We start from the raw sequence: 227996 nt of genomic DNA, 5'->3' as shown, positions 1-227996 counted from the left end.
CACCACCCTCGAACACGCCCTGTCCCTGCCCCGCACCGCGCTCGTCCCCGTCAACGCCACCCCCGAACACCTCGCCGCCCGCCACGCCCTCTTCGACGACCGCCCCGCCGACGCCCGCACCACCCTGCTCCCCCTGCTCGTCCAAGCCCAGCGGACCGGGGACGCCGAAGCCGTCGTCGACCTGCTGCGCAGCCTCGCCGAAACCGAACTGCGCGCCGGACGCTGCGCCGAGGCCCTCGACTACGCCCGCCGCGCCCACACCCTCTCCGACCGGACGGGCATGCCACCCGGCCCCGCCTGCTACACCTCCGCCCTCGTCGAAGGCACCGCCTCCCGCACCGGCACCGCCCTCGCCCACGCCCGCCGGGGCATCGACGCCTCCCGGCACGAGGACAACCGGGTCTTCCTCTCCCGCAACCTCTTCGCCCTCGGCCACCTCCTGCTCACCGCCGGCCGCCCCAAGGAAGCCCTCGAACCGCTCCAGGAGGTCCGCGCGCTGGAAACGCTCCAACAGGTCCGCGACCCCTCCGTCCTCCGCTGGCACGCCGACCTCGCCGAGGCGCTCCTCGCCGCCGGCCGCCCCGACGAAGCCGAAGAGCTCCTCACCGACACCCACCGCACCGCCACCGATCTCGGCCGGGACTCCGTCCTGCCCGCCCTCGAACGCGCCCGGGCCCTCCTCGACGCCGCCCGCGGCCAGTACGACACCGCCGCCCGCCGCCTCACCGACGCCGCCGAGCAGCTGCGCCAGCTCCCCCTCGAACGCGGCCGCACCCTCCTCGCCCTCAGCCACACCGAACGCCGCGCCCGCCGCCGCGCCGGCGCCCGCACCGCCGCGCAGCGGGCCGCCGACCTCTTCACCGCCCACGGAGCCCACCCCGGGGCCGACGCCGCCGCCCGCGCCCTGCGGCGACTGGAACCCGGCCCCCCGGCGGACGCCACCCCGCAGGACGGCGCCCGCGCCCGCCTCACCGACGCCGAACAACGCTGCGCCCACCTCGCCGCGGCCGGCGCGAGCAACCGCGACATCGCCGCCGCCCTCACCGTCAGCGTCAAAACCGTCGAAGCGACCCTGACCCGCGTCTACCGCAAACTCGACCTCCGCTCACGCGTCCAACTCGCCCACGCCGTCACCCCGGCACGCGAATGACCGACCGGCCCCGGCCGCACCGGAACAGCCCCCGGGCCCCGCCCGCGCCGCCGTTCGGGGGAAGCGGGGGTTCGGGGCCGGGGGCGCGGGAACCGATGGCGGGTGGACGTGCTCGCTGTGCTGTTCGCCGTGTTCGGGGCCGCCTCCAACGCGGCCGGGACCGCCTTCCAGCGGAAGGCGGCGGCCCGGCTGGACCGGGGCGGGGGACTGCGGTTCCTGCTGGTGCTCGCGCGCGACCCGGCGTGGGTGGCGGGGATCGTCGGAGTGGCCGGGGCCGCGCTGTTCCAGGCGCTGGCGCTCGCGTTCGGGCCGATGGCGCTGGTGCAGCCGGTGTTCGTGCTGGAGCTGCCGTTCGCGCTGCTGATCGCCGCGCCGCTGCTGCACCGCCGGATGCCGGCCGCCGGCTGGGCGGGCGTCGCGGCGGTGGTCGGCGGACTGGCCCTGTTCCTCGGCTGCGCCGCCCCGGCCGGCGCCGAGGACCAGGCGCCGATGAGCCGCTGGACGCCCGTCCTGGTCGGCTGCCTGGGCGCGATGGCGCTGTGCGTGGCGGCGGCCCGCGGGCGCGGACCGGTGTTCCGGGCCGGGGCGCTCGGCACCGCCGCCGCGGTCGGCAACGCGCTGACCGCCGCCCTGCTGAAGTCCGCCACCGGCACGTTCTCCGACCACGGCCCGGCCGCCTTCCTGACCGCCTGGCAGACGTACGGCTTCGCGCTCACCGGCATCGCCGCCGTCCTGCTGCTGGAGAACGCCCTCCAGGCCGGCCCGCTGGTGGCCTCGCAGCCCGCGCTGACCATCGGCGACGCGGCCGTCAGCCTGCTGCTCGGCGTGGTGCTGTTCCAGGAGACGATCCGCACCGGCTGGCTGCTGGTCCCCGAACTCCTCGCCGTCGCCCTGGTGGCGGGCGGCGTGGTCACCCTGGTCCGGGCCGTCCCGAACATCCGGGACAGCGCGCGCTGAGCATGCCCCCGCGGGCCGGCCCCGCGCCGCACGACAGGCTCGCCGCAGGACGCGGAACCGCGCCGCACGACAGGCTCGCCGCAGGACGCGGAACCGCGCCGCACGCTCGCCGCGTCCGTCCTTCTCGACGGCGGCCGGGTGATCATGGCCGCCGGCCGCCGCCCTGGGAGGAGCGTTGTGACGGACGACGGTACGCCGGAGAACGAGCCGGTGGGGGAGAAGCGCCGCTGGTGGCGGCGGGCCGCCGCGGTGCTGGGCGGGGTGCTGCTCGCCGGGCCGGCCGTGCTGGTGGCGGTGCGGCTGGCCGGGTGGGACGACGGGACGTGGTGGGCGCTGCCGATGGCCGGGTTGCCGTACGCGGCGCTGCTGTGCGCGGTGGTGCTGGCGGTGGCCGCGGCGCTCCGGCTGCGCTGGGTGGGCGGGGTCGCGGCGGTCCTGGTGGTGGTCCAACTGTGGTGGCTGGTACCGAGGTTCGTCCCGGACGGGGACGACGCCCCGGCCGGCGCGCCCCGGCTGCGGGTGGCGACCAGCAACAACTACATGGGCCAGGTCTCGCCGAAGTCCCTGGTCGACCTGGTGCGCGAGCAGCGGATCGACGTGCTCGCGGTCGAGGAGCAGAGCGACTCCGCCGCCGCCGCGCTCGACGCGGCGGGCATCCGCGAACTGCTCCCGCACCGGGAGCGCCCGGCCGACCGGGACACCGCGATCTACACCCGGCTGCCGGTGACCGCCGCCGCCGACCCGGGCTGGCCGACCGTCAACCTGACCGTCGAGGTCGGCGGCCGCCCCGTGCAGATCGTCGCCGTGCACACCTACTACCCGCTCGGCGACGCCCGCCGCTGGGCCGAGGACCTGCACGAGCTGACCGCCGCCGCGCCGGGCCGGACCCGCAACGCCGTCCTGCTGGGCGACTTCAACGCCACCCTCGACCACCGGCCGATGCGCGACCTGGTGGACACCGGCCTCTCCGACACCCACGAGGAACTCGGCGCGGGCCTGTTCCCGACCTGGCCGGAGAACCACCCGGACTTCCGCGGCGTCCCGCCGGTGATCCAGATCGACCACGTCCTGCACGGCCCGGCGCTGACCGCCGTCACCGTCTCCGAGCACGCCCTGCCGCGCAGCGACCACCGCGCCGTGGTCGCCGAACTGGCGGTCGGGTAGCGGACGGTGAGGCGGTGGACAGCGGCGTGCGTGGCGGACGGCCGGCGTACCCGGTGAAGGCGCGGCCGCCGGGGACGCCGCCGCCGGACGTGCGGGGAGCCGGGGGCGGCCCCACACCGCCCCGGCTCCTCCTCCTCGCTCCCGGTCGGACCCCCACGGCCGCCGGGAGGTTGCGGCCGCTACCCGGCGGGCGTGATCAGGCCGTAGTGCCCGTCGTAGCGGTGGTACAGGACGTTGCCGCGGCCGGTCGCGGCGTCGGTGAAGAAGACGAACGGCAGGCCGCTGAGGTCCAGCCGTCCCCGGGCCTGGCCCGGCGTCAGCACCGGCACCCCCAGCCGGCTCGCCACCAGCCCGGGCACCGCCGCCGCCGGGAGCGGGCCGGCCGAGGCCAGCCGGTAGCCGCCCGCCGTGCCCCGGTAGACGACGCTCTCGCGGCCGCTGTCCGCGTCCGTGAACAGGTGGAAGTCGTAGTCCATCGCCTCCAGTTCGCCCACCGCGTCGAGCGGCGCGCGGCGCGCCAGCCCGTAGCTCTTGTGCCGCACCACCTGCCGTTCCTCGGGCGGCCTGACCCGCCGCTCCGGGCGGTGCGCGGGGCGCTGCTCCGGCCGGTGCTCGGGCCGGTGCTCGGGGCCGCGCCGGTGGTGGCGCAGCCGGGCCAGCCGGGCGGCGAGCCGGTCCTGGAGCAGGTCGACGGCCTCCCGCATGGTCGCCGCCGCGACGTGCGCCCGCACCGGGCGGCCGTTCAGGTCGACCACGACCTGCGCCAACGACGGCCGCGCCACCGCGTGGTTGGCCTCCTGCGCGAGCCGCACCCGCACCGCGAGCACCGGCTCGTCCAGCCGCTCCAGCACGGCCGCGACCTTCCCCCGCGCGTACTCCGGGGCGCCCGCGCTCACCGCGCCGCGCGTCTCCACCAGCACCTCGGCCCTGGGACGGGTCTGCAGACGGTTCATCAGCCTCTCCTTCTCCCGAATCCCGAATCCCGCTTCCCGACGGCCACCACTCTGCTCCGGTCCCGGCGGCGGGCCGAGGGCCGAACGGTCCCCTCCGGCGGGTCGGTCGGCCCCGCGCCGACGACCCGGCACCCGGGCGGTGCCCGGCGGGGCCCGAACGGGCAGACTGGGGAGGTGACAGCCACTCCCCTCGCCAAGGGCGCGAACCTGCCGGTCGCCGCCACCGCCGTCCGCGCCCGACTCGACCGCGCCACCGGGCCCGGCACCCCCGGGCTGAGCGCCGCCGCGCTGGTGCTCGGCGCGGACGGCGGACCGCGGCTGCTGCGCGCCGGGGAACGCGCGGCGGGCGTCGCGGTCCGGCCGGACGGGGCCGACGTCGACCTGGCGGCGCAGCCGCCCGGCGTCCAGCGGGTGCTGCTGCTGGCCGTCTCGGACGGCGCCGGGCTCGGCGCCGTCCCCGGGCTGGCGCTGCTGCTCGACGACGCCCGCGACGGGGTCGGGCTGGTCCGCTTCGAACCCGGCGCCGGCGCGGAGACCGCGCTGGTCTGCGGCGAGCTCTACCGGCGCGCCGGCGGTTGGAAGTTCCGCGCCGTCGGCCAGGGCTGGACGGACGGCCTGGCGGGCCTCGCCGTCGCGCACGGGTTCACCCTCCGCGAGCCGCAGCCGCAGCCCGTGCCGCCGCAGCCGGAGCCCGTCCCGCCGCAGCCGGAGCCCGTGCCGCCGCAGCCTGTGCAACCGGCCGCCGGCCCGTCGCCGTCGCCGGAGCCCGCGCAACTGACGGCGGAGGAGCAGGCGTTGCCCGTCGACATGCGCAAGCGGCTGACCCTGCGCAAGCAGCAGGTCGCGGTCAGCCTGCGCAAGCACGGCGCCCAGCACCTCACCGCCCGGGTGATCCTGGTGCTGGACGCCTCCGGTTCGATGAGCGCGCTCTACCACCGGGGCGTGGTCGCCGACGTGGTCGAGCGGATGGCCGCCGTCGCCGCCCAGCTCGACGACGACGGCGCCATGCAGGCGTGGACCTTCGCCACCCACCCCGCCCGCCTCCCCGACCTGCGGCTGGCCGACCTCCCGGACTGGCTGCGGCTGCACGTCCGGGTCGGCGAGCTCTCGCTGTTCGGCCGCCGCCGGATCCGGCCGCCGCTGCCCGACGGGCGGGTCGACATGAAGGCCGTCGGGTTCCAGAACGAGGAGCAGCGGGTGATCGCCCAGGTCCGCGACCACGTCCGGGCCAACCCGGCGGCCGACCCGACCCTGGTGCTGTTCTTCTCCGACGGCGGCGTCTACCGCAACGCCGAGATCGAGCGCGAGCTGCGCGCCGCCGCCGAGGAGCCCGTCTTCTGGCAGTTCGTCGGCCTCGGCGACGGCGACTACGGCGTCCTCGAACACTTCGGCACCCTCCCCGGCCGCCGCGTCGACAACGTCGGCTTCTTCGCGGTCGACGACATCAGCACCCTCCCGGACCCGGAGCTCTACGACCGCCTGCTGTCGACCTTCCCGCAGTGGGTGACGGCCGCCCGCCGGGCGGGGATCCTGCGGTAGCGGGACGGCGCGTCCGAGGGGCGGCGGGCGGCCGGTTGCCGATCATGGCCTGATGGTGGACGCGGCGGAGCCGGAACGGCATGCGGGCTGGAACGAACTGTTCTTCGACCTGATCGCGGTGGCGGGCGTCGGGCAGTTGGCGCACCTGCTGCACGCGGGGCCGGGCTGGGGGGCGGTGGGGCTGTACGGGCTGCTGGTCGGGGCGTTCTGGCTGAGCTGGGCGTGCTTCACCGTGTACGGGGACGTGGTCGCGGAGCGGACCAGTTCGTTCGCGCTGTTCGTGGCGATGGCCGGGATGGCGGTGATGGCGGCGGCGGTCGAGGGCGTGCACGAGGAGGCGCGGGCGAACGCCTTCGCGCTGGTGTACGTGCTGCTGCGCTGGTACGCGGGCCGGCTGTGGCGGCAGGGGCGGAGCCTGCTGGTGGTGCCGGACTGGCCGATCGCGCAGTACGGCGCGGGGGCGGTGCCGTGGCTGGTGTCGGTGGTCGCGCCGGACGGCTGGCGGTACTGGCTGTGGGGCGCGGGCCTGCTGGTGGACGCGCTGCTGCTGCTCGCGGTGCGCGAGGACGGGGAGCGGGTGGCCTCGCGCTGGGCGGCCCGGCGGGAGCGGCACCAGGGCGGTCCGGGCCCGGACCGGCCGGCGCCGGAGCTGCGGGAGGCGGGCGTGGACGCGGCGCACCTGGGGGAGCGGCTGGGGCTGTTCATGGTGATCGTGCTGGGGGAGGGCGTGGTGCAGGTGATCCGGGCCGCGTCCGACCAGCAGCACTGGGACGTCCGGCTGGCCTGGACCGGCCTGGCCGCGATGACGCTGCTGGCCTCGCTGTCGGTGCTGAGCGTGCGGCGCGGCGCGGCGGCCTTCCCACAGCTGGTCGCGGGCGGCCGACCGCGCTGGGTGATGCTCTGCCACGCGGCGGGCTCGGCCGCGCTGGCGGCGCTGGCGGCCGGCCTGGGCCGGGCGGTCGAGCACGCCGACGGCACGCTCCCGGACGACACCCGGCGGCTGCTGTGCGCGGCGCTGGCCGGCTACTTCGCGGTGACGCTGGCAGCGGTGCTGCCGACCCTGGACGGGCCCGGGCAGGTCCGCGGCGTCCTGGTGCACACCGTCCCGGCGGTGCTGCTGTCACTGCTCCTGGCCCTGCTGCCGGTGTCGCTGGCGGCCGGTCCGGTGGTGCTGCTGCTCCTGCTGGCCACGCTGTGGGCCCGCGGCTACCGGGTGGGGAGGCCGGAGCGGCGGGGGTGACGCTACGAATCGGTCACGTTCCGTTCTGTTAAATAGAACTGTTTGTATGTTCACCGTCAGGATCTCGGTCGGCTACCCCTCAGCTACCCCGACTGGAGTCCCGCGTGAGCCCCTCCTCCGCGCGCCGCCGCGCCCTCGGCACGGCCGCCCTCGCCGCCCTGCTCCTCGCCTCCGCCACCACCGCCACCACCGGCAGCGCCACCGCCGCGCCCGGCCGGGACGCCGCCGTCGCCCGGGCCCGGGCCAACGTCGCGGGGCACGCCGCGCTGTTCGGCTACGGCCCCGGCCAGGAACTCGTCCTGCGGGACGTGGTGCTGGACCCGGACGGCGCCCAGCACGTCCGTTTCGACCGCACCTACCAGGGGCTGCCCGTGGTCGGCGGCGACCTGGTGGTGCACCAGGACGCGCGCGGCCGGCTGGCCGACTCCTCGCGCGCCAAGGGCCACGACCCGGCGGTGCCCACCACCCGCCCGGCCGTCCCGGCGCAGCGCGGGGCCGCCGAGGCGCTCGGGCAGGCGCCGGGCATATCCGGCGCGGTGTCGGTGCCCGAGCTGGTGGTCTGGGCCGCCGACGGCACCGCCCGGCTGGCCTGGCGCACCACCGTCAGCGGCACCGGCAAGCAGGGCCAGCCGGCCGGCCGGGTGGTGGTCACCGACGCGACCACCGGCGCCGCGATCGACAGCTACGACGCCGAGCACTCCGCCACCGGCACCGGCCACTCCGAGTACACCGGCGACGTCCCACTCGCCACCACCCAGCAGCCGGACGGGAGTTACGCGCTGATCGACCCCGTCCGCGGCCACACCACCAAGGACGCCCACAACCTCGCCGCGAACAGCGTCAAGGCCACCTCCGGCACGCTCTACACCGACACCGACAACGTGTGGGGCGACGGCCGGAAGTTCTCCGCCGACCGGGCCACCGCCGCCGTCGACGCGCACGCCAACACCGCCTGGACGTACGACTACTACAAGAACACCTTCGGCCGCAGCGGCATCAAGAACGACGGCAAGGGCGCCACCGTCTTCGTGCACGTCGGCACCGACTGGGACAACGCCCAGTGGTCCGACGCCTGCTTCTGCATGATGACCGGCGACGGCAACGGCACCACCGACCCCGAGCAGGTCGACCTCGACACCATGGGCCACGAGATGACCCACGGCGTCACCAGCGCCACCGCCAACCTCCGCTACAGCGGCGAGTCCGGCGGCCTGAACGAGTCCACCAGCGACATCTTCGGCACCATGGTCGAGTGGTACGCGGGCAACGCGCTCGACCAGGGCGACTACCTGTTCAGCGACCAGTCGACGCCGCCGTGGCTGCGCCGCTTCGACAAGCCCTCGCTGGACGGCGGCTCGGCGGACTGCTGGAGCAAGTCGGTCGGCCGACTCGACGTGCACTACTCCTCGGGCGTCGGCAACCACTGGTTCTACCTGGCCAGCGAGGGCAGCGGCGCCAAGACCGTCAACGGCGTCGCCTACAACAGCCCGACCTGCAACGGCTCGACCGTCACCGGCATCGGCAACCAGAAGGTCGCCGCCATCTGGTACCGGGCCCTGACCGTCTACATGACCTCCACCACCGACTACAAGGGCGCCCGCACCGCCTCGCTGAACGCGGCCCGCGACCTCTACGGCGCGGGTTCCGCCGAGTACGCGGCGGTGGGCGCCGCGTGGAGCGCGGTCTCGGTCTCCTGAGCCGGGCCCGGCGGGCGGGCGCCGGGCCCGGGGTGCTCGCCGCGCGGCAGGTACGACGGCGGCCGGGGGCCGGGACGCGCTCCCGGATCCCCGGCCGCCCCGCCGGCGGACCGCCTGACGGATCGTCGGGACGGGCCGTCAGGCGGTGAACGCCTCGAACAGCGTCCAGGCGCACAGCACGACCATGCACAGGCCGCCGACCCGCTGCACGGTGCGCAGCGGGACGCGCTTGGCGATGAAGCGGCCGACCAGCAGGGCCAGTGCGGAGACCGACATCAGGGCGGCGGCGGAGCCGATCGCGGTGGGCAGCCAGCCGTTGGTGGCGGCCAGGTTGGCGGTGGTGATCTGGGTCAGGTCGCCCCACTCGCCGATGAACACCGTCATGAACGCGGTGCCCCAGACCGGCCAGAAGCCGGTCACCGTCTTGGCGCCGCCCTCCTCGTCGTCGTCGTCACCGCCGGAGCGGAGCAGTACGAACGCGCCGAAGCCGAACAGCGCGGCGGAGACCAGCTTGACGGCCAGGCCGGGCAGCAGGCCGAGCAGGCTGCCCGCGCCGACCGCGAGCGCGACGTGCACGAGGAACGCGGCCGAGGTGCCGAACCAGACGTACAGCGGGCGCATGCGGGTGCCCATCGCCAGTGAGGCGAACATGGTCTTGTCGGGGAGTTCGGCGAGGAAGATCAGCCCGAAGGCGGTGAGCATCGCCAGGGGGTCGAAGGACATCGGAGCGCTTTCTGCAGGGGCCGGGCCGCAAGGCTCGAACGGCACCGGGCTGGCGACGGGCGACCCTCTCGGCCCGACGCGACGAGACCTGCCGCACGGTGGGTGCGGCAGGGCCATGCACGGGCCGAAGGTCTCGTCCGTCGCGGCAGATGGCCTGCGCGACCCACGGGCCGGGACGGTGAACCGTCCAGTGTGTCGACCGGTGGTGTTTCGGGACTACTCCCCTTCGCGCCGCCAAGTGTAGATGATCAGACCGGCCCGGATGAACCGCCCCCGGGTGGCCGGTTCCGTGCTGTCCGGTGTCATGGTCATGGCTGGTGGGCGGCGGTGCGGCGGCCGTCCGGCGGGCCGGGTTCCGGACAGAATCCGCTCCGGCGGCCCGGCGCGCTTTCCGCGGGCACGGAACGCGAGTTAGCGTGACGGTGAGTTAGTTGCCTGAGGCACTCAATTGCCGGGTCCGCCCTGCCGCACCCCGTACCCGCCCCGCCACCGGGGCCGGGACCCGGACGGCAGCCCGGGCCGGAGAGGGAAACCAGCATGGCCACTGCCGCCCCCGCCACCAGCCACCCCGCCGCCGCGCACCCCGCCACCAGCCACCCCGCCCCGCGCGGCGCCTGCCCGTTCGCCCCGCCGCCCGCCTACCAGCAGGCCGTCCGGGACGAACCCGTCACCCGGGTCGCGCTCTGGGACGGCGCCCCCTGCTGGCTGGTCACCCGCCACCAGGACACCCGCGACGTCCTCGCCGACCCCCGCTTCAGCGCCGACGCCGCCCGCCCCGGCTTCCCGTTCCTCAGCGCCGCCGCCCGGCAGATCGGCGCCGGGAAGACCTCCTTCATCCGGATGGACGACCCCGAGCACAGCCGCCTGCGCCGGATGCTCACCGGCGACTTCACCCTCCGCAAGACCGCCGCCCTGCGCCCCGCGATCCAGCAGGTCGCCGACCGGCTGTTCGCCGCGATGACCACCGGCCGCACCCGCGCCGACCTGGTCGCCGACTTCGCCCTCCCGCTGCCCTCGCTGGTCATCTGCCTGCTGCTCGGCGTCCCGTACGAGGACCACGAGTTCTTCCAGCGCTGCAGCCGCAGCCTGCTCAACCGGGACAGCCCGGTCGAGGAGGTCCTCGCCGCCCAGGACGCCCTCACCGAGTACCTCGACACCCTCACCGACAGCAAGCGCGGCAACCCCGACGACGGCATCCTCAGCCGCCTCGTCGAACGCGGCGAACTCCCCACCGAGGAGATCGGCGCGATGGGCCGGCTGCTGCTGATCGCCGGCCACGAGACCACCGCCAACATGACCGCGCTCTCCGTCCTCGCCCTGCTCCGCCACCCCGACCAGCTCGCCCACCTGCGCGCCCACCCCGAGGCCACCCCCGCCGCCGTCGAGGAACTGCTGCGCTGGCTGAGCATCGTCCAGACCGGCGTCACCCGGGTCGCCGTGGAGGACGTCGAGGTCGGCGGCGTGCTGATCCGGGCCGGCGAGGGCGTCATCTGCCAGCTCAACACCGCCAACCGCGACGAGGACCGCTACCCCGACGGCGACACCCTCGACCTCACCCGCGACACCCGCCGCCACGTCGCCTTCGGCTTCGGCGTCCACCAGTGCCTCGGCCAGCCGCTGGCCCGGCTGGAACTGGAGATCGCCCTCGACACCCTGCTGCGCGGCCTGCCCGACCTGCGCCTCGCCGTGCCGTTCGAGGAGATCCGGTTCCGCCACGAGATGACCGTCTACGGCATCGAGACCCTGCCCGTCACCTGGTGACCACCCCCGCCCCGACGGCCCCGACGGCCCCGCTGGCCCTGACGACCCCGACGACCCCGACGACCCCCGCGAGAGGAACCCCCGTGCTCGTCCACGTCGACCCCGACCGGTGCTGCGGCGCCGGGCAGTGCGTGCTCGCCGCCCCCGACGTCTTCGACCAGGACGAGCGGGACGGCACCGTCGTCCTGCTCGCCGCCCGGCCCCCCGCCGACCTCGCCCGCGAGGTCGCCGACGCCGTCGCCGCCTGCCCCGGAGGGGCGATCCGGCTGGAGGAGGGAGTGCCCCGGTAGGCTGCCCCACCGTCGGCAGTGAGCAGCGGGGGGAGCGGTACGTGCAGGTCACCGGGTACGCCCCGCGCGAGGTCGCCGACCTGCGCGGCCGGGCCGGCGGGGCGCTGGAGCTCCGCTACGGCCCCGACGCGGTCGTGGTGGTCGGCGGCGTCCCCGGCAGCGGCAAGTCCACCCTGCTGCGCCGCTGGGACGCCCCCGCCGCCCTGGTCGACCCCCGGCTCACCCGCCTTGCCTGCCAGGCCCGGCTGCCCGCCGCCGTCCCGTACGCCCTCTACCGCCCCGCCGTGCGCACCCTGCACCTGCTGCGCACCCGCGCCGCGTTCCGCCGCCCCGGGCCGCTGCTGGTGCACGACTGCGGCAGCCGCTGGTGGATGCGCCGGGCCCTCGCCCGCTGGGCCCGGCGGAACGGGCGCGAACTGCACGTCGTGCTGCTCGCCGTCCGCCCCGCCGAGGCGCTGGCCGGGCAGCGGGCCCGGGCCCGCACCGCCGCGCCGCGCACCTTCCGGCTGCACGTGCGGCGGATCGCCCGGCTGGTCGCCGGGATCGAGCGGCGCGGCCGGGCCGCGTTCCCCGGCGCCGCGTCGGTGCTGCTCGCCGACGCGGCCTCCCGCGGACGGCTTGCCGGGGTCCGATTCGGACCCCGGCGCTGAGCGTCGGCGGACGCCCGGCCCCCGTCCCCGAGCCGGGCCCCGGGCTGGGTGTCAGTGGCCGCGGGCGATCCACTCGTCCAGGTGCGGGGCCTCCGCGCCGACCGTCGTCGAGTCGCCGTGGCCGGTGCGGACCACCGTCTCCGGCGGCAGCGACAGCAGGCGGCCGCGGATCGACTCGATGATGGTCGGGAAGTCCGAGAACGACCGGCCGGTCGCGCCCGGGCCGCCCGCGAACAGGGTGTCGCCGGTGAAGACCGTGCCCAGCTCCGGCGCGTACAGGCTGACCGCGCCCGGGCTGTGCCCCGGCGTGTGCAGCACGGTCAGCACCGTGCCCGCCACCGACAGCTCCTGCCCGTCGGCGAGCGGCCCGTCCGGTGCCCGGTCCGGGTGGGTCTGCCGCCACAGCACCTCGTCCGCCGGGTGCAGCAGCACCGGCGCGCCGGTCAGGTCGGCCAGCTCCGGCGCCGCGTCCACGTGGTCGTTGTGGGCGTGCGTGGAGACCACCGCGAGTAGCCGCCGGCCGCCCAGCGCCTCCTTGATCGCCGCCGCGTCGTGCGCCGCGTCGATCACGATCGCCTCCGCGTCGTCGCCGACGATCCACACGTTGTTGTCGACCTGCCAGGTGCCGCCGTCCAGGCTGAACTCGCCCGAGGTGACCAGCTGTTCGATCCGGGCCGCCATCAGAACACCACCACCGAGCGGAGCACCTCGCCGCGGTGCATCCGGGCGAACGCCTCCTCGACGCCGTCGAGCGGGATCGTCTCGCTGACGAACGCGTCCAGGTCCAGCCGGCCCTGGAGGTACAGGTCGATCAGCATCGGGAAGTCCCGCTCCGGCAGGCAGTCCCCGTACCAGGACGACTTCAGTGCGCCGCCGCGCCCGAACACGTCCAGCAGCGGCAGCTCCAGCGTCATCTCCGGCGTCGGCACGCCGACCAGCACCACCGTGCCCGCCAGGTCGCGGGCGTAGAACGCCTGCCGGTACGTCTCCGGGCGGCCCACCGCCTCGATCACCACGTCCGCCCCGTTGCCGCCGGTCAGCTCCCGGATCGCCGCCACCGGGTCGACCGTCCGCGAGTTGACGGTGTGCGTCGCGCCCAACTGCCGCGCGGTCTCCAGCTTCCGGTCGTCCACGTCCACCGCGATGATCCGGCCCGCGCCCGCCAGCAGCGAACCCACCACCGCCGCGTTGCCCACCCCGCCGCAGCCGATCACCGCGACGCTGTCGCCCCGGCCCACCTGCCCGGTGTTGATCGCCGCGCCCAGACCGGCCATCACCCCGCAGCCCAGCAGACCCGCCGCCGCCGGCGACGCCGCCGGGTCGACCTTCGTGCACTGGCCCGCCGCGACCAGCGTCTTCTCCGCGAACGCGCCGATCCCCAGCGCCGGCGACAGCTCGGTGCCGTCCTCCAGCGTCATCCGCTGCTTCGCGTTGTGGGTGGCGAAGCAGTACCACGGCCGGCCGCGCTTGCACGCCCGACAACGCCCGCACACCGCACGCCAGTTCAGGATCACGTAGTCACCCGGCGCGACCTCGTCGACCCCCTCGCCGACCGACTCCACCACGCCCGCCGCCTCGTGACCCAGCAGGAACGGGAACTCGTCGTTGATCCCGCCCTCCCGGTAGTGCAGGTCCGTGTGGCACACCCCGCACGCCTGCACCCGCACCACCGCCTCACCCGGCCCCGGATCCGGCACCACGACGGGCACCACCTCCACCGGCGCCCCCTTCGCACGCGCGATCACACCCCGGACGACCTGAGCCATGTTCCGTACCCGTCCTCACTCGCTCGACGGCGACGCCCGAGACCGGACGCCGCCCAGCAGCGAACTTACGCCGATCCGCCGCGGAAATCGCCCGTTCGGCCCTACGGCACGCGAAGCGCCTCCGGCGGGGCGGGGCCGAACGAGTAGGGACGGGCCGGGCGGGGGCGCGGGGAGGGCGGGTCGGACGCCGGTCCGTCAGAGCACGTCGCGGTGGTGCTCCTCGACCACCACCTCGTTCACGGCCCGCCCGCCCAGGTAGCGGCGGCGGCCCAGCACCCGGGCGTACACCACCACGCCGATCAGGCCCGCCGCCATCAGCACGACCCCCACCACCGTCAGGTTGACGCCCGCCAGGTGCCAGTCCACGCCGAACGCCAGGATCGCCCCCACCGCCAACAGGATGATGCAGCCACCGAGTCCCATGATCGCCTCCGTCGTCGTGTCGTCGCGCCCCGCCACCGGGGCCGCCCGGCGCCTACCCCCGACCGGCCGGAGGATTCCCGCCCCGCGCCCGGGACTGCGCGGGCCGCGGGCGGGCAGACGGATGATGGAGGAACCGTGCTGGAGCCCCGCCCGCCGGACGGTCGGGCGGGCGGGCGGGGCAGAGGTGGAGGGAACGCCGATGGTGTCGAAAGGTGAGCCGGACCCGCGGGACGAGGTCACGGCGGACGAGGTCGCGGCGGAGCTGGCCCGGATCGCCGGTGAGGTGGAGGACCGGGACGAGGACCCCCGGGGCCCGCTGGCGCGCCGGATGGGCACGCTGGTGGTGAAACTGGGCGGCCCGCTCGGACGGGGCGGGCGGCGGCTCGGGGCGGGCTCCCGGACCGGACTGCGGGTGCTGACCGACCGCCTGCTGGACGCCGCGCCGCGGATCCCGGTCCGGGACCTGGCGACGCTGCGCGCCCAGCACCCCGGGGCCGCCACCCCGGAAGAGCTCGCGGACCTGCTCACCACCGGCTCGGTGCGGGCCTCGACGGCGGTCGGCGCGAGCGCTGGGGCGGTGGCGATGATGCCGGTGCCGCTGGCCATGCCGGTCGAGCTGGCGTCCGAGCTGCTCGCCTCGGCCGCGATCGAGCTGAAGCTGATCGCCGAGCTCTACGCCGTCTACGGCCAGGTGCCGCCCGGCACCGCCCGGCAGCGCTCGTACGCCTACCTGGCGGTGTGGAGCCAGGGCCGCGCCCTGGACCTCACCCGCCCCGGGGCGCTGCTGGCGCTGAACCGCGGCGCCGCGCTCCGCCGACAGGTCAGCAAACGGCTGACCCGGGCGGGGCTGCGCAAACTGCCGACCCTGGCCCCGCTGATGGCCGGCGCGCTGCTCGGGGCGCGGATCAACCGCACCGACACCCTCCGGCTGGCCGTGACCGTCCGGATGGAACTGCGCGAGCGCCGCCCCGCCGACCTCGGCTACTGGGACGCCGCCGAGGCCCGGCCGGAGCGCTGACGGCTCGGCGCGACTCGGCACGCGGCGGGGCGGTCCCGGGCGGCGGTCAGCCGCGGGGGATGCTCAGCAGGGCGTGGGCCCGCTCGTGGGTGACCAGTTCGGCGAGCAGCGGCTCGGCCAGCAGCGAGACCGGCGCCAGGTGGTTCGCGTCCAGCGGCCGCCAGAGCGGCATCGCCGCCAGCAGCTCCGCCCACGCCCGCTCGGCGAACTCCTCCGGGAAGCGCGGCTCCACGGGCGGTGCGGGCCGCTGCTGCCCGTCGACCCACCGGGTCACGGTCGCCGTCAGCACCACCACCCCCGGCGGCGGGACGGCGGGCGCCCGCTGCGCCTCCCGGGCGGCGGCCCGGTGCGCGGCGAGCCGTTCGACCAGGGCGTGCACGGCCGCGTCGAACTCCGGCGGACCGAAGACGAGTCGGAACCCCGGCTCGGCCGACGCGGCCTCGTACGCGGCGATCGCCGCCCGGGTCGGCTCCGGCGCCGACTCGCGCAGTCCGGGCAGCGGGAGCAGCGAGTCGTGGCGGGCCTCCCGCTCCTGCCGGAGCAGGACCGGCAGGAACTCGCGGCTGAACAGCGGTTCGGCCAGGTAGGTCTCCTGGTCGCGCGCTCCCCGGAAGGCGCCCGGCAGTTCGCGCTCCCAGCCGTGCAGCAGCGCCCGCAACTGCGTCGCCAGCAGCCCGGCGCGCGGCCGGCCGAACGCCTGGGCCTCCTCCAACAGGTCGAGCGCGGTGTCGAGTTCGCCCGCGAGCGCGGCCCGCCGGCCGCGCTCGGTCTCGCCGTCCCAGAAGTCGCGGGTCGGCCCGGCCGGGCGGCACACCGCGTGCAGCGAACGCCACTGGCGGTACATCAGCTCGGCGAACGACCCGAACCGCTCCGGGCCCAGGCCCGACCAGGACGCCAGCCAGTAGCCCGCCCACTCGCCGTCCTCGTCCACGTCCTCCGGGTCGAGCAGCATCACCGCGCTGTCGCCGGCCAGCGAGAGCCGCAGCGAGCGGGCCAGCACCCGGGCCTGGCGGGTCAGCCAGGCGTCGTGGTCGTCCGCGTCCCCGTCCCCGTCCGTGTCTTCGCCTTCGCCCGCGTCCTCGGCGAGGCCCTCCCAGGTCCTGATCCAGGTGCGGTCCGGGGTGTCCCGCAGCCAGGCGAGTTCGGTGGTGCCGGCCATCCGTTCGATGAACAGGCCGGCGTTCCGCCAGCCGTCGGTGACCAGCAGGAACTCGCGCAGCGAGGGCGGCAGCGGGCGGCCGAGGCGGGCCTCGGCGGCGGCGACGGCCGCCTCGGTCGCGGGGGCGAAGCCGAGCCAGCGGTCGCGGAGCACCTCGGGGGCGAGCGGGCCGGCCCCGGGGTCGTCCTGCCGGGCCGTGATCCACTCGCCGCTCCACAGCCCCAGCAACTCCCGCCACCGCGCCCGGTCCATGCCCCGCCCCCAGCCCTCCCGACCCGATCGAACGGGGCCCACTCCATCACGGGCCACCGACAGCGGTTCGGCCGTTCGTGTGGTGGGCGGACGGCATCGGTGAAGGTTCTGCGTCGGTGCGGGGATCCCGGGGCCGGGCGGGTAGTCGGGCTCCTGCCGGCAGTTATCGGCAGCACCGCTCCCGGCACCGTCCCCCGCCGCCGTCTGGAAGGAAGGCCACCCCGCATGGCCGTCGCCACCTGCTGGTCCACCGCCGTCACCCTCCCGCACAGCCCGCACCCCCACCTGGCGGTGGAAGCCGGGCTGCACTTCGACTCCGCGCTGCCGTACGCCGTCCGGCTGGTCTTCCCGCCGGTCGGCCGGCTGGACGCGGTCGAGTGGGTGTTCGGCCGCGACCTGCTCAACGAAGGACGCCTCGCCCCCGCCGGCCACGGCGACGTCACCGTCCGGCCCGGCGCCGAGGGCGAGGTGCTGGTCACCCTGCGCGGCGGGGGCGGGGAGGCGGTGGTGAACGTCCCGGCCGAGATCGTCACCGGCTTCCTGGTCGAGTGCTACGCGCTCGTCCCGGCCGGCCGCGAGCACGAACACCTGGACGTGGACGGCCTGGTGGCTCGGCTGACGGTCTGACCGGGTCGGGGCCGGGGACGGGGACCGGGGCCGGGGGAGGGCTTGGGGAAGGAGCGGGCAATCCGGGCGGCCGGCGGCGACGAAGACCGGGCAGTCGTGTCGTCGAGTCGTCGCGGCCGGGAGTCCCGGCCGCCGCAGGGGAGGCCGTTGTGCCGGTCGGGGAGTGCGAGAACGTCGTCGTGGACGGGGTGGCCACCGGATGAGCCACGTCGTCTCACTGGCCCCGCCCCGGCGGCCCGGGCCGGACCTGCGGGAACTGCTGGCCCGGGTGGTGCGCGGCGACCAGGACGCGTTCTCCGCGCTCTACGACGCCGTCGCCGGACCGGTGTTCGGCCTGGTCCGGCGGGTCGTCCGGGACGCCGCGCAGTCCGAGGAGGTCGCCCAGGAGGTCCTGCTGGAAGTGTGGCGCACCGCCGCCCGCTACCGGGCCGAACGCGGCGAAGTCCTGCCCTGGGTGCTGACCATCGCCCACCGGCGCGCCGTCGACCGGGTCCGCTCCGCGCAGGCCGCCGCCGACCGCGACCGGCGGGCCGCCACCGCCGCGCACGGCGGCGCCGCCTACGACGAGGTCGCCGAGCAGGTCGAAGGCCGACTCGAGCGCGAACAGGTCCGCCGCTGCCTGCGCACCCTCACCGAACTCCAGCGCGAGTCGCTGACCCTCGCCTACTACCGGGGCTACAGCTACCCCGAGGTCGCCGAGGTGCTCGGCGCCCCGCTCGGCACCGTCAAGACCCGGATGCGCGACGGACTGATCCGGATGCGCGACTGCCTGGGGGTGGGCGCGTGACCACCACCGACCCGTACACCGGAACCGGCCACCCGGACCCGCACACCCTCACCGGCGCGTACGCCGCCCACGCCCTCGACCCCGAAGAGAACGATGCCTTCGAACGCCACCTCGTCCACTGCCCGTCCTGCACGCGGGAGACGGCGGAATTCGCCGCCGCGCTGGCCCGGCTCGGGGCGGCCGAAGCCGTACCCCCGCCGCCGGAGCTGAAGGCCCGGGTACTGGCCGCGCTGCCCGGCGTCCGCCAGGAAGCCCCGCAGGTCGCCGACCGGCCCGTCGCCCCGCCCGGCCGCCCCGCCCGCCGCGCACCCCGCTGGGCCCTCGCCGCCTGCCTCGCGCTCGCCCTCGGCGCGGGTGCCGTCGCCGTCCGCCAGCACCAGGACGCCGAACAGGCCCGCGACCGGGCCGCCGCCCTCACCCGCCAGCAGGAGACCCTCACCGCCCTCCTCACCGCCCCGGACAGCCACACCGCCAGCGCCCCCGCCGGCGGCGGCGGGACCGGCACCGTCGTCTGGTCCGCCACCCGCGGCAGAGCCGGCTTCCTCGCCACCGGACTACCCGACCCCGGCCCCGGCCGCACCTACCAACTCTGGTACGACGACGCCGGCACGATGCGCCCGGCCGGCCTGCTCCCCACCGGCAGCGGCACCCTGCTGCTCACCGGCCCGCTCGACGGCGCGGCAGGCGTCGGCGTCACCGTCGAACCGACCGGCGGCTCCCCGCACCCGACCGGCGCGCCGGTGCTACTGCTGGCGTTCGGCTGAGCGAAGGGGGCGGGGAAGGGGGACGGGGACGGGGACGGGGCGCGGACACCTCACCGGGTGGTCCGCACCCGCGAGGCGCCCGTCCGGGCAGCGCCAGCGGGACCCCGGGCGCGACGACACCTGCGCGCCCTCACGGCCCTCCCCACCCCTGGAGCTTCCCCACGGACCCGGACACCTGGAGACCGGGACGTGAGGTTCCGGAGGAAGTGGAGCCGGGTGAGCGACAAGCAGGGCAAGCGGTAGGTGGGAGGAGTCCGCCCCGGGAGCCGTCACGTGGCCGGCACGGCGTCTTCGTGCCGGCCACCCTTTGGCCTGGAGAGGAAGACCCGGCGGGTCGGCAGCTCGATTTCCGTGACGATGACGGCGATCTCCTCTCCGGCCTCGAAGTCTTCCACCGGACTCACCGCAGCCCGGCCGTGGACTTCCCTGAAGGGGACCAGTCCGACAATCCCGTCCCCGAGGTTGACGAAGATGCCGAAGGGGAGCACTTTCCCAACCGTTCCGCGGAGTTCCTGGCCCGCTGCTGTGTGGTCGGCGAAAGCCCGAAGGGGGTCGGGCTCCAGTGCCTTCAGGGACAGCCTGGCCTCCGCGTTGTGGGTGTCGAACTGGAGGAACTCGCACGAGACGCGCCGGCCTACCTGAACGACATCGGTGACAGCGTCGATATGCCGCCAGGACAGTTCGGGGATGGTGATGAACCCGACACCGGGGAAGGTGGGATGGGCAGGCCCGTCGTCCAGGGTCACGAAAACCCCGAACCGTTCGATCGCCGCGACGGTCCCGGACACGATGTCGCCGCGGTGCAGAGACTCCAGGAACGCCCAGAGGTCCGGACTCTCGGACTGCCAATCCATGCCGCCACCCTGGCACACGACATCGTGGGCCGACCATGTCCTCGACGAACTGTCCCCCTGCGATTGCCTCAGCCGTCGGCACCGTGATCGGCCGGACGAGGAGGCGTGGTTCTTGTCGGCCAGGATCGGCGGGCGGGTGTCCGGGGGCGTGGCGGAAGCACCGACGGGGACGAGCGGATCACGAGGCGTTGTCGCGGTGGCGGCGGGGCGGGAGGGGGAGGAAGGAGCTGGTGCGGGCGGTGTACTCGGCCCAGCCGGGGCGTTCGGTGGTGGCGAGGTGGCGTTCGAGCATGGGTTTTCCGCTGCCGAAGGCGAGCAGCCAGGTCATCAGCAGGGGGCTGCCGACGAAGAGCCAGCCCGCCGGGGTGTCGGCGGCGAGGAGGAACAGGCCCCACCAGACGCAGGCGTCGCCGAAGTAGTTGGGGTGGCGGGTCCAGCGCCACAGGCCGCGGTCCATGACCCGGCCGCGGTTCGCCGGGTCGGCTTTGAAGCGGGCGAGTTGGGCGTCGCCGACGGCTTCGAAGAACAGGCCGACGGCCCAGAGGGCGGTGCCCGCCCAGGCGGTCGGGCCGGGTGGGGTGGGCTGGTACTGGGCGGCCAGGACCGGGAGGGCGACGAACCAGACGAGGGCGGCCTGCAGCAGGTAGACGATCCGCAGCGCGTACCGGGTGCGGGCCGGGCCGGCGGGGGCCTTGGCCAGCATCCGGGCGTAGCGCGGGTCTTCCGGGAGGCCGCGGGCCCGCCACCACAGGTGCGCGGCGAGCCGCAGGCCCCAGACGGTGACCAGCGCGGTGGCCAGCGCCCGCCGCCCGTCGTCCCCGTACCCGGCGGAGAGCCCGCAGCCGGTCAGCGCGACGGCGGTGAACGCCAGGCCCCAGGCGGTGTCCACGTCCCGGTGCCGGCCGGTGCGGAGCCCGACGGCGAAGGCGAGCAGCATCACGGTGAGTGCCGCGCCCGCGGCCGCCGCCGCGCCGACCGCGAACGCGGCGGCGTTCACCGCTCGCCGTCCCGGTCGAGCAGCACCTGGTGGACGTTCAGGTAGCCGGTCCGGAATCCGGCCTCCGAGTAGGCGAGGTACAGCTCCCACATCCGCCGGAACACCTCGTCGAAGCCCAACTCGGCGACCTGTCCGGCCCGTTCGGTGAACCGTTCGCGCCACAGCCGGAGCGTCTCGGCGTAGTGCGGCCCGTACGCGTCCGCGCTGTGCACCCGCAGCCGGGTGTGCGCGGCGGCGGTGTCGGCGATCGCCCGCAGCGAGGGGATCTGGCCGCCGGGGAAGACGTACTTGAGGATCCAGGTGTACGTGTCGCTGCTGGCCAGCATCCGGTCGTGCGGCATGGTGATGGCCTGGAGGGCGACCCGGCCGCCGGGGGCGAGCAGCCGGTCCAGGGCGGTGAAGTAGGCGGGCCAGAACGGGCGTCCGACCGCCTCGATCATCTCGCAGCTGACGATCGCGTCGTAGCTGCCCCGGGCCTGCCGGTAGTCGCACAGCCGGACGTCGACCCGGTCGGACTGCCCGGCGTCGGCGATCCGGCGGCGGGCCAGCGCGAGCTGCTCGGCGGAGAGCGTCAGCGTGGTCACCTCGGCGCCGCGGGCGGCGGCGCGCAGCGCGAGTTCGCCCCAGCCGGTGCCGATCTCCAGCAGGCGGGTTCCGGGACCGACCCGGGCCAGGTCGAGCAGGCGATCGATCTTGCGGTGCTGGGCGGGCACCAGGTCGGCCCAGCGGGTCGCGGCGGAGGGCGCGGAGAACACCGCCGAGGAGTACGACATGGTCGGGTCGAGGAACAGCGCGAACAGCTCGTTCGACAGGTCGTAGTGCCGGTGGATGTTGCGCGGCGCGTTCGCGGTGGTGGGGCGCTCGGCGGCCGGCGGGCGGCGCACGTACAGCCGGCGCAGCCACCCGGTGCCGGGCGGCACCAGGGTCTCCGGGCGGGCGGCCAGCGCGGTCAGCAGCCGGGCCAGGTCGGGGCTGTCCCAGTCGCCCGCCTGGTACGCCTCGCCGAAGCCGATCAGGCCGCCCGCCCCGACCCGGTGCGCGAACGCCGCCGGGCGGTGCAGCCGCAGCACCGGCGCGTCCTGTGCGTCCGGGGATCCCGGTGCGTCCGGCGAGCCCGGCAGTTCGATCCGCAGCCCGCGCAGCGCCGCCGCCCGCCGCAGCAGCCGCCCGGCCGCCGCGGCCCGCAGCGGGGCGTGCGGCACCCGGGCGACGTCCGGCCAGCGCAGCGGGTCGACGGCGGGCGGGTGGACGGTGGTGACGGTCATCGGCGGGCGGCCTCTCCAGGACGGGGACGGGGACGGGGATGGTGACGGGGACGGGCTGGTGGTCGTCATCGGCGGGTGGCACCTCCGGGGCCGGCCGCAGCAGGGGCCGCGGCAGGGGCCGGGGCCGTGGTCGTGGGCCGGGGGTGGACGGGCAGGCCGCGCAGCCACAGCCGGATGCCCTGGGCGCGGATCCGCAGGCTGACCGCGTAGGTCGCGAACGGGTGCCGCAGGACGGCGCGCAGCAGCGCGGCCGGGGTGGCCGGGCGGCCGGTGCCGGAGACGGTCGCGGTGAACGCCCGGCCGCCGGGCAGGTCGAGGCGGACGGCGAGGTGCAGCCGGGCGCCGTCGGGGGCGGGTTCGGGCAGCAGCAGGTGGTAGCGGCCGTCGAGCGGCAGGAACGGCGAGACGTAGAACGCCTTCGCGGTCTCGGCCCGCCCGGCGGCGTCCGGGGGCAGCAGGTAGCGGTGCCGTCCGCCGTAGGTGTTGTGCACCTCGGCGACGGTGCACAGCGGCGCGCCCGCCGCGTCCCGGCACCAGTACACCGTCAGCGGGTTGAAGACGTACCCCAGCGAGCGGGCCTGGGTCAGCATCAGCACCCGGCCGGCCGGCGGCAGGCCGTGCGCGGCCAGTTCGCGGTCCAGGTCGGCACGGAGCGCGACGGTGTCGGAAGGGGTGTGGTCGCGGGGCAGGAAGCGGGCCAGCGGGCGGAGCGGGCGCGGGAGTTCGGGCAGCCGGTCGAGGTCGACCAGCCAGAGGAAGCCGCGGTGCCGGAAGAGCCGGCGCGGCTGGGCCCGGACGTGCGTGGTCCGGGTCTCGTACAGCACCGCGCCCCACGGGCCCGGGAGCGGGGCGGCCGGGCGGCTCACGGCGCGACCGCCGCGAGCAGGTGGTCGGCGGCGGCGAGGCCGGAGCGGCAGCCGTCCTCGTGGAAGCCCCAGCCGTGGTAGGCGCCGGCGAACGCGGTGCGGGCGGTGGTGAGTTCGGGCAGGCGGCGCTGGGCGGCGACCGAGCGGGCGGTGTAGACGGGGTGCTCGTAGACGGTCCGGGAGACCACCAGGTCGGCGGGGACGGGGGCCTGCTCGTCCTCGTTCAGGGTGACCAGGTAGTCCTCGGCGCCGCCGAGCCGCAGCAGCCGGTTCAGGTGGTAGCTGACCCGGACCCGGTCGGCGGACGCGTCGCAGCCCGGCATCCGGTAGTTCCAGGAGGCCCGGGCCCAGGCGGCCCGGGGCAGCAGCGAGGCGTCGCGGTGCAGCACCGTCGGGTTGCGGGAGTAGCCGAACGCGCCGAGCACCTCCTGTTCGGCGGCGGTCGGGTCGGCCAGCAGCCGCAGCGCCTGGTCGGCGTGGACGGCCACCACCACGGCGTCCGCCCGGGTCGACCGGCCGTCCTCGGTGGTGACGGTGACGCCGTCCGGGTGCCGGCGCACCGCGCGGACCGGCGCGTCGCGGTGGACGGTGCCGGACCGGGCGGCGACCCGCTCGGCGATCCGCGCCACGTACGTGGCGGAGCCGCCGGTCACGGTGCGCCAGGTCGGCGAGCCGGTGACGCTCAGCAGGCCGTGGTTGGACAGGAACGCGAACAGGTAGCGGGCCGGGTAGTCGCCGGCCACGTCGGGCGCGCAGGACCAGACCGCGGAGACCAGCGGCGTCATGAAGTGCCGCACGAAGTACGGGGAGAAGCCGTGCCCGTCCAGGAACGCGCGCAGGCTAGGGTCGCCCTGCCCCTGGTCCGCCAGCAGGGCGCGGGCCAGCCGGTGGAAGCGCGGCACCTCGCCGAGCATCCGCAGGTACCGGCCGCGCACCAGGTTGCCCGGCGCCGCCAGCAGCCCGCCCGGGCCGCGGGCGCCCGCGTACTCCAGGCCGCAGCCCGCGCAGGACACCGACATGCTCATGTCGCTGTCCTGCGTGCGGACGCCCAACTCCTCGAACAGCTTGACCAGTTCCGGGTAGGTGCGGGTGTTGTGCACCAGGAAGCCGGTGTCCAGCGCCAGCTCCCGGCCGTCCGCCGCCGTGGTCCGCTGGGTGTGCGCGTGCCCGCCCAGCCGGTCCGCCGCCTCGAACAGCTCGACCACCGCACCCGCCCGCGCCAGCGCGTACGCCGCGCTCAGCCCCGCCACCCCCGCACCCACCACGGCCACCCGCCGGGCCCCCGCCCGCTCCCGCTCCGGCCGGTGCGCCGGGGACGGGACCGACCCGCCGGTGGAAACCGTGCCGAGTGTCGTCACGTCGCTGTCCTCCGCTGTTCCGCTGTTCCTCGGCCGCGCCCGGGCGGCCCTCGCAGTACGGATTCGGAGGCGGCGGTGGCGCGGATTGGTCCGAACGGGTCAGCTTCCGTCCGCGGCCCGCCGACCCCCGTCCAGCACCTCGGGCAGCCGCCGCGCCACCGCGTCCGCCAGCCCCTCGAACTCCCGCCGCAGGAACGGCGTCGCCAGCCGCGCCAGCCCGTGGAAGCGCAGCCGCGCCCGGTAGCGCACCACCGTGCCGTCCGGGCCCGGGTGCAGGACGATCTCGTCCGTCGCCGTCACCGTCCGGTTGCGCCCGACGAACACCAGCCGGTCCGACTCCCGCACCACCCGCTCGTACACCAGCTCCGTCCGCCGCCCCCGGAACACCGAGACGTTCCGCCACCGGCCCCCGCCCGCCCCGAGCGGGACGCACTCCACCGTGCCCGGGTCCCACTCGACGGTGTGCGCGAAGTCCGCCAGGTACGCCAGCACCTCGCCGGCCGGCCGGCGGACCGCGAGCTCCCGCACCACCTCGATCATCGGAGCCTCCTGTGCGCACAGTCGTCGGGACGTCGAACGGGGTTCGGAGCCGCGACCGCAACGGATGGGCGCGGACGGGCGGACGGGCGGCGGGGCGGGCCCTTCAGCGGGGGATGGCCGTTCAGCGGGGAGGGCCCTTCAGCGGGGGAGGGCGCGGGCCGCCAGGTCGAGCGCCCCGGCCAGCGAGCGCGGCAGGGCGGCCGCCGACGGCGGGCCGGAGGGACCCCAGCCAGGGCCGGCCACCAGGACGGCGGAGGCCGTGCGCGCGCCGCGGTGGCCCCAGCCGGACTCGGCCAGCAGCCGGACCAGCCGGTGGTCCGCCGTCTGCGCGTTCTGCGACCAGAGCAGCACCGCCGACGGGCCCAACCGCCGCTGCGCGTCCAACAGCGCCCGCGCCGGGACCGACGCCCCCAGCATCCGGAACGGCAACCCGCGCTCCGCCGCCCCCGCCGCGACCGCCTCCAGCGGCAGACTGTGCTGCTCCCCGGGCATCGCCGCCAGCAGCAGCGGCGGCCCCGGCCGCACCGGCACCGCCGCCGCCCGCAGCGCGACCGCCCGCAGCACGCTCGACACCTGCCAGGAGAGCAGGTGCTCCACCTCGACGTACCGCTCCCCGTCCGCCGCCCACCGCCGCCCGGCCGCGCGCAGCGCCGGGGCCATCACCTCGGTCCAGGCCCGCACCGTGCCCAGCGCGTCCACCGCCGCGCCGAGCAGCCGGGCCACCTCGGGGGCGTCCAGCCGCAGCGCGGCCGCCGCCAGGCCCCGGCTGCCGGGTCGCGGGGCGGGCGGCCGGGGTGCGGCGGCGAGCGGCGGGGTGCGGTCCGGCCGTGGGGCGCGGTCCGGCTCCGGGGGGTCGGCGGGCCGCGGGGCGTGGCCGGGGTGCTGGGCGTGGCCGGGGTGCTGGGCCAGGGCGGTGCGGGCCGCCTCGCCGGGCGGGAGGCCGTGGGCGGTCAGCCGGCACATCGTCTCCAGCACCGAGACGTCCTCGCTGTGCCAGCGCCGGTGACGCCCGGGCTCGTGGCGGCTCGGGCCGATGCCGTAGCGGCGCTCCCAGGAGCGCACCGTGGTGGGCGACACCCCGAGCTGCCGCGCGACCGCGCCGGTCGGCAACCCCGGGTCGTCGGCGGGGGCCGGGTCATCGGTGGGGGCCGGGTCCGGGACGGCGCTCGGGTCGTCGGCGGTGTCGGGGCCGGGGGAGCTCGCCGGACGGGTTTCCGGGGGCGCGGGGGGTGTGGTGAGCGTGGGGAGCGTGTGGGGACGCGGCATGCCGCGAGTGTGCGCCCGGTCGTGGCCCGGCGCCTTCTCGCAGCGTTCTTGCAGCGTTTTGGAGGGGCCGGTGTCCGGCGGCGGTCGCGAAACGCTGCACCAGCGCTGCGAGTGGGCCTCCGGTGCGGTACGGGCGAAACCTTTCATCGGGGAGGGGTAGCCGCGGTGGGCAGGGCCCGCCGCCCGGAGAGGAGAACCGCCATGCGATCCCACGACCGGACGTCCGCCGACCGCCGCCTGTCCCGGATCCACCGCCTCGGCGCCGGCCTGTGCGCCCTGCTGCTGGCGACCTTCGGGGCGCTCGGCCTCGCCGACGGCCTGCCCTACTTCGGCACGCGCGGCGAGCCGGTCGCCGGGCTGTCCGGCAACGGACTGCTCAGCACCGTCTCGCTCGCCACCGCCGCCGTCCTGCTCGCCGCGGCGCTGCTCGGCGGGCGGCAGGCGTCCACCGTCACCACCACCGTCGGGGCGCTGTTCGTGCTGAGCGGCTTCGTCAACCTCGCGCTGCTCGACAGCCCGGCCAACGTGTTGGCCTTCCGCGTCCCGAACGTCCTGTTCAGCTTCGCGATGGGGCTGCTGCTCGCCACCCTCGGGATGTACGGCCGGGTCAGCGGCGGGCTCCCGCACGACAACCCGTACTGGCTGCGCCGCCACCCGAACGCCGCGCGCCCGAACGCGCTGCCCCCGAACGCCGTGCTGCCGAGCGCCGTGCCCGGCCGGGCGGCGCTGCCCGGCGGCCGCGGCTGAGCCCCGGCCGCCCGTCGACGCCCGCCGACGCCCGCCGGCACCCGTCGACACCCGAACCGACCACCTCCGAACCGGCACCCGACCCCCTCACGGAGAGGCGGCAGATCCGATGGACACCCGACTGACCGCACGGGAACGCGTCCTGCTCGCGGAGATCGAGCACCGGCTGCGCCGCACCGACCCCCGGCTGGACCGGCGGCTCGCCCGCCGGCCCGGGCCCGTCGCCCGGTGCGCCCACCGTCCGGGGGTACTCGTCGTCACGGTCGCCCTGTCGGCCACGGCGGCGGCCGCCGCCGCGCTCTGGGCCGGTGCGCTGTGGGTCGGCGCGGGCGGGCCCTGGGCGGCGCCGGCGGTGCTGCTGGCCGTCGGGGCCGCGCTGCTGAGCGCGCTCGCGCTGCGCCGACTGGCCCGGCGGGGAGGGGCGTGAGGGCGCGGCGGGGGAGGGTGAGCGGCGGCGTTGCACCCTGCGGTGGAACCGGGTGGGCGGGCCGTGACCCCGGCGGGGGTCGGGAGTTGGAGCGAGTGTGACAGAGCCTGCGCATACCAGCCCGCTGCCCGTCGTCCGCCCGCAGTGGACGCTGCTGCAACCCCTGCTGGCCAGCCTCTCGGCGGCCGGGGTGCCGCTGCGGCCCGGCGACCTGGACCAGTTGCAGCACGCCGCCGCGATCGGCCCCGAGTTCGCCCACGCGCTGGCCCGGTGGATCCGGGACGCGCACACCGCCGGACCCGCGCAGCCCCCGGCCGCCGCGGTCCGCAGCCTCGCCCCGCGCGCCGAGCGGCCCGCGCTGGGGCCCGCCGTCGCGGACCGGCACGCCTCCTGAGGGGCGGCCGGAGGCCCCGAACGACCTCCCGACGGCCCCGCGTCGACCACCCGATCGTCCCGGCCGCGTAACCGTCGTGGCCCGTGACCCGTTGGACGGAGCATGCCCGTGATCAACGAACCGCGCCGCCCGCAGGGCGGGCAGCAAGCGGCGACGCCCCCGCGCGTCCCCGAACCGGCCGAACCGCACGGCCGGCCCGCCGGCCCCCACCAGCTCGGACACCACGCGTCCGGACACCACCCGTCCGGGCACCAGGCGCACGGCAGTCAGCAGCACGGAAGCCAGCCGCACGGCCCGCAGGCCCACGGCCACCAGCCGGGCGGGCACCAGCTGGGCGGGCACCCGTCGCACGGCCCGCAGTCGCTCGGGCACCAGGCCGCCGCCCAACTGCTCGGCCTGCGCGAGGTGATGCTGCCGGCCGCCGTGGTCGCCGCCGCCGATCTGCTGCTGGGCGACGCTCTCGGCAGCGACGACCCGGTCACCCGGGAGGCGGCCGCCGCGACGCGCGGTAGGCTGCGGGCCGCGCTCGGTCTGGGGTAGCGGCGGGCGGTGGAGGCAGTGCGGCCCGCCGCCGGAATCCCGGTGGAATGGCCGGAAATTGACGGCAGATCGGCTTGAAGTCGCCGTTCCCGGAGGTTTCGGAAAGGAATTCAATTCGCCGGTGAATTGATTCTGCTGATTTCGGTTCATATTCGCGGACGCGCGCATTAGCCTCGTGCCATGGCGAACGGCGTGTTCCACACCCTGTACGGCATCGAGCTCAACCTCACCCGGCCCGACCTGGGCCACCCCGACCGTCCCGGGCTGCTCGCGGAGATCACCGCGCCGATCGACCGGCGCGAACGCGAACTCCTGGAATGCCTCCAGCACCACCGCGAAGGCCGCTGCGAAGCCGAGGACCGGGCGGCGGAACGCTCGCCGTGGATGCACGTACGGCGGCGCACCGTCGGTGGACGCACCACCTGGGTCGCCGCCCACCTGCCGCTCCGCCGCACCCCGACGCCGGACGAGGACGACCGGCGCAAGGCGCTCCAGGAGCGGATCGCCCGCGCCGCCGACCGGCACGGCTGCCGCTACGAGCTCGGGGCCCGCGGCGGCGGCGGGAGCGGGAGCGGCGGCGGGAGCGCGGACGGGACCGGGGGCGGGAGCCGGATCCGCAGCGACGTGCTGGTCACCGGCCCCGGCGGGCTGCGGATCGGCTGGGCCGCGCAGTACGCCCCGATCAGCGCCGAGGCGGTGCGCCGGCGCTCGCGGGCGGCCGCCGAGCACGGCATCGTGCCGCTCTGGGTGACCTGCGACCGGCGGGCCGCGCTGATCGACCGGGCGCCGTGGGCCCGGGTGGACGACCTGCCCTGGCAGCGGATCGCCTCCCGGTCGACCCGGATGACGGTCCGGGCGGGCGTCCGACACCTGCAGCAGTGGAAGTGCGTGCGCGGCAGCGCCCGCCCCTGTCCGCTGAACGGCTCCTGGTGCGGGCGGATGCACACCGGCTGGTACCTGCCCGCGCTCTGCCTCCCGGCCCGGCCCCCGCTGGACGTGGAGGAACTGGTCGGGGCCAGCGCCGCCGGCGAGCTCGTCCCGCTGCGGGTCCCGCTGCGCCCCGGGGCCGCCGCAGCCGCCGGGGCCGCCGGGGCCGCCCGGATGTGGGCGCCGGTCGCCGACCGGGACCGCTGGCGGGAGACCGTCGCGGAGGAGGAGCCGTCCGGCCCGGGCGCGCCGTTCGACGCCGGGGTCGACTACGCGTACGAGGAGCTCGACCCGGTCTGCCGCTACCGCGAGGAGGAGGGCCGGGCCCACGGCGGCCCGCGGCTGCCGCGCTCGCGCCGCCACGCGCACCACCGTGGCTACCCAGCGGCCGACGCCGGAGCAGACGCCGACGCGGGCGCGGTCGCCCTGCACACCCGGGACACCGTCCCCCGGCGGCTGCTGGTGATCCCCCCGCAGGTCCGTCGGGGCCTGGTGGTCACCGACGAGGAGCGCCGCGCGGCGGCCGTCCTGCTGGAGTGTCACATCGCCCACGTCGGCCCGTGCGGCGGCTGCGGTGCCCCGATCGACCGCTACGGTCCGCGCGGCGCGCACGCCTGCGCGCCCTGTCGGGCCCGGGTGATGGCGGGGGCGCTGCGGGGGTGACGGCGGGGGTGTCCGGGGGCCGTGACGCGCGGTAGTCGAATGGATGTGAGTTTCTACACGTCCAACACGACTTCGTCACAATCGGGCGCGATTGGCATAAGAGAGGTTCATACCTTTCATATGATCAGCGATGCTGCTCACCGGCTCCCCGGGCGGCCCGGATGCCAGGCCGCGCCCGCTGCTCCGGTACCACCGGAACGCGCGGCGGAAGAACCATGGCACCTCCCCCTCCTGCCCCTCCTGCCCGCGACATCGCCGTCGTCCTCGGCACCCGCCCGGAGATCATCAAGCTCGCCCCGCTGATCCGCCTGCTCGGCGACCGGGGCCGGATCGTGCACACCGGCCAGCACTACGACAGCGCGCTGTCCGGCGCGTTCTTCGCCAACTTCGGCCTGCGCGAGCCCGAGCTGCGCCTCGACGGCGCCGCCGGGGCCGGCGGCCGCGGCGACCAGATCGGCACCCTCACCCGGGACCTCGCCCGCGCGTTCACCGCCGAACCGCCGCGCGCCGTCGTCGTCCAGGGCGACACCAACAGCACCTCCGCGGGCGCCCAGGCCGCGCACTACTGCGGGATCCCCGTGGTGCACGTCGAGGCCGGGCTGCGCTCCGGCGACCGGGCGATGCCCGAGGAGATCAACCGGCTGGTGGTCGGCGTGCTCGCCGACGCGCACTGCGCCGCCACCGCCGAGGCCGCCGCCAACCTGCGGGCCACCGGCACGGACGGCGACCGGATCCGGATCACCGGCAACACCGTCGTCGAGGCGACCCTGCACTCGCTGCCCGCCCCCGCCGAACGGGACCGGATCGTCCGCGAACTCGGCGCCCCCGCCGACTTCGTGCTCGCCACCGCGCACCGCCCCGAGAACACCGACCGGCCCGACCGGCTGGCCGCGCTGCTCGGCTCGCTCGCCGAACTCGGCGAGCTCGGCCACCCGGTGCTGCTGCCGCTGCACCCGCGCACCCGCGGCCGGGTCAAGGAGTTCGGCATGGAGCACCTGCTGGCCGGCCTCACCGTGGTCGACCCGGTCGACCACCCGACCTTCCTCGCGCTGGCCGACCGGGCCGCGCTGCTGGTCTCCGACTCCGGCGGCGTGCAGGAGGAGGCGACCGTCCTGAAGAAGCCGCTGCTGGTGGTCCGCACCAGCACCGAGCGCCCCGAGGCGGTCGCCGCGGGCTTCAGCCGGCTGGTCGAGCCCGGCGCCGAACTCACCGCCGCCGCCCGCGCGCTGCTCGCCGACGACGGCCTGGCCGGGCGGCTGCGCGACACCCCGTCCCCGTACGGCGACGGCCGCGCCTCCGAACGGATCCGCGCCATCGCGGTGGCCCTGGCCGACGGCGCGCCCCTGCCGGGCGACGCGCCCGGCCACTGAGCCCCACCCCCCAGCAGCCGCCCGTGACCGCGCGGCGGTGGCCGGAGCCCACCGGGGAAACCGCCGGCGGGCTCCCCGACGAGAAGGAGGCCCCGTGTACGGGTCGGCAGGAAAGGGCGCCGTCGGCGCCGGAGTGGTCCTCGGCGGAGGCGAACTCGCCTACACCGGCGGCTTCGGCGTGCCCGGCATCGTGATGACCGTCCTCGCCGTGGGCCTGGTCCTCGGCGGCGTGCTGATGATGCGCTACGCGCGGATAAGCCGCGCCCAGGGCTGATCCCGCCCCCAGGTCCGGCCGGCCCGGCCGGCCGGACCACCCCCCTCTACCGGGCGGCGACCCGCCCACCGACCTGGAAGCCCTGTGACGTCCTCCGAGCCCTCCGGCCTGCTGGGCCTGCTCTCCGACCTCAGCCTCGTGCTGAGCCTGCTCTTCCCGCTGTACCTGCTGACGCTGGTGCTGCCGCTGCTGGTGCGCCGCACCCGGCGGCCCGGCAAGGCGGCCGACTACGAGTGGCACCTGTTCGTGCCCTGCCGGGACGAGGAGGCGGTGATCGGCGACACCCTGCACTACCTGCGCCGCTCCTGCCCCGAGGCGCACATCTGGGTGATCGACGACGACTCGGAGGACCGCACCGGCGACATCGTCCGCTGGGCCGCGATCCAGGACCCGGCGATCCACCTCGTCCAGCGCCGCCGCCCCAACGCCCGGCTCGGCAAGGGCGAGGCGCTGAACGCCGCGTACGACGCGCTGTGCGCCGCGCTGCCGCCCGGCACCGACCGGACCCGGGTCGTGGTCGGCGTCTTCGACGCGGACGGCCGCCCCGCGCCCGGCTGCCTCGACCACATCGCCGCCCGCCGCTTCCTCGGCCGCGCCGACATCGGCGGCGTGCAGATCGAGGTCCGGATGATGAACCGGGACGACGCCCGCCCGGCCCCCGACGGCGGCGCGGTGCGCAACCTCTACAGCCGGCTGCTGATCCGGATGCAGGACCTGGAGTTCCGCGCCCCGGTCGCCGCCCTCCAGCACGCCCGCAAGACCTCCCGCACGGTCTGCCTCGGCGGCAACGGCCAGTTCGTCCGCCTCGCCGCCCTCGACGACCTGGACGCCGAGCGCGGCCGCCCCTGGACCGGCCGCCTGCTGGAGGACTTCGAGCTCGGCATCCACCTGATGCTGGTCGGCTGGATCAACTCCTTCTGCGCCGACACCTACGTCGAGCAGGAGGCGCTGTTCGACACCAAGCGCTTCCTCACCCAGCGCACCCGCTGGGCCCAGGGCGTCATGCAGTGCCTCGGCTACATCCCGGCGATCTGGCGCAGCAACCGGATCCCCAACACCGGCTTCCTGGAACTCACCTTCTTCCTCTGCCAGCCCTGGCTCCAACTGCTCGGCGCGCTGCTCTACCCCCTCCCGATGATCGCCCTGGTGCTCTCCTGGCAGCGCCACCCCGAGGCGGCCCTCGACTACCTCTCCGACGGCGGCTGGCGCGGCCTGCTGCTGTACGCGGTGATGGCGGTCGGCCAGTTCGTCATCTGGGGCCCGATCTACCGGCGCAAGTGCGAACCGGGCACCGGCTTCTGGCGGGCGCTCGGCTGGGGCCTGGTCTACCCCGCCTACCTGCTGTTCCTGTACGTGGTCTCCTGGCGGGCCGTCGGCCGGATGCTCAGCGGCCGCAACGGCTGGGCCAAGACCCGCCGCAACGCCGAGGCCGCGGCCGGACCGGTCGCCAAGGAAGCCTGACCGGTTCCGACCCCGGCCACCCGGCGCCTCCCCGGCTCTCCGGCTCGTCCCGGGAGCCGGGTGACGGGTATTCATTTGCCGTTTCCGGTAGGGAAGTTAGGATGGCCGGTCATGCCATCGACCTCCATGGACGACCTGCTGTACCCGCCGACCGGCCCCTACGACCGCGGGTTCCTCGACACCGGTGACGGCAACCGGATCTACTACGAGCAGCTCGGCAACCCGGCCGGCAAGCCCGCGCTGTACGTGCACGGCGGCCCGGGCGCGGGGACGCCGGACCGTCCCACCCGGGCGTGGGACCCGGAGCGCTACCGGCTGGTCCGCTTCGACCAGCGCAACTGCGGGCGGAGCACCCCGCACGCCTCCGACCCGGCGGCCGACATGGCGCTGAACACCACCGACCACCTGGTCGGCGACATGGAGCGGCTGCGCGAGCACCTCGGCATCGAGCGCTGGCTGCTGAACGGCGCCTCCTGGGGGTCGACGCTGCTGCTGGCCTACGCGCAGCGGTACCCGGAGCGGGTCAGCGAGATCGTGATCCAGGCGGTCACCACGACCCGCCCGGCCGAGACCGACTGGCTCTACCACCGGGTGGCGGCGTTCCGGCCCGAAGCCTGGGACCGCTTCCGGGCCGCCGTCCCCGAGCACACCTGGGACGGCGACGTGTACGCGCTGCTGGCCGCCTACGCCCGGCGGATGGAGGACCCGGACCGGGCGGTCCGGGCGGCGGCCGCGGACGCCTGGCTGGCCTGGGAGGACGCGGTGATCACCGGCGAGCCGAACGGGATCCCCGGCATGTACGGGGACCGGGAGGCGGACGACCGGATCGCCTTCGTCCGGATCTGCGCGCACTTCTTCAGCCACGGCGCCTGGCTGGCCGAGGACCAACTGCTGCGCGGGGCGCACAGGTTGAAGGGCATCCCGGGCGTCCTGGCGCACGGCCGGTACGACATGGGCAGCCCGGTGCAGACCGCCTGGGAGCTGGCCAGGGTCTGGCCGGACGCCCGGCTGCACGTCTTCGACGACTCCGGGCACGTCGGCAGCGAGGCGCTGCGGCGGACGGTGCTCGCGGCGCTGGAGGAGTTCAAGCACCGCTGAGCACCGTCCGCCGAGGCCGGGCCCGTCCGCCGTCCCCGGTGCGGGTTACTTCTGCCAGCCGACCGAGGTGATCACGGTGCTGGCGAGGCTGCCCGCGCCGTAGTTGGCCAGGCCCTTGCGGACGGCGACGATGCTGGGGCGCTGGTAGAGCTCCAGGGTGTGGCCGAGTTCCCAGATCTTCGCGTCGGCCTGGTTGTACAGCTCGGCGGCGGCGGCCGGGTCGAGGGTGGCGGCGGCCTTGCGCAGCAGGGCGTCGATCTCGGGGGTGCTCAGCTTCGAGTAGTTGCCGAACACGTTGTCGCCCTGCGGGGCGCGGTAGATCGACACCGTCTGGGAGAGCGGGAAGGAGTCGGTGTTGCGCCAGCTGGCCAGGTCGAACTTGCCCTGGTTGATGTACTTGGTGAAGTACTCCTTGCTGGGCACCTTGTCGACGGTCAGCTTGACGCCGACCTGCTGGAGCATGTTCTGCACGGCGGTGGCCAGGTCGGCCTGGGCCTGGTTGGAGCTGTCGTTCAGCACGTAGTGCAGCTCCAGCGGCTGTCCGTCCTTGCTGCGGCTGCCGCCCGCGTCCTTCCAGCCGGCCTCGTCCAGCCACTTCCTCGCGGTGGCCGGGTCGTAGGCGGCCCAGTCGGCGGAGTTGTCGCGGTAGCCGTTCTGGTTGGTCATGAACAGGTGGTTGCCGAGCGGCTTGAACTCCACCGGCACGCCCTTGTTGGCGATCTTGATCAGCGAGGCGCGGTCCAGCGCCCGGCCGAGCGCCTGCCGGACCTTCTGGTCGGCCAGCGGGCCGTTGCCGCCGAAGGAGATGTGCACCTCGTCCCAGGGGGTGCCGGTGCGGATCGCCGCGTCGGGGGCGTCCTTGAGCTGGCCGTACGAGGCGGCGCTGCCCGCCGAGGCGAAGTCGGTCTCGTTGTTCAGGAACGCCTGGGTGATCGCGGCGGCGTCCAGCACCCGGTAGGTGATCCGGTCCAGCTTCGGCTTCGGGCCCCACCAGTGCGGGTTGGGCGTCAGGGTGATCGTCTGCGCGGTCTTGTCGGCCTTGGAGACCACGAACGGGCCGCCGAACAGCGGGACCTTCTCCACCCAGCCCTCGTTGAAGTCTGCCGGGGCGGAGATCCCGGCGGCCGGCAGCAGCGGGTTGAACAGGTTCTGCCAGTCGGCGTACGGCTCGGCGAAGGTCACCTTGACCTCGCCCGGGTCCTTGCCCTGCTCGACGGCGGAGATCTGCTCGTAGCCGGAGGGGTCGGCGATGTTGTACGCCGGGTCCTTGCCGTTGGACGCCTTCCAGACCGCCGCGAAGTCGCGGTAGCCGATCGGGGTGCCGTCCGACCAGACCGCCTTCGGGTTGAGCTTGTACGTCACCACCTGCGGCGAGGTGGAGGTGACCTCGGCGGAGACCAGGTACGAGGGGTCGGGGTGGAAGACGCCCTTGGCGTCGACCCGGAAGAGCTTGGCCTCGGTGTAGTACATGATCTCCACCGCGTCCCCGTACCGGCCGTCGACCTGGTACGGGTTCCACTGGGTGATCCACTGCTGGAGCGGCAGCCGCAGCTCGCCGCCGTCCTTGACGTTCTCCGGCGGCTGCGGGTTGTTGTCCTCGGCGTCCACGGTGGGGGCCACCGTCTTCGCCACGTCGGCCGACCCGCCGCCCGCGGAGCTGCAGGCGGTCGCGGCGAGCAGCACGGCCAGGGCCGCGGCGGCGGCGCGACCGGTGCGGTGTCCGGTGGGGCGGGGAGCGGGCGGTCTGCGCATCGGGGGAGTCCTCGGATCTCGAAGAGTCGGGGCCGCCAGGTGTGGCGGAGCTTGACTGTGGGCAGCCAAAACGATGTCGGCGGGCCGAACGTAACAGCCCGTCAGTCCGGTCGCCAGGGTGGTGCGCGGAACTGATCGAAAAGAAACGCGGTGCAACACGACGGAAACGCGCCGTCCGCACTCGTCTGATCCACTCTGACCATTGGGTTCACCGGGCCGCCCGGACCCGGCGACCCGCCGAACCCTGGACGGACCGCCCGGCATGGCGTACAACTGCTGCGCGAAAGTGCGTCAAAACCCGTACTAGCGAAGGCAAATGCCCATGTTCCCCAGGTGTGCGAACCACACCGGAGGCAGACCGTGACGCGATACCTCGCGGGACGGCTCGGCTACTACGCCGCCCTGCTCCTCGCGGCGGTGTTCCTGTCGTACGTCCTCACCGGCAGCGCGCTCGGCCCGCGCGCCTACTTCGAGGCCAAGCAGCCGCGCCCCTCCGCCGCCTCCGTCGACCGGCAGCTCACCGCGCTCAACCTCAACGACCGCACCCCCGTCGTCGAACGCTTCGGCACCTGGGCCGGCGGACTGCTCCGCGGCGACCTCGGCCGCACCATCCACGGCACCGCCGTCAACGACGAGTTCGGCCGCCGGATCTGGGTCTCGCTGCGCCTGCTGCTGGTCGGCAGCCTGCTCGGCATGCTGCTCGGCGTCGCCGCCGGGGCCTGGAGCGCGGTCCGCCAGTACCGGATCTCCGACCGGCTGCTGACCGTGTTCTCCTTCGTGCTGCTCTCCACCCCCGTCTTCCTGGTCGCCCTGCTGCTCAAGAACGGCGCCATCGCCGCGAAGGACGCCGCCGGCCACGAGGTCGTCCCGTTCACCGGCTACGAGACCCCCAACCTGGCCGGCGGACTCGGCACCCACCTCGCCGACTGGGCGCTGCACCTGCTGCTGCCCACCCTCTCGCTCGCCCTCGGCGGCCTCGCCGCGTACAGCCGCTACCAGCGCGCCACCATGCTCGACGTGCTCGGCGCCGACTACCTGCGCACCGCCCGCGCCAAGGGCCTCACCCGCGGCCGCGCCCTGGTCCGGCACGGGCTGCGCACCGCCGTCATCCCGATGACCACGATGTTCGCCTACGCCTTCCTCGGCCTGTTCACCGGCGCCGCCATCACCGAGACCGTCTTCGGCTGGCACGGCATGGGCGAGTGGTTCATCCAGGCCGTCAACGAACAGGACGTCAACTCGGTCGCCGCCGTCAACCTGTTCGCCGCCGTGGTGGTGCTCGCCGCCGGCCTCCTCGCCGACACCCTGCACGCCGCGCTCGACCCCCGGGTGAGGACCGCGTGAGCGCCCCCGCGACCGCCCTCGCCGAGCCCGCCGAGCCCGCCGAGCCCGCCGACGCCGCCGACCCCGTCGTCCCGCGCGGGCGGCTGCGGCTGGCCGCCGCCCGGCTCGCCGCCTCGCGCGGGGCGCTCACCGGGCTCGCCGTCCTGGCGCTGCTGTTCCTGCTCGCCTTCGCCGGGCCCTGGCTCACCCCCTGGGACTACGCCGCGCCCGACTACACCGCGCTGCGCCAACCCCCGTCCGCCACCCACTGGTTCGGCACCAACGGGCTCGGCCAGGACGTGTTCGCGCAGACCGTCCGCGGCCTGCAGAAGTCGTTGGCGATCGGCCTGCTGGTGGCCGTCCTCTCCACCGGACTGGCCTCCCTGGTCGGCGCCTGCGCCGGGTACTTCGGCGGCTGGACCGACCGGCTGCTGACCTTCCTGGTCGACCTGATGCTGATCTTCCCCGCCTTCCTGGTGATCGCCGTCCTCTCGCCCCGGCTGCGCGGCAGCGGCTGGATCGCCTTCGTCCTGCTGCTGGCCGGCTTCAACTGGATGGTCACCGCCCGGGTGGTCCGCTCGCTGACCCGCTCGCTCCGGGAACGCGAATTCGTCGCCGCCGCACGCTACATGGGCGTCGGACCGTTCCGGACCATCTGGCGGCACGTGCTGCCCAACGTCTCCTCCTTCCTGATCGTCGACGCCACCGTCGCCGTCGGCGGCGCCGTGATGAGCGAGGCCGCGCTCTCCTACTTCGGCTTCGGCGTCCGCCCGCCCGACGTCTCGCTCGGCACCCTGCTCGCCGCCGGCGCCGCCGAGGCCCCGGTCTTCCCCTGGCTGTTCTACTTCGCCGCCGGACTGCTGGTGCTGTTCGTGCTCGCCGTCAACCTGGTCGGCGACGGGCTGCGCGACGCGCTCGACCCGACGGCCGCCGGCGACCGCCGTTCCCGGCGTCCGAGCGGTTCGCGCGGTTCGCGCGGTTCGCGCGGTTCCCGCCGTTTCCGCCGTTCGCGCCGTGGGGGTGCCGCATGACCGTCCCGCTGCTCAGCGTCCGCGACCTCGGCGTCGACTTCGACGGCCACCCGGCCGTCCGCGGCGTCGACCTCGACCTGTGGCGCGGCGAGACGCTCGGACTGGTCGGCGAGTCCGGCTCCGGCAAGTCCGTCACCGCGCTCGCCCTCCTCGGCCTGCTGCCCGACGGCGCCCGCGTCCGCGGCTCCGTCCGCCTCGACGGCCGCGAACTGCTCGGCCTGCCCGACCGGCAGCTGTCCGCCGTCCGGGGCCGCCGGATCGCCATGGTCTTCCAGGACCCGCTCTCCGCCTTCACCCCCGTCCACCGGATCGGCGACCAGATCGCCGAAGCCCTCCGCGTCCACCAGGACCTCGGCCGCGCCGCCGCCCGCCGCCGCGCCGCCGAACTCCTCGACCTGGTCGGCCTCCCCGACCCCGCCCGCGCCCTGGACGCCTTCCCGCACGAGTTCTCCGGCGGCATGCGGCAGCGCGCCATGATCGCCATGGCTGTCGCCAACGATCCGGACGTCCTGCTCGCCGACGAACCCACCACCGCCCTCGACGTCACCATCCAGGCCCAGGTGCTCGACGTCCTGCGCACCGCCCGGCGCGAGACCGGCGCCGCCCTCGTCCTGGTCAGCCACGACCTCGGCGTGATCGCCGGCACCGCCGACCGGGTCGCCGTCATGTACGCCGGACGGATCGTCGAAACCGCCCCCGTCCACGACCTCTTCACCGCCCCCCGGCACCCCTACACCCTCGGCCTGCTCGGCGCCGTCCCCCGCCTCGACGGCCCCGGCGGCCCGCTCGTCCCCATCCCCGGCCGCCCGCCCACCCCCGACGACCCGCCCGCCCCCGGCTGCGCCTTCGCCCCCCGCTGCCCGCTCGCCGAAGCCCGCTGCCACGACGCCGAACCGGCCCTGGCGGGCCTCGAAGGCGCACAGGCTTCGGTGCTCCTGGCAGCGCCCCCGGCCCCGGCCGCCGAGCCGCTGCCGCCCGCCGCCGACGCGCACCTCGCGGCGTGCGTGCGGGCGGCGCACCTGGCCGCCGTGCGGCCCGCGCCCGCCGAGGTGTACCCGGTGCCGGCGCTGCCCGCCGCCGTGCCGGGGGCGGGGGACGGGCGGGAGCCCGTGCTCGTGGTCAGGGGGCTGCGGCGCAGCTTCGCCGGGCGGCGGGGCGGGGTGCTGCGGCGGCGCGGCGGCGAGGTGCACGCCGTCGACGGGGTGGACCTGGACGTCCGGCGGGGGGAGACGCTCGGGCTGGTCGGCGAGTCCGGCTCGGGGAAGTCGACCACGCTGTCCGAGATCCTGCGGCTGGCCGCGCCGCAGGGCGGCCGGATCGAACTGCTCGGGCAGGACACCGGGACGCTCGACCGGGCCGCCGTCCGGCGGCTGCGGCCCCGGGTGCAGATGGTCTTCCAGGACCCGGCGGCCTCGCTCGACCCGCGGATGCCGGTCGGCGACGTCCTGGCCGAGCCGCTGCTCGCCCAGCGGGTGCCGACCGCCGAGGCCCGCCGCCGCGTCCCGGCGCTGCTGCGGCAGGTCGGCCTGGACCCGGCGCACGCCGACCGCTACCCGCACGAGTTCTCCGGCGGCCAGCGGCAGCGCATCTCGATCGCCCGGGCGCTCGCCGTCCGGCCGGACCTGCTGGTGCTGGACGAGCCGGTCTCGGCGCTGGACGTCTCGGTGCAGGCCGGGGTGGTCAACCTGCTCCAGCAGCTGAAGGCCGAACTCGGCCTGGCCTACCTGTTCGTGTCGCACGACCTGTCGGTGGTGCGGCACCTCGCCGACCGGGTCGCCGTCATGTACCTGGGCCGCACCGTCGAGTCCGGACCGGCCGCCGACGTGCTCGGCCGCCCCCGCCACCCGTACACCCGGGCCTTGCTGGCGGCCGTCCCGCTGCCCGACCCGGCGGCCGAACGGGCCCGCCCCCGCCTGCTGCTGGCCGGCGACCCGCCGTCCCCGACCGCCCGCCACACCGGCTGCCCGTTCCGCGCCCGCTGCCCCCTCCACACCACCCTCCCGCCCGCCCGGCAGGCCCGCTGCGCCACCGAGCCGCCGACGGCCGAGCCGGGCGACGGCCACACGGCGGCCTGCCACTGGAGTGACGGGTGAGCGACACCTGAGCCCCGGGCGCCCCCGGGGCGTGCGGCGGACCGGACACGCGGCTGTCGCCCGGCGGTCCGACGGCCCATCATGGGGGGACCCCAGCACGCACCACCGTACGGAGGCACCCATGCGTACCCCGCGCCGTTCCGCCACCGCCCGCTCCGTCCCCGCCCTGGCCGCCGCCGTCCTGGCCGCGGTGCTGGTGCCGGCCGGCACCGCTCACGGCCAGACCGTGCTGCTCGACTGCGCGGCGAGCACCACCGCCACCTACAGCCCGGCGGTCACCGACACCGCGCAGAGCGTCACCGTCGACGCGAGCACCTCCTGGACGTGCACCGGCCTGCCGACCGGCTACACCTCCGCCACCGCCTCGGACCACTACACCACCACGCTCACCTGCACCGACCTGCTGAACTTCCCGACCGGCAGCAAGACCTACACCTGGAACGACTCCACCACCAGCACCTTCTCCTTCACCCGGATCAACACCCGGGTGGTCAACGGCACCACCGTGGTCGAACTGGCCGGCAGCATCACCGCCGGCACCTTCCAGGGCGCCACCGTCAGCTCGACCGCCGTCGCCGCGAACACCCAGCTCGACGCCTGCTCCACCACCGGCGTGGCCGAACTCGACTTCACCGGCGACACCGTCATCACCGGCCTCTGACCGGACCGGCCGCGAGGAAGGGGCGACGGGAGTGAGCGTGGAGCTGAGCCGGTACGGCACCCTGACCGGTGGGGCGCGCCGGGAGCTGCTGGCGGTGTACGCGGACGTCCGGGCGCCGCTGCTGCACCTGCCGAACTACCGGGTGGCGGCGTTCGCCGAGCGCCTCGACGGGTACGCGGCCGGGCCCGGGTTCGGGCTGGTCCTCGGGCGCGCCGAAGGCAGTGGCGTCGTCGGGTACGCGTACGGCACCACCGTCGCGGCCGGCGACCGCTACTGGGCGCGGATGGCCGAGCCGCTGCCCGCGGGCTTCACCGACGCGCCGGTGCTGGCGCTGCGCGAGATCGGCGTCCGGGCGGCCTGGCGGGGGAGCGGCACGGCCCGCCGGATCCACGACGCGCTGGTGGCGGGCCGGGCCGAGGGCCGGGCGGTGCTGATGGTCAACCCGCTGGCGGGGGAGGGGAAGGTGCTGCGGGTGTACGAGAGTTGGGGGTACGAGGCGTTCAACTCGCAGGCGGCGACGGCCGATTCGCCGCGCCTGCTGGTGATGGTCCGCCCGGCCCGCTGAACGGGCCGGGCGAACGGGTCACTTGGCGTAGACGCCGACCTCGTCGAGCGAGTAGCGGTTGTCGGTGCCCCGGGCGAGCAGCACGATCCGGACGTGCCGGGCGTCGGTGGGCGGGAAGGCGCGGTTCTCCAGGCCGCCCCGGTCGGTGGTGGTGGAGTAGGCGGTGCGCCAGGTGGTGCCGTCGGTGGAGAGGTCGATCCGGTAGGCGGTGGCGTACTGGTCGGACCAGTCGAGGACGACCCGGCCGACCTTGCGGACGCTGCCGAGGTCGACGTTCAGCCAGGCGGTGGCCACCGTCTTGGACGCCCAGCGGGTGCCCGGGTCGCCGTCGACGGCCTGCTTGGGCGGGTAGGCGACCACCACGGCGTCCTGGTAGTCGGAGGCGGTGGCGGTGGCGCCCCGGGCCAGGTTGGTCAGGTCGTCGGTGCGGCGGGCCGGGAACTCCACCACCTGCTGGTAGGTGGGCCGGTTCTGCCAGGCGATCCGCGGCACGGTGATGCCGCCCATCGCCCGGTGCACGATCGAGTCGGCGCACAGCTGGTCGCCCGCCGCGCAGTACTTGTCCGCCGGGTAGGTGGTGGTGGCGGGGGTGGCCACGGCCTGGCCGAGGGTGGTCAGCAGCAGCTGCCGGCAGGCGGCCGGGGCGCCGCCGCCGCAGTAGGCGCGGTCCAGCGGGCCGGTGACGGGCCGGCCGAGCACCGTCCGCAGGTCCTTGTCGACGTACGACCACCAGCCGTGCTGGAACGCCGAGCCCTTGTGCGCCTGGCCGGCCGCGATGTCGTCGCCGCCGGACGTCGCGCCCAACTGCCCGCCGGAGGGCGTCTCGTTGATCGGCGCGACGGCGGTCAGCGCGCCCCACGCTGCGTCGCCCAGGCCGGGCCGGAACTCGCCCTCGACCAGCAGCGGCCACCAGGCGTCCAGGATCCGGATCGCCTCCGCGTCGGTGTACGCGCCCGCGCCCTTGCTCGCCTCGCGCCGGTGCGAGCCGCCCGCCGCCCAGGCCCGCAGCTTGGCGATCGCGGCGGCCGCGGCCGGGTCGGCGACCGGCGCGGAGTCGAGCACCGCGAGCAGCTCGGGCAGCACCCGTTCGGCCCGCAGGTCGACGTTGGCGGCGTCCTCCATCGCCTGGACCAGGTCGGTCCGGGTGACGCCGCCGCGCTGGGCGAGCGCCTTCACCCGGGTGTCCAGCAGGTCGGCCCGGTGCACGGCGCCGTTGCCCCAGGCGGAGGTGAAGCCCGGTGCCTGCTTGTTGTTCCAACTGACGTAGTAGTCCTGGTCGGTGGACTGCGCGTGCCGGGCCGGCGGTTCGACCGCCGAGGTGTTCGCGGCCCGGTCCCAGCCCTGCCAGGTGTAGCCGGACCGGGCCAGGATCGGCAGGTCGGGGTCGGTGCCGGGGGCGCGCAGCGGCTCGGTGCCGGAGTTGTAGTACGCGGTGTGGTCGGCGTCCGCGTAGAACCAGTTGAAGGTGTAGCCGATGTCCTGCGCGGCGCGCTGGAAGGCCGCCGCCGAGGTGATCGCCGCCGGGTCGTTGAACTGCTGGAAGCCGATCACCGAGTCCACCTCGTGCCGGTAGGTCGAGCGCAGCGCGGTGTACGCCACCGGCCGCCCGCCGACCGTCCCGGTGTGGGTGACCAGGCCGTACGCCGAGCGCAGCGCCACCAGGTCGTACGAGCCCGCCGCGGTCGAGTCGGCGGTGCTCGGCTGCCAGGCGTTGTGCTGGGTCAGCCGCTCGAACGGGGTGCAGGCGCCGTCCAGCAGGTAGCCGGTCGAGGAGGTGCTCGGGGTGCCGCCGCCGGGCTCGCACAGGTCGACCGCGAAGGTGTCGGTGATGTCCTGGTTGGCGGAGGTCGCGCTCCACGAGTAGTCCAGGCCGCGGCCGATCTCCACGTAGAAGCTCAGCCCGGGGAAGGACGCGCCCCGGCTGCGCAGGCCCGGGCCGTCCAGCTCCTGCACCATCAGGATCTGCGGCGCGTAGTAGCCGGTCTGCGGGCCGTACACGGCGATCGGGTGCCCGGAGGCGGTGTGCGCGCCGGACACCAGCAGGGCGTTCGACATGCCCTTCTTCGCGGTGATCAGGTCGGCGGGCAGCACGCCTTCGGCGGACTGGGCGGTGCTCGCGACCGCCGCGCCGGTGCCGGTGCCGTTGGCGGTGTGCGGGACGGCGGCGACCGAGCCCGGGTCCGGCAGCGCGGTGCCCACCGGGTTCGCGGGCGAGGCCGCGTACGGGAAGGAGGTGCCGTCGTGCACGGTGGCCGTCGCCTCCGGGTCGTCCCCGGCGCGCCAGGCCGCGTACGCCCGGTCGCCCGCCTCGGCGCCGTACTGCTGGCGCAGCGCGATCCGGGCCAGCGCGTTGCCGACCTCGCCGCCGCCACCGCCGCCGAAGATCGCCCCGATCACCGAGGAGATCGCCGCCACGTCGGTCGCCGTGAACGGGGCGATGGTCGAACCGTGCCCGGTCAGCACGTACTCGCCCGGGTAGTTGTTGGCCGCGACGTCGGCCGCCGCGAACGCGTTCAGGCCCGCCACGTAGTCCTGCACGTCCTGCCACGCCTGCGCCCCGCGCGGGCCGGACGCCCGCACCCGGTCGAGCTGCTGCTGCAGGTCGGCCTCGGTGTACGGGGCGACCGCCCACAGGCTCTGCTCCAGCGCCCGGTTGCCCGCCGCGCCGCCCGCGAACGAGGACAGCTGCCCGCGGCCGACGTGCCGCAGCACGTCGATCAGCCAGAGCCGGTCCTGCCCGGCCGCGTACCCGGCGCCGAACTCGGTGTCGGACCGGGTGACGCCCTTGACGTGCGGCGTGCCGGTCGCCTTGTCCCGGGTGATGGTCACGCCCGGACGCGGCGTGGCGGTGCTCTCCACCTGCCCGGCGGGCACCCCGAACGAGGCGTCGTCGAAGTACGCCGACAGCTGGTCCGGCGTCAGGCCGCTGTAGTCGTGCAGCAGCGCGTCGTACGCGTCGACCTGGTCCGCGGAGTGCGCCGGGCGGGTCCCGACGCTCTGGTGCAGCAGGATCCCGGCCAGCGTGGCGTGGCCGTTCTCGCCCGCCGTCAGGATGTCCTGGCACTGCCCCAGGCACGGATCCCCGGCGGCCGGGACGGGCCCGGCGGCGGCGCCGGCGGCGGGCTGGGCGGTGAGCGCGCCGAGCAGCAGCGCGGCGGAGGCGAGCACGGCGAGGGTCGCCGAGCGCAGTCGGCGGGGGACGGGGGCAGCGGGCACCTGGGCCTCTTCCTGACAGGGGGTATCGGAAGTCCGGCCGCACGTTAGTCCGCGAAGTGACCCCCGGGTAGGGGTCCGGCGGACGGCGCCACGGAACTGTCATCCGCCTGTCATGAACGCGAGTTGACGACCCGTCCGGGCAGGCCGGAACGCGCACGGCCGTGCCGCGGCCCCTCCGCGGCGGCCCGCGCCCCGAGACCCGTCCGGGCGGCCCGGAACGCGCACGGGCGGGCCGCGGCCGATCCGGAACGGCCCGCGCTCCGAAAGGCCCCCGGAACCACCGGTGATCACAGGGGGCGGACGGAATGGAACGGACCGACGGCGGTGACCGGGCCCGACCGCCCTGGCCCGACCTGCTCGCCGACCACCGCCCCGCCCTGGTCGCCCCTGCCGCCCCGCACCGCCCCGCCCCCGCCGGCGAGGGCTGGACCGGACCCGACACCCTCCCCGCGCTCCGCGAGGACTGGGCCGCCGCCTACGACGGCACCCGCCTGGTCGTCACCCGCCCCGACGGCACCCCCTGGTACGACGGCCCGCTCGCCGCCGCCCGCGAATGGGCCCGCGCCCTGCGCGCCCACCGCACCCTGATCCTCGTCACCGGCCCCTTCACCAGCCCCTTCGACTTCCGCCCCGCCGCCGCCGCAGGCCGCCTCGCGGTCCTCGCCGTCCCGGCCCGGCTGGTCGACACGCACTGAACCCGCCGCCCGCCGGGGCCTCACCCGCCGGGGCGCCTCACGCGCCGAACTCCCGGACGAACGCCCCGAGGCCGAGGCCGAGGCCGGGACCGAGCGGCCGAAGGCCCACGGCTCAGCGCGCTCCCGGTCGGCGCTGACCTGGAAGCCGGTTCCCATCGCGGGCTCCTTCCGTTGCTCCGGCTGCCGTTCCGGCCGTTCCGGCCGTTGTGGAGACTCCAGGGGCGGCGCGCGGGCGGCCGAGCAGGAGGCCGGCCGCGATCAGGGCCATGCCGGTGAACTGGGCCGGGCCCAGCGGCTCGTGGTCGAGGGTGGTGCCGAGGAGGGCCCCGGTGGCGGGGTTGAGGAGGCCGATCAGGCCGACGGTGGCGGCGGGGAGGCGGCGCAGGCCGGCGAACCAGGCGAGGAAGGCGAGGGCGGTGGCGATCAGCGAGGTGTAGGCGAAGGCGGGCAGCGCGGCGCCGGTCAGGGCGGGCGGCGGGCCCTCGGCGAGGACGGCGACGGGCAGCAGGAGCAGGCCGCCGATGGTCAGCTGCCAGGCGGTGGGGGCCAGGACGCCGGGGCCGCCGTCCGGGGGAGTCCAGCGCTTGGTGAGGGCGTGGCCGACGGCGGAGACCAGCAGGGCGCCGAGGGCGGCGAGCAGGCCGGCGGGGGAGGGCGGGCCGGTGGGGGCGGCGAGCAGCAGGGCCGCGCCGGTGACGCCGACGGCGCCGGCGGCGAGCTGGGCGGGGCGGGGGCGTTCGCCGGTCAGCGGCCAGGCGGAGAGCATCAGGGCGAGCGGGGAGAGGGCCATCACGGTGGCGGCGGTGCCGGCCGGGAGCCGCTGCGAGGCGAGGTAGACCAGGACGAAGAACGCGGCGGTGTTCAGCGCGCCGAGCACGGTCGAGCGCCACCACCAGGCGCCGCGCGGGCGGCGGCGGGCGGCGGCCAGCAGCAGGAGCCCGGCGGGGAGGGCGCGCAGCGCGGCGCCCCAGAGCGGGGCGTCGGCGGGGAGGTAGTGGTGGGTGACGTAGTAGTTGGCGCCCCAGGCGACGGGCGCGAGGGCGGTGAGCGCGCCCCACCGGAGTATCGCTTCCATGGAAGACAATATAGCTTCCGAGGAAGACATCCCGGTTATGCTGGGACCATGGAGCAGCCCCTCGACCACGTCGCCCGGATCCAGGCCGCCTGGCGCCGCGAACGCCCCGACCTCGACGTCGCCCCGCAGGGCGTGATCGGCCGCCTGCACCGGGTCGCCACCCTGCTCACCCACCAGCTGACCGCCGTCTACGCCCGCTACGACCTGGGCGAGGGCGAGTTCGACGTGCTGGCCGCCCTGCGCCGGGCCGGCGCCCCGTACGAGCGGGCCCCCGGCGAACTCGCCGCCCACACCATGGTCACCACCGGCGCCGTCAGCAAGCGGATCGACCGCCTGGAGCGGGCCGGCCTGGTCGCCCGCCGCCCCGCCGCCGACGACCGGCGCGGCCGGGTGGTCGCCCTCACCGAGGCCGGCCGCGACCTGTTCGACCGCGCCTTCACCGACCACATCCGCAACGAGCACGACCTGCTCGCCCCCCTCACCCCCGCCGAGGCCGCCCAACTGGAGGCCCTGCTCACCGGCTGGCTGGCCCGCCTCGAACCCCCGGGAGAACCGGCCCGCTGAGCCCCGCCCGGAAAAGGCTCCGCCCGAGAAGGCCCAGCCCGAGAAAGACCCCGCCCGAAAAAGCACGAATAGCCGCGCATGTCCGCGCCGGAACCGGGCAGCCGGTTCGCAGATCGATGAACTCCCCTCGACAAGGAGGAAGTTGTGAGCGACGGCATGTGGGGCTACGAGAAGGCCGAGGGCTACCAGCCGGGCGTCGACCTGACCGGGTACCGGGTCGAGGCGACGGACGGGCACATCGGCAAGGTGGACAAGCACTCGTACGAGGCCGAGGACGGCTACATCGTGGTCGACACCGGCCCGTGGATCTTCGGGCGGGAGGTGCTGCTGCCGGCGGGGGTGATCCGGCTGATCGACGAGAGCGAGAAGACGGTCTGGGTCGACCGGGCCAAGGAGGAGATCAAGAACTCCCCTGAGTACCACCGCGAGTCGCACGCCCTGGACGCCGACTACCGGCGCGGGGTGGGCGGTTACTACGGCACCGGGATGTGACGGCGGCCCCGGCGTGAGGACGCCGCAGCGCCCCGGCGGCGGCCGGGGCGCTGCGGCGCGTGCGGGGAGGGGGCGGGGTCAGGAGGCGCGGACGGTGGCGGTGGCGCCCGGGGCGACCGGGACGGTGACGTAGGAGTAGACGGTGCCGTCGACGGTCTTGGTGGCGGCGGGCCGCGGGGTGCCGTCGACGGTCAGGGTGGCGTGGGTGCCGGGGATCCGGGCCTCCCAGGTGTAGGTGTCGGCGCCGGTCTTGTTGGTCAGGGTGGAGGCGGTGGCGCCGTCGTGGCGCAGCGCGAAGGTGTTGCGGCCGACGGCGAGGTCGTCGATGCCCAGCCAGTCGGTGCCGGTCGGCAGGTGGGAGGCGGTGGCCAGGGTGTGCGCGGGGGCGTCCGGGTCGACGCCGAGCAGGCCCTGGACGGTCTGGCTGAGCAGGGTGAAGGAGACCTCCGGGTAGTCGCCGTTGGGGCCCTGCTTGGTGACGATGTGGCGCTCGTCGCGGCGGTCGTAGACGTACTGCATCCACTTCCACGCGGTGTCGTTGCGGTTGTAGGCGAAGAAGGTGTCCGGCAGGTAGGTGTACGCCTCGATGTTGCTGGGGCGCTCGTCGCCCTGCGACTGCTCGTCGATGTAGTCGAGGTAGGCGTCGTTGCGCGGCCCGGCGTCGACGATCTTCTTCAGCGGCATGAACCAGCTGTTCTCCCGGCCCCAGCCGGTGATCGGGGTGCCGCTGGTGCTGTAGCCGCGGACCATGTCGGCGCCGGTCCCGGTGCCGCTCCAGGTGGTGTTGAAGTAGGTCTTCAGGTCGGCGGCGCGCTGCCGGTACCGCGCGGCCAGCGCGCTGTCGCCGCGCCCCGCGGCCAGGTCGGCGACGGCCAGCAGGGCCTGGTACTGGGAGCCGATCGAGTCGCCGGCCTCGGCGAAGCGGTCGTCGCCGCTCTCGTCGTAGCTGGCCGCGCCGGAGAAGATGCCCTTGCCGGTGCCCTCGGCGACGCCGTTGGGCTTGGCGGAGTCGTGCAGCGCGATGAACTCGTTCGTGGCGTGCTGGTAGTAGGCCCACAGCGCGGGGTCGTTCACGTAGGAGGCGTCGCCGCTCCAGCGGTACGCCTTGTCGGCCTTCTCGACCAGCTCGAAGGTCGAGGGCACCTCGCGGACGAAGACGCTCGGGCTGCGGTAGTCGATCGACAGGTTGGTGCGGTCGTCGAAGTTCAGCGCCCACACCGGGTAGTACGCGTGCTCCTCGGTGGCGGTGGCGGCGAACGCGCCGAGCATGTCGCGGTTCTCCGCGTCCAGGCCGAGCACGGCGGCGCCGTCCACCTGGTGGGCGGTGTCGCGGCCGTAGAAGGCGGAGCGGTGCGCGTAGCCCGCCCAGTACGACGCCTCGTAGGTGGTGGAGCCGGTGCCGCCGGTCTGCCGCTCGTCGGCGTTGACCGGGCCGGTGGCGCCGGGCAGTTGGGCCCAGCTGCCGGCCTTGTCGGCGGCCCAGGCGAAGAGTTCGGCGATCTTCGGGTCGGAGGAGGCGACCTTGGGCCGAGTGGCGGGCAGCGGGGAGACCATCACGTCGTCGACGTTGACCCAGCCGGCGCCGGCCGCCGAGGCGAAGGCGATCTCGACCCGGTCGCCGGCCTTCAGCGCGACCCGGGGGACGGTGTAGCGGGCGTACTTCGGTGCGGCGGGCAGTGCGACGGTGCCCGCCGCGGTGCCGTTGACCCGGACGGTGAAGGTGCCGCCGGGGCCGCCGGTGGCGATCCAGGCGGAGAAGGAGTAGGTGCCGGGGCCGTTCGCGGTGAGGGTCTGCGAGACCTTCGGGCCGGCGCCGTCGTCCAGGTAGACCAGCTTGCTCCCGCTGTGCGGGTTGTTGGTCGCGACGCCGGTGCCGTCGGTGAACTGCCAGCCGCCGCCGCCCTGTTCGAAGCCGGGGTCGGTGACGGCCGGGCCGGACAGCGCCAGCGAGACGTCGTCCGCGTTGATCCAGCCGTCGCCCGACTCGAAGGCGATCTCGATCCGGTCGCCGGCCTTCGCCGCGATCCGCGGGACGGTGTAGCGGGCGTACGCGGCCCGGTAGGGCAGGTCGACGCCGCCCGCGACGGCGCCGTTGACCCGGACGGTGAACCTGCCGCCGGTCCAGCCGGTGGCGATCCAGGCCGAGACGTCGTAGCTGCCGCCCTTGCGGGCGCTGACGGTCTGCCAGACCTTCTTGCCGGTGCCGTCGTCCAGGTAGACCAGCTTGCTCCCGCTGTGCGGGTTGTTGGTCGCGACGCCGGTGCCGTCGGTGAAGTGCCAGGCGGCGCTGCCCTGTTCGAAGCCGGCGTTGGTGAGCTTCGGCAGGGCCGCGGACGCGTCGGCGGTCGGCACGGCGACGGTCAGCGGGGCCAGCACGGCGGCCGTCGAGAGCGCGGCCAGCAGGGTCGTGCGGGCGGGGCGGCCAGAGCGGGCGGTGCGGGCGGGGCGGGCAGGGCGCATGAGGGTCTCCGGTCAGATGGGTGACGGGGGATGCGGTGCCGGACGCTAGCAGCCCTGTCGGAAGCCCAACAAGACACTTGCACGCTATGGGTGCCATAACCGGCAGAAAGTTTTCAATGACATCTTGCAAGTCAAAACCGCTGGTTGCTACCGTCCTGGCACGCCGACGCCCCCGTCGGCCCACCCTCGCCACCCTCGGAAAACAAGGCGGTTCCCCCCATGAGCCTGTCCCGTCGCACCGTCCTGAGAGCCGGCGGAGCCCTCGCCGCCGGAGCCGGCCTCACCGGCCTCGCCGCCTGCAGCGGGTCCGGCAGCGGCGGGGGCGGCGGCGCCGTCGGGGCCGCCGACCAGGGCGAGATCAGCGTCTGGAGCTGGGCCGGTCCGGCCGCCGAACTGAAGGCGCTGGTCCCCGCGTTCAACGTCCAGTACCCGGGCGTCAAGGTCACCGTCGAGGACATCGGCAACCCGGCCATCTGGGACAAGATCACCACCGGCCTGGCGGCCGGCGGCGCCGGCCTCGCCGACGTCCTGCACATCGGCATCGACTACCTGCCCGGCTACACGGAGAAGTTCCCGAACGGCCTGGCCGACCTCGCCAAGCTCGGCGCCGACCGCTACAAGGACGCCTTCGCCCAGGGCCTGTGGGCCACCGTCGGCGGCAGGAACGGCCGGATCAACGCCCTGCCGTGGGAGGCCAACTCGGGCGGCTTCTACTACCGCTCCGACGTGTTCGAGCAGGCCGGCGTCGACGTGAAGGCGCTCGACACCTGGGACGACACCGTCGAGGCCGGCAAGACGATCAAGGCGAAGACCGGCAAGTACCTGCTCGGCATCGACAAGCCCGCCTCCGTCCCGGACGCCGCCAACTTCTTCCAACTGCTGCTGCAGCTCCAGGGCGCGTTCTACTTCGACCTGGACGGCGCGATCACCCTCGACTCGCCCGAGGCCGTCAAGGCCATGACGATCATCAAGCAGCTCAACGACGCCGACCTGCTCGCCGACCTCTCCGGCGGCTGGAACGCCCAGATCGCCGCGATCAAGGCCGGCACCAGCGCCGTCCTGCCGATGCCGACCTGGTACGGCGGCATCATCGAGGAGACCGTCCCCGAGGAGAAGGGCAAGTGGGGCGTCCGGCTGCCCCCGGCGGTCCGCCGCGGCGGCTCCACCGCCGCCACCGTCAACTCCACCCACCTGGCGATCTCCGGCACCAGCAAGCACCAGGCCGCCGCCTGGAAGTTCGTCGAGTTCGCGCTCACCCGGCCCGCCTCCCAGGTGAAGATCTACCAGGACAAGGGCATCGCCCCCGCCCTGATGGCGGCCTACGACGACCCGGCCTTCCACACCCCGTCCGCGTTCTTCGGCGGCCGGCAGAAGGGCGAGGTGTTCCTGGAGGCGCTCAAGGCCCCCTCCCCGGCCTTCAACTACAGCGCCGACTACGCCCGCGCGCTCAAGGTCGTCACCGACGCCCAGACCAAGGTGCTGCTCAAGGGCGCCGCCCCGGCCGACGTGCTCAAGCAGGCCGCCGACCAGCTCGCCCAGCAGACGGGCCGCAAGGTCGTCCGATGAGCAGCCCCGGCACCACCACCGCCCGCCGCCCGGGCACCGCCACCGCCCGCCGCCGGCCCGGGTCCGGGGCCCGGCGGGCGGCCCCGTACCTGTTCGTGCTGCCGGCGCTCGCCCTGTTCGCCGTCTTCAAGCTCTACCCGATCGCCCGGTCCTTCGTGCTCAGCCTGCACAAGACCGTCGACGGCCAGGACACCTTCGTCGGCGCCGACAACTACACCCGGCTGCTGCACGACCCGCTGTTCTGGACCGCGCTGAAGAACACCGCGACCGTCCTGGTCGTCCAGGTCCCGCTGATGCTCGCCCTCGCCACCGGCCTCGCCGTCGCCCTCGATTCTCGGCTGCTGCGCGCCCGCGCCGTCTTCCGGCTCGGCTTCTTCCTGCCGATGGTCACCGGCCTGGTCGCCTACGGCGTGATCTTCTCGGTGCTGCTCAACGAGAAGTACGGCCTGGTCAACTGGCTGCTGCAGTTCGCCGGCATCGACGCCGTCCCCTGGCTGACCGATCCGCTGTGGGCCAAGCTCTCCCTGGCCCTCGCCCTGACCTGGCACTACACCGGCTACAACGCGGTCATCCTGCTCGCCCGCCTCCAGACCATCCCGACCGAGCTGTACGACGCCGCCGCCGTCGACGGCGCCGGCGGCTGGACGTCCTTCCGGCACGTCACCCTGCCCGGACTGCGCCCCGCGCTGCTGCTCACCACCGTGCTCTCCACCATCGGCACCCTGCAGATCTTCGACGAGCCGTACGTCCTGACCCGCGGCGGACCGGACAACGCCACCCTCACCATCGGCATGTACCTGTACCAGAACGCCTTCAGCTACTTCGACTTCGGCTACGCCTCCGCCATCGCCTACGCGCTGGCCGTGCTGATCGGCCTCCTCGGCCTGGTCCAGTTCAAGGTGCTCGGCGACCGCGACGGCGACAAGTCCGGCCACAAGCCCGGCCACAAGCCCGGAGGCAAGCGATGAGAACCACCGCCCGGAGCATCACCCTGACCTGGGGCCTGGCCCTCACGCTCGCCGCCGTCCTGCTCCCGTTCTACTGGCTGGTCGTCGCCGCCACCCACAGCAACACCGACATCTTCGGCTCCCCGCCCCCGCTCGCCCCCGGCGGCCACCTCGGCGCCAACCTGCGGACCCTCCAGGACCAGGCGCACTTCGGCCGGGTCGTGCTCAACTCGCTGCTGATCGCCGGGATCTACACCCTGTGCGCCGGCACCGTCTGCACGCTGGCCGGCTACGCCTTCGCCAAGTACCGCTTCAAGGGCCGCCACGGGCTGTTCGCGCTGCTGATGCTCGGCCTGGTCGTCCCCGCCCAGGTCACCCTCGTCCCGCTGTTCCAGCTGATGGCCGACCTGCGCTGGCTCGACACCTACCAGGCGGTGATCCTGCCCAACCTGGCGCTGCCGTTCGGGATCTTCCTGATGCGCCAGTCGATGGGCACCATCCCCGACGAACTGCTCGACTCCGGACGGATCGACGGCTGCGGCGAACTCCGGCTCTTCCTGCGGGTCGTGCTGCCGCCGATGCGGCCCGCGCTCGCCGCCCTCGCGATCTTCCTGTTCCTGTTCCAGTGGAACGACTTCGTCTGGCCGCTGATCGTGCTGCGCGACAGCGCCGCACTGACCGTCCCGGTCGCGCTCGCCTCGCTCAAGGGCGTCACCGACACCGACTACGGCGCGATCCTGGCCGGCACCGCCGTCGCCGCGATCCCGATGGCGATCGTCTTCCTCGCCCTCCAGCGCCACTTCGTCTCCGGCCTGCTGGCCGGTGCCGTCAAGGAGTAACCACCGTGACCACCCCGGCCCTCGGGCCCGTCACCACCCCGGCCCCCGGGCCCGTCACCGCCGCCGTCGCCACCCCGGCCGACGAGGCCGTGACCACCGCCGAACTCGCCCCGGCCCGGTACGCGCCGCTGCTCGACACCGTCCGGGCCGCCGTCCTCGCCGACGGCGCCGACACCGCCTGGACCGCCACCCGCGACCCCTCCGGACTCACCGTCCTGGCCGTCCACGCCCCCGGCGCGCACGTCGAGGTCCGGCTCACCCTGCCGCTCGGCGACGCCGCCGGCTACTGGCACCCCGGCGCCGACTGGCGCCGCACCCCCGTCGCCGACTGGGAGGGCCGGGCCGCCACCAGCCTGGTCAAGGGCCTGCCGGCCGGCTGCCTGCACGACCACTCCGGCGCCACCCTGCTCACCTTCGCCGCCGCCGACCCGGTCCGCGAGACCACCCTGCGCTACGGCGTCTCCGAGGAGAACGACAGCTACGTCGTCCACCTCCACCTCGCCCCCGCCGACCGCGTCCACCGCGTCCTGTTCGCCCCGCGCGCCCCCTCGGTCGCCGCCGCGCTGCGCCCGCTGCGCGCCTGGTACGCCGCGCGCACCGCCGCGATGCCCGTCCCCGAGGCCGCCCGGCTCCCGCTCTGGTGCACCTGGTACGCCTACAACCAGCGGGTCAGCGCCGCCGAGGTGGAGAAGCAGGCGGCGCTCGCCGCCGGGCTCGGCTTCGGCGCGGCCATCCTGGACGACGGCTGGCAGCGGCACGGCAGCGGCCGCGGCTACGCCGGGGTCGGCGACTGGCGGCCCGACGAGGCCAAGTTCCCCGACCTCGGCGCGCACGTCGCCGCCGTCCGCGCCACCGGCCTGCGCTACCTCGCCTGGACCGCCCCGCTGCTGCTCGGCCCCGACGCCGACTGCCACGCCGCCTGGGCCCGGTACGCCCCCCGCCCGGCCGGCGTCCCCGGCGCGCACGTGCTCGACCCGCGCCGCCCCGAGGTGCGCGCGCACGTCGTCGACACCTGCGTCCGGCTGGTCCGCGAGCACGGCTTCGACGGTCTCAAGGTCGACTTCCTGGACGAGGCGATGGTCTACGCCCGGGACGGCGGCGGAGACGTCGGCGCCGCCCTGATCGGCCTGCTCACCGACCTGCGCGCGGCCCTCGAAGCCGTCCGCCCCGAGCTGCTGCTCGAACTGCGCCAGCCCTACGTCGGGCCCGCGATGGCCGAGTTCGGCAACCTGCTGCGCTCCTTCGACTGCCCCGGCGACACCACCGCCAACCGGATCCGCACCCTGGACACCGGACTGCTCGCCGCCGGCGGCGCCGTGCACAGCGACCCGCTGCTCTGGGACGCCGGCGCGCCCGTCGAGACCGCCGCCCGCAACCTGATCAGCACCCTGCACGCCGTCCCGCAGGTCTCCGTCCGGCTCGACGAACTGCCCGCCGAGCACCTCGACGCGCTGCGCTTCTGGCTCGCCCGCTGGCGCGAGCTGCGGCCCCAACTGCTGGACGGCGACGTCGAACCCGGCCGCCCCGACGAGCAGTACACCCTGGTCGAGTCGGTCGCCGACGGCGTCCGGGTGGTCGACGTGCACACCGAGCGGGTCGTCCCGCTCGACCCCGCCGCGCACCGGGAGACCGTGCTGGTCAACGGCAGCGCCGCGGACCGGGTGGTGGTCGAGGTCCGGGGCGGCCCGGTGGACGCCGAGATGGAGGTGCACGGCCCCGACGGCCGTATGATCGGGCGGACCCGGAACACCCTGGCCCCGGGCCTGCACGGCGTGCGGGTCCCCCGGATGGGACTGGCCCGGATCCGGGGCGTCCAGTGAGCGGCCCGGCGGAGCGTCGTCCGCTGAGGGTTCCGGTGAGGGTGAGGACATGAAGATCGGCATCGTCGAGATCGCCGCGCACGCGGGCGTGAGCGAGGCCACCGTCAGCCGGGTGATCAACCGGCGGCAGGGCGTGGCGAAGCGGACCAGGGACGCCGTCGAGCGCGCGATGGCCGACCTCGGCTACGAGCGGGCCGTCGAGGGCCAGTTGGTCGCCGTGGTCACCGAGCACGTCTCCAACCCGTTCTTCGCCGACGTCGCGGAGCGGATCGAGTCCGCGCTCGCCCCGCACGGCCTGAAGACCGTGCTCTGCCCGTCCTTCGCCGGTGGCGTCCAGGAGCCCGAGTACATCTCGGCGATCATCGACAAGGGCATCGCCGCGGTGGTGTTCCTCTCCGCGTCCAACACCGTCGAGGGCGTCGCCACCGAGAGCTACGAGATCCTGCGCTCGCGCCGGATCCCGTACGTCGGCGTCAACGGCGAGTTCGCCGACGGCGTGCCCGCCCCGGTCTTCTCCACCGACGACCGGCTGGCCGCCGAACTCGCCGTCGACCACCTGCACCGGCTCGGCCACCGCGTCATCGGCATGGTCTCCGGCCCGGCCGGCAACCGCCCCGCCGACCGCCGGGTCCGCGGCTTCCTGGACGCGATGGCCCGGCGCGGCGCCACCCACCCCGAGGAACTGGTGATCCGCCAGTCCTACACCGTCGAGGGCGGCCAGGCCGCGGCCGGCGCGCTGCTCGTCCGCGGCGCCACCGCGATCGTCGCCGCCAGCGACTACATGGCGCTCGGCGTGATCCGCGGCGCCCGCCGGCTCGGCCGCTCGGTGCCCGGCGACGTCTCGGTGGTCGGCTACGACGGCACGATGATCACCGAGTTCACCGACCCGCCGCTCACCACCGTCCGCCAGCCCGCCGACCGCCTCGCCCTGGAGGTCGGCCGCAGCGTCCTCGCCCTGGTGGCCGGCCGCGACACGCCGACCGGCGAGCTGCTCTTCGACCCCGAGCTGGTCATCCGCTCCACCACCGGGCCCGTCCCGACGGCCTGAACCCCGGGTTCCGTTCCACCCCCGACGGGGTAGCCATCCGTCGGGGGTGGTTGCTGATGGCCGGTCAGGCGAGCGGTGGCGGCGGGGGAACGGGCGGCACGGGCGGGGCAGGCGGCAGGAGGGGCGCGGCCGGCGGGCGGCGGGGGCGGCCGCTGCCGTGGCCGGCGCTGCTGACCGCGATCGCCGCCGTGATCACCGCGGTCGCGACGCTGATCGGGGTGTTCCTGGCGACGTCCTCGGACGGGGGCGGGCCCGAGGCGGCCGGCGCGCCGTCGGCGCCCGCGCCCGGCACTTCTGCGCCGCCCGCCGGCTCGCCGTCGGCTGCCGCCCCGCCGTCGGCCTCCGCCCCGCCGTCGCCGGCGGGCGGGTGGGTCGGTGACTGGCAGGGCACGATCACCCAGAGCGGCCGGAAGTACGTGCTGAAGGTCAGCATCCGCGAGCCGAAGCTCGGCGAGGAGTTCGCCGACGCCGAGTACACGCCGCTGGGCTGCACCACCCGGTGGACGCTCACCGAGCGCACCGACCGGCGGCTGACCGGGCACGAGGCGGTCGTCCGCAACACCGTCACGACCTGCGTCAGCGGCGACTTCACGCTGGACCTCCGCAAGGACGGCGGACTGGACTTCGCCTGGAACCGCACGGTGGCCGTCGGCACGCTGACCCGGCAGTAGCGGCGACCCGCCCGCCCGCGCGGCGCACCGTCACTCGTTCGGCTGACGGTGCGTCGCGCGGGCGGGTTCCGGCACGGTCGGTCGTACTCGACCTGTCATGGTGGACGGCGGGGCGTCCAACGCCCCCTCAACCGCCAACTCCCGTACTGGGAGGCCCTGCTGCGCGCGCCGGCGAACCCCGGCCCGGGCCCGGCCCGGTGCGGCGGAAAGGACGTCGAGCGCGATGACCGACGACATCTCGTACGCGAAGATCCACCCCGCGATCGGCCTGGCCCGGCTGGGCAACAGCACCCGGCCGGACGGCTGGTTCCACGGCCCGGAGACCCCCGAGCCCGAGCCCGTCACCCCCGGCGCGCACAAGGACGACACCGGCGCGATCAAGCGCCAGGCCGCTCGGTTCCGGATCTACGGCTACGACGCCCAGGACCGGGTGGTGCGCGAACTCACCACCGCGGAAGCCGGAGTGGCCATCGAGTGGGCCGTGCACGTCGCCAACCGGAAGTCCGCCTGGTACAACTTCGACCTGGCCTTCGACATCCCCGACATGGCCGGCATGCAGTCCGCCCGCCGCAACCCCGAGCAGGCCGACCGCGGACAGCTCGTCATCGACCCCGGCCGCAGGACCCTGCGCGCGGGCAGCGGCGAACAGGTCGAGTTCACCGGCGGCACCTTCCTCGGCGTCGACGTCCCGCTCGGCCGGATGCACACCGACGACCACGGCCGACTGGTCTTCCTCGGCGGCACCGGCACCTCCGGCGCCCCCAACGGCGAGGAACTGCACTCCTTCGGCAACAACGACGGCTGGTACGACGACACCTCCGACGGCCCCGTCACCGCCACCCTCACCCTGGACGGCCGGGACGTCCCCGTCCACGGCGCCTGGGTCGTCGTCGCCCCGCCCAACTACGCCCCCGACGTGAAGACCCCGCGCACCCTCTGGGACCTGCTGCACGACGTCTTCCTCCGGCAGGGCAGCATCCCGCCCGACCCCCGGGTCAACTTCGAGCGCGACGTGCTGCCGATCCTCCGCCGCTTCCACGAACTCCAGTGGGTCAACCACGGCTTCGCCGCCCAGTACGGCTTCGGCGGCCCGCAGGACTTCCTCGCCCCCGCCACGCTCGCCCGCCTCGGCAGCACCGCCGAACGCCACCGCGAAGCGCGCCGCCAGATCTGGACCGCGATCCGCGACCACGCCCGCGACGGCCTCTCCCCGCAGCCCTGGCCCTGGTTCTACGGCGACGCGATGGCCAGCAAGCCCAAGTCGCCCCTCCAGTACATGACCCTCTCCGACACCCAGATCGCCCGACTCGGCGCCTGGGCCAAGGGCGACTTCGACACCACCCCCTGGCCCGGCTTCCCCCGCCGCCTCGAAGACGCCCCCGTCGCCGACCAGCCCGCCCTGCTCGACCGCGCCGCCCTCGACTTCTGCCTCGCCGACGCCTTCCACCCCGGCTGCGAGGTCACCTGGCCGATCCGCCACCCCACCATGTACCAGGAGCCCTTCCGCATCCTGCACCGCCCCGACGGCCAGACCGAACCCGACTACGGCCCCGCCCTCACCACCCGGCAGGCCCTCGCCGAGGACGGCCCGCTGCACGCCCAGGGCCCCGGCGACCTCACCCGCTGGATGGCCATCCCCTGGCAGACCGACACCGCGAGCTGCCGCTCCGGCTACGAGTCCACCGCGCTGCCCAGCGTCCGCTACGACCCGTACGTCCCCACCTTCTGGCCCGCCCGCGTCCCCAACCACGTCCTCACCGAAGAGGACTTCCGGATCGTCAACCAGGAGAACGCCGGCACCGTCCACACCGACGACGAACGCGAGGACGCCTTCGCCCGCCGCTCCTCCTGGCTGCGCGGCCTGCGCGGCGACTACCTCGAACAACTCGCCCGCTCCATCGGCGAATGGCACGAATTCGGCATCGTCGAGACCCGTCGCTACACCGTCGGCGACGGCCGCTTCCCCGCCACCCTCCAGGTCGAGTCCACCCCCGGCTTCCCGCTCGAAGGCGTCTCCCCCGACCGCAACACCGTCACCCTCCACATCCCCGAAACCACCCTCGGCACCGCCACCCACACCACCCTCCTCGCCGCCACCGCCGCCCACACCGGCTACTCAGCCGACGAGATCGCGGTCGGCTACGTCGACAAGCTCGACCCGTTCGGCGAGGAGTCCGCGAGCGGTGGCGGGGCGCGGCCGGAGGGCGGGGCGGCGTGAGGCGGCTCGCTGTGTTCAAGGCGTTCGGGGTGTTCGGGGCTCCTGGCGGAGGGCCTGGGGGAGAGGGGGAGGAGGGGCGAGGAGTCCGTGAGCGGTGGTGGGGCGCGGCCGGAGGGCGGGGCGGCGTGAGACGGCTCGGCGGGTGGCCGGCGGTGCGGTGGTGAGCGGGGCGCGGTACGACGTGGTGGTGGCCGGGGGCGGGCCGGCCGGGGTGGCGGCGGCGATCGTGCTGGCCCGGGCCGGACGGGTGGTGCTGCTCGCGGACGCGGGTCGCGGGCCCGGCTCGGTCGGGGAGGCGCTGCCCGCCGCCGCCCGGGTCCTGCTGCGGGACCTCGGCGCGGACCGGGTCCTCGCCGACGGCCACCTGCCCTGCCCGGCCAACCGCTCGGCCTGGGGCGGCCCGGAGTTGGCGTCGACCGACAGCATCCGCGACCCGCACGGCCACGGCTGGCACCTCGACCGTCCGCGGTTCGACGGCCGGCTGCGCGACCGCGCCCGCGCACAGGGCGTCCAGCTCGCCGAGCGCACCGCCGTCCGGCCGCTCGCCCGGACCCCCGACGGCGGTTGGACGGTCGAACTGCGCGGCCCGGCCCGGGAGACGGCCCGCTGCCGCTGGCTGCTGGACGCCACCGGCCGCCGTGCCGCCCTCGCCCGCGCCTGCGGGGCCCGCACCCTGACCCGGGACCGGCTGGTCGCCGTCCACCTCACCCTCGACCCCGCCGACCCGCCCGGCGCCGACACCACGACCACCGTCGAGTCCGCCCCCGACGGCTGGTGGTACACCGCCCCCCTCCCCACCGGCCACCGGCTCCTCGCCTGGTACGCGGACGCCGACGGCGGCGACGCGCGCCCGGCCGGGGAAGCCTTCGCCGCCCGGCTCGCCGACACCCGCCACGTCGGCCCGCTGGCCGCGGCGCACCCCTGGCCCGCCGGGGGCGGCGCGCTGCGGCGGGCGCCCGCGCACACGGCGTGGCTGGACCGGGTGGACGGCGAGGGGTGGGTCGCGGCGGGGGACGCGGCGCTCGCGTTCGACCCGCTGTCCTCGCAGGGGATCCTGACCGCCCTGTTCACCGGCCTGCGGGCCGGCCAGGCGGTGCACGCCCGACTCGGCGGGGACGGGGAGGCGCTGGGCGGCTACGCCCGGGAGGTCGCCGCCGTCCGCGCCGCCTACCTGCGCACCCTGCGCAGCCACTACGCCGCCGAACGGCGCTGGAGCGACCGGCCGTTCTGGCGGGACCGGCAGTACCCGCAGCACCCGCAGCACCCGCAGCGCACTGCCACCACCACGACCACGACCACCGAGGAGACCCCGGTATGAGCACCCCGCCCCTGTCCGACACCCTGAGCGCCACCGGCGACCGGCACGGCCACCGGTTCCTGCTGATCGGCAAGAAGACGGTCTTCAGCTACCACCTGGGCCTGTACTTCGTCCCGATCCACGCCTTCCAGCTGATCACCGCCTTCGGCCTGGACGACCGGCTGCGCACCACCTACCTCGACGACCTGGCCGCGCACGAGGACCAGCAGGTCTACTACTCGCTGTTCACCGAGGGCCACTGGCCGCTCCGGGAACTGGTCGACGGCACCCGCACCTCGCTGCCGGTCGAGCTGGAGCGGGTCACCGTCGACGCCGAGGGCAGGCGGACCTTCACCCCGCTGCTCCCGGCGATCGACGTCAGCAGCCGGAAGGAGGACGTGGTGCACTACCTGCCGCTGGTGGCCGACGCCGGCTACCCGGACCACCTGACCGAGCTGGTCTTCGGCCGGGGCGACGAGGTCCACCTCACGCACACCCTGGCGGGCGCCCCGAACTGGGACGAGGTGATCACCACCGTCGACCCGCAGGGCTTCCAGGCCGCCGACCTGGCCCCCGCCGCGACCCTCACCGTGCCCTCGGTCAAGGACCCGCACGGCGCCGCGCCGCGCAGCCCGCTGGCCACCGGCACCCGCTACGAGGCGCGGATCGGCGAGCGCGCGGTGGCGTTCACCGCGGGCCGCCAGGGCTGGTGGAACAACACCTCGCTGAACGCGCAGTAACCGTCCCCGCCCGCCTTCCGTCCCCGGCTTCCCGGGACGAAAGCCCTGGTGACCGGGGGCGGAAAGCGGGGCAGGGTGGAGGGTGGGAGCACGGCCCCGATCGGGCGGGGCCGGGCGGCCGGCCGGGGGCACCGGGGAACACCGGGAGCCGCCGGGGGCACATCGGGGGACACCGGGGGCCGCCGGGGGGAGGAAGTGGAAGCCGTCATGCCGCTGCGCCCCGTCGCACCCCCGTCGCTGTCGGCCGTCGCCCTGTCGGTGTCCGCGCTGGTGGCCGGGGCCGCTGCCGTCGGCGGCTACCTGGTCAACGAGCGCCACGAGAGCACCGTCCGCCACCTGGAGGACCGGATCCGCCCCGCCCAGGCCGCCCTCGCCCAGGCCCGCACCGCGGTCGGCGACGCCCGCAGCGCCTGCCTGGCCGACGGCGGCGCCCAGGCCGCCGCCCTGCACGCGGACGCCCGCGGCCGGCTCGCCGGACGGCTCCCCGAACTGCGCGAGCTCTCCGACTGGCACCCGCGACTCGCCGCCGCCGCCCGGGAACTCGACCTGACCACGACCCGCTGGCTGGACACCCTGCCGACCGCCGACCGGGACGCCGCGCTGGAGTCCTGCGCCGCGTCCGGCACCGCCGCCGAGGGCTACCCGGCCGTCCGCGGCCACGCCGACCGGCTCACCGCCCTGCTCGCCGCCGAGGCGCACACCACCACCGCCGACGCCGACCGAGAGAGCCGGGCCGTGCTGTTCTACCTGCTCGCGCTCTGCGGCGGGCTGGTCGTGCTGGCCGGGCTGACCGCCCGCCAGATCACCCGCCGACTGCTCGCCCCGCTGGCCGGCATCGAACGCCGGATGCGCCACGACGGCGCGCCCCGGGCCGTCGACGCCCGGGCGCCCGTCGCGCTGAACCGGCTCGCCCAGGCCGCCGACACCCTCCGGACCCGGCTGCGCGCCGCCCAGTGGCAGGCCCGCCGCGACCACCAGGCGCTGGAGCAGAACGGGCGCTGCGTGCAGGGCCTCGGCGCGATCCTCGCCTCCCGGCACCGGGCCGGCCCGGGCGTCCGCGCGCACGGCGAACTGGTCGCCGCCGAGGGCCTGCTGGCCGGCGACTACCTGGGCGTGCTGGCGCTGCCCGACGGCACCACCGCGCTGCTGCTCGGCGACGTCTCCGGGCACGGCGTGGACGCCGCGCTGCTCGCCGTCCAGCTCAAGTGCGCGCTGCGCGGCTCGCTGCGCACCGCCGCCGACCCGGTGGCCGCGGTCCGCGCCGCCTGGCACACCCTCGACCCGGACGAGGACCGCTTCACCACCCTGGTGCTGGTCCGCCTCGACCCGCGCACCGGCCGCCTCGGCTGGCTGAACGCCGGCCACGAGCGCCCGTTCCTGCGCCGCGCCGACGGCACCGTCGAACGGCTGGAGCCCACCGGCCCGCTGCTGCACCCGCTGATCGAGCCCGAACCCGGCACCTGGACCGAGCGCCACACCGCCTTCCACCCCGGCGATCTGCTGCTGCTCTGCACCGACGGCCTCACCGAAGGACGCGGCCCGGCGGGCGAGTTCGGCGAGCCGCGGGTCGCCGACCTGCTGGCCGCCCACCCCGGGGCCGCCCCCGCCGGGGCGGTCCGCGCGCTGCACGCCGAGGCCGGGCGGTTCGGCCTGGACTGGGGCCGGGACGACGTCACCGTGCTGGCGGCCGCGCTGGATTGACGTCGCGTCGGGGGTGCGGGGGTCGGGTGCGGCCGGACCTCAGGCGAACGCCACCCGCTGCCCGGGGTCGAGGAACGCCGCCAGCCGCCCGGCCTCCGCCGCGACCCGCTCGGCGGCCTCCGCCGGCAGCGGGCGGAACGGGGTGACCAGCAGCTCCGCGCCCTTCACCGCCCAGCTGCCCGCGACGAAGCCGTCCAGCAGGAAGGTCGGCAGCACCCGGGCCGCGCCCGGCATCACCCGCGGCCGGTCCGGCTCGGCGAGCACCCGGGTGCGGTCCGCGTGCCCGAGCAGCAGGTTGTCGTAGGCGGGGAGGAAGCGCACCGGGACGGGCCGGTCCGGGTCGGCGGGCGCCGCGTCGGGCAGGTCGAACAGCTCGGTGCCGCGCTCGTCCCGGTAGACCCGCAGCCCGGGCCGCAGCTCCTCGAACACCGCCCGGGTCCGGGTCAGCCCGGACCACGCCTGGAAGTCCTTCACCCCGGCCGGGCCGAACGCCGCCAGGTAGCGCAGCACCGCCGCGCCCGCCGACAGCTCGCCGGGGCGCGGCTCGGCGAGGACCAGCGAGGTGTTCGTCCGGGGGCTCCAGCCGCCCCAGGCGGAGCTGTCCGGGCCGTGCACCATCGGCACCCGCAGCTGCACCGCGCCCGCCAGCAGCTTCCCGTCCCGCCCGGGGTAGCGGGCGCCCAGCTCGGCGGCGAGCTGCTGCCGGGAGAGCCGCCGCCCGGCCAGCAGCTCCCGGCCGACCGCGGCCAGCGCGTCCAGGTCGAGGCCGCCGGTGGCCGGGGTGAAGTAGCCGGCCCGCGAGGTGCGCTCCAGCACCGGTTGCAGCAGCGGCCGCCAGCGGTCGTAGTCCGCCCCGCCGGACAGGTGCTGGGTGCTGCGCAGCGACGCCCCCCGCACCAGCCGCCCGTCCGCGAGCAGTTCGGCCAGCTGCTCGCGCCGGAACCCCTCGATCCGGGCCCACAGCCCCAGGTAGGGCCAGTTCGGCTCCTGCGCCTGGAGCGCGACCAGCCGCTCCACCATGCCGGGCACGCCGAGCCCGGTCCGTTCGGTGAGGAACTGCCGCTCCAGCAGCGTCCGGTTCAGGGTGCGGACGGACAGCACGTCGTTCATGCGGTGCGGGTTCTCCCGTCGGGTGGTGGGCCTGCCGCCACGCTACGGGCCGCAGCGGCCAGTTCCCGTCCGCAATCCGCGGTTCACCGGAAGCGGGCGACGAAACGGCGCTGCCAGGGCGTCTCCACGGCGCGCGGGGAGTAGTGGGCGCGGACGTAGGCGACCGCCTCGGCGGCGGGGACGCCGTCCAGGACGGCGAGGCAGGCCAGGGCGGTGCCGGTGCGGCCGTGACCGCCGCCGCAGGCGACCTCGACGCGCTCGCCGGCGGCGCGGGCCCAGGTCTCGCGCAGGGCGTCGGCGGCGTCGGCCCGGTCGGCCGGCAGCCGGAAGTCGGGCCAGCGCAGCCAGCGCGACTCCCAGTCGGTGGCGGGCGGCCGGCCGCCCAGCAGGTACAGCGCGAAGTCGGGCGGCGGCCCGGCGGGCAGCGGGCGGCGCAGGCCGCGGCCGCGCACGAGCCGGCCGGAGGGGAGCGGCAGCAGGCCCGCGGTGCCGGGCGGCCAGGAGGGGGTCACGGGGGCGAGCCTAGTGGCGCTGCGGGCCCTGCGGGTGTGTCGCGCGGGCGGATCGATCTCCGGCGGTCAGGATGGTGCTTCCCCTGCCGAACCGCCCCCCGCCGGGGCTGCGACGAGGAGCAGTCACTTGGACGTGTCCGCGGGTCTGTGGGCCGCCACCATCGCGGTGCTGATCGCGCTGATCGTGGCCGACTTCTTCATCGGCGGCCGCAAGCCGCACGAGGTCTCGATCAAGGAGGCCGGGATCTGGACCACCGTGTGGGTGGTGCTGGCGGGCCTGTTCGGCGGCTTCGTCTGGTGGTACGGCGGCTCGAAGCCCGCGGTGGAGTTCTTCGCCGGGTACGTCACGGAGAAGTCGCTCAGCGTGGACAACCTGTTCGTGTTCATCCTGATCATGGGCAAGTTCGCGGTGCCGAAGATCTACCAGCAGTGGGTGCTGATGTTCGGCGTGATCATCGCGCTGGTGCTGCGCGGGATCTTCATCGCGGGCGGCGCCGCGCTGGTCGCCAAGTTCTCCTGGGTGTTCTACCTCTTCGGCGCCTTCCTGGTCTGGACGGCCGTCAAGCTGGTCAAGGAGGCCGGGCAGGACAAGACCGAGGAGGAGTTCGAGGAGGGCCGGCTGCTGCGGCTGATCAAGAAGCGGGTGCCGTCCACGAACGAGTACCACGGCACCAAGCTGTTCGTCCGGATCGACGGCAGGCGGCTGATGACGCCGATGATGACGGTGATGCTGGCGATCGGCACCACCGACATGCTGTTCGCCCTGGACTCGATCCCGGCGATCTTCGGCCTGACCCAGGACGCCTACATCGTCTTCACCGCCAACGCCTTCGCGCTGATGGGCCTGCGCCAGCTGTACTTCCTGATCGGCGGCCTGCTGACCAGGCTGGTCTACCTCTCCTACGGGCTGTCGGTGATCCTCGGCTTCATCGGCGTCAAACTGATCCTGCACGCCCTGCACGAGAGCGGCGTGCACGTGCCGGAGATCAGCATCGCCTTCTCGCTGGCCTTCATCGTGGTGGTGCTGGCGGTCACCACCGTCGCCAGCCTGCTGGCCTCCCGCAGGCAGGACCGGGCGGCCGGCGCCTGACCCCGGGGGCCAGGCGCCGGCGCACCGTTCAGCCGCGCGGGCTGAGCTCGGCCATCGCGCTCCAACCGGTGCCGGGGACCTCGACGTTGACGATCTCCGGGGTCCGGCTGATGAAGTCCGGCATCCAGGCCATCGCCGTCTTGAAGTGCTCCGACTCGACGTGCCGCGCTCCGGCCTCGCCGTCCCGGAACGCCTCCAGCAGCACGTACTGGTGCGGGTCGTCGACGCTCCGGGACCACTCGAAGAAGACGTTGCCCTCCTCGGCGCGGGTCGAGGAGGTGAACTCCCCGACCCGCTCGATCCAGCCGGCGCTGTGCTCGGGCCGGACGGTGAACTTCACGGCGATGAAGATCACGGCTGCTGCTCCTCTGCGGTGGGTTCGCACACGCGCGCGTGTGCCTTCACCTGCAACGATCGCAGATCCTCACCCGCGGCGCGTCAGCGGTGCCGCAGGTACGCCGCCGCGGTCTCCCGCAGCCGGTCGTGCAGGCCGTCGTACGCCCGGGCTCGGCCGAGGACGGACTTCGGCAGCTTGGCGGCCATCGTGTAGTTGGTGTCGCAGACGTTCGCCGCCGGGGCCAGCCCGGCCTGGCTGACCAGCTGGTACGCGTCCAGCTGGTCCAGGCCGAGCAGCTCGGCCGTCCAGCCGACCAGGTCGTGCTGGCTGATCCGGAACGCGTCCTCCAGCGGCCGGGCCGAGCCGGTGCTGATCAGGAAGTCGTCGTTCTCCAGCCGGGGCCAGGCCGGCCCGCCGCCCTTGACCAGGTCGACGATCACGGTGGTGCGCATCGCGGCCTCCACCGCCGTCCCGCACACCTCGCCCTCGCCCTGCCGGGCGTGCCCGTCGCCGATCGCCAGCAGTCCGCCGTCCACGTTGACGCCGAAGTACGCGGTGGTGCCCGCGCGCATCTCCGGCGTGTCCAGGTTGCCGCCGTGCGCGCCCGGCGTGATCGAGGCCAGCACCTCGCCGGCCGCCGGGGCCACCCCGACCGTCCCGTGCATCGGGTCCAGCGGCAGCGCGACCGCGAAGTCGCTGTTGCGGGCCCGGAAGTGGCACAGGCCCGCCGCCACGTCCAGCTCGTACACCCAGACCCGCTCCTCCAGCGCCGGGTGCAGCATCGCCGTCTGGTGCGTCGCGGTCAGCGCCCCGAAGTGCGGGAAGGTGCTGGAGAAGCCGCGGTCCCGGGCCGGGGTGATCTCCACGAAGTGCACCGCCAGCACGTCCCCCGGCTCGGCGCCGGCGACCGCGATCGGCCCGGTCACCGGGTTCAGGTACGGGAACACGCAGACCCGGCTGGGCAGGTCGTCCACGCCGCGCACCTTGCCGCCGAAGCAGTCCTCGGTGGTCAACTCCACGACGCTGCCGGGCCGGACGGTGGTCAGCGGCCCCCGGCCGCCGAAGGTGTAGGCCCAGTCCTCCGGGCCGGGGGACAGGCGGACGATCTCGTCGGGCAGGGTCACGGGTTCTCCTTGGCGGGGGAATCGGTCGGGGAGTCGGCGGGCGCGGGAGCCTCGGCGGGCGCGGGCGCGGGCGCGGGAGCCTGGGCGGGGACGGCGGCGATCGGCTCGGCCACCGACAGCTGCGGCTTGCGGCCGGTCGCGATCAGCCCGGTCAGCACCAGGGCGCCGACCAGCACCCAGACGAAGCCGAGCCGCTGCGCCGCGATGTTCGCGTTGACCACCACGTACGCCAGGATCGCGAAGCCCAGCACCGGGGCGACCAGGTGCCGCCAGTAGTCCCGGCTGCGCTTGCGGACCAGGTAGTGCACCACCACGGCGACGTGCAGCACCAGGAAGGTGCTCAGCGCGCCGAAGTTGACCAGCGAGCTGAGCAGCGTGATGCCGTCCGCCCGGGAGGTCATGTAGAGGCCGAGCGCCAGCGAGACGCCGGCGGTCAGCAGGGTCGCGTTGACCGGCACCCGGCGGGTCGGGTGGACCTTCGCCAGGAAGGACGGCAGCTGGCGGTCGCGGGCCATCGCGAACAGCAGCCGGCTGGTCGCCGCCTGGGCCACCAGCGAGTTGGCGAAGCCCCAGGCCACGGCCGTCGCGGCGGCGGTCAGGGTGGCCAGCCAGCCGCCGGCCGCGGTGCGCGCCGCGTCGTAGAACGCGGTGCCGTCCGGATCGCCGTCCGCCACCAGCGCGTCCGGGTCGGCGACCAGCAGCGACGCGATCCAGGTCTGCACGATGAACAGCGTGCCCGCCAGCAGCAGCGCGGCCACCATCGACCGGCCGATCGCCTTCGCCGAATCCCGGTTCTCCTCCGAGAGGGTGGAGATGCCGTCGAAGCCGAGGAAGCTCAGCACCGCGATCGACACCGCGCCGAACACCAGGCTCCAGGAGAAGGTGTGCCCGTTGTACAGCGGCGTGAAGTCGAAGCCCCGGCCCTTGCCGCCGGCCAGCGCCACCACGCCGACCACCACGAACAGCGCCAGCACCACCAGTTCGCCGACCAGCACCGCCTTGTTGACCTTGGCGGTGGTCTCGATGCCCAGGTAGTTGACCGCCGTGTTCAGCAGCACGAACCCGACCACCCAGAGCCACACCGGCACCGACGCCACCAGCGAGTTCATCGCCACCCCGGCGATCAGGTACAGCAGGCTCGGCACCAGCACGTAGTCCAGCAGGATCATCCAGCCGGACAGGAAGCCCACCGGCGCGCCGATCCCGCGACCCGCGTAGGTGTACACCGAACCCGCCATCGGGAACGCCCGCGACATCTGGGCGTACGACAGCGCGGTGAACATCATCGCCACCATGCCCAGCACGTACGCCAGCGCGACCATCCCGCCGGAGCCCTGGAAGACGCTGCCGAAGATGCCGAACGGCGCGATCGGCACCATGAAGACCAGCCCGTAGACGAGCAGGTCGGTGAAGGTCAGGGAGCGGCGCAACTCCTGTCGGTAGCCGTAGTTCTCGATGCCCTGGGGCGCGGGTGTGTCGGCCATGGTGCTCCCTCTCCGTGACGGGACAGCGGGTGTGGGGGAGACTGTAGGGGTAAGTATTTCCAGATGGAAGGGTTTTCTCGGCGTGCGGGACCGTTACCCGCAGTGGTGGCGGGGGTGGGAAGCGATTCAGGGCAGGACGGCGAAGCCCGGGCCCTCGGCCCGGGCCAGGTGCACCGTGCGCCGCCCGGCGCGCAGCAGCGGGGCGGCCGCCCGGGCCAGGCCGGCCGGCTCCAGGGCGCGGCGGGCGGCCAGCGTCGCCAGCAGGTGCAGGCCGTCGTACAGGCCCACCGCGTAGGCGTCCAGCACCGGCGCCCACGGGCCGCAGAGCGCCCGGTGGCGTTCGGCCAGCAGTTGGCGGGGCTCCTCGGCCAGGGTCGCGAACGAGGGCATCGCGGCGTACAGCGTGCCGGTGCCGTCGCCGCCCAGGGCCAGCAGGCCGTTCTCCTCCAGCGAGCCGGAGAGCCGGACCAGCCGGCGGTCCAGGCCGCTGCGGCGCAGCGCCCGGTTGAACAGCACCTGGTCGCGCCCGATCAGGCTGAGCAGCAGGGCGTCCGCGCGGGTCGCGCGCAGCTCGTCCAGCAGCGGTTCGACGGACCGCTCGACCGTGCCGAACGGGAGCCGGCGCTCCAGCACCACCCGGGCCCCGGCGCCGGCCGCCAGGCGGGCGGCCGCGCGGTGCACGCTGCGCGGCCAGATGTAGTCGTTGCCGACCAGCGCCCACCGGCGCAGACCGTGCAGCTCGGTCAACCGGGCGATCGCCGGGCCGAGTTGGGCCGCCGGGGCGATCCCGGTGCAGAGCACGCCGGGCCGCCGGGAGCCGCCCTCGTGCGGCGGGGTGAACACGTACGCGATCCGCTCGGCGGCCACCTCCTCCACCGCCCGGTGCACGTCGCTGGTGTGGCAGCCGGCCAGGGCGTCCAGCGCCCCCGCCGCGAGCAGCCGGCGCACCTCGGCGGCCACCGGCTGCGGCGCGCCGCCGCCGTCCACCAGCACCAGCTCCAGCGGGCGGCCGAGCACCCCGCCGCGGGCGTTCACCTCGTGCGCGGCCAGCAGCGCGCCGTCCAGCGCGGACGGGCCGGTCAGCCCGAGCGTCCCGGACTGCGGCACGACGAGGCCGACCCGGAACGCGCCGCCCTCCCGTCCGAGGTGCAGCGCGTCGAGCGGGTCGACCAGCCTGGCGTCCAGCGTCACTCCGTCCTCACCAGTGCGAGTATGGTCGTGACCCCCGCCGCCGGGAAACCCGGGCGGGTCACGGCAAGGGGAACGGAACGGGAGGCCGGATGTCCGCCGACGCCACCACGCGGGGCGCCGCTGCGCGGGAGGCCGCCACGCCGGGCGCCGCTGCGAGGGAGGCCGCCACGCCGGGCGCGGCTCCGGCTCCGCTGCTGGTCGAACTCGTCGCGCTCGCCCACCGCCGGCTCACCGGCGGCCTGGCCGCCGCCCTCGCCGAGGAGGACTGCACCGTCGACCAGTGGCGGGTGCTGCGCGCCCTCGCCGACGAACAGGGCCACGCCATGGGCGAGTTGGCGCAGTCGCTGCTCATCCCGCAGGCCAGCCTGAGCCGCCTGGTCGACGCCCTCGCCGACGCCGGCCTGGTCTACCGCCGGCAGGGCGACCAGGACCGCCGCCGGATCACCGCCCACCTCTCCCGCCGGGGCCGCACCCGCCTCACCCGCCTCGACGCCCTCGCCGCCGCCCACGACGCCGCCGTCCGCGCCGCCTGCGCCCTCGCGGCCGCCGAGGACGGGGCGCTGGCCAGGCTCGCCGCGCTCTGACGCTGCCTCATCGGGCAGACCCGGTGCCGGTTTTGGGCGGCGGCGCCCGTTGTGTCCGCCGCCTGTAGCGCGGTTGTGACGGCCGGGGGACACGGGTGTGGATCACGGGGCGATAGAACTCTGCCTGCACGTACTCCACCCACCGCCCCCACGCCACCGAGGTAGACCCGCCATGCGCACCATCACCCGCCTGACCGCCACCGCCGCCGTCGCGCTGCTCGCCGGGCTGACCCTCACCGCCTGCGACGACGACGGGGCCGCCACCGGCACCGCGGCCTCCTCCTCCGCCGCCGCCTCCGCCCCCGCCGCCGCGCCGACCACCAGCGCCACCGGCGCGGGCAAGGGCGGCGCCACGGGCAGCGCGTCCGCGCAGGCCGCCGGGAGCGCCAAGTGCACCGCCAAGGACGTCAAGCTGACCGTGACCGGCCCCAACGACCGGGCCACCCAGCAGTCGTCCGCGCTGGCCGAGCTGCGGGCGCAGAACACCTCCGGCAAGGCGTGCACGCTGACCGGCTTCCCGGGCGTCCGGCTCGCCGACGACCAGGGCAAGTCCGCCCCGCTGGACGCCGTCCGGCAGAAGGAGACGGCCGCGGGCACCGTCACGCTGTCGCCCGGCAAGTCCGCCGTCGCCCAACTGCTCTACAGCAACGTCAACTTCGAGGGCAGCGCCTCCGGCCGGCTGGTCTGCCCGGTCACCGGCACCAAGGTCGCGGTGATCCTGCCCGACACCACCGAGCAGGTGCAGGTCCCGGTCAGCGGCGGCGTCGACAACGGCACCCTGAACGTCTGCACCGACTTCACCGTCCGCCCGTTCGAGGCCGTGGCCTGACCGTGGACCCGCGTCGGGTGGTCCTGCTCGACCTCGACGACACCCTGCTCCCGGACCTCCCGGACCTCCCGGACCTCCCGGACCTCCCGGACCTCCCGGACCTCCCGGACCTCCCGGACCTCCCGGACCTCCCGGACCTCCCGGACCTCCCGGACCTCCCGGCCGCCCGGCCGCCCGGGAGGCCGTCGCCCGCACGCACTGGCGGGCGGGGCCGCACCACCCCCGGCTGCGCGACCTCGGCGTCAGCTCCTGGGAGGCCCTCTGGGCCGACCTCACCCACCCCGACCTGCCGGACGCCGCCGCCTGGGGCCTGCGCTACCGGGCGGCGGTCTGGGGCGGACTGCCGGGCGCCGGGGGAGTGGACGCGGCCGCCGCGGACCGACTGTTCGGCGCCCACCGGCGCGCGCTGGTCCGCCCGCTGGTCCGCCCGCTGCCCGGCGCGTCCGTCCTGCCGGCCCGCGTCACCGCCGGACACCACGCCTGGCTGATCACCAACGGCGCCCCCGGCTCCAGTGTCTCAAGCTCCGACTGAGCGGCCTGGAGGGCCACTTCGCCCGGGTGTTCGTCTCCGGCGAGATCCGCCACGCCACACCGCACCCCGCCTTCTTCGCGGCCGTCGAGCGCGCGCTCGGCCCCGACCGCACCGTCTGCTGCGTCATCGGCGACAGCCGCACCGCCGACCTGGCCCCCGCCGCCGCCCGCAGCTGGCCCGCCGTCCACGTCTGTGGCCCCGACACCCCCTGCCCGCCGGGCGACCCGGCCGGCCCGGCCGCCCCCGTCCGCCACGCGCCGGGCCCCGGCGCGGTGCTGCTGCCCTGCGCGCACTCCTGACCGGCGGGCGGTGCCGCCGTGCCGGGGTGGGCAGACGGACCAGCCCGCCGTACCCGCCCTGTTCGACCGCCGGATGCGCCGGGAGGTGCTGCCCGACAGCCCCACCGCCCGGGTCGAGCGGGACGGGGCCGTGGTGCGGCAGGTCGGTGAGCCGCACGACTGGAACGGGGTGCTCCCGTCCGGCCTGGGCGCGGACGGCGCCGGGCGGACGAGGCGATCGCCGGGCAGGCCCGGTACTTCGCCGCCCGCGGACTGCCCTGCGCGTGGAAGGCGTACGCGCCCGACCGGCCCGCGGACCTCGGGCGGCGGCTGCGCGCGGCCGGGTGCACGGCGCTCCCAACTCGCCACCTGGGCCCTCAGCCCGCTCGCCGCCCTCTGGTCCTGGACGGTCCTGCGCCCGCTGCGCTGGTACGCCGCCCTCACCTGCCCGCGCACCGGCTGGGGCACCCGCCAGCACGGCCCCGAAGTCGAACTCGCCCCGGCCGGCGGCCGCTGAGCCCCCGCCCCCGCCCGCGCCCCCGGCCGTCGCGGGCCCGGCGGCGCGGCCGCGTTCGAAGGGCGTCGGCGCCAACCCCTACGATGAGCGCCATGACGACAGCCGGGCCGGGCGGCCAACTGATCGACGGCCGCTTCGAGTTGCTCGCGCGGCTGGGCGGCGGCGGGATGGGACTGGTCTGGAAGGCCAGGGACACCATGCTGCAGCGCGAGGTCGCGCTCAAGGAGGTCCGCCCGCCCGACCCGGCGATGCTCGCCGCCGACCCCGCCGCCGCGCACGAACTGCGCGAACGCGTCCTGCGCGAGGCCCAGGCCCTCGCCCGGCTCCAGCACCCCAACGTGGTCACCATCCACCACATCGTCGACAACGCCGAACTCGCCCACCCCTGGCTGGTGATGGAACTCGTCACCGGAGGCTCCCTGCACGACCGGATCACCCGCGGCCCGCTCGCCCCGCAGGAGGCCGCCCGGATCGGCCGCGGCCTGCTCGCCGCGCTCACCGCCGCCCACGCCGCCGGCATCCAGCACCGCGACGTCAAACCCGGCAACGTCCTGCTGCGCGCCGACGGCACCCCCGTCCTCACCGACTTCGGCATCGCCGCGCTCAGCGAGTCCACCAGCCTCACCGCCACCGGGGCGCTGATCGGCTCGCCCGAGTACATCGCCCCCGAACGCATCCGCGGCCACGAGGGCGACCCCGCCTCCGACCTGTGGTCCCTCGGCATGACCCTGTACGTCGCCGTCGAGGGCCACCACCCGCTGCGCCGCGCCACCAGCATCGCCACCCTCGCCGCCATCCTCGACCAGCCGCTGCCGCCCCCCGCCCGCTCCGGCCCGCTCGGCCCCACCCTCAGCGCGCTGCTCGACCGCGACCCCGCCCGGCGGCCCGACGCCGTCCGCCTCGACCGGCTCCTCGCCGCCGCCGAACAGGGCATCGACGGGACTCTCGGCGGCAGCCCCGCGTTCTCCCCGACCGAGACCAACGGCACCGTCCCGTACAGCCCGACCCAGACGCACGGGGCGCACGGGGCGCACGGGACGCACGGCGGGGGCGGCGGGTACGCGCCGACCGAGCAGGTCCGGCCGGGCCCGGCGCCGGCGCCGGAGTCGCGGCGGCGGAGCGGGGCCGTGCTGACGGCGGTGGTCGCGGCGGTGGCGGCGCTCGGGCTGCTCGGGTGGGCGTTCGGGCCGAAGCTGTTCGAGGAGCAGAAGAAGGGCGGGACGTCGGCCGCCGGGGCCTCCGCCCCCGCCACCGCCGGGACGGCCGCCGGGACGGCCACCGGGGCCGCGCCGCCCGCCACCCCGTCCGGCGCCGTGCCGTCCGCGACACCGCCCAAGGGCGGCTCCGGCTCCGGCTCCGGCGCGCCCGCCGCCGGCACCGACCTGCTCACTCCGGACGGCGCCCGCGCCCTGGTCGAGTCGATCCGGACGAGCACCGGCAGCTCCACGATCATCGACATGACGGTCCGCTCCGACAACGCGCACGCCAGGGTGGTCCGCAAGGACAACCCGGCGCGCTACGACATGGTCGACTACCGGGCGGGCAAGATCACCGTCAGCAACGGCAGCACCGTCGACAGCATCAGCGCCAAGAAGCTCGTCGACCTCGGCAAGATCGACTGGAACCAGCTCCCGACCGTCACGGCCACCGCGAAGAGCCGGCTCGACGTCCCGCAGCCCAAGGACCGCTACCTGCTGGTCGACTACGGCTGGTTCGCGGACGAGATCACCATCCGCTACTACCTCTCCGACGACCAGGGCAGCGGCGGCGGCTACCTCACGGCGGGCGCCACCGGGAAGGTGCTCAAGGTCGTCAAGTCGACCGACTGACCCGGGCGGCGGCCAGCCGCCCGAGCGCGGTGCCGGGGTCGGGATGCCGCAGGTCCAGTACCAGCCGCATGGCGCTGACGGTCTCCTCCAGGAGGACGGCGGCGTGCTGCGGGCGCCCCGCGGCGGTGTGGGCGTGCCCGAGCGCGCTGCGGGCGACGAGGGTGTGCGGGTGCTCGGGGCCCAGGACCCGGGTGCTCAGGATGACGGCCTGCCGGTAGCGCTCGACGTCGGCCAGCGGCGCGACCGCCGGGGCTGCGGCCGGCAGCCGGAGCAGTGCGGGGTCGGGGAAGGCGTGGAGCGGCCCGGGGCCGGGTTCCACCGGGTCCATCCGGACGTCCTCGGCCCGGACCGGACGGGTGGTGGCGCCGTGCCGGACGGCGAGGCCGCTCCCGCACCCGGCCCGCACCACGTGCGCGCAGCTGACGACCAGCCCGGGGCGGCCAGGAAGCCGCTGCCCAGGAACCGGCCGTCGGCGCTCCCCTCCCACCGGTCACCGCATCCTTGACCGGGCCTCAGGGCAGCCGGACGGAAGGGGAGTCGACGGCGGAACGGCCCCGCCCCCCCGGAGCCGGGGAGACGGGGCCGCGGGCCGGGGTCGGCCGTCCGGGGTCAGCGGGCCGGAGCCGGGGCGGGGGTCAGCCGGTGGCGGCCTTGGCGACGAACTCGGTGGTGTAGGTCTTGGCGAGGTCGATGCTCGCCTCCTTGCCCTGGACGTCCGGGTGGAAGGCGGCCAGGACGGCGAGGACGGTCTTCGGGCCGTCGGCGGGCATCACGCCGTCGGTGGTGAACATCGGCAGGGTGGCCTTGATCGCGGCCGCGTACTCGGCGCTGCCGCCCTGCGCGTAGTCGGCGGGCATCTGGGCGGCGATCTCCTCCGGGGTGTGGGTGTTCATCCACTTGAGGGTCTTCACGAAGGCGTCGGCGAGCTTCTGGACGGTCTCCTTGTGGCCGTCCACCCACGCGGTGTTCATGTAGAGCGAGGAGGACGGGTAGAGCCCGCCGAGCGCGGCCTTCGAGCCCTCCGGGGTGCGCATGTCGTACAGCACGGTGCCGAGCTGCTTGGACAGGATGTTCGCGACCGTCGGGTCGGTGGTCATGCCGGCGTCGATCGAGCCCTGCTGGAGCGCGGCGATGAAGGTCTGGCCCGCGCCGACCGCGATCGGGCTGAACTCGCTGACGTTGACGCCGTTCTTGACCGCCAGGTACTTGGTCAGGAAGTCGGTGGAGGAACCGATGCTGGTCACGCCCAGCTTGCGGCCCTTGAAGTCGGCACCCGACTTGATCGCGTCGGCCTGCTTGGCGGAGACCACCTCCACCTCGCCCGGGGCCTGCGAGAACTGGACGACCGACTCGACGCTCTTGCCCTTGGCCTGGAGGTCGATGGTGTGGTCGTAGAAGCCGACCGCGCCCTGCACGTCGCCGGCCAGCAGCGCGGTGGTGGCGTTGACGCCGGCCGGCTCGCTGAGCAGCTCGACGTTGACCCCGGCGTCGGCGAAGAAGCCGAGCTGCTGGGTCAGCATCGCGGGCAGGTAGATGACCTTGTCCAGGCCGCCGACCATGATCTTGACGGTCGGCCCGTCGACCTTCTTCCCGGCCGGCGCGGCCCCGTTGTGCGAGGTGGCGGCGTCGTTGGCACAGGCGGCCAGCGGCAGCAGGAGGACGGCGGCGAGGGCGGCGGCAGCGGTTCTGCGCATGGTGGGGGAGCCTCTCAGGGGTGAACGGGTGGGGGAGGGGTCAGCGGCCGTCGCCGGCGTCGGCCGGCTTCCAGCGGAACAGGCGCTTCTCGGCGAAGGTCAGCAGGCCCTCGGTGAACAGCGCGACCACGGCCAGGATGGTCATCGCGGCGTACACGCCCGCCGCGTTGAAGGTGCCCTGCGCGGCCGCGACCATCAGGCCCAGGCCCTTGGTGGCGCCGATGTACTCGCCGACGATCGCGCCGATCAGCGCGAAGCCGAAGCTGACGTGCAGGCTGGTGAAGATCCAGGTGGTGGCGGCCGGGATGACCACCTGCAGGGTGACCTTCCGGTTGCTCGCGCCCAGGATCCGGGCGTTGGCGACCAGGTTGCGGTCCACCTCGCGGGCGCCCTGGAAGGCGTTGAAGAACACCGGGAAGAACACCAGCACCACGGCCGAGGCCACCTTCGAGGCCGGGCCCAGGCCGAACCAGATCAGGAAGATCGGGGCCAGCACGATCCGCGGGATCGCGTTCAGCACCTTGATGTACGGGCCGAACACGTCCGCCAGGAACCGGATCCGGCCCAGCGCGATGCCCAGCAGCACGCCGCCGACCACGCCGATCACCCAGCCGGTCAGCGCCTCGTACAGGGTGTAGCCGACCTGCTCGCCCAGCGAGCCCTGGGCGGTGCCGTGGGTGACCCACTGCCAGATCTGCGCCCAGATCTTCGAGGGCTGGGAGAAGTTGAACGGGTCGATCAGCTCGGTGCGGGCGGCCACCTCCCACAGGCCGAGGAAGCCGGCCAGCACGGCGGCCCGGGCCCCGTACACGCCCAGCCTCCGGTTGCGGGCGGCCCGTTCGCGGACCTCGGTGCGGGTCGCGGCGGCGGGGGCGGCGGGGGCGACAGCGGTCTCAAGCGGCACGACCCGCTCCTCTCTCACGGGTGATCCGGACCTCTTCGCCGAGCGAGGCCCAGATCTCTCGGTACAGCTCGACGAAGCGCGGCTCCAGCCGGACCGCCTCCACGGTGCGCGGGCGCGGCAGGTCGACGGTGAAGACCTCCTTGACGGTGGCCGGGCCGGCCGTCATCACCACCACCCGGTCGGCCAGCGCGATCGCCTCGTCCAGGTCGTGCGTCACGAAGACCACCGAGGAGCCGGTGCCCGCCCACAGGTCGAGCAGCTGGTCCGACATCAGCGCCCGGGTCTGCACGTCCAGCGCCGAGAACGGCTCGTCCATCAGCAGGATCCGCGGGTCGTTGACGAAGGTCTGCGCCAGCGCCACCCGCTTGCGCATGCCGCCGGACAGCTGGTGCGGGTAACGGTCCTCGAACGCCGACAGGCCCACCCGGGACAGCCAGTCGCGGGCCTTCTCCCGGGCCTGGTCGGCCGGGACGCCGCGGAACCTCGGCCCCGCCATCACGTTCGACAGCACCGTCCGCCACGGGAACACCGCGTCCTGCTGGAACACGAAGCCGACGTGCTCGTTGATGCCGGACACCGGCTCCCCGTACACCCGCACCTCGCCCTCGGTGGGCTCCTCCAGCCCGCTGACCAGCGTCAGCGTCGTCGACTTGCCGCACCCCGTCGGGCCGACCACGGCCACGAACTCGCCCGGCGCGACCGTCAGGTCGAGCTCCCGGACGGCGGTGTGCAAGGCGCCGGACGGCGTCCGGAAGCGTTTGGTCGCCCCGGTCAACTCGATCGCCGGGACGGCCCCGGCCTGCTGCGGGTCCACGTGAACCACCTACCTCCCCGGCCGGCTCCCTCGCCGGCCAGCTGTGCTGTGGACCGGGACGCTACGAGGGGCGGCCGGGGCGGCGGGAGCCTTGCGGGCGTAACGCGGCTTTGCCGCGTTGAGGGCTGTTGTGCTCGTTTTGCTTCCGTTACAACAACCGGAGGCGGAACACCGGGGTGAGCTGACAGAAACATCACGGAAACGTAAGGTGGCCCCTCACCCCCGATCCCCCCGCCCCGCACCCCCTCGCCCCGCACCCCTCGTACCGGGCCTGACCAGGAAGGACACCGCGATGCGACGACTGCGTTGGCCGCGCCGGGTCTTCGCCCAGCTGCTGCTCAGCCAGGCCGTGGTGACCGTCGGCGTCACCGCCGTCACCGCCGGCCTGTTCCTCGCGCCGGTCAGCGCCGAACTCGACCGCGACGCCATGCAGCGCGCCCTGTCCATCGCCCAGGTCACCGCCGCCGACCCGGCCGTCGCCCGGGCCGCCGCCGACCGCGACGCCGCCACCGCGCAGGACACCGCCGAACGGATCCGGCGCGCCAGCCGAGCCGAGTTCGTCGTCATCACCGACGACCGCGGCATCCGGCTCTCGCACACCGACCCGGCCCGGATCGGCCTGCGCGTCTCCACCGACCCCGAACCCGCGCTGCGCGGCGAGAGCGTCACCGCCATCCAGGACGGCACCCTCGGCCGCACCGCCCGCGGCAAGGTCCCGCTCCGGCTGCCCGACGGCCGGATCGTCGGCGAGGTCTCGGTCGGCCTCAGCGACGACTCCATCCGCGGCCGGCTGGTCTCGATGGCCGGCGGCATCCTGCTCTGCGCCGGCGCCGGACTCGTCGTCGGCCTCGCCGCCACCCTCGTCCTCGCCCGCCGGCTCAAGCGCCGCACCCACAACATCGCCGTCGCCGACATCGCCGCCCTGCTGATCGAACGCGAGGCCATGCTGCACGGCATCCGCGAGGGCATGCTCGCCCTCGACCCGGCCGGCCGGATCCGGCTCGCCAACGACGAGGCGCTGCGCCTGCTCGCCCTCCCGGACGACTGCGCCGGCCGCACCGTCGACGACCTGCTGCCGCCCGGCCGGCTCGCCGACGTCCTCACCGGCCGGGTCGAGGGCGCCGACCTGCCCGCCGTCCGGGACGACCGCGTCCTGGTCGTCAACCGGATGGCCACCGCCGACGGCGGCGCCGTCACCACCCTCCGCGACCGCACCGAACTGGAATCCCTCGTCCGCGAGCTCGACCACACCCGCGGCCTCACCGAAGCCCTCCGCGCCCAGGACCACGAACACGCCAACCGGATGCACACCCTGCTCGGCCTGCTCGAACTCGGCCGCCACGACCAGGCCGCCGCCTTCATCTCCGAACAGTCCGGCACCCAGGCCGCCCGCGCCGCCCGGATCGGCCGCCACGTCCAGGACCCGCACACCGCCGCCCTGCTCGCCGGAAAGGCCGCCGTCGCCGACGAACGCGGCATCCGGCTCACCGTCACCCCCGACAGCCACCTCCCCGACGCCCTGCACGACCCCCGCGCCCTGCTCACCGTCCTCGGCAACCTCGTCGACAACGCGATGGACGCCGCCCCCGGCGGAACCGTCGAGGTCCGGCTGCGCGCGGTCGGATCCACCCTGCTCGTCGAGGTCGCCGACAGCGGCCCCGGCATCCCCGCCGACCTGCGCGAACGCGTCTTCGAAGAGGGCTGGACCAGCAAGGACGCCCCCGCCCACCGCCCCCGCGGCCTCGGCCTCGCGCTGGTCCGCCGGCTCGCCGAACGCACCGGCGGCCGACTCGCCGTCGGCACCGGACCGCTCGGCGGCGCCCGCTTCACCGTCGAACTCCCCGAAGCCCTGCGCGCCGCCGGAACCGAACCCGTACTGGAGAACGCATGATCGACGTCCTCGTGGTCGACGACGACTTCCGGGTCGCCGACGTGCACGCCGCCTACGTCGCGAAGGTCCCCGGCTTCCGGGTCACCGGCACCGCGCACAGCGCCGCCCAAGCGCTCGCCACGCTCGAACGCGCCCCCGTCGACCTCGTCCTGCTCGACCACCACCTGCCCGACGAGACCGGACTCGCCCTGGTCCGGCGACTGCGCGACGCCGGGATCCGCTGCGACGTCATGATGGTCACCGCCGCCCGCGACGTCTCCACCGTGCACGCCGCCATGCAGCACGGCGCCCTCCAGTACCTCGTCAAACCCTTCAGCTTCGCCGGCCTGCGCGACAAACTCACCGCCTACGCCGACCTCCGCCACGCCCTCGCCGGACCGGCCGCCCGCGAGACCTCCCAGGACGAGGTCGACCGGATGTTCGCCGCCCTGCGCACCGGCACCCCCACCACCGCCCCCCTCCCCAAAGGCCACAGCGCCCCCACCACCGACCTCGTCCTCGACGCACTGCGCCGAGCCGGCACCCCCCTCTCCGCCCAGGAAGTCGCCGACGCCACCGGCCTCTCCCGCTCCACCGCCCAGCGCTACCTCAAACAACTCGCCCGAGACCACCGCCTGCGCCTCTCGCTCCGCTACGGCGACACCGGCCGCCCCGAACACCGCTACCTGCTGGCCGCCGCCGGCCGGTGACGTGCCAGCGGCCGGCGGCGGCAGCGATGACCACCGTGGACCGCCCGCAACCGCAGCAGCCGGCCCGCCGGTGCGCCGACGCACCGGGTGACGTCGTGCCGGTTCCCGCCGGTCAGCGCGACGGCGAGCGGGGTGCCGTGGCGGTCGACGATCAGATGCTGCTTGCTGCCCGGCCTGCCCCGGTCGACCGGCGGAGGTCCGGTGTGCGCCTCCTTTGAGGGCCCTGACGTGCGAGCCGTCGACCGCCGCGTCGTCCGTCTCCGGCAGGCCCGCCGCCCTCGGCTCGGCGAGCAGGACCTCGTGCGGGCGCCGCCAGGCGGAAGCAGCGGAGCCACCCGCTCCCGCAGGTCGTCAGGCACAAGATCACCCGACACGTGCAGCACTCTGTGGTCCCGCCACCTCGACTGCCAGGCCCCTGAGTCGAACTCATTTGGAAATGATCCGTCATGAAGCCGTTGTCCTTCCGATGGCGATGGGTGCGTTCCCGCTGTTCAGGCGTAGTGTCGGCGCCTTGATGGGAGAGGCGGGGTGTCGTGTCGCCTCTTCGGCGGAGGTGCCGGATGCCGTCGGTGACGGGGCTACCGGACGGTTGGATTCGACACCCACGAGCTGTGCGGGAGACCCCACTGCGATGCCCCGCCGAGTCGGCGGATTGGAACTCACGATCGCCAAGGTCGGTAGGGCAACGGCTAGTCAGCGGGGAGGATGGCCAGGCTGGCGGTTCCGTTGACCTCGGAGAGACCGGTCGTGGCGCAGGCGGTCGGGTTCAGCTGGGGAATGACGACGGTCTTGGTGACCGTGCTGCCCAGGCCGAGGCCGGAGGTGATCGCGCCCACGGCGGTGACCGTGGTCGTGCCGTCGGCCGCGTGCACCGCGGTGCTGCTGACGTAGGTGGCGGTGCTGCTCTGACCGGTGTTCCAGCTGTACGTCTCCGTCATCGTGCTGGTCGGAGGGGTCACCGCGAGGAGACAGCTCAGGGTCTGCACGACGGTGCGGTCCAGGTAACCGCTGCTCACCGCGGTGAGCAGCGAGGTGCAGCTGAAGTTGGTGGTGCGGTGGGCGGTGGTGTCCTGCTCGGTGTTGGTGATGGGCGGGTCGTAGGTGGCGTGCGTCGAGCCGAGGCAGGTGATGTCCACTCCGGCCGTCTGTGAGGCCCGGGCCGCGGCGGGGGCGAGCAGCGGCACGGCGAGGCCGAGCAGGGTCGCGGAGACGGCCGTCGCGAGGGCGCGCAGATGCTTCACGGTGGTTCCTTTCACGGGTGGACACGCCGGGGACCGTCCCCGTCGGTCAAGGGTGTGTGTCGAAGTGGAGGCCGGGTCTGCCGGCCTCCACCACGCATACGTTCCTGTCTGATCGAAAGGGCGCACGGTGCTGGGGCTGCGGGCGGTCCGGCTACGGGGCAGCGGCGTGGCGGGGGGTCAGAGCTCGGTGAAGGTCCAGGTGGCGGTGCCGGTGGTCTGGGTGAGCCCGGGCGAGGAGAAGCAGGCCGTGACGTTGGTGTTGGGTTCGACGTCGGTGTTGTTGAGGTTGGCGCCCGCGTAGCGGCCGGTGGTGATCGTGCCGTCGTAGGTTCCGACGAGTTGGCCGGCGCTGTTGGTGGCGACGGTGGAGTGCCATGCCCACACGGAGGTGCTGCCGTCGTTCCAGGTGAGGGTCTCGGTACCGGAACCGGACTGGATCGGCGAAATGCAGGAGGCGGTGTAGGTACCGGAGAAGGAGGCGGAGAACGACGTCAGGCCGGTGATCCGGCCGACGCCGGTGCAGCCGCTTCCCGTGTCGGTGCCGTAGGTGTCCACGGTCTGCGAGAAGGTCCGCAGGCCGGGGTTGTAGTTCGTGGTGTCGCTGCCGGTGCACACCACGGACACGGTCGTCAGCGCGCGGGTGGAGGCGCCGTAGGCACTGGGAGCAGCCGCGGTGGCGAGGGCCAGGGCGGCGGCGGGCAACAGGGCCAGGAGGTTCTTGCGCACGGTTGCTTCCTTCTTCCTCGGATGATGGCGCTGCACCGGTTCCGGGGCAGCGGACAGGGGCTGCGGTGGTGCGGGCGGAGGGAGCGGGTGGGGGCGCGAGCATGCCCCGGAGCTGAAAACGCGAACGCAGCCTTGGTGCCGGCGCGGCGCGCGACGCGCGGATCCTCGAGCGGGAGTGGGGCCCGGGGTGGTGTTGCCCCAGACGGGTTGGGTCAGGTTGAGAGGCCGGGGCCGTGGCGGCCCTGTGCGCCGGCAGGTCCGCCCGGGACCGGCCGCTGAGGCCCGTGGTGCACGAAGGCCCCAGGTCGCACCGGTCCCGGCGGGATCGGCATGTCGTCCGGAGTCGATCGATTCTCGCGGACGCCCTCCCCCACCGGGCACTGCCCGCAAGCACCAACATGTCAAATCTGATGAGCTGTCAAGGAGGCGACGGCGGGGCCCCGCCCGGCTGTGGGCCGCGGACATGATCTATGTGCGAACCCGGGAAGCCGTACTGCAGTCCGCCTGAACACACGATCACGGACTCCACGAAACCCGGGGCAGATCAGTTTCGGCATCACCGTCTCGTCCCTCGGCCCCGTCCCGCTGGTGAACTCCGGCAGGGCGGGGCCTACTCGTCTTCGGGAGGCCCTGCGTAGGTGCCCCGGCTCGGGACGGTGTGGACCGGGCCGCCGTCCCGAAGAACACCGATTGCCGACCGAATCGGGTTCCGGGCGACGCCGAACCGCTCGGACGAATCCATCGCCGACTCGGCCGCCAAGATGGCTGCCACGCCCCGGCCGGCCGAACCCGCCGCGGTCGGCTCAGGTCGGCTCAGGTCGGCTCAGGTCGGCTCAGGCCGGCTCAGGCCGGGGTGGCGGGTTCGGTGGGGGCGGCGGTGCCGGAGGGGAGGCGTGGCAGCAGGCAGAGCCCGAGGGCCAGCCAGGTGGCCGCCAGCAGCCAGCCGCCGAGGACGTCCAGTGGCCAGTGCACGCCGAGGAAGACCCGGGTGAAGCCGATCACGGCGGTGAACAGGGCCGCGACCGCCGCTGCCGTCCGGGTCGCGGTCGGCCGGGCCAGGGCCACCGCCACGGCCAGCAGGCCCGCGGACAGTGCCGCGGTGAAGGCGTGGCCGGACGGGAAGGACAGGCCGTTGGCCTCGAACGCCCAGTAGCCGACCGGGGGCCGGGGCCGGGCGAAGGCCCGCATCAGTCCCTGCCGGAGCAGTTGTCCCGCCAGCAGCCAGACCAGCGGGGCCAGCAGCACCACGGCCACCCGCCGGGCCGTCCCCGGCCGGCGGGCCCGGACCGACAGCGCGCCGGCCGCCAGGGCCAGCAGGTACGGGAAGACGTCGGTGCCCAGCGCGGTCACGGCCAGCGCCGTCGACCGGGCCCAGCCCGGGCGGTGCGCCGCCCCCCAGCGGACCGCCGCCGCCTCGAAGCCGAACGGCGCCCACCCGTGCACGGCCACCGCCGCGGCGAGCAGCGCGAAGGCCCCGCCGCAGGCCGAAGCCAGTACGGCGGGGCGACGCGGCAGGGTGGTGCTCACTCGGCCCCGGTCCGGCGGCGCGAGCGCAGCAGTTCCAGGCCCAGCGGCAGCAGCGACACCACGACCACCAGCGCCACGATCGGCAGCAGGTAGTGGTCGACGTTCGGGATCGACGACCCCAGCGCGTACCCGGCCAGCACCAGCCCCACCGTCCACACCAGGCCGCCCGCGACCTGCCACACCGTGAACGTCCGGACGTCCACCCCCAGCGCGCCCGCCAGCGGGTTCAGCACCGTCCGCACCACCGGGACGAAGCGCGCCAGGACCACCGCCTTCGCGTGCCCGTACCGGTTCAGGATCCCCTCGGCCCGCACCGCGCCCTCGTGCAGGTGCCTGCTGCGGGAGCGGGCCAGCAGCGCCGGGCCGCCGCGCTTCCCGATCAGGTAGCCGACCTGCGCCCCCGCCAGCGCGCCCACCACGGCGGCGGCCAGCACCTGGCCCAGGTTCAGGTGCGGACCGCTGTGCGCGCCCGTGGTGCACAGCAGGCCCGCCGTGAACAGCAGCGAGTCGCCCGGCAGGAAGAACCCGACCAGCAGACCGGTCTCCGCGAACATCACCACCGCGATGCCCAGAGCGCCGAACGAGGCCAGCAGCGACCCCGCGTCCAGCGGGTTCACCGCCAGCAGAGTGGAGGAGAGCATCGGCGGAGCGCCTTTCCGGACCGGGGCACCGCGCCGGGCGGCACCCTCACCACCCAGCATGGCCCAGCGGCGCTGAACGGTTCCTGAAGACCTGAAGGGAACTTCAGGCCGACCGCCGCTCCACCCGGACCAGCCACAGCACCGCGCCCGCGATCAGCACCGCCAGCACCAGGCTCACCGGCCCCGTCCCCAGCGCCAGCCCGCCGCGGGCCCGGCTCACCCCCGCCCAGTCCGCGAAGCACGCCCCCAGCGGCCGGGTCAGCACGTACGCCCACCAGAACGCCAGGACCTGCGGCAGCCGCAGCAGCCGGTGCCCCAGCGCCGGGACGGCGATCAGGCCCGCGAACAGCAGCCCCGACGGCAGGTAGCCCCAGCCCAGGGTCGCCGCCGTCAGGTCGCCCACCGCCGTGCCCAGCGCGAACGTCGCCAGCACCGCCGACCAGTAGAAGACCTCGCGCCGCCCGCCCGTGACCGCCTCCACCGCCAGCGTGCCCTCGGTGCGCCGCCACAGCGCGAACACCCCCGCCAGCACCAGCGCGAACACCCCCGCCGACACCGCGTACGGGACACCCGCGGCCACGTGCGCCACGTCCGCCGCCATCGTGCCGAACACGCTCACCATCACCACCGCCGCCCAGTACACCGCCGGCCGGTACCGCCCCGCCCGGGCCTGTGCGAACAGCGCCGCCGCCAGCAGCACCGCCGCCCCGCCCACCGCCGGGACCGGGCCCAGGGTGTGCGCCAGGAAGTCGGACGTCGTCTCGCCCATGCCGGTGGTCAGCACCTTCACCGCCCAGAACACGGCGGTCACCTCCGGCACCTTGCTCGCGACGCCGGTGCCGGCGGCGCGGCGACGGCGGGGGACGGGGGGTGTGCCGACGGCGGTGCTGCTCATGGCGGTCCTTCCGGAACGGGGAGGGGAGGGGAGGGAGGAGCGGCGGAGGGCATGGCGGGGGCCGGCCCGACGTGGTGCGGCGGTCGGGCCGGTGGGGAAGGGGGAGCCGCAGGAAGCCCGGAGGCGTCAGTCGAGGACGGTGTTGCCGGTCGGCGTGCCGGTCGTGCCGTCGAGCGTGACCAGGTGCCGCACGCCGTCCGGGCCGATCACCACGGCCCGCCAGGCCCGGCCGCCGTCGGTCGCGGTGGCCGTCTCCAGCGATTCGACCCGCCCGTTCGGCACGGTCGCCGCGGCCTTCGCCAGCGCCTCGGCGGCGTCCAGCGCGGGCAGCGGCGCCGGGGCGGTGCGGGTGCGCCCGCCGCTCTTGCCCTGCTTGGCGTTCCCGCCGTTCTGCCGGGTGTGCCGGTCGTGCTCCTCGGAACGGCCGTCGCGGCCGCCCCGGCCGTGCGTCCGGCCGCCGTGCTCCTCGTCGCGGGCGTCGGCCCGGCCGGCGTGCCCGCCGTGCCCGCCGTGGCCGTCGTGCTCGGCGAGCGCGGCCGCCCCGCCGCCGACCAGCAGCGCCGCGACCACCACTCCGCCGCCCCAGCGCGCCGCCCGTCCGCGCAGCCACGGCGGTATCGCCCGTCCCGACCGCTCCGGCTCCCGCTCGTCCACGGTTCCCACTCCCCGTTCCCCTCCGAGTCCGGGCGCACGGCCCGGACGGTGTTCCGCCCAGCATGGCGTGGGCGCGCTGAAGGGTAGCTGAAGACGCCGGCGGCCGGTCGCCGCACCGACCTGCCACCCTGGGGGCATGCGCGTACTGGTGGTGGAGGACGAACAGCGGCTCGCCCTGGCGATCAAGCACGGACTGGAGGCCGAGGGCTTCACGGTCGACACCGTGCACGACGGGCTGTCCGGGCTGGCCCGGGCCACCGACCACTCGTACGACGTGGTCATCCTCGACATCATGCTGCCCGGCCTCAACGGCTACCGGGTCTGCGCCCGGCTCCGGGCGGCCGGCAGCGACGCCGGGATCCTGATGCTGACCGCCAAGGACGGCGAGTGGGACGAGGCCGAGGCGCTGGACACCGGAGCCGACGACTACCTCTCCAAGCCGTTCTCGTTCGTCGTCCTGGTCGCCCGGCTGAAGGCGCTCGCCCGCCGGATCGGCTCCCGCGCCCCGCGCCGCGCCGTCCTCGGCGACCTGGTGGTCGACTCCGCCGCCCGCACCTGCAGCCGGGCGGGCCGGCCGATCGCGCTCACCCCGCGCGAGTTCGCCGTCCTCGACCACCTGGCCCGGCGGGCCGGCGAGGCCGTCTCCAAGCGGGAGATCCTCGAACAGGTCTGGGACGCCGCCGCCGACAGCGACCCCAACACCGTCGAGGTGCACATCAGCGCGCTGCGCCGCAAGATCGACACCCCGTTCGGGCGCAGCGCCCTGCAGACCGTGCGCGGCGCGGGCTACCGGCTGGAGCCCGACGGTGGCTGAGCACCCCGCCGCGCCCGGGGCCCGGCCCGGTGCGCCCAGGGCCCGGCTGCGCGTCCGCAAGGCCCGGTTCGTCCCCCGCTCGGTCCGGGCCCGCACCACCATCGCGGCCTGCGCCGCCGTCGCCGCCGTGCTGCTGGTCGCCTCCGCCGCCGTCCTGCTGCTGCTCCGCGTCAACCTGGAGCGCACCGTCCAGGACGGCGCCCGCGAACAGGCCCTCGCGGTCGCCGGACTGGCCGGCGACGGACACCTGCCCGGACAGCTGCCGCTCGGCCACGGCACCGACTTCATCCAGGTCACCGACGCCACCGGCCGGGTCGTCGCCGCCAGCCAGAACCTGGCCGGCCGCCCCGCCCTCACCCCCACCGGCACCCGGGACGGCCACGCCACCTACGACCTCGGCCTGCTCGGCGACGAACACCACCAGCGGGTCACCACCGTCACCGCCGACACCCCCACCGGACCGGTCACCATCCGGGTCGGCGCCTCGCTGCACACCGCCGACACCGCCGAGGACCTCACCACCGCCGCGCTCGCCGCGCTCAGCGCCGTCCTGGTCGCCACCGTCGGCGCCGTCACCTGGCGGGCCACCGGACGCGCGCTGCGGCCCGTCGAGGCGATCCGCTCCGAGGTCGCCGGGATCGGCGACCGCGACCTCGACCGGCGGGTCCCCGAACCCGGCAGCCGCGACGAGATCGCCCGGCTCGCCCACACCATGAACGCCATGCTCGACCGGCTCGAAGCCGCCGGCGTCCGCCAGCGCCGCTTCATCGCCGACGCCTCCCACGAACTGCGCAGCCCGCTCGCCGTGCTGCGCACCCAGCTGGAGGTCGCGCACACCCACCCCGACCCGGCCGTCCGCGCCCAGATGGTCGACGGCGCGCTCCAGGACACCGACCGGCTGCAGTCGCTCGCCGCCGACCTGCTGCTGCTCGCCCGACTCGACGCGGCCGGCCACGACGGCCCCCGCGAGACCCTCGACCTGGCCGAACTCGCCCGCACCGCCGTCGCCGACCGCCCCCGGGTCGAACTCCGGGCCCAGGACGGCGCCCTGGTGCTCGGCGACCGCCTGCGGCTCGGCCGACTGCTCACCAACCTGCTCGACAACGCCCAGCGGCACGCCCGCACCCGGATCACCGTCGAGGTCGCCGCCGACCCCGCCACCGGCACCGTCCGGCTGGACGTCGCCAACGACGGCCCCGCCATCGCCCCCGCCGACCGCGAGAAGGTCTTCGAACGCTTCACCCGTCTCGACGACGCCCGCAGCCGCGACCACGGCGGCACCGGCCTCGGCCTCCCGATCGCCCGCGACATCGCCACCCTGTACGGCGGCACCCTGGTCGTCGCCGACGGCCCCGGCACGGTCTTCCGCACCGTCCTGCCGGCCGCCGGATCCTGAACTCCCTCGCTAAGCGGGCGGGTTGGGGCGGGTCAGGCCCAGGTCGTAGGCGAGGATGACGGCCTGGACGCGGTCGCGGGCGCCGATCTTGGCGAGCACCCGGCCGACGTGGGTCTTCACGGTGGACTCGGACAGCACCAGGCGGGCGGCGATCTCGCCGTTGGTCCAGCCCCGGGCGACGGCCAGCAGGATCTCGCGCTCGCGCCCGGTCAGGGCGGCCAGCCGGGGATCGTCGTCGACCGGCCCGGGCGGCCGGGCCGGCAGGTGGTGGGCGTACGCGTCGAGCAGCCGGCGGGTGATCGCGGGCGCCACCACGGCGTCGCCGCCGGCCACCGCGCGGACACCGGCCAGCAGCTCCTCGGGGTGGGCGTCCTTGAGCAGGAAGCCGCTGGCCCCGGCGCGCAGCGCGGCGTGCGCGTACTCGTCGAGGTCGAAGGTGGTCAGCACCAGGACGCGCGAGCGGCCGCCGGTGGCGACGATCAGCCGGGTCGCCTCGATGCCGTCCATGCCGGGCATCCGGATGTCCATCAGCACCACGTCCGGCCGCAGCTCGGCCGCCAGCCGGACCGCCTCCGCGCCGTGCCCGGCCTCCCCGGCGACCGAGGTGTCGGGCTGGCTCTCCAGCAGCATCCGGAAGCCGAAGCGCTGCAGCGGCTGGTCGTCCACGATCAGGACGCTGGTCACGGCTGGCCTCCGGCCGGATCGAGGGCGTACGGGGCGGGGGCGTACGGGGCGTGCGGCGCCGGCGGGTGCGGCGCGGGGGTGGCCGGGGTGACGTTCAGGTCGGCGCGGACCGACCAGCCGCCGCCCGGGGCCGGGCCCGCCGAGACGGTGCCACCGTACAGCGCGGCCCGCTCCCGCATGCCGGTCAGGCCCTGGCCCTCGTCCGGCGGCGTGTCGGGAGGTGAGCCGGGCGCCGGGACGGGCGCGGGCCCGGTGGCGGGCGGGCCGTCGTCGTCGATCCGGACCAGGAGCCGGGGGCCGGCCAGCGAGACGGAGACCCGGCAGCGGGTGCGCGGGCCCGCGTGCTTGAGGGTGTTGGTCAGCGCCTCCTGGACGATCCGGTAGACCACCAGCTGCACGCCCCGGTCCAGCGCCGCCAGGTCGCCCTCGGTGCGGTGGACGACCTCCGGGCCGGCCGCCCGGATCCGTCCGCACAGCTCGGCCAGGTCGGCGACGCCCGGCTGCGGGGCCAGCCCGGGGCCGTCGCCGTGCTCGCGCAGCACGCCCAGCATCCGGCGCAGCTCGCCGAGCGCCTGCCGGCCCGCGTCGCCGATCAGGGCCAGCGCCTCCTGCCCGCGCTCCGGGGCGGAGCGGGCCGCGTACGCGCCGCCGTCCGCCAGCGTGATGATCACCGACAGGTTGTGGCCGACGATGTCGTGCATCTCGCGCGCCACCCGGGCGCGTTCGCCGGCCGCCGCCAGCCGGCTGCGCTGGTCGCGCTCGACCTCCAGCCGGGCGGCCCGTTCGCGCAGGCCGGCCAGCTGGGCGCGGCGCACCCGCACCGCGATGCCCAGCGCGACGGCGGCGGTCACCGCGGCGGCCAGGAAGAACAGCACGTCCCAGACCGACACCGCCGCGGACAGCCGGACCGCGACCAGGCCGATGCCCAGCGCGGTCACCGCGCAGGCCCAGGCGAGGTCGCGCAGCCGCCCGTGCAGGGCCAGCGCGTACAGCGCCAGCAGCAGCGCCGCGTCCGCCCGCAGGGCCGCGCCCAGCGACCACTGCGCCAGGAACACCGCCGTCACCGCCGCGAACGCCGCCGCCGGCCGGCGGCGGCGCCACAGCAGCGGCAGCAGCAGCGCCGCCTGGAACGCCAGCACGGCGGCCGGCGGCAGGTGGGTGAAGACGATCCGGCGCCCGCGCGGGCCGTCGCCGTCGCCGTCGTGCACCAGGTCGGGCACGCAGAACGCCAGGAAGGACACCGCCACCACGGCGCCGTCCAGCAGCCACGGGTGCCGGGCCGCCCAGCCGCGCAGGCGCTGGCCGCTCCGGGCCAGCCGGTCCAGCAGCGGATGGCCCGGGAGGGCGGGGAAGGGGGCGGCGGCGAAAGGCGCGGCGGCGGGTCCGGCGGAGCGGGGGGCCGGGTCGGGCATGGGCGGGTCCCAGGGGGAGGTCGGACGGCGTGCGCCGCGGTTCCGCGCGACGCACGCCAGTGTGTCAGGCGTCCTGCCGCCGCAGCCGGACGGCCGCGCCCGCGAGGGCCGCCACCGTCCACAGCGCGAAGACGGCCAGGCCGGCGCCGGGGGAGAGGGTCGTGCTGTCGTGGTGCAGGGCGAACATCGCCTCGCCCGCGTTGCTCGGCAGGTACGGGCTGATGTGGCTGTGCCACGAGTCGGGCAGCAGCGAGACCAGGCCGGGCACCAGCATCAGCGAGGCGACCAGTACCGAGATGCCGCCCGCGATCGAGCGCAGCAGCACGCCCAGCGCCACCCCGATCACCCCGACCAGGCCCAGGTACAGCCCGGCGCCGAACAGGCCGCGCACCACCCCGGCGTCCGCGAGGGTCAGCGCCGCCCGGGTGCCGGACAGGATCCCGCTGCCGCACAGGAACGCCACGAACACGCCCGCCGTGGCCAGGACCAGCGCCACCACCCCGTACACCAGGGCCTTCGCCCACAGCACCGGCAGCCGGCGCGGCACCGCGGCCAGCGTGGAGCGGATCATGCCGGTCGAGTACTCGCCCGCGGCGATCAGCACGCCCAGCACGCCGAGCGCCAGCTGCGCGAAGTTGGTGCCGAACAGCGAGAGGGTCAGCGCGTTCGCGTCGGCGAAGTCCCGGTCCAGGTGCCGGCCGGAGGTCAGCCGGGACTTGAACTGGAACGCCGCGATCAGGCCGAACGCGATCAGGAAGAGCAGCCCGAGGCCGAGGGTGATCCAGGTCGAGCGCAGCGACCACGCCTTCGCCCACTCCGAGCGCAGCACCCGGACGGCGGTGACCCGGTACGGCGGGCGGGCGGGGCGGGCGGCGGCGGTGGCGGCCGGTTCGGTGGCGGTGGTGGTGCTCACGCGGCGCTCCTCGAAGCCTCGGCGGGGCTGGTGACGGTGGTGGTGGCGGGGGTGGTGGTGGAGCCGTGGTACTCCACGGCGTCCCGGGTCAGGTCCATGAACGCCTGCTCCAGGGAGACCGTGCGGGTCGCCAACTCGTAGAGCGCGATGCCGTGTTCGGCCGCGACGGTGCCGATGTGGCGGGCCGTCAGGCCGGTCACCTCCAGCTCCTCCGCGCCGGCCAGGCCGGTGACCTCCACGCCCGGACCGGTCAGCAGCCCGCGCAGCCGCGCCGGGTCGGCCGAGGCCACCGTCACCCGGTCGCCGCCCGCCTGCCGGACCAGCTCCGCCACCGTGGTGTCGGCCAGCAGCCGGCCCCGGCCGACCACCACCAGGTGGTCGGCGACCAGCGCGACCTCGCTCATCAGGTGCGAGGAGACGAACACCGTCCGCCCCTCGGCCGCCAGCCCGGTCAGCAGGTTGCGGATCCACAGCACGCCCTCCGGATCGAGGCCGTTCACCGGCTCGTCCAGCATCACCGTCGCCGGGTCGCCCAGCAGCGCCGCCGCGATGCCCAGCCGCTGCCCCATGCCCAGCGAGAACGCCCCGGCCCGCTTCCGCGCCACCGACTCCAGGCCGGTCAGGCCGATCACCTCCTCGACCCGGGACCGCGGGATGCCGTGGGTGTGCGCCAGCGCCATCAGGTGGTTGAACGCCGAACGCCCCGGGTGGATCGACTTCGCCTCCAGCAGTGCCCCGACCTCCTGCAGCGGCGCCGCGTGCTCGGCGTAGCTGCGTCCGTTCACCCGCACCGAACCGCCGGTCGGCGCGTCCAGCCCGACGATCATCCGCATCGTGGTGGACTTCCCGGCGCCGTTCGGGCCGAGGAACCCGGTCACGCTGCCCGGCCTGACCGTGAAGTCCAGCCCGTCGACGGCGGTCTTCTCGCCGTAACGCTTCGTCAACTGCTGCGCCTCGATCATCGGCCCGCTCCCTGCCGCTCCCGGCCGGGACCGCCCCGGCCGCCTCACCGGCAACGCTAGGCGCCACCCGCCGCCGGACGGCGGCACCCCGGGACGATCATCCGGCGCCCGGTGGTACCGCGGTACCACCCCCTCCGGGCCCCGGCGCCGGCCGTTTCGGCCCGGGAGCCGAGGGCAGACGCGCCCGCATGGACCAGTCACAAGCGCCGGTGCTAGAGGCCCTCGCGGCCTTCCACGCCAACCCGCCGACCGTGTTCACCCCGCCCGGCCACAAGCAGGGGCGCGGCGCGGACCCGCGGGTGCTGGCCGTCCTCGGGGCGGAGGTGTTCCGCTCCGACGTGCTGGCCACCGGCGGGCTCGACGACCGCACCGGCTCGCACGGCGTCCTGCCGCACGCCCAGGCGCTGATGGCCGAAGCGGTCGGTGCCGAGCACACCTTCTTCTCCACCTGCGGCAGCTCCCTGTCGGTCAAGGCCGCGATGCTCGCCGTCGCCGGCCCGCACGAGGAACTGCTGGTCGGCCGGGACGCCCACAAGTCCGTGGTGGCCGGGCTGATCCTGGCCGGGATCAGCCCGATCTGGGTCGACCCCTGCTGGGACGCCGACCTGCACCTGGCCCACCCGCCGCGCGCCGAGGCGTTCCGGGTCGCGCTGGAACGCCACCCCGAGGCCAGGGGCGCCCTGGTCACCTCGCCCACCCCGTACGGCACCTGCGCCGACCTGGCGGGCATCGCCGAGGTCTGCCACGCTGCCGGGAAGCCCCTGATCGTGGACGAGGCCTGGGGCGCCCACCTGCCCTTCCACCCGGACCTGCCGCAGTGGGCGATGGACGCCGGGGCGGACGTGTGCGTCACCTCCGTCCACAAGATGGGCTCCGGCCTCGAACAGGGCTCGGTCTTCCACCTGCGCGGTGACCTGGTCGCCCCCGACGCCCTCAAGCAGCGCGAGGACCTGCTCGGCACCACCAGCCCCTCCGTCCTGGTGTACGCCGCGCTCGACGGCTGGCGCCGCCAGATGGTCCAGCACGGCCGCGACCTGTACGGGGCCGCGCTGGCCCTCGCCGCCGACACCCGCGAACGGATCGGGGCCCTCGACGGCCTGCGCGTCCACGGCCGGGACGACTTCTGCGGGCCCCGGCTCGCCGCCGACCTCGACCCGCTCCAGGTCGTCGTCGACGTCTCCGGCCTCGGCACCACCGGCTACCGGGCCGGCGACTGGCTGCGCTCGCACCACCGACTCACCCTGCACGTCTGCGACCACCGCCGGATCAGCGCCCAGCTCACCCACGCCGACGACCCCGCCACCGCCGACGCCCTGCTGCACGGCCTGCGCGGACTCGCCGCCGCCGCCGACACCCTCCGCCCGGCCGCCCGGGTGCGCGTCCCCGACCCCGCCGAGCTGCGGCTGCCGCAGGCGGCCCTGCCGCGCGACGCGTTCTTCGGCCCCACCGAGCAGGTGCCGCCGGCCCGGGCCGTCGGCCGGATCGCCGCCGAGATGCTCACCCCGTACCCGCCCGGCATCCCCGCCGTCCTCCCCGGCGAACGCCTGAACCACGCCGTCCTGGACTACCTGCGCACCGGACTGGACGCGGGCATGCTCGTCCCCGACAGCGCCGACCCCGACCTGGCGACCGTCAAGGTCGCCCGCGAGCCGTGAGCGCCGCCGCGCGCCGCCGCTTCGCCGACCCCGTCGGACCGACACCCCGGTCAAGGCGTTCGCGCCGCAGGCGCCGACCGCGTGGACCGGGACGAGAGGAGCCCCCATGCGCATCGGATACACCCTGATGACGGAGCAGCGCGGCCCGCGCGACCTGGTCGCCGACGCGGTGCGCGCCGAACGGGCCGGGTTCGACTTCGCGGTGATCTCCGACCACTACTTCCCCTGGCTGGACGAGCAGGGCCACGCCCCCTACGCCTGGGCGGTGCTCGGCGCGGTCGCCCAGGCCACCGACGCGCTGCCGCTGATGACGTACGTGACCTGCCCGACCGTCCGCTACCACCCGGCGGTGGTCGCGCAGAAGGCCGCCACCGTGCAGCTGCTCGCGCAGGGCCGGTTCCGGCTCGGGCTGGGCAGCGGGGAGAACCTCAACGAGCACGTGGTGGGCCGGGGTTGGCCGCCCGTCGCGGTGCGGCAGGAGATGCTGGCCGAGGCCGTGGAGATCATCCGGGCGCTGTTCGCCGGCAGGTACGTGACACATCACGGACGGCACTTCCGGGTCGACGGCGCCAAGCTGTGGGACCTGCCGGAGCAGCCGCCCCCGATCGGCGTCGCCGTCTCCGGGCCGGCCTCCTGCGCCACCGCCGGGCGGCTCGCCGACCTGGTGATCGCCGTCCAGCCCGAACGCGGCCTGCTCACCGCCTTCGCCGAGGCCGGCGGCGCCGGGAAACCCGCCGTCGGCCAGGCACCGGTCTGCTTCGACCGCGACCGGGACGCCGCCGTGGCCCGCGCGCACGCCCAGTTCCGCTGGTTCGGCGGCGGCTGGAAGGTCAACGCCGACCTCCCCGGCCCGGCGGGCTTTGCGGCGGCCAGCCGCTACGTCCGGCCCGAGGACGTGGCCGCGTCCGTCCCGTGCGGCGACCGGGTCCAGGACTTCCTCGCCGCCGTACGGCCCTACGCCGAGGCCGGGTTCGACGAACTCGCGCTGATCCAGGTCGGCGGCGACAGCCAGCCCGCGTTCCTCGACTGGGCCGAGCACGAACTGCTGCCCGCTCTGCGCGCCGCCTGACCCGGCAGCCGGCGCCGCCACCCTCCTCGGTCGTCCGGTCGCGTCGCGCCCGCCCGAGGTGCCCGGGGATACGGGGCGAGGGAAGCGACAGAGAAGAGACAAGGGCGATTTATCCGTTTCTGTCCGGCCCGGCCGGTTAGCCGTGTCGGTAACGCACCACTGTGCCCAGATTCGGAGGGACACCGATGACTGCCGACGACACCCGCCCCGACCTGCCCGGCACGCCGAGTGCCGGCGAGCCCACCGTGGAGGAGCCGGTCGAGCCGCGCCCGCCGCTGCCGCCCAAGCCCGACCAGGCCGCCCCCGAGCCCCGCTCGGCCACCGGCCGCGGCCCGCAGGACGACAGCGGCCCGGCCCGCGCCCAGGCCGGCGCGTACCTGACCAACGCGCAGGGCACCCGGCTCCCGGACTCCGACCACTCGCTCAAGGCGGGGCCGCGCGGCCCCGTCCTGCTCCAGGACCACCACCTGCGGGAGAAGATCACCCACTTCGACCACGAGCGGATCCCCGAGCGCGTGGTGCACGCCCGCGGCGCCGCCGCGCACGGCGTGTTCGAGAGCTACGGCGCGGGCGCCGGGCTCAGCAAGGCCGGCTTCCTCGCCGCCGGGGCCAGGACCCCGGTGTTCGTCCGGTTCTCCACCGTGCTGGGCTCGCGCGGCTCCGCCGACACGGTGCGCGACACCCGCGGCTTCGCGACCAAGTTCTACACCGACGAGGGCGTCTTCGACCTGGTCGGCAACAACATCCCGGTGTTCTTCGTCCAGGACGCGATCAAGTTCCCGGACGTGGTGCACGCCGCCAAGCCGCACCCCGACCGGGAGATCCCGCAGGCGCAGTCCGCCCACGACACCTTCTGGGACTTCGTCTCGCTGCACACCGAGGCCACCCACCACACCCTCTGGAACATGTCCGACCGGGGCATCCCGCGCTCCTACCGGACGATGGAGGGCTTCGGCGTCCACACCTTCCGCCTGGTCGACGCCGAGGGCGCCACCTGCCTGGTCAAGTGGCACTGGAAGCCGAAGCTCGGCGTCCACTCGCTGACCTGGGACGAGGCCCAGCTGATCGGCGGCGCGGACCCCGACTTCCACCGCCGCGACCTGTACGACGCCATCGAGGCCGGCGCGTACCCGCAGTGGGAGCTCGGCGTCCAGGTCATGCCCGACACCCCGGAGCAGACCTTCGAGGGCATCGACCTGCTCGACCCCACCAAGTTCGTGCCCGAGGAACTGGCCCCCGTGCAGCCGCTCGGTCTGATGACCCTGCACGCCAACCCGACGAACTTCTTCGCCGAGGTCGAGCAGGTCGCCTTCCACCCCGGCCACCTGGTGCCCGGCATCGACGTCACCGACGACCCGCTGCTGGCCGGCCGGCTGTTCTCCTACCTCGACACCCAGATCACCCGGCTCGGCGGCCCCAACTTCGCCCAGATCCCGATCAACCGCACCCACGCGCCGGTCAACGACATGCTGCGCGACGGCTTCCACCAGGACGCCGTGCACACCGGCACCGCCCCCTACAAGCCCAACTCGCTCGACGGCGGCTGCCCGTTCTTCGCCGGCGCCGACCCGCACGCCTTCATCGAGCACCCGCAGCCCGTCCCGGCGGCGCACAAGGTCCGGGAGCTGCCGGCCTCGTTCGACGACCACTTCAGCCAGCCCCGGACGTTCTGGGCCAGCATGACGCCGGTCGAGCAGGAGCACATCATCGCCGCCTACGGCTTCGAGCTGGGCAAGTGCACCGAGCCCGCCGTCCGCGAACGCAACCTGCGCGTGCTCGCCCGGATCGACGACCGGCTGTGCGCCGAGGTCGCCGCCGCCCTCGGCCTGCCCGCCCCGGAGCCCGAGGCCGCCGAGCCGCCCGCCCGGCCCAGCCCCGCGCTCTCCCAGCTCGGCCGGGAGTGGCCGGTCGCCGGACGGACCATCGGCATCCTCGTCGGACCCGGCACCGACCCCGGCGTGCTCGACGACGTCCGCAGCGCGGCCCTGGCCGCCGACCTGGTGCCGCTGGTGGTCGCCCCCTCCGGCGGGGACCCGGCGGAGGTGCAGCGCAGCTTCGCCACCGCCCGCTCCGTCGAGTTCGACGCCGTCCTGCTGGCCGGCGCCCCCGCCCCCGCCGCCGACGCGGCCCCCGCCCGCGACGCCCGCGCCGCCGGACCGCGCACCCTCCTCGACCCGCGGCTGGCCCTGCTGCTCGGCGAGACCTGGCGGCACGCCAAGGCAATCGGCGGCTGGGGCGACGCCCGCGACGCCCTCGCCGCGGCCGGCCTCCCCGCGGACGGCCCCGGCGTCGTCCTCGGCACCGACCCCGTCCAGGTCCTGCGCGAGGTCGCGGACCTGCTCGCCGGGCACCGGGTCTGGGACCGCTTCCCGCCGCCCGCGGCCTGACCCGCCGACATTCCCGGTGTGACGGAAGGATTTTCGTACCGCAGGGGGCATGGGTCGGCGATCACGGGGCACACGGCGGACGTACCGATGTGAAGCCGTACGAAGGAGACAAATCGTGGTCCCGCTCCTGCTGGTCCTGCTGCTCGCCCTGCTCCTGTTCGGCGCCGGTTTCGCGGTGAAGATCCTCTGGTGGGTCGCCGTCATCGTGCTCGTGGTGTGGCTGGTGGGCTTCGTCGCCCGCGGCACCAACGCGACCGGTGGCCGCGGCCGTTGGTACCGCTGGTAGCACCTGGAACCCGGCACCGACCACCGGGGCGGCGGCGGAGGCGAAGACCTCCGCCGCCGCCCCGGCGTCTGTGGGCCCGGCCCGCCGGCCCCGTCAGGTCCCAGCCGGCCCGGGGGGCGGGCTCACCAGGGGGACGGGCGCGCACGGGTGTCGTCCAGCAGCGGCGGGGAGAGCGGCTGCCACTCGATCATCATGATGGTGGCGTCGTCGGTCAGGTTCTCGTCCTGGTGCTCCAGGATCGCGTGCATCAGCCGCCGCAGGGTCTCCGGCGCGGTCTCCCCGGCCCCGGCGGCGCGGATCACGAAGTCGGTGAACCGGGCCAGGCCGAAGAACTCGTGATGGGCGCCCTTCGCGTCCACCACCCCGTCGGTGTAGAGCAGCAGCCGGTCACCCGGCTTGAGCGAGAAGGTCCGCACGGACCGCGGCGCGCCGGTGTGGTGGCCCAGCCCCAGCGGCAGCTCGCCCGGACCGTCGAGCGCGCCCTCGACCACCTGGCCGGAACGGATCAGCAGCGGGTGCGGATGTCCGCAGTTCGCCCAGTGCAGGGTGCCGGTGGCGATGTCCAGGCGCAGGAACAGGCCGGTGGCGAAGCGGTCCGGGAACCAGTCGTGCAGGGCCCGGTCGATGGTGTCCACCAGGTCCGGCAGGTCGGCGCCGTTGCGGCGCGCGTTGCGGCAGGCCGCCAGCGCCAGCGCCGCCGTCAGCCCGGACGCCAGGTCGTGCCCCATCGCGTCCAGCACCGCCGCGTGCAGCACCCCGTCCGCCAGCGAGTGCTCGAACGCGTCACCGCCCAGCCGGTAGGCCGGCTCCAGGACGGCGGTGGACACCGCGCGGTCGGTGCAGACCGTGCGCGGCGGGAGGAAGGCCCGGAGCATCTCGGACGGCAGGCTCATGGTGTCCGCGCGGGTGCCGTGCGCGTAGCTGTCGCTGGTGTCCCGCTTGGAGGTGATCACCATCGCGAGCACCGACGCCAGCAGCCGGCAGCGGCGGACCGCCTCCCGGTCCAGGGACGGCGTGCGCAGCCCCAGCACGCCCAGCCGCTCGGCCCCGTCGGTCAGCGGGAACCAGGCCGCCAGCCCCGTCCCCTCGTCCTCCGCGACCCGCATCGACCCGGTCCGGAACGCCCAGCCCGCCAGCGTCCCGTCGATCGGCAGGTCCGGGCCCTCGGCCAGGGCCACCAGCCGGTGCTGCTGGATGTCCGCCAGTTATCACGGGTTTGACGGTTCTTCCCAGCTCAGAGGGGTGGACGACCATCCGGGGTCAGCGAAAGGTCAGCAAGTTCCCGGAGGTACAGCCGACATGGCAACCACAGGCCTCACCCGCGGCATGGGCAGCTTCTTCAAGGAGTGCGAACACCCCGAGTCCCGCTGGACCAGGTGTCCCCACGAGTACAAGATCAGGTACCGCAACGCGGCGGGGCAGCAGACCGAGGAGTCCGGGTTCGCCACCCAGGAGAAGGCCAGGACCAGGCTCGCCGAGGTCTACCACGCGCGCAAGAACTCCCCGCAGAGCCAGCGCAAGGCGGAGCGCGTCCAGAAGTACGGCGGGACGCACTTCTCGGCCTACACCGCCGAGTGGCTCAAGGGGCAGCGCCACCAGGCCCCGTCCTCGCTGCGGACCATCGAGTCCAATCTGAGGAACCACCTCCTCCCGGTGTTCGGCAGCCGCCGCATGGGCACCTTCGACCACAAGGTGGTGGAGGCGTTCATCGAGACCATGGAACGCAACAACGTCGGCCTCGCGGCCCAGAAGCAGGCATTCGTCCGGCTGAGGACCATCCTGCTGGACGCACACCGGCTCGGCCTGTACGAGGGCAGCCCGCTGGACGGCGTCCAGCCCCCGCAGTACGACCCGAAGCGCGCGGTGATCCCCTCCCTCGCCCAACTGGCGGTGGTCCGGACCGCTGGCGACGACGCCTTCAACCTGGTCGCCGAACTCATGAGCGGCTGCGGCCTGCGCAACGGCGAAGCACTGGCGGTCAACATCGACAACATCGTCGCCGACGACGTCTACCGCGTCACCGAGCAGGTCAACCATGCCACCAAGACCTACGCACGCCTCAAACACCGCAAGGTCGACGAGTACCGCGACGTGCCCCTCCCGGCACGCACCAAGCGCGCCATCGAGCAGTACGCGCACACGCACGGGGCGGTGGACGGCTACCTGCTGCGCAACCCCAAGGACATCAATCAGGCCATGCCGCACTACATCATCAGCAACCAGTGGCGAAAGATCAGGGTTTCAGAGGGCGTTAAGTCCGTTTCTGGTAGCGGCCGCGTCCGGGTTGGTCGAGGATTCCCTGGCGGACGAGTCGTCCCAGGCGGGAGCGGGTGACGTTGATCGAGGGCTCGTCGGTGGGCAGGCCGAGGAGTTCGTGTGGTTCGCGGACCCGGAAGACCTGCCGGGGATGCTCGTTGAAGGCGGTCACGATGCGCTGGTGGACGGTGGCGGTCTCCGCGGGGGCCGGTTCGTGGCCGGGCAGGGCGAGGTCGTCGATGACCTTGCCGGTGGTGACGATCTCGGCGAGGCGGGCCTCTGTCTCGGCCAGGGCTGTGGTGAGTTGGTCGATCTGTTCGCGCGGGCAGTCGGCGCGTGCGGCGGTCTCGTCGTGTTCGGCCTGCGGCGGCCGCAGGAGTTCGGTGACGTTCACGCGGCCGGCTCGACGTCGTCGCGCCAGGCGGGGCTGGGGGTGGTGAGGCGGCGGAGCATGCCGGCGGTGGAGGCCCAGTAGACGCGGGAGGCGGCGTTGTCCAGCCGGTGGTCGTAGTCGCGGGCCAGGCGCCGGTGGAGCATGAGGGTGCCGTTCGTCCGCTCGACCACCCACCGCTTCGGCTGGGGAACGAAGCCTTTGCCCGCGTCGTCGGGGTTGCGCCGGACCACCTCGACGATGATGTCCTTCACCGCCCCGTGGATGATCACCGCGTCCTTGAAGCCCTGGTCGACCAGGGCCTTCTCCAGACGCATCCCGCACCGCACCGCCGCCTGGTCCAGCAGGGCGATGCCGGCCTCGTTGTCGTGCGCGCTCGCGGCCAGGACCACCACGCCGATGACCAGGCCCAGCACGTCGACGGCCAGTCCCCGCTTCCCGCCGGGCGTCTTCTTGTTCGCGTCCAGCCCCGTGGTCGCCTTCGGCACCCCGGCCGCCACGCGGACGGACCGGGTGTCGATGATCACCGGGGACGGGTCCTCTCATCGCCGGGCCCGCTCCCGCACCCGGCAGCGCAGGATCTCCTGGATCCGCTGGTCAAGGCCGTCCTGGCGCCACAGTGTGAAGTAGTAGAACACCGCCGACCAGGCCGGTAGGTCGTGCGGCAGGAGACGCCACTGACAGCCCGTCCGGTTCTGGTACAGCAGCGCGTTCACGACCTCGCGCAGGTCGCAGGAGCCCGGGTCCCCGGTCGCCGACCGCGAAACCCGCTCCTGCTTCCAGGCGGTGACCAGCGGCTCGATCAGGGCCCACTGCCCGTCGGACAAGTCCGTTGAGTACGGCATCCGTTCCATGCCCCGGACCCCATCATGCACACGACACGCCAGTCAGCCCAAGCAACTCCGTACCCACGAACGGGCGACACCAGAACATCCAGAAACGGACTTAACGCCCTCTCATGTGGGCCTGACCCTTTGACGACACTTCCTAGCAGTCGATCGTACAAGGATCAATAGGTGAGCCACGAAGGCTGGGCATGTTGCAAAGGTCACCTTGAGCGATGGCCCGTTCGGCTGCGGTAAGCAGCGCCCGGTGGCCGGCCTGGAGTTCTACCTGCCGTCCGGACCCAGTCGATCAGCACGGGCGGGGCGCAGGGCTCGGCGCAGATCAACGTGCTGGTGCCGGCTGTCCTGCCGTGGCTGCTGGAGCGCGCCAACGTGATCCACCAGTGCGGCCCGGCCAACGAGGCGCCGCTGCGCGAGCACACCCGCCCCTGCCCCCGCACCTTGCCGGGCACTACCTACTGACCGGCTACACCGTCACCCCCGACCACCTGCGCACCGCGCTGACCCCGCTGCTCGCCGGCCCCGACCGGTGCGCCGCGATCGCCGCCCGCGCCCGGGAACACGGCCGACCGGACGCCGCCCAGCGCCTGGTCGACGTCCTGTTCCGCGCAGTCGCCAGCAGTCGAACGAAGCCGTCGTCGGGGCCCCTCCGATAAACAGGGCGGACCCCTGATGCGCCAACTACGCTAGGAATTAGGGATTCTGCGGAACACTCACCACCGATACGGGCCACCGCTTCCCGCACTGTCGGCGGTGCCGCGCGGGTAACCCCCGGCACATCCTCCGGCGGCCAACGGGCTGAAGTGAACACCACGAGCCTCATGAACTCCGCCGGGCGGGGGCGAGAAGCCGTGCACCGACTCGTGAAGGGGGACACCGTGTCCGCGAAAGCACCGTCGATCGGCCTGGTCTCCGGTTACCTGCTGCGGCTGGTCCGCGAGAGCATCCCGCGTACCCAGGAGGGCCTGGCGGAATCCCTGGGCCTGGACGTCGGCACCGTGCAGGGCTGGGAGTCCGGCCGCCGCCCGCTGCCCCACCTGCGTACGGGCGACTACCTCGACCTGCACCGTCGCCTGGCCTTGCTCGGCGCCGACCCGCTGCTGCTCGCGCACAGCGGTGCGGCGCTGGACGCCGACCGCGTCCTGGCCGCCGTCCTCGACCCGCCCGCCGAGACCGGCCGCCACCCGCTGGCCGGGTGGGTCCAGCCCCGCGACACCGCCCTGCTGATCGCCTGGGCGCTGCGCGGCACCCCACCGCCGGCCCTGGCCGCCCGTGCATCCCGGCCCCGGCGCGGCCCGGCCCGCCCCGGCCCCCTGTTGCCCGCCGCTGATCGCGCCCGGTTCTTCACCAATCTGCGCGCCACCGCCGAGCGCGCGACCGCGGGCGGGCACGGCGGACTGCTGCACCGGCAGACCCTCTATCTGGCCTCGTACGACACCGCGCCCGATGCCGCCGCCTGGTCGGAGCAAGCCTTGCGCGGCATGCGGCCCGCGCTCGGCCGTCGCGGCTACGGTCCCCGCTCCATCGAGGCCCGCACCGTCGCCACCGTCGCCGCCCGCCAGGGCGACCCCGACCAGTTGCGGCACTTCATCTCCACCGCGCTGTTGGACGATGAGCACGGCGAACTCGCCAACCTCGCCTACTGGGCTCTGTGGCTCGGAGCGATGCCCGCCGACCAGAGCGACGACGGCTTCATGCACCGCCCCGACCCCGCGAGCTGGGACCCGATCCGCCTCTTCCGCGCCCTCGTCTCCTCCTTCCACCTCGCCCCCGGCACCGTCGACCTGTACGTCCACTCGATCAGCACCCTGCTCCGCCTGTACCCGTGGCTGCCGCACGCAGCACCGGATGCCGACCAGGCGTTCGGCGCATTCACGGTCCAACTCCTCGACGGCGCCCTGATCTCTCCGACGTCCCGCCGCGACCTGGGCCGCCTGCGCTACGGTCGAGCTGACGGTTGACGAACAGCCAGGAGGACTGCATGGAGCGCGAGTTCGACGGTGAAGGAGCAGTCGGCGTCGCCCGGCTCCTGTTCGAGGCCGGCTCCCTGCGCGCCCTGCCGCGCACCGGCTGGCGGCAGGACGGCATCCCCCTGGCCGCCACCGAGACGGTGGCCGAGCACAGCCACCGCGTGGCCGTCATCGCCGCTGCCCTCGCGGCCCTGGAGGGCGCGGATCCGAACCGCACCGCCCTGCTGGGCACGCTTCACGACGTCCCCGAGGCCCGCACCGGCGACCTGACCCCGCTCACCCGGCGGTACGTCACTGCCGCCGACCCCCGCAAGGTCGTCGCCGATCAGACCGCGGCGGCCCCCTCCGCCGTCCGGGGCCTCTTCGCCGACGCGATCGCCGAGTTCGAGGAGGGGACGACCCCCGAGGCACGCTGCGCCAAGGACGCCGACAAGCTCGACTGCCTGCTGCGCGCCGTCGAGTACCGGGCCGCGGGCGTCCCGGCGGTCCAGGGCAAGATCGACCGCTGCCGCGCGGCCCTCACCACCGCCTCGGCCCGGCGGATCGCCGACGCCGCGCTCGCGCTCGACCCCAGCGACTGGCAGGTCGCGCCAGCCTGACGAGCCGGGGCGGGTCCTACACCGTGAGCTGTTTGGCCAAGGCACGGTTCACCAGCGGGTCGCGGCCGGGGGCGTACGACGGGATCGGCTGGTAGCCGAGGTGTGCGTAGAGCGCCAGCGCGGCCAGGTTCCGGCTGCCGGTCTCCAGGATCGCGCGCCGTGCCCCGATGCCGCGCGCCTGCTGCTCCAGCCCCCGGAGGATCGCGCTGCCGATGGCGAGGCCGCGGGCGACCGGGGAGACGTACATGCGTTTGATCTCCACGGTGCCGGGCGCGACCAGGTGCCAGCCGCCGCAGCCGAGCGCCTCGTCGTGCCCGTCGGCGTGGGCGATGAGGAACAGTCCGTTCGGCGGCACGAAGTGGGCCGGGTCGGCAGCGCGCGGGTCGTCGGCGAAGCCGTACAGGGCGAGTTGCTCCGCGTGGAGCGCGGAGGTGAGGCGCTGGGCCTCCGGGTGGTCGTACGGGACGGTGGAGAGAGCAGCAGCGGTGACAGCGGGGCGGGCGAGTCCGGTCGGCGTCATAGGCCCGATAGTGCCCTGTCGATTCGGTCCAACGCATCAATTCCCGTGGGGGATTTGATCCGGCTGCCTGCGTGCCGGCGGAGGTCCGTCAGCAGGTTGCGGCAGCGGACGGACTGGACCGCGGGCACGTAGGCGGTGAGCCGGCCCAGCGTATCGAGGGTCGCTTCGGTGTCGTGGGCGAGGAGGTGGGCGCGGGCGAGGTGGACGCCGTGCAGGAGGGCGGAACGGGTGTAGCCGCTGGTGGGCCCGTGGGCGGTGAGAGGCGACAGGAGGCCGTGGGCCTCGGCCAGCAGACGGCGACACCGGCCCGGGTTGGCGGCCGCGAGGTCCACGAGGCCCTGTCCGTTCTCGGCGGCGACCTGCTCGGCGGTGAAGTAGTAGAGCGACGGTGGGTCGTCGTCGCGGCGGTGCTCCAGGTAGGCGAGGCAGCGGTCGGTGGACGTCCGGAAGGCGTCGATGTCGCCGGCGGCGGCGTGGGCGGTGGCGAGTCGGCCCAGGGCGCGGGCACGGACGGTGGGCACGCTCCTGGCCGCCGTTTCGACGGCCGCCTCGGCGAAGCGGATCGCCGCGGTGGCCTTCCCGCCGGCCGCGTGCTGGTACGCGAGCATGCCGAGCACGTTGGCGACGGTGTCGTGGTCGGCGCTGGCGCGGGCGAGGCGGATGGCGAGCAGTTGGTAGCGCTGGCCCGACGGTGAGAGGTCCGCGTCGAAGGCCATCCATCCGGCGAGTTGGGCGAGTCCGGCGGCGGTGCGCAGGAGCCGGGTGCCGATGTCCGGGGTGTAGCGGCTGTTGCGCAGCAGCGCCAGGACGCCGTCCAACGCGGTGCGGACGTAGCGCTGGGAGATGGCGCCGCCGCCGGTGGCGTCGTCGAGGCGGCGCAGGTCAGCGAGGTGGGATTCCAGGACGGCCATCATCGGCGGCAGCACGTGGTCGGTGCCGCTCTCGCGACCGGTGCTGTGGACCGCCTGCCGGTCGGCGTCCCAGACCGCGATGAACAGGTCGTCGGCCGAGCGGAGCGTCGCCTGGGTGGCGGGGTCGATCGAGTTCCACGCGGTAGCGGTCGCCAACACCGCGGGCAGCGAGTGCCGCCCCAACAGGCCGTCGGTGACGGTCCGCTCGTCGCTTCGGGCGACCGGTTCGGGCCGGCCCCAGAGCATGGCCTGGCTGTAGCTCCGGCCGGTCCTGTCCGACAGCACGGTGGCAGCCAGGCGGCGCACGGTCTCCGAGCGGGGAACCGCACCGCGGCTCCAGGCATGGGCGGCGGTCAGGTCGAGCCGCCTCTCGCCGAGGCCCGCGAGCTGTCCGTTGATCACGCGGACCAGGTCGCGGGGCGACCAGTCCGCGATCTTGAGGGCCTCCGCGAGAACCGTCCCGGGGCGCTCGCCGGCAGCTGTCGCCTCGCCTCCCGACTGGGACTCTCCGAGCGTCATCACGCGGCGACGGTACGTCAAATCCCCTGCTGCGTGAGCCAATTCGCGGCTTTTCACGCTGACCACGCGGAGTTCACGACGCTCGCGCCGTCCACCCCTGCCCATCGGCCGCCGGGGGGTGTGTCGTGGGGTACCCGCACGACGCTGCCGACGGCGCCGGGAGCGGCAACCCGTACTGCCGGTGAGTGTTTCCCAACATCGCCGCTTCCTAGCGTAGTTGGCGCATCGCGGGCTCGATTCGGCGTCGGGGCGACTCGACCGGTCGGCCCGCCGGGCGATCGCGGATGCGGCGCGCTGGCAGCGGAGCAGCCCTCTCGGGGCGCTCCGGCTCACATCTTGAGGAGGAGAACCATGGTGATCCCTGTATTGGTGCCCCCTGGCGCAACCGCGCCGCCGACGGGGGAGAATCCGGTCGTCGCGGAACTGCGGGGCGGCGACTTCCGAGCAAGGCGAGACCTGGGCCAGCACTTCCTGCGCTCCCCCGGAATCGCGACGCGGCTGCTGGAGCTGGCTGGCCTGCACGCCGGGGACGCGGTGCTGGAGGTCGGGGCGGGCCTGGGCACGCTCTCCGCCGCGGTCGCGCGGGCCGGGCACCGGATCTGGGCGGTGGAGAAGGACCCGCGGGTGGCCGAGGCGCTGTGCGCGGCGCTCGAACCTTACGGCGAGCGGGCCCGGCCGCTCCTGTCGGACGTCCGGGCGGTCGACCTCGACCGCGAGCTGCCCGTCGGCACGGTGTTCTTGTCGATCCTCCCGTTCGACTGGCCGCTGGCCTTCGGGATCGCCGCCCACGTGTTCGGCTCCACCGCCAAGGTCGCGCGCGGCCTGGCCGTGCTGCCCGCGGCAACGGTCGACCACACCGCGGCCGGGGACTGGTTCGGTGCCGGCCTGCGGCTGGAGGAGGTCGACGGGATCTCGCGCGATGACTTCTGGCCCCAGGCGGCCGTCCCGCTGCGCGTCGTGTCGATCACGAGGTGCTGAGCGTGGACGAGGCGCTGGGGATCAACACCGTGACGGTGGTGGCGACGGGCTGCTTCCACTCCGCCGTACCGGACAGCACGGGGATGCTGGCAGAGGTCCGGGCGCTGCGCGAGCAGGGCGCGCTGGTCGTGGATGTCGGCGACTTCTTCGGCGGCAGCGCCTTCCACGAGTACTCCCGGGGACGTACGGAGGAGCGGCTGCTCGCCGACCTGTACGACGCCGTGGTGCCCGGCAACCACGACCTGGTCGACCTGATGCGGCTCCACGAGCCCGAGCGGTTCCCGCCGGTGGTGTGCACGAACCTGACCCCGCCGCCGGCCTTCGCCGGGCGGTGGGAGCGGGGGCTGCTGCTGGAGGCGGCCGGTAGGCGCATCGGGGTCGTGGGTGTACTCGGCGTTCAGGCGTTCGGGGCGGTCCCAGCCGCCGAGCGGGACGGATTCGTGTTCGAGGAGCCGACCCCGGCCCTGCTGACCGCCGAGCGGGACCGGCTGCTGGAGGCGGGCGCCGACGTGGTGGTCGGGCTGAGCCACAGCGGCTTCGAGGCGGACGTGGCGCTCCAGCTCGCCGGCGGGCCGCTGGAGATCGTGGTGGCCGGGCACTGCCACAGCCCGACGGGCCACTGGGCGATCCCTCCGCGGTACGTCGTCAAGCCGCCCGAGTGCGGCACCGGTGTGCTGCGGATCGAACTCGGCCCGGCCGAGCCCTCGTTCGGCATCGAGTACACCGGCGGCCGCGAGGCCCCGCGCGGACTGGTGCCGCCCTACGTACGGGAGGCCGTCGGCGCGTTCCGGGCCTGGGGCAGCACGGCGATCGGCCACCTGGCCGCGCCGGTGCACGACCGGCACCGGCTCGCCGAACTCGTTGCGGAGCGGGGCCGGCGCGCGGCGGGCGCCGACGCCTTCGTCCTCAACCTCGCCACCCTGCGCACCGGACTGCCCCGGCACGTCGACCGGCAGGCACTCGTGGCCGCCGCGCCCTTCGACACCGCCCTGGTCGTCCTGGACGGCCCGCGCACCGCCGAGCAGGTCGCCGCCCTGGCCGAGGCCCGGGGAGAGAGCCCCGTCACCGCCGGGACGACCATCCGCCCCGGCACCGTCGCCACCACCGCCTACCTGGCCGAGCGCCTCGGGCTGCCGGCCAGGGCGCTCGATTCGCCGCGCACCCTGCGCGGCCTGCTCACCGACCACGTCAAGGAGGCATCGTGACCGCCCCACAGCCGCTCCCCGCCGCCGGTTTCCTCAACCGCCCCACCGCGCCGCGCGCCTTCGCCGAGCACATCACCGGCGACGGCGACGGGCGCGCGCTGGTCGCCTTCGACCCGGCCGACCACCGGCTCAACCAGGAACTCGCGCTCGGCCTGCTGTCCGCGCTGGGCCCCGTGCCGGCCGTCTACCCGGCCGACGGCTGCTGGAGCAGCCTCCAGGTACGCACCGAGGCCGACCCGGGCCGCACCCACGGCACCGGGGAGAACCAGCTCCACGTCGACCTGGTCGACCGCGACCTGATCCCCCGCTACATCGCGCTGTACTGCGAGCGCGAGGACCCGGCGGGCGGCGGGGCCTCGGCCCTGGCCGACCTGCGGGCCGCCGCCACCGAACTCGGCGACACCGAAAGGGCGCTGCTCCAGCAGCCGGTCTTCTCCTACTGGACCGACCAGGGCGTGCACGGCGTCGGCGACCCGCTGGAGCGCTTCGCAGTCCTGCCCGAGCGGCTGGAGCCGGGCCTGCCGATCCGGTTCACCAGCAAGATGCGCCCGCACCTGCTGCGCGGCGAACTGCTGGAGGGCACCGGCTCCGCCCGGCAGGAGACGGCCGCCGCGTTCGGCGCCCTCGCCGACGCCGCGCTGCGCCACCGCACCACGGTCCGGCTGCGCCCCGGGCAGCTACTCGTCTTCGACCAACTGCGCTGGGCCCACGGCCGAATGCCGCTCGGCGAGGGCCAGGAGGCGATCGAGCCGGGACGGCGGCGGCTGCTGCGCCAGGCCTACGTACAGGGCGGTGCGCGGTGATCCTCACCGGTTCCGCCATCGCCGACGCGGTACAGGCCGGCCACATCACCATCGAGCCGTTCCTGCCGCAGCACACGAACCCGAACAGCCACGGCTACCGGCTCGGCGACACGCTCAAGGTGTTCACCCGCACGCCCGTCGACCCGCGCACCAGCCCGCCGACCCGGACCGTCACGATCCCGGCCCGCGGCTACCGGCTGCGGCCCGGCCGGGTCTACCTCGGCTCGACCGTCGAGCGCATCGGCTCCGACCGCTACGTCACCAGCCTGATCGGCCGCTCCTCCGTCGGCCGCCTGGGGCTGTTCACCCAGATCTCCGCCGACCTCGCCCAGCTCGGCGCGGTCCACCGCTGGACGCTGGAGATCGTCGTCACCCAGCCCCTTCGGGTGTACGCGGGCATGGTCATCGGCCAGGTCTCTTTCTGGGACGCGGTCGGCGACCACATGCCGTACGGCGGGTACTACGGCACCCTCAGCGACCCGTCCCCGTTCGCTCCCCACGCCCTGGCGGGCGGCGCAGCCGTGCCCTTCCCGGAGGTGAGCGCCGCGTGATCCTCACCGGCCCCCAGATCGGAGCGGAGGTCGAGGAGGGGCGGATCGCCATCAGCCCCTTCGACGCCTCGCTCCTGAGCCCCAACTCCTACGACTTCCAACTCAGTTCGGACATCGGCTGGTACGCGCGGCACTGGTGGGGCGGGCACACTCTCGACTGCCGCCGACCCAACCCGTTCGTGCGCGCCACCATCCCCGAGGAGGGCATGGTCCTGCGCCCCGGCCGGATCTACCTCGCCTCCACCGCCGAGACGATCGGCTCCGAACACTTCGTGCCGATCATCCGGGCCCGCTCCTCCACCGCCCGCACCGGGTTGTTCGTCCACTGCACCGCCGACCTGATCGACCTCGGCTCGCTCGGCCGCCTGACCCTGCAGTTCCACGCCGTACAACCCGTGCGCGTCTACCCGGGCCAGCGGATCGGCCAGGTGACCTTCTGGGTGCCCACCGGCCGCCGGGAGCTCTACCGCGGCAAGTACCAGGGCAGCACCCTGCCCGAGCCGTCGCAGATCTGGCGCGACTTCCGAGCGGAGGATCCCCGTGGCAGCTCCGCCTGAACACGTCGTCGCGGTCGTCGCGCACCCCGATGACGCCGAGCTGATGTGCTACGGCACCCTGCTCCGCTACCGGGAACAGGGCGCGGCCGTCACCGTCGTCGTCGTCACCACCGGAATCAACGGCGTCTCCCTCGCCGATCGCGGCCTGGGCGTCAGCCTCACCGGCCGGGAGCGGACGGACGAATCCGCAGCCTCCTACGCCGGCAGCGGAATCGACCTCGTCACCCTCGGCTTCACCGACGGCGCCCTGGTGCCCGACCGCGAACTCGTCTCCCACATCGAGGCGGAACTCGCCCGGCTGGGCTGCACCGTCCTGATCACCCACAGCCTGCACGCCGGGCCCGACCACCAGGACCACCTCGCCGCCGCCCAGGCCGCCGTCAACGCCGCGACCCGGATCGGCACCTGCGCAACGATCCTGCACGGCCAACCCCACGCCCCCAGGGGCGACTTCCACCCCACCGTCCTGGTGGACATCACTGACCTGCTCCCCGACAAGGTCAAGGCCCTCGCCGCCCACCGCAGCCAGGCCGGCCGCTGGTACCTCGGCGCCGAGTTCACCCGCCACCGCGCCGCCGAGGCTGGCTGGAGCCTCGCCCCGGTCCGTGCCGCCGCCGGACGCCGCTTCGAGGCGTTCGAGACCTCCCTGATCAGCCTGCTCGCCCCCGAGGGGGACCGATGAACAACCGGCTCTACATCGAACAGCCGCCGTTCGCCCCGTGGTTGGGCTTCTGCGAGGCCCTGTTCGCGTGCTCCACCGTCGCCCTGTACGACAACGTCCAGTACGAGGACGGCGGCTTCCAGAACCGCAACCGGATCAAGACCCCGGACGGCGTGAAGTGGCTGACCGTCCCGGTGGTCAAGAACCACGGCCAGCTGATCAAGGACGTGCGGATCGCCGACGCCTTCGACCCGAACAAGATCCTCCGGCAGGTGCGGCTCGCCTACGGCCGCAGCCGCCACCTGGACGAAGTACTGCAGGTCCTCGCCCCGGTGCTCGGCGCCGGGCACCGGTGGCTGCTCGACCTCAACCTCGACCTGAGCACGGGCCTGGTCGCCGCCCTCGGCGCGCCCGCCCGACTCACCCTCACCTCCCGGCTCCCGATCGAGCCGACGGCCGACCGCGCCAGCCGGATCGCGCGGATCTGCCAGGCCGCCGGGGCCGACGAGCTGTGGGCCGGCTCCGGCACCCGCGGCTACCTCGACCCCGCCGACCTCGCCGCCGACGGCATCGCCGTCACCTGGAACGAGTACCTGCCCCGGCACCCGGTCTACGAGCAGGCGTGGCCCCAGCAGGGCTTCACGCCGAACCTGTCCGTCCTCGACACCGCCAGCGCGATCGGCTGGGCCGGCACCTCCGCCCTGCTGCGCAACGGCCTCGCTGCCTACCTCGACTCCCTCCAGCAGGAAGGACAACCCGCATGAGCGCCACCGCCCGGCTGCGGATCACCACCGGCATCGACCTGCCGCTGGCACCCTCCTGCGGCTCAATGATCTTCTGCTCCGACCTGTACCGGGAGATGGCCGACCGCGCCCGCACCACGTTCCTCGCGCTCCCGCCCGCCGATCCCGCCTGGCAGCACGGCTTCGAGGAGACCGTGTTCGCCACCGCCGCCAAGGCCCCCTACGGTCCCGGCTTCGCGGCCTACGTCGACGCCCTGACCGGCGAGGTCCGCCGACACCTCGACCGGGCCCGCCCGGACGTCATCCACGCCCAGCACCTAGGCTTCGGACTCTCCCTGGCCTTCGTGCGCGCCGCCCAGGGCACCCCGGTCGTCGCCATCGCCCACGGCACCGACGTCATCGCGGCCGACGCCGACCCGCTCGCCCGCGACGTCCTCACCGAGATCGTCGCGGGCGCGACCACCGTCGTCGCCCCCAACCACGCCCTCGCCGAGCGGATCGGCGACCTGACCGGCCACCGCTACCGCGACAAGATGGCCCTCGTCCCCTGGGGCATCCCCCTGGCCCGCGCTGCCCGTACCGTCCCGGCCACCCACACCGACACCCGCCCGCTGCGGCTGCTGCACGCCGGCCGCCTGGACGCCAACAAGTCCACCCGCACCGCCGTCGAGGCGATGGCGCTCACCGACCACCGGCACGAGCTGACCGTCATCGGCAGTGGCCCCGAGCAGGACGCCCTCCAGCAGCAGGCCCGGGACCTCGGCCTCACCGGCCGCGTCCGCTTCGAGCCGTTCGCGCCCCGCGATGCCCTGTGGCAGCGCTTCGCCGACTTCGACGCCTTCGTGTTCACCACCTCCGGCCTGGAGGCGTTCGGCCTGGTCGCCATCGAGGCCCAGGCCCACGCCCTGCCCGTCATCTACTCCGACGTCGCCGGGATGACCCGGACCCTCGGTGCCGCCGGCCTGCCCTATACCCCCGGCGACGCCGCCGACCTCGCCCAGGTGATCGACAAGCTCGCCGCCGACCGCACGCTGCGCGCCGAGCTGAGCACCGCGGGCCTGGCCAACGGCTCCTGCTACGGCATCGTCCACAGCGCCCACCGCCTCGACCAGGTCACCCGCGACGCGATCGGAGCCGCCGCGTGACCACCGCACCAGCCCCGCTGTTCGCATCCCGGCTGTTCCCCACGCCCCGCCCCCGCGCCACTGACCCCACCGCCCCGACCAAGGACCTGCTCGAACACCTCGGCCTCGTCGGCCGCACCGACACCACCGGCGTGCACACCCTGCTCCCGCTCGGCCTGCGCGTGCGCGACCAGCTCGACCGCATCACCCGGGACGCCTTCGAACGCAACGGTTTCAACAGCCTCGCCCTGCCCACCCTGCAGAGCCGGACTCTGTGGGAGGAGTCCGGCCGGTGGAAGGTCTACACCGCCGAGGGCGCGCTGGTCACCACCCGCGTCGGCGGCGCCGACATGTGCCTCGCGCCGACCTCCGAGGAGATGGCCACCGCCACCGTCCGCTCCCACCTGCGCTCCCACCGCGACCTGCCGGTGCGCCTGACCCTGAACACCACGAAGTTCCGCGACGAACTCTCGCCGCGCGGCGGCCTGATGCGCGGCAGGGAGTTCACCATGGCCGACGCCTACACCTTCGACCCGGACCGCGCGGGCATGCTGGAGTCGGTCCGCCTGCTTAACAGGGCCTGCACCGACGCCCTCACCGGCATCGGCCTGCACGGTGTCTTCCAGGCCCCAGCCGACGGCGGAGCCATCTCCGCCGGCCCGACCACCGAACACCTCGTCCTCGCCGACTTCGGCCAGAGCAGCATCCTCGCCTGCGACCACTGCGGCCACCGCGGCGACGGCACCGTCCTGACCGCCGCCTTCCCCCGCACCGCCCCCCGCGGCGAACCCGTCGTCAACGTCATCGTCTTCGCCGTCACCGGCCCGGACGACGCCACCCGGCCCACCGCGGTCTGCATCCGCTCCGACCTGACCATCAGCGTCCGCAAGCTCACCGCCGCCCTCGGCTCCGGCCACCACGTCGAACTCCTCGACCCCGACGAACTGCCCGCCCTGCTCGGGAAAGCCGCCGGCACCCTCACCCCCTGGGACTGCACCGGAATCGACGTCCTCCACGACCACTCCGTCACCCACCTGGAGCGCTTCACCATCGCCGACGGGCCCGACGGCCTGCGCACCGGAGCGTCGTGGACCGGCGCCACCGGCCTTGCGCCGCTCGCCCTCTACCCCGCCGACGTCCACACTGCCGCCGACGGCCTGGACTGCGGGCGCTGCTCAGCCGGACGCTACCGGGCCACCGAAGCCGTCGAGGTCGCGCACGTCTTCGAACTCGGCACCCAGTACTCCGGCAAGATGCACCTCACCTTCACCGACGACAACGGCATCCAGCGCACCCCCTACATGGGCTGCTCCGGCATCGGCCTCACCCGCTGCATCCAGACCCTGGCCGGCATCCACCGGGACGCAAACGGCCTGCGCTGGAAGCCCGGTACCGGCCCCGCCGACGTCCACCTCGTCGTCCTGCGCTCCGACCAGGCCGAGCAGCAGGAACGCACCGACCGCACCGCTCGCCGGCTCCAGCAGCTCGGACTGCGCCTGCTCATCGACGACCGGCCCCTGCCCGCCGGGGAGAAGTTCCACTACGCCCAGGCACTCGGCGTGCCCACCGCCCTCGTGCTCTCCCCCCAGCGCGCCGACGGGGAGCTGGAGGCCATCGACCGCTGGACCGGCCGCCGCAGCACCATCACCTCCGACCAGCTCCACACCCTGCTGAGGAGCGCCGCCTGACCTGACCGCCGACCACGGCAATTCCGGCACCGGAAAAGAAAGGCCCGGTGCCGGAATTGCCACGCCAAAATTCGGTTGAAATGGCTTGGCGATTGGGCATTGACGGCCCTTTCGGGAATGCGCTAGCGTTACTTTCATTGCGGGCTGGAGCTCAACGGAAAGAGCATGGCATAAGTGTTGCCAAGGAGCTGGTTCGAACCCGGCCAGCCCGACCACTGCCCCGCCGCCGCCGTCCGGCGGCCGAAGATGCGCCGCCCCGGACCTGCCTGCTGGCCCGGGGCGGCAGGGTTTCCCGGCCCGCCGCCGCCCCCCGCTCCGGGGGTGCCAACTTACTCCCGGAAAGGCGGCGGACGGATTTCTCGAAGCGGGCCTGACTTTCCGGAAACCTGCTACGCTCTACCGCGTGAATCGGAAAATTGGAATCACCGGCGGTGCGAGCGCCGGTCATGTCGTCCCCGCCCTGGCCGTGGCCGCCGAACTGCGGCGCGCGGAATGCGAACTCGTCTATTTCGGCCGAGCCGGAAGCATCGAAGCGGACCTCGCGGCGAAAGCCGGCATCCGGCTCGCGGCCGTCCCCTCGGCGGGCCTGCAGCGCTTCCGCTCCTGGAGCAACCTCGCCATGCCGCTCACCGTCGCCCGCGGGGTCTTCGCCGCCTGGCGGGCGCTGCGGCGCGAGAGGCCCGACGTCGTCTTCTCCAAGGGCAGCTACGTGTCGGTGCCGGTCGGGATCGCCGCCTGGCTCACCCGTATCCCCCTGGCCATCCACGAGTCCGACCACACCCTCGGCCTGGCCAACCGCATCCTCGCCCGCTTCGCCACCTCCGTCTTCCTCGCCGAGGACACCCCCGGCCTGCCCCGGTGGCTCAGCCGCAAGACGGTGGTCACCGGCCTGCCCCTGCGCGACGACCTCGCCGACGGCCGGCCCGAGGACTTCCGCGCCCGCCTCGGCATCCCGGCCGGGCCGCCGGTGCTGCTCGTCTTCTGCGGCAGCAGCGGCTCCCAGCGCGTCAACGCGGCCGTGCGCCGCCAACTCGGCGGCTTGACCAGGCACTTCTCCGTCGTCCACATCTGCGGGCGCGGCAACCTCGACCCGGCCCTGGCCTCCGCGCCCGGCTACTGGCAGCAGGAGTACCTGCACGGCGACATGGTCGACGCCCTCACGCTCGCCGACCTCGTCATCGGCCGGGCCGGAGCGACCACGCTGGCCGAGCTGCACGCGCTGGCCAAGCCCGCCGTCCTCGTCCCGCTGCCGGCCTCCGTCAGCCGCGGCGACCAGCTCGACAACGCGAAGGCGTACGCCCGGCACGCCACCTGCCTCGTCGTCGCCGACGAGGAGATGGCCGACGGGACCCCTCTGCTGCGCGCCTGCGAGCAGCTGCTGCCCGCGCTCGGCGGCAACCGCCGCCGCCCCGCCCCCGAAGCTGTCCGCCGCACCGCCCGGGACATCGCCGCCCGGACGATCGCCCTCGCCCGCCCGCGCGGGCGGCACGCCCGCTGAACCACCCCGGGCTCAGGCCAGGCCCTCCGGAAGGTCCCCCCGGAACAGCACGTGCACGTGCAGGTGCTTCGACTCCTGGTACACGCCCTCGTTCGTCACCACGCACGCCGCCCCGTACTCCTCGCGCACCCGCGCCGCCACCGCCCGCACCACCCGGAAGACGTCGACCAGGTCCTCCTCCGTGCCGTCGCCCAGGTTCACCAGCGACGGGATGTGCTTCTTCGGGACGACCACGATGTGCACCGGGTAGGACGGCCGGGTGTGCTCGAACGCCAGCACCGAGTCGGTCTCCTCCACCACCTTCACCGGCGTACGGCCGTTCAGGGCCTCGTCGCAGTAGAAGTCCGAGACCTTGGGGGCCTGGGGTGCTGAAGTCGTCACGATGCACCTGTCCTTGGCGCTGCGGCCGGCCCAAGCAGGGGGTGCTGGAGATGCCGCAGACGTAGAAGTTAACCAATTAGCGAACCAGCGTAGCTGCGACTGCTGACTCATCATCAATTTCCTTGACTCTTAAGAGGGCGTTAAGTCCGTTTCTGGATGTTCTGGTGTCGCCCGTTCGTGGGTACGGAGTTGCTTGGGCTGACTGGCGTGTCGTGTGCATGATGGGGTCCGGGGCATGGAACGGATGCCGTACTCAACGGACTTGTCCGACGGGCAGTGGGCCCTGATCGAGCCGCTGGTCACCGCCTGGAAGCAGGAGCGGGTTTCGCGGTCGGCGACCGGGGACCCGGGCTCCTGCGACCTGCGCGAGGTCGTGAACGCGCTGCTGTACCAGAACCGGACGGGCTGTCAGTGGCGTCTCCTGCCGCACGACCTACCGGCCTGGTCAGCGGTGTTCTACTACTTCACACTGTGGCGCCAGGACGGCCTTGACCAGCGGATCCAGGAGATCCTGCGCTGCCAGGTGCGGGAGCGGGCCCGGCGATGAGAGGACCCGTCCCCGGTGATCATCGACACCCGGTCCGTCCGCGTGGCGGCCGGGGTGCCGAAGGCGACCACGGGGCTGGACGCGAACAAGAAGACGCCCGGCAGGAAGCGGGGACTGGCCGTCGACGTGCTGGGCCTGGTCATCGGCGTGGTGGTCCTGGCCGCCAGCGCGCACGACAACGAGGCCGGCATCGCCCTGCTGGACCAGGCGGCGGTGCGGTGCGGGATGCGTCTGGAGAAGGCCCTGGTCGACCAGGGCTTCAAGGACGCGGTGATCATCCACGGGGCGGTGAAGGACATCATCGTCGAGGTGGTCCGGCGCAACCCCGACGACGCGGGCAAAGGCTTCGTTCCCCAGCCGAAGCGGTGGGTGGTCGAGCGGACGAACGGCACCCTCATGCTCCACCGGCGCCTGGCCCGCGACTACGACCACCGGCTGGACAACGCCGCCTCCCGCGTCTACTGGGCCTCCACCGCCGGCATGCTCCGCCGCCTCACCACCCCCAGCCCCGCCTGGCGCGACGACGTCGAGCCGGCCGCGTGAACGTCACCGAACTCCTGCGGCCGCCGCAAGCCGAACACGACGAGACCGCCGCACGCGCCGACTGCCCGCGCGAACAGATCGACCAACTCACCACAGCCCTGGCCGAGACAGAGGCCCGCCTCGCCGAGATCGTCACCACCGGCAAGGTCATCGACGACCTCGCCCTGCCCGGCCACGAACCGGCCCCCGCGGAGACCGCCACCGTCTACCAGCGCATCGTGACCGCCTCCAACGAGCATCCCCGGCAGGTCTTCCGGGTCCGCGAACCACACGAACTCCTCGGCCTGCCCACCGACGAGCCCTCGATCAACGTCACCCGCTCCCGCCTGGGACGACTCGTCCGCCAGGGAATCCTCGACCAACCCGGACGCGGCCGCTACCAGAAACGGACTTAACGCCCTCTGAGGAGTGAGGCGAGGGTGGCTGCGGCTTGGTAGGACACGGCGGTCTTGTCGTACCTGGTGGCGAGGCCTCGCCACTGCTTCAGGTGGTTGAAGCAGCGTTCGACGACGTTGCGGTGCTTGTAAAGCCGGCGGTTGAACGCGGTTGGGCGACCGCCACGGCTGCCGCGCCGCAGGCGGTTGGCGATCTGGTCGGCTCGCTCGGGGATGGTGTGGCCGATGCCGTGCTGTCGCAGCCAGGTTCGGATCGCCTTGGAGCTGTAGCCCTTGTCGCCCAGGACGTGGTCGGGACGGGTTCGGGGCCGTCCTGGTCCGATCCGGGGCACTCGTATCGCGTTCATGACGGCGGTGAACTGGGTGCAGTCGTTGGTGTTCCCGCCGGTCAGGACCATGGCCAGTGGTCGGCCGAGGGCGTCGACGGCCAGGTGGAGTTTGCTGGTCAGTCCGCCCCGGGAGCGGCCGAGCGCCTGGTTTCGGGTCCCCCTTTTCGCGCGCCGGCGGCGCTCTGGTGGGCCCGCACGACGGTGGAGTCGACCGACACGAGCCAGTCGATGTCGCCGGCCGCGTCCGCCTTCGCCCGCGCGGCCCGCAGCATCCGGTCGAAGGTTCCGTCCTCGGCCCAGCGCCGAAAGCGGGTGTGCAGGGTGGCCCAAGACCCGTATCGCGGTGGCACATCCCGCCAGGCCACCCCGGTCCGGAACTTCCACACGATCCCGTTCAGTACCGTTCGGTCGTCCAGGCGTGGGCGACCTGTGCCGGGCCTGGGAAGCAGCGGCTCCACCAGACCCCACTCGGCATCGGAAAGTTCATGGCGACGTATCACCTCACCATGATCCATTACCCAAGATCACTTTGACGACACTGCCTAGCGAAGCCCGCTCGATCGCCTCGCGGACAGTCTTTCGCCCCGGGCCGCCGGTGGCCCGGCTGTTCCCGTCAACCTGACTCCTGGTCAGCGCACTTGGACCGCTCGACACCGAGGCATGCAGTTCCAGAGCCAGTATGTCCCCCTCGAATTGCTGGTAGCGGACGAGGTCGATCCGGCGGTTCATCTCGCCGATCGCGTGGACGTCGTAGCGGCTGTACCCCGAAGCCACGCAGATGATCCGCAGACCGCTCCAGTCGACACCGTCGGCAGCCTCGGTTCCGAGCTGGCGTGCCACCAGGGCCTCGAACTCGGCCTTGTGGTCCCGCAACCAGGCGGAATAGAAAAGCGCTTGGTTGATCACGTTCTCGCTGCGCGACCGCTTGTACTCGATCACCACCGGGCTGCCGTCCTCGTCGAGGCCCAGCGAGTCGATCCGGCCACCGTGGACCGGTCCGGTGGAGTACTCCGAGGCGAGGAACCGCACACCAAGCATGGTGCCCATGTTCTGCTCGATCAAGGTCTGGAGATGCCGCTCCAGCTCCACCTCCGAGCCGGCAACTTCCTCGGCCGACCCGCCGTCAACCCGAAACAGGCGCAGACCCGTCATTTCTCCCCCGAAGCCAAGCGATCATGGTGATAGTCATCGTCGGTATGTGTCATCTATCGGCGGTAGTCGCACGCACCAGCGCCTCGAACTCCAGCCGGCTGCTCTTCAACCACGTCAGGTACGACAGCGCCTGCGACACGACCCCGCTGTCGCTGCCCTTCTTGAACTCGACCACCACCGGAGAGCCGTTCTCGTCCATCCCCAGCGAGTCCACCCGCCCCCGGTGCCATGGCCCCGTCGGGTACTCCGACGCCAGGAACCGGATACCCAGCATCCGCTCCATCCCGGCCTCCACCCGCCGCTGCAGCTCCACCTCCAACGCCACCGTCGAGCCCCGCACCTCCACATCCCGGCTGTCCACCCCGAGCCTGAACATCTTCAAATCGCTCACCCAGCGTCCCCCTTCGTACGATCGTGCGAAGAGACCAATCGCAAACAGCGGCTCCGTATTCCGATTCGGACCATGGCTCGAGAAGGAATGATCAACTCGCAGGGGAGGGACTGTCGATGGTGGTAGCGACCAACCCCCGCGAGCGCGGGGCCGAGGGCCTGACCACTCGTCACGAGCAAGAGGAGATGGAGCAACCCCCGCGAGCGCAGGGCCGAGGCCTGGGTGATGCCGGACAAGAGCCGGCCACGGGAGCAACCCCCGCGAGCGCGGGGCCGAGGACGTCAACGAGACCGACCTCGTCAAGTCGGTGGAGCAACCCCCGCGAGCGCGGGGCCGAGCTGGTGCATCCCGGTCACGCTACTCGGTTCGTAGAGCAACCCCCGCGAGCGCGGGGCCGAGGGTGGGTGGCGTTGCCGCACGGGCCCTCGTCCGGAGCAACCCCCGCGAGCGCGGGGCCGAGCCCGTAGCCCGGCTGAGCGCCAGGCCCTCATCGGAGCAACCCCCGCGAGCGCGGGGCCGAGTGCGGTCCACCGGATGGATGGGGCGGGCCCGCTGAGCAACCCCCGCGAGCGCGGGGCCGAGTTCAGGGTGTCGCCGATCCCGCCGAGGCCGATCGAGCAACCCTCGCGAGCGCGGGGCCGAGGGCCAGGAACAGCGCGCGGCCGTCGGGGATGGGGAGCAACCCCCGCGAGCGCGGGGCCGAGCGGGAGCCGGTCGCCCGGCCCCAACTCTCCCGAGAGCAACCCCCGCGAGCGCGGGGCCGAGCGGAATGGGTCGGGCAGACCGGCACGCCCAGAAGAGCAACCCCCGCGAGCGCGGGGCCGAGCCGGGGCGCGCGCCGGTGAGCCCGGTCCAGCGGGAGCAACCCCCGCGAGCGCGGGGCCGAGCAGCAGCAGGTCCTTGAGCGTGGCGCCGGGCGAGAGCAACCCCCGCGAGCGCGGGGCCGAGTACGCCTTGTCCTCGGCCGGGGTCGTGCCCCGCGAGCAACCCCCGCGAGCGCGGGGCCGAGTCACCCACCAGCGTGGTCAGCCTGTCCACCGCGGAGCAACCCCCGCGAGCGCGGGGCCGAGCTCGTCCGCATGACGTCCGCCCGCCTCGCCGAGGAGCAACCCCCGTGAGCGCGGGGCCGAGATGCCCCGCGAATATGCCATCTGTGTGACAGAAGAGCAACCCCCGCGAGCGCGGGGCCGAGCTCTCCGCCCCGGCGGCGGGCGCCCCGGGCCGGGAGCAACCCCCGCGAGCGCGGGGCCGAGACGAGTCCGATCCTGGCCAGGATCGCGAGACCCGAGCAACCCCCGCGAGCGCGGGGCCGAGGCCCGGCTGACCATCTCCTGCCGCGGCTCCCGGGAGCAACCCCCGCGAGCGCGGGGCCGAGGACATCTGCAGCCCGGCCTCCGGGTACACGCCCGAGCAACCCCCGCGAGCGCGGGGCCGAGCGGTGGGTTGAATCGCCGCGCCGCCAGCAGCGAGAGCAACCCCCGCGAGCGCGGGGCCGAGGCCCGGCTGACCATCTCCTGCCGCGGCTCCCGGGAGCAACCCCCGCGAGCGCGGGGCCGAGGACATCTGCAGCCCGGCCTCCGGGTACACGCCCGAGCAACCCCCGCGAGCGCGGGGCCGAGGAGGCGGTGGGCGGCGATGAGCGCGGCTTCGGCGAGCAACCCCCGCGAGCGCGGGGCCGAGCCGGCAGCCGCTACCTGAGGGTGGTGGTCGAACGAGCAACCCCCGCGAGCGCGGGGCCGAGTCCTTGCCGGTGGCCGCGCGGTGTTCGGCCGACGAGCAACCCCCGCGAGCGCGGGGCCGAGAGCAGCCCGCAGCCCCGGCCGCCGCTGTCCCGGGAGCAACCCCCGCGAGCGCGGGGCCGAGTTCACGATGTCCTCGACGTGGATCCCGGGCCGGGAGCAACCCCCGCGAGCGCGGGGCCGAGACGTTTCTCCGTCACGACAACCGCCCCGGTTGCGAGCAACCCCCGCGAGCGCGGGGCCGAGTGCCGGACTGCGAACTCACGGGCCATGTCGGTCGAGCAACCCCCGCGAGCGCGGGGCCGAGATCGGCTTCACCTTCACCAGCGGCGGCAGCCGGGAGCAACCCCCGCGAGCGCGGGGCCGAGCGACGAACCCCCGTGCTACGCCTGCAACGGCAGGAGCAACCCCCGCGAGCGCGGGGCCGAGATCACAACCCAGTTGGGCCTACGCTGGACACGTGAGCAACCCCCGCGAGCGCGGGGCCGAGTAGGCGTCGCGCTCGGCTCCGGCCGCCTGCTGGGAGCAACCCCCGCGAGCGCGGGGCCGAGCCCCCAGCATCACCGTCTCCGGCACCACGACCGGAGCAACCCCCGCGAGCGCGGGGCCGAGGAGGGACACGACGTCCTCCCCTCGGCCGTCCCGGAGCAACCCCCGCGAGCGCGGGGCCGAGACGTCGACACACGTCTGATGGAATCCACGTCAAGAGCAACCCCCGCGAGCGCGGGGCCGAGGCTTGATGAGCTGGTGTTTTGTGGGTTAGGGGGCAGTATTTTTGTTAGTTGAACTCGGTTGGGATGTGCGCATGGTCTGGGTGGCGGCCGGATTGTCAGTGGGGTCTTCTACGCTCCGGAGCGTAGCGGATCGGAGGCACAGGGAGTGGGTGGGCTTGTGAGTCGGTGGGGGCTCTCGGGGGAGGCGGCCGGGTGGTTAGGGGCGTTGTGGGGGAAGTCGGCGGGTAAGGCCGGGGGGACGGCGAACCTCCTGATCTCGCACATGTTGGACACGGCCGCGGTGGCCGAGGTGATGTGGGAGGAGTACTTGCCGCCGGTGACGCGTCGGAGGTTGGACGTGATCGCGGGTGGGCGGGGTCGGGGGCGGTTGTTGTTCGTTTGGCTTTGCGGTGTGCACGACTTGGGGAAGGCAACGCCGGCCTTCCAGTTCATGGACGCGGCCGGGGCTGCTGCGGTGCGGGCGGCGGGGTTGAGGTGGAACGAGTACACCCTCGCGGCTGGGAAGAAGTGGCGGCACGACCGGGCGGGTGGCCGGCTGCTGCGGAGGTTGCTTGCGGGGGCTGGCTGGTCGGAGGAGCAGACGGCTTGGGTGTGGCCGCTGGTGGCGGGGCATCACGGCACGATTCCGACGGTGGGGGATCTGGCTCCGCCGAAGAAGAACGAGGAGTTCCAGGGTCGAGGGGCTGCTTGGCAGGAGGCGCAAGCGGCTTTGCTCGAGGTCTTCAGCCGGGAGGTCGGTTTCGGCGGTGAGTGCCTGTTGGCCGAGGTGCAGCCGTGTGAGGTGCCGCCTCGGGCGGTGCAGTTGCAGCTCTCGGGGTTCGTGGTGATGGCGGACTGGATCGCCAGCAACGAGCAGCACTTCCACGGCGTCGCCGATCTCGCGCAGGTCTCGATGGAAGGCGCGCGCAGGCGGTCCCGGGCGGCGTGGTCGGCCTTGCAGTTGCGCGGTGGGTGGGGCCAACTTGAGTTTTCCGGGCCCGAGTTTTTCCAGGACAGGTTCGGTGACGGGCCCAGGTCGTCGCAGCAGATGGTGCTGGACGCGGTGTATCGGATGGGTGGGCCGGGGTTGGTGATCATCGAGGCGCCGATGGGGGAGGGAAAGACGAAGGCGGCACTCGCGGCGGCGGAGGTGCTCGCGGCCCGGAGCGGGGCGGACGGGGTGTTCCTGGGCATGCCGACCCAGGCGACGGCGGACCCGATGTTCACTCAAGTCCGTTCCTGGCTCGGGAAGATCGACGAACGACTCGCCGGCCAGGTGGCGCTGCTGCACGGCAAGCGGATCTTCAACAAGGAGTGGCGCGCCCTTCTCGACGGTGCTGACGGTTTCGGCGCGCAGGACTGTTACGGCTCGGTCGGCGAGGACGAGTACGGGATGACCTGGTCTTTCGGGGAGGACGAGTCCGAGCCGCAGCGGCGCGGCCCCTCCGAGTGGTTCCTCGGACGGCGGCGTGGTCTGCTCAGCCCGTTCGCGGTCGGCACCGTCGACCAGCTCCTCCAGGCCGCGACCCGGACGAAGCACGTGATGCTGCGGATGGCGGGCCTGGTGGGCAAGGTGGTGATCCTGGACGAGGTGCACGCCGCGGACGTCTACATGTCCCAGTTCCTGCTGGAGGGCCTGCGCTGGCTCGGCCAGGCGGGCGTGCCCGTGCTGCTCCTGTCGGCGACGCTCCCGCCCGGGCAGCGCCGCGACCTGGTGGCGGCGTACCTGGCCGGGGCGCAGTCGGCCGAGACCCTGCCGGAGATTGAACTCCCGCAGCCAGGCGGCTATCCGAACGTGACGACCGCGTGGGTTGGCGAGGACGGGCCACAGTTGCTGGTGGACAGCACAGACCCCTGGCGGGAGGACCTGAAAGTCAAGGTGCGTGTCCTCGACGAGCCGGTGGTCGATCAGAGGAGTGAGGACCCGTCAGGTCCGACCGCCGAGGCCGTGGCGGAGTTCCTGCAGGATCAACTCGTCGACGGCGGCTGCGCCTTGGTCATCCGCAATACCGTGGACCGGGCCCAACGCACCTTTGAGGCGCTGTGCGCGAAGTTCGGCGACCAGGAGGTGCACCTGCTGCACGGCCGGCTCCACGCCGGGCACCGCGCGGACCGCACCGCGGCAGTGCTGGAGGCGCTCGGCAGGCGGGACGACGGCCGGCCGCGACCTCAGCGAATGGTGGTCGTTGCCACGCAGCTCGCTGAGCAGTCCTTCGACGTCGACGCGGACCTGCTGGTCACAGATCTCGCGCCGATCGACCTGCTGCTGCAGCGCATCGGCCGCCTGCACCGCCACGACGGCAATCCACGACCGTCCAAGCTCACGCACCCGACGGTCGTCGTGACGGGGCTGCGCCGGGCAGGCGGCGGAGTCCCGTGGCTGCTCCGGGCTTCGGAGGGGATCTACGGTCGCTACCCGCTGCTCCGCACGGCGGCCGAGGTGATCGCGGCCGACGGCGGCGGATGGAGCATCCCGGGCCAGGTCCCGCAGCTGGTCGCCCGGGTCTACGGCACCGATCGGATCGTCCCGTCGGAGTGGGCCGAGGAGGAGTCGACGGCGCGGAAGCTCTGGAACGAGAATCGGTCCAAGCGCCGGGAGGCGGCCGCGCCGTACCTGCTCGTCCGGGCCGGCGAGCACGGGCAGCCGACCCTGGAAGGACTTCACTACGGGGGGCAGGGCGTACTGCGCGACGGGCAGATGGAGGCCCTGGTCAGGGACGGCGACCCCAGCGTGGAAGTGCTCTTGGTGCGCAGGGCCGGCGAGGGCTACCGGGCGATGACCGGCCGGGCGCTGGGTCCGAACGGCGAGACCGCGGCCGAGCTGCTGGACGACGTGCTCACCGGCACCGTCCGACTCCCGGCCAAGCTCACCGCAGCGGTCGAGCAGCACGCCCTCGGTCCGCTGCCGGGCTGGCGCGACCATCCGTGGCTTCGCTACGGCAGGGCACTGGAGTTGGACGAGCGGGACGAGGCGAGGCTCGGCGGTTGCAGGCTCCGGTACGACGACCGGCTCGGGCTGGTCGTGACCGGACGTCCGTAGCGAGTGCGGGGGTGGGCAAGGGAAACCCTGCCCACCCCCAACCCCGCGAGCGCGGGGCCTACTTGGCGTTGACCGGGGCGCGCAAACACGACCAGGGGCCATCCCCGCGACCAGTCCTGCGGGGCCAGCGGCAATTGAAGCATTTGCCGCACAAGGCGACGAGCGGAGTGCCAGGATGGCTTCAAAGCCCCGACTAAACATGACCAGTTGGGAGATTCACCCTTGCCCAAGTACAACCTGGTGGACGAACCGTGGTTGGCGCCGCGTCCGCTCGACGGCGGCCCGCCCGTCCACCTGGGAATCGCCGAAGCGCTGACGCGGGCAGACGAGTTCGACGGCCTGTCCGTCGATTTCGCCACGCAGCTCCCCGCGGTGCTGCGCCAGGTGCTCCTGCCGGTGCTCGTGGCCGCGCTGGGGGCGCCGGCAACGGCTGCGGCGCAGGGCGAGCGCCTGGCCCGGGGGGAGTTCAGCGCGCAGGAGAAGGAGCGCCTGCTCGCGTACCTGGCCGCGCACCGGGCCCGCTTCGAGCTGTTCGACGAGTCGGCGCCCTTCGCCCAGGTGGCCGGTCTGCGGACGGCGAAGGACGAGACGAAGGGGACGGCCGCCCTGGTGGCCACCGCGGCGAGCGGCAACAACGTCCCGCTGTTCGCCAGCCGCTCGGATGCCGACCCACTCGACCTGACGCCCGCGCAGGCCGCCCACTGGCTCCTGCACACCCACTGCTGGGACACCGCCGCGATCAAGACCGGCGTCGTCGGGGACGACCAGGCGAAGGCCGGCAAGACCACGGGAAACCCGACCGGGCCCCTCGGGCAGCTCGGCGTGATCGTCCCGATGGGGCGCACCCTGTACGAGACGCTGCAGCTCAACATCCCGGTCACCGCGGCCGCCAACCTCGGCAAGCCCCAGTGGGAGCGCCCCCCGGCCACACCGGCCTGGGAGCAGCGGCCGGCCGACGGCCTGCTCGACCTGTGGACCTGGCAGGCGCGACGCGTCCGCCTGATCCCCGAGCAGGACGAAGCGGGCGGGACGAAGGTGACTCGTGTCGTGATCAGCGCCGGCGACCGGCTCCCCGCCACCCCGGAGTGGGAGCCGCACACCGCCTGGACGTTCACCCCGCCGGCGAAGAAGGCATCGAGCCGTGCCCCTGAGCGCCGGCCGCGCCGCCACGCGCAGGGCAAGGCCGCCTGGCGCGGGCTGGAGGCGCTGCTCGCGCCCGTCCGGCAGAACGACGGGGGCGTCTTCGAGACCAGCGTGCTGCTCGACCAGATCGGCGCCCTGCAGGAGGACGGCAGGCTGGCCGCCGACTACCCGCTTCGGGTGGAGACCTTCGGCATGGTGTACGGCACGCAGTCCGCGGTGGTCGAGGACGTCGTCCACGACGCCATCCCCCTGCCGCTGCTCGCCCTCCACCAGGACGGTGAGACCCGGCTGTTCCTGCTGGACGTCGCCGAGCAGGCCGAGCAACTCGCCCGGGCCCTCAACAACCTCTCCGCCGACCTGCGCCGCGCGGTCGGGACCGACCCGATCCCGTGGGACAAGGGGCAGCGACCCGGTGAGCTGCTGCTGCACGTCCTCGACGGCCTGGTCCGCCGGGTGCTGGCCGGGGCCCGGGAAGCCGGTGGGGATGAAGACCGGCTGGAGCGCGGCCGGTTCGCCTGGGAGGAGGCGGCGGCCTGGCGGACCTGGGAGCACGCGGACGCCCTGCTCGCGGTGGCTCCCGCCAGTGCGTTCGCCGGCCGTACCGTCAGCCAGACGGGGAAGCCGGGCAAGACCCACACCTTCTCCCTCGGCACGGCGGCGGACAGCTTCAGCCGTGAGGCCGCCCGCATCCTCCCGCGCCACGCGCACACCGCCCGCACCGCCGTGCGGGACCGGGCCGGCGCGCCCGAAGACACTGTGAAAACCCCCTCCGGAGCCCGTGTTGACCACTGATCAGCCCACTGCCCGACGGCGGTACTGGGACGAGTACACCGCCCCCGACCACGGCTGGCGGATCGACGGCCCCTCCAAGCAACCGCGCCGTCCGCCCGGCGAGGAACTGGCCGCGCTGCGTTCCGGGCTCGGACGGCCGGTGATGGACAGCCCGAAGATGTGGCCGTACTACAGCACCGAGGTCGGCGACGTGCTGGCGCTGCGGGACCGGGTCTCCGACGAGCAGCAGGCCGAGCACGCCGCGCTCGCCCTCTACGGCCTGCACCAGCAGGGCCAGAGCCGACCGATGCACCGCAGCGGCGTCAAACTCGGCCGGGCGCTGCGCGAACTGCGCCGCGACGGCAAGTACAGCGAGAACGCGCTGGACGCCAGGGTCGCCCAACTGGCCGCCGCGACCAGCGTTCCCGCTCTCCTGGTCCACCTGCGCGGCCTGGTCACCCAACTGCGGACGGTCGGCCAACCCCTCGACTACGACCACCTGATGGCCGACATCCGCGCCTGGCACCAGTCCGAGCGCCGACCCCAGGTCCGGCTCAAGTGGGCGCTGGGCTACCGGGCGTGGCAGAGCAAGACCCCTGACGACGACGAGTGACCGCCGCCGACAACCGCACACCGTCCCGTCCGTTCCGATTCCAACCCCAGCCCCAGGAGAAGCGCGTGCCCTCCCGTCCCCGTCTCTACATCGACGTCCACATCCTGCAGACCGTCCCGCCGGCCAACCTCAACCGCGACGACAACGGCAGCCCCAAGGAGGCGTACTTCGGCGGCAAGCGCCGCTCCCGGGTCTCCTCCCAGGCCTGGAAGCGCGCCACCCGCCTGCACTTCGCGGAGCGCTACGAGCCGCAGGACCTCGGCACCCGCACCAAGCGCATCGCGGGCAAGCTCGCCGAGCGCCTCGCCGCCCGGGCCGGTGCCGCCCTGTCCGCCGAGGACGCGCAGCGCGTCGCCGGGGCGCTGCTGAAGCCGATGGGCATCGCGGCGGGCAAGAAGGCGGGCGACACCGCGTACCTGCTGTTCTACGGTCGCCGGCAGCTGGAGGGCATCGTCGACCTGGTCGCCGCCGACGCGGCAGAGCTGGCCGCCCTGGACGACCAGCAGCTGGAGGAGCGGGTGAAGAACCTGCCGGTGCGCGAGCAGCTCCAGCAGGGCCACCCGGTCGACGTCGCGCTGTTCGGCCGGATGGTCGCCGACATCCCCGGCCTCAACGTCGACGCTGCCACCCAGGTCGCGCACGCCCTCTCCACCCATGCCACCGAGCTCGAGTTCGACTACTACACGGCGGTGGACGACGAGACCGGCGACGAGGAGACCGGCGCCGGAATGATCGGCACCATCGGCTTCAACTCGGCCACCCTGTACCGCTACGCCACCGTCGGCCTGCACCAGCTGACCGACAACCTCGGCGAGGAGAAGACCGCCGTCGAGGCCGTCGACCTGTTCGTCGACTCCTTCGCCCGCTCCATGCCCACCGGCTACGGCAACTCCTTCGCCCACCGCACCCGGCCCAGCCTGGTCGCCGTCGTGGTCCGCACCGACCAGCCCGTCAACCTGGTCTCCGCGTACGAGAATGCCGTCCCGGCCGGCGACGGCATCCTCGCCGAGTCGGCCCGCCGCCTCGCCGCCGAGTACCGCACCGCCACCTCCCAGTGGGGCGACGAACCGCTGCACACCGCCATCTGCCACACCCTGGACGCCGCGAGCCCCGAAACGGCCGCGCTCGCCGAGGCGTTCGGCGCCAACCGCACCTTCGCCGAACTCCGCGAGGGCCTGCGCACCGCCCTCACCGAGCGGACGGCCACGCGCTGATGCCCGCCGACACCACCCCGCAGGGCGACCGGGCGGTCCTCCTGCTGCGGCTCGCCGGACCCCTCCAGTCCTGGGGCGACCGCAGTGCCTTCAACCGCCGCGACACCACCCCGCAGCCCACCAAGTCCGGCGTCGTCGGGCTGCTCGCCGCGGCCGCCGGGCGCCCGCGCGAAGCCGACCTCACCGACCTCGTCGGCCTGCGGCTCGGCGTCCGGGTCGACCAGCCCGGCACGCTCCTGCGCGACTACCACACCGTCAGCGACTACCGGGGCCTGCCGCTGCCCCAGGCCGGCGTCAACGCGAAGGGCGTCCAGAAGCCCACCTCGCCGAGCAAGCACACCCACGTGACGCACCGCTACTACCTCCAGGACGCGGTGTTCCTCGTCGCCGTCGAAGGGCCCGCCGAACTGGTCACCGCACTTGGCGAAGCCGTCACCCGCCCCGCCTTCCCGCTCGCCCTCGGCCGCCGCTCCTGCACGCCCACCCAGCCGCTGAGCCTTGGCGTTCGCCGCGGCACACCGCTGGAGACCGCCCTCGCGGAAGAGCCCTGGCAGGCCAACGAACCGACCAGGAAGGCGCACGAGCGGCAGGCGAAACGCGGCCAGGCCCCGCGCCGGACCGACCGCGTCGACCTGGCGGCCAGCTTCGACGACCCGCACGGCGACGACACCTGCCGGGACGTCCCGCTGAGCTTCGACCCGCGCCGGCGCGGCTTCGGCACCCGCAAGGTCCGGCACGCCTGGCTCAGCGTCCCCACCGGCCTCCGGGCCGCACTCCCCACCGAGCCGCCCGCCGACGGCGGCCACGACCCCTTCGCCCTGCTGGGCTGGTGACCCGACCCATGACCTACCTCTCCCGCGTCCGGATCAACCCGCTGCGCGCGGCCAGCCGCACCCTGCTCGCCAACCCGCGCGCCCTGCACGGCGCCGTCCAGGCCGGCGTCCCCGACCAGGCCCCCGGCGACCGGATCCTCTGGCGCCTCGACACCGACCAGCCGCGGCGGCCCCAGCTCCTGGTCCTCACCCCCGGCAAGCCCGACTGGACGCACCTCGTCGAACAGGCCGGCTGGCCCGACGCCGAAGGCGAACACTACGCGGTCCGCGACTACAGCCCCCTGCTCGCCCAACTCGCCCTCGGCCGCGAGTACGCCTTCCGCCTCACCGCCAGCCCCGTCCAGAACACCTCAAAGCCGACCGGCGGCAGCACCCACCGCACCAGGACCGCCGAGGAACTCCAGCACCGCTCCTACCGCCTCCCCCACCGCACCGCCGCACACCAGCTCGCCTGGTTCCTCGACCGCACCACCCGCTGGGGCTTCACCGTCCCCGAAGCCCGCACCGACACGCCCGCCCCCGGGCTGGGCACCCCGGACGGCGATGGGGAAGCGGCCCGCGAGGTCCGCATCACCGACCGCGACCGGCGCACCTTCACCAAGCCCGGCACCCGCACCCCCGTCACCCTCACCACCGCCACCTTCGAAGGACACCTGCGGATCAGCGACCCCGACCTCCTGAAGACCGCCCTCCTCGAAGGCATCGGCCCCTCCAAGGCCTACGGCTGCGGACTGCTCACCCTCGCCCCGCTCCCCGGCACCGGCACGGCCCGCTGACCGATGGCCGACATCTGGTGGAAAGCCCACCCCCACGACCTGCACCGCCTCTCCGACCGCGTCTCCAGCGTCTACGTCGAACGCAGCCACATCGACCGCGACGAGAACGCCGTCGTCGTCATCAACAAGCGCGAAACCGTCCGCATCCCGGCCGCCATGGTCGCCGTCGTCCTCCTCGGCCCCGGCACCCGGATCACCCACGGCGCGGTCAACCTGCTCGCCGACTCCGGCACCACCGTGTGCTGGGTCGGCGAGCAGGGCGTCCGCATGTACGCGGCCGGACTCGGCCCCAGCCGCGGGGCCGGCCTGCTGAACCGGCAGGCCTGGCTGGTCAGCCGCACCAAGGAACGCCTCGCCGTCGCCCGCGCCATGTACCGCATGCGCTTCCCCGGCGAGGACGTCGACACCGCCACCATGCAGCAACTGCGCGGCCGCGAAGGAGCGAGGATCCGCAAGCTCTACCAGGCACACGCACGTCGTACCGGCGTCCCCTGGAACGGACGCGTCTACCAACCGGGAGACGCCCACGCCGCCGGCGACGACCTCAACCGGCTCCTCTCCGCCGCCAACGCCGCGCTCTACGGCATCTGCCACGCCGTCATCACCGGCCTCGGCGCCAGCCCCGGCCTCGGCTTCGTCCACACCGGCCTCGCCACGTCCTTCGTCCTCGACATCGCCGACCTCTACAAAGCCGACTACACCATCCCCCTCGCCTTCGACCTCACCGCCCGCGGCCACACCGAAGAACGCGACGCCCGCCTCGGCCTGCGCGACCGCATCGCAGAAGACCGCCTCCTCGGCCGGATCGTCCGGGACGTCAAAGCCCTCCTCACCCCGGACGGCATCGACCTGGACGACCAGGACGTCAACCAGTTGTGGGACGAGAAGGTCGGCACGGTCCAAGGCGGCGTCAACTGGTCAGCGGAGAGCGCTGGTTCCGTCCTCCGCGCCATCGATCCCGGCATGGGGGACGAGAACGAACACCTGGCGATCATCGGCCCCGAATTCGACAACGACCCGAAGCAGCCCCCGCGATGACCGTCATCGTCCTGATCGCCGCCCCCGAAGGCCTACGCGGCCACCTCACCCGCTGGATGGTCGAAGTCCACGCCGGCGTCTTCGTCGGCAACCCCAGCCGCCGCATCCGCGACCGCCTCTGGGACCTCCTCGCCACCCGCATCGGCACCGGCCAAGCCATCCTCGTCGAACCCGCCACCAACGAACAAGGCTGGACCGTCCGCACCGCCGGCACGGACCGCTGGAAGCCCGTCGACTTCGACGGACTGATTCTCTCCGCCCGCCCGACCCGATAAAACCGCAGCCTCGGCCCCGCGCTCGCGGGGGTTGCTCCGGATCCGGGTCGCTGGCCGACCCGGTCGTCATCTCGGCCCCGCGCTCGCGGGGGTTGCTCCCGGGACCGCGAAGTCGTGCTCGCTCTAGTGGGCTCGGCCCCGCGCTCGCGGGGGTTGCTCCCTGCTCGCGGAGCTGCGGACCCGCGGCGTGATCTCGGCCCCGCGCTCGCGGGGGTTGCTCCGCCTACGCCGACGCCCAGCACACCCTCGCCGACTCGGCCCCGCGCTCGCGGGGGTTGCTCCTCACCCCCACCGAACTCCTCGCCACCGACGCCCTCGGCCCCGCGCTCGCGGGGGTTGCTCTCCAGCCGTGGGTGCCGCAGCAGTTCCACAGCACTCGGCCCCGCGCTCGCGGGGGTTGCTCCCTCGGCGAGGCTGCCGACCTGATCGACACCAGCTCGGCCCCGCGCTCGCGGGGGTTGCTCCAGGTTGACCCTGTAGGTCAGGACGCAGTGCTGCTCGGCCCCGCGCTCGCGGGGGTTGCTCGCGGCGAACGCGGCGCGCACCGCGTCCAGGTCGCTCGGCCCCGCGCTCGCGGGGGTTGCTCTCGGCGTCGCGCCGTCTTCCCCCGGGTTGTCGGCTCGGCCCCGCGCTCGCGGGGGTTGCTCCGGACATCTGGGGCGACGACGGGCGGGCGTGGTCTCGGCCCCGCGCTCGCGGGGGTTGCTCCGCGCCCTCGTCGTCGGTCAGGCCGTCGACGGCCTCGGCCCCGCGCTCGCGGGGGTTGCTCCCCCGCACATGTGTTGCATGGCGATGCTGGCTTGAGCTTGCCCCGCTTTGACAGACACCGTTGGTGTGGTGGTCAGGCCGCGAGGGCGGCCTCGTATTCGGCGGGACTGCGGTAGCCGAGGCTGCTGTGCAGCCTGCGTATGTTGTACCAACCCTCGATCCATTCGAAGATCGCGGTCCGTGCTGCGGCCCTGCTGGGCCAAGGCCGGTCGCCGGGCAACTCCCGCTTCAGCGTGGCGAGGAACGACTCGGCGAGCGCGTTGTCCCAGCACTGGCCGGTGCGGCCGACCGACAGTCGAATACCGAACTCGCTTGCCATGATAGCGAATTCACGGCTGGTGTACTGACAGCCGCGATCCGAGTGGAAGAGCGCTGTTCCGCTCGGGCGGCGGGTTTGGCAGGCGGTCCGTAGCGCGTCGGCGACCAGTTCGGCCCGCAGGTGGTCCGCGGCGGCCCAGCCGACCACGCGACGGGAGGCGATGTCGATGACGGTGGCCAGGTAGAGCCGGCCCTCGCCGGTGGGTATGTAGGTGATGTCGCCGCACCAGCGCGCATCGAGCCCCGCCCGGTCGGGCGTGAAGTCGCGCAGGACCAGGTCCGGCCGCCCGGCGGCCTGCAGGTCGGGGATCGTGGTGCGGTGGCGGCGCTTGCGATGCCGGCCCTCCAGCCCGGCCTGGCGCATCAGACGGGCGATGCGGCGGCGACCACACCGGTCCCCGTCGCGCCGGAGAGCGGCATGGATCCGTGGCGCCCCGCAGCTGTCGCGGGAAGCGGAGTGGACCTCGGTGATCTTCTCGGCGAGTTCGGCGTCGCGGACGGCGCGGGGGCCGGGGTCGGCGGTGCGGCGGGCGTAGAAGGCGGCTCGGGAGACCTTCAGCAGCTCACACGCCCGTTTGACGTTGTGGCCGCCCCGCTTCTCCGCCTCGATGAACGGGTGCAACGTCACCGGGTCTCCTTCGCGAAGAAAGCCGTGGCACGGCGGAGGATGTCCACGTCCTCGCGCAGTCGGCGGTTTTCCCGCCGCAGCCTGGCCAGTTCCTCGCGCTCGTCGCTGGTCAGGCCGTCCCGCTCGCCGGCATCGACCTCGCCCTGCCTGATCCAGTCCCGCACCGCGGTCTCGGTCAGGTCGAAGTCCTTGGCGACCTGACCGACCGAGCGGTCACCGCGACGGCACAGCTCGACGATCTCGGCCTTGAACTCCGGCGCGAACGCGCGACGAGGGCGTGGCTTCTTCTTCCCCATGCTCTCCATGATGGACATCATCCTTCTCGGGGCCGAAGCCCCTGATCAGAGGTGTCCGTCAAACCGAATCAAGCCCAGCTACTCGGCCCCGCGCTCGCGGGGGGTTGCTCCACCTGGCAGCCGTGGACGGACCTCGACCCGGCCTTGGCCTTGCGCTCGTAGGAGTTGCTCCCAGAAGCGGAGGTGCGACTGTGTGGGCCGTTGCGGGGGTTGCCCCGGTTCCATCGATTCGTACGTAGAGTGCCGCCAGGAGGGTGTTCAGCTCTTCGGTCGTCACAACCCGAACGCTGGACACCCTCCCCGCACGTTTGAAGCGGAAGCGGCAAACTCAATCGACTTCGGAACTACTCGTCTGGCACCGTCCGCATCTCATCGACGGCTGCCTGGTCAGAACCGGGCCGATCCATACCTCACCACGACCATCAGCAGAGCGAATTCCAGCTGAGCAAGCACATGGATTGCAGCTCAGCTGGATCAGCAGATCGCTCGGCGATGCTGGTGCTCGCGTTCGAAACTTGCGGAGAAGCGATGACCGCTTCACCTGCGACGCGTTGAACGAGTCCCGGTCGGATTCGGACGCAGCCAGCCATTAGGCTTGTAAGTGATGGTACTTAGGGCGATCAAGATGATGATCACAATCACCAATCCCGTAATCTGCTCAGGAGTGATGGTCGCCGGTTGTCCCTTGAGTGCACAGGTGGCAGAAGTCGTGGCCAGTGCAACCAGGTTCTTGTTCTGGCGCAGCTGACGTGCGACAATCCTGAGGATGCTGCCATGCGTTCGGGCATCGCGGATCGGGAGACGCATATGTCCTCCTGGTTTTAGGTGGGCGCCCCATTCAATGCTTGCGAGGCATGGGGCGCCCTTCTTTCATGCTTCGTGAGGGTCACAGTAGCGCACTGTCACCGCCTCGATCTACCTGATGGACCGCCAAGAGTGTTGGCAGACAGTTGAGTTCTAGACGCCCAGGCCGTGGCTACTTTGTTCTGCACTTGAGGTGTCGTCTTGGTCCCATGACTGATGGAGCTACCCCGCGAGCGCGGGGCCGATGCACAGCCGTGGGCTACTTTGGAGCCATTCCCGCAGGCGCGGGACCGGGTTCTGCCGTAGCAGTATCCCTTGGGTGGGCGCTGCAAGTATCCAAGGGGTGGCTGCCATACTCAACTTCCTGTCGGTCAGGGGCGGAGGGGTGCGGTGCAGGCTCGACGTGTTGTCGGCTTCATCGCGATGTGCAGGGCGGGATGCCGGTGCGAGACGTCGCCTCGGTGGAGACAAAGGCGGCGACCGGTCAGCAGTAGGGCCTGCACGGCAGTTGTCCTCCTGCCACGGGAACATCGTTCGACAAGCCAGAGTCCGATGTTTTCGGCCGACAGGCGTAGGCCGCCTGCCGAAGCTCATCTGCTCTCCTCGAGTTGGTGCGGAGCCCGGTGAGCCGTCAGGCGTGTTGCGCTGTCATCGTGAGTTCGGCGATCCCGGTGACGAACGTCATCCCGGGCCCCAGCTGAGTTCCGTGCGCAGTTGTTTGGAGCCGGTGGTCATGCGGCAGACACTGCCGAACCGGTACTCGCCCGTCACGGTCGGCGCCGGCTAAGGGCCGGTACCCGGTGGCGGTGTCCTCCCAGCGCTCGCGGGGGTCAGCTGTACTTTTTCAAGGCAGCCTCGGCGGTGTCGATGTCCTCCCCGCGTGTGGGGATCGTTCGGGCAGAACAGCGTTGGGTTGTCACCGGGGTCGAACGGTGGTGTGACATCGGTTGCGGTCCGTAGAATGACAGCCTGTTCGATGAGCCGAGGGCTACAGCCAGCGCTTCGGCCTCGTCCACGTCGACCTCGACACCCAAGTACGCACCCCGAAGGCCTCGTTCGCCTGGGAACGGGACTTCGTCCTTGGCGTCCTCGGCCAGAGCGCCGAACTCCCGCCCGCCCTCGTCGGACAGGTCGCCGATGTCCTGCTTGGCCTCGACCTGCTGCTCGAACGCGCCTACGGCTGGCCCGAAGCCGTCACCCCCGCTCTGACCGTCGCGGAAGCCGCCCGGCAGGCCAGCCCGCCCGCGTCCGAGGCGGCCGCCCGCTACATGCTCGGCGGCGCGCTCTGGCAGGTCGGCAGGTACGCCGAAGTCCCTGAGCACATCGACCGAGCCGTCGAGTCGTGCCACGACGCCGGCGCCACCCTGCGGCTCGCCGAGGTCCTCGCGGTGCGGACCATCGGCGACGGCGCCCGCAACGGCTTCACCGACGAGTCCGTCACCGCCCTGCACGGCGTCCTCGCCATGTAGCGCCGCTCCGGCGACCGCTCCGGTGAGGCCAACACCCTCGGCAACCTCACCTCGGTGTGCGCCCGGATGGGCCGCCTCGACGAGGCGGTCACCCACGGCGCCGGCGCACTCGCCCTCTGCCGGGCCCTCGCCACCGCCATTGGCGGCGTCGACCCGACCGGTCCGATGAGCTGCCCGCACGCCGAGATCCAGGCCCTGACCGGCCGCCTGCTCGCCCAGGACGCGGCCGACCCGGCCGGACTCGCCGAACCACGCCTGACGATGTACGGCCTGTACGCCGTCCTGGGGCTGCACACCCTGCAGGAGGAGGAGAGCCACCTCTCCCCGGCCGACACCGCCCCCCGACCACCTGACCGCCCCCCCGGCGGGCCCGGCGGCCCCGCTGTCGGTGGCGGCGCGCGGCAGTCTCCTGGGAAAGGCAGCGGGCCGTCGAGAATCGACCTCGGCGAGCAGTGTCCGAACGCCCTGGGTGTGGTCGAGGGTGTCTTCGGCATCTTTGGTGCGATGCTCGATCCCGCTCGTCTCCTGCCCCCGCAGGGCTCCAGGCCGTCCCCCGCCCCGACCGTCGCACTGGCCGCCGTCGGTACCGCCCCAGCTCGCGAATCCGGACTGGCGGACTGTCAGGTGAGGTCAGCAAAGGTCAGCATCGGTCTGAGCACACCGTGCTCCACTTGCCCGCATCGAGGAATCGAAGCTCCTGCGGCTGCTCGCTGCCGGTCACGCGGCGAAGCCGTCGGCATGGTGCCGGGCTAGTGGGCCGTTGCGGCGGCAGCAGCCGTTCAGGAGCCCGTTTGCGCAGGTGGAAGGCATGATGGGTGGGCCGTCGGCGCGGTCCTGGTGATCCTCCGAATCGCTTCGCGAGCCTTGCTCTGAGTCGCTATGCTCCCGATACCGGATCGGTCGACGTAGAACCGCCAGGTACACGGCCGCCGAACCGAGGCCCAGGGCCCGGGCGTACTGCTCGGCGAAGCGCGGCGCGTCCCGCGGGTCGAGGGTGCGGCCGGCGGTCAGGAACTGCTCCAGCAGCTGCTCGCCGAGGTTCAGCGGGGGAGCCGTGCTCTCGTGCTCGGACATCGCTCAGTCCGATCCCCGGGGCCGGGCGCGGGCCGCCCCGGCAGGCTGTTCCGTCCGTTCCGTCCGCCTGAATCCGCCGGACGGCGGTGCAGGGCTGGGGAGGGGGAAGGCGGGGGCGTCCAGCCGGAGCTCGCGTTCGAGCTCGTCGATGCGGGCCGCCACCGCCGCCGGGTCGGGCCGCGCCGCGACGCCGGTCCGGCCGCGGTCCAGGGCCACCGCCCCGAACAGGCCGTGCAGCGCCAGCAGGGGCAGCGCCACCGGCCACAGCGCGCCCGCGCACAGCGCGAACGCCTCGGTCTGCTGCCGCTCCTGCCGCTCGAACCTGCGCACCAGCCCCCCGTCGGCGGCATCGGTGGCAGTGCGCGCGCCGCCCGCCCGCAGGAAGCGCTCCCGCTCCTGCCGGAAGACCGCCCGGGCCGTCACCAGCCCGCCGAGCAGGTAGCCCGCCATGACTCCCAGACACAGCACCAGCACCGCTGACCGCCTCCTCGACCGTCCAGAGCCTCCGGACACGTCGCACGTATGCCCGACAATCCGGCCCCGCAACGGCGGGCCGCCGAAATCGATCAGGGCGCCGTACGGCCACGGCCCGTCAGCGCTCGGACGGGTCGTCCGCGCCGTGCGGGCGGGTGCCCCGCTCCGGTTCCCGGTCGTCCGGCGTGCGCCAGGAGTCGGCCCGCCCCGCGGCGGGACCCGGCCCGGCCGGCGGCCGGCGCCGGTTCCACCGGCGGCTGCCCCAGACGAACGCCCCGATCAGCAGGACGGCGACGATCAGCGCCGGAACGATCACCACCAAGAGGGGCGGACCGCTCGACTCCGCCGCCAGCACCACCGCGTCGACCGTCATGGCCTGCTCCTTCCGCTCCGGCGGACCCGCCCGCGCGGGTCCGCGACGCCCGGCGCCTACCCAGCGGTCCGCGAGGGATACCCGGTACGGGCAGATATGGGCGAGTTGTTCCCGGCGGCCCCGGCCCCGGCCCACTCGGCCCTCCCGCTGTCCACCTGTGCACCGACGGGCGCGGGGCGCCGGGTGTCGGCGGCGGCCCGGCCGGGTAGGCGCCGTCGCGCACACCGGAGGGGCGGGGCGAGGAAGGAGCGGGACACGTCATGACCGGCACCGACCTGCGGGCCGGCGGCCGCACCGTCCGGATCGAGCGCGCCGACAAGGTGCTGTTCCCGGCGGACGGCGGCACCGGCGCCCTCACCAAGGCCGACCTCGCCGCGCACTACCGCCGGGTCGCCCGGCGGATCCTGCCGCGGCTGCGCGGCCGCCCGCTGATGCTGGAGCGCTACCCCGACGGCATCGACGGACCCCGGCTGGTGCAGAAGGACACCCCCGGTACTTCCCGGAGTGGATCCGCCGCAGCGAACTGCCCAAGGCGGGCGGCACCGTCGCCTACCCCGTCTGCGACGACCTGGCCACCCTGCTCTACCTCGCCGGCCAAGCCTGCGTCACCCCGCACCGCTGGCTCGCCCGGGCCGACCGGCCCGACCACCCCGACCTGCTGGTGATCGACCTCGACCCGGCCGGCGACGACTTCGAACCGGTCCGCCGGGCCGCCGCCGCGACCCGCGGACTGCTCGACGAACTCGGCCTCCCCGCCGACCTGATGACCACCGGTTCGCGCGGCCTGCACGTCCTCGTCCGGCTCGACCGCCGCGCGGACTTCGACGAGGTCCGGGCCTTCGCCCGGGACGCCGCCGCCGTGCTCGCCCGCCGCCACCCCGCCCTGCTCACCACCGAGGCCCGCAAGGCGGCCCGCCGCGGCCGGCTCTACCTCGACGTCCAGCGCAACGCCTACGGCCAGAACGCCGTCACCCCCTACGCCGTCCGCGCCCTCCCCGGCGCCCCGGTCGCCACCCCGCTGGCCTGGGACGAACTGGACGACCCCGCCCTCACCGCCCGCCGCTGGACCATCGCCACCCTCCCGGAACGCCTCGCCGCCCCGGACCCCTGGCAGCCAGCCCGCCGCGCCCGCTCGCTGGGCCCGGCCCGGCGGCGGCTGGAACGGCTGGAACGGCTGGGCTGAACTCCGGCCCCGGCTCGACGCGCTGACCGCCGACCGCGCGCGCAGGACCGCCGCGTACGAGCGGCGGCCGGACGGCCTCGCGGACGTCCCGGACTTCCTCCGGGCGATGCCGGACCCCGCCGGGGTGGCGCCGGACGAGCCGTAGCGGTCCGTAGCGGCGCAGCCGGTCAGGCGCCGGTCAGGGCGGGCTCCGGCGCGGGGGACGGGCGGAGCAGGCCCGCGCGGGACAGGCGGTGGACGGCGGCGGCGCCCGCCAGGCCGGTCGCGCCGAGGGCCAGCCAGGGCAGCAGCAGGGCGTCGTGCCGGGCGCCGTAGTCCCACAGGGCGCCGACGGCCAGGTTGCCGGCGGTGATGCCGAGGCCGGAGACGGTGTTGTACAGGCCGTAGTGGGTGGCGACCAGGCGGCCGCCGGAGAGCGCCACCACGGTGTCCATCTCGAACGGGTAGACCACCGCGCCCGCCGCCGCCAGCACCGCCACCGCGAGGCCGAGCGCCGCCAGCCGGGCCGCCGTCCCCGCCCACGGGAACGCCAGCAGCGGCAGGAACGCCGCCCCCATCGCGGCCAGCCCGCGCACCAGCGCCCCGGACGGCGTCCAGACCCGCTTCGCCCAGGCGGTCAGCCGCAGTTGCCCGGTCACCGCGACGGCCGCCGAGACGGTGAACAGGCCGCTGGTGGCCGCCGCGCCCGCCCCGCCGTTCCCGCCGTTCCGGTCGAGGGCGAGGCCGGCGGCGAGCGGGAGGGCCAGGTAGACCTGGAAGGTCAGCACGTACGAGCCGATCATCGCACCGGAGAAGAGCAGGAACGGCCGGTTCGCCACCACCGTCCGCCACTGCCCGAGCACCCCCGCCCGCGCCGGCTCCGGCCGCTCCCGGCGCGGCGGCAGAGCCCGCCACTGCAGGGCGGTGAGCGCGGCGAAGACCGCCGCCGCGGCGGTGCACACGGCGGTGAAGTCGGCCGCCAGCAGGGCGAGTCCGACCAGCGGGCCGAGCAGCATGCCCGCCTGGTAGTACACGTGGAACGCGGCGAACGCGTCCACCCGCCGCTCGCCCGCCTCCGCCGCCAGGTAGGCCCGCACCGCCGGGTTGAACAGCGCCCCCGCGAAGCCGGTCGCCGCCGACGCGGCGAGCAGCGCGGGCAGCGAGTCGACCCAGCCAAGCAGCGCGAAGCCCGCCGTGCGCAGCAGGCAGCCCGCGATGATCGGCGCGCGGTAGCCGAAACGGTCCGCCAGCGTGCCGCCGACCAGGAACATGCCCTGCTGCGAGAGGTTGCGCACGCCCAGCACCAGCCCGACCGTCCAGGCCGCCAGGCCGAGGTCGCCGGCCAGGTGCGCGGCCAGGTAGGGCATCAGCATGTAGAACGCCAGGTTGATGGCGAACTGGTTGGCCATCAGCAGCCGGGCGGTCGGGCCGAACGAGCGGGTCTGCCGCCACAGCGCCCTCATCGGGCAGCCTCGGTCTCGGCCCCGGCCCCGGCCCCGGAACCAGCCTCGGTCTCGGTCTCGGTCAGGGGACGGCGGGCGAGCGGGTCGAGGACGGTGCGGCAGCGCGTCCAGCGGGTCACGACGCGCTCGCCGGGGTGGGCGATCTCGTCGGGCCGCTCGGGCGGGCGGTGGCCCAGCAGGCCGTGCGCCTGGCACCACGGGTCGTCGAAGACGGTGCCGACGTAGCGCTGCGGGCCGTCCGGGAAGACCGCCGCGATCCGGTCCTCCGGCGAGCCGGTCGCGGCCAGCCAGCGGGCCACCAGGGCGACCGCGCCGACGCTCCACCCCCCGCTGGCGTAGCGGGAGACGGCCAGCGCGCGGGCCGCCCAGACCGCCTCCGGCGCGGCCACCCAGTGCACCTCGTCGAACAGCCCGTACGCGACGTTGCGCGGATGGATGCTGCTCCCCAGGCCGCGCATCAGCCGGGGCAGCGCCGGCTGCCCGAAGATCGTCGAGCCGGTGGTGTCGACCCCGACCACCCGCAGCTCCGGGAAGCGGCCGCGCAGCACCCCGGCGATCCCCGCCGAGTGGCCGCCGGTGCCGACACTCACCACCAGCGTGTCGATCCGGCCCAGTTGGGCGACCAGTTCGAGGGCCAGCGGCCGGTACGCGGCGACGTTGTCCGGGTTGTTGTACTGGTCCGGGCACCACGCGCCCGGGTGCGCGGCCAGCAGTTCGCGGACCTTCGCGCGCCGCGCCTGCTGCCAGCCGCCGACCGGGTGCGGCGCGTCCACCACGACGGTCTCGGCGCCGTGCGCCGCCAGCAGCCCCGTCACCAGCGGCTCGATCCCCGGATCGGTCACCACCGTCACCGGATGCCCGTACACCACCCCCGCGAGCGCCAGCCCGAGCCCCAGCGTCCCCGAGGTCGACTCCACGATCCGCGCCCCCGCCCGCAGTTCACCCCGCTCCCGGGCGGCCCGCACCATGTGCAGGGCGGGCCGGTCCTTGATCCCGCCCGGGTTCCGCCCCTCCAACTTGGCCCAGAACCCCCGTCCTGGCGCGGTGAACGGCTCGCCCACCCAGAGCACCGGCGTGTCACCGACCAGCCCGGCGGGCGTACGGGCGGAACGGGCGTAACGGGCGTCGGGGGCCGCCGACGGGGCCGGGGGATCGGCGGGGTGGGGGCCGGGAAGGGTGTGCTGCGGCATGACAGGGGTCTCCTGCGGCCCGCACCGGAACGAGGACACGGCGGCGGGCCGTTGCTGGACGGCGGGTGACGGACGGTCGGTCGGGACGCGGCGGAGCCGGTCCGGACCGGTCAGGTCCGCCAGGTGCCGAGCGCGGCTCGGCCCCGACCGCCCCCCGCGCCCGCGCCCGCGCCGCTGTCCGCCCCCGCCGCCGGGGAGCGCCGGGGCGCGCCGGACGGCGGCCGGGCGGCGGACGCGGGGAGGGCGGCGGCGCCGTCGAGTTCGGCGGGCGCGGTGAGCGGGGACGCCTGCCAGCGGTCCGTCACCGGCTGGTCGGTGTCCGCGCAGGCGGCCCGGTGGCCGGTGTGCCGGCCGGTGCCGTCCTCGACCGCCGTCGGTGCGCAGTGCGCGGCGGCGGCCGGGAGGGTGTCGGCGGCGGTCGCGCCGCCGGTGAGCGGGCCGTGCGCGCAGACCAGGGCGTGCAGCAGCGCGGCGAGCAGGACGGCCAGCACGTACCCGAGCCTCCGCTCGCTCCGCGCACCGCACCGTCCCGTCATGTCGCCGAACGTACCCGACCGGACACGTGAGGTGTGCGTCAGGCGCCGTGCGAATCCGGGCCGGACGACGGGCCGGCCGAGGGGTCGGTGGGGCCGTCCCGGCTGGACGCCCGGCGGGGCGGGGGAATCGAACGGGGCGTCCCCGGGCGCGGGTCGCCCCGGGCGCGGCGCCACCCGGACGGGGTACCCGCCGCCCGTCCGGCGGGGTTCCGGCGTGCGAGGACCGAACGAACTGACGAAGCGTCAAGTTCCTTGCGGATCGGTGTTGTTCGTCAAATCATGAATCCGGCAAGCCGCTCCTGCGACGCCCTCGCGCACGTAAGCTGAAACGGCACGGCGATCGGGCCGGGCGGGGACCGGGGGAGACGGGGATGACCGGGCGCGGGGCGGCGTGGGGCGGGCGGTTCGCCGTGCTGCTGGCCGTCGCGCTCGCCGCCGTGCTCGCCGTGCTGACCGCCGGCCCGCCGGCCCAGGCCCGGATGCCCAGGCCGCCGGCCGCCTCCGTCGCGGAGGAGCACGTCGAGTGCGGGCACCAGCACGAGGCGCAGGTCCCGACCGGCCGGGCGGCCGGACGGCACCGGGCCAACGGCGGCCCGCCCGCCCGTACCGGGGCCCGGCCCGACGAGGACGCCGCGACCGGCGTCCCGCGCGCACCGCTGCCCGCCGGGCCGGTCCCGGCCGCCGGCGGGTCCAGACCGGCCGCGCTGGCGCGCATCCAGGTCTTCCGCTGCTGAGCGGGTCCGCGAGCCGACCGTGACGAGACGAGTCGAGGGGCGTTCCGCCCCCCGGCCGGTTCCGCCTGCCCTGACGGCGGGTCGGCTCGCTCCGCTGCCCTGACCGCGGCCCCCGTCCGGCCCTCGACGCCGGACGGGCGGAGAAGGAGAAGACACCGATGCGCTCACCCTTGCCCTGCCACACCCCTGCCCCGTCGGGCCTTTCGAGCCGGGAGGACCGGTCGCTGTGAACACCGAGAAGAGGAGCGAGAAGAGCGGGACCCCCGGAACGAACGGGGTGAACGGCGCCGGCGCCGCCCTGCTGCGCCGGGCGTTCGTCCACTGGCGGCACGACCTGCCCGCGTCGCTGGTGGTGTTCCTGGTGGCCGTCCCGCTGTGCGTGGGCGTCGCGGTCGCCTCCGGGGTGCCCGCCGAGCGCGGTCTGGTCACCGGGATCGTCGGCGGCCTGGTGGTCGGCCTGCTGCCCGGCAGCAGCCTCCAGGTCAGCGGACCGGCGGCGGGCCTGACCGTCCTGGTGTTCGACGCCGTGCAGCGCTTCGGGCTGGAGTCGCTCGGGGTGCTGGTGCTGGCCGCCGGGCTGCTCCAGGTCGCGATGGGCCTGCTGCGGACCGGCCGCTGGTTCCGGGCGATCTCGCTGTCCGTCGTGCACGGCATGCTGGCGGGCATCGGCCTGATCCTGATCCTCGGCCAGCTGTACGCCGTCTCCGGGCGGACCGCGCCCGGCAGCGGTGGCGGGAAGATCGCCGGGCTGCCGGGGCTGCTCGGCGACTGGTTCACCGGCCGGGCCGCGACCACCGCGCTGCTGATGGGCGCCGCGACCGTCGTCCTGCTGACGCTCTGGAAGAAGCTGCCCGGCCCGGTGCGCGCCGTGCCCGCGCCGCTGGCCGCCGTCGCGCTGGCCGCCGCGGCCACCGCCGTCTTCGGGCTGGACGTGCCCCGGGTGAGGGTCGACGGCCTGCTGGACGCCGTCGCGCTGCCCACCCGGGACGGCCTGGCCGCCGTCACCGGCCTCGCCGGACTCGGCACCGTCCTCGCGTTCGCGCTGATCGCCTCCGCGGAGAGCCTGTTCAGCGCGGCCGCCGTCGACCGGATGCACCACGGCCCGCGCACCGACTACGACCGCGAACTCACCGCCCAGGGCATCGGCAACACCCTCAGCGGCCTGCTCGGCGCGCTCCCGCTGACCGCCGTCATCGTCCGCAGCGCCGCCAACGTCCAGGCCGGGGCCCGCAGCAAGACCGCGCGCGTCCTGCACGGGCTGTGGCTGCTGCTGTTCGCGGCCCTGCTGCCCGCCGTCCTCGGGCTGATCCCGCTGGCCGTGCTCGGCGGCGTCCTGGTGCACGCCGGGGCGAAACTCATCCCCGTCGCCCCGACCGTCACGCTGTGGCGCGGCCACCGCGGCGAACTCGCCGTGATGGCCGTCACCACCGCCGCGATCGTCTTCACCACCCTCTTCGAGGGCGTGCTGGTCGGCGTCGCGCTCGCCGTCGCCAAGAGCGCCTGGCAGACCTCCCAGCTGCACATCGACCTCACCGACACCGGCCCCGGCGGCCCGCTGCGGATCAGCCTCAGCGGCAACGCCACCTTCCTCCGGCTGCCCAGGCTGCTGGACACCCTCGAAGCCCTCCCGGCCGGCCGCGCCGTCGAACTCGACTGGACCGGCCTGCGCCACCTCGACCACGCCTGCCACACCGCCCTGCACACCTGGGCCGCCCGCCACTCCGCCCACGACCCCACCACCGTCAGCTGGGAGCCGCCGCTCAGCGTCACCTGACCGGCGCCCCGCACCCCACCAGGGGTCAGAACCGGCGCCAGCGCGCCGAGAGGAAGGAGAACACGCCGTACAGCACCAGCCCGGCGGCCACCACGGCCAGCAGCCAGGGGCCCGCCGGGCTGGTCGCGAGCGCGCGCAGGGTGTCGTCCATGCCCTTGGCCCGGCCGGGGTCGAAGCGGACGGCCGCGACCGCGGCGAACGCCCCGGCGGCGGCGTAGAGGACGCCGCGCGCCAGGTTGCCGGACACGCCCGTGCCGGTCACCGCGGTACGGGTCCGCGGCCGCATCCCGGAGGTGTCCAGCTTGCGCAGGAAGCGCCGCTGGAGCGCCCGGACGCCGATCGCCACGCCGACGCCCGCCAGGGCCAGCCCGGCCGCGCCGACCAGCCAGCGGCCGCCGGGCCAGCCCAGCACGGTGGCGGTCCAGTCCCGGGAGGCGGCGTCGCTGTCGGAGCCGCCGCCCGACCCGGCCGCGTACGCGGCCGTTCCCCAGGCGACCGAGGCGTAGAACACCGCCCGGCCGGCCGACAGCACCCGCGAACCGGTCTTCCGCTCCCCGGCTTCGCCGAACACCGCCGTCCAGGCCCGCCAGAGCGCCATCCCGAGGAAACCGGCGGCCAGCACCCACAGCAGCACCGCGCCGAACGGCCGCAGCGCGACCTGGTGCAGCGCACCCTGCCGGTCGGCGTCCTCCCCGCCCGTGCCGAACGCGATCCGCAGCGCCAGCACCCCGACCAGGGCGTACACCACGCCCCGGGCCACGAACCCGGACCGCCCCGCGGCCCGCACCGCCCGGGCCGACGTCCCGCCGCCCGGGCCCGTTCCCGTCGCCGTTCCCGTTGCCGTCACGACCTGTTCCTCCCTCTCCGCCGCTGCCCGCGCCCCGCCTCAGTCGAGGGCGCGGCCACGGGTGACCAGGTTGCCGACGACGACGTACACGACGGCCGGGAGGCCGTAGTCGAGCAGGATCTGCGCCGTCCGGTTGGAGACCGTGAACAGGCCCCGGGACCAGCCGGCCAGCCAGTCGGCGGCGGTGTGGAACCAGTGCACCAGCGAGTTGTCCGGGTTGGCCTCGAAGAGGTCCAGCAGGATCCAGATGACCAGGATGGCGGCGATCGCGTGCGCCACCACCGATATGACCGAGGTTGTCCGTCTCATGGGCTCCGCCTTGCCGCATCCGGTTTTCCCAAACCCCCTGCCGCCCAACGGAGTTCGACTAAAAGGCGAAGATCAGAGGAAGTGCCGGATCGGGGCGGTGGCCGCCTCCAGGGCGCGCAGGCCGAGGCCGCGGCGGCTCCAGCGGGCCGGTACGACGGCCTCGCTGCGCGCCAGGTCCTCGTCGAAGTGCCGGTCCAGCACGGCGGTGAACTCCGGGTCGACCACGGCCAGCACCACCTCCTCGTCGTGGTCCAGCGAACGGCGGTTGAAGTTGGCCGAGCCGACCAGGGCGGCCGTCCCGTCGACGGTCAGCACCTTGGCGTGCATCATCGTCGGCCCGTACCGCCACACCCGGACCCCGGCCTCGGCCAGCCGCCCGAAGTGGCGCTCGCCCGCGAGCTGGCAGACCCGCTTGTCGGTGTGCTCGCCCGGCACCAGCAGGTCGACGGCCACGCCGCGCCGGCCGGCCGCGCACAGCAGGTCCACGAAGTAGTCGTCGGGCGCGAAGTAGGCCGTGGCCAGCCGCAACCGCCGCTCGGCGGAGGAGATCACCACCCGCATCAGGGTCTGCAGGTCCTGCCAGCCGACGGCGGCCGAGCCCCGCACCACCTGGACCACCGAGTCGCCGGGCTGCTCGTGCTCCTCGAACCGGTCCGCCGCGTCGTACAGCGCGCCGGGGGCGCACTCGGCCCAGTTCTGCGCGAAGGCGGCCGCGATGCCGTCCACCGCCGGGCCGACCACCCGGACGTGGGTGTCGCGCCACTCGCCCGGGTTCCGGGCGTCGCCGCACCACTCCTCCGCGATCCCCACCCCGCCGGTGAACGCCGTCCGGCCGTCCACCACCAGCACCTTGCGGTGGCAGCGGTGGTTCTGCTTGAACGGCGACAGCCGTACCGGCCGGCGGAACCAGCAGATCCGCACCCCCGCCGACTCCATCAGCTCCAGCAGGTCCGGCTCGATCAGCCGGCAGCCGAACCCGTCCAGCAGCAGCCGCACCCGCAGGCCCTCCGCGGCCTTGCGGGCCAGCGCCTGGGCGAAGAGCCGGGCGATGTCGCCGCGCCAGTAGACGAACGTCATCAGGTCGACGGTCCGCCGCGCCCCGTCGACCGCCTCCAGCATGGCGGGGAAGATCTCGTCGCCGTTGCGCAGCGGCGTCAGCAGGTTCCCCTCGGTGGCGGCGATGCCCAGCAGCCCCTCCAGCCGGCGGCGCAGCGCCCGGCCGCGGTCGGCCGGCAGCGGGTCGGGGGCGGGTACGGGGGCGGGTACGGGGGCGGTCTCCGTGGTGGTCATGGGTTCCTCCGATCGGAACGGGCGGCCGTGGCGGCCGCTCGGCTACCCGCTGGGCCGGAATCGACGCCTGCCGATCACGCCGGGATGAAAACCGCCGACCGGGGGAGACGGCTGCCATGACGAGGACGAAGAGACGGGCGCCGCTGCTCGGCGCGCTGGCCGCGGCGACCGTCCAGGGGCTGCTGCTGTTCGCGATGGGCGTGCTGGTCACCCACCCGCCGGGCGGGTGGTGGGACCCGCGCGAGGAGACGCTGGTCCGCCGGCTGGCCGAGCACCGCACCCCGGCGCTGACCACCCTCAGCTCCTGGCTGTCGGGGCTCGCGTTCACCCCGGCGATCGTGGCCGTCACCGCGGCCGCCGCCGCCCTGCTGCTGCTCCGGCGCCGCCCGCGCCCCGCCGCGCTGCTCGCCGGCGCGGTGGCCCTGCAGGCGACGCTGTTCGTGACGGCCGCCCACCTGGTGGGCCGGGCCCGCCCGGACGTCCTCCGGCTGGACGGCGCGCTGCCCACCTCCAGCTTCCCCTCCGGCCACGTCGGGGCGGCCACCGCCCTGTACGGCGGCCTGGGCCTGCTCGCGCTGCGCGCGCCGCGCGGACGGTGGCGGGTGCCGCTGTGCGCACTGGCCTGGACGGTGCCGGTGCTGGTCGCGGCCAGCCGGCTGTACCGGGGCATGCACCACCCCAGCGACGTGCTGGCCGGCGCGCTGAACGGCGCCGCCGCCCTCTGGGTGGTCTGGCGCGCGCTGCCCCCGCGCGCACCCCGCACCCCCGCCCGCCACCCGGCCAGGACCGACGCGCCAGCCCGCGCCGACGCGCCGCCGACCGCGCTGGTCTACAACCCGCTCGCCGTCGACGACGCCCTGCTTGAACGGCTCTCCGCCGTCCTCGTCGCCCACGGCCACCGGCCCCCCAGCCGCCTCCCCGGCGACCCGGACGACTGCGGCCGGGCCGCCGCCGAACGCGCCCTCGCCGACGGCGCCCGGCTGGTCGCCGCCTGCGGCGGCGACGGCACCGTCACCGCCTGCGCCGAGGCCCTGGCCGGCACCGGCGCCACCCTCGCGGTCGTCCCCTGCGGCACCGGCAACCTGCTGGCCCGCAACCTCGGCCTGCCCGTCGAACCGGTGGCCGCGCTCGCCGCCGCCCTGGACGGCCGCACCCGCCGGATCGACCTGATCCGCGCCGAAGGCGACGGCCTGCCCGCCCGGGCCGCCGCCACGATGGCCGGGATGGGGCTGGACGCCGCCGTGATGGCCGACACCGCCCCCGCCCTCAAACGCCGCCTCGGCTGGCCCGCGTACCTGCTGGCCGCCGTCCGCCACCTCGCCGACCGGCGCTTCGCCGTGACCGTCCGGGTGGACGACGCCCCGCCGCTGCGCCGCCGGGTGCGGACGGCCGTCGTCGGCAACGTCGGCCGCCTCCAGGGCGGGGTGCGGCTGCTGCCCGCCGCCAGGCCCGACGACGGGGTGCTCGACCTGGTCCTGATCGGGCCGCACGGGTTCCTCGGCTGGTGGCGGACACTGCTCTCGCTCCTCACCGGCAAACCCCCGGCGGGCCCGGACGCCCCGTTGGAGCACCACCGCGGCCACCGCATCGAACTGACCGCCACCCGCCCCCGCCCCCGCGAGTGCGACGGCGACCCGGTCGGCCCGGGCCGGACCCTGGTCCTCACCGCCCGCCCGGCGGCCCTGCTGGTCCGCGTCCCCGGCCCCGCCGGGCCGGAACCGGCTGCCGGTGCGCGGACGGCCGGGACGGAACCCGCCGCCGGTGCGCGGACGGCCCGGACGGAGGCGGCCTGATGGGGACCGCGAGCCGGGTCAGGCCCGGGTCCGAGCACCTGTCCGCCGACGAGGCGGTGGGCACCCTGCGGCGGCGGGAGTGGTGGGCACTGGCCCGGGACGCCTTCGTCAGGTTCCGGTACGCCGACGGGTTCAGCCACGCCCGCGCGCTGGCGTTCCAGGTGGTGCTGGCACTGGTGCCGTTCACGATCGCGGTGGTCGGCCTGGCCGGCTCGCTGCACGGCGGCCCGGTCGGGAGGCTGGTCGCGGCCGTGATCGAGCGGATGGTGCCGGAACCCAGCTCCGACCTGGTGCGGGAGGTGCTCGACCGGGGCCGGGAGCACACCGGCGGCACCTTCGCGCTCTGGTTCGGCGCCCTGTTCGCGCTCGCGAACCTGGTCACCGCGATGTCCCAGATCGAACGCGGGGCCAACCGCATCTACGGCATCGAACGGGACCGGCCGTTCGACCGCAAGTACGGGCGCAGCCTGCTGATGGCGGCGGGCGCCGGACTGCCGCTCGGGGCCGGCTTCCTGGTGCTGGTCGCCGGGCCGCAGCTCGCCGCGGCCGCCGACGAGGTGTTCGGGCTGGGCCCGCGCACCGCCACGGCCTGGACCCTGCTCCGCTGGCCGGTCGGCGTGCTGCTCACCCTGACCTCGGCGGCCGTGATCTTCCGGCGGGCCCCGCGCCGCCGCCAACCCGGCTACAGCTGGCTGGCGTTCGGCGCCGGCCTCTACCTGGTGCTGTGGCTGGCGGCGACCTGGCTGCTGAGCCTCTACCTCCGCCTGAGCGGTTCGTTCGACGCCGTGTACGGCCCGCTCAGCGCCGTGTTCTCGCTGCTGGTGTGGGCCTACCTGACCGCGATCGCGCTGTTCCTCGGCCTGTCCTTCGCGGCCCAGCTGGAGGCCGTCCGGACGGCCCGGCCCGGTCCGATCCGGCCCGATCCGCTGGCCCCGTCCGAGCAAGGCTCCGAGCAGGGCTCCGAGCACGAGTCCGAGCAGGGCTCCGAGCCGGGGGAGGAGGACCGATGACCCGCCGCCACCTCACCCGTCCGCGTGCCGCCGACCCGCGCGCCGCCGACCTGCGCCTGGGCGAGCGCCTGCTCGCCGCCGTCGCCGCGTTCGCGGTGGCCGCGGTGCCGGCCGCGCTGCTGCTGGTGCTGGTCGAGGCCAACTGGGCGCCGCTGCACCGGCTCGACGCCGGGGCCGCCCGGCGGCTGCACGCGGTGGTGCGCGAGCACCCGGCCGTGCTGGCGGTGCTGCGCGTCCTCAGCGACCGGGTCTGGGACCCGACGACGATGCGGCTGCTGGTCGCGGCGGCCGTCGCCTGGCTGCTGTGGCGGCGGGCCTGGCGGCTGGCGGTGTGGGCGGCCGCCACGGTGACCGCCTCCGGGCTGCTCGGCTGGGCGGTGAAGGCGGCCGTCGCCCGGGCCCGGCCCGCGCTGCCCGACCCGGTCGCGCACGCTCCCGGGTTCTCCTTCCCGTCCGGGCACGCGATGACGGCGGCGACCTGCGCCGCGGTGCTGCTGCTGGCGGCCTCCCCGGCGCTGCGGCCGGCGTGGCGCCTGGCGGCCCGGACGGTGGCCGGGCTGAGCGTGCTGGGCGTCGGGTTCACCCGGGTCGCGCTGGGCGTGCACTGGGTCAGCGACGTGCTGGGCGGCTGGCTGCTGGGTCTCGCCCTGGTGGCCGCCACCGCGCGGGCGTTCGAGGGCTGGCGGCGCGACACCGGGCGTCCCGTCCCGCCGCCGTTCGCGGACGGCCTGGAGCCCGAGCTGGCCCCGGGCGGACCGGCCCGCCCGGAGGGGTAGGCGGGGTCAGCCGTCCGGGCGCAGCGCGCCGAGGGCGGCGTCGACGCTCTCGTGCCGGGGCAGCAGCCGGTCCAGGCCGGTCATCGCGAGCAGCCGCCCGACGTCGGGGGTGGTGCCGACCAGGGCGAGCGAGGTGCCGGCGGCCCTGGTGCGGCGGAACGCGAAGATCAGCTCGGCGACGCCGAGGGAGTCGCAGAACCTCAGCAGCGTGAGGTCCAGCACCAGCGGCAGCGCCTCGGCGGTCCGCTCCACGGCGCGGTGCAGGCGCGGCGCGGTGTGGTAGTCCAGCTCGCCCGCGAGCACGACGACGGTCGCCCCCACGGGATGGCGGCGGACGTCGATGGTCAGGTCGTACTCGGGCACGGGAGCTCCGTACGGTGCGGGGGGCGGGCTCGGCGGTCGGCGCGGATCGGCGCGGGGCGGGGCGGTGCGGTGCGGTGCGGTGCGGGCCGACGCGGGCCGGGTCGGGGGCGGGTCAGTCCAGGCGGGCGATCAGCAGCGCGATGTCGTCGGTCTGCGCCCGGGCGAACGCGGACAGCAGCAGGTCGCCCGCCCGGTCCAGCTCCGGCGGGGCGTCGGCGAAGGCGTCCCGCAGGGTGTCCAGTCCGGTCTGGAGGTGTTCGCCGGGCACCTCGATCAGACCGTCGGTGACCAGCAGCAGGGTGCTGCCGGGCGGTACCGGGTACTCGGTGGTCGGCGGCTGCGGCACGTTCAGGCCGAGCAGGATGCCGTGCTCGCTCAGGTAGCGGGCGGAGCCGTCCGGGAGCCGGAGCAGCGGCGGCAGGTGCCCGGCGTTGGCGATCCGGACGCTGCGCCGGTCCGGGGCGATCAGCACCAGGCAGACCGTCGCGGTCAGGCCGGGGCGCAGCCGGGTGAGCAGGGTGTCCAGCCGGTGCAGCAGGGTCTGCGGGTCGTGGCCCTCGATCGCGTAGGCGCGCAGCGCGTGCCGCAGCTCGCCCATCGCCATCGCGGCCTCCAGCGAGTGGCCGGCCACGTCGCCGATCGCCAGCAGCAGCCCGTCCGGGGTGTCGATGGCCTCGTAGAAGTCCCCGCCGATCTCACTGCGGGCCGAGGCCGGCTCGTACCGCACGGCGAGCTCGACGCCGGGGACGGCGGGCAGCCGGCCGGGCAGGAAGCTGCGCTGCAGGGTGAGGGCGAGGGCGTGCTCCTCGGCCTGGCTGCGCTGCGCCTCCAGGGCGAGCGCGGCGGCCTGGGTGAGCTGGGGGAGCAGGTCGCGTTCGTCCGGGGCGGCGAGCGCGTCCCCGTCGACGACCACCGCCAGCGGGGGCCGACCGGGTTTGGTGCGGGCCGTCACCACGGCGACCGGCCCGGTCGGCAGCCCGGTGCCGGCCAGCCCGTGGTCGGCCAGCACGGCGCTCCACGCCTCGGCGTCCAGCAGGGCGGTGCCGGCGCCGGTGGCGTCGCCCAGGGTGTGGTGGGCGAGCAGGTCGAGCAGGACCGGCGGGGCTTCGAACAGGCGGACCTCCGGGCCGTCCGGGAGGCCCGGGTCGTGGTGGGCGAGGTGCAGGGTGTCGCGGTCCGGGCCGAGGGCGATCGCGGTGGCCCGGGCGGCGCCCAGCCGGACCGCGCCCAGCGCGGCCGAGCCGGCCAGCGCGTCCGGGTCGGTGGCCCCGTACAGCGCGAGCGTGCTGCGGTGCAGGGCGGCGACCCGGGCGGCCAGCCGTTCGGCGCGCCGGCGGGCCCGGGTGTAGCGCAGCACCGCGGTGACGGTGGCCTGGAGCTCCGCCGGGTCTATCGGCTCGGTCAGGTAGGCGTCCGCGCCGCGGTGCAGGCCCTGGGTGCGGTCGCTGGCCTCGATCGCGGTGGCGGAGATGTGGACGACGGGCAGCGCCGCGGTGCGCGGGGCGCCCTTGATCCGCTCGCACACCTCGAAGCCCGTCATGTCCGGCAGGCTGATGTCCACCACGGCCAGTTCGGGCAGCTCGGTGGCGGGCGAGCGCTCCAGCAGCGCCAGTGCCTGCGCGCCGTCGACCGCCTCGACGACGGTGTGCCCGGAGCGGCGCAGCCAACTGCCCACGACGTACCGGGTGGTGTCGTTGTCGTCGAGCACCAGGACGGTCGCCGGTCCGGCGTCGGGGCTGGTGGGGGTCACGATCCGTCCTCGGGCGGGAGCGGCCGCCGGGGCACGGCGGGACGCGGGGCGGACAGGGCGGCGGCGATCCGGCCGCCGTCCAGGGCGGACTTGGGCAGCACGGCGCGGGCGTGCGACAGCCGGCCGAGCTCGGCGGCGGACAGCGAGGCCGAGGTCAGGACGACCACCGGCAGCTGCCGCAGCGCGGGGTCGGCCCGCAGCCCGGCCAGCACCTGGTAGCCGTCGACCGGGCCGAGGTGCAGGTCCAGGACCACCCCGTCCGGCCGGGCCGCGCGGATCGCGCCGAGCGCGCCCGCGCCGTCCGGGACCTCCAGCACCCGGTCGGCGATCCCGTGCAGCACCGGGCGCAGCACCTCCCGGAACACCGGGTCGTCGTCGACCGCCACCAGCAGCGCGAGCCGCGCCCCGGCCGGCGGCACGGGGTGCACGGGCAGCCGGACGGTGATCGAGGTGCCCCGGCCCGGCACGCTGTCCAGGTGCAGCGTCCCGCCGAGGATCTCGGTCAGCCGGCGGGCGTACGGCAGGCCGAGGCCGGTACCGCGGCGGCCCCGCTGGTGCGGGCCCCGCACCTGGTAGAACTCCTCGAAGACCCGCTCGTGCTGGTCGGCCGGGATGCCGACGCCGGTGTCGGAGACGGTCAGCACCAGGTCCGGCGCGCCGTCCGGGTGCGGCTCGACCACGGCGTCCAGCCGCACCGAGCCGTGCTCGGTGAACTTCAGCGCGTTCGACAGCAGGTTGCGCAGCACCCGCACCAGCATCGTCTCGTCGCCCAGCAGCGCCTCCGTCCCGTCCGGCGCCGGGCCGATCCGCAGCGCGACGCCGGGGCGGGCCAGGCCGCGCAGGGTGCCCTCCAGGTGGGAGAGCACGGCGCGCAGGTCCAGCGGCGCCCACTGCGGTTCCAGGGTGCCGGACTCCGCCTTCGCGACGTCCAGCAGCTCGTCCACCAGGGCCAGCAGGGTGCGGCCGGAGTCGGCGATCAGCGACAGCTGCCGGGCCCGCTCCTCGGCCGGGGCGTCGGCGTCGGTGCGCAGCAGCTCGGCCAGGCCCACCACCGCGTTGACCGGGGTGCGCAGCTCGTGGCTGACGTTCGCCCAGAACCGGCTCTTGGCCTCGCTGGCGTCGCGCAGCTGCCGGGACTTCTCGTCCAGCTCGGCGTACAGCGCGACCACGCCCCGGTTGGTCTCCTCCAGCTCCTCCGACAGCTCCGAGTACAGCGCCAGGACGCCCCGGTTGGTCTCCTCCAACTCGCTGTTCAGCCGCAGCAGTTCCTCCCGCTGGGCCCGGGTGTGCTCCAGCGCGGCGATCAGGTCCCTGGTCTGCGACCTGGAGTCCTCCCGGGCGCTGGGCCCGGTGTGGCCGGTGTGCCCGGCCAGCACGTCGCGGGCCAGCCCGGCCAGGTCCGGGAGCGTCCCGGGCACCGGCCCTATCCGCTGCTCGACCCGGACCAGGCCGCTGCCGCCGCCGTACTCGTGGTGGGTGGGCAGCAGCCGGCCGGACGCCTCCAGCGCCTCCGCGGGCAGCCGGTGGCCGCCCCGCCAGGCCAGCGTCACCCGCAGCGCGGCCGGCGGCCCCGGCACCAGGTCGAACGCGGCGGCCAGCCGGTCCGCGCCGAGCAGCCCGCGGCCGAGCTCGCTCAGTGCGGTGGCCAGCCGGACGGCGTCCTGGCCGTCCACGCCGAGCAGGTCGGCGACGGCCCGGGCGCCGCGGCGCAGCCCGAAGGTGTCCCGTTCGTTGCCCACCGGCACCGTCTCCAGGTGCACCGGAGGGACGGCCTGCTCGGTCGGCGCGGGGAACTCCGGGGCGTTCACCAGGCCCCCTTCGCGACCAGCACGCCGGCGTCGTCCCGGCGCACCCCCGCCTCGCGCAGCAGCAGCGCCGCGGCGGTGACGGGCAGGTGGGAGAACAGGCCGGGTACGTCCGGGGCCCGCCAGCGGTCGGTCAGCCCGTCCGAGTGCAGCACCACCGCGCTGCCCGGCGCGAGCTGCTGCCGGACGATGTGCGCGGTGGGCAGCTGGTGGCCGACGATGCCGGGGGAGGACGGCAGCGCCCGCCGGGTGCCGCCGACCGGGTCGACCACGAACGCGCTGACGTTGCCGACCCCGCAGAACACCAGCCGGGCCTCGGCCGGCTCGACCAGCGCGACGGCGACCGCGCCGCCGCGGCCGGAGCGCAGCGCCCGGTGCAGCTCGGCCAGCACCTCCTCGGGCCGGTGCGCGGACGTGCGGTGGAACGCGGCGACGGCCTCCGCGGCGGCCCGGGCGGCCAGCGGGCCGTGGCCCAGCCCGTCGCAGAACATCAGCAGGAACGCCCCGTCGCCCGCCCCACCGCCGCCGCGGCGGCCGTCGCCGCCGGCCGGGCCGGCCCCGGTGCTGGTGGCCTCGGTGCGGGCGGCCTCGGTGCGCGGGCCGGCGGGGGAGTGGGTCCTGGGCGCCCGGTTGGTCAGGACCGCCCAGTCCAGGTGCGCCGCCGCCACCGGGCGCCGGTCGGCGGCCGGTGGCGGCGGACCGCCCGCCGGGCGCACCGCCCACGCGTCGCCGCACAGCTCCTGGCCGCTCATCGGGCGGGTCAGGCCCGCCGCGACCGGCTCGCCCGCGGCGGCGGCCGCCCGTCCGGACGGGGTGCGGTTCCAGAACCGGGCGGCCAGCACGGTGCCCCGGCCCGGCAGCGAGTGCAGGTCGAAGGCGTCGGCGAGCCGGGAGACCGCGCCCAGGCCGATGCCCAGGGTCGGACCGGAGGAGTAGCCGTCGGCCAGCGCGGCGGGCACGTCCGCCATCCCCGGCCCGCTGTCCACGGTGAGGAACTCCAGCGCCGCCTCGGCGTCGGTGCGCACCACCCGCAGCACCATCGCGCCGTCCACGGCGTGCCGGCGCAGGTTGGTGGCGGCCTCGCTGACGGCGAGCGCCACCTCGGCGGCCCGCTCGGGCAGCAGGCCGATCCGGTGCGCGAGCTGGCGGGCCGCGTTGCGGGCGGCGGCGGGCAGCGAGTCCGAGTGGCGCAGCCACACGGTGTCCTCGCCGAGGGCGACCGCGGGGGCCGCCGGGGGGGTCACCGGGCCCACTTCGTCACCGACACCTTCGTCCCGGCGCCCGGCTCGCTGTGCAGCTCGAACTCGTCGACCAGCCGGCGCGCCCCGCTCAGGCCCAGGCCCAGGCCGCCGCCGGAGGTCCAGCCGTCGGTCAGGGCGAGGTCCAGGTCGGGGATGCCGGGCCCGCTGTCCTCGAACACGGCGTGCACGCCCACCCGCGCCCCGCTGCGCACGGTGGCGCAGCGCATCAGGCCGCCGCCGCCGTACACCAGGGTGTTGCGGGCGAGCTCGCTGGCTGCGGTGACCAGCTTCGTCTGGTCGACCAGCGACAGCCCGCACTGCTGGGCGTACGTCCGGACGGTCTGCCGGGCCCGCACCACGTCGTCGTTGGACCCGATCGGCACCCGCTGCTCGTCCTCCACCCGGGGGCCGGTCACGGCCGGCCCGTACGCGCGGTACGGTCCCGCTCCAGCAGCGCCAGGCCCTTCTCCAGGGTGAGCGCGGTGCGCACCCCGCCCAGCGAGAGGCCCAGTTCGACCAGGGTGATGGCGACCGCCGGCCGCATCCCGACGACCACCGTCTCGGCGTCCAGCATCCGCGAGATCGCCGCCGTGTTGGCCAGCATCCGGCCGACGAAGGAGTCGACGATCTCCAGCGCCGTGATGTCGATGACCACCCCGTTCGCGCCGGTGGCCACGATCCGCTCGGCCAGGTCGTCCTGGAGGTCCAGGACGACCTGGTCCTCCAGGTCGACCTGGATGGACACCAGCAGCACCTGGCCGATCTTCAGCACCGGAACGCGGTCGCTCACCGGGCACCGCCCGCGGGCGCCTGCGCGCCGCTGAGCTGCAGCACGTGGCGCAGCGCGTCGGCCAGGGTGGCCTTGGTGACGATGTCGCCGAACTGCACGCCGAGCGCGACCAGGGTCTGCGCGATCTGCGGGCGGATGCCCGAGATGGTGCACTCCGCGCCCATCAGCCGGGCCGCGACCACGGTCTTCAGCAGGTGCTGGGCGACCTCGGTGTCCACGGCGGGCACACCGGTGATGTCGATGATGGCGTGCTCGGAGCCGGAGTCCACCAGGCTCTGCAGCAGCTTCTCCATCACCACCTGGGTGCGGGCCGAGTCCAGCGTGCCGACCAGCGGCACCGCCACCACGTCCTCCCAGAGCTTGACCACCGGCGTGGACAGTTCGAGCAGCTGCTCGGCCTGCGCGCTGATGATCTCCTCCCGGGTGCGGGCGTACGCCTCGATGGTGAACAGGCCCAGCGCGTCCAGCAGCCGGGTCAGCTGCAGGTACGCCGTGATGTCCTCGGGGGTGCTGATCGACGTCGGCTCCAGCACGTCCTTGCAGGCGAACACGCTGACGGCCGTCTCGGTGGGGGTGAAACCGTACCGGGCCCGGCTGCGGGAGAGCTCCACCAGCAGGGCGCGCACCTCCGAGTACGCCTCGCCCTGCCAGTCCAGCCCGCCCTTGTCCAGCGCCTGGAGCAGCGCCTGGTAGAGGTCCGACAGCTCGCGCTCCAGTTCGGCCCGGCTGATCCGCGCGCCGAGGGCCGCCGCCACGGCGTTCACCCACTGGTCCTGCACCGCGTCGTCCCGGGTCAGCAGCTCCACGAGCCGCTCGGACGCTTGCTCCACCGCCATCAGGCGTTCTCCTCGCTGGTCGGGCCCCGTGGTCGGGGCCTCGGCCGTCGCACGACGGCGCGCGGCACCCGGCCGGTCGGCCGGGTCGCCACGCGCCGTCTGCCCCGGTCGCCGCGGCATATGCACGTCGACCGGAATCTTTTTTTCCGGGCCGGGCCCGATCGGCCCCGGCGCCCTGGTTCAGCCCTGGTTCAGCCCCGGTTCAGCCCCGGTTCTCGGCCCGGAACATCCAGCTGTGCTCCTCCAGCGCCGCAGTCACCCCGATCAGCAGGTCCTGGGTGACGGGGTCGGCATCGCCGGTCTTGGCGATCCGCTCGCGCATCCGGCCCACCACCGTCCCGAGCGCCTCCACCAGCCACTCCACCACCGCCGTGTCGGCCTGCCAGCCGGCCGGCGCCCCGGGCAGGCCGCCCGCCGCGACCGTCGCGGCCCGCCCGTCCGGGCTGACCCCGATCGCGGCGGCCCGCTCGGCCACCTGGTCGGCGTAGTCGCGGGCGGTCGCCACCACCTCGTCGAGGTGCAGGTGGACGGAGCGGAACCGGGGGCCGTACAGGTTCCAGTGCGCCTGCTTGCCGACCAGCGACAGGTCCACCAGGTCGACCAGGGCGCCCTGCAGCGCCTCCCCGGCCGTTTCGCGGTCGTGTGCGTTCAGCGGGCTGCCGTCGGCGATGTCCATCATCGGTCCTCTCCACGGACGTCGGGGCGGCCGGCGAGCGCCGGCCGCCCCTCGGCTGCCCGCCCGCGCCGGACCGAAACACCCGAAAACGCCCCAAGGCCGTCGAACGGCGCCGAAGGGGCGACGGATAACGGTTCGGCAACCCCGGCGTGGACCGCCCGGGCCCGGGTAGCCGGGCCCGCGACACACCGGCCGTCCAGGCCGCGTCCCGGGTGCGTCCCCGGCCATCGGCGCCCCGCACGAAGACAGTCAGGAAACAGGAATGGGGACCCGCATGCCCGCCGCCGTGTTCAGGTCGTTCTCGGTCACCCTCCCGGAGAGCGCCTACCCCGACACCAGGGTCGCCGCCCGGCTCCGCTTCGACCCCGCCCTCCCCTACGGGGTGGAACTGGCCTTCCCGCCGCACCGCCCGGGCGGCGAGGAGATCACCTGGCGGTTCGGCCGCGACCTGCTCGCCGAAGGCCGCCTCACCCCGGCCGGCGAAGGGGACGTCCGGGTCGCCCCGGGCCCGGACGGCCGGATCCTGATCACCCTGGGCGCCCTCGGCCCCCAGGCCGAGCGGGCCCTGATCAGCACCCCCGACACCGCGGTCGCCGCGTTCCTCGCCGAGGCGTACACCGAGGTGCCGCCCGGCACCGAGACCGCCCACCTCGACCTCGCCCCCGGCCTCGCCCGCCTGCTGGCCTGAGCCCCGCCGACCCGACAGGCCGGACGGGACCCGGTGCCGCGTCAGGCAGCCGTCGCCCGTCGCGACGCCCGGCACGCGCCCTCCTCGCCCGCCACCGGGCAGGAGGGGCCCGCCACCGGGCAGGAGCGGCCCGCTCGCCGCACCGGCCGAAAGCCCGAGTACGTCCAAGTACGAGGCCGTGGGGCCGGCACTCCCAGCCGGGCGCCCGACACCGCGCGCTGATCCGACAAGACCGACCGGACGGGACCTAGCCGGTCAGGGTGATCCGGATCCGCTTGCCGCCGCCCGGCAGCGGCTCGACCTCCCAGTGCGAGCTGACCAGTCGGACCAGCGGCCAGCCCCGGCCGCCCAGCCGGGTCGGGTCGTCCAGGTGGGCGGCGTCGCCGGACGGGCCGGCGTCGGCGGCGTCCTCGACCTCGATCGTCAACCCGGCGGCGCGGTCCGCCCGCACGGCGAACCCGGTCACCCCGCCGGCGTGCCGGATCGCGTTGGTGACCAGCTCGGTGGCGGCCAGGCAGGCGTCGCCGTGCAGGCGCCCCCCGACCGGGAAGCAGCGGGCGAGCGCCTCGGTGACGGCCGCCCGCGCCTCGGCCGCGGTACGCACCGGCGGACGCGCGGGCAGGCCGGGCCGCTGCGTCAGGTCGGTCTCGGCACCGGACATCTGAGGCCCTCGCATCGGTCGGGACGGGGCGGGGAACGCCGCCCCGGACAGTCGGCTGCCCGGACGGTGCGTTGTCACACCGGGGAGCCGGGCACGTCGCCGCGCAGCGCGGCGGCCATGTCCGGCGCGACGGGCAGGTGGCTGCCGGCGGCGGCGAGGTCGATCAGCCTGCGGACGGCCGCCCGCAGCGGCCCGGCCAGGACCAGCCGCCCGCCGTCCTCGGCCATCCGCCGCCGGGCGACGAGCAGGCCGTGCAGCACCGAGGAGTCGGCGAACGTGACCTCGGCGAAGTCCACCACCAGCAGCCGCGGACGGCGGTCGAGCGCCGCCGCCAACCGCTGCCCGAAGTCCTGGGCGTCCTCCCAGTCGAGCTCGCCCCGGGCCCGCACCGTCTCGACGTCCGCCCGACGACCCGTCCCGGCCGCACCGTGCGTGTGATCGGTCATGACGGGCATCGTAGCCCGCCCCCCCGAGCCGGGCCCCGCCCCCGCCCCCGCGCCGGACAGCCGGCCCGCCCGCCCCGGGCGGGCCGGCTCCGCGGGCGCCGGGGGAGCCACCGGGCAGCGGTAGCATGGTGGTTCGGGTGCGGCCCGCCGGACCCCTCGCGGGGCTCGCGGACCCCGCCAAACCCGCCCGCCGCCCAGTCCCCCCACGGGCCAGGTGGCGCCGGCGGAAACCAATTGCGAGGTGAGGGTCCGTCAGGGCCCGGACGATGGCATCTTCGATTTCCTCCGCGGCGATCACGGACGGGGACTTCCTCGCCGGTTCCCCGTACCCGGTGGCGCTGCTCGGCCCCGACGGCCGGATCCTGCACGCCAGCGACCGGGCCCGTCGCCTGCTGGCGGACCGGGACGGCACGCCCGGCTGGCTGCGCCGGGCCCACCTGGCCCTGCCGGACGACGGCCCCCGGCCGCGGCCCGTCCGGCACACCGACCCGATGGCCGGCCCGGTCGAGGCGCACCCCACCCGCCGGCCCGACGGCAGCGCCGTGTGGTGGTTCGTCAGCCGGGAGGACCGCCCGGCCGGGCCGTCCCCGGCGGACGGCGGCGGCCCGCACGACTGGGAGCTGCTGGCCCGGCTCTCCGGCCTGCTGCTCTCCTCGCTGAACGCCGACCGGGTCCTGGAGACGGCCGCCCGCCAGGCCGCACTGCACCTGGCCGACGCCGCCGTCCTGGTCGCCCCCGGTTCGGGCCGGGTGCTGCGCCTGGTGACCTGCCTGCGCGGGGCCGACCCGGCGCACGCCCAGGTGCGGGCGGACCCGGCCGAGGTCCCCGGCCTGGCCGAGGCGCTGCGCGGCTTCCCGCCGGTCCCCTCGCGCTGGATCGACCCGGGCGCCGCGCCGCACTGGCTGGTGCCCGACGGGTTCGGCCGGGTCGGCTCGGTACTGGTCACCCCGCTGCCCGGGCACGGCGTCCCCGCCGGGGCGCTGGTGCTGCTGCGCACCCCGGCCGCCGGCCCGTTCGACCCCGCCGAGGAGAGCTTCGCCCGGATGTTCGCCGTCCGGGCCGGCGCCGCCGTCTCCGCCGCCGTCATGTACTCCGAGCAGGCCGCCGTCACCGACCTGCTGATGCGCGAACTGCTCCCGCCCCGGCTCGAACACCTCGACGGGGTGGACTTCGCGGGCGGCTACCGGGCCTCGGGCGACCGCGACCGGATCGGCGGCGACTTCTACGACGTCCACCCCGCCGCCGAGCCCGGCGGCGAGACCCTCGCCCTGCTCGGCGACGTCAGCGGCAAGGGCCTGGAGGCCGCCGTGATGACCGGCAAGGTCCGCAACACGCTGCACGCGCTGCTGCCGCTCGCCGACGACCACCAGCGCGTCCTGCACCTGCTCAACCGGGCCCTGCTGACCTCCCGCCACACCCGCTTCGCCAGCCTGGTGCTCGCCTCGGTGCGCCGCGAGGACGACCGGGTCCGGGTCCGGCTCTCGGCCGCCGGGCACCCCGCGCCGATGGTGGTCCGGGCTGACGGCAGGGTCACCGAGTCCACCACCCTGGGCAGCATCGTCGGCGTCCTGCCCGAGGCCACCACCCGGACCGACACCGTCCTGCTCGACCCCGGCGAGGCGTGCGTCCTGTACAGCGACGGCATCACCGAGGCCAAGGGCGGCCCGACCGGGCGCGAGCAGTTCGGCGACCACCGGCTGCGCCGGGCCCTCGCCGAGTGCGCGGGCCTGCCCGCCGAGGCGATCGTGGAACGGGTCCAGATGCTCGCCGCGCAGTGGCTGCGTGAGAACCGGCACGACGACATGGCCGTGATGGTGATCGCCGCGCCCCCGCGCGGCCACGTACCCGTGATCGGCCGACAGCGAGGACTCCCGGAATGAACGACCGCGCATCCACCGCCACGCTCGGCCCCGAAACGGGAACGGGACCGGGAACGGGAACGGGCGCCGGACCGGCCACCGGCACCGGCCCCGAAGCCGGCCCGGTCGACCGCACCGAGGAGCTGTGGGAGGCCGTCCTCGGCGGCGACCAGGCCCGGGCCGCCGCCCTCGCGGTGGCCGCGCTGGAGCGCGGCCTGCACCCCGAGGAGCTGCTGCTGGACGTGATCGGCGCGCTCCAGGCCCGGATCGGCCGCGAGTGGGCCGCCGACCGGATCACCGTGATCCAGGAGCACGCCGCGACCGCGGTCAACGAACGGGTGGTGGCCGTCGTCACCGGGCACCCCGCGTTCGCCGCCGCCACCGCCCCCCGGCGCCCCGGCCGGATCGCGGTGGCCTGCGTCGAGGGCGAGTGGCACGCCTTCCCGGCCCGGCTGCTGGCCGAGGTGCTGACCCTGCGCGGCTGGCGGGTCGACTACCTCGGCGCCCAGTGCCCCACCCCCCACCTGATCGCCCACCTGCACCGCACCGCCCCCGACGTGCTCGCGCTGTCCGCCGCACTGCCCACCCGGCTGCCCGCCGCGCACAGCGCGATCACCGCCGCCCAGGCCGCCGGCGTGCCCGTCGTCGTCGGCGGCGCGGCGTTCGGCCCCGACGGCCGGCACGCCCGGCTGCTCGGCGCCGACGCCTGGGCCCCCGACGCCCGCGCGGCCGCCCGGCGCCTCGCCCGCGGCCTGCCGCTCCCCGCCTCCCCGCACCGGCCCGTCGACGACCTGCCGCACCTCGCCGACCAGGAGTACACCCTGGTCGGCCGCGACCCCCGGGCACCGGCCGCCGCCGTCCTGGCCGCCCTGGCCGACCGGCACCCCGCCGTCCGCGCCTACACCGGCGCCCAGCGCGAGCACACCCTCGACGACCTGACCCAGATCGTCGAGCACCTGGCCGTCGCCCTCTACACCGGGGACGCCGAGCTGTTCACCGCGTTCACCGACTGGACCCGGCACGTCCTGCTCGCCCGCTCCGTCCCGGACGCCCTGCTCACCTCCGCGCTGAGCGTGCTGCGCGAGCACCTGCGCGACCTGCCGCGCAGCGTCGCGATCCTCACCGCCGCCCTGGCCGCCGCCCCGCCCGCCACCCCCCTGACCGCCGCCGCCCCGCCCCGGACCGACACCGCCCGGCCGACCACCGGAACACCCGCATGAGCGCGCACCCCGTCCCCCCGCCCGGCCCCGCCGCCCCGCACCGCGCCGTCACGGTCCGGGTCGAGGGCGAACTCGACCACGAGAGCTGCGAGGAGCTCGTCCGGGCGGTCGCCGCCCACCTGGCCGCCCAGCCGCCGTACCAGGTGGTCCGGGTCGACTGCGCCGCCATGTCGCTGTGCGACTCGATGGGACTGTCCGCGCTGCTCCAGATCCGCCGCGACACCGACGCGGCCGGCCGCCGCCTGCTCCTGGAGCACCGCCCCGCCCACCTCGACCGCCTGCTGCGCCTCACCGGCACCGCCGCCTACCTGCTCGCCGACCGCGCGCCCTGAGACCGCGGCCCGTCCCGGCCCCGGTTTCCGATCCCCGGACCGGGGCAGCCGACGGCCATGGACCCACGACAGCACCCCCGGCCGAACAGCACCCTCCTCCGCCCGACCCGCGACCGCGGGCGGCACCCCGACCCGCGCCGGCGGCCCGGCCCGCCCGGACCGCTGCGGGCCGTCCCCGCCCGGGTCCGCTGAGCCGGCCCGTGCGCGACGGAGAGGGGGACAGGACCGTGCGGGACGGCGAGCCGAGCAGGGAACGGCACGACGGGAAGCGGCACGACGGGAAGCGGCACGACGGGAAACGGCATGACGGGAAGCGGGACGGGAACGGCGGCCGGTCCGGGTGGGCGGCGCGCTTCCCGGCCCGCGGCCGGCTCGCGGTGCTGCGCCGCACCGCCGGGGAGTTCCTGGACGACGAGCTGCCGGACCGGGCCGCCGCGCTGACCTACTACGGGGTGCTGGCGGTCTTCCCGGCCCTGCTGGTGCTGGTCTCGATCCTCGGCCTGCTCGGCGGCCCGGTGACCGGCGCGGTGCTCGACAACCTCCGGCAGCTCGCCCCCGGCCCGGCCCGGGACGTGCTGAGCGGATCGGTCGAGCAGCTGCGCGACGGGCGCGGGGCCGGCGGGGTGTTCGCCGCGGTGGGCCTGCTGGGCGCGCTGTGGTCCGCCTCGGGCTACGTCGCCGCGTTCATCCGGGCGGCCAACGCGGTGTACGACATCCGCGAGGGCCGCCCGGTCTGGAAGCTCACCCCGCTGCGGGTCGGCCTGACCCTGGTGCTGATGGTGCTGCTGCTCGCCAGCGCCGTGATCGTGGTCTTCACCGGCCCGCTGGCCGAGCGCGCCGGGGACCTCCTCGGGATCGGCCCCACCGCCGTGACGGTCTGGTCGGTCGCCAAGTGGCCGGTCCTGGTGCTGCTGGTCTCCGTGATGATCGCGCTGCTGTACTGGGCGGCGCCCAACGTGCGCGGCCGGGGCTGGCACTGGATCTCCCCGGGCAGCCTGCTGGCCGTCCTGCTCTGGCTGGCCCTCTCCGGCGGATTCGCCGCGTACGTCGCCTGGTTCGGCTCCTACAACCGCACCTACGGCACCCTCGCGGGCGTGGTCGTCTTCCTGGTGTGGCTGTGGCTCTCCAACCTCGCCGTGCTGCTCGGCCTGGAGTTCGACGCCGAGCTCGCCCGCGAACGGGCCGTCGAACACGGCCTGCCGCCCGACGCGGAGCCCTTCCTGCCGCCGCGCGACACCCGCGAGTGGCCCGAGGACGCGGCGGCGCCCGACACCCGGACGCACCGGACCGGGGAGCAGCGATGACCGCGTGCGGATCCCTCCCGTCCGGCCGGGAGTCCATCCCGCCGGAGGCCCCGCGCCCCACCAGCGCGCCGTGCGTGCCGTGCGCGCCGAGGACGGGCCCGGGCACGCTCCCGCCGACCCCGGGAACCGACCCGGGAACCGGTCTCCGGGAAGGGGCATGACCTGCGGAGGGACGGTTAGACGGCGGTTGTTCGATTCGCCACTCCGTTCGGAGGACACCGTCGTGACCATGGTCTCCCGCCTCCCCGGCGCACAGACGCACCACTGGGACTGGCAGCTCGAAGGCTCCTGCCGCACCGTCGGCGGCGAGGTCTTCTTCCGCCCCGCGCACGAGGGCCGGGCCGAGGCCCGGGAGCGCGAAGAGGCCGCCAAGCGGGTGTGCGGCGGCTGCCCCGTCCGGCTCGAATGCCGGCGCCACGCCCTCGCCACCCGGGAGCCCTACGGCGTCTGGGGCGGCCTGACCGAGGACGAGCGGCGCGTCCTGCTGGTGCGCCGCGGCGCCGGGGCCGACGTCACCTCCACCGCCGCCTGAGGCGCCCGCTACCGAGGGCCGGCCGGATCCCGGCCGGCCCTCGGCCTTCCCGGGGGCCGACCGCGGTCGGCGCGCCGCTCCCGGAGCGGGTCGCTGTTCTCGACCGGCAGGTACGGCGCGGACCTGGTGCTCTCCAGGACCCGGCGCACACAGCGCGAGGGCGAGTCCAGGGCCAGCGCCACCCCCAGGACGCGGGCCGCCAGACCGGCCCGCAGCAGGGCGTTCAGGCCCGCCGAGGTGAACAGGTCGACCGCCCGCAGGTCGACGCGGAGCCGGTCCGGGCGGGCGCGCAGCCCGCGGGCCAGGGCCCGGGCGAACGCCTCCTGGTTGTCCTGGTGCAGGGCGCCGACCAGCGCGCACCGGACGGTCCCGCCGCTGCGCCGGGTCTCGATCCGCAGGTCCGGTGCCCGCACCACGACGGCCCGCTCCGCCGCGCCCGGCCCCGCCGTCCGGCGGCGCCGGGGACGTCCCGGCCCGCACCCCGGCCGGGTCAGGAGGCGGGCAGCGGGTCGGGCGCGCGGGCGGCTCCCGCCACCGCGCGCAGGGTGGCCCAGAGCGCGACGGCGTTCCCGCGCAACTGGCCGGTGGCCGGGGTGCCGTCCTCGACGGCCGCGAGGTAGGCGCTCACGCCGGCGATCGCGTACCGCAGCTGCGGCGGCAGGGCCGGGACGGCACCGGTGCCGCCGGTCAGCGCGTCCGTGAGCTCCTGGAGCTGGGCGCGGGTCGGGCACTCCACCACTTCGCCTCCTGGTGCCGAACGGGGAACCGGCACGTCCACTCTCCCCGCGCCGCTGATGCACGTCAATGAATACACGAAAATTATGTCATGCATTCGGAGTCGCGAATCCCGGTACCTATCCTTGCGAGGTGGAGAGAGCCGCCGAAACCAGCCGCCAGTGGACGTTCCTCACCAACCACGCGAGGGTGCTGATCCAGATCTACCGGGACCCCGGCATCCGGGTCCGCGACATAGCCGCCCGCTGCCTGCTCACCGAGCGCGCCGTCCAGCGCATCATCGCCGATCTGGAGGACGCCGGGTACCTCTCCCACGAGCGTCGCGGCCGCACCAACCACTACCACGTCATCGACGGCCAACTGCGCCACCCGGCCGACGCCGGACCCACCATCGCGGAACTGCTCTCCGCCCTCCTCACCCCGCCGCCGGACCCGCGCTGACCGACGCGCGCCGATGCCCGGCCCCCGTCGGTCAACGCGGGGAGCCGGGCACCGGCCGGTCGGCGCGGGCCCCGGTCTCAGGGGGCCTGGCTGTCCGCCGCCGGCGGCTCGGGATCCTCGTCCCCGCCGTCCCGGCCCGCGGCCTTGGCCCGGACGTCCGCCGGGGTCGGCGCGGTGATCTCGCGCTCCTCGGCCGACCGCTCCCGGACACTCTCCCCGGGCGCCTCCTCGGCGGCCCGGTCCTTGCCGTCCTGCGTGGTCATGGCTGCTCCTCTCCATCCTCCCTCGTGGGCACCCGGCGACTACCCCGGACCGCCCCGCCCACACGGGACCGACCGGACGGATCGCGCGCGGGCGGTCCCGCGCGGGCGGTGGTCCGGTTGGTCAGGAAAGCCACGGACCGGCGGGCCGGGCCGGCGGCGGGCGGGCACCGCGGCGGTGATGCCGGTCTGTGCGACGTCGCGGGCGGTCACCGGGACGTCGGCGGGCGGCCGGATCAGGGACTCGAACCGGCCGACCCCCACCAGGCGCCCGCCCTCGGAGCGCAGCGCGAGCGCGGCGACCTCGGTCGGTTCCGCCGGCCGTCCGGCGGGGTGAGCCCTTCGAAGTCGATCACGATCACGGTCAGGCGGGTGAAGGACGGGACGCGGAGCAACCCCGTCACGCCGTGCCCTCCGATCCGGTCGCCGCCCGGGGCGCCGTCGGGTCCTTGGTCGCGGTGCGGAGGCGGGCCATGGTCCGTAGGCCGCGCTCCAGGAGTTCGGGATCGCCGGAGGCGGAGCCGCAGCGGATCCCGTCGGCGGCCTGGGTGAGTTTCGCCAGGTCGCCGACGTCCCCGGCGAAGCCGAGGACGAAGTCCTGCCTGCTCCAGGTGCGGCCACGGTAGGCGCGAAACCCGGGCCGGGTGCCGTGCGCACCCGGCCCGCGCGGACAGCGGGCGGGCTCCTTTCGGCCGGCTCCTGGTGCGTAGCGGGAGGTGGGGCGGGGTGCGGGGGCCGGGACGGGGCGGCACCGTCGAAGGCGCGTCCCGCACCGGTACCGGGCGGTCGCCGTCGGCGCGGGTGCGGATCGCGGTGACGGGCGGTCAGCGGGTTCCTCTCCCCGGGGCGTTGTCGGCCCGTCCTGGGGAGGAGGGCGCACTGCCAGGTCAGTGGGTTGGTGCGGCAGCGGGTCGGTGCTGCCGCGCGGTGAGCAGGACGGCTGTGAGGGTGCCGGCCTCGGTGATCCGGCCGTCGGCGCACATCGCCGCCGCTTCCTCCAGCGGGACCCAGCGCAGTTCCATGTCGGCCTCACTGGCCTCCCGCTGGTGCTCGCCGACGGTCAGGCCGGTGGCCAGGTAGAGGTGCTCGCGGGTCCGGGCACCTGCGGGCATCCGCCACATCGTCGTCAGCTGCTCGATCCGGGCGGCGCGGATGCCGGCTTCCTCCAGCAGTTCGCGCCGCGCGGCCGCCGCCGGGTCCTCGTCCGCCCCGCACCCGCCGCCGGGGCACAGCAGCAGCCGCCGGCCGCACACGTAGACGTCCTCCGCCACCAGAGCGATCCGGCCCCGGTCGTCGAGGGCCAGGACGCGCACCCCGTCGACGGCCTCGGTGTACTCGTAGCTGCCCGGGCTGCCGTCGGGCCGCCGGACCGTGTCGCGGCGCACCACCACCCAGCGCCCGCGGTAGACCTCCGTCGACTCCTCCGTGGCCCAGTCTTCGATCATGTCGTTCACTCCTTCGTCGTGCGGTCGGGTGGCAGGAGCAGGGGGTCCGTTCGGGGCGCGGGGCGGGGCCACGGGGGCAGCGGTGGCGGTGGCGGGTCCAGGCAGTTCGACGTGGCGCTCGCACCGGCCGTCCAGCCCGTACACGGTCCGGTAGGCGTAGGGGACGGTGCTGCCGTCGAAGACGACGACGCCCTCCTCCACGACGGGCCGTCCGGTGCCGGCGGCATGCCGCAGGGCGGCGGCGTGTTCCGGCGGCGGGGGATCCGGCGGCCGCCGGTGGCGGCCCGTCACCGGCCGCCCGCTCTCGGGGTGCGGCCTGGGGCAGGAGTCCCGGCGGCCCCGCCGGTCCGGGCGGTCACCGGTTGCTCCGGTAGGCGGCTGCCTGGGTCTCGAACATCTCCGCGTAGGTGCCGCCGAGGGCGATCAGTTCCCGGTGGCTGCCGGCTTCCACGATCCGGCCCTGGTCGAAGACGAGCACCTGGTCGCAGGCGACGGCGGGGGCGAGGCGGTGGGAGACCAGGACGGTGATGGTGTCGGGACCGGCGTACTCGTCGAGGACGGCGCGGAAGAGCCGGTCCTCGGCGAGGGGGTCCATGCTGGCGGTGGGCTCGTCCATCACCAGCAGCGGGGCGTCGTCGTCGTTCAGCGCGCGGGCGCAGGCGATCTTGGACCAGTTGCCGTCGGAGAGTTCCGCGCCGCCCTCGAACTGGGGGCTGAGCACGGTGTCCCACTGGTGGTCCAGGTCGGCGATGACCCGGTCGGCGCCGGTGGCCCGCACGGCGCGCATGACCCGGTCGGGGTCGGCGGTGGTGATGTTCCCGGAGCCGATGGTGATGTTGGCGAGCGCGGACAGCGGCCAGTGCCCGGGGTCCTGGAGGACGAGGGCGACCCGTCCGGTCAGGCTCGCCGCGTCGAACCGGCGCACGTCCGTGCCGTCCCAGCGGACGGTGCCCTCGGTCGGTTCGTACAGCCCGGCCAGGATGCGGGAGAGGGTGGACTTGCCGGAGCCGTTCGCGCCGACGAACGCGTACCTCCTCCCCGCCTCCAGGGTCAGGCTCACCCCTCGGAGGGCCTGCTTGCCCTGCGGGTACGTGAAGTGCACGTCCCGCACCTCGATCTCCTTGACCGCGGCGGGCGCGGGCGCGCCGGTGCGCGGCAGGCGGGCCCGGCAGCTCTCCTCGAAGCGTTTCAGGTCCTCGACCCACAGGGCGTGTTCGAACACCTGGTGGCCGGCGATCACCAGGCGCAGCAGGGCGCTCTGGCTGGCCTGGATGGCGAGGTAGGCGGCGCCGCCGGTGGCCAGCGGCATCCAGCCCGCGCCGAGCATCCAGGCGAGCGCGGCGTAGGTGGCGAACATGCCCAGGCCGCCGAGCGCGCGGCCGAGCAGGGCGGCGCGGCTCTGGTGCTCGCCGAGGGCGACCTCCTCGTCGGTGATCCGGGCGGACAGGGCGCGGTGCTCGTCCAGCAGGGCCTGCTGGGCGTTGGAGGCGCGCAGTTCGGGAGCGGTGTCGCGCTCGAACAGAACCCAGGAGAACTGCAGCATCCGGCGGCGCAGGGTGCTCTGCCGCACGGCGGAGAGGTAGCCGGCGCGGATCGAGTGGACGGAGGCGGCGCCCTTGGGGACGACGGCGGCCAGCAGCAGCACCAGCAGGACCGGATGCAGGACGCCCAGGACGCCGGCCGCGCCGAGCAGCGCGAGAACGGCACTGGCCAGCTCGATCGTCTTGTTGACGGACTCCTTGGCGTAGTACAGCCCGCGGTCGTTGGCGCGGCGGACCTCGTCCGCCCAGGTCGGGTCGTCGACGGCGGCGAGCTCGATGCGGCTGGTCAGGGCGAGGAAGTCGGCCTCCAACTGCTGGCGCACCCGGGGGCCGAGCCGGGCCTGCCAGTGCGAGATGCCGGCGTCGACCAGGCCGCGGAGCATCAGCAGCACCGCGACCACGGCCAGGGCGGGCAGCGCCGCGCGGATGCGCTCTCCGGTCGCACCGCCGGCGAACACCTTCTGCAGGATGCCCAGGCTGGCGATCAGCCCGGCCGACACCATCGCGGCGGACACCAGCTGCAGCACGGCGACCAGGACGGCCGCCCGCGCGTCCGCGCGCCACGCGGTGCCCCATACCTGGACGACGATGGCCGGCAGGCGGCGGGCGATGGTCACCAGCCCGGTCCGGGACGCCTCGCCCTCGAAGGTCTCCCAGTAGCCCTGGGTGATCTGCCCGCCGAGGTCCCCGTCGGCGGGCACCGCCCGCACCCGCTCCGGCGGGGGCGGCAGCTCGGGGGTGCGGGGCCCCGGTACGGAGGCAGTCGTCGTGGTGTGGTCGTTCAAGCGGAACCTCCTGTGATCGGCACGGACGCGGAGACGGGGCGGGGCCGGGATCAGAGCAGCAGCAGCTCCCGGGACGGGCCCGCCCCGCTCACCGCCCGCACCGTCCCGGCCGGGCCGAAATCGAGGTCGTACGCGACGGGGCAGCCCGCCGCGGCCCAGCGGGCCCGCACCGCTTCGGCCTCCGCCCACAGGCGGCGCGGACCCCGCGCGACAGCAGCCGACCCGTTCGCGGTGACCTCCGCGCGGCGGCCCGTACCAGGCCCGAGTCGATCTCCAGCCCCGTCATTTGCGGCCCCGTCAGGCCGGAGGCCAGCGCGGCCAAATAGCCGGTGCAGTCGGCGGGATTGGCGGGGTCGGCGGGGCCGGTCAGGACGAGGCGCACCCCGGCGACGAGGGTGACGGGGGCGCTTGCCGGCGCGGCCGGTACATCCGGGGCGGGGTTTCCGGGCTGCGTGAGGGCGTTGTCGACCTGGCTCAAATGCTCTCCTGGCAGGGCGAGTTGGAAGTCCGGGCGAGCGGTTCGGCGTCCGATGATGGTGCTGTTCGACAGGGGTATTCAAGTGGGCGTCACCCCTGGGCCAGCCTGGGTCGAAAGGGATGTTTCGGGCGCCGCACGATGGTCTGGCACGGCATCGGCCGCCGCTTCGGCTTGCGCCTGCGGGGGCTGGTGGGCCAGTGCGCAGGCCGTGAGAGCCCGTTCGAACGTGTCGCGCGGCTCCGAGGCGGGCGGTTGGGTCGCTCCCCGGGGTGGTCGCTTTGGAAGTCATCTCATTTGGTCAGTCTGCGGTGGCAGACGAGGGCGGCGGCGATGGCGGCGAAGGCCGCGAAGTGGTCGGCTTTGCGTTCGTAGCGGCGGTGGAGCCGACGGAATCCGCCGAGCCACGCGACGGTCCGCTCGATGACCCAGCGGTGCCGTCCGAGCCGGGTGGAGGACTCGAGGCCGCGGCGGGCGATGCGATGGGTGATCTGTCGTCGTCGCAGGTGGGAGTGGATGAAGCGGTGGTCGTGGGCTTTGTCGCCGTGGAGCTTGCCGGGCCGGCGCCGCCTCGGGCCGCGACGGGAGCGGATGGGCGGGATCGCCTCGACGGGCGGGATCAGGGCCTGGCTGTCGTGCAGGTTGGCACCGGAGACCGCGAGCGAGAGGGGCAGACCGGTGCGTTCGGTGAGCAGGTGGATCTTCGACCCGTACTTGCCCCGATCGACAGGATTCGGACCCGTCAGATCCCCTTTTTCAGGGCCCGCATGTTCACCGAGTCGACCGCGCACCGCGACCAGTCCAACTCGCCCCGCGCACCGAGTTCGTCCAGGACCAGGCGGTAGAGCTTGGCCCACACCCGGGCCCCGGTCCACTCCGTGAACCGGCGGTGCGCGGTCGGCCCGGACGGCCCGAAGCAGTGCGGAAGCTGGGCCCACGTGCAGCCCGAGGACGCCACGAACACGATCGCGGCCAGCACCTCCCGGTCCCCGTGGCGCCGACGGCCACCGCCCTGCGGCCGGGTCGGCGCCGGCGGCACCACCCGCTGGAACAACTCCCACAACTCATCCGGCACCAGGCGCTCCACGATCGTCACGTGAACAGCCTACAAGCCCAAATGAGATGACTTCTGAGTACCGCCTGGCCGACGCCTTCCATTCCCTTCGCTCGTCCTACGGTGCTCCGGTGCGTTCTCGGCACCGGATGGGTGAACGTGGAACCTGTACGTGTCGGTCGCCGACTCCACCGCGTTCAGCCCCACCGACACCATGTCGCTGAGCGCCCGGGCCAAGGCCCTGATGGCGGTCGAGGGCATCGCCGCGCTCATCGCCTCCCTGCTGGTCATCGCTCACGCCGTCGGCGTCCCCGACCGGTGAGGGCCGGGCCTCCCATTCGGTCGCGCGGGGGTGCGCGGTGTCCGAATCGTTCTAGTTTGTCTCATGGTCGGGTCGTCACGGACCCGGCCCGGGCGCCGAGCGGCACCCGCCGTCCTTACCGATGGAGCGGACATGACGCAGCTTCCCCCGCCGATCACCCCCTACCTGGAGCCGGCCGCGAAGGAGTTGGCCGAGGCCACCGACCCGCACCCGCGGATCTACGAGGTGCCGCCGCCCGAGGGCCGGGACATCCTGCTCGGCCTGCAGAGCGGCGAGGGCGTCGAGCGCCCGGCCGTGGACGAGGAGTGGGTGACCGTCGACGCGGGCGAATGGGGACAGGTCCGGACCCGGATCATCAAGCCGAAGGGCGCCACCGGCCCGCTGCCCGTGGTGTTCTACATCCACGGCGCGGGCTGGGTCTTCGGCGACGACAAGACCCACGACCGGCTGTTCCGCGAACTCGCGGTCGGCGCGGGCGCGGCCGGCGTCTTCCCGGTCTACGACCGGGCCCCGGAGGCCAAGTACCCGACCCAGGTGGAGCAGAACTACGCGGTCGGCCGCTGGCTGCTGGAGCACGGCGCCGAGCACGGCCTGGACACCTCCCGGGTCGCCGTCGCCGGCGAGTCGGTCGGCGGCTGCATGTCCGCCGTGTTCGCGAACATGAACAAGGAGCGCGGCGGCCTGGACCTCAAGGCCCAGGTGCTGCTGTACCCCGTCACCAACGCCGACTTCGACACCCCGTCCTACCACCAGTTCGCCGAGGGCTACTACCTCACCCGCGACGGCATGATCTGGTTCTGGGACCAGTACTCCGACCCGGACCAGCGCAAGGAGCCGCACGCCTCCCCCCTGCAGACCCCGCTGGAGGACCTGCGCGGCCTGCCGACCACCCTGGTCATCACCGACGAGGCCGACGTGCTGCGCGACGAGGGCGAGCAGTACGCCAACAAGCTCCGCGAGGCCGGCGTCGACGTCACCGCCGTCCGGGTCGCCGGCATGGTCCACGACTTCCTGCTGCTGGACAGCCTGCGCGACACCCGGGCCGCCAACGTCGCCCGCCACCTGGCCGTCGACGCCCTGAAGAAGGCCCTGCACGGCTGACCCACCCCCCCGCGCCACCGGGCCCCGCCCCACCGTACGCGCGGGGCCCGCACCACCACCCGCCCGGGAGCGCACCGGGGCCGGGCGCCGTCCACCTGCGGCGCCCGGCCCCGGGCGTGCTCCCGGCCGGCCGCGGTGTGCGGGGGCCGTTCCCGTTTCCCCGACCCCCCTTGCCAGGAAGGCCCGTTCCATGCCCGACGACAGCGACGCGCGGCAGGTCACCAACGCGTTTCCCGAGAACACCGACCCGGCGGCCGGGGGCTGCCCGGTCCAGGCCGCGGCCGCCGACCCGATGAAGGGCGACGGCATCCACCAGTGGTGGCCCGAGCGGCTGAACCTCGGCGTGCTGCGCCGCCACGCCGCCGCCCACGACCCGAACGGCGACGGCTTCGACTACCCGGCGGCGTTCGGCGCGCTCGACCTGGCGGAGGTCAAGCGCGACATCGAGCGGGTGCTGACCACCTCGCAGGACTGGTGGCCCGCCGACTTCGGCCACTACGGCCCGTTCGTCATCCGGATGGCCTGGCACCTGTCCGGCACCTACCGGGTCACCGACGGCCGCGGCGGCAACGGAGCCGGACTGCAGCGCTTCGCGCCCGTCAACTCCTGGCCCGACAACGTCAACCTGGACAAGGCCCGCCGCCTGCTGTGGCCGGTCAAGCAGAAGTACGGCAAGGCACTGTCCTGGGCGGACCTGATGGTGCTGTCCGGCAACGTGGCCCTGGAGTCGATGGGCTTGGCCACCTTCGGCTTCGGCGGCGGCCGCGAGGAGGTGTGGGGCCCGGACGAGGCAATCTACTGGGGCCCCGAGACGGCCTGGCTCACCGACGAGCGGCACAAGGACGACGGCGAGCTCCTCGCCCCGCTGGCCGCCGACACCATGGGCCTGATCTACGTCAACCCGGAGGGCCCGCGCGGCAACCCGGACCCGATGGCGTCCGCCACCGACATCCGCGAGACCTTCGCCCGGATGGCGATGAACGACGAGGAGACCGTCGCCCTGTGCGCCGGCGGCCACACCTTCGGCAAGACCCACGGCGCCGCCGGATCCGAGCACCTGGGCCCCGAGCCGGAAGCCGCCCCGCTCCAACAGCAGGGCCTGGGCTGGAAGAGCGACTTCGGCACCGGCCACGGCAACGACACCATCACCTCCGGCCTGGAGGTGATCTGGACCGACACCCCCACCCGCTGGGACAACCGCTACTTCGAGATCCTGCTGGGCTACGAGTGGGAACTCACCACCAGCCCCGGCGGCGCCCACCAGTGGCGCCCCAAGGACGGCGCGGGCCAGGACACCGTGCCGGACCCGCACGACCCCGCCGCGCGCCGGACCCCGGCGATGCTGACCACCGACGTCGCGATGCGCGTCGACCCCGACTACGCCCGCATCTGCCGCCGCTTCCTCGAACACCCCGAGGAGTTCGCCGACGCCTTCGCCCGCGCCTGGTACAAACTCACCCACCGCGACATGGGCCCGATCACCCGCTACCTCGGCCCCGAGGTCGCCGCCGAGCACCTGATCTGGCAGGACCCCCTCCCCGAGCCCACCGAGGCCCCGCTCGACGCCGACGCCGTCGGACAGCTCAAGTCCCGCGTACTGGCCGCCGGGATCCCGGTCGCCGACCTGGTGTGGCTCGCCTGGTCCTGCGCGTCGACCTTCCGCCGCAGCGACAAGCGCGGCGGCGCCAACGGCGCCCGGATCCGGCTGGAGCCGCAGAACGGCTGGGAGGTCAACGAGCCCCACCGGCTGGCCGGCCTGCTCGCCCGGCTGGAGGAGATCCGCGCCGCGTTCGCCTCCTCCCGGCCCGCCGGCCACGGCGTCTCGCTCGCCGACCTGATCGTGCTGGCGGGCACCGCCGCCGTGGAGAAGGCCGCCGCCGACGCCGGGCACGAGCTGCGGGTGCCGTTCACCCCCGGCCGGGTCGACGCGACCCGGGAGCACACCGACATCGACGGCTTCTCCCACCTGGAGCCCGCCGCCGACGGCTTCCGCAACCACCTCGGCAAGGACGACACCCTGCCCGCCGAGTACCGCCTGGTCGACCGCGCCGACCTCCTCGGGCTGAGCGCCCGGGAACTGACCGCGCTGGTCGGCGGCCTGCGCACGCTCGGCGCGACCTACCAGAGCAGCGACCTGGGCGTGCTCACCGCCCGCCCCGGCGTCCTGACCAACGACTGGTACGTCAACCTCCTCGACCAGGACACCACCTGGACACCCACCGCCCACGACCCCGCCCTCTTCGAGGGCCGCGACGCCCGGGGCTCCCTGCGCTGGACGGCCAGCCGCACCGACCTCGTCTTCGGCTCGAACGCCGAACTGCGGGCCCTCGCCGAGGTCTACGCCTCCGCCGGCGGCGAGCAGCAGTTCGCCACCGACTTCGCCGCGGCCTGGGCCAAGGTCATGGACCTCGACCGCTACGACCTGCCCGGCCACCGCCACACCTGAGCGCCCCTCCGTCCGGCGCGGGTGCGCCGCAGCCGCGCCGCAGCCGCGCCGAGGGCCGCCCGCAGGCCCGCGCACCCCGCGTCCACGGCCCGCACCCGTGTGGCCACCGCCACCGGGGGCCTCCGCACAGCCGCACAGCCGCACACCGAAGGAAGGCAATCGATGGCCACCAGGGCACAGGACCCCCGACCGCGGCCCCCCGCCCCGACCCGGCTGCTGCGGGACGCGGTCACCCCGCGCGCCGCGCTGGTGATGTTCGGCGTGCTGCTCCTGCAACTCGGCTTCGCCCTCTCCTACATGGGAGCCTTCCACGACCCGAGACCGCACGGCCTGCGGGTGGCCGTCGTCGCCCCGCCGGCCGTGCTGCCGCAGGTGGTCGGGAGACTCGACGCCCTGCCCGGCGACCCGGTCGACGCCTCCCCGGCCGCCGACGAGGCACAGGCCCGGCAGTTGCTGCTCGACCGCGACACCGACGCCGCCGCCCTGATCGACCCGGCCCGCGACCAGGACACCCTGCTGGTGGCCTCGGCCGCCGGAACCTCCGTCTCCGACACCGCCGCCCGGATCGCCCAGGCCATCGAGCAGACCCAGGGCCGCCAGGTCGCCGTCCAGGACGTCCGTCCCCCCGCCAAGGGCGACTCCCGGGGCCTGTCCTCCTTCTACCTGGTCCTCAGCTGGACCATCGGCGGCTACCTGGCCGCCTCCGCCCTCAACATGGTCTCCGGCTCCCCGCGCCCCACCCCCGCCCGGATCGGGGTGCGGCTGGCCGCGATGCTGCCCTACGCCTTCGTCTCCGGGATCGGCGGCGCCCTGATCGTCGGCCCGCTCCTCTCCTGCCTGCCCGGCGCGTTCTGGGAACTCACCGGCATCGGCACCCTGGTCGTCCTCGCCTCCGGCGTCGTCGGGGTCGCGATGCAGCGCCTGCTGGGCACGATCGGCCTCGGCCTGACCATCGTGCTGTTCACCATCCTCGGGAACCCGAGCTCCGGCGGCGTCTACCCGGCCGCGCTGCTGCCGCCGTTCTGGCGGGCCATCGGCCAGGCCCTGCCGCCCGGCGCGGGGACGACCGTCGTGCGCAACACCGTCTACTTCGACGGTGCCGCCACCGCCGGGGCCGTCTGGGTCCTGGTCGCCTGGGCCGTCGGCGGCGTCCTGGTCGCCGTCGCGGCCTCCTTCCTGCTCCCCGCCCGCTCCGGCCCCGCCACCGCCCCCGTCCCCGCCCCGACGGCGGCCCCGGATGCCGGGTAGCGCGCCCGGGGCCGGCCCCGGGGCCGATGTGCGGGGACGGTCGAACGGGCCTTTGATGGAAGTGCGGAGCCCGGGGGCCCGCGTCCGCCTGCCGGTTCCGAGCGGAGGACCCGCATGAGCCTGTCACCCGGTTTCTCCGGCCGCCGCGGCTTCGACACGTCCCGGCTGCCGCCCGGCCAGTACCCCACCCACGACTTCCCCGTGCTGTCGGCCGGCCCCACGCCCCGGATCGACACCGACGACTGGGAGTTCACCCTCGACACCGAGACGGGGCAGCACACCGCCTGGACGTGGGAGCAGTTCCAGGCGCTGCCCCAGCAGGACGTCACCACCGACCTGCACTGCGTCACCCGCTGGTCCAAGTTCGACACCCGCTGGCGCGGCGTCTCCCTCGACACCCTGCTCGCGGACGCCGAGACGGCGGCGGACTTCGTGATCGCCCACTGCCACGGCGGCTACACCACCAACCTGCCGCTGGAGGACGTCCTCGACGGGCAGGCGTGGATCGTCCACGAGTACGACGGGTTCCCGCTCTCCCCCGAGCACGGCGGGCCCGCCCGGCTGCTGGTGCCGCACCTGTACCTGTGGAAGTCCGCGAAGTGGGTGCGCGGCCTGACCCTCAGCCCGGTCGACGAACCCGGCTTCTGGGAGGCCGCGGGCTACCACAACCACGGCGACCCCTGGCGCGAGCAGCGCACCTGGCAGGACTGACCGCCCCCCGAACGCACGAGGAGCCCGACGATGGCGACGCTCACCCCCGGATTCCACGGCCACCGCCGCACCCGCGGCGACCGCCTCCCGCCCGGCCAGTTCCGCACCGAGGACTTTCCCGTGCTCTCCGCCGGGCCGACCCCCGACATCCCGCTCGACCGGTGGGAGTTCACCCTCACCACCGAGAGCGGCGAACAGCACCGCTGGAACTGGGAGCAGTTCCAGGCGCTGCCCCAGCAGGACGTCACCACCGACCTGCACTGCGTCACCCGCTGGTCCAAGTTCGACACCCGCTGGCGCGGCGTCTCCCTCGACACCCTGCTCGCGGACGTCACCACCGACGCCCGCTACGCCCTCGCCGAGTGCTACGGCGACTACACCACCAACCTGCCGCTCGATGACCTGCGGGGCGGGCGGGCCTGGATCGCGCACACCTACGACGGCGCGCCGCTGGCCGCCGAGCACGGCGGCCCCGCCCGGCTGCTGGTGCCGCACCTGTACTTCTGGAAGTCCGCGAAGTGGATCACCGGCCTCACCCTCGGCCGCACCGACCGGCGCGGCTTCTGGGAACAACTCGGCTACCACGACTACGGCGACCCCTGGCGCGAGCAGCGCACCTGGACCGACTGAGGCGAGGACGACGCGATGACCGACTGGCGCCGGGCCGAACTGCGGGCCCGGACCCCCGAGAGCGCCACCGCCCGCACCCTCTACCTGACCGTGGACGGCTGGCCCGGCCACCTGCCCGGCCAGCACGTCGACGTCCGGCTCACCGCGGACGACGGCTACCAGGCGGTGCGCAGCTACTCGCTCTCCGCACCCGCCGACGGAGACCGGATCGAGCTCTCCGTCCAGCCCGCCCCGCACGGCGAGGTGTCGCCCTACCTCGCCGACGACTTCCCGACCGGAGCCGCCATCGAGGTCAAGGGCCCGCTCGGCGGCTGGTTCGTCTGGAAGCCCGGGCGCCCCGACCCCGTCCTGCTGGTGGCCGGCGGCTCCGGCGTCGCCCCGCTCGCCGCCATGCTGCGCGCCCGGCTCGACCTCGGCGGCGACGTCCCCCCGTTCCACCTGGCGTACTCGCTGCGCGACCCGGGGCAGCGCTGGTTCGGCCCGCTGCTGGACGGCATCGCCGAGGCCGAGGACCCCGCCGTCACCGTCGCCTGCCTCTACACCCGCGCCGCACCGCCCGGACACCCCCGGCCGGTCGGCCGGATCACCGCCGCCGACCTCGACCTGCCGGGCTTCCGCCCGGCGGACGGCCCGCTCGCCTTCGTCTGCGGGCCCACCGCCTTCGTCGAACGGGCCGCGAACCTGCTCGTCCACCTCGGCCACCGCCCCGACCGCGTCCGCACCGAACGCTTCGGCTGACACCCCTGGGAGACCCCATGCGCGACGGAAACGCCCTCGCCGGCCCGCTGTCCGAGCTGTTCGTCCCGGACCCCACCACCGCCCTTCGGCTCTGCCCGGGATGCGGCGCCGACGCGGCCCTCGCCACCCTGCACGTCTACGACCACGGCCCCGCGGCGGTGGCCCGCTGCCCCCGCTGCACCCGGTTGGCCTTCCGGATCGCCCACCACCCCGGCGAACTGTGGTTCGACTTCGGCCACGGCGGCGCCCTGCGCTTCCCGACCGCCTGACCGTCTGACCGTCTGACCGCCGCCGGGGCCGACCCGCCACGCACCGGGCGCGGGGCGGGTCAGGGCGCGCGGAACGCGCCGCGCCGGGAGAGCAGCAGGCAGAGCGCCCCGGTAGCGAGGAGGCCGAACGCGGCCGCCACGCGGATCGCCGACGCGTCGCCGGTGTCGGCGAGTCGCGACCCGGCCGCCCCGCGCCCCGTCGGCCGCGTCGCAGGGGCCGCCCCCGCCCGGTCATCCGCCGGTGGCGCCAGGACGGCCGGCCCGGGGTGGGACGGCGAGCCCGGAGCCGAGGCCGGTGCCGAGGCCGGGCCCGCCGGGCCCCCAGCAGGCGGAGAGGAGGTGGACGGCTCCGGAGGGGACACCACCAGGACCGTCGTCGGCAGCGGACCGGAGGGCAGCGCGGGCGAGGGGCCGGGGGACGGCGGGAGGGTCGGGGAGGAGGAGGGGGCGGGTGGTGGTGAGGTGCTTGGGGACGCGGAGGTGCTCGGGGACGGCGAGGGGGAGGGGGAGGGGGACGGTGGCGGGGAGGAGTGGGAAGCGGGCGACGGCGAGGGGGAGGGGGAGGGGGACGGTGGCGGGGAGGAGTGGGAAGCGGGCGACGGCGAGGGGGAGGGGGAGGGCGACGGCGAGGGGGAGGGGGAGGGCGAGGGGGACGGGGTGGCGGCGCGGCAGTCGACCTGGACCTCGCCGACGCGCAGGGTGGTGAGGGGGCCCTGGTACACCGGCTGCCCCTGGAGGTCGTCGAGGGTGCCGGTCACGGTGATGTCGATCCACGCCTCGGCGGTGGCCTGGCGGACCTGGGTCGGGGGGTCCTGGTGGGGGGTGACGGTGACGGTGAGGGTGCTGGGTCCGATCTGCGGGGTGCCCAGGTCGTTTCCGGTGATGGCCAGTTCGGTGGTGCCGACGGGGACGCGGCGGCCCAGGACGGTGATCTGCGCGGAGTCGGTGCGGGTGTAGGCGAGCGCCCACGGGCCGACCGGTGCGGGGATGCACTGGGCGTAGGAGTCGAGCGAGCCGATCGCCCCGGCCTCGATGCCGACCAGGGTGGTGGAGCGGAAGTGGACTTCCAGTCCGGTCAGTTGGGCCTGCGCGTAGCTGCGGTCGGCGGCGGTGGCGGTGTGGGCGGTCATCGAGCCGACCGTGACCCGGCCGAGGACGCCGTCGGGGTCGGAGAAGTCGCCGGTGTCCTCGGCCGCGCGGGTGGGGCTGGCCGCGTAGCCGTAGTGGCCGGCGAAGGCGGTCAGCCCGATCGCCGGGACGTCCGGGTTCTCCAGGGTCAGCAGCCGGGCGCTGGCGCCCGCGCCGGGCACGGCGGTGGTCGCGACGGCCCCGGGCGGGGCGGCGACGAACAGGACGGCGGCCGTGGTGAACGAGCCGAGGGCCGTCGCGCGCAGGGCGCGCGTCCGACCGGCGGGGGAGGAAGTGGAGGGCACCCCCCACAGCTACCAGCGACACCGGCCCCCGCGCGGCGGCGGGCCCGGAGCGGGGGCCGTACGTCGTCCGAACGGGTGCCGAGCCCGGTCGGTGGAGTCGGGCCGGGGGCTCCGCGCGATCGTCACATCACGCTGCGCCGTGGCCAGTTGACCGTCGGCGCGCATCGTTCGTGCATCGTTCGGGGGCGGAGGGGACCGCACGTGGTGACGGGCGCCCGGGAGGGTCGCTCAGCGCACCTCGATGCCGACCAGGCAGGTGTCGTCGTCGGTGTCGGCGCCGCTGAAGCGCAGCAGGTGGTCGAGGTGGGACTCCAGCGCGGCGGCGCCCGCGCGGGGCGCGGCCTCGGAGAGGGCCACCAGGTTGGCGAGCGAGGCCTGGAGGCCCTGGTCGCGGCGCTCGATCAGGCCGTCGGTGTACATCACCAGCCGGTCGCCGGGCTCCAGTTCGACCTCGCTCTCCTGGTAGTCGGCCCGGTCGACCACCCCCAGCAGGATGCCGTCCACCTGCGGCAGGCACGCGGCCGTCCCGCCGCGGGTCAGTACCGGCGGCAGGTGGCCGGCCCGGGCCCAGCGCAGCCGGCGGCGCTCCGGGTCGTACAGGCCGCAGACCGCGGTGGCGGTGACGTTGTCGGTCAGGTGGTGCGTCACGCTGTTCAGCCAGGACAGCAACTGCGCCGGGCCCGCCCCGGTCGCGGCCAGGCCGCGCAGCGCGTTGCGCAGCGCGACCATCCCGGTGGCGGCCTCGATGCCGTGCCCGGCGACGTCGCCGACGCACACCAGCACCTGCCCGGAGGGCAGCGGCAGGGCGTCGTACCAGTCCCCGCCGACCAGGTGCTCCTTCTCCGCCGGGCGGTAGCGGACGGCCACCTCCAGGTTGTTCAGCCGCCGGGGCCCGTCGCTCGGCGGCATGATGGCGTGCTGGAGCTGGAGGACCAGCCGGTGCCGCTCGGCGGCCTGCTGCTCGGTCTGCGCCAGCTGGTCGCGGGTCGCGGCGAGGGCGACCTCCGTCCAGTGCTGCGCGGAGACGTCCTGGTAGGCGCCGCGGATCGCGCTCAGCCGCTCCGGTCCGCCGTCGTGGACCGGCTCGGCGACCACCCGGATGTGCCGGGTCACCCCGTCCGCGCGCTGCAGGCGGAAGGCCGTGGAGGCCGGACGGCGGTGGTGCAGCAGGGTGCGCAGGAACCGGCCGACGGCGTCGCGGTCGTCCGGGTGGGCGTGCTCGGCCAGCCGGTCCAGCGGGATCGGCCGCGCGGTCGCCGGCAGGCCGTGCAGCTCGAACAGGGTGTCGTTCCAGACCACCTGGCGGGCGTCCAGGTCCTCCTCGAAGCCGCCGATCCGGCCCAGGCGCTGCGCGTGGTGCAGCAGCCGGGCGATCTTCGGGGTGCTGTCCTCCAGCCGCCACAGCACCGTGACGTGGTCGCCGTGCCGGCTCACCGACACGTACGCGTCCGCGGTCAGCGGCACCCCGTCGACCTGCGCCGCCAGCCGCATCCGGGGGTCCTTGAACGGCGCCCCGGTGGCGTACACGTCCTCCACGGCCTCCAGCAGGTTGCCGGGCCGCGCGGCCAGCGGGTACGCCTCCAGCAGCGGCGAGCCGACGACGGCGCCCGCCGGGCGGCCCGCGAAGTCCACGAACGCCGGGTTGGCGTGCCGGATCACGAAGACCGGCACCGCGCCGTCGTCCACCGCCTCCAGCACCATGCACGGGTCGAGCAGGCCGTCGACCAGCCGGGTCAGCTCGTCCAGCCGCCCGCTCGCCGGGCCGTCCTCGCCGGAGCCGTCCGGCCAGGTCTCCAGGGTCGCGGCGCACAGCCCGGCCAGCACCTCGAACTGCCGCTCCAGGGACTGCGACCACGGCGGCAGCTCCTCGCGCCAGCACACCTCCAGGACGCCGGTCAGCCGTCCGCCGACCCCGGCCGGCACGGCGACCCGCCCGCCGCCCGCCTCGTGCCGGCCGATCGTCGGGACGGCCGCGTCCGCCAGCGTGCGGTACGCCACCGGCCCGCGCTCGTCCAGCGCCCGGCGGGCCGCGGTCACCACCCCCGGCGGGACGTGCCGCCACCGCCGGGCCTCCGCGTCGGCGAAGCCCGCGCTGCCGGCCAGCGCCAGCGACTGGTCCGGCCGGGCCGCCCAGATCGCCACCGCGACCGCGCCGAGCGGGCGCAGCGCGTGCTCCAGCATCGCCCGGGCCGCCGCCGCCGTGTCCGAGCCGCTCAGCGCGTCCGCCTCGGTGCTGCGCAGCCGCACCCCCACCCCGGCGGACGCCGGGTCGGCGGCCCGGGCCACGAACTCCCGGGCCGCCTCGGAGATCTTGTCGGCGGCGGACTGGTTGACCAGCCCGGCGGCCAGCTCCAGCGGCGTCGTCCCGGCCTGCTCCGCCAGCGCCCGCAGCTGCCCGGCGGCCTCGGTCGGCCCGCAGCGCAGCCGTTCCACCAGCACGCCGACGGCCATCTCCACCACCGACCGGCCCGCGGCGTGCGCCTGCGCCTCCTCGAGCTGCCGCCGCAGCTTCTCCACCGTGCCCGCCAGCCGGCCGATCGCGCCGCCCGCGGCGGTGGCCTCCGGCGCCGTCTCCGTCTCCGCTCCCGTCACCGCCACCGCCACCGTCGGGGCGTGGCGCTGGGCCCCGATCAGCCCGGTGGCGTCGAGGGCGGTCGGCGGGCCCTGGTCGGGGCGGGGCTCCCGGGACTGGTGCACGGCGTGGACTCCTGCGGTCGGTCGGGATCGGTCGGGATGGGATGGGATGGGATGGGACGGGCTCGGGCGTGATCGGACGGCCCGGCGGGCTAGCGGGCGAGCAGTTGGGCCTCGATCCGGCTGATCAGCTCGCCCGCGTCGACCGGCTTGGTGACGTAGTCGCTGGCCCCGGAGCCCAGGCTCTTCTCCCGGTCGCCGAGCATCGCCTTGGCGGTCACCGCGATGATCGGCAGCGCCGCGTGCTGCGGCATCGCGCGGATCGCCGCGGTGGCGGTGTAGCCGTCCATCTCGGGCATCATCACGTCCATCAGGATCACGTCGATGCCGGGGTTGGCGGCCAGCGTCTCCAGCGCGGCCCGCCCGTTCTCGGCCTGGAGCACCCGCATCCCGTGCAGTTCGAGGATGCCGGTGATCGCGTACAGGTTGCGGTCGTCGTCGTCGACGACCAGCACCAGGCGGCCGTTCAGCGGGGAGTCCCCCGCCTCCCAGGGGGCCTCCGGCGGGGCCGGGCGCACCAGCGGCACGTCGCCGGGCCGGTCGGCGCTCATGTGCAGGGCGATCCGCTCGCGCAGCTCGTCCAGGCTGGAGATCACCTCCAGCGGCCGGCCGTCGGGGCGGGTGAGCGCGTCCGCGCCGCCCGGCGTCCCCCGGTTGCTGTGGACCAGCACCGGCACGCCCTGCAGCGCGGGGTCGCGGTCCATGTCGCGCAGCAGCGCGGGGGCCGCGCCGTCCGGCAGGTCCAGGGCCAGCACCACGCAGTGCGAGGGGGCCGAGGCCAGCACGGCCGCGGCCTCCGCCGCGCCGACCGCGGTGACCACCTCGATCCGGGGCCGGCCGTCCCCGCTGCCGGACAGGCCGGCCGGCTCGGCGGTGGCGTTCTCGGCGACCAGCGACAGCAGGCCGCCGGCCCGCTCCTCCACGACCAGCAGCCGGCGCGACTGCGGCGGCGCCGCGCTCTCGTCGGCGCCCTGGACCGGGGCGTCGCCGGCCGCGTCCGGCCCCCGCTCCGGCGCGCCGGACCGCGGCTCGGTCTCCAGGGCGAGGAACTCCGGACGGCTGACCGGCAGGAACAGCGTGAAGGTGCTGCCGGCGCCCAGCACGCTCTCGGCGGTGATCGCCCCGCCCAGCAGGTAGGCGATCTCCCGGCTGATGGACAGGCCGAGCCCGGTGCCGCCGTACTTGCGGCTGGTGGTGCCGTCGGCCTGCTGGAACGCGCCGAAGACGCTCTCCAGGTGCTGCGGCGCGATGCCGATGCCGGTGTCGGAGACCTGGAAGGCCAGCACCGGCCCGCCGCGCCGCACCCCCTCGGGGATCCGGTCCTGCGGGGCGAGGCCGATCCGCAGCTCGACCCGGCCCTGCTCGGTGAACTTCACCGCGTTGGAGAGCAGGTTCCGCAGCACCTGGCGCAGCCGGTAGTCGTCGGTGACCAGCCGCTCCGGCACGTCGGGCGAGGTGCGGACGGTGAAGGCCAGGTTCTTCTGCCCGGTCAGCGGCTTGAAGGTGGCCTCGGCGTAGTCCAGCAGGCTGCGCAGCGCCACCGGCTCCGGGCTGAGGTCCATCTTCCCGGCCTCGACCTTCGACAGGTCCAGGATGTCGTTGATCAGCTGGAGCAGGTCCGAGCCCGCCGAGTGGATGATGCCCGCGTACTCGACCTGCTTGGCCGTCAGGTTCCGGGTCGGGTTCTGGGCGAGCAGCTGGGCCAGGATCAGCAGGCTGTTCAGCGGGGTGCGCAGCTCGTGGCTCATGTTCGCCAGGAACTCCGACTTGTAGGTCGAGGCCAGCGAGAGCTGGTGCGCCCGCTCCTCCAGCTCCTGCCGGGCCTGCTCGATCTCCAGGTTCTTGGTCTCGATGTCCCGGTTCTGGGCGGCCAGCAGCGCGGCCTTCTCCTCCAGTTCCGCGTTGGACGCCTGGAGCTCCTCCTGCCTGGCCTGCAACTCCTGCGAGCGGGCCTGCAGTTCGGAGGTCAGCCGCTGCGACTCGCCCAGCAGCTCGTCGGTGCGGGCGTTGGCGACGATCGTGTTCAGGTTGACGCCGACGGTCTCCATCAGCTGGTCCAGGAAGGCCCGGTGCACGGCCGGGTACGGCCGGATCGAGGCCAGCTCGATCACGCCGAGCACCTGGTCCTCCACCACGATCGGGACGACCAGCAGCGACAGCTCCTCGGTCCGGCCCAGGCCGGAGGAGGCCGCCAGGTAGCCCGCGGGGAGGGCGTCCGCGGCGATGGTGCGCCGGCTGCGCGCGGCCTGCCCGACGAACGACTCGCCCAGCCGGAAGCTGGTGGGCCGCCCGCCGTCCGGGTACGCGTACGAGCCGATCAGCCGCAGCACCGTCCCGCCGTCGGTCTCCTCGGCCAGGTAGAACGCGCCGACCTGCGCGCCGACCAGCGGGGTGAGCTCGTCCATCACCGCCTCGGCGACCACGGCCAGGTCGCGCCGGCCCTGCAGCAGGCCGGAGAAGCGGGCCAGGTTGGTCTTCAGCCAGTCCTGTTCCTCGTTGGCGCGGGTGGTCTCGCGCAGCGAGCCGACCATGGCGTTGATGTTGTCCTTGAGGTCGGCGACCTCGCCGGACGCGTCGACGGTGATCGAGCGGGTCAGGTCGCCCGCGGCGACCGCGCTGGTCACCTCGGCGATCGCGCGGACCTGCCGGGTGAGGTTCCCGGCGAGCTCGTTGACGTTCTCGGTGAGGCGCTTCCAGGTGCCGGAGACGCCCTCCACCTCGGCCTGGCCGCCGAGCCGGCCCTCACTGCCGACCTCGCGGGCGACGCGGGTCACCTCGGCGGCGAACGAGCTCAGCTGGTCGACCATCGTGTTGATGGTGGTCTTCAGCTCCAGGATCTCGCCGCGCGCGTCGACGTCGATCTTCCGGGTCAGGTCGCCGTTGGCGACCGCGGTGGTGACCTGCGCGATGTTGCGGACCTGCGAGGTCAGGTTGTGCGCCATGAAGTTGACGTTGTCGGTCAGGTCCTTCCAGGTGCCCGCGACGTTCGGCACCCGGGCCTGGCCGCCGAGGATGCCCTCGGTGCCGACCTCGCGGGCTACCCGGGTCACCTCGTCCGCGAACGCCGACAGGGTGTCCACCATCGTGTTGATCACCCCGGCCAGCGCGGCGACCTCGCCCTCCGCCTCGACGGTGATCTTCTGGCTGAGGTCGCCGCGCGCCACCGCGGTGGCGACCTGCGCGATCGAGCGGACCTGGCCGGTCAGGTTGGACGCCATCACGTTGACGTTGTCGGTCAGGTCCTTCCAGGTGCCGGAGACGCCCCGGACGGTCGCCTGCCCGCCCAGGTTGCCGGCCGTGCCGACCTCGCGGGCCACCCGGGTCACCTCGTCGGCGAACGCGGAGAGCTGGTCGACCATCGTGTTGATGGTCTCCTTCAGCTCCAGGATCTCGCCCCGGGCGTCCACCCGGATCTTCTGCGTCAGGTCGCCCTTGGCGACCGCCGTCGTGACCTGCGCGATCGCCCGGACCTGCGCGGTCAGGTTGTCGGCCATCACGTTCACCGACTCGGTCAGGTCACGCCAGGTGCCGGACACGTCGCGGACGTCCGCCTGGCCGCCGAGCCGGCCCTCGGTACCGACCTCGCGGGCGACGCGGGTGACCTCGCCGGCGAACGAACTCAGCTGGTCGACCATCGTGTTGATGGTGTCCTTCAGCTCCAGGATCTCGCCCCGGGCGTCCACGGTGATCTTCTGCGACAGGTCGCCCTCGGCCACCGCGGTGGCGACCTGCGCGATCGCCCGGACCTGGCCGGTCAGGTTGCCCGCCATCGAGTTCACCGAGTCGGTCAGGTCGCGCCACGTCCCGGAGACGCCCTTCACGTCCGCCTGGCCGCCGAGGATGCCCTCGGTGCCGACCTCGCGGGCGACGCGGGTGACCTCGCCGGCGAACGAACTCAGCTGGTCGACCATCGTGTTGACGGTGTTCTTCAGCTCCAGGATCTCGCCCCGGGCGTCCACGGTGATCTTCTGCGACAGGTCGCCCTTGGCGACCGCGGTGGCGACCTGCGCGATGTCGCGGACCTGGGTGGTCAGGTTGCCCGCCATCGCGTTGACCGAGTCGGTCAGGTCCTCCCAGGTGCCGGACACCCCCGGCACCACGGCCTGGCCGCCCAACTGCCCCTCGGTGCCGACCTCGCGGGCCACCCGGGTCACCTCGGAGGTGAACCGCGACAGCTGGTCCACCATGCCGTTGAACACGGTCGCGATCTCACCCAGCAGACCGTCCGAGGTACCGGCCAGCTTGGTGCTGAAATTCCCGTCCCGCACCGCCGTCAGCCCCGCCAACAGCGAACGGAGCTCGGCCTCACCGATCGTCGACCGATCGGCCACCGCTCCCTGCCGCGCGTCCCGCGACGTCGTCGAGCCAGCCATCGAAAGCTCCGCCTCCTGCCACACCCCGCCCTGCGGCCGGGCAACCGAACAAAGCGCACAGGCCACCGGGAACCAGCCGTTCAGGGGTGCCGCCGGGCCTCGGGCGAGGCTACCCCAGCCGCCGCGAGCGGGGGCAAAACCCCTGCTCACGAGGGTCGGCGGCCAGGCCGGCGGCGGTCAGGCCGGCCGCCGGTAGAGCAGCACGGCCACGTCGTCCTCGTACCCGCCGGCCGGGGCCAGCCGGGCCGTCACGTGGTCCGGCAGCTCGGCCGTCGGCAGACCCGCGCCCGACACCACCGCGCGCCCGGCCCGCGCGATGCCCTCGGCCAGCCCTTCGCGCCGCCGCTCCACCAGCCCGTCCGTGTACAGCAGCAGCGTCGAGCCGCCCGGCAGGACCGCCGCCGCCTCCGGGCGCGGCCGACCGATCCGCACGGCCAGCGGCAGGGCGCGGCCGCCCTCCAACAGCTCCGTGCCGCCGTCCGCCAGGACCAGCACGCCCGGCGGGTGCCCGGCGCTGGAGTAGCGCAGCTCACCGGAGGCGGGGTCGAGGACCCCGCAGAACACCGTGCTGCAGACCGCCCCGGGCAGCGCCGCCGCGAACGCGTCCAGCGCGGACAGCGTCCGGGACGGGCTGTGGTCCTGGAGCAGCAGGGCCCGGCAGGCGCTGCGCAACTGCCCCATCACCCCCGCCGCGGCCAGCCCGCGCCCGACGCAGTCGCCCACGATGACGCCGATCCGGCCGTCCGGCAGCGGCACGGTGTCGTACCAGTCGCCGCCCACCTCCAACGGCGGGGTGGCCGGCTCGTACCGGGCCGCGAAACCCTCCGGCAGCCGGGCCGGCCCCAGGATGGCGTGCTGGAGGGCGATCGCCGTCTCGCGCTGCTGGTCGATCCGGTGCGCCCGGCCCAGCCCCTGGGCGAGCCGCCCGCCCAGCAGCGCCAGCAGCAGCTCGTCCTCCCGGGTGAACGGCCGGTGCCCGCCCAGCTCCACCGCCAGGGCCAGCGGCCCGTCCGGGTGCTCCAGCCGGACACCGGTCCACGACGGCCCCGGGACGGGAGTGAGCGCCGGCGCGTCGGCCAGCGCGGCCAGCGCCGCCCGCTGCTCCTCCGGCAACCCCGCCCAGTCCGGCCCCGGTCCGGCGGCCACCAGCCGGGGTCGACCGCCACCCCGGTCGAAGCGCACCGCCAGCACCCGGTCGGCCCGCCACAGCCCGCGCAGCTCCGCCAGCGCGCCGGCCAGCGCCTCCTCGGCCCCGGCCGCCCGAGCCAGGCAGTCGGTCAGCGCCGCCATGGCGCTCTCCCGCTGGACGGCGTAGTACTCGGTCGTGACGTCCCGGAAGGTGCCCACCGTGACGGCGCGCCCGGTCGCCGGGTCCGTCACCCGGTTGAAGGTCGAGTGCGTCCACACCCGGTGGCCGTCCCGGTGCACGGCCGGCACGGTGGCGCTGCCGCGCCCGCTCTCCTGCGCGCCGGCCAGCGCCTCGGTCGCCCGCCGCCGGCCCTCCGGGTCGGCCGCCGGATCCGGCCACCACGGGTGCGGCACCGGGTAGGGCACCCCCTCCGGGCCGTAGCCCAGCACGGCGCCGAACGCCGCGTTGACCCGGACCACCGCGCCGTCCTCGTCGCAGACGAAGAAGGCGTCCTGCAGCGAGTCCACCAGCGCCTCCTGCCAGCGCGAGTGCCGCTCGCGCAGCCGCGCCAGCCGCAGCGCCGCGCGCACCCGGACCAGCAGGTCGGCGGTGGCGAAGGGCTTCACCAGGTAGTCGTCCGCCCCCGACTCGAAACCGTCCACGGCGTCGTCCCGCCCGGCCCGCGCCGAGAGCAGCAGCACCGGCAGGGCCGCCGTGCGCGGATCGGCGCGCAGCGCCGCGACCAGTTGCAGGCCGTCCACGCCGGGCATCATCACGTCGCTGATCACCAGCTCGGGCGGCGACCCCGCCCCCGACCCGGGCGGCGACCCGGGCGGTGCCGCGCGCAGGACGGCCAGCGCCCGGCCGCCGTCGCCGACCGCGGTGACCCGGTGGCCCGCGCCGCGCAGGACCCGGGCCAGGTAGTCGCGCATGTCGGCGTTGTCGTCGACGACCAGGACGTGCGCGGCCGTGCCGGGCGCGGGGTCCGTCGCGGGTGCCGTCGCGGGCTCGGTGCCGGGCTCGTCCGGGAGGACGTCCCAGCGCAGGGCCTCCTGGAGGAACGCCTCCGCCTCGGCGGCCGGGCGCTCCGCCGGGGCGGGGGAGTGGCCGACGGCCAGCGGCAGGTCGACGGTGAAGGTGGTGCCGCTGCCCGCGGTGGAGGCGGCGGTGATCGTCCCGTCGTGCAGCTCGACGAGTTCCTTGGCCAGGGCCAGGCCGATCCCGCTGCCCTCGTGCGAGCGCGCCCGGGCGTCCTCGACCCGGTGGAAGCGGTCGAACAGTCGCGGCAGCTCCGCGGCCGGGACCCCGATCCCGGTGTCCTCGACACTGACCAGGGCCCGCCCGTCCCGCTCGCGCACCCGCACCCGCACCGTCCCCTCGGGGGTGAACTTCAGGGCGTTGCCCAGCAGGTTGAAGACCACCTTCTCCCACAGCCCCGGGTCCACCGCGACCGGGGCGCTCAGCGGCGGGCAGTCGATCTCCAAGGTCAGCCCGGCCCGCTGGACCGCCGGACGGAACACGGCCGCCAGCTCGGCGGTGACCGCCGCCAGGTCCACCGGCCGGGGCCGGGCCCGCATCCGGCCCGCCTCGATCCGGGAGAAGTCCAGCAGGGTGTCCACCAGCCGGCCCAGCCGCAGCGCGTTGCGGTGGATGGTCTCCGCGTCCTCCCGGACGTCCGGGTCGGCGTCCGCGAGCCGTCGCCGCAGGTCCTCGGCCGGGCCGGCGATCAGCGTCAGCGGGGTGCGCAGCTCGTGGCTGATGTTCGAGAAGAACACGGTCTTCGCCCGGTCCAGCTCGGCCAGCTGCTCCGCCCGCCGCCGCTGTGCCTCGTGCCCGCGGGCGCTGGCGACCCCCGCCGCCAGCCGGTCCGCGACCAGGCCGACGAAGTCGAGGCAGCCGTCGTCCGGCGGGCGGTGCGGGTTGAGGCCGACGACCAGGAACCCGCTCGGCCCGCCGCCGTCCGGACCGTTCAGCGGCACCACCCGGGCCTGCCGGGGCGGCACCTCCCAGGCCCCGCGCGGCAGGTCGGCGAACGCGCCCCGGGCCGGCAGCGCCACGGAGGCGGGCGCGCCGCCGCGGACCGCCGCGACCGGCCACGGCCCCTCCTGGCCGGGCCCGATCAGCGCGGGCGCGGCCGGGTGCCCGTCCGGCACGCCGGAGGCCGCGGCCAGCCGGGCGCCGCCCCGCTCGTCGAACAGGTAGACCAGGGTGAAGGGCAGGTCGTGCGGGTTGCGGGCGAGCTGCCCGGCGCCGAACGCCAGGAACTCGTCCTCGGTGCGCACCGCCCCCGGGTCGGACCCCAGGTCGCGCAGCGTCGCCAGCCGGCGCTCCGCGACGACCCGCTGGGTGTCCTCGCTGACCACGCACAGCACGCCCGCCACCTCGTCCGCCTCGTCGCGCAACGGGCTGTAGGAGAAGGTGTGGTAGGTCTCCTCGGGGTAGCCGGACCGCTCCAGGTACAGCAGCAGCGCCTCGTCCCAGGTCGCCTCGCCCTCGGTCAGCACGTGCTCGATCCGCGGCCGGGCGTCCGCCCAGACCTCCGCCCACACCTCCCGGAACGGGCGGCCCAGCGCCCACGGGTACTTGCCGCCCAGTGTGTCGCGCCGGTACGCGCCGTTGCAGAGGAACGTCAGCTCCGGGCCCCAGGCCATCCACATCGAGAACCGCGAGGACAGCATCGTGTCCACCGCCGAACGCAGGCTCTGCGGCCAGCGCGCCGGGTCGCCCAGCGGCGTCGCCGCCCAGTCCACCCGCGCCAGGTCGGCGCCCACCACCGGATCGGCGCCGAACACCTCCCGCGACCGCTCCCGCGCCAACGGGTCCCTCCCTCCGCCCGACCTCGGCCCCGCCCACCGCGGTACCGCCGTCCATTGTGCCGGGTACGCGCCCCGGCTCCTGCGGCTGCCCGCTCCCCGCCCGGGCAACCCGCCCGACCCTCCCGGCGGCCGCCCGCCCCCCGCCCGCTCCCCGTCGGCTCCCCGCCCGGGAGGACCACGGGGACCCGGGCCGACCGGGAGCCGCCGGACGCGGCTTACCATGGCCGCCATGACCGACCACACCCCGGGGACACCCGAGCCGACGGTGCTGCACCTGCGCGGAGACCTCGACCACGACAACGAGCGCGAAGTCGCCGCCGAGGTGGAGGCCGCCGCCGCCCGCAGCGCCGGCCTCCTCGTCCTCGACGTCTCGGCGGTCACCTTCGCCGACTCCTCCGCCCTGCGGACCCTGGTACTGGCCCAGCAGCGCGCGGAGGAGGCCGGCGGCGCCCTGGTCCTGCTCGGACCGCTCGGGCCCGCGCTCCGGCGCCTGCTGGAGATCACCGCCACCGACGGGTACTTCACCGTCGCCGACACCCTCCCGCAGGCCCGGGCCGCCGCCGGAGCCGCGCGCCGCCCCGATTCCGCCTGACCGCGCGCCACTCCGGTTCCGTCGCCACTCCGGTTCCGTCCCACCGCGCGCCGTCCCGGCCGCATCATCCGGCCCCCTCGGGGCACACGTCACCCGATCCCGCCGCACGTCCGGCCTCGCCAGCCGGCACACCCGGTGCCGAAGACGATTCGAGGTCGTTCATGCCCCACCACGACGCACGGCCGCCGCTCCCGGAGGCCGCCGTCCCGGGAGGGCAGCCGCCCCCGTCCGTGCGGACGGCGGGCCAGGCCCGCGCCGCCCTCACCCGGCTGCTGGAGGCCGCCGGGCACCCCGGCGGCCGGGTGCTCGCCGACGCGCACCTCGCGGTGACCGAGCTCGTCGCCAACGCCGTGCACCACGGCGGCGGCCTGACCGGCTTCGTCGCCCGGATCGGCCCCGGCGGGACCAGGCTGGTCGTCGAGGTCGAGGACGCCGACGACCGCCACCCGGTCGCCCAACCCCTGCACGACCGCGACCCGGCCGCCGCCGGCGGCCGCGGCTGGGCCATCGTCCAGGCCCTCACCGACAGCTGCCACGTCGAAGCGCTGCCCGTCGGCGGCAAGCGCATCCGGGTCACCTTCGCGCTGTAGGGAGAACGCCCCCGAAACGGGTGCATCTTTCCGGCGAACCGGGGCATACGGCACGTCGACAGTGTCGGAACCGACGGTCGGGAGGCCACCATGAGCACGGGCGACAAGATCCAGAACGCCGCCGAGAAGGCCAAGGGCGCCGCGAAGGAGGCCGCCGGCAAGGCGGTCGGCAACGAGCGGATGGAGGCCGAGGGCAAGGCCGAGCAGGCCAAGGGCGACCTCAAGCAGGCCGGCGAGAAGGCCAAGGACGCCTTCAAGCACTGAGCACCTCCCCCGCGGGGCCCCGGCGGTACGCCGCCGGGGCCCCGCGACACGCCCGGGCGGCGGGGTGAGGAGAATGGCGGCGACAGATCTCGCACGGGGGCTCGGTGAAGGGCAGGGAAGTTGCCGTACGTCGTCGTCAGTGCGCTCAGCCATGACGGAGTGGTCCGCGACCACAACGAGGACAGCCTCGTCCTCGGACCGTGGACGCTGTGCGCCACCTCGACCGACAGCCCGCAGAGCCTGGTCTTCCCGTACGGGGAGACCCCGGTGGTGGTCGCCGTCGCGGACGGCCTCGGCGGGCACCCGGCGGGGGACGTCGCCTCCGCGCTCACGGTCCGCCACCTCGCCGCGGCCGGGCCGCACCTGCGCGGCGAACAGGACGTCACCGACGAACTGCACGCCTGCCACGCCGCCCTGCGGGAGGCGTCCGAGGCCGACCCCGCACTGGCCGGCATGGCGACCACCGTCGCCGGGGCGGTCTTCGCGGACGGGCACGTCACCGTGTTCAACGTCGGCGACAGCCAGGTCTACGCGATCACCCCGGACCGCGGCGACGGCGTCGGACTGCGCCTGCTCAGCACCGACGACAGCCCGCCGCCCGCCCCCGGCCGGCGCACCAGCCACCTGATCACCCAGACGGTGGGCGGCGCCACCGCCCCGGAGGACTTCCGGCCGCACCTCGTCCGGCTGCCCGCCGAACCCGGCGCCCGCTACCTGCTGTGCACCGACGGCCTCACCGACCCGGTCGCCCCCGAGGAACTGGCCGCCCTGCTCACCGAGGCCGACGCCGAGGCCGACGGCGACGCACAGGGCGACGACCAGCGCGCCCTGGTCGACCTCTGGCGGGCCGCGATCCGGGCCGGCGGCCCGGACAACGTCACCCTCGCCCTGGTCCGGATCGAGGAGTGACCGGGGAGCCGCGCGTTCCGGCGGGCCGCTTCCGCGCCGCCCGCCGACCCGGCCCCCGCACGCCTTGAAACCGCGCGCCCCGGGTTCGAGCGGCGTTCCGGCTCCGGAGGGAAGGTGGACTCGCCTGTGGTGCAAGCGACTTGATCGCTGTGCCGCGGGAGGTGGCCGGTGGAGCGCGCGGTCACCCTGCGGATGAGGGGAAGCGTAAGGGTGGCGCTCTTCGGCGGCCGCGAAAGTTCCTGCCCTTCCCGGGGGACCGAAGCCCTGAGGTTTCCGCCTTCCGGCAGGACAGGAGAGGCCGGTGGCGGCCCCGGGGCGTCGGCGGACTCAGCTCAGGAGCAGGCAGGCGTCCCAGTCGGTCCCTTCCCCCGCAGGGGAGTTGAGGTGGCCGTGCAGCGCCAGGGCCGCGCCGGCGGTGCCCTCCAGGAGGGTGGCCGGGGCGTCGGCGGCCAGGGCGGCGGTGAGGTCCCGGGCGGTCGCCGTGGCGAGGGCGGGCAGCCGGGCGGCCAGGGCGGCGGAGCCGGAGTCCGCGGCCATCCGCTGGACGATCCGCAGCAGGCCGCCGGTGCCGTGGCAGAGGCCCGGGCCGTTCAGGTTCCAACTACCGCTGTCCGCCAGGGCGTTGTCGAGTGCGGCGACGGCGGCCTGCTGCCAGTCGGCGCGGCCCAGCGCCCGTCCGGCCAGGAACAGTGCCCGCGCCGCACCGGGCGTGCCGTAGCACCAGGCCGCCCGGACCGGCGGGTCGGCCGGTACGGCTCTCCGTTCCGCCTGCTCGATGCTCAGCGTCAACGGCCAGCCACCGGAAGGCAGTTGATGGGCGATGAGCCGATCCGCGAGCGCCTCGACCGCCTCGTCCTGACCGGGCACCCGGACATTCCGTGCCCCGGCCAGCGAGAGCAGCGCCAGCGGGCCCGGAATCCCGTGCGCCAGACCGAAGTTGAGGTGACCCCGGGAGCGTGTCGGGCCACCTCCGGGCCCGGGGGCCGGCACGGGTTCGGGAGCCGGCACGGGCTCGGGGTCGGGGGCGGCCGCGGTCCACCAGCGGGGCAGCGGTCCGTCCGTCGGGGCGGCGAGTTCGACCAGCGCGGACAGCACCTCGGCCGTGCCGGGGCCGTCCGGCGCCAGCTCCAGCAGCAGCCGGCCCAGACCGGCCGCGCCCGAGACGGCGTCGAAGGTGTGCGCCCGCAGCCCCGCCCCCGCCGCCAGGTCGGCCCGCAGCGCGGCCGCCCGTCCGGCGGCGGACTCCGCGACCCGGGGCGTCAGGGTGTCCACCAGACCTCGGTACTCGCCCGGCCCCCGGGCCATCACCCGGGCGGCGAACAGCACCGCGGCGGCGCCCGAGTAGAGCCCACCGCCCCGCATCGCGCCCGGCGCCCGCACCGCCGCCGCGAGGTGCCCGTGCGCGGCCCGGCGCACCTCCTGGTCCGGCCCCGCCAGCACGGCGAGGGCGAGCGCCGCGCCGCTGCGCCCGGTCCCGAGTCCGGCGCTGTCGGCGGTGGTCGCGGTGGCGTCGGGGCGGGACAGTCGGGCGGTGACCGCCTGCAGCGCTTCGGTGGGCGTCATCGCTCCTCGTCCGGGGTGACAGGGGCCGGTGCGGTGGGGGCCGGTGCGGTGGTGGTGGTGGTGGTCGTGGTGCGATGGCGGGCCCGGTGGGCTTCGAGGGCGCCGCGGGCGAGGGCGTAGGCGCGGCGCTCGGCCTCCCGGTCGATGCCGATCAGCCGGTTGTGGCCCATGTGCAGGAGCGAGGCGAGCGCGGGCCCCGCGACGGGGCCGGCGAGCCGGGGCGCGTACGCGGCGAGCCGCTCGGCGCGGAGCCGCCACGCCCCGGCGAGGGCGGCGTCGGCAGGTAGCAGACCGCCGGCGGGCGCGGCGGGGCCGTCCGGGCCGATGGCGCGCAGTGCGGCGGCCCGCTGGGTGCGGAAAATCCGTTGGTGCGCCTCGGACTTGGGATAGGTCGCGGCGACCCACGGCCCGACCGGCACCGGGACGGGACGGGCGGCCAGGAAGTCCCGGGCGGTGGCGGTCAGGTTGGCGGCGGCGAGCAGCTCACCGGGCGTACCCCGGGCCGTCCGGACCAGCCGCAGCGCGGCCAGCGCAACCAGGCTGTCGGCGTGGAAGACCCGCTCCGCGTCGGCCAGCACCTCCGGTCCGCCGTACCGGTCGGCCTCGGGCGCGTACCCCTCCAGCCGCAGGTCGGCGGCCAGCCCGGACCGGCGCAGCCCGTGCGCCCAGTCGTGCAGCGCGGGCAGCAACTCGCCTGTCAGCGCGGACGGTTCGCCGTGGAAGCGCAGCCGCAGGTGCGGCGCCGGATCCCGGTAGCGGACGAAGAACCAGCGGTCCACCTGCCCGGGAACCCGGGCCAGCAGCTCGGGCAGCCGGTCGGCGAGGATCTCGTCGTGCCTCGTTTCGACGGCCCCGATCCGGGCGAACAGCCATTCCCCGCCCGGGAGTTCGACCGTACGGGGGTGCGGCGCGGGCAGCACCCGGCGGGCCGGTACGCCGGTCCGCGCGGTGGCCTGCGCGCTGGCCTGCGCGGTGGTGGCTTTCGCGGCGGTGGCCTTCGCGGTGGGGCCGGTGCCGGCCGGGCGCAGCGGGACGACGATCTCGGCGGCGTGCGCGCCGTCCGGACCGGGCAGCCAGCCGCCGGACGAACCGGCGCCCAGGTCCTCCTGCAGGACGGTGGGCCGGTCGGCCCGGCACTGCCCGTACAGCAGGCGGCGGTGCCACGGATCGTCCAGGTCGAGACTGATCCGCTGGTCCCCGCTGAGCAGCCGCACGGCGGCGGGAACGCCCCACCGCCGACGCCAGCGGGCCAGGCCGTCGGCCCAATCCCCGTACGGCGCTGCCGAGTCGGGCACAGGAGCGGTCAGCCGCCAGGACGCGGGCGCCAGGACGACCCGCCCCCGGCGGACCCTCGGCAGCACGGGGGAACTCGCCGCCGCACCCCAGTCCCAGGGCTGCCAGGGGCGGTGGCCGCCGAGCGCCGTTTCTTGCAGGAACCGGGCCGCGTTCGGCGCACCCGTACGGAGGTTGAGCGCGTGGTGCGCGTCCGCCCGCACCTCCCGGCCGAGTTCGCGGGAGTACACGCCGAGGCGCTCGGCATCGGCCACGACGACCAGGTCGTCCAACGCGAGGACGGCCGGGCCGCTCGGGTCGGGAAAGGCGCTGACGACGACCCGGTGGCCGAGCCAGCGCGGGGTGAGCGCGATGTTCGCGTGCCGGGGGCGGTACGGGGTGAACTCCAGGTGCGCGTACAGGACTTCGTCATCATCGGGCAGTGCTCCGGCTGCCTCGGCGAGCAGCCTGCCGCCGCCGTTGCTGTTGTCGTCGCCGTAGCTGTCGTTGCCGTAGCTGTCGGGGTCGGAGCCGCCGGAGCCGGAGCCGGAGCCGGAGTTGGAGCCGGAGTTGGCGAGGTGGGAGGCGAAGCGGCCGAAGGTGGCTCCGGCCCGGTCGCTGCCGGCGGTGGGGGAGAGCACCAGGCGGAACCGCCCGGCGTCCAGCTCGGCGAGCGAGTCGGCGGCGAGCTCGGCGTACAGCTCCAGCGAGGCGGGCGGAGTCTCGGCGGCGCTGCCCGCCTGACTCTCCTGTTCCTCGCTCTCCTCCGCCAACGGGGCCAGTCGGTCCAACAGTTCGTCGTCGAGGACCACCTCCGGCAGCGGACCGCCGGGCTCGCGGTCGACCAGTGCGCCCGCGACCAGTTCGGCCAGCACCCGGTTCCGGGCGGCCTCCCGCTCGGTCCGGGCACGGGCGGGCTCCGGGTTCGCCGCGCCGCGCGGGCCGACCGGGCGGCGGTAGCCGGCGGGCGGGCCGAGACCGGTGTCGGCGTCGAGCAGTTCGGCCAGTGGGACGGGACTGTCGATGCCGTACCGCTCGACGAACTCCGCGTGGTAGGAGCGCAGATGTTCGGGCGCGCCGACCGGCGGGGAGAGCCGCCACAGCACACCGGCGGCCTGCTCGACCTCGACCCGCACCTGCTCGGGCAGCACCACCCCGCCCACCAGCGCGAGGTCCGCGTGCAACGGCCGCTCGGCGGGCCCGAGTCGGAGCATCCGCCGCCGAGCCTCCCGCAGCACACCGGTGGCCCGCCCCCGCGGCAACCCCGCCGCCCGCGCCAACAGGCCGCGAACCGCCGCCAGTTCGCCGCGTACCGGGTGCTCGCCGGGCAGCCGCTCCAGGACGTGCCCCAGCAGGTCGGTGCTGTGCGGCGGCGGCACCAGGTCGGTGAGCAGGAACCCCTGCGCGACCAGCGTGCGGACCAGCCCCGCGATCGCCTCGGCGGGCGCGGTCGGGAACCCGGCGGCCAACCCCGCCAGCAACTCGGCGTGCGACACAGGCCGTTCGGCCAACCGGACGACGGCACGCACGACGGGCGTCGCGCGGACAGTCCGCTCGGCGACCGGCCGGCCGGCGCCGGGAACGGCCTCCGCCGTGCTCTCCGGCAGGGTCGAGCGGTCGGGCAGGTACGGCAGGACGAGTCGGTCCCCGCGCAGCACGGCCTGCTGGTCCACGGCCAGCAGCAGCGACCCCAGCACCTGCGGATCGGTGCGCAGCCGGTCCAACAACGGCAGCAACCAGCCCAGGTCCGGACGGAACGCGCGGCGCTCGCCGCCCTCCCAACCAACCTCGGCCCGAGCCCCGAAGCGGGCCGTCCCGACGGCGGCCATCAACCCGAAGGGCGTCGCCCGGGTCGCCATCCGCAACCGGTACCGCCCGACCGCCTCGGCCGCCCGCCGCAGCGCGGCGGGGCGGAGCTCGGCGAGATGGAGTTCGGCGGCGCGAGGTCCGTCCTCGGGAGCCGCCACGGCCGGGACGGCCCGCTCCAGCAGGTCGGCCAGCGAAGGGCTGGAGATCTCGATCGCCTCGCGCAGCACCGGATCGGCGGCGGCCTCGACGAGCCGGTCGGCGAAGCACTCACCGATCTGCTCGCCGAGCGGATCGCCTCCCGGGCTTCCCCAGTGGGCAGAGTCGGCAGAGCCGGCGGGGCTGGCTGATGCTGCGGGTTCGGCGCGGCGATGGCGTGGCGGGAGGGGCAGCGCGGGAGTACGGAGCAGAACGGGGCCGGTGGCGGTGAAGATCGCGTCCTGGTGTGCCGTGTGCGACTTCTTCCCCACCGTGCTCCCCGAGTGCCTGGTACTGCCGTGCTTTCGTCCGGCCGTGCGGTCCTGTGCTGCGGTCCTGTGCTGCGGTACGGCGGTGCCGTGCTGCGTAGTCGTGGTGCTGGTGTGCCGGGTGATCCGGCCGGACCGTTCTATCCCGACGTCCCCGAACTGTCCATGGTTGACGGAGGATCATCAAGAGTTGGCTGAATTTGTCCATTCATCCGTGCGCACTCCTTGTCGATGCATACGCAGGATGCCTAGCGTCCGCAGCAGCCCGCCGCGGCCAGTCGCGGCACCGACGAAGGGACGCCCCCATGGCCACCGACATGCAGGAGCTGTTCGACCTCGACGTGCAGGACCTCGTTGCCGCCGAGAGCCCCGAGCACGAGGAAGCCGCCGTGAGCCTCTCCTGTGAGGGTTCCTGCACCCGCCCGTTCTGTATCTGACCGGCGTGACCGGGCCCATCGGTCCGGTGCGCTGAGTCGGCTGCTGCACGGCTACGACGGGCGCGGTACCACGGGCCGTTCGGGCGGTCCGGGGCGCCGCGCCCTGTCGTGCGTGTCGCGTCATGCGTGTTGTGACACGCATGCGCCATCACGTGTGTCGCGTCATGCATGCCTCGTCATCGATGTCGCGGCATACGTTGCTGCGTCATCGGTGTCACGTCATGGATCGCACGTCATCCGTGTCGCGACACGGGTGACGCTGCATTGATGACGCGTCACCCGTGACGTGTCATGCATGTCGCGACATGTGTGATGAGGCATCGATGTCACGTCACACATGTCCCGTCATGCGTGACGTGTCATCAATGTCGCGTCATGTATTGCCACGTCACGCATGTCACGGCATGCGTGACGCGTCACCTATGCCGTGTCCCGCATGCCCCACTCAACCCCCAGCAGCCCCGCTCCCGCCAGCCCCGCCCCTGCCAGGCTCGTCGCACCCGGCGCAGCCGCCGCCCCGGCGGGCAGCGGCCCCCGGGCGAGCTGCAGCAGCTCCTCCGGGGTCAGCGCGGCCAGGCGCTCGCGGCCGAGTCGCAGTACCTCGGCGGCTGTGGCCAGTACCTCGCTCGTGTCCGGGCGTTCGGGCAGGTCACCGGTCGGCAGGCCGGGTGTGGTCAGGAATTCGCCGAGGGCGGCGTGCAGGCGTCCGGTGGTTGCCTCCCGGATGGTGAACGACAGGTGGACCGACAGGCCCCGGTGGCCCGTTGCCGTGTGCGGGGCGCCGCGCGGGACGTAGAGGATCTCGCCGGGGGTGAGGGCCGTGCGCAGGGCGACCGGTCCGGGGGCGGGGGCGAGGCCGGGGCGCCAGTGGCCGTCGGCGGGGGGCTCGTGGACGGTCCAGTCCTTCGCGCCGGCGAGTTGGACGACCAGGACGTCCGCGTCGTCGCGGTGCACGTCCAGGCCGCGGCGGCCCGCGCCCGTGGTGAAGCAGAACGCCTCGGTGCGACGGCCCAGGTGGAGGGCGATGTCGGTGGCCATGGCCCGTACCCCGGCGTGCCACTGGTCGAGTTGGGGCAGCAGCAGGGTGGCGCCCTCGGCGAGCAGGGCGGAGATCCGGGCGGGGTCCGCCCAGCCGCTCTCGCGCCGCCCGGCCACCGTGCGGGTGGCGCAGAAGAGTTCGGGCTCGACGACCGCGCCGTCCCGCACCATCTCCACGTACGGGACGCGCAGCAGGCCGCCGTTCAGTACCGTCTCCAACTCCTCGACCCCGGGCAGTCCGGCGGGCCGCCCGGTGGGTCGGAACACCTGCGGGATGCCCTCCGCCACGGCCTTGGCGAACGCGTCGGCGTCGCCCGTCAGCTCGGTCAGCACGCGGCTCGGAGGCTGCCCCGCTCCCCGCCCCGGCCCCGCTCCCCGCCCCGGCCCCGCTCCCCGCCCCGGCCCCGGTTCCTGCCTCCGCGTCGGCTGCTGCCCCGTGGTCCGTTCCATCGTCCGCTCGCTCCCTCTCCTCGGCTTGCCCGGTGCGGGGCGTCCCGTCCGGCGGTGTGGCCGACCGTCCGGAGGGCTGCCGGCGGTCGGCCGGCGCCCGTTCCGGAACGGGCGGATGACCAAGGGGAACCGGTGGACGGTACCCGCCGCCAGATCGGAAACCGGCCACTTTGGCCCGCCGTTCACCGGTCATCGGACGCTGGGAGGGCCGGGGGGACGGGCAGTCGAGCGGCTGTCGGAGGGGCTGTTCCGACCCGTACTGATACCGGTGCCGGTGCCGGTCGGCTTCCGCTTCCGTGGGAGAGGGTCGTACGTCGGTGGTCCCGGTCGGTGGGGTCCGTGGGCGGATTGACGCTGCTCGGGGGCGGCGGTCGATCATGGGTGGGCGGGGTGGCGGCCGGTGGCGATCGGGAGGCGGGCGGCGGATGTGGGGCAAGTGGATCGGGTGCCGGGTGCCGGTGGCCGCGCGGGGGCGGTTCGCCACGGCACAGGCCGCCTGGCCGGCGATCGGCGACCAGCCCGGACTGCTCGGGCAGGTCGGCGGCTGGGACCCGGACGGCGGCGGCGCCCTGCTGCTGGGCCTGTGGGCTGACGAGGGCGCCTACCTGCGCTTCATGCGCGACCGGCACGCCGCCGTGGCCGCCGACAGTCGGCGGAGCGCGGACGAGCGGCACGGCCGGGCCGGCAGCGGGGCCGGCTACACCGCGATCGACGCCGCCGCCGGCGAGGTCGTCCTCGACATGCCGGGGGACGCGGCCGGCCTGCCGCAGGCGCTGGAGCGGGCCGCGCTGCTGCGGGTCGCGGACTGTCGGCTGGCGCCCGGTCGCGGGAGGCACTTCCTCGACGTCCAGCGCGAGGTGTGGGCGCCCGGCATGGCGGCGGCCGGGGGCATGCTGGCGGGGGTCGTCGTCCGGCTGGGGGAGGACCGCCACCTGGTCGCGACCCTGTGGTCCGACCCGGCGGCCCACCGCCGCTACGCCGACCGGCACCTGCCGGCCCTGAGGGCCAGGGCCGTCCCCGAGGACGACCTCCGGTCGGTGAGCGGCGGCGCCCTGCCGCTGGAACCGGCCTGGCGGGTCCTGCCGACCGGCCGTCCGAGGAGGTGAGTCCCCGGCAGTTTTGCCGGTATCAGGCGTTCGGGTTCCGGTCGGTGGCGGTGGCGGTGGCGGTGGCGGTGGCGCCGGTGTCGGTGTCGGTGTCGGTGCGCTGCCGCGCGGTGCGGCGCCTTCCCGGGGCGGTCCTCGCGGGGGCCTCGACCGCGACGACCATTCCCGGTGCGCGCGTTCGTACGGGTAGGCGCGGTTGCCCGATGGGGCAGGATCGGGCGGCCCGGCGGACGGGACCGAACCGGGTGGGGACGCGGGCACGTCGAACGGGCCAGTAGCGCTCGACCACCACCACCGAGGAGACCCGGGTGTTGAGGATCAAGAGGACCGCCGCCGTCACGATGGCATTCCTGAGCGTGGCGCTGGGGGGCGCGGTCGCCGGCGCCACGACGGCGCAGGCGGCCGTCCCCGCGAAGTTCCCCCGTGTCCACTGCAGCACCACCAAGATCGAGGTGAGGTCCCTCGACGTGGCCGGCGGCCCGGTCAAGTGCGGCGGTGCCCTGGGCGACCCGCTCTACTGCACCATCAACGGCGTCGACCACGTCTTCGCGGTCGGGACCGACAATGCCATGTGGGCGCGGTGGATCAGCCCGTCCGGCGTCCCCAGCGACTGGGTCTCGTTCGGGGGCAGCCTCACGAGCGAGATCCGGCTGTACGCCGACGGCTCCGGCAGCCTGGACTTCAGCGCCCGCTGGTCCGACGGCCACCTGTACGAGATCACCCGCAACGACAACGGCTCCTGGATCAACTGGCGCCGCGTCGACTGAGGAGGCACCGGGTGACCGGGCGTCACCCGTTCCGGGGGCCGCCGGCGAGGCGGCGGGCCGCTTCGGTCCCGGCGGGGCCGCGCGCCTCGCCGCCTTACCGCCTCACCGCCTCACCGGCCGGGACGACGTCCGTCCGACCCGGACCGGCACGGTCCATGACCGTGCCGGTCCCACGGCCCGTCCCGGTCAGAACCGGACGAGCCCCACCGACGGGTGCCGAGCGCGAGGGTCCAGCCGGACCGGTTGCCCGTGCCCGGAGCGCGCTGGTCGTTCTCGTGGATCGGGCCGTCGGTGCCCAGCGCGTGGACCGCGGCACCGCGCCGCCGACGTCCCCGCCGTCGGCCCGGGCACCTCCGCCACCGGCCTGCCGCCGCAGCGCCTCGAACGGTGAAGTGCGTGCTCAGAGGGTGTGGCGCGCGGCCCACAGCGCGTCGACCGCGGCGATGTGATCAAGCCAGCTGTCGCGGACCGCGGCACCGACGTTCGCCGCGTTGTGGTCGAGGAAGCCGGTGCCCGCCGGTTGCGGAGTCAACTCCGCGTACTGCCACCAGGCCCAGTGCCCTCCCCAGCCCCGGTGGGCGAGGCGGCGTCCGAGTTCCGCGCGCACTGCCGGGTGGGTGCAGTAGATGCCGTGGAACGGGTGCTGGGCCGCCCCGTCCAGGTCGGGGCCCTGGGTGCCGCCGCTCCTGCGGCGGATCCCGAGGCCGAAGCCGAGCTGCGGGACGCCGTCGGCCAGCCAGCCGGGGCGGCTGAGGACGACGGCGCTCTCCGCGTGGCCGCCGGACGTCGTGTAGTCGACGTGTCCGACGACGAGGTCCGCCCCGAGGCCGTCGGCGAGGGCGGCCAGCGCGACGCCGGTGTGTGCCGGAAGGCGCGTCAGCAGCCGCCGGGTCGCGGCCTGCGCGGCCAGCAGCGCGGTGCGGTGGGTGGCCCAGAAACGGGCGTCCTCGTCGTCGTCGGTGCTGATGCCCACCACGGCCTCCAGGTCGTTCAGGTAGTCCTCGGCATGTCGGCGCCCCGCGGCGCCCGGTCCTGCGCCGTCGGGTCCTGCGGCGTCGGGCCCCGTGCTGGTCCGGGCGAGCAGCCGGGCCAGGCGTCCGGCCAAGTCGCGCTGTGCGACGGGGCGGAAGCGCCCGTCGCCCGGTGCGGTGCCGTCCGGGGTGAGGTAGACGAACACGGCCGACTGCGCCAGACCGGCGAAGTCGTCCGCCTGACGGGTCGTCTGCCGGTGGCCTTCCGGGGCGTCGATCTTCAACTCGACGACCACCGAAGCTGCGGGGCCGGTGGCGACCAGGTCCGGCCGGCTGGCGTCGCCGGAGACCTGCCGGTGCAGCCGGGTGCGGTCGAGGCGCGGGTCGGCGGCCAGATCGGGGCGGCCCGCCAGTTCCAGCAGGGCGGCCAGCAGGCCCGCGCCCAAGCCGTGGTCCTCCCGCGGATCGAGGAGGAACGCCAGGTAGTGCTCGTGGCTGCTCTCCCGCCGCCGCGCGCCGAGGATCTGCAGCGGGGTCGGCGAGCGGTCGGCCCGCCGGGAGCGCGGCAGCGCCAGCAGGTCGGCCTCGACACCGGCCCAGCGGCCCGCCCCGACGTTCTCTTCCCACCAGGGCGGGCGCGGGGGCGGGTTGGGACCGCCCGTCGGTGGGGCGGGGGTCACGTCCGGGACCCGGAGGTGCGGTGCGGGGCGGTCCGCAACGCCCGGTGGGCGGGCGGGCGTGACCCCGTGCCCGTCGATGTCCGTGCTCATGTGCTCAGGTACTCCCGCCCCGCCGATGGCCTGCCGCCCACACCCCGGGGGCGGTGCCGCACATTCTGCTCCATGTCGCGACCGCCCGACGACCGGTCGCGCTGCTCGGTACACGGTGCCGGCGGGGCTCGTCGTCCCGGGAGCAGGGTCCCGGGACGGGGGTCGCCCCGGAGCGGGTTCCCGGGTGCCTTCTCGTCCTCGGCGCGGACGGATTGACGGTCCGTCGGATGGTCCTCTTGGAGGGCGCCGCGAAGAGCTCCGGCGCCCTCCCCAGAAGGGTTTCCCCGTGAACGAGAACGCACTGCGCCCGCACCGCGCCCACCGCCTCCGCGAGGACCGGCAAACCGATCGGCCCACCGGCCGACGCACCGATCGGCGCACCGGCCGACGCCCCGGCCGGGAGGCCGGCCGGGGCGTCACCGCGGTGACCGTGGCCGCGCTGGCCGCCGCCGTGGTGGCCGGAGTCCTGGCGCCGGGCTCGGCCTCGGCCGCGCCCCGGCCGGACGCGACCCGGCAGCGCCTCGACGCGCTGGTGAAGGCGGACGGGGTGCCCGGCGCCCTCGCCACCGTCAAGGGGCGGGACGGCCGCAGCCGCACCTACACGGCCGGCGTCGGCGACGCGGTGACCGGCGCCAAGGTCCCGGTGGACGGGCAGGTGCGGATCGGCAGCAACACCAAGGCGTTCACCGCCGTCGTGGTCCTCCAGCTGGTCGCGGAGGGCCGGGTCGGCCTGGACGCGAGCGTCGACACCTACCTGCCCGGCCTGCTGCGCGGCGACGGCGTCGACGGCCGGAACATCACGGTCCGTCAACTGCTCCAGCACACCAGCGGCCTGCCCGAGTACGTGGACACCGAGGGCGTGCTCGCCGACCCCGGACGGTACTTCGAGCCGCGCGAACTCCTCGACGCCGCGCTGGCCCGGAAGGCCCACTTCGCGCCCGGCGCCCGGTGGGAGTACAACAACACCAACTACCTGGTCGCCGGCCTGATCATCCAGAAGGTGACCGGCCGCCCGCTCGGCGAGGAGATCACCAAGCGGGTCGTCGACCGGATCGGCCTGCGCCACACCTACTTCCCCGCCCCCGGCGAGACGACGATCCGCGAGGCGCACCCCAAGGGCTACCTGCGGGCCGCCGACGGATCGCTGCGCGACTACACGAAGCTCGACCCGTCCTGGGGCTGGGCGGCCGGCGCGATGGTGTCCACCAACAGCGACCTCAACGCCTTCTACGGCGCGCTGCTCGGCGGCCGACTGCTGCCCGCCGCCCAGCTCGCCCAGATGCGCAGCACCGTGCCCGCCGAACTGCTCGGCCCCGGCGTCCGCTACGGCCTCGGCCTGATCAGCCGCCCGCTCTCCTGCGGCGGGGTCGCCTGGGGGCACGGCGGGGCGCTCCCCGGCTACGAGACCTTCGGCGGCACCACCGACGACGGCCGCGCCGCGAGCATCGCCGTGACCGGGTTCCCGGCCGGCGAGGAGGTCGGCAAGCACGCGGACCAGGCCGTGGACGAGGCGCTCTGCGGCTGACCGGCCGCACCGGCTCGCACCACCCCCCGCCAGCGAAGAGCGAAGAAGGAGCCCCGATGAACGAACACCCCCCGCGCCGCACGGCGCGCCGCATCCGCGCGGTCCGGCACGCGATGACGGCCACGGCCGCCGCCGGACTCGCGCTGACCGCCCTCGTCCCGACCTCAGCCTCAGCCTCAGCCTCAGCCTCAGCCGCGCCCGCCGCCGCACCGCGCCCGGACGTCGTGCAGCAGCGCCTCGACGCGCTGGTGAAGGCGGACGGGATGCCCGCCGCCCTCGCCACCGTCAAGGGGCGGGACGGCCGCAGCCGCACCTACACCGCCGGCGTCGGCGACCTGGCGACCGGGGCCGGGGTCCCGGTCGACGGGCAGATCCGGGCCGGCAGCAACACCAAGGCGTTCACCGCCGTCGTGGTCCTGCAACTGGTCGCGGAGGGCCGGGTCGGCCTGGACGCCAGCGTCGACACCTACCTGCCCGGCCTGCTGCGCGGCGACGGCGTCGACGGCCGGAACATCACGGTCCGTCAACTGCTCCAGCACACCAGCGGCCTGCCCGACTACATGCTCGCCCCGGCGCTGCTCGACTTCACCACCATCCAGTACCGGTACTTCGAGCCGCGCGAACTCCTCGACGGGGCACTGGCCCAGCGGGCGGTGTTCGCCCCCGGCACCGGCTGGGGGTACAGCAACACCAACTACCTGGTCGCCGGCCTGCTGATCCAGAAGGTGACCGGCCGCCCCTACGCCGAGGAGGTCACCAGGCGGGTCATCGACCGGATCGGCCTGCGCCACACCTACCTCCCCGCCACCGGGGAGACCGCCCTCCGCGAGCCCCACCCGCACGGCTACCTGAACACCGGCGACACCGGCGAACCCGCCTCGGGAGCGCGGCTGGTCGACTACACCGAGATGGACTCGTCGATGGCCTGGGCCGCGGGCGCCGTGGTGTCGACCAACAGCGACCTCAACGCGTTCTACGGCGCGCTGCTCGGCGGCCGACTGCTGCCCGCCGCCCAGCTCGCCCAGATGCGCAGCACCGTGCCCGCCGAGCTGCTCGGCCCCGGCGTCCGCTACGGCCTCGGGATCCAGAGCAGGCCGCTGAGCTGCGGCGGACTGGTCTGGGGCCACGGCGGCACCGCCCCGGGCCACCGGAGCCGGGGCGGCGTCACGGAGGACGGCCGGGCCGCGAACATCACCGTCACCACCGTCCCGGAGCCGCCCGCCGCCGAGCACGTGACCGACGCGGTCGACGCGGCGCTCTGCCGCTGACCCGGCCGGCGCCCCGGCCGGACCGGACCCGGTCGGGCCGGGCAGCGGGAAGCGGGCGGGGATCGGAGGAGCGGGGCCGGGCCCGATGTAACTTTCACGGCGACGGCCCCGCCACGGCCCGGTTTTCCGGCGCGGGGTGCCACCCGGCATTGGCCGGGCCGCGCCCCGCGCCTATCCTCGCCGGTCATGGCCTTCCTCTCGATGAACCTGTCCGAGCTGCGCGAACACCGGCCGGCCCGGACCGAACCCGACGACTTCGCCGCCTTCTGGGCGGGCACCCTGGCCGAGGCCAGGGCCGTCCCCGCCCGGCTGGACACCGTCGCGGTCGAGACCGGACTGGCCACCGTCACGGTCGAGGACGTCACCTTCCCCGGGTACGCGGGGCAGCCGATCAAGGGCTGGCTGGTGCGTCCGCGCGGGGCCGGGGGGCCGCTGCCGGCGGTGGTGAGCTACGTCGGGTACGGCGGCGGCCGGGGCCTGGCGCACGAGCACCTGCTGTGGGCGAGCGCGGGGTACGCGCACCTGGTGATGGACACCCGGGGGCAGGGCGGCGGGTGGGCGGTCGGCGACACCTCCGACGAGGCGCCCAGCGCGGGCCCGGCCCACCCCGGCTCGATGACCCGGGGCGTGCTCGACCCGGCCGCCTACTACTACCGGCGGCTCTACACCGACGCGGTGCGCGCCGTGGACGCCGTCCGCACCCACCCCGGGATCGACCCGGAACGGGTGCTGGTGGCGGGCAGCAGCCAGGGCGGCGGGCTGGCCCTGGCCGTCGCGGGCCTGGTGCCGGACCTGGCCGGGGTGGTCGCTGAGGTGCCGTTCCTCCAGCACATCCGGCGCGCCACCGAGATCACCGACGCCTTCCCGTACAAGGAGGTCGCCGACTTCTGCAAGGTCCACCGCGACAAGGTGGAGACCGTCTTCGCCACCCTCGCCTACGTCGACGGCCTGCACTTCGCGGCCCGCGCCACCGCCCCGGCGCTGTACTCGGTCGCGCTGATGGACGAGGTGTGCCCGCCGGAGACCGTCTTCGCCTCCTACCACCACTACCGCGGCCCGAAGGAGATCGCGGTCTACCCGTACAACGGCCACGAGGGCGGCGGCGCGCACCACGTCCCCGCGATGCTGGCCTTCGCGGCGAAGGTGCTCTGAGCGCGGCGCCGTCCCGGACGCGTCGGTGCCCCGGACGCGGCGGTGGCCTGGGCAGCGCCCGGGCGCAGGTGTCAGTCCTTGGCCGCCGGGCCGTCGCTGCCGTACCTTCCGGGGCATGCGGATTCGAATCGTCGACGCCTTCACCGACCGCCCGTTCGGCGGCAACCCGGCCGCGGTCGTGCTGCTGGACTCCGCCGGCTTCCCGGCGGACGACTGGCTGCAGCGGGTGGCCGCCGAGGTCAACCTCTCCGAGACGGCCTTCGCCCACCCGCTGCCGCCCGGCGGGGACGCGGACTGGGCGCTGCGCTGGTTCACGCCCGTCACCGAGGTGGACATGTGCGGCCACGCCACCCTGGCCACCGCGCACGTCCTGCACACCACCGGCACGGCCACCGGCCCGGTCCGGTTCACCGCCCGCTGCGGGATCCTGACCGCCGAGACCGGGCCCGACGGCGCGGTCACCATGGACTTCCCCACCTCCGACCTCACCCCCGTCGCGGTGCCGGACGGGCTGGCCGCGGCGCTCGGCGCCGAGCCGGTCGCGGTCCGGGACACCTCGGCCGACGTCGGCGACCTGCTGGTCGAACTCGCCGACGAGAGGACCGTCCGCGCACTGGCCCCCGACTTCGCCGCGCTGGTCGCCCGGCCGCTCTCCGCCCGCGGCATCATCGCCACCGCCCTCGCCGAGGACCCCGACGGCGCCTACCAGTTCGTCTCGCGCTGCTTCTTCCCCGCCTACGGCATCGACGAGGACCCGGTCACCGGCAGCGCCCACACCGCCCTCGCCCCGTACTGGTCCGCCCGCCTGCGCCGCGACGACCTCACCGGCCACCAGGGCGGCCGCCGCACCGGCCTGGTCCGCACCCGCCTGCGCGGCCCCCGCACCTTGCTCACCGGCCGCGCCGTCACCGTCGTCGACGGCGAACTGCACGCCTGACCCCGCGCCCGCGAGCCTCTCCGGGCCCGTCGACGTGCGCCGGTGCGGGTCAGGCCGGTGCGGGTCAGGCCGGTGCGGGTCAGGCCAGGTCGGGTCAGGTCAGGCCGAGGGCGGGCAGGACGGCGGCCTCCACGTAGCGCGCCAGGTACGCGGCGTCGGCGGGGCGGTCGGAGAACAGGGGGCGGATCCGGGTCATGCCGAAGATCATGCCGGGGACGAACTCCAGGGCCGGGTGGTCGGCGGCCACCTCGCCGCGGCGCACGCCGCGTCGCAGGAGGGCTTCCAGGGCCGCGAGCTCGGGGGCGATCACGGTCTCCCGGACCGCGTCGCGCAGGTCGCTGTCGGTCATCACCGCGTAGCCGAGGGCCTGGAGCAGGCTGGTGTCGTGGTCGGACCAGGCGCCGGCGGCCGCGGCGACCCGGCGCAGGTCGCCGGCCAGCGAACCGGTGTCGATGCCCGCGCAGCGCGGCTCCCGTCCGGCCCGCAGGGCGGCCGCGACGAGCCGGGCCTTGCCGCCCCAGTGCCGGTAGAGCGTCGACTTGCCGCACCGGGTGCGGGCGGCCACGCCCTCCATGGTGACGGCCTGGTAGCCGTGGGTGCGGACCTCGTCCAGCACCGCCTCGAAGAACTCCCGCTCGCGCGCGGGGCTGATCTTCGAGCGGGACGCGGGGGGGATCCGGCGGAGCGGCACTCGGTGGCGTCATGGCATCCCCGTGGGGTCGGTGCGGTGAAGGGCGAATGTACGATGCATAAACCATCGATACGTTCACGTATCGATACGTCAGCGTATCGACACACCCGGGCACCGTCCAAGCGGCGCGCCCGACACGGAGGGGGCAGCGGTGCACGTCCGAACGGAGCCGGCCGGACCCCGGAAGGGGACGGCGGCCCGGCCGCCGCTGGTGCGGGAACTGCTGCTGGTGCTGGGGCTGTTCCTGGTCTACAAATTCGGCCGCCGACTGGCCATCGGCCACACCACCGCTGCCTTCCACAACGCCGACCGGGTCTGGGGCCTGGAACGGGCCGTCCACCTCCCCGGCGAGGGCGGCGTGCAGTCGCTGCTGCTGCACAGCGGCGCGGTGGTGCACCTGGCGAACACCTACTACGCGACGGTGCACTTCCCCGCGACGGTGCTCTTCCTGGTCTGGCTGTACGTCCGCCGCCCCGCGCACTACCTGTGGTCGCGCCGGGTGCTGGCCGCCGTCACCTCGGTCGCGCTGGTGCTGCCGTTCGCCTTCCCGCTGGCCCCGCCGCGGATGCTGGAGTCCACCGGGCTCCAGGACACCGCCCGGCTCTACGGCCCCTCGGTGTACGGCCCGCCCGACGCCGACCACCTCTCCAACCAGTTCGCCGCGATGCCCTCGCTGCACTTCGGCTGGGCGCTGATGGTGGCGATCGGCCTGATCGCCGCCACCCGCTCGCGCTGGCGCTGGCTGTGGCTGCTGCACCCGCTGATCACCCTGACGGTGATAGTCGGCACGGCCAACCACTACTGGCTGGACTCGATCGCCGCGACCGCGCTGTTCCTGCTCGCCTTCACCTTCATCCGGGCCCCCGACCGGGCCGGCCGCCCGCGTGCCGGCCGCCCCCGGTGCGGCCGCCGGCGGGCACTGGCGCCCAGCCCCGGCTAACCGCGCGCCGGCTGACCGCGCGCCGACTGACCGCACCCCGGCGCGCGGCGTACGCGGGCCGGGATGCGGTCAAGTGGTCAAGCAGTCAGGCGCTCAAGTGGTCAGGCGGTGGCGGGCTGCGGCCGGGCCGGCCGCCGGAGCAGCACGCCCAGGGCGAGTCCGCCCGGTCCGACCACGGCGAACAGCAGGAACGCCCAGCAGAACATCACGGACGCCTCGCCCCCGTTCTGGATCGGCCACAGCGCGTTCTCCTGGTGCACGCTGAAGTACGCGTACGCCATCGACCCCGAGCACAGCAGCGCCGCCGGCCGCACGGCCAGCCCGACCAGCACCAGGGCGCCGCCCACCAGCTGGATCAGCGCCGCCCACCAGCCGGGCCACTCGCCGACCTGCGGCGCCTTGCCGTACGCTCCGCCCAGGACGCCGAACAGGGTCGCCGCCCCGTGGCAGGCGAACAGCAGCGACACCACGATCCGGGCCAGGCCGAGGACGGTGGGACGGGCGCGCTCGGCGAGCCGGGAGAGCTCTTCGGACATGACGACTCCTCGTGGGAAAGTGACCTCGAACGGATGCGGGGGAGCTTCCGGCGACGGGGAGGGGGGACGCCGTCCGGGCTGAAGGGACGCCGACAATTCTGACGTGGGGTCAGCTCTCCCGCCAAGTGCGGAAACCTCTGAGAATCCTCTGAGAATCGACCGGGCGGCCGGGCCCGCCACGGATTCCGTCGAGCGCCCGGCCGCCCCGTCCGGCTACCGTGCGACGGTGACCAGCAGCAACCCGTCCGGCCCCGACCGGACCGCCACCCCCGCCGACCTCGACGCCATGGTCTCCACCCTGACCAGCGCGTTCTTCCACGACCCGCTCTGGGGCCCGGCCTTTCCCGACCCGGCCCGGCGCGCCGAGCAGGCCGCCGTGATGTGGCGGCTGTACGCGGCCTCCGCGCTGCGCTACCCCTGGACCCGGGTCACCCCCGGCGCGGAGGCCGTCGCCGTGTGGATCCCGCCGGGCGGCACCGAACTCACCGCCCGGGAGGCCGAGCTGCTGCCCGGGCTGCTCACCGAGGCGGCGGGGGAGGAGGCGGCCCGGGCGATCCTGGCCGTCTACGACCAGCTGGAAGCCGCCCACCCCGGCGTGCCCTGCTTCTACCTCACCCTGCTCGGCGTCCACCGCGACCACCGCGGCAAGGGCCTCGGCACGGCCCTGCTCGCCCGCGGCCTGGAGCGGATCGACGCCCTCGGCGCCCCGGCCTACCTGGAGTCCTCCAACCCGGCCAACCTGGCCCGCTACCGCAGCCTCGGCTTCGTCCCGCGCACGGAGATCACCACCGCCACCGGCCACGTCGTCACCACCATGTGGCGCCCGGCCCGCTGAACCCGCTCGCCGCTCGCCACCTCCGGCCGGCCCGGCGCCGAGCCGGGGGACGGCCCGGGCTCAGCGGGTGAGTGCGCGGGCCGCCGTGAGGGTGTGCAGCAGCGGGGTCGGGTCGGTGCCGTCGGGGACGGTCAGGCAGAGGCGGTCGGCCAACGGGCCGTAGCGGTCGAGGAGTTCGCGGGCGGCCTCGGCGGGGGTGCCGGTGACGGCGAAGGCGCGCAGCACGGTGTCGTCCAGCGCCTCGCCCATCTCCTGCCAGCGGCCCCGGGTGGAGAGCCGGTGCAGTTCCTCCTGGAGGCCGCCCCAGCCGTGGGTCTCCAGGACCGGGCGGTAGGCGGGGGTGGAGGCGTAGAAGGCCAGCCGCTCGCGGACCAGCCGCAGGTTGGCCAGGTACTCGGGCTCGTCGCGGCCGGTGGCCACCAGCACGTTGGCGACCACCTCGAACGGGCGGGCGGTCCACGGCTCGCCGGCCGCCTCCGCCGCCGCCCGGGCGGCCCGCACGCCGGGCAGCACCCGTTCGGCCAGGTGTCGGGGCGTGCAGAACGGGTGCGCCAGGAAGCCGTCGGCGACGGCCCCGGCGGCGGCGGTCATCAGCGGTCCGACGCCGGCCAGCAGCAGCGGCGGCGGGCCGTACGGCAGCGGGTCGGGCGCGAACACCGGGGTCATCAGCGTGTGCCGGTAGAACTCGCCCCGGAACGCCAGCCGTTCGCCGGTCTGCCAGCTGTGCCAGACCGCCCGGACCGCCGCCACGTACTCCCGCATCCGGTCGGCCGGCCGGTCCCACGGCATGCCGAACCGGCGCACCACGTGCGGCTTGATCTGGGTGCCGAGCCCGATCGCGGCCCGCCTGCCGGAGCTCTCGTGCAGCCCCCACGCCTGGTACGCGAGCAGCATCGGGGTCCGGGCCAGCGCGACCGCGACCCCGGTGGCCAGCCCGATCCGCCCGGTCCGGTCGGCCGCCCGGGCCAGTTGCAGGAACGGGTCGTGCGAGGTCTCCGCCAGCGAGATCCGGTCGGCCCCGGCCTCCTCGGCCAGCCTGGCCAGTCCGGGCGATTCGGCGGGCAGGGCGGTGGCGGCGAGGTCGAGTCGCATCACGGTTCCTCCTGGACGGGGGCGCCGGCCGCCCGACAGGCGCCGGCCGTCCGATGCTATGCGCCCCGCCGCCCGTGGCCCGCACGCGGATGTTGAACCCCCGCCCCCGGACCGGCGGATTCCACCGGATTCCCCCGGACGCACCGCCACCTGCGGTGCGTCGGTGCCGAACTCCAAGGCAGGAGCGAACCAGAACCCCGCACCGCCGCAGCGGCGTGCGGAGCACCGTGGGAGGAAGCCGTGGAGCCCTACCGGATCAAGGCCGTCGAACCGATTCCCTTCCTGACGCCCGGTCAGCGGGCGGCCGGCCTGGCCGCCGCCGGGTACAACCTGTTCCGGCTGGACGCGGCGGAGGTCACCATCGACCTGCTGACCGACTCCGGAACCGGCGCGATGTCGGCCCGCCAGTGGAGCGCGCTGATGAACGGCGACGAGTCGTACGCCGGCGCCCGCTCGTACCGCCGCTTCGAGGACGCGGTGCGCGAACTCACCGGCCACCGGCACGTCCTGCCGGTGCACCAGGGGCGGGCGGCGGAGCGGATCCTGTTCCAGTCGCTGCCCGTCGCCGGCCGGGTCACCCTCGCCAACGGGCACTTCGACACCACCATCGCCAACGTCCTGCTGGCCGGCGGCGACCCCGTCGACCTGCCCGGCCCCGAGGCCCGGGACGACGCCCCGCACCCGTTCAAGGGCAACCTCGACCTCGACCGGCTCGCCGCCCACCTCGCCCCCGGCCACCCCGGGCCGCCTGCCGCCCTGGTCGTCCTCACCGTCACCGACAACGCCGGCGGCGGCCACCCCGTCTCGCCCGCGCACGCCCGCGAGGTCGCCGCCCGCGCCCGCGCCGCCGGCGTCCCGTTCTTCCTGGACGCCGCCCGGTTCGCCGAGAACGCCCACCTGGTCACCCGCCGCGACCCGGCCGCCGCCGGCCGCAGCGCCGCCGAGGTGGCCCGCGAACTGTTCCGGCTCGCCGACGGCTCCTGGTGCAGCATGAAGAAGGACGCCTTCGGCAACATCGGCGGCTTCCTCACCCTCCAGGACGACGAACTCGCCGAACGCTGCCGCAACCTGCTGATCGCCACCGAGGGCTACACCAGCTACGGCGGACTCTCCGGCCGCGACCTCGAAGCCCTCGCCACCGGCCTCGCCGAGGCCACCGACCCGGACTACCTCGCCGACCGCGAGTCCACCACCGCCTGGTTCGCCCGCGCCCTCCAGGACGCCGGAGTGCCCGTCCTCACCCCGCCCGGCTGCCACGCCGTCTACCTCGACGCCGCCGCGCTCCTCCCGCACCTGCCCGCCCGCAGCCTGCCCGCCGTCTCGCTCGCCTGCGAGCTCTACCGTGCGGGCGGCGTCCGCTGCGCCGAGATGGGCTCCCTCACCTTCGGCCGCCCCGACCCGGCCGGGGGCCCCGACACCCCCGCCCGCCGCGAGCTGCTGCGCCTCGCCCTGCCCCGCCGCGTCTACACCCGCAGCCACCTGGAGCACGTCGTCCGCACCGCCGCCGCCGCGGCCGCCCGCGCCGACCGCCTCGGCGGCTACCGGATCGTCCGGCAGCCCCCGCACCTGCGGCACTTCAGCGCCGTCCTGGCGCCCGAGACCGCTGCCTGACGCACCGTCAGAAGTCTTTTTGGACAAGGGAGTTCACCTGTTCGGTGCTGCGCCGCCGTGCTCCGTCGCGCCGATACAACCGGTACGGACGAAAGCGGCCGCCGGACACCCCGGCGCGGCCCCGGACGGAACCCGCAGGCAAGCCGCACGCGACCCGCACGCGACCCGCACGCGACCCGCACGGAAGACGAGGGCCAGCATGACGACCGGCCCCGACCAGCAGCACCGGCAGGGCCCGCGGAGCCTGAGCACCTCCGCCGCCCGCAACCTGGCGACCACCACCAAGACCGCCCCGCAGATGCTCGGCATCACCCCGCGCTACCTGCTGCGCGCCCTGCCCTGGGTCGAGTTGGAGGCCGGCGTCTACCGGGTCAACCGCCGGCGCGGCTTCATCCTCGGCGACGGCCTGGTCAGCAGCTACCAGGACGGCGACGGCCGGTGGCGGGTGATCGCCGAGGACCTGCGCGAACTCCCGCTGCTCAGCCAGCTCGACGGCCCCGTGCTGGCCGCCCTCGCGGACGCCTTCACCGAGCACGAGATCCCCGCCGGGCAGCCGATCGTCGCCCAGGACGCCCCCGCCGACCGCCTGCACGTCCTGGCCCACGGCCGCGCCGAGAAGCGCGCCACCGGCGCCCACGGCGCCGACGCCCTGCTCGAAGTCCTCGGCGACGGCGACTACTTCGACGCCGCCGCCTGGGCCGCCGGCCGCCCGATGCCCTACCGGGTCACCGCCGCCAGCCCCTGCACCGTCCTCACCCTGGACCGCCGGATGCTGCTCGAACTCGCCGACCGCGAACCCGCGCTGCGCGCCCGGCTCGACGCCTTCGACGCGGCCGCCACCGCCGCCGGCCGCACCGCCCCCGAGCACCCGCTCGACCTCACCTCGGGCCACCACGGCGAGCCCTACCTGCCGGAGACCTTCGTCGACTACGAGGAGAGCCCCCGCGCGTACGAACTGAGCATCGCGCAGACCGTGCTCAAGGTGCACACCCGGGTCTGGAAGCAGCCCGCCTTCTTCCTCGCCCACCCCCGCGCCATCGCCGCGTTCGGCCGCGAGTGCACCCGCCGCGGCGTGCCCCCGCAGATCGTCGAACTCTTCGGCAGCCCCTTCCTGACCTGGCGCGGCGTCCCGCTGCTGCCTTCCGACACGCTCGACCTGCGCGGCACCGCCGACTCCGCGCCCGGCACCACCAACATCCTGCTGATGCGGGTCGGCGAGGACCGGCAGGGCGTGGTCGGCCTGCGCCCCGCCAAGGTCCCCGACGAGGCCGAGCCCGGCCTCTCGGTCCGCCCGATGGGCGTCGACCGGCAGGCCATCACCTCCTACCTGGTGACCGGCTACTTCTCCGTCGCGGCGCTGGTCGACGACGCGATCGCGGTGCTCCAGGACGTCGAGGTGGCGCACTACCATGACTACTCCTGACACCCCCGCCGCGCTCCGCCCCCACCGCCACCCAGGCCCCGGCTCCGGCCCCGGCCCGTACGGCGTGCCGGTGCCCGCCGCGCTCGCGCACGCCGAACCCGGCACCCGCTACTGGCTCCCCGCCGCCCCGGCCGTCGTCCCCGCTCCCGCCGTCGCCCCGTCCGCCCTCCTCTTCGACGTCGAGGCGGTCCGGCGCGACTTCCCGCAGCTGCACCGCGAGGTCAACGGGCACCCGCTGGCCTGGCTCGACAACGGCGCCACCACGCTCAAGCCCCGGCAGGTCGCCGAGGCCGTCGCCCGGTACTGCACGGCCGGCGCCTCCAACGTCCACCGCGGCGCGCACACCCTGGCCCGGGAGGCCACCGAGGCGTACGAGGACGGTCGGGCGGAGGCCGCCCGGCTGCTCGGCGCGCCCGACCCGGCCCAGGTGGTGTTCGTCCGGGGCACCACCGAGGCGGTCAACCTGGTCGCCCAGTCCTGGGGCCGGGCCAACCTCGGCACCGGCGACGAGATCCTGGTCACCGCCGCCGAGCACCACTCCAACCTGGTGCCCTGGCAGCTGATCGCCGCCGAACGCCGGGCCCGGGTCCGCCCCGTCCCGCTGCTCCCCGACGGCCGGATCGACCAGGACGCCTACCGCGACCTGCTCGGCCCGCGCACCCGGCTGGTCGCCCTCACCCACGCCTCCAACGTGCTGGGCACCGTCCCGCCGGTCGCCGAGATGACCGCCCTCGCCCACCGCCACGGCGCCGTCGTCCTGGTCGACGGCGCCCAGGCGGTCAGCCACTTCCCGGTCGACGTCACCGAGTCGGACGTCGACTTCTACGCCTTCTCCGGCCACAAGGTCTTCGCCCCGACCGGCATCGGCGTCCTCTACGGCAAGCGCCCGCTGCTGGAGGCCATGCCACCCTGGCAGGGCGGCGGCAACATGATCGAATCGGTCGGCTTCGACCGCACCACCTACGCGCCGCTGCCGCACCGGCTGGAGGCCGGCACCGGCCACATCTCCGGCGCCGCCGGACTCGCCGCCGCGCTGCGCTACCTCCGCGGCCTCGACCGCGCCGCCGCCACCGCCCACGAGGAACGCCTCACCGCCCACGCCGCCACCGCGCTGGCCGCCGTCCCCGGCCTGCGCCTGGTCGGCGGCCCGCCCGGCCGGATCGGCGTCCTCACCTTCGTCCTCGACGGCACCGACCCGCTCGACGTCGCCCACGCCCTCGACCGGCTCGGCATCGCCGTCCGGGCCGGCCACCACTGCGCCCAACCCGCCCTCGCCGCCTACGGGTTGACCGCCGCCGTGCGCGCCTCGCCGGCGCTCTACAACAACCACCAGGAAGTCGACCGGCTGGCCGCCGCCCTGCACCGGATCGCCGCCGGGGAGGAACCGCTCAGGGAGTGAGGGTGAAGGTCAGGCTCGCCCCCGTCGCCAGGCAGAAACCGGAGTCGGTGACCGCCCGGACGTTGATCCGGTAGGTGCCGGGCGCGGCGTAGCGGTGCGTGGCGTACGTCTTGCGCACGTCGGCGGAGCCGGTGCCGTTGGTGTCGGTGTAGGTGGTGTTGCCGTCGCCCCAGTCGGTGGTGAAGGTGAACGTGCAGTCCGTCCACCCGCCGGACGAGGTCAGCTCCACCGTCGGGTCGTCGCTGGTGCAGCTCGCCGCGGTGGTGAACACGCAGCGCGGACCGTACGCCCGCGCCGGGGCCGACGACTTCGCGGGGGTCGCCGGGTTCACCGGGTTCGCCGGGTTCGCCGGGGGAGTGGTCGGCTTCGCCGCCGGGGCCGTCGACTTCGGCGCGGACGGTGTCGACTTCCGGTCCGGGTCGGCGCTGCTCTGCGCCGGGGAGTCGGTCGGCGGGGTGGACGGCGTCGGGCCCTGGTCCTGGTTCGGGCTCCGGTCCGGATCGGCGGCCGGCGTCGGGCCGGACGCCGCCCCGCCGCCCGGCGTCCCGCCCGGTGTCCCGGCCAGGCCGGGCGACGACGCGTCCTGGCCCTGTCCCTGGCCCTGTCCCTGGCCCTGCGACTGCTGGGGCGGCCCGCCGAACGGCAGCAGTTGCACGGCGGCGGTCCCGCCGGCGACCAGCAGCACCGGGACGACGAACGGGACGAGCCGCCGGTGCCAGCGGCGCCCGGGCTCCGGCGGCGGGCCGGTGACCCGCAGGACCTTCGTCGGCGCCCCGTCCGGCGGGAGCGGTTCGGCCGCGCCGTCCGCTGCCGGGTCGGCCGCCGGGGCGGGCTGCTCGGCGAAGGCCGACCTGGCCAGCAGGGTGCCCAGCACCGGCTCGGGCCAGCCGGCCCGCTCGGCGGGCGCCGGGCCGTGCTGGGCGGCGAGCCGGACCAGGCGGTCGGCGCTCGGCCGGCCGGCCGGGTTCTTGTCCAGGCAGGCCGCGACGGTCTCGGCGAGGACGGGGGAGAGCTCGCGCAGCGCGTCCAGGTCGGGCTCGGTGTGGATGACCCGGTAGAGCATGTCCACCCCCGAGCCCTCGCCGAACGGCGGCCGCCCGGTGGCGGCGTAGGCCAGCAGCGCGCCGAGCGCGAAGACGTCCACGGCGGAGGTGAACTCGCGGTCGCCGTTGGCCTGTTCGGGCGCCATGTAGGCGGGCGTACCGAGCACCATGCCGGTCCGGGTGAGCCGGCTCTGGTCGGCGGCCCGGGCGATGCCGAAGTCGATCAGGGTGGCGCCGCGGGCGGTCAGCATGACGTTCGAGGGCTTCAGGTCCCGGTGGATCATGTCCAGCGCGTGCACCGCCCGCAGGCTGGCCGCCGTCTCGCGCAGCAGCAGCCACACCCGCGCCGTGTCCAGCGGCCCGCCGTGCACGGCGAGCACCCGGTCCAGGGTCAGGCCGGGCACGTACGCGGTGGCCAGCCACGGCGGCCGCGCCTCGCGGTCGGCGGCGAGCAGCGGCGCGGTGGCCTCCTCCGGCAGCCGTGCCAGGTTGTCGAGCTCGTGGCCGAAGTGCCGGCGGTAGTCCGGGTCCTCGACGAACTGCGGCAGCACCTGCTTCACCGCCGCGTACCGGTCCCCGACCACCCCGAGGTACACCCGGCCCATGCCGCCCGCCCCGAGCCGCCCCAGCAGCGGCACCGGCCCGATCGCCCGCGGATCCTCCGCCGCCAGCGGCTCGGCCCCGCTACCGGCCAGGTCGAACCCCGACCCGCCGGTCCCCCCATGCGTTGTCATGGATGCGCATGTTAGCGAACGACACCGGCCACGAACGGACTCGATGTGTGTCGATCCCGTGCCCGCCGCCCCGCGGCCGGCCGGTCGCCCGTTCTCTCGCCGGCGACCGGGCCCCGCCGAAGTCCGCCACCGCGACGAGGAGTTCGTGTACTGGCCCGGCCTGGTGTCGATGTCGGGCGCCGATGCCGGGGCCCAACGCGCCGCCGCCGGGCGGGAGTTGTCGGCGGCCGCACGTAGACTCGCAGCGCCCGGAAGCCCGCGTCGAACGGAGCGGTTCCCCACCATGTCCAAGGTCACCGTGATCGCCCTGCTCAAGGCCGCCCCCGGCGCCGAACAGCAGGTCCGTGCGCAGGCGTTGTCGCTGGTCGCCCCCTCGCGGGCCGAGGCCGGCAACATCAGCTACCAGGCGTACGTCCACCCCGAGGATCCGAGCGCCTGGCTGGTCTTCGAGGAGTGGGAGGACCGCGCCGCCTTCGACGCCCACCTCGCCAGCCCGCACCTCACCGAGGCCCTCGCCGCCGGCCCCGGCCTCCTGCTCGGCCCGCCCGCCGAGCACGTGTTCACCGCGGCCGGGTGACCCCGCCTCCGAGCTCGGCCTCCCCCTGTTCGGCTTCCTCCCGTCCGGTCTCCTCCCGTTCGGTCTCCTCCTGGAAGTCGGCGACGGCCGCCCCGTGCGTCCGCGCCCAGTCGGTCAGGGCGGCGATCGGTCCGACCAGGGTCAGGCCGAGCTCGGTCAGGGCGTACTCGACCCGGGGCGGAGCCCCGGCGGGCGGGTGGCGTTCGACCAGGCCGTAGCCCTGCAGGCGGCGCAGCGTCTGGGTGAGGACCTTGCGCGAGACGCCGCCGATCAGGTCGACGAGTTCGCCGTGCCGGCACGGGCCGCGGCTGAGGGCGAACAGCACCACGGCCGCCCACTTGCCGGTGACGATCTCGATGGCCAGCCGGGCCGGGCAGTCGGCGAGGAAGACGTCTCCCGCGGAGTCGCGCATGGGCCGGAGGGTAGCAAGCACGGGTACCCGGAGGTACCCGTGGGCTCACTAGCGTCCTGTGCCATGACCATCGACACCGGTACCACCACCGGCACCACCACCACTGCCAGCGCCACTTCGCGAGCGGCGACCTACGTCCTGGTCCACGGAGCCTGGCACAGCGGGCGCGTCTGGGAGCGCGTGGCGCCCCTGCTGGCCCGGGCCGGGCACCGGGTGCTCGCCCCCTCGCTCACCGGCCACGGCGAGCGGGCCCACCTGCTCGGCCCGGAGGTGGGCCTCGACACCCACACCGCCGACGTCGTCGGCCTGCTGCTCGACGAGGACCTCACCGACGTGGTGCTGGTCGGCCACAGCTACGCGGGCATGGTGGTCTCGGCGGTGGCCGACCGCGTTCCGGAGCGGCTCGCCGCGCTGGTCTACCTCGACGCCATGGTCCCGGTCGACGGCGAGAGCGTGCTCGACGTCATGCCCGCGACCCGGCACCTGCTCGAACTCGCCGCCACCACCGGCACCCCCTGGCGGATCCCGCCGCTGCCCGAACAGCCCGCGCCCGTCGGCCTGTTCGGGGTCACCGACCCGGCGGACGCGGCCTGGCTGCGCACCCTGCTCTCGGACGAGTCGGCGCGCTGCTTCCGCCAGCCGGTCGGCCTGGCCAACCCGGCCGCGGCGGCCGTCCCCCGCACGCACATCCACTGCGTCGGCGCCCTGCCGCCCGGCGCCGTCCGCCGTCCCGTCCCCGCCCGCCAGCCCAACGGCGCCCCGTCCCGGGTGCGGGAGCTGCGCAGCGGTCACGACTGCATGGTCACCGCGCCGGAGCAGCTGGCCGAACTGCTGCTGGAGGAGGCGGAGTTCGCCAGCGAGCCGGCGCGCTGACGCCGCCTCGCCCCACGCGTACGGGCCCCTCCCGGGAACGGGAGGGGCCCGCGTCCTGCGGACGGGCCGCCGGCGCGTCGGTGCGTCCGCGCGGGCCCGTCAACGGTGGTCCGGTCAGCCGATGTTGGCGCAGGAGTTGCCGAACGCCGGGTTCAGCGCGCTGATCACGCCGACGCTGTTGCCGCACACGTTGACCGGGATGTGCACGGGGATCTGGATCAGGTTGCCGGAGAGGACGCCGGGCGAACCGACGGCCACGCCCTGGGCACCGGCGGACGCGGAGGCCATTCCGGCGGTGCCGAGGACGGCGGTGGCGGCCAGCGCGACGACGGCGAAGTACTTGCGGGTGCGGGACATGTCGACTCCTTGGTTCCTCATGGGGCGCCGCCCCGGGTAGGGCGGTGCCGGTGATTCGGGTTCGTGCCGGCGGCGCGGTCGGGGCGTTGTCGCACCCCCGCGGACGCGCCGTCCGGCGGGTCGGCCGATACGAACTCTCCACCGCCGCCGCGCGCGCTCCGGCCCGAACCCGCCCCGGCCACCCGTGCGGCCCAGCACGATCACCCGACCGGCGGTGCGCTGCGCGCCGCCCCGGGTCGTCGCGGATCGTCTCCGGCGGAACGGTGTTCGAACGGACGGGGGTTGACGGGGAATCAGGAGGGCGTCCGGGCCGGAGCGATCCGTCCGCGAGTTCCGTCGGCACTGTTGACCAGATTGAAGTGGCCATGGCATTTTCGTCCGGCGCGGGCGTGCGCCGACCGGTCGTACGCTCGCAATCCCCCACAAGGAGAGCCATGTTCAAGAGACTCGCCGCCAGGAGGTCCGCCGCCGCACTCGGCGCGGGCGCGGTCGTCGCGGGCGCCCTGACCCTCGGTGCCACCCCCGCGCAGGCCGTCCAGGCAGGTGACCTGACCTCCACCATCGCGCTGAGCAACTGCTCCGCCTCGCTGGTCCGCTACCCGAGCTCGGTCGACACCGACCGGGCCATGATGCTCACCAACGGCCACTGCCTGCCGACCATGCCGACGGCCGGCCAGGTCATCCAGAACACCAGCGCCAGCCGCAGCGGCACCCTGCTGGACTCCGCCGGGAACTCGCTCGGCACCGTCCAGGCCGACAAGGTGCTGTACGCGACGATGACCGGCACCGACGTCGCGCTCTACCAGCTCACCGACACCTTCGCGGCCGTCACCTCCAAGTACGGCGCGACCGCGCTGACCATCAGCGACACCCACCCGGTCGACGGCTCCGCCATGTACATACCCTCCTCGTACTGGAAGCAGGTCTGGAACTGCTCCGTCAACGGGTTCGTCGGAACCCTGCGCGAGGACCAGTGGACCTGGCGCGACTCGCTGCGCTACAGCGCGGGCTGCAACACCACGCACGGCACCTCCGGGTCGCCGATCGTCGACGCGGCCAGCCGCAAGGTCGTCGGCATCAACAACACCGGCAACGACGACGGCGCCATGTGCACCCTCAACAACCCGTGCGAGGTCGCCGCGGACGGCACCACGACCGCCACCAAGGGCCAGAGCTACGGCGAGCAGACCTACTGGTTCACCACCTGCCTGGGCACCGGCCGGGTCATCGACCTGAACGTCAGCGGCTGCCTGCTGACCAAGCCGGCCGGCACCGCCGTCACCGTCACCAGCCCCGGCAACCAGTCGACCGCGCTGAACGGCGCCGCCAGCCTGCAGATCCAGGCCAGCGGCGGCACCGCGCCGCTCGGCTACACCGCCACCGGGCTGCCCACCGGCCTGTCGATCAACGCCTCCACCGGCCTGATCAGCGGCACCGCCACCGCCGCCGGCACCTACAACGTCACCGTCACCGCCAAGGACGCCGCCAACAAGACCGGCACCGCCTCCTTCACCTGGACCGTCACCAGCGGCGGCGGCACCGGCTGCACCTCGGCCCAGCTGCTCGGCAACCCCGGCTTCGAGACCGGAACCGCCAGCCCCTGGACCGCCTCCTCCGGCGCGGTCGACAACTCCTCCGGCCAGGCCGCGCACGGCGGCACCTGGAAGGCCTGGCTGGACGGCTACGGCTCCGCCCACACCGACAGCCTCTCGCAGACCGTCACCATCCCGGCCGGCTGCAAGGCCACCCTCAGCTACTGGCTGCACATCGACACCGCCGAGACCGGCAGCACCGTCTACGACAAGCTCACCGTCACCGTCAACGGCACCACGGTCGCCACCCACTCCAACGTCAACGCGGCCACCGGCTACACCCAGAAGAGCGTCGACCTGTCGGCCTACGCCGGGCAGAGCGTCACGGTGAAGTTCAACGCGGTCGAGGACGCCTCGCTGCAGACCTCCTTCGTGATCGACGACACCGCCGTCCAGACCAGCTGACCCACCCCGCCCCCGCTGCGGTGCGGCCGTCGACGGACGCCCCGCAGCGGGGGCGCCGGTGGCTCCGGCCCGCCGCGCTCAGGCCGGGGCCAGGCCGAGCGCGGTGCGGCTCTCGCCCACCAGCCGGAGCGAGCCGAACACCACGATCAGCCCGCCGGGGCCCACCAGTTCGGCGGCCCGGCGCAGCGCGCTGGCGGTGTCGGGCGCGGTGTGGACGCGGTCCCGCCGGGCGGCGGGCAGCCGGGTGCGCAGGGCGTCGGGCTCGGCGGCGTCGGGGGAGCCGGTCCGGGTCAGGACCAGCGGCCACGGCGCGGGCAGCGGGGCGAGCATCTCCGGGACGTCCTTGTCGCGCATCGCGGCGAAGACGACGGCGGTCGACGGGGCGTCGGCCCCGGCGCGGGTGTCGGCGCCGCGAGCGGCGCCGGGGGCCGCCGTGGCGAGGCGTTCGATCTCGGGCATCACGGTGGCCACCCCCTGCGGGTTGGTGGCGCCGTCCAGCAGCACCCGGCCGCGCCAGCCGTCCAGCCGGGCGTCGGTGAGCAGTTCGAGGCGGCCGGGCCAGCGGGTGGCGGCCAGGGCCGGGCGCAGCAGCCGGTCGGACGGCAGGTCGGCGTGGCCGCGGTCGGCGAGCGCGGCGGCGGTGGCCAGGCCGAGGGCCAGGTTGTGGTGCTGGTGGACGCCGGGCAGCGGGCAGGGCAGGGCGCGGTGCTCACCGAGCGGCGTGCTGACGTCCAGGGCCCCGTCGGGCCGGTCGGCGTACCGGATCTCCCGGTCGACCTGCCAGCAGGTCAGGCCGCTGCGCTCGGCCAGCACCTCCCCGACGCCGGCCTGCGCCTGCGGGTCCAGCCGCCCCAGCACGAGGTGCTCGCCGTCGCGCACCGCACTGGCCTTGGCGGCGGCGATCCGGCCCAGCGTGTCGCCGAGGACGCCGGCGTGGTCCAGGCCGACGCCGGTGACCACCTTGACGTCGAGGTCCAGGAAGCGGACCGCCGCGCCGCGTCCCCCGATGCTCGCCTCGGCCACCACCCGGGTCACACCGGCCTGGCGGAAGTGCGCGGCGGCGACCGCGGCGCACATCGCACCGGCGCCCACCGGCAGCCCGTGCTCGCCGATCACCGCCAGCACCTCGCGGTAGGCCGCCGCGTACGCGTCCCGGCCGATCGGCCGCCCGTCGACCCGGATCCGCTCCCGCGGCTCCTGCAGGTGCGGGCTCGGCATGCTGCCGATCCGCTCCCCGGCCGCGGACAGCGCCGAGACCGCGAAGGCGGCCGTGGAGCCCTTCCCGTTGGTGCCGATCACCATCGCCCCGCGCAGCCCGTCCTGCGGGCGGCCGAGCGCGTCGAGCAGCCCGGGGAGGTTCCGGCGTCTCGCCACCCGCTCGGCGGGAGCGAGTGCGTACAGTCCGGCGAGGTGCTCCGCACACTGCTGGTAATCCACGGCCCCATGCTCTCACCGCCCCCGCCCGAGCGGGGCGGCAACGGCCGTGATCCTCCGAACGGATGAGCCCCGCGAGCGCGGGAGCGGGTACGGGAGCGGGCGTCCGGGCTCAGCAGACGACGTAGGCGGGCACGCCGGTGCGGACCGCGTCCAGGGCGGCGCGGGTGAGCCGGGCGCGGCGGGGGTCGGTACGGGCGGCCAGTTCGTCGCGGGCCAGCAGGACGACCTCGGTGTGCTCGGCCGGATCGAGCCGGATCGCGGCCAGCCGTTCGGCGGACAACTCGCCGCCGTGGAAAGCGAATCCGACCTTCGCCGGCCAGCCGCCCCGCGGCTGCTCGAACACGGTGGCCAGCAGCGGCAGCCGCTCCGGGTCGGGCTCCAGGAGGATGCCGGTCTCCTCCCAGCACTCGCGCACCGCGGTGTGCAGCGGGCTCGGATCGCCGAACTCCACGTCCCCGCCCGCCCATTGCAGACCCTTGGCCGGGTCGGTGGCGCGCAGCAGCACGGCCGCGCCGCCCTCGGCGGTGAAGAAGACCGAGCCCCACATCGGCGCTGCGGGGATCGTCGGCAGGTACACGGGCAGCGGCCGGTGCCCGGGCAGCACGGGCGGCGGCGCGCTGTGCCGGCGGATCAGCTCCGCCTCGTGGGCGGCGACCGGCCGCGGCAACCCGGCGGGCAGGACCCAGCGGTACGCGTCGTGTTCGGGCGACAGCCGCACCTCCCGAGGGCGGTCCAGCTGGGCGGCGACCACGAAGGCGCGGGTGACGGCGCCCCGGGTGTTCGGATAGTCGGCGTGCCCGAGGCGGGCGGTGACCCGGACCCCGGTGAGGCCGGTCTCCTCGCCCAACTCGCGCAGCCCGGCCGCGACGACGTCCTCGCCCGGCTCCGTCCCACCGCCCGGCAGCTCCCACCGCCCGCCCTGCGGCGCGCCGGCCGTCCGACGCAGCAGCAGGACCCGGCCGGCCGGGTCGGTGAGCAGGACACGGGTGGAGGTGCGTTCGACCCCGTCCGCCCTGGCCCGGGAGAACGGATCGAACAGCGGGTCGGTCTCGACGGTCAAGTGGCGCTCCGGGTGAGGGTGATCGGACAGGCCGGTTCCGGGTCAGTAAAGCCGAGAGCACGCCGCCACCGCTCGCCATTACCGGCGCGCGCACTCCGTCGGACAGGCCCCCGTCCCGTTCCGGGAGACGGGAGACGGGCCGCTCGCCGCCGTGCTACCCGGACCGGTCGCCCGGTGCGACCAGCCCCGTCTCGTAGGCCACGACGACGGCCTGGGCGCGGTCGCGCAGGCCGAGCTTGGCGAAGATCCGGGCCACGTGCGTCTTCACCGTCGCCTCGCTGAGGGTCAGTTCACCGGCCAGCTCGGTGGTGGACAGGCCGCGGCCGAGCAGGGCCAGCACCTCCAGTTCGCGCGGGGTCAGTGCGGTGAGGTCGCGGTGGACGGCCGGGGCGCCGGGGTCCCGGCCGGGTTCCGGACCGCCGGCCGGACCGCGCAGGGCGGCCGCGTGCGGCTGCTGCCACACCGGCACCGACCGCTCCCGCCGGGCCGGGTCGATGATCGCCGACACGGCGGTCGCGGCGGCGAACGGGCCCGGACGGCAGGCCGCCCGGGGCGCCGCGAAGCGCGAAGAGGGAAGAGGGTGGCGGTGCCGGAGCGGGCGTAGTCGTGGCTGCGGCGCTGTCGATGAACAGGGGGTCGGTGCTGAGCTCGAAGGTCTCGGCGCGGTGCGGGGCGAGGGCGAACGCGCGCCAGATCGGCGAGATCGCGGACTGGGACATGCCGGTGGCGGCGGCCATGGAGCGGGTCGACCAGTGGGTGGCGTTCTTGGGCTTCTCCTCACCGTCCGCTCAGCCCGCGCGCCTGCACCCCGTCCCCGATCCCCTCCCCGGCTCGGGCGATCCGGGCCGCCAGGAAGGCGAACGCCAGGGCCAGCACGGCCTGCACGGTCACGGCGACGGCGAAACCGCGGGACAGCCCGCCACCGGCACCGCCGCCGCCCGCCGTCGCGGTGGCCACGGCGTGGAAGAGCCCGCCCAGGAGCGCCACACCCAGGCCGAGGCCGAGTTGCTGCAGCGTGGTGAAGAGCCCGCCGGCGACGCCCGCCGCCCAGGTCGGGGTGCGCGACAGGACCGTGCGCAGGACCGGGCCGTACATCAGGGCCTGGGTGACGCCGAGCAGCACCAGCAACGGCTGCAGGGCCGCCGGGGCCCCGTCGCGGGTGCCGTCCACGGCGAGGGCGAGCCCCAGGAGCACGGCCGCCTGCCCGACGGCCGCGCCCGTCGTCGTCCAGCGCCCGGTGCGGCGTTCCACGGCCGGCAGGACGAGAGCGGTGACGACGAACGCCGCGCCGAAACCGAGCAACAGCAGGACGGTGCCCCAGGCGTCCACGCCGAACGCGCTCTGGGCGAGCGCCGAGAACTCGTACAGGAAGGCCCCGTAGCCGACGAAGAACAGCAGCGTCATCACCAGGCCCCGGCGCACGGCCGGCGTGCGCAGCACGCTCGGCGGCACGACGGGCAGTTCGCCGCGGCGTTCGGCGGCGCGCTGCGAGCGGGCGAAGACGGCGAGCACCGCGGCGCCCGCGGCCAGCATCACGGACACCGGGGCCGGGCCGCCCGCGGAGGTGCCGAGGGTCAGCGGTACCACGACGAGGAGCAGGCCGGTGCCGAGCAGCGCGGCCCCGCGCAGGTCGAGCGCCAGCGGGGCCGTCGAGCGCGACTCGGGCACGGTGCGCAGGGCGACCAGCGCCGCCGCGCCCAGCGCCCCGGTGAGCACCTGGACCAGCCGCCAGCC

Annotated in this window: 205 protein-coding genes, 1 tRNA gene, 11 pseudogenes and 2 CRISPR repeat arrays (2 of these 219 only partly in view); of the genes and pseudogenes, 122 read left to right on the top strand and 95 right to left on the bottom strand. The window is 75.0% G+C overall.

Annotated elements, in window-relative coordinates; all coding sequences use genetic code 11:
* The 3 genes from KSE_RS03220 to KSE_RS03210 form a co-directional block, all read left to right on the top strand.
* Window positions 1-1150: the end of a helix-turn-helix transcriptional regulator gene (locus KSE_RS03220; RefSeq protein ID WP_269450283.1), read on the top strand. It extends 1586 nt beyond the left edge of the window; 1150 of the gene's 2736 nt are visible here — the last part of the coding sequence; its start codon lies beyond the left edge, outside the window; it ends in the stop codon at window positions 1148-1150.
* A gap of 102 nt (window positions 1151-1252) precedes the next feature.
* Complete coding sequence (locus KSE_RS03215) at window positions 1253-2107, top strand: DMT family transporter (RefSeq protein WP_014133831.1); 855 nt, start codon at window positions 1253-1255, stop codon at window positions 2105-2107.
* 177 nt (window positions 2108-2284) lie between these two features.
* Window positions 2285-3271, top strand: coding sequence for an endonuclease/exonuclease/phosphatase family protein (locus KSE_RS03210; RefSeq protein ID WP_231873115.1), 987 nt, complete (start codon window positions 2285-2287; stop codon window positions 3269-3271).
* 179 nt (window positions 3272-3450) lie between these two features.
* On the opposite strand, the gene KSE_RS03205 is transcribed toward KSE_RS03210, so the two are convergent.
* Window positions 3451-4224: a ribosome hibernation promotion factor gene (locus tag KSE_RS03205; protein ID WP_014133829.1), complete on the bottom strand. Its 774-nt coding sequence runs from the start codon at window positions 4222-4224 to the stop codon at window positions 3451-3453.
* 174 nt (window positions 4225-4398) lie between these two features.
* Between KSE_RS03205 and KSE_RS03200 the strand changes: the two genes are divergently transcribed.
* The 3 genes from KSE_RS03200 (at window position 4399) to KSE_RS03190 (ending at window position 8700) form a co-directional block, all read left to right on the top strand.
* On the top strand, window positions 4399-5763 hold the full coding sequence (locus tag KSE_RS03200) for a vWA domain-containing protein (RefSeq protein ID WP_014133828.1): 1365 nt from the start codon (window positions 4399-4401) through the stop codon (window positions 5761-5763).
* Window positions 5764-5815: 52 nt separating this feature from the next.
* Window positions 5816-7003: a low temperature requirement protein A gene (locus KSE_RS03195; protein ID WP_014133827.1), complete on the top strand. Its 1188-nt coding sequence runs from the start codon at window positions 5816-5818 to the stop codon at window positions 7001-7003.
* 104 nt (window positions 7004-7107) lie between these two features.
* Entirely contained in the window at window positions 7108-8700 is a 1593-nt protein-coding gene (locus tag KSE_RS03190; protein ID WP_014133826.1) for a M4 family metallopeptidase, read from the top strand.
* A 138-nt stretch (window positions 8701-8838) separates the two neighbouring features.
* Here KSE_RS03190 and KSE_RS03185 read toward each other — a convergent pair whose 3' ends face one another.
* A complete protein-coding gene (locus tag KSE_RS03185; RefSeq protein ID WP_014133825.1) occupies window positions 8839-9423 on the bottom strand; it encodes a TMEM165/GDT1 family protein in 585 nt (194 codons plus the stop codon).
* A gap of 537 nt (window positions 9424-9960) precedes the next feature.
* On the opposite strand from KSE_RS03185, the gene KSE_RS03180 reads away from it, so the two are divergent.
* From KSE_RS03180 to KSE_RS38065, 3 genes are all read left to right on the top strand, one after another.
* Window positions 9961-11184, top strand: a complete 1224-nt coding sequence (locus KSE_RS03180; RefSeq protein ID WP_014133824.1) for a cytochrome P450 — start codon at window positions 9961-9963, stop codon at window positions 11182-11184.
* Window positions 11185-11267: 83 nt separating this feature from the next.
* Window positions 11268-11474 carry a ferredoxin gene (locus KSE_RS03175; RefSeq protein WP_014133823.1) on the top strand — a complete coding sequence of 69 codons (207 nt, stop codon included), beginning with the start codon at window positions 11268-11270 and terminating at the stop codon, window positions 11472-11474.
* A 41-nt stretch (window positions 11475-11515) separates the two neighbouring features.
* Window positions 11516-12124: an AAA family ATPase gene (locus tag KSE_RS38065; protein ID WP_014133822.1), complete on the top strand. Its 609-nt coding sequence runs from the start codon at window positions 11516-11518 to the stop codon at window positions 12122-12124.
* A 51-nt stretch (window positions 12125-12175) separates the two neighbouring features.
* Here the strand turns inward: KSE_RS38065 and KSE_RS03165 are convergent, their stop codons facing one another.
* From KSE_RS03165 to KSE_RS03155, 3 genes are all read right to left on the bottom strand, one after another.
* Entirely contained in the window at window positions 12176-12805 is a 630-nt protein-coding gene (locus tag KSE_RS03165) for an MBL fold metallo-hydrolase (protein WP_014133821.1), read from the bottom strand.
* Window positions 12805-13890 carry an S-(hydroxymethyl)mycothiol dehydrogenase gene (locus KSE_RS03160; protein ID WP_014133820.1) on the bottom strand — a complete coding sequence of 362 codons (1086 nt, stop codon included), beginning with the start codon at window positions 13888-13890 and terminating at the stop codon, window positions 12805-12807. Before KSE_RS03160 ends, KSE_RS03165 begins: the two co-directional genes overlap by 1 nt.
* A 195-nt stretch (window positions 13891-14085) precedes the next feature.
* Window positions 14086-14313, bottom strand: coding sequence for a DUF6458 family protein (locus KSE_RS03155; RefSeq protein ID WP_014133819.1), 228 nt, complete (start codon window positions 14311-14313; stop codon window positions 14086-14088).
* Between the two features lie 199 nt (window positions 14314-14512).
* Between KSE_RS03155 and KSE_RS03150 the strand changes: the two genes are divergently transcribed.
* Window positions 14513-15331 (top strand): hypothetical protein, encoded by an 819-nt coding sequence (locus KSE_RS03150; RefSeq protein ID WP_063747494.1) that lies wholly within the window; start codon window positions 14513-14515, stop codon window positions 15329-15331.
* Between the two features lie 46 nt (window positions 15332-15377).
* Here the strand turns inward: KSE_RS03150 and KSE_RS38060 are convergent, their stop codons facing one another.
* Entirely contained in the window at window positions 15378-16742 is a 1365-nt protein-coding gene (locus KSE_RS38060; protein ID WP_014133817.1) for an SMI1/KNR4 family protein, read from the bottom strand.
* A gap of 225 nt (window positions 16743-16967) precedes the next feature.
* Here KSE_RS38060 and KSE_RS03140 point away from each other — a divergent pair, with 225 nt between their 5' ends.
* The 3 genes from KSE_RS03140 (at window position 16968) to KSE_RS03130 (ending at window position 18920) form a co-directional block, all read left to right on the top strand.
* Window positions 16968-17369 (top strand): SsgA family sporulation/cell division regulator, encoded by a 402-nt coding sequence (locus KSE_RS03140; protein ID WP_014133816.1) that lies wholly within the window; start codon window positions 16968-16970, stop codon window positions 17367-17369.
* Window positions 17370-17568: 199 nt separating this feature from the next.
* Window positions 17569-18156 carry an ECF RNA polymerase sigma factor SigK gene (gene sigK / locus KSE_RS03135; protein WP_014133815.1) on the top strand — a complete coding sequence of 196 codons (588 nt, stop codon included), beginning with the start codon at window positions 17569-17571 and terminating at the stop codon, window positions 18154-18156.
* Window positions 18153-18920 (top strand): anti-sigma factor, encoded by a 768-nt coding sequence (locus tag KSE_RS03130; protein ID WP_014133814.1) that lies wholly within the window; start codon window positions 18153-18155, stop codon window positions 18918-18920. Before sigK ends, KSE_RS03130 begins: the two co-directional genes overlap by 4 nt.
* Window positions 18921-19189: 269 nt before the next feature.
* Here KSE_RS03130 and KSE_RS03125 read toward each other — a convergent pair whose 3' ends face one another.
* From KSE_RS03125 to KSE_RS45590, 7 genes are all read right to left on the bottom strand, one after another.
* Window positions 19190-19774 (bottom strand): S1 RNA-binding domain-containing protein, encoded by a 585-nt coding sequence (locus KSE_RS03125; RefSeq protein ID WP_014133813.1) that lies wholly within the window; start codon window positions 19772-19774, stop codon window positions 19190-19192.
* Between the two features lie 178 nt (window positions 19775-19952).
* Window positions 19953-20711 carry a DUF1295 domain-containing protein gene (locus KSE_RS03120; protein WP_081539806.1) on the bottom strand — a complete coding sequence of 253 codons (759 nt, stop codon included), beginning with the start codon at window positions 20709-20711 and terminating at the stop codon, window positions 19953-19955.
* Between the two features lie 56 nt (window positions 20712-20767).
* Entirely contained in the window at window positions 20768-22105 is a 1338-nt protein-coding gene (locus KSE_RS03115) for a class I SAM-dependent methyltransferase (RefSeq protein WP_014133811.1), read from the bottom strand.
* Window positions 22102-22902, bottom strand: a complete 801-nt coding sequence (locus KSE_RS03110) for a DUF1365 domain-containing protein (RefSeq protein ID WP_014133810.1) — start codon at window positions 22900-22902, stop codon at window positions 22102-22104. The genes KSE_RS03115 and KSE_RS03110 overlap by 4 nt, the downstream gene beginning before the upstream one ends.
* On the bottom strand, window positions 22899-24173 hold the full coding sequence (locus KSE_RS03105; protein WP_014133809.1) for an NAD(P)/FAD-dependent oxidoreductase: 1275 nt from the start codon (window positions 24171-24173) through the stop codon (window positions 22899-22901). The genes KSE_RS03110 and KSE_RS03105 overlap by 4 nt, the downstream gene beginning before the upstream one ends.
* Window positions 24174-24359: 186 nt before the next feature.
* Complete coding sequence (locus KSE_RS03100) at window positions 24360-24800, bottom strand: SRPBCC family protein (protein WP_014133808.1); 441 nt, start codon at window positions 24798-24800, stop codon at window positions 24360-24362.
* Between the two features lie 138 nt (window positions 24801-24938).
* On the bottom strand, window positions 24939-26066 hold the full coding sequence (locus KSE_RS45590; protein ID WP_014133807.1) for a MerR family transcriptional regulator: 1128 nt from the start codon (window positions 26064-26066) through the stop codon (window positions 24939-24941).
* Window positions 26067-26267: 201 nt separating this feature from the next.
* Here KSE_RS45590 and KSE_RS03090 point away from each other — a divergent pair, with 201 nt between their 5' ends.
* The 9 genes from KSE_RS03090 to pip all read left to right on the top strand — a co-directional run bounded on the left by KSE_RS03090 (window position 26268) and on the right by pip (window position 33967).
* Window positions 26268-26813, top strand: coding sequence for a DUF4383 domain-containing protein (locus KSE_RS03090; RefSeq protein WP_014133806.1), 546 nt, complete (start codon window positions 26268-26270; stop codon window positions 26811-26813).
* 109 nt (window positions 26814-26922) lie between these two features.
* Window positions 26923-27240 (top strand): DUF3040 domain-containing protein, encoded by a 318-nt coding sequence (locus KSE_RS03085; RefSeq protein ID WP_014133805.1) that lies wholly within the window; start codon window positions 26923-26925, stop codon window positions 27238-27240.
* Window positions 27241-27337: 97 nt separating this feature from the next.
* Complete coding sequence (locus KSE_RS03080; protein ID WP_014133804.1) at window positions 27338-27634, top strand: hypothetical protein; 297 nt, start codon at window positions 27338-27340, stop codon at window positions 27632-27634.
* 108 nt (window positions 27635-27742) lie between these two features.
* Window positions 27743-28174 carry a hypothetical protein gene (locus tag KSE_RS03075; protein WP_014133803.1) on the top strand — a complete coding sequence of 144 codons (432 nt, stop codon included), beginning with the start codon at window positions 27743-27745 and terminating at the stop codon, window positions 28172-28174.
* A 180-nt stretch (window positions 28175-28354) separates the two neighbouring features.
* Window positions 28355-29764 (top strand): hypothetical protein, encoded by a 1410-nt coding sequence (locus tag KSE_RS03070; RefSeq protein ID WP_014133802.1) that lies wholly within the window; start codon window positions 28355-28357, stop codon window positions 29762-29764.
* A 215-nt stretch (window positions 29765-29979) separates the two neighbouring features.
* Window positions 29980-31134: a non-hydrolyzing UDP-N-acetylglucosamine 2-epimerase gene (wecB, locus tag KSE_RS03060; protein ID WP_014133801.1), complete on the top strand. Its 1155-nt coding sequence runs from the start codon at window positions 29980-29982 to the stop codon at window positions 31132-31134.
* A 94-nt stretch (window positions 31135-31228) separates the two neighbouring features.
* Entirely contained in the window at window positions 31229-31408 is a 180-nt protein-coding gene (locus KSE_RS41935) for a hypothetical protein (protein WP_148283050.1), read from the top strand.
* Between the two features lie 84 nt (window positions 31409-31492).
* Window positions 31493-32869, top strand: a complete 1377-nt coding sequence (locus KSE_RS03055) for a glycosyltransferase family 2 protein (protein WP_014133800.1) — start codon at window positions 31493-31495, stop codon at window positions 32867-32869.
* Between the two features lie 126 nt (window positions 32870-32995).
* Window positions 32996-33967 carry a prolyl aminopeptidase gene (pip, locus tag KSE_RS03050; protein ID WP_014133799.1) on the top strand — a complete coding sequence of 324 codons (972 nt, stop codon included), beginning with the start codon at window positions 32996-32998 and terminating at the stop codon, window positions 33965-33967.
* Between the two features lie 45 nt (window positions 33968-34012).
* Here pip and KSE_RS03045 read toward each other — a convergent pair whose 3' ends face one another.
* Complete coding sequence (locus KSE_RS03045; RefSeq protein ID WP_014133798.1) at window positions 34013-35719, bottom strand: ABC transporter family substrate-binding protein; 1707 nt, start codon at window positions 35717-35719, stop codon at window positions 34013-34015.
* Window positions 35720-36079: 360 nt separating this feature from the next.
* Between KSE_RS03045 and KSE_RS03040 the strand changes: the two genes are divergently transcribed.
* From KSE_RS03040 to KSE_RS03020, 5 genes are all read left to right on the top strand, one after another.
* Window positions 36080-37063, top strand: a complete 984-nt coding sequence (locus KSE_RS03040; protein WP_014133797.1) for an ABC transporter permease — start codon at window positions 36080-36082, stop codon at window positions 37061-37063.
* Window positions 37060-38073: an ABC transporter permease gene (locus KSE_RS03035; RefSeq protein ID WP_014133796.1), complete on the top strand. Its 1014-nt coding sequence runs from the start codon at window positions 37060-37062 to the stop codon at window positions 38071-38073. Before KSE_RS03040 ends, KSE_RS03035 begins: the two co-directional genes overlap by 4 nt.
* Window positions 38070-40166, top strand: a complete 2097-nt coding sequence (locus tag KSE_RS03030) for a dipeptide ABC transporter ATP-binding protein (protein WP_014133795.1) — start codon at window positions 38070-38072, stop codon at window positions 40164-40166. The genes KSE_RS03035 and KSE_RS03030 overlap by 4 nt, the downstream gene beginning before the upstream one ends.
* Window positions 40167-40287: 121 nt before the next feature.
* On the top strand, window positions 40288-40827 hold the full coding sequence (locus tag KSE_RS03025; protein WP_014133794.1) for a hypothetical protein: 540 nt from the start codon (window positions 40288-40290) through the stop codon (window positions 40825-40827).
* Between the two features lie 37 nt (window positions 40828-40864).
* Window positions 40865-41392 (top strand): hypothetical protein, encoded by a 528-nt coding sequence (locus tag KSE_RS03020; protein WP_014133793.1) that lies wholly within the window; start codon window positions 40865-40867, stop codon window positions 41390-41392.
* 18 nt (window positions 41393-41410) lie between these two features.
* Here KSE_RS03020 and KSE_RS03015 read toward each other — a convergent pair whose 3' ends face one another.
* Window positions 41411-44608, bottom strand: a complete 3198-nt coding sequence (locus tag KSE_RS03015) for a penicillin acylase family protein (RefSeq protein ID WP_014133792.1) — start codon at window positions 44606-44608, stop codon at window positions 41411-41413.
* Window positions 44609-44913: 305 nt separating this feature from the next.
* Between KSE_RS03015 and KSE_RS03010 the strand changes: the two genes are divergently transcribed.
* Window positions 44914-45303, top strand: coding sequence for a hypothetical protein (locus KSE_RS03010; protein WP_014133791.1), 390 nt, complete (start codon window positions 44914-44916; stop codon window positions 45301-45303).
* A 112-nt stretch (window positions 45304-45415) separates the two neighbouring features.
* Here KSE_RS03010 and KSE_RS03005 read toward each other — a convergent pair whose 3' ends face one another.
* Window positions 45416-46378 carry an EamA family transporter gene (locus KSE_RS03005; protein ID WP_014133790.1) on the bottom strand — a complete coding sequence of 321 codons (963 nt, stop codon included), beginning with the start codon at window positions 46376-46378 and terminating at the stop codon, window positions 45416-45418.
* 48 nt (window positions 46379-46426) lie between these two features.
* On the opposite strand from KSE_RS03005, the gene KSE_RS03000 reads away from it, so the two are divergent.
* Both KSE_RS03000 and KSE_RS02995 read left to right on the top strand, forming a co-directional pair.
* Window positions 46427-46942, top strand: a complete 516-nt coding sequence (locus tag KSE_RS03000; protein WP_014133789.1) for a MarR family winged helix-turn-helix transcriptional regulator — start codon at window positions 46427-46429, stop codon at window positions 46940-46942.
* 144 nt (window positions 46943-47086) lie between these two features.
* Entirely contained in the window at window positions 47087-47434 is a 348-nt protein-coding gene (locus tag KSE_RS02995) for a hypothetical protein (RefSeq protein ID WP_014133788.1), read from the top strand.
* A gap of 78 nt (window positions 47435-47512) precedes the next feature.
* Here KSE_RS02995 and KSE_RS02990 read toward each other — a convergent pair whose 3' ends face one another.
* Window positions 47513-49894 (bottom strand): CBM35 domain-containing protein, encoded by a 2382-nt coding sequence (locus tag KSE_RS02990; protein WP_014133787.1) that lies wholly within the window; start codon window positions 49892-49894, stop codon window positions 47513-47515.
* A gap of 219 nt (window positions 49895-50113) precedes the next feature.
* On the opposite strand from KSE_RS02990, the gene KSE_RS02985 reads away from it, so the two are divergent.
* The 10 genes from KSE_RS02985 (at window position 50114) to KSE_RS02935 (ending at window position 62741) form a co-directional block, all read left to right on the top strand.
* Entirely contained in the window at window positions 50114-51460 is a 1347-nt protein-coding gene (locus KSE_RS02985; RefSeq protein WP_014133786.1) for an extracellular solute-binding protein, read from the top strand.
* A complete protein-coding gene (locus tag KSE_RS02980; RefSeq protein ID WP_014133785.1) occupies window positions 51457-52428 on the top strand; it encodes a carbohydrate ABC transporter permease in 972 nt (323 codons plus the stop codon). Before KSE_RS02985 ends, KSE_RS02980 begins: the two co-directional genes overlap by 4 nt.
* On the top strand, window positions 52425-53246 hold the full coding sequence (locus KSE_RS02975) for a carbohydrate ABC transporter permease (protein ID WP_014133784.1): 822 nt from the start codon (window positions 52425-52427) through the stop codon (window positions 53244-53246). The genes KSE_RS02980 and KSE_RS02975 overlap by 4 nt, the downstream gene beginning before the upstream one ends.
* Before the next feature lie 5 nt (window positions 53247-53251).
* Window positions 53252-55066 carry a glycoside hydrolase family 36 protein gene (locus KSE_RS02970; RefSeq protein WP_014133783.1) on the top strand — a complete coding sequence of 605 codons (1815 nt, stop codon included), beginning with the start codon at window positions 53252-53254 and terminating at the stop codon, window positions 55064-55066.
* 49 nt (window positions 55067-55115) lie between these two features.
* Window positions 55116-56114, top strand: a complete 999-nt coding sequence (locus tag KSE_RS02965) for a LacI family DNA-binding transcriptional regulator (RefSeq protein WP_014133782.1) — start codon at window positions 55116-55118, stop codon at window positions 56112-56114.
* A 56-nt stretch (window positions 56115-56170) separates the two neighbouring features.
* Window positions 56171-56785, top strand: a complete 615-nt coding sequence (locus KSE_RS41930; RefSeq protein WP_014133781.1) for a hypothetical protein — start codon at window positions 56171-56173, stop codon at window positions 56783-56785.
* A gap of 223 nt (window positions 56786-57008) precedes the next feature.
* Window positions 57009-59003 carry a LodA/GoxA family CTQ-dependent oxidase gene (locus KSE_RS02950; protein WP_014133780.1) on the top strand — a complete coding sequence of 665 codons (1995 nt, stop codon included), beginning with the start codon at window positions 57009-57011 and terminating at the stop codon, window positions 59001-59003.
* Window positions 59004-59163: 160 nt separating this feature from the next.
* Complete coding sequence (locus tag KSE_RS02945) at window positions 59164-60321, top strand: NAD(P)/FAD-dependent oxidoreductase (protein ID WP_231873114.1); 1158 nt, start codon at window positions 59164-59166, stop codon at window positions 60319-60321.
* Window positions 60318-61040, top strand: coding sequence for a hypothetical protein (locus tag KSE_RS02940; protein WP_014133778.1), 723 nt, complete (start codon window positions 60318-60320; stop codon window positions 61038-61040). Before KSE_RS02945 ends, KSE_RS02940 begins: the two co-directional genes overlap by 4 nt.
* Window positions 61041-61247: 207 nt before the next feature.
* Window positions 61248-62741 carry a PP2C family protein-serine/threonine phosphatase gene (locus tag KSE_RS02935; protein WP_014133777.1) on the top strand — a complete coding sequence of 498 codons (1494 nt, stop codon included), beginning with the start codon at window positions 61248-61250 and terminating at the stop codon, window positions 62739-62741.
* Window positions 62742-62780: 39 nt separating this feature from the next.
* Here the strand turns inward: KSE_RS02935 and KSE_RS02930 are convergent, their stop codons facing one another.
* Together KSE_RS02930 and KSE_RS02925 are read right to left on the bottom strand one after the other, a co-directional pair.
* Window positions 62781-63851, bottom strand: a complete 1071-nt coding sequence (locus KSE_RS02930; RefSeq protein WP_014133776.1) for a winged helix DNA-binding domain-containing protein — start codon at window positions 63849-63851, stop codon at window positions 62781-62783.
* 83 nt (window positions 63852-63934) lie between these two features.
* Window positions 63935-64363, bottom strand: coding sequence for a protein-tyrosine phosphatase family protein (locus KSE_RS02925; protein WP_014133775.1), 429 nt, complete (start codon window positions 64361-64363; stop codon window positions 63935-63937).
* 127 nt (window positions 64364-64490) lie between these two features.
* On the opposite strand from KSE_RS02925, the gene KSE_RS02920 reads away from it, so the two are divergent.
* Window positions 64491-65453, top strand: coding sequence for a TerC family protein (locus tag KSE_RS02920; RefSeq protein WP_014133774.1), 963 nt, complete (start codon window positions 64491-64493; stop codon window positions 65451-65453).
* Between the two features lie 28 nt (window positions 65454-65481).
* Here the strand turns inward: KSE_RS02920 and KSE_RS02915 are convergent, their stop codons facing one another.
* From KSE_RS02915 to KSE_RS02900, 4 genes are all read right to left on the bottom strand, one after another.
* Complete coding sequence (locus KSE_RS02915) at window positions 65482-65808, bottom strand: putative quinol monooxygenase (RefSeq protein ID WP_014133773.1); 327 nt, start codon at window positions 65806-65808, stop codon at window positions 65482-65484.
* 83 nt (window positions 65809-65891) lie between these two features.
* Window positions 65892-66914 (bottom strand): acetamidase/formamidase family protein, encoded by a 1023-nt coding sequence (locus tag KSE_RS02910; RefSeq protein ID WP_014133772.1) that lies wholly within the window; start codon window positions 66912-66914, stop codon window positions 65892-65894.
* The gene (locus KSE_RS02905; RefSeq protein ID WP_014133771.1) at window positions 66911-68398 is read right to left on the bottom strand and encodes an APC family permease; all 1488 of its coding nucleotides are present in this window, start codon (window positions 68396-68398) and stop codon (window positions 66911-66913) included. Before KSE_RS02905 ends, KSE_RS02910 begins: the two co-directional genes overlap by 4 nt.
* A 126-nt stretch (window positions 68399-68524) precedes the next feature.
* Complete coding sequence (locus KSE_RS02900; RefSeq protein WP_014133770.1) at window positions 68525-69589, bottom strand: ABC transporter substrate-binding protein; 1065 nt, start codon at window positions 69587-69589, stop codon at window positions 68525-68527.
* An 89-nt stretch (window positions 69590-69678) separates the two neighbouring features.
* Between KSE_RS02900 and KSE_RS45585 the strand changes: the two genes are divergently transcribed.
* From KSE_RS45585 to KSE_RS02875, 6 genes are all read left to right on the top strand, one after another.
* A complete protein-coding gene (locus KSE_RS45585; protein WP_014133769.1) occupies window positions 69679-70173 on the top strand; it encodes a MarR family winged helix-turn-helix transcriptional regulator in 495 nt (164 codons plus the stop codon).
* 172 nt (window positions 70174-70345) lie between these two features.
* The gene (locus KSE_RS02890; RefSeq protein WP_014133768.1) at window positions 70346-71002 is read left to right on the top strand and encodes a DUF4232 domain-containing protein; all 657 of its coding nucleotides are present in this window, start codon (window positions 70346-70348) and stop codon (window positions 71000-71002) included.
* Between the two features lie 358 nt (window positions 71003-71360).
* Complete coding sequence (locus KSE_RS44135) at window positions 71361-71534, top strand: hypothetical protein (RefSeq protein ID WP_014133767.1); 174 nt, start codon at window positions 71361-71363, stop codon at window positions 71532-71534.
* Between the two features lie 26 nt (window positions 71535-71560).
* Window positions 71561-71833 (top strand): HAD family hydrolase, encoded by a 273-nt coding sequence (locus KSE_RS40830; protein WP_014133766.1) that lies wholly within the window; start codon window positions 71561-71563, stop codon window positions 71831-71833.
* A 73-nt stretch (window positions 71834-71906) separates the two neighbouring features.
* Window positions 71907-72329 carry a hypothetical protein gene (locus tag KSE_RS40825; protein WP_051055091.1) on the top strand — a complete coding sequence of 141 codons (423 nt, stop codon included), beginning with the start codon at window positions 71907-71909 and terminating at the stop codon, window positions 72327-72329.
* A gap of 92 nt (window positions 72330-72421) precedes the next feature.
* Complete coding sequence (locus KSE_RS02875) at window positions 72422-74158, top strand: serine/threonine-protein kinase (RefSeq protein WP_014133764.1); 1737 nt, start codon at window positions 72422-72424, stop codon at window positions 74156-74158.
* Here KSE_RS02875 and KSE_RS02870 read toward each other — a convergent pair.
* From KSE_RS02870 to KSE_RS02855, 4 genes are all read right to left on the bottom strand, one after another.
* Window positions 74142-74645: a tetratricopeptide repeat protein gene (locus KSE_RS02870; RefSeq protein ID WP_014133763.1), complete on the bottom strand. Its 504-nt coding sequence runs from the start codon at window positions 74643-74645 to the stop codon at window positions 74142-74144. The genes KSE_RS02875 and KSE_RS02870 overlap by 17 nt on opposite strands.
* Before the next feature lie 148 nt (window positions 74646-74793).
* On the bottom strand, window positions 74794-75852 hold the full coding sequence (locus KSE_RS02865) for an ABC transporter substrate-binding protein (RefSeq protein ID WP_014133762.1): 1059 nt from the start codon (window positions 75850-75852) through the stop codon (window positions 74794-74796).
* 40 nt (window positions 75853-75892) lie between these two features.
* Entirely contained in the window at window positions 75893-76756 is an 864-nt protein-coding gene (locus KSE_RS02860) for an ABC transporter permease (protein WP_014133761.1), read from the bottom strand.
* Window positions 76746-77570 carry an ABC transporter ATP-binding protein gene (locus KSE_RS02855; protein WP_014133760.1) on the bottom strand — a complete coding sequence of 275 codons (825 nt, stop codon included), beginning with the start codon at window positions 77568-77570 and terminating at the stop codon, window positions 76746-76748. The genes KSE_RS02860 and KSE_RS02855 overlap by 11 nt, the downstream gene beginning before the upstream one ends.
* 292 nt (window positions 77571-77862) lie before the next feature.
* Between KSE_RS02855 and KSE_RS02850 the strand changes: the two genes are divergently transcribed.
* Window positions 77863-79461, top strand: a complete 1599-nt coding sequence (locus KSE_RS02850; RefSeq protein WP_014133759.1) for a sensor histidine kinase — start codon at window positions 77863-77865, stop codon at window positions 79459-79461.
* Entirely contained in the window at window positions 79458-80150 is a 693-nt protein-coding gene (locus tag KSE_RS02845; RefSeq protein WP_014133758.1) for a response regulator, read from the top strand. The genes KSE_RS02850 and KSE_RS02845 overlap by 4 nt, the downstream gene beginning before the upstream one ends.
* Before the next feature lie 83 nt (window positions 80151-80233).
* Here the strand turns inward: KSE_RS02845 and KSE_RS46295 are convergent.
* The 7 genes and pseudogenes from KSE_RS46295 to KSE_RS02815 all read right to left on the bottom strand — a co-directional run.
* Window positions 80234-80498: pseudogene (locus KSE_RS46295) on the bottom strand (transposase); the annotation flags it as partial.
* Window positions 80499-80839: 341 nt separating this feature from the next.
* The gene (locus KSE_RS02840) at window positions 80840-81391 is read right to left on the bottom strand and encodes a hypothetical protein (RefSeq protein WP_014133756.1); all 552 of its coding nucleotides are present in this window, start codon (window positions 81389-81391) and stop codon (window positions 80840-80842) included.
* A gap of 177 nt (window positions 81392-81568) precedes the next feature.
* On the bottom strand, window positions 81569-82117 hold the full coding sequence (locus KSE_RS02835; protein WP_014133755.1) for a hypothetical protein: 549 nt from the start codon (window positions 82115-82117) through the stop codon (window positions 81569-81571).
* 843 nt (window positions 82118-82960) lie between these two features.
* Window positions 82961-83644 (bottom strand): phosphatase PAP2 family protein, encoded by a 684-nt coding sequence (locus tag KSE_RS02830; RefSeq protein ID WP_014133754.1) that lies wholly within the window; start codon window positions 83642-83644, stop codon window positions 82961-82963.
* A complete protein-coding gene (locus KSE_RS02825) occupies window positions 83641-84285 on the bottom strand; it encodes a DedA family protein (protein WP_014133753.1) in 645 nt (214 codons plus the stop codon). Before KSE_RS02825 ends, KSE_RS02830 begins: the two co-directional genes overlap by 4 nt.
* A 103-nt stretch (window positions 84286-84388) precedes the next feature.
* Complete coding sequence (locus tag KSE_RS02820; protein WP_014133752.1) at window positions 84389-85180, bottom strand: COG4705 family protein; 792 nt, start codon at window positions 85178-85180, stop codon at window positions 84389-84391.
* 126 nt (window positions 85181-85306) lie between these two features.
* A complete protein-coding gene (locus KSE_RS02815; RefSeq protein WP_033259960.1) occupies window positions 85307-85834 on the bottom strand; it encodes a hypothetical protein in 528 nt (175 codons plus the stop codon).
* 136 nt (window positions 85835-85970) lie between these two features.
* Here KSE_RS02815 and KSE_RS02810 point away from each other — a divergent pair, with 136 nt between their 5' ends.
* Window positions 85971-86648, top strand: coding sequence for a response regulator transcription factor (locus KSE_RS02810; RefSeq protein WP_014133750.1), 678 nt, complete (start codon window positions 85971-85973; stop codon window positions 86646-86648).
* Entirely contained in the window at window positions 86641-88044 is a 1404-nt protein-coding gene (locus KSE_RS02805) for a sensor histidine kinase (RefSeq protein WP_014133749.1), read from the top strand. Before KSE_RS02810 ends, KSE_RS02805 begins: the two co-directional genes overlap by 8 nt.
* Window positions 88045-88053: 9 nt before the next feature.
* On the opposite strand, the gene KSE_RS02800 is transcribed toward KSE_RS02805, so the two are convergent.
* The 4 genes from KSE_RS02800 to KSE_RS02785 all read right to left on the bottom strand — a co-directional run bounded on the left by KSE_RS02800 (window position 88054) and on the right by KSE_RS02785 (window position 92015).
* Window positions 88054-88728: a response regulator gene (locus tag KSE_RS02800; protein WP_014133748.1), complete on the bottom strand. Its 675-nt coding sequence runs from the start codon at window positions 88726-88728 to the stop codon at window positions 88054-88056.
* Window positions 88725-90140, bottom strand: coding sequence for a sensor histidine kinase (locus KSE_RS02795; protein ID WP_014133747.1), 1416 nt, complete (start codon window positions 90138-90140; stop codon window positions 88725-88727). Before KSE_RS02795 ends, KSE_RS02800 begins: the two co-directional genes overlap by 4 nt.
* A 64-nt stretch (window positions 90141-90204) precedes the next feature.
* Window positions 90205-91053: an ABC-2 transporter permease gene (locus KSE_RS02790; protein WP_014133746.1), complete on the bottom strand. Its 849-nt coding sequence runs from the start codon at window positions 91051-91053 to the stop codon at window positions 90205-90207.
* Window positions 91050-92015, bottom strand: a complete 966-nt coding sequence (locus tag KSE_RS02785) for an ABC transporter ATP-binding protein (protein WP_014133745.1) — start codon at window positions 92013-92015, stop codon at window positions 91050-91052. The genes KSE_RS02790 and KSE_RS02785 overlap by 4 nt, the downstream gene beginning before the upstream one ends.
* 188 nt (window positions 92016-92203) lie before the next feature.
* On the opposite strand from KSE_RS02785, the gene KSE_RS02780 reads away from it, so the two are divergent.
* From KSE_RS02780 to KSE_RS02765, 4 genes are all read left to right on the top strand, one after another.
* A complete protein-coding gene (locus KSE_RS02780; RefSeq protein ID WP_014133744.1) occupies window positions 92204-93670 on the top strand; it encodes an aminotransferase class I/II-fold pyridoxal phosphate-dependent enzyme in 1467 nt (488 codons plus the stop codon).
* A gap of 106 nt (window positions 93671-93776) precedes the next feature.
* Entirely contained in the window at window positions 93777-94739 is a 963-nt protein-coding gene (locus KSE_RS02775; protein ID WP_014133743.1) for an LLM class F420-dependent oxidoreductase, read from the top strand.
* Window positions 94740-94924: 185 nt separating this feature from the next.
* Complete coding sequence (locus KSE_RS02770; RefSeq protein ID WP_014133742.1) at window positions 94925-97126, top strand: catalase; 2202 nt, start codon at window positions 94925-94927, stop codon at window positions 97124-97126.
* Window positions 97127-97241: 115 nt separating this feature from the next.
* Window positions 97242-97412, top strand: a complete 171-nt coding sequence (locus KSE_RS02765; RefSeq protein ID WP_014133741.1) for a hypothetical protein — start codon at window positions 97242-97244, stop codon at window positions 97410-97412.
* 122 nt (window positions 97413-97534) lie between these two features.
* Here KSE_RS02765 and KSE_RS02760 read toward each other — a convergent pair whose 3' ends face one another.
* Window positions 97535-98590 (bottom strand): PP2C family protein-serine/threonine phosphatase, encoded by a 1056-nt coding sequence (locus KSE_RS02760; protein ID WP_014133740.1) that lies wholly within the window; start codon window positions 98588-98590, stop codon window positions 97535-97537.
* 121 nt (window positions 98591-98711) lie between these two features.
* Here KSE_RS02760 and KSE_RS02755 point away from each other — a divergent pair, with 121 nt between their 5' ends.
* The gene (locus KSE_RS02755; RefSeq protein WP_014133739.1) at window positions 98712-99746 is read left to right on the top strand and encodes a tyrosine-type recombinase/integrase; all 1035 of its coding nucleotides are present in this window, start codon (window positions 98712-98714) and stop codon (window positions 99744-99746) included.
* Here the strand turns inward: KSE_RS02755 and KSE_RS02750 are convergent.
* Complete coding sequence (locus KSE_RS02750) at window positions 99664-100062, bottom strand: hypothetical protein (protein WP_193365913.1); 399 nt, start codon at window positions 100060-100062, stop codon at window positions 99664-99666. The genes KSE_RS02755 and KSE_RS02750 overlap by 83 nt on opposite strands.
* Window positions 100059-100913: pseudogene (locus KSE_RS40815) on the bottom strand (IS5 family transposase). Before KSE_RS40815 ends, KSE_RS02750 begins: the two are co-directional and overlap by 4 nt.
* 324 nt (window positions 100914-101237) lie before the next feature.
* On the opposite strand from KSE_RS40815, the gene KSE_RS46190 reads away from it, so the two are divergent.
* From KSE_RS46190 to KSE_RS02730, 3 genes are all read left to right on the top strand, one after another.
* A complete protein-coding gene (locus KSE_RS46190; RefSeq protein ID WP_331457809.1) occupies window positions 101238-101366 on the top strand; it encodes a hypothetical protein in 129 nt (42 codons plus the stop codon).
* A gap of 416 nt (window positions 101367-101782) precedes the next feature.
* Window positions 101783-102865, top strand: a complete 1083-nt coding sequence (locus KSE_RS02735) for a helix-turn-helix domain-containing protein (protein WP_231873113.1) — start codon at window positions 101783-101785, stop codon at window positions 102863-102865.
* Window positions 102866-102885: 20 nt separating this feature from the next.
* Window positions 102886-103473: an HD domain-containing protein gene (locus KSE_RS02730; protein ID WP_014133733.1), complete on the top strand. Its 588-nt coding sequence runs from the start codon at window positions 102886-102888 to the stop codon at window positions 103471-103473.
* Between the two features lie 16 nt (window positions 103474-103489).
* On the opposite strand, the gene KSE_RS02725 is transcribed toward KSE_RS02730, so the two are convergent.
* Together KSE_RS02725 and KSE_RS02720 are read right to left on the bottom strand one after the other, a co-directional pair.
* A complete protein-coding gene (locus KSE_RS02725; protein WP_014133732.1) occupies window positions 103490-103993 on the bottom strand; it encodes a GNAT family N-acetyltransferase in 504 nt (167 codons plus the stop codon).
* Window positions 103990-105423 (bottom strand): hypothetical protein, encoded by a 1434-nt coding sequence (locus KSE_RS02720; protein ID WP_014133731.1) that lies wholly within the window; start codon window positions 105421-105423, stop codon window positions 103990-103992. Before KSE_RS02720 ends, KSE_RS02725 begins: the two co-directional genes overlap by 4 nt.
* Window positions 105424-105792: 369 nt before the next feature.
* Between KSE_RS02720 and KSE_RS42655 the strand changes: the two genes are divergently transcribed.
* From KSE_RS42655 to KSE_RS02665, 11 genes are all read left to right on the top strand, one after another.
* Window positions 105793-106401 carry an rRNA adenine N-6-methyltransferase family protein gene (locus tag KSE_RS42655; RefSeq protein WP_014133730.1) on the top strand — a complete coding sequence of 203 codons (609 nt, stop codon included), beginning with the start codon at window positions 105793-105795 and terminating at the stop codon, window positions 106399-106401.
* A 2-nt stretch (window positions 106402-106403) separates the two neighbouring features.
* The gene (locus KSE_RS45580) at window positions 106404-107606 is read left to right on the top strand and encodes a metallophosphoesterase (RefSeq protein WP_269450282.1); all 1203 of its coding nucleotides are present in this window, start codon (window positions 106404-106406) and stop codon (window positions 107604-107606) included.
* The gene (locus KSE_RS02705) at window positions 107603-108409 is read left to right on the top strand and encodes a TauD/TfdA family dioxygenase (protein WP_014133728.1); all 807 of its coding nucleotides are present in this window, start codon (window positions 107603-107605) and stop codon (window positions 108407-108409) included. The genes KSE_RS45580 and KSE_RS02705 overlap by 4 nt, the downstream gene beginning before the upstream one ends.
* Window positions 108406-108960, top strand: a complete 555-nt coding sequence (locus tag KSE_RS02700; protein ID WP_014133727.1) for a dCTP deaminase — start codon at window positions 108406-108408, stop codon at window positions 108958-108960. Before KSE_RS02705 ends, KSE_RS02700 begins: the two co-directional genes overlap by 4 nt.
* Window positions 108957-109517: a dCTP deaminase gene (locus tag KSE_RS02695; protein ID WP_014133726.1), complete on the top strand. Its 561-nt coding sequence runs from the start codon at window positions 108957-108959 to the stop codon at window positions 109515-109517. The genes KSE_RS02700 and KSE_RS02695 overlap by 4 nt, the downstream gene beginning before the upstream one ends.
* Window positions 109501-110199, top strand: a complete 699-nt coding sequence (locus tag KSE_RS02690; RefSeq protein WP_014133725.1) for a PIG-L deacetylase family protein — start codon at window positions 109501-109503, stop codon at window positions 110197-110199. Before KSE_RS02695 ends, KSE_RS02690 begins: the two co-directional genes overlap by 17 nt.
* Window positions 110196-110942: a WbqC family protein gene (locus KSE_RS02685; RefSeq protein WP_014133724.1), complete on the top strand. Its 747-nt coding sequence runs from the start codon at window positions 110196-110198 to the stop codon at window positions 110940-110942. Before KSE_RS02690 ends, KSE_RS02685 begins: the two co-directional genes overlap by 4 nt.
* Window positions 110939-112066: a glycosyltransferase family 4 protein gene (locus tag KSE_RS02680; protein ID WP_014133723.1), complete on the top strand. Its 1128-nt coding sequence runs from the start codon at window positions 110939-110941 to the stop codon at window positions 112064-112066. The genes KSE_RS02685 and KSE_RS02680 overlap by 4 nt, the downstream gene beginning before the upstream one ends.
* Window positions 112063-113733, top strand: a complete 1671-nt coding sequence (locus KSE_RS02675; RefSeq protein WP_014133722.1) for a proline--tRNA ligase — start codon at window positions 112063-112065, stop codon at window positions 113731-113733. The genes KSE_RS02680 and KSE_RS02675 overlap by 4 nt, the downstream gene beginning before the upstream one ends.
* A 140-nt stretch (window positions 113734-113873) precedes the next feature.
* Window positions 113874-113948: transfer RNA gene (locus tag KSE_RS02670), tRNA-Thr, on the top strand.
* Between the two features lie 188 nt (window positions 113949-114136).
* Window positions 114137-115231, top strand: coding sequence for a UDP-N-acetylglucosamine--N-acetylmuramyl-(pentapeptide) pyrophosphoryl-undecaprenol N-acetylglucosamine transferase (locus KSE_RS02665; protein WP_014133721.1), 1095 nt, complete (start codon window positions 114137-114139; stop codon window positions 115229-115231).
* A gap of 12 nt (window positions 115232-115243) precedes the next feature.
* Here the strand turns inward: KSE_RS02665 and KSE_RS02660 are convergent, their stop codons facing one another.
* Window positions 115244-115612, bottom strand: coding sequence for an HIT domain-containing protein (locus tag KSE_RS02660; protein ID WP_014133720.1), 369 nt, complete (start codon window positions 115610-115612; stop codon window positions 115244-115246).
* 235 nt (window positions 115613-115847) lie between these two features.
* Between KSE_RS02660 and KSE_RS39625 the strand changes: the two are divergent.
* Window positions 115848-116702 (top strand): annotated as a pseudogene (locus KSE_RS39625) (IS5 family transposase).
* On the top strand, window positions 116699-117097 hold the full coding sequence (locus KSE_RS02645; RefSeq protein ID WP_193365912.1) for a hypothetical protein: 399 nt from the start codon (window positions 116699-116701) through the stop codon (window positions 117095-117097). The pseudogene KSE_RS39625 and the gene KSE_RS02645 overlap by 4 nt, the downstream one beginning before the upstream one ends.
* On the opposite strand, the pseudogene KSE_RS39620 reads toward KSE_RS02645, so the two are convergent.
* The 3 genes and pseudogenes from KSE_RS39620 to KSE_RS02625 all read right to left on the bottom strand — a co-directional run.
* A pseudogene (locus tag KSE_RS39620) lies at window positions 117094-117923 on the bottom strand (IS5 family transposase). The gene KSE_RS02645 and the pseudogene KSE_RS39620 overlap by 4 nt on opposite strands.
* Window positions 117924-117927: 4 nt before the next feature.
* On the bottom strand, window positions 117928-118578 hold the full coding sequence (locus tag KSE_RS02630) for a PDDEXK family nuclease (protein ID WP_014133715.1): 651 nt from the start codon (window positions 118576-118578) through the stop codon (window positions 117928-117930).
* A gap of 70 nt (window positions 118579-118648) precedes the next feature.
* Window positions 118649-118969, bottom strand: a pseudogene (locus KSE_RS02625) (endonuclease NucS domain-containing protein); the annotation flags it as partial.
* Between the two features lie 127 nt (window positions 118970-119096).
* Window positions 119097-121442: a CRISPR direct-repeat array (repeat unit 28 nt; unit sequence GAGCAACCCCCGCGAGCGCGGGGCCGAG).
* A 145-nt stretch (window positions 121443-121587) separates the two neighbouring features.
* Here KSE_RS02625 and cas3 point away from each other — a divergent pair.
* The 8 genes from cas3 (at window position 121588) to cas2e (ending at window position 131124) form a co-directional block, all read left to right on the top strand.
* Window positions 121588-124461 carry a CRISPR-associated helicase Cas3' gene (gene cas3, locus KSE_RS02620; protein WP_331457808.1) on the top strand — a complete coding sequence of 958 codons (2874 nt, stop codon included), beginning with the start codon at window positions 121588-121590 and terminating at the stop codon, window positions 124459-124461.
* Between the two features lie 222 nt (window positions 124462-124683).
* Window positions 124684-126396: a type I-E CRISPR-associated protein Cse1/CasA gene (gene casA / locus KSE_RS02615; protein ID WP_014133712.1), complete on the top strand. Its 1713-nt coding sequence runs from the start codon at window positions 124684-124686 to the stop codon at window positions 126394-126396.
* Window positions 126386-126988 (top strand): type I-E CRISPR-associated protein Cse2/CasB, encoded by a 603-nt coding sequence (casB, locus tag KSE_RS02610; RefSeq protein WP_014133711.1) that lies wholly within the window; start codon window positions 126386-126388, stop codon window positions 126986-126988. The genes casA and casB overlap by 11 nt, the downstream gene beginning before the upstream one ends.
* Window positions 126989-127053: 65 nt before the next feature.
* Window positions 127054-128202, top strand: coding sequence for a type I-E CRISPR-associated protein Cas7/Cse4/CasC (cas7e, locus tag KSE_RS02605; protein ID WP_014133710.1), 1149 nt, complete (start codon window positions 127054-127056; stop codon window positions 128200-128202).
* Window positions 128202-129035, top strand: a complete 834-nt coding sequence (gene cas5e / locus KSE_RS02600; RefSeq protein ID WP_014133709.1) for a type I-E CRISPR-associated protein Cas5/CasD — start codon at window positions 128202-128204, stop codon at window positions 129033-129035. Before cas7e ends, cas5e begins: the two co-directional genes overlap by 1 nt.
* Before the next feature lie 8 nt (window positions 129036-129043).
* On the top strand, window positions 129044-129811 hold the full coding sequence (gene cas6e, locus KSE_RS02595) for a type I-E CRISPR-associated protein Cas6/Cse3/CasE (RefSeq protein WP_014133708.1): 768 nt from the start codon (window positions 129044-129046) through the stop codon (window positions 129809-129811).
* 3 nt (window positions 129812-129814) lie between these two features.
* Window positions 129815-130849 (top strand): type I-E CRISPR-associated endonuclease Cas1e, encoded by a 1035-nt coding sequence (cas1e, locus tag KSE_RS02590; RefSeq protein WP_014133707.1) that lies wholly within the window; start codon window positions 129815-129817, stop codon window positions 130847-130849.
* A complete protein-coding gene (cas2e, locus tag KSE_RS02585; RefSeq protein ID WP_014133706.1) occupies window positions 130846-131124 on the top strand; it encodes a type I-E CRISPR-associated endoribonuclease Cas2e in 279 nt (92 codons plus the stop codon). The genes cas1e and cas2e overlap by 4 nt, the downstream gene beginning before the upstream one ends.
* 9 nt (window positions 131125-131133) lie before the next feature.
* Window positions 131134-131893: direct repeats of the CRISPR family, unit length 28 nt; unit sequence CTCGGCCCCGCGCTCGCGGGGGTTGCTC.
* A gap of 72 nt (window positions 131894-131965) precedes the next feature.
* On the opposite strand, the gene KSE_RS02580 is transcribed toward cas2e, so the two are convergent.
* The 3 genes from KSE_RS02580 to KSE_RS41925 form a co-directional block, all read right to left on the bottom strand.
* Window positions 131966-132838, bottom strand: a complete 873-nt coding sequence (locus KSE_RS02580; RefSeq protein WP_014133705.1) for an IS3 family transposase — start codon at window positions 132836-132838, stop codon at window positions 131966-131968.
* On the bottom strand, window positions 132835-133134 hold the full coding sequence (locus tag KSE_RS02575; protein ID WP_157850088.1) for a transposase: 300 nt from the start codon (window positions 133132-133134) through the stop codon (window positions 132835-132837). Before KSE_RS02575 ends, KSE_RS02580 begins: the two co-directional genes overlap by 4 nt.
* A gap of 537 nt (window positions 133135-133671) precedes the next feature.
* Entirely contained in the window at window positions 133672-133941 is a 270-nt protein-coding gene (locus KSE_RS41925; protein ID WP_148283049.1) for a hypothetical protein, read from the bottom strand.
* A gap of 1022 nt (window positions 133942-134963) precedes the next feature.
* Between KSE_RS41925 and KSE_RS46185 the strand changes: the two are divergent.
* Window positions 134964-135407: pseudogene (locus KSE_RS46185) on the top strand (hypothetical protein); the annotation flags it as partial.
* Between the two features lie 717 nt (window positions 135408-136124).
* Here KSE_RS46185 and KSE_RS02560 read toward each other — a convergent pair.
* From KSE_RS02560 to KSE_RS02550, 3 genes are all read right to left on the bottom strand, one after another.
* On the bottom strand, window positions 136125-136481 hold the full coding sequence (locus KSE_RS02560) for a hypothetical protein (protein ID WP_014133701.1): 357 nt from the start codon (window positions 136479-136481) through the stop codon (window positions 136125-136127).
* A 3-nt stretch (window positions 136482-136484) separates the two neighbouring features.
* Window positions 136485-136955 (bottom strand): hypothetical protein, encoded by a 471-nt coding sequence (locus tag KSE_RS02555; RefSeq protein ID WP_014133700.1) that lies wholly within the window; start codon window positions 136953-136955, stop codon window positions 136485-136487.
* A gap of 118 nt (window positions 136956-137073) precedes the next feature.
* Entirely contained in the window at window positions 137074-137328 is a 255-nt protein-coding gene (locus KSE_RS02550) for a DUF6479 family protein (protein WP_014133699.1), read from the bottom strand.
* 260 nt (window positions 137329-137588) lie between these two features.
* Here KSE_RS02550 and KSE_RS02545 point away from each other — a divergent pair.
* Window positions 137589-138511: pseudogene (locus tag KSE_RS02545) on the top strand (DNA polymerase domain-containing protein).
* 167 nt (window positions 138512-138678) lie between these two features.
* Here KSE_RS02545 and KSE_RS02540 read toward each other — a convergent pair.
* From KSE_RS02540 to KSE_RS02530, 3 genes are all read right to left on the bottom strand, one after another.
* Complete coding sequence (locus KSE_RS02540; protein ID WP_014133696.1) at window positions 138679-139953, bottom strand: MFS transporter; 1275 nt, start codon at window positions 139951-139953, stop codon at window positions 138679-138681.
* A complete protein-coding gene (locus tag KSE_RS02535; protein WP_014133695.1) occupies window positions 139950-141143 on the bottom strand; it encodes a PLP-dependent cysteine synthase family protein in 1194 nt (397 codons plus the stop codon). Before KSE_RS02535 ends, KSE_RS02540 begins: the two co-directional genes overlap by 4 nt.
* Window positions 141144-141253: 110 nt before the next feature.
* Window positions 141254-141679 (bottom strand): hypothetical protein, encoded by a 426-nt coding sequence (locus tag KSE_RS02530; protein WP_148283048.1) that lies wholly within the window; start codon window positions 141677-141679, stop codon window positions 141254-141256.
* A gap of 371 nt (window positions 141680-142050) precedes the next feature.
* On the opposite strand from KSE_RS02530, the gene KSE_RS02525 reads away from it, so the two are divergent.
* On the top strand, window positions 142051-142413 hold the full coding sequence (locus KSE_RS02525; RefSeq protein ID WP_014133693.1) for a hypothetical protein: 363 nt from the start codon (window positions 142051-142053) through the stop codon (window positions 142411-142413).
* A gap of 226 nt (window positions 142414-142639) precedes the next feature.
* Window positions 142640-144187 carry a SulP family inorganic anion transporter gene (locus KSE_RS02520; protein ID WP_014133692.1) on the top strand — a complete coding sequence of 516 codons (1548 nt, stop codon included), beginning with the start codon at window positions 142640-142642 and terminating at the stop codon, window positions 144185-144187.
* A gap of 25 nt (window positions 144188-144212) precedes the next feature.
* On the opposite strand, the gene KSE_RS02515 is transcribed toward KSE_RS02520, so the two are convergent.
* From KSE_RS02515 to KSE_RS02505, 3 genes are all read right to left on the bottom strand, one after another.
* Window positions 144213-145034 (bottom strand): DUF1206 domain-containing protein, encoded by an 822-nt coding sequence (locus KSE_RS02515; protein ID WP_014133691.1) that lies wholly within the window; start codon window positions 145032-145034, stop codon window positions 144213-144215.
* A 39-nt stretch (window positions 145035-145073) separates the two neighbouring features.
* Entirely contained in the window at window positions 145074-145343 is a 270-nt protein-coding gene (locus KSE_RS02510; protein WP_014133690.1) for a hypothetical protein, read from the bottom strand.
* 72 nt (window positions 145344-145415) lie between these two features.
* The gene (locus KSE_RS02505; RefSeq protein ID WP_014133689.1) at window positions 145416-146633 is read right to left on the bottom strand and encodes a phospholipase D-like domain-containing protein; all 1218 of its coding nucleotides are present in this window, start codon (window positions 146631-146633) and stop codon (window positions 145416-145418) included.
* Between the two features lie 116 nt (window positions 146634-146749).
* Between KSE_RS02505 and KSE_RS42650 the strand changes: the two genes are divergently transcribed.
* The 3 genes from KSE_RS42650 to KSE_RS02490 are packed head-to-tail and all read left to right on the top strand — an operon-like array spanning window position 146750 to window position 150212.
* A complete protein-coding gene (locus KSE_RS42650) occupies window positions 146750-148426 on the top strand; it encodes a phosphatase PAP2 family protein (RefSeq protein WP_014133688.1) in 1677 nt (558 codons plus the stop codon).
* A complete protein-coding gene (locus tag KSE_RS02495) occupies window positions 148426-149436 on the top strand; it encodes a YihY/virulence factor BrkB family protein (RefSeq protein ID WP_014133687.1) in 1011 nt (336 codons plus the stop codon). The genes KSE_RS42650 and KSE_RS02495 overlap by 1 nt, the downstream gene beginning before the upstream one ends.
* On the top strand, window positions 149433-150212 hold the full coding sequence (locus KSE_RS02490) for a phosphatase PAP2 family protein (protein ID WP_014133686.1): 780 nt from the start codon (window positions 149433-149435) through the stop codon (window positions 150210-150212). The genes KSE_RS02495 and KSE_RS02490 overlap by 4 nt, the downstream gene beginning before the upstream one ends.
* Before the next feature lie 6 nt (window positions 150213-150218).
* Here the strand turns inward: KSE_RS02490 and KSE_RS02485 are convergent, their stop codons facing one another.
* From KSE_RS02485 to KSE_RS02450, 8 genes are all read right to left on the bottom strand, one after another.
* Complete coding sequence (locus KSE_RS02485; RefSeq protein ID WP_014133685.1) at window positions 150219-150575, bottom strand: anti-sigma factor antagonist; 357 nt, start codon at window positions 150573-150575, stop codon at window positions 150219-150221.
* Between the two features lie 112 nt (window positions 150576-150687).
* Window positions 150688-152328 (bottom strand): SpoIIE family protein phosphatase, encoded by a 1641-nt coding sequence (locus KSE_RS02480; RefSeq protein WP_407927466.1) that lies wholly within the window; start codon window positions 152326-152328, stop codon window positions 150688-150690.
* Complete coding sequence (locus KSE_RS02475) at window positions 152322-154133, bottom strand: hybrid sensor histidine kinase/response regulator (protein ID WP_014133683.1); 1812 nt, start codon at window positions 154131-154133, stop codon at window positions 152322-152324. The genes KSE_RS02480 and KSE_RS02475 overlap by 7 nt, the downstream gene beginning before the upstream one ends.
* Window positions 154130-155383 carry an ATP-binding SpoIIE family protein phosphatase gene (locus KSE_RS02470; protein WP_033259680.1) on the bottom strand — a complete coding sequence of 418 codons (1254 nt, stop codon included), beginning with the start codon at window positions 155381-155383 and terminating at the stop codon, window positions 154130-154132. Before KSE_RS02470 ends, KSE_RS02475 begins: the two co-directional genes overlap by 4 nt.
* A complete protein-coding gene (locus tag KSE_RS02465) occupies window positions 155371-155787 on the bottom strand; it encodes an anti-sigma regulatory factor (protein WP_014133681.1) in 417 nt (138 codons plus the stop codon). The genes KSE_RS02470 and KSE_RS02465 overlap by 13 nt, the downstream gene beginning before the upstream one ends.
* On the bottom strand, window positions 155784-156161 hold the full coding sequence (locus tag KSE_RS02460; RefSeq protein ID WP_014133680.1) for an STAS domain-containing protein: 378 nt from the start codon (window positions 156159-156161) through the stop codon (window positions 155784-155786). The genes KSE_RS02465 and KSE_RS02460 overlap by 4 nt, the downstream gene beginning before the upstream one ends.
* Window positions 156158-156997 carry an STAS domain-containing protein gene (locus KSE_RS02455; RefSeq protein ID WP_014133679.1) on the bottom strand — a complete coding sequence of 280 codons (840 nt, stop codon included), beginning with the start codon at window positions 156995-156997 and terminating at the stop codon, window positions 156158-156160. Before KSE_RS02455 ends, KSE_RS02460 begins: the two co-directional genes overlap by 4 nt.
* A 202-nt stretch (window positions 156998-157199) precedes the next feature.
* Window positions 157200-157676, bottom strand: coding sequence for a Dps family protein (locus tag KSE_RS02450; protein ID WP_014133678.1), 477 nt, complete (start codon window positions 157674-157676; stop codon window positions 157200-157202).
* A 259-nt stretch (window positions 157677-157935) separates the two neighbouring features.
* Here KSE_RS02450 and KSE_RS02445 point away from each other — a divergent pair, with 259 nt between their 5' ends.
* The gene (locus KSE_RS02445) at window positions 157936-158361 is read left to right on the top strand and encodes an SsgA family sporulation/cell division regulator (protein WP_051055090.1); all 426 of its coding nucleotides are present in this window, start codon (window positions 157936-157938) and stop codon (window positions 158359-158361) included.
* A gap of 247 nt (window positions 158362-158608) precedes the next feature.
* Here KSE_RS02445 and KSE_RS02440 read toward each other — a convergent pair whose 3' ends face one another.
* Window positions 158609-159022: an ATP-binding protein gene (locus KSE_RS02440; protein ID WP_014133676.1), complete on the bottom strand. Its 414-nt coding sequence runs from the start codon at window positions 159020-159022 to the stop codon at window positions 158609-158611.
* Window positions 159023-159096: 74 nt separating this feature from the next.
* Window positions 159097-159468, bottom strand: a complete 372-nt coding sequence (locus KSE_RS02435) for an STAS domain-containing protein (RefSeq protein WP_063747488.1) — start codon at window positions 159466-159468, stop codon at window positions 159097-159099.
* Window positions 159469-159734: 266 nt separating this feature from the next.
* Between KSE_RS02435 and KSE_RS02430 the strand changes: the two genes are divergently transcribed.
* The 5 genes from KSE_RS02430 (at window position 159735) to KSE_RS02410 (ending at window position 164715) form a co-directional block, all read left to right on the top strand.
* Window positions 159735-161348, top strand: a complete 1614-nt coding sequence (locus KSE_RS02430; protein WP_014133674.1) for a PP2C family protein-serine/threonine phosphatase — start codon at window positions 159735-159737, stop codon at window positions 161346-161348.
* Window positions 161345-162547, top strand: a complete 1203-nt coding sequence (locus KSE_RS02425) for a cobalamin B12-binding domain-containing protein (protein WP_014133673.1) — start codon at window positions 161345-161347, stop codon at window positions 162545-162547. The genes KSE_RS02430 and KSE_RS02425 overlap by 4 nt, the downstream gene beginning before the upstream one ends.
* Window positions 162544-162879, top strand: coding sequence for an STAS domain-containing protein (locus KSE_RS02420; RefSeq protein ID WP_014133672.1), 336 nt, complete (start codon window positions 162544-162546; stop codon window positions 162877-162879). Before KSE_RS02425 ends, KSE_RS02420 begins: the two co-directional genes overlap by 4 nt.
* Before the next feature lie 227 nt (window positions 162880-163106).
* On the top strand, window positions 163107-164183 hold the full coding sequence (locus tag KSE_RS02415) for a YihY/virulence factor BrkB family protein (protein WP_014133671.1): 1077 nt from the start codon (window positions 163107-163109) through the stop codon (window positions 164181-164183).
* Window positions 164184-164406: 223 nt separating this feature from the next.
* Window positions 164407-164715, top strand: a complete 309-nt coding sequence (locus KSE_RS02410) for a WhiB family transcriptional regulator (RefSeq protein ID WP_014133670.1) — start codon at window positions 164407-164409, stop codon at window positions 164713-164715.
* A gap of 8 nt (window positions 164716-164723) precedes the next feature.
* Here the strand turns inward: KSE_RS02410 and KSE_RS02405 are convergent, their stop codons facing one another.
* Window positions 164724-165131, bottom strand: coding sequence for an STAS domain-containing protein (locus KSE_RS02405; protein ID WP_014133669.1), 408 nt, complete (start codon window positions 165129-165131; stop codon window positions 164724-164726).
* A gap of 74 nt (window positions 165132-165205) precedes the next feature.
* Window positions 165206-165454: a hypothetical protein gene (locus KSE_RS02400; protein ID WP_033260319.1), complete on the bottom strand. Its 249-nt coding sequence runs from the start codon at window positions 165452-165454 to the stop codon at window positions 165206-165208.
* 128 nt (window positions 165455-165582) lie between these two features.
* Between KSE_RS02400 and KSE_RS02395 the strand changes: the two genes are divergently transcribed.
* Complete coding sequence (locus KSE_RS02395) at window positions 165583-165891, top strand: helix-turn-helix transcriptional regulator (protein WP_014133667.1); 309 nt, start codon at window positions 165583-165585, stop codon at window positions 165889-165891.
* Window positions 165892-165968: 77 nt separating this feature from the next.
* Here the strand turns inward: KSE_RS02395 and KSE_RS02390 are convergent, their stop codons facing one another.
* The 4 genes from KSE_RS02390 to KSE_RS40795 form a co-directional block, all read right to left on the bottom strand.
* A complete protein-coding gene (locus KSE_RS02390; RefSeq protein WP_014133666.1) occupies window positions 165969-166154 on the bottom strand; it encodes a hypothetical protein in 186 nt (61 codons plus the stop codon).
* 884 nt (window positions 166155-167038) lie between these two features.
* Window positions 167039-167797: an NUDIX domain-containing protein gene (locus tag KSE_RS02385; RefSeq protein WP_231873111.1), complete on the bottom strand. Its 759-nt coding sequence runs from the start codon at window positions 167795-167797 to the stop codon at window positions 167039-167041.
* A gap of 154 nt (window positions 167798-167951) precedes the next feature.
* Complete coding sequence (locus KSE_RS02380) at window positions 167952-169922, bottom strand: ATP-binding cassette domain-containing protein (protein WP_014133662.1); 1971 nt, start codon at window positions 169920-169922, stop codon at window positions 167952-167954.
* A gap of 768 nt (window positions 169923-170690) precedes the next feature.
* A protein-coding gene (locus KSE_RS40795; RefSeq protein ID WP_231873312.1) for an IS5 family transposase occupies window positions 170691-171487 on the bottom strand; the annotation gives its coding sequence in 2 pieces (ribosomal slippage) (window positions 170691-171152 and window positions 171155-171487; 795 coding nt in all).
* A 136-nt stretch (window positions 171488-171623) separates the two neighbouring features.
* Between KSE_RS40795 and KSE_RS42645 the strand changes: the two genes are divergently transcribed.
* The 8 genes from KSE_RS42645 to KSE_RS02340 all read left to right on the top strand — a co-directional run bounded on the left by KSE_RS42645 (window position 171624) and on the right by KSE_RS02340 (window position 178916).
* A complete protein-coding gene (locus KSE_RS42645) occupies window positions 171624-171773 on the top strand; it encodes a hypothetical protein (RefSeq protein WP_014133658.1) in 150 nt (49 codons plus the stop codon).
* 132 nt (window positions 171774-171905) lie between these two features.
* Window positions 171906-172874, top strand: coding sequence for an alpha/beta hydrolase (locus KSE_RS02370; RefSeq protein WP_014133657.1), 969 nt, complete (start codon window positions 171906-171908; stop codon window positions 172872-172874).
* A 190-nt stretch (window positions 172875-173064) separates the two neighbouring features.
* Window positions 173065-175320: a catalase/peroxidase HPI gene (gene katG / locus KSE_RS02365; protein ID WP_014133656.1), complete on the top strand. Its 2256-nt coding sequence runs from the start codon at window positions 173065-173067 to the stop codon at window positions 175318-175320.
* Between the two features lie 162 nt (window positions 175321-175482).
* Window positions 175483-176568 (top strand): membrane protein, encoded by a 1086-nt coding sequence (locus KSE_RS42640; RefSeq protein ID WP_014133655.1) that lies wholly within the window; start codon window positions 175483-175485, stop codon window positions 176566-176568.
* Between the two features lie 114 nt (window positions 176569-176682).
* Window positions 176683-177279, top strand: coding sequence for a sulfite oxidase-like oxidoreductase (locus tag KSE_RS02355; RefSeq protein WP_014133654.1), 597 nt, complete (start codon window positions 176683-176685; stop codon window positions 177277-177279).
* 30 nt (window positions 177280-177309) lie between these two features.
* On the top strand, window positions 177310-177909 hold the full coding sequence (locus tag KSE_RS02350; RefSeq protein ID WP_014133653.1) for a sulfite oxidase-like oxidoreductase: 600 nt from the start codon (window positions 177310-177312) through the stop codon (window positions 177907-177909).
* Window positions 177910-177924: 15 nt separating this feature from the next.
* Window positions 177925-178647 carry an FAD-binding oxidoreductase gene (locus tag KSE_RS02345; protein WP_014133652.1) on the top strand — a complete coding sequence of 241 codons (723 nt, stop codon included), beginning with the start codon at window positions 177925-177927 and terminating at the stop codon, window positions 178645-178647.
* Window positions 178648-178664: 17 nt separating this feature from the next.
* Complete coding sequence (locus tag KSE_RS02340; RefSeq protein ID WP_014133651.1) at window positions 178665-178916, top strand: DUF6510 family protein; 252 nt, start codon at window positions 178665-178667, stop codon at window positions 178914-178916.
* A gap of 59 nt (window positions 178917-178975) precedes the next feature.
* Here KSE_RS02340 and KSE_RS44120 read toward each other — a convergent pair whose 3' ends face one another.
* The 4 genes from KSE_RS44120 to KSE_RS02320 form a co-directional block, all read right to left on the bottom strand.
* Window positions 178976-180349: a hypothetical protein gene (locus KSE_RS44120; protein ID WP_014133650.1), complete on the bottom strand. Its 1374-nt coding sequence runs from the start codon at window positions 180347-180349 to the stop codon at window positions 178976-178978.
* A 228-nt stretch (window positions 180350-180577) separates the two neighbouring features.
* A complete protein-coding gene (locus tag KSE_RS02330) occupies window positions 180578-183046 on the bottom strand; it encodes a SpoIIE family protein phosphatase (protein ID WP_014133649.1) in 2469 nt (822 codons plus the stop codon).
* An 89-nt stretch (window positions 183047-183135) separates the two neighbouring features.
* Window positions 183136-187374, bottom strand: a complete 4239-nt coding sequence (locus KSE_RS02325) for a HAMP domain-containing protein (RefSeq protein ID WP_014133648.1) — start codon at window positions 187372-187374, stop codon at window positions 183136-183138.
* A gap of 219 nt (window positions 187375-187593) precedes the next feature.
* Window positions 187594-191337: a SpoIIE family protein phosphatase gene (locus KSE_RS02320; protein ID WP_014133647.1), complete on the bottom strand. Its 3744-nt coding sequence runs from the start codon at window positions 191335-191337 to the stop codon at window positions 187594-187596.
* A 253-nt stretch (window positions 191338-191590) separates the two neighbouring features.
* On the opposite strand from KSE_RS02320, the gene KSE_RS02315 reads away from it, so the two are divergent.
* From KSE_RS02315 to KSE_RS02300, 4 genes are all read left to right on the top strand, one after another.
* Entirely contained in the window at window positions 191591-191953 is a 363-nt protein-coding gene (locus KSE_RS02315; protein WP_157850108.1) for an STAS domain-containing protein, read from the top strand.
* 161 nt (window positions 191954-192114) lie between these two features.
* The gene (locus KSE_RS02310) at window positions 192115-192543 is read left to right on the top strand and encodes an ATP-binding protein (protein ID WP_014133645.1); all 429 of its coding nucleotides are present in this window, start codon (window positions 192115-192117) and stop codon (window positions 192541-192543) included.
* A 90-nt stretch (window positions 192544-192633) separates the two neighbouring features.
* The gene (locus KSE_RS02305; RefSeq protein WP_014133644.1) at window positions 192634-192807 is read left to right on the top strand and encodes a CsbD family protein; all 174 of its coding nucleotides are present in this window, start codon (window positions 192634-192636) and stop codon (window positions 192805-192807) included.
* Window positions 192808-192927: 120 nt separating this feature from the next.
* A complete protein-coding gene (locus tag KSE_RS02300) occupies window positions 192928-193716 on the top strand; it encodes a PP2C family protein-serine/threonine phosphatase (RefSeq protein WP_033260225.1) in 789 nt (262 codons plus the stop codon).
* Between the two features lie 327 nt (window positions 193717-194043).
* Here the strand turns inward: KSE_RS02300 and KSE_RS02295 are convergent, their stop codons facing one another.
* Together KSE_RS02295 and KSE_RS02290 are read right to left on the bottom strand one after the other, a co-directional pair.
* Window positions 194044-195279, bottom strand: coding sequence for a lanthionine synthetase C family protein (locus KSE_RS02295; protein WP_014133642.1), 1236 nt, complete (start codon window positions 195277-195279; stop codon window positions 194044-194046).
* Window positions 195276-198827 (bottom strand): lantibiotic dehydratase, encoded by a 3552-nt coding sequence (locus KSE_RS02290; protein ID WP_014133641.1) that lies wholly within the window; start codon window positions 198825-198827, stop codon window positions 195276-195278. Before KSE_RS02290 ends, KSE_RS02295 begins: the two co-directional genes overlap by 4 nt.
* A 302-nt stretch (window positions 198828-199129) precedes the next feature.
* On the opposite strand from KSE_RS02290, the gene KSE_RS45575 reads away from it, so the two are divergent.
* Window positions 199130-199261, top strand: a complete 132-nt coding sequence (locus KSE_RS45575; RefSeq protein ID WP_014133640.1) for a hypothetical protein — start codon at window positions 199130-199132, stop codon at window positions 199259-199261.
* Between the two features lie 420 nt (window positions 199262-199681).
* Here KSE_RS45575 and KSE_RS02285 read toward each other — a convergent pair whose 3' ends face one another.
* Window positions 199682-200632 carry a JmjC domain-containing protein gene (locus KSE_RS02285; protein ID WP_014133639.1) on the bottom strand — a complete coding sequence of 317 codons (951 nt, stop codon included), beginning with the start codon at window positions 200630-200632 and terminating at the stop codon, window positions 199682-199684.
* 542 nt (window positions 200633-201174) lie between these two features.
* Here KSE_RS02285 and KSE_RS02280 point away from each other — a divergent pair.
* The gene (locus KSE_RS02280; protein ID WP_014133638.1) at window positions 201175-201855 is read left to right on the top strand and encodes a DUF4937 domain-containing protein; all 681 of its coding nucleotides are present in this window, start codon (window positions 201175-201177) and stop codon (window positions 201853-201855) included.
* 22 nt (window positions 201856-201877) lie between these two features.
* On the opposite strand, the gene KSE_RS42635 is transcribed toward KSE_RS02280, so the two are convergent.
* Complete coding sequence (locus tag KSE_RS42635) at window positions 201878-202018, bottom strand: hypothetical protein (RefSeq protein WP_157850107.1); 141 nt, start codon at window positions 202016-202018, stop codon at window positions 201878-201880.
* Between the two features lie 148 nt (window positions 202019-202166).
* Here KSE_RS42635 and KSE_RS02275 point away from each other — a divergent pair, with 148 nt between their 5' ends.
* Window positions 202167-202622, top strand: a complete 456-nt coding sequence (locus tag KSE_RS02275) for a hypothetical protein (RefSeq protein ID WP_033260223.1) — start codon at window positions 202167-202169, stop codon at window positions 202620-202622.
* Between the two features lie 400 nt (window positions 202623-203022).
* Here the strand turns inward: KSE_RS02275 and KSE_RS02270 are convergent, their stop codons facing one another.
* Window positions 203023-204363 carry a PD-(D/E)XK nuclease family protein gene (locus KSE_RS02270; protein WP_014133636.1) on the bottom strand — a complete coding sequence of 447 codons (1341 nt, stop codon included), beginning with the start codon at window positions 204361-204363 and terminating at the stop codon, window positions 203023-203025.
* A 286-nt stretch (window positions 204364-204649) separates the two neighbouring features.
* Between KSE_RS02270 and KSE_RS02265 the strand changes: the two genes are divergently transcribed.
* The 4 genes from KSE_RS02265 (at window position 204650) to KSE_RS02250 (ending at window position 209245) form a co-directional block, all read left to right on the top strand.
* Window positions 204650-205888 carry a serine hydrolase domain-containing protein gene (locus KSE_RS02265; protein ID WP_014133635.1) on the top strand — a complete coding sequence of 413 codons (1239 nt, stop codon included), beginning with the start codon at window positions 204650-204652 and terminating at the stop codon, window positions 205886-205888.
* Between the two features lie 56 nt (window positions 205889-205944).
* A complete protein-coding gene (locus KSE_RS02260; RefSeq protein WP_014133634.1) occupies window positions 205945-207156 on the top strand; it encodes a serine hydrolase domain-containing protein in 1212 nt (403 codons plus the stop codon).
* A gap of 186 nt (window positions 207157-207342) precedes the next feature.
* Window positions 207343-208308 (top strand): acetylxylan esterase, encoded by a 966-nt coding sequence (locus KSE_RS02255; RefSeq protein WP_014133633.1) that lies wholly within the window; start codon window positions 207343-207345, stop codon window positions 208306-208308.
* A 115-nt stretch (window positions 208309-208423) separates the two neighbouring features.
* A complete protein-coding gene (locus KSE_RS02250) occupies window positions 208424-209245 on the top strand; it encodes a PhzF family phenazine biosynthesis protein (RefSeq protein ID WP_014133632.1) in 822 nt (273 codons plus the stop codon).
* A gap of 94 nt (window positions 209246-209339) precedes the next feature.
* Here KSE_RS02250 and KSE_RS02245 read toward each other — a convergent pair whose 3' ends face one another.
* Window positions 209340-209936 carry a TetR/AcrR family transcriptional regulator gene (locus KSE_RS02245; protein WP_014133631.1) on the bottom strand — a complete coding sequence of 199 codons (597 nt, stop codon included), beginning with the start codon at window positions 209934-209936 and terminating at the stop codon, window positions 209340-209342.
* 151 nt (window positions 209937-210087) lie between these two features.
* Between KSE_RS02245 and KSE_RS02240 the strand changes: the two genes are divergently transcribed.
* Window positions 210088-210876 carry a phosphatase PAP2 family protein gene (locus tag KSE_RS02240; protein ID WP_014133630.1) on the top strand — a complete coding sequence of 263 codons (789 nt, stop codon included), beginning with the start codon at window positions 210088-210090 and terminating at the stop codon, window positions 210874-210876.
* Between the two features lie 101 nt (window positions 210877-210977).
* Here KSE_RS02240 and KSE_RS02235 read toward each other — a convergent pair whose 3' ends face one another.
* Window positions 210978-211412, bottom strand: coding sequence for a DoxX family protein (locus KSE_RS02235; RefSeq protein ID WP_014133629.1), 435 nt, complete (start codon window positions 211410-211412; stop codon window positions 210978-210980).
* Between the two features lie 226 nt (window positions 211413-211638).
* Between KSE_RS02235 and KSE_RS02230 the strand changes: the two genes are divergently transcribed.
* On the top strand, window positions 211639-212247 hold the full coding sequence (locus KSE_RS02230; protein WP_014133628.1) for a GNAT family N-acetyltransferase: 609 nt from the start codon (window positions 211639-211641) through the stop codon (window positions 212245-212247).
* 60 nt (window positions 212248-212307) lie between these two features.
* Here the strand turns inward: KSE_RS02230 and KSE_RS02225 are convergent, their stop codons facing one another.
* Complete coding sequence (locus KSE_RS02225) at window positions 212308-213339, bottom strand: TIGR03617 family F420-dependent LLM class oxidoreductase (RefSeq protein ID WP_014133627.1); 1032 nt, start codon at window positions 213337-213339, stop codon at window positions 212308-212310.
* 240 nt (window positions 213340-213579) lie between these two features.
* On the opposite strand from KSE_RS02225, the gene KSE_RS02220 reads away from it, so the two are divergent.
* The 3 genes from KSE_RS02220 (at window position 213580) to KSE_RS02210 (ending at window position 217772) form a co-directional block, all read left to right on the top strand.
* Complete coding sequence (locus tag KSE_RS02220; RefSeq protein ID WP_014133626.1) at window positions 213580-214950, top strand: tryptophanase; 1371 nt, start codon at window positions 213580-213582, stop codon at window positions 214948-214950.
* Window positions 214951-215149: 199 nt separating this feature from the next.
* Window positions 215150-216373, top strand: a complete 1224-nt coding sequence (locus tag KSE_RS02215; protein WP_014133625.1) for a cyclic nucleotide-binding domain-containing protein — start codon at window positions 215150-215152, stop codon at window positions 216371-216373.
* Entirely contained in the window at window positions 216360-217772 is a 1413-nt protein-coding gene (locus KSE_RS02210) for a SufS family cysteine desulfurase (protein ID WP_014133624.1), read from the top strand. The genes KSE_RS02215 and KSE_RS02210 overlap by 14 nt, the downstream gene beginning before the upstream one ends.
* Here the strand turns inward: KSE_RS02210 and KSE_RS43525 are convergent.
* Complete coding sequence (locus tag KSE_RS43525; RefSeq protein WP_014133623.1) at window positions 217762-219549, bottom strand: serine/threonine-protein kinase; 1788 nt, start codon at window positions 219547-219549, stop codon at window positions 217762-217764. The two genes, KSE_RS02210 and KSE_RS43525, sit on opposite strands and share 11 nt — an antisense overlap.
* A 283-nt stretch (window positions 219550-219832) precedes the next feature.
* On the opposite strand from KSE_RS43525, the gene KSE_RS02200 reads away from it, so the two are divergent.
* Window positions 219833-220126: a putative quinol monooxygenase gene (locus KSE_RS02200; protein WP_014133622.1), complete on the top strand. Its 294-nt coding sequence runs from the start codon at window positions 219833-219835 to the stop codon at window positions 220124-220126.
* On the opposite strand, the gene KSE_RS02195 is transcribed toward KSE_RS02200, so the two are convergent.
* Window positions 220110-220538, bottom strand: a complete 429-nt coding sequence (locus tag KSE_RS02195) for a winged helix-turn-helix transcriptional regulator (protein WP_014133621.1) — start codon at window positions 220536-220538, stop codon at window positions 220110-220112. The two genes, KSE_RS02200 and KSE_RS02195, sit on opposite strands and share 17 nt — an antisense overlap.
* Before the next feature lie 63 nt (window positions 220539-220601).
* Between KSE_RS02195 and KSE_RS02190 the strand changes: the two genes are divergently transcribed.
* On the top strand, window positions 220602-221411 hold the full coding sequence (locus KSE_RS02190) for an alpha/beta fold hydrolase (RefSeq protein ID WP_014133620.1): 810 nt from the start codon (window positions 220602-220604) through the stop codon (window positions 221409-221411).
* A gap of 114 nt (window positions 221412-221525) precedes the next feature.
* Here the strand turns inward: KSE_RS02190 and KSE_RS02185 are convergent, their stop codons facing one another.
* Window positions 221526-221768 (bottom strand): chaplin, encoded by a 243-nt coding sequence (locus KSE_RS02185; RefSeq protein ID WP_033260221.1) that lies wholly within the window; start codon window positions 221766-221768, stop codon window positions 221526-221528.
* A 365-nt stretch (window positions 221769-222133) separates the two neighbouring features.
* On the opposite strand from KSE_RS02185, the pseudogene KSE_RS46180 reads away from it, so the two are divergent.
* Window positions 222134-222835 (top strand): annotated as a pseudogene (locus tag KSE_RS46180) (S1 family peptidase); the annotation flags it as partial.
* A 201-nt stretch (window positions 222836-223036) separates the two neighbouring features.
* Window positions 223037-223765: pseudogene (locus KSE_RS42625) on the top strand (putative Ig domain-containing protein); the annotation flags it as partial.
* A 78-nt stretch (window positions 223766-223843) separates the two neighbouring features.
* On the opposite strand, the gene KSE_RS02175 reads toward KSE_RS42625, so the two are convergent.
* The 5 genes and pseudogenes from KSE_RS02175 to KSE_RS02155 all read right to left on the bottom strand — a co-directional run.
* Window positions 223844-225202: a bifunctional folylpolyglutamate synthase/dihydrofolate synthase gene (locus tag KSE_RS02175; protein WP_014133617.1), complete on the bottom strand. Its 1359-nt coding sequence runs from the start codon at window positions 225200-225202 to the stop codon at window positions 223844-223846.
* 109 nt (window positions 225203-225311) lie between these two features.
* Complete coding sequence (locus tag KSE_RS44110; protein WP_014133616.1) at window positions 225312-226262, bottom strand: NUDIX hydrolase; 951 nt, start codon at window positions 226260-226262, stop codon at window positions 225312-225314.
* A 154-nt stretch (window positions 226263-226416) separates the two neighbouring features.
* Window positions 226417-226662: pseudogene (locus KSE_RS02160) on the bottom strand (response regulator transcription factor); the annotation flags it as partial.
* A gap of 223 nt (window positions 226663-226885) precedes the next feature.
* Window positions 226886-227041: pseudogene (locus KSE_RS44105) on the bottom strand (IS630 family transposase); the annotation flags it as partial.
* Window positions 227040-227996 carry the 3' portion of an MFS transporter gene (locus KSE_RS02155; protein WP_014133614.1) on the bottom strand. 534 nt of this gene lie beyond the right edge of the window, so only the last 957 of its 1491 coding nucleotides appear in the window; its start codon lies off the right edge, out of view; its stop codon occupies window positions 227040-227042. The pseudogene KSE_RS44105 and the gene KSE_RS02155, both read right to left, overlap by 2 nt.

It is taken from the genome of Kitasatospora setae KM-6054 (assembly GCF_000269985.1).
In the GTDB taxonomy this organism is placed as follows: domain Bacteria; phylum Actinomycetota; class Actinomycetes; order Streptomycetales; family Streptomycetaceae; genus Kitasatospora; species Kitasatospora setae.
The sequence above is the reverse complement of the archived record's forward strand: the minus strand, read 5'-3'. Positions and strand labels throughout refer to the sequence as shown.

Coding starts and splice junctions, on each gene's coding strand:
- KSE_RS03025 (WP_014133794.1), top strand. CDS start 40,288: ATGCGTACCCCGCGCCGTTCCGCCACCGCCCGCTCCGTCCCCGCCCTG.
- KSE_RS02965 (WP_014133782.1), top strand. CDS start 55,116: ATGAAGATCGGCATCGTCGAGATCGCCGCGCACGCGGGCGTGAGCGAG.
- KSE_RS02490 (WP_014133686.1), top strand. CDS start 149,433: ATGACCCGCCGCCACCTCACCCGTCCGCGTGCCGCCGACCCGCGCGCC.
- KSE_RS02985 (WP_014133786.1), top strand. CDS start 50,114: ATGAGCCTGTCCCGTCGCACCGTCCTGAGAGCCGGCGGAGCCCTCGCC.
- KSE_RS02905 (WP_014133771.1), bottom strand. CDS start 68,398: ATGGCCGACACACCCGCGCCCCAGGGCATCGAGAACTACGGCTACCGA.
- KSE_RS03180 (WP_014133824.1), top strand. CDS start 9,961: ATGGCCACTGCCGCCCCCGCCACCAGCCACCCCGCCGCCGCGCACCCC.
- KSE_RS02260 (WP_014133634.1), top strand. CDS start 205,945: ATGAACGAACACCCCCCGCGCCGCACGGCGCGCCGCATCCGCGCGGTC.
- KSE_RS02390 (WP_014133666.1), bottom strand. CDS start 166,154: ATGACCACGCAGGACGGCAAGGACCGGGCCGCCGAGGAGGCGCCCGGG.
- KSE_RS02850 (WP_014133759.1), top strand. CDS start 77,863: ATGCGACGACTGCGTTGGCCGCGCCGGGTCTTCGCCCAGCTGCTGCTC.
- KSE_RS03125 (WP_014133813.1), bottom strand. CDS start 19,774: ATGGATTGGCAGTCCGAGAGTCCGGACCTCTGGGCGTTCCTGGAGTCT.
- KSE_RS02725 (WP_014133732.1), bottom strand. CDS start 103,993: ATGACGCCGACCGGACTCGCCCGCCCCGCTGTCACCGCTGCTGCTCTC.
- KSE_RS02455 (WP_014133679.1), bottom strand. CDS start 156,997: ATGGCGGTGGAGCAAGCGTCCGAGCGGCTCGTGGAGCTGCTGACCCGG.
- KSE_RS02340 (WP_014133651.1), top strand. CDS start 178,665: ATGCGCGACGGAAACGCCCTCGCCGGCCCGCTGTCCGAGCTGTTCGTC.
- KSE_RS02450 (WP_014133678.1), bottom strand. CDS start 157,676: ATGATGGACATCGCCGACGGCAGCCCGCTGAACGCACACGACCGCGAA.
- KSE_RS02430 (WP_014133674.1), top strand. CDS start 159,735: ATGGCATCTTCGATTTCCTCCGCGGCGATCACGGACGGGGACTTCCTC.
- KSE_RS02310 (WP_014133645.1), top strand. CDS start 192,115: ATGCCCCACCACGACGCACGGCCGCCGCTCCCGGAGGCCGCCGTCCCG.
- KSE_RS03120 (WP_081539806.1), bottom strand. CDS start 20,711: ATGCTGCTCGCCTTCGCCGTCGGGCTCCGCACCGGCCGGCACCGGGAC.
- KSE_RS03010 (WP_014133791.1), top strand. CDS start 44,914: ATGGAACGGACCGACGGCGGTGACCGGGCCCGACCGCCCTGGCCCGAC.
- KSE_RS02950 (WP_014133780.1), top strand. CDS start 57,009: ATGACCGACGACATCTCGTACGCGAAGATCCACCCCGCGATCGGCCTG.
- KSE_RS02775 (WP_014133743.1), top strand. CDS start 93,777: ATGCGCATCGGATACACCCTGATGACGGAGCAGCGCGGCCCGCGCGAC.
- KSE_RS02445 (WP_051055090.1), top strand. CDS start 157,936: ATGGGGACCCGCATGCCCGCCGCCGTGTTCAGGTCGTTCTCGGTCACC.
- KSE_RS02345 (WP_014133652.1), top strand. CDS start 177,925: ATGACCGACTGGCGCCGGGCCGAACTGCGGGCCCGGACCCCCGAGAGC.
- KSE_RS02980 (WP_014133785.1), top strand. CDS start 51,457: ATGAGCAGCCCCGGCACCACCACCGCCCGCCGCCCGGGCACCGCCACC.
- wecB (WP_014133801.1), top strand. CDS start 29,980: ATGGCACCTCCCCCTCCTGCCCCTCCTGCCCGCGACATCGCCGTCGTC.
- cas6e (WP_014133708.1), top strand. CDS start 129,044: ATGACCTACCTCTCCCGCGTCCGGATCAACCCGCTGCGCGCGGCCAGC.
- KSE_RS40825 (WP_051055091.1), top strand. CDS start 71,907: ATGCGCCGGGAGGTGCTGCCCGACAGCCCCACCGCCCGGGTCGAGCGG.
- KSE_RS42640 (WP_014133655.1), top strand. CDS start 175,483: ATGGCCACCAGGGCACAGGACCCCCGACCGCGGCCCCCCGCCCCGACC.
- KSE_RS02865 (WP_014133762.1), bottom strand. CDS start 75,852: ATGCGCAGAACCGCTGCCGCCGCCCTCGCCGCCGTCCTCCTGCTGCCG.
- KSE_RS42650 (WP_014133688.1), top strand. CDS start 146,750: ATGACGAGGACGAAGAGACGGGCGCCGCTGCTCGGCGCGCTGGCCGCG.
- KSE_RS02440 (WP_014133676.1), bottom strand. CDS start 159,022: ATGTCCGGTGCCGAGACCGACCTGACGCAGCGGCCCGGCCTGCCCGCG.
- KSE_RS03150 (WP_063747494.1), top strand. CDS start 14,513: ATGGTGTCGAAAGGTGAGCCGGACCCGCGGGACGAGGTCACGGCGGAC.
- KSE_RS02295 (WP_014133642.1), bottom strand. CDS start 195,279: ATGACGCCCACCGAAGCGCTGCAGGCGGTCACCGCCCGACTGTCCCGC.
- KSE_RS03165 (WP_014133821.1), bottom strand. CDS start 12,805: ATGGCGGCCCGGATCGAACAGCTGGTCACCTCGGGCGAGTTCAGCCTG.
- KSE_RS02280 (WP_014133638.1), top strand. CDS start 201,175: ATGTGGGGCAAGTGGATCGGGTGCCGGGTGCCGGTGGCCGCGCGGGGG.
- KSE_RS03070 (WP_014133802.1), top strand. CDS start 28,355: ATGGCGAACGGCGTGTTCCACACCCTGTACGGCATCGAGCTCAACCTC.
- KSE_RS03085 (WP_014133805.1), top strand. CDS start 26,923: ATGGACACCCGACTGACCGCACGGGAACGCGTCCTGCTCGCGGAGATC.
- KSE_RS02930 (WP_014133776.1), bottom strand. CDS start 63,851: ATGAACGACGTGCTGTCCGTCCGCACCCTGAACCGGACGCTGCTGGAG.
- KSE_RS02770 (WP_014133742.1), top strand. CDS start 94,925: ATGACTGCCGACGACACCCGCCCCGACCTGCCCGGCACGCCGAGTGCC.
- cas2e (WP_014133706.1), top strand. CDS start 130,846: ATGACCGTCATCGTCCTGATCGCCGCCCCCGAAGGCCTACGCGGCCAC.
- KSE_RS02540 (WP_014133696.1), bottom strand. CDS start 139,953: ATGAGGGCGCTGTGGCGGCAGACCCGCTCGTTCGGCCCGACCGCCCGG.
- KSE_RS02845 (WP_014133758.1), top strand. CDS start 79,458: ATGATCGACGTCCTCGTGGTCGACGACGACTTCCGGGTCGCCGACGTG.
- KSE_RS02890 (WP_014133768.1), top strand. CDS start 70,346: ATGCGCACCATCACCCGCCTGACCGCCACCGCCGCCGTCGCGCTGCTC.
- KSE_RS02990 (WP_014133787.1), bottom strand. CDS start 49,894: ATGCGCCCTGCCCGCCCCGCCCGCACCGCCCGCTCTGGCCGCCCCGCC.
- KSE_RS03115 (WP_014133811.1), bottom strand. CDS start 22,105: ATGACGACCACCAGCCCGTCCCCGTCACCATCCCCGTCCCCGTCCCCG.
- KSE_RS02435 (WP_063747488.1), bottom strand. CDS start 159,468: ATGACCGATCACACGCACGGTGCGGCCGGGACGGGTCGTCGGGCGGAC.
- KSE_RS03045 (WP_014133798.1), bottom strand. CDS start 35,719: ATGCGCAGACCGCCCGCTCCCCGCCCCACCGGACACCGCACCGGTCGC.
- KSE_RS03185 (WP_014133825.1), bottom strand. CDS start 9,423: ATGTCCTTCGACCCCCTGGCGATGCTCACCGCCTTCGGGCTGATCTTC.
- KSE_RS02785 (WP_014133745.1), bottom strand. CDS start 92,015: ATGATCGAGGCGCAGCAGTTGACGAAGCGTTACGGCGAGAAGACCGCC.
- KSE_RS02255 (WP_014133633.1), top strand. CDS start 207,343: ATGGCCTTCCTCTCGATGAACCTGTCCGAGCTGCGCGAACACCGGCCG.
- KSE_RS02630 (WP_014133715.1), bottom strand. CDS start 118,578: ATGACGGGTCTGCGCCTGTTTCGGGTTGACGGCGGGTCGGCCGAGGAA.
- KSE_RS02510 (WP_014133690.1), bottom strand. CDS start 145,343: ATGAGACGGACAACCTCGGTCATATCGGTGGTGGCGCACGCGATCGCC.
- KSE_RS02720 (WP_014133731.1), bottom strand. CDS start 105,423: ATGACGCTCGGAGAGTCCCAGTCGGGAGGCGAGGCGACAGCTGCCGGC.
- KSE_RS45575 (WP_014133640.1), top strand. CDS start 199,130: ATGGCCACCGACATGCAGGAGCTGTTCGACCTCGACGTGCAGGACCTC.
- KSE_RS45590 (WP_014133807.1), bottom strand. CDS start 26,066: ATGCCGCGTCCCCACACGCTCCCCACGCTCACCACACCCCCCGCGCCC.
- KSE_RS02525 (WP_014133693.1), top strand. CDS start 142,051: ATGACCGGGCGCGGGGCGGCGTGGGGCGGGCGGTTCGCCGTGCTGCTG.
- KSE_RS02235 (WP_014133629.1), bottom strand. CDS start 211,412: ATGTCCGAAGAGCTCTCCCGGCTCGCCGAGCGCGCCCGTCCCACCGTC.
- KSE_RS02225 (WP_014133627.1), bottom strand. CDS start 213,339: ATGCGACTCGACCTCGCCGCCACCGCCCTGCCCGCCGAATCGCCCGGA.
- KSE_RS02350 (WP_014133653.1), top strand. CDS start 177,310: ATGGCGACGCTCACCCCCGGATTCCACGGCCACCGCCGCACCCGCGGC.
- KSE_RS02530 (WP_148283048.1), bottom strand. CDS start 141,679: ATGACGGGACGGTGCGGTGCGCGGAGCGAGCGGAGGCTCGGGTACGTG.
- KSE_RS02935 (WP_014133777.1), top strand. CDS start 61,248: ATGCCGCTGCGCCCCGTCGCACCCCCGTCGCTGTCGGCCGTCGCCCTG.
- KSE_RS03155 (WP_014133819.1), bottom strand. CDS start 14,313: ATGGGACTCGGTGGCTGCATCATCCTGTTGGCGGTGGGGGCGATCCTG.
- KSE_RS02550 (WP_014133699.1), bottom strand. CDS start 137,328: ATGACGGTCGACGCGGTGGTGCTGGCGGCGGAGTCGAGCGGTCCGCCC.
- KSE_RS02420 (WP_014133672.1), top strand. CDS start 162,544: ATGAGCGCGCACCCCGTCCCCCCGCCCGGCCCCGCCGCCCCGCACCGC.
- KSE_RS02250 (WP_014133632.1), top strand. CDS start 208,424: ATGCGGATTCGAATCGTCGACGCCTTCACCGACCGCCCGTTCGGCGGC.
- KSE_RS02200 (WP_014133622.1), top strand. CDS start 219,833: ATGTCCAAGGTCACCGTGATCGCCCTGCTCAAGGCCGCCCCCGGCGCC.
- KSE_RS02820 (WP_014133752.1), bottom strand. CDS start 85,180: ATGAGCAGCACCGCCGTCGGCACACCCCCCGTCCCCCGCCGTCGCCGC.
- KSE_RS02270 (WP_014133636.1), bottom strand. CDS start 204,363: ATGAGCACGGACATCGACGGGCACGGGGTCACGCCCGCCCGCCCACCG.
- sigK (WP_014133815.1), top strand. CDS start 17,569: ATGAGCCACGTCGTCTCACTGGCCCCGCCCCGGCGGCCCGGGCCGGAC.
- KSE_RS41930 (WP_014133781.1), top strand. CDS start 56,171: ATGGCCGGTCAGGCGAGCGGTGGCGGCGGGGGAACGGGCGGCACGGGC.
- KSE_RS02755 (WP_014133739.1), top strand. CDS start 98,712: ATGGCAACCACAGGCCTCACCCGCGGCATGGGCAGCTTCTTCAAGGAG.
- KSE_RS02680 (WP_014133723.1), top strand. CDS start 110,939: ATGAGCGCCACCGCCCGGCTGCGGATCACCACCGGCATCGACCTGCCG.
- KSE_RS02195 (WP_014133621.1), bottom strand. CDS start 220,538: ATGCGCGACTCCGCGGGAGACGTCTTCCTCGCCGACTGCCCGGCCCGG.
- KSE_RS02560 (WP_014133701.1), bottom strand. CDS start 136,481: ATGTCCGAGCACGAGAGCACGGCTCCCCCGCTGAACCTCGGCGAGCAG.
- KSE_RS42635 (WP_157850107.1), bottom strand. CDS start 202,018: ATGGTCGTCGCGGTCGAGGCCCCCGCGAGGACCGCCCCGGGAAGGCGC.
- KSE_RS02685 (WP_014133724.1), top strand. CDS start 110,196: ATGAACAACCGGCTCTACATCGAACAGCCGCCGTTCGCCCCGTGGTTG.
- KSE_RS03195 (WP_014133827.1), top strand. CDS start 5,816: ATGGTGGACGCGGCGGAGCCGGAACGGCATGCGGGCTGGAACGAACTG.
- KSE_RS02210 (WP_014133624.1), top strand. CDS start 216,360: ATGACTACTCCTGACACCCCCGCCGCGCTCCGCCCCCACCGCCACCCA.
- KSE_RS02305 (WP_014133644.1), top strand. CDS start 192,634: ATGAGCACGGGCGACAAGATCCAGAACGCCGCCGAGAAGGCCAAGGGC.
- KSE_RS03030 (WP_014133795.1), top strand. CDS start 38,070: ATGACCGTCCCGCTGCTCAGCGTCCGCGACCTCGGCGTCGACTTCGAC.
- KSE_RS02795 (WP_014133747.1), bottom strand. CDS start 90,140: ATGCCCGACCCGGCCCCCCGCTCCGCCGGACCCGCCGCCGCGCCTTTC.
- KSE_RS02825 (WP_014133753.1), bottom strand. CDS start 84,285: ATGCTCTCCTCCACTCTGCTGGCGGTGAACCCGCTGGACGCGGGGTCG.
- KSE_RS03000 (WP_014133789.1), top strand. CDS start 46,427: ATGGAGCAGCCCCTCGACCACGTCGCCCGGATCCAGGCCGCCTGGCGC.
- KSE_RS02505 (WP_014133689.1), bottom strand. CDS start 146,633: ATGACCACCACGGAGACCGCCCCCGTACCCGCCCCCGTACCCGCCCCC.
- KSE_RS02315 (WP_157850108.1), top strand. CDS start 191,591: ATGACCGACCACACCCCGGGGACACCCGAGCCGACGGTGCTGCACCTG.
- KSE_RS03005 (WP_014133790.1), bottom strand. CDS start 46,378: ATGGAAGCGATACTCCGGTGGGGCGCGCTCACCGCCCTCGCGCCCGTC.
- pip (WP_014133799.1), top strand. CDS start 32,996: ATGGACGACCTGCTGTACCCGCCGACCGGCCCCTACGACCGCGGGTTC.
- KSE_RS02810 (WP_014133750.1), top strand. CDS start 85,971: ATGCGCGTACTGGTGGTGGAGGACGAACAGCGGCTCGCCCTGGCGATC.
- KSE_RS02730 (WP_014133733.1), top strand. CDS start 102,886: ATGGAGCGCGAGTTCGACGGTGAAGGAGCAGTCGGCGTCGCCCGGCTC.
- KSE_RS02875 (WP_014133764.1), top strand. CDS start 72,422: ATGACGACAGCCGGGCCGGGCGGCCAACTGATCGACGGCCGCTTCGAG.
- KSE_RS02355 (WP_014133654.1), top strand. CDS start 176,683: ATGAGCCTGTCACCCGGTTTCTCCGGCCGCCGCGGCTTCGACACGTCC.
- KSE_RS02940 (WP_014133778.1), top strand. CDS start 60,318: ATGAGCACCCCGCCCCTGTCCGACACCCTGAGCGCCACCGGCGACCGG.
- KSE_RS03205 (WP_014133829.1), bottom strand. CDS start 4,224: ATGAACCGTCTGCAGACCCGTCCCAGGGCCGAGGTGCTGGTGGAGACG.
- KSE_RS02370 (WP_014133657.1), top strand. CDS start 171,906: ATGACGCAGCTTCCCCCGCCGATCACCCCCTACCTGGAGCCGGCCGCG.
- KSE_RS02575 (WP_157850088.1), bottom strand. CDS start 133,134: ATGGGGAAGAAGAAGCCACGCCCTCGTCGCGCGTTCGCGCCGGAGTTC.
- KSE_RS02185 (WP_033260221.1), bottom strand. CDS start 221,768: ATGTCCCGCACCCGCAAGTACTTCGCCGTCGTCGCGCTGGCCGCCACC.
- KSE_RS02535 (WP_014133695.1), bottom strand. CDS start 141,143: ATGCCGCAGCACACCCTTCCCGGCCCCCACCCCGCCGATCCCCCGGCC.
- cas5e (WP_014133709.1), top strand. CDS start 128,202: ATGCCCGCCGACACCACCCCGCAGGGCGACCGGGCGGTCCTCCTGCTG.
- KSE_RS38060 (WP_014133817.1), bottom strand. CDS start 16,742: ATGGACCGGGCGCGGTGGCGGGAGTTGCTGGGGCTGTGGAGCGGCGAG.
- KSE_RS02495 (WP_014133687.1), top strand. CDS start 148,426: ATGGGGACCGCGAGCCGGGTCAGGCCCGGGTCCGAGCACCTGTCCGCC.
- KSE_RS02780 (WP_014133744.1), top strand. CDS start 92,204: ATGGACCAGTCACAAGCGCCGGTGCTAGAGGCCCTCGCGGCCTTCCAC.
- KSE_RS41925 (WP_148283049.1), bottom strand. CDS start 133,941: ATGCGTCTCCCGATCCGCGATGCCCGAACGCATGGCAGCATCCTCAGG.
- KSE_RS02975 (WP_014133784.1), top strand. CDS start 52,425: ATGAGAACCACCGCCCGGAGCATCACCCTGACCTGGGGCCTGGCCCTC.
- cas1e (WP_014133707.1), top strand. CDS start 129,815: ATGGCCGACATCTGGTGGAAAGCCCACCCCCACGACCTGCACCGCCTC.
- KSE_RS03100 (WP_014133808.1), bottom strand. CDS start 24,800: ATGATCGAGGTGGTGCGGGAGCTCGCGGTCCGCCGGCCGGCCGGCGAG.
- katG (WP_014133656.1), top strand. CDS start 173,065: ATGCCCGACGACAGCGACGCGCGGCAGGTCACCAACGCGTTTCCCGAG.
- KSE_RS03090 (WP_014133806.1), top strand. CDS start 26,268: ATGCGATCCCACGACCGGACGTCCGCCGACCGCCGCCTGTCCCGGATC.
- KSE_RS03160 (WP_014133820.1), bottom strand. CDS start 13,890: ATGGCTCAGGTCGTCCGGGGTGTGATCGCGCGTGCGAAGGGGGCGCCG.
- KSE_RS45585 (WP_014133769.1), top strand. CDS start 69,679: ATGTCCGCCGACGCCACCACGCGGGGCGCCGCTGCGCGGGAGGCCGCC.
- KSE_RS02215 (WP_014133625.1), top strand. CDS start 215,150: ATGACGACCGGCCCCGACCAGCAGCACCGGCAGGGCCCGCGGAGCCTG.
- KSE_RS03140 (WP_014133816.1), top strand. CDS start 16,968: ATGGCCGTCGCCACCTGCTGGTCCACCGCCGTCACCCTCCCGCACAGC.
- KSE_RS02425 (WP_014133673.1), top strand. CDS start 161,345: ATGAACGACCGCGCATCCACCGCCACGCTCGGCCCCGAAACGGGAACG.
- KSE_RS43525 (WP_014133623.1), bottom strand. CDS start 219,549: ATGACAACGCATGGGGGGACCGGCGGGTCGGGGTTCGACCTGGCCGGT.
- KSE_RS02190 (WP_014133620.1), top strand. CDS start 220,602: ATGACCATCGACACCGGTACCACCACCGGCACCACCACCACTGCCAGC.